Below are 230,686 nucleotides of genomic sequence, written 5' to 3' on the forward strand. Positions count from 1 at the left end.
TCGTGAGTAGTGAGTCGTGAGTCGTGAGTCGTGAGTCGTGAGTCGTGAGTCGTGAGTCGTGAGTCGTGAGTCGTGAGTCGTGAGTCGTGAGTCGTGAGTCGTGAGTCGTGAGTCGAAAATAAAAATATGAAAGAACAAAGACAAAAGAAAATAGAACAAAGATTGGTCAACTGGTCAAAAGTTTAGTGTCATTCTGCCTGCCCGTCTTAGGCGTGGAACGGTGTCTTTTCGGTGACTGAAGAATCTTTATATCTAGATGACTGAAAAGATCTCTCGTCACAACGTTTCCCTCGAGATGACAAAGGGCTATCGTATAGTTGTCAACCGTTTATCGTTCACAGTTGATCGTTTTCCGTTTAATCAAATGATAAACTAATCGTGTATTCGTATAATCGAGTAGTCGGGATTGAAAAATTCGAGGCGACAAGATCAAGGAGAAAAGAAAATAGAACAAAGGACTAGATAAGGAGTCAAAAATCAAATTTTCTAAAATGATACGGCAAGTTTTGAAAGTTGAACTTCGGTGTTCTGTATTCAATATTCAGTATTCATTAATCTTCATTCACCGCGGAGGCGCAGAGTTCGCAGAGATTTTAAATTACTCACAAGGCTTCAACTCACCACTCAAAGACTCACACCTACAACACTCCTATTTATTTCAAATTTACAAAAACTCACAAACTAAGAGACTCACCTACTCAATACCTCACCACTCAGAAACTCAAGGACTCACAACTACCTTACTTACCAGTATCGGGAATCCATTTGACTTCATCGGCATTTTTTTGCTTAGCGATGCAACGGGCCAGCACGAACAGGTAGTCTGAAAGCCGATTCAAATACTGTAAAACTTTATCGTCGAAAGGTTCCAAATTGAACAGAGCGGCACAAATGCGTTCTGCGCGTCTGCAAACGGTTCTTGCCACATGGCAATGCGACACGGCTGCATGTCCGCCGGGCAATACAAAATGCGTCATTGGCGGTAAGTCTTCGTTCATCCTGTCGATTTCTTTTTCAAGAAAATCGATGTCTTCCTCTTTAAGTTGTGGTACTTTGGAGGCGTTAGAGGCTTTACCAGGATCGGAAGCTAAAATCGCCCCTACCGTGAATAGCTTTTCCTGAATGATAATCAGTCCCGCTTTAGACGCTTGATCCAAATCCTGATCCCTGACTAAACCTAAATTGGCATTCAGTTCATCTACCGTTCCGTAACTGTCTATCCTGATGTTATGCTTAGCCACGCGCTTCCCTCCAAATAAGGACGTCGTGCCTTTATCACCTGTTTTGGTATATATTTTCATTCTTTAGTTTTTTTAATGTAAAGATAGAAAGAATAAAAGGCTTATGAATAATTGGAAACGACAAGAACAAGGAGAAAAGAAAATAGAACAAAGACTGGGCAAGAGACAAAGAGTGGATTGTCGTTCTGAATGTAGCGTAGCGGAGTGAAGAATCTCCCATGTCGAAGAGATTCCTCGTCGAAGCAAAAGCTTCTCTGTCGGAATGACAAGGACTTACTGTCATTATGAAGGAGCCTTTTCGGCGACTGAAGAATCTTTATTTATCCACGAATGAAAAGATCTCTCGTCACTTCATTTTCCTCGAGATGACAAAGGGTTGTCGTGTAGTTGTCATTCGTTTATCGTTCACAGTTGATCGTTTCCCGTGTGATCAAATGATAGACTAATCGTGAGTCGTGAGTCGAAAATAAAAATTTGAAATGACAAGAACAAAGAGAAAAGAAAATAGAACAAAGACTGGGCAATGGGTCAGAAATTAAATTTTCTGAGATGAAACGGCAAGTTTTGAAAGTTGATGTTCGGTGTTTTGTATTCGATATTCAGTATTCAGAAGTTGGTGAGTTTATGAGTTATTGAGGGATTAGGCTTTCTGGGGCTATAACTTTCAAAGCAATTCTATCATTATATTAATTAATTTTAGATCGAATGAATGCTTTCATTACTTTTTTAGTTCACCCCAGTTGTTATTGATTAAGTGTTCATAAATCTCGTTCCTCGATTTGCATCGCCGAAAAAAGAAACAATCCCCAAAGCATTGGGGACTAAGCTTATTTTTATGTCTTTAAAAACTACGAAAGTATCTCCTCTACACAACGCCAACCGTTTACTAGGGCACTGATCCTTCAGCCTTTCTTCGATAATTTCTTGTTTTTTAGCTTACATAAAAAGTAGGCCATTCCTGAGAATTGTGTTTAATTCTTAATCATTTTACTCACCTCTCACAAACTCAAATACTCATAACTATTATACTACCTCAAAACTCCTGTCTTGCTTCTTCGTAATATTCCTTGAACAACTCCAACAGAGCAATGGAGGTTTTGGTTAAGTTTTTGGTCTCGAGTAAAATGCCGAAGTAAAGTTTGGAATTTTTTGGACTATTCTCTGTATCGCGAATTCTATCGATCTGCTTTTGAAGCAGGTCTGAAATTTTATCCAAGACCTTTTTCTCGTCAGTAATCAGCTGCTCAATGCTATCAAATTCAGAAGACTGAAAGGCTTTTACCAGCTCTCCATATACCTCATCCAAATCCCTTTGAACACTCTTTAAATCACGAATCTGACTGAATTTTAGATTCTTATGGTTATTGCTAACGTGGGTATGGCTACTTCTGGTAATGTAAGCCAGCGACTGCACCATATCCTGAAGGTAATCCAGGGTTAACACATAAAATTTGGACGCTTCCACATTGGTGTCCTCCAAAGATTTGATGTAATAAAATATATTATCTTTTAGTTCATCTATCGTCAATTCAAGCTCCTCCTGTGTTTTCAGACTTTTTTTCAATCGGCTCAAATCATGATACCCTAAATTGTTGACGACATCTAACAGCAAGTCATTGACCCCTGAAATGATCTTTACAATATTTTCAGAAGACTCTTTGGTCATCTCATTGATCGTGATGATGTCAGTTTTATTGAATTTTTTGTGTTCACGTTCGTATTTAGCCCGTTTGGAATGTCTTATAGCACTACGTACAATGGAGAATAAGGCTATCAGTAGCAAAACACCAATCGCATAATACGATCCAAACCAGATCACAAGCGAGAGTAAGCCTGCAGCTGTAAAGGCAATGGCGGCCGTTGCAATCCAGCTTCCAATCACATTGAACACCCCTGCAACTCTGTAAACAGCACTCTCCCTGCCCCAGGCTCTGTCACCAAAAGAAGTTCCCATAGCTACCATAAACGTCACATAAGTAGTGGACAGTGGCAAGGTATAGCTAGTCGCCAGTGTAATCAAAATACTTGCTAACACCAGGTTAACCGATGCTCTCAACAAATCGAACGCAGGCTTGGCCACTCCTTTCTTATATTCAAATGCTTTTTCCGGATAACTGAATCGGCTGTTGATTTTATCCTGAATGGGCTCGGATAAGACCTGAGAAAACGTTTGCCCAACAAATACGGAGTACCTCACCACGGTCCTGGATAAAGCATTGGGCTGAAAGCGTTCCTGGCCTTCTCCCTGTCGACCAAGATTGACTCCGGTTTGTACCACATATTGTGCTTTACTCGAAAACCAAAGCGTTACCACCATGATTGCTCCAGCGGTCACCAGTAAAAAAACCGGGGTTTGCACTTCACCCGATAAACCGTCCATCAGGAACTCAGAAGGCAGAACTCCAGACGCTAAAAAAGCCTCCTGCCACAGGAGAAAAGACTGCCAGGCAGCGATACTTACACCTATAAAATTGACCAAATCGTTACCCGCAAAGGCCAAAGCCAGGGCAAAGGTACCTATCACGACTATTACCTTAAGAATATGACATTTAAAGACCTGAATAAGCAGCTGAGACATCAGCGTCCAGAACACAAAACTAAGGCTTAAGATCCAGATTTTATTTTCAAGCACCTGCTCAATGATATTCTGATCCAGAAAGGTGATCGAATTGGTACCCTTCAGCAGTATAAAGTAAGTAATTGCAGACAGGGAAATCCCGCCATACAATCCTCCGATGTATTTCAATTTTCTATGGTAATCAAAAGAAAAAACCAGTCTGGACACAAACTGAACTGCCGCGCCTACGATAAAGGCTACAAAAACGGAAATGAGAATTCCCAAACTGATCTCGGAGGCCTTTTGGACATTGATAAACTGCTCCAAACTTGCAAAACCCTCACCAGTCTCATAAAGCTTCAACAGGGAAATGACTACAGCAGCACCAAGAAGTTCGAATACTACAGACACCGTTGTAGAGGTAGGAATACCGAGAGAATTAAAAAAATCCAACAGCAAAATATCCGTGATCAACACCGCTAAAAAGATAATGATGATTTCGTCAAAAAAGAACAACTCCGGATTGAAGATACCCTTCCGTGCGACTTCCATCAACCCCGACGAAAATACTGCACCCGCCAAAATCCCAAGTCCAGCTACAATCAATATGGTACGCATAGGGACAGCTTTGGACCCTATCGCCGAATTCAGGAAATTTACCGCGTCATTACTCACCCCTACAACCAGGTCGGCTATAGCGAGAAAGAACAACAAAACGATAAGGGAAATGTAAAGCGTTTCCATTTAGAAAAAATCAACCGCAAAAATGATACTTTCTTATGGTCTGGCGAAGGCTCTATTGTTATGAAATGATTAAGATAGTGGTCTTTTTCCGGTCATTTGTTGGCAGTTTTTCGTGGAGGCGTTTATTCGTTTATTCGTTATTCGAATAGTCGAAGAGTCTTAGGGCTTTCTTATGTCTCCTCGAGTGTTTTCATGTAGTAAAACGGAATGAAAAAGTATCGAGAGGTGGTTTGTCGTGAGTCGTGAGTCGTGAGTCGTGAGTCGTGAGTCGTGAGTCGTGAGTCGAAAATAAAAATATGAAAGAACAAAGACAAAAGAAAATAGAACAAAGACAGGGCAAGGGTCAAAGAGTGGATTGTCGTTCTGAATGTAGCGTAGCGGAGTGAAGAATCTTCCATGTCGAAGAGATTCCTCGTCGAAGCGAAAAGCTTCTCTGTCGGAATGACAAGGACTTACTGTGATTCTACCTGCCTGCGCCTTAGGCGTGGAACAAAGCCTTTTCGGTAACTGAAGAATCTCCCATATCGAAGAGATTCCTCGTCTAAGCGAAAAGCTTCTCTATCGGAATGACAAGGACTTACTGTCATTCTACCCTCCCGCCTTAGGCGTGGAACGGAGCCTTTTCGGCGACTGAAGAATCTCCCATGTCGAAGAGATTCCTCGTCTAAGCGAAGAGCTTCTCTGTCGGAATGACAAGGACTTACTGTCATTCTGCCCGCCCCCTTAAGGCGTGGAACGGAGCCTTTTCGGCGACTGAAGAATCTCCCATGTCGAAGAGATTCCTCGTCAAAGCGAAAAGCTTCTCTATCGGAATGACAAGGACTTACTGTCATTCTACCCTCCCGCCTTAGGCGTGGAACGGAGCCTTTTCGGCAACTGAAAAATCTCCTATGCCGAAGAGATTCCTCGTCGAAGCGAAAAGCTTCTCTGTCGGAATGACAAGGGCTTGTTGTCAAATGCCTAGTAAGCTATCCCATAAAAAAACTCCGAAAGATAGCTCTTTCGGAGTTTTAGTAATTTTTTTTAAAAGGGCTTTTATCTCAGTTCGAAGGAAACTCTTCTTACGATTTGTCTGGCTTCCTGAGATCCTTTATCTACAGAACTATCTACACCACCACCTCTATAGCTTAGGCGAGATTCTTCGATACCTGAAGCAATAACAATGTCATATACTTTCTTAGCACGATTTTCTGATAAGGTTTTGTTGTAATCTGAGTTACCAATCTGGTCAGCATATCCAGTTAGGACTGCTTCTGCTTCCGGATGGGCTCTCATATATTTTACGATTTGGTTGATCGCATCCAGAGAATAGTATTCTGGCTGAGTGCTGTCGAATCTAAAGTAAACATTGATCAAATTGTCGTTGGCATTAGGCTTCACACCTTCTACACCACCAGCGAAATAGGTTTCTTTAGCAAATTCCTTGGTTACGTACATTTTTTCCAAAGAGCTTTCCAACTCGTCTGGAATACCGTTTTGGTTTCTGTCGATAGACTCTCCTTTGGTATTTACAGCAACCCCCGAGGTTGTATTTGGCTCTCTGTCCAGATAATCTGGAACACCGTCTTTATCGGTATCCTGCATATCACGCTGAATTTTAGCTAACTGATTTTCAAGTTCTTCTACACGCTCTCCAAATAATTTTTTAGGGGAGTTATCTACCCAGTCTGCGTGTTTTTCATGCTTGCCTAAATAGATAGAAAGCCCAGCCGTTGCCGTCACAATCATCCCATCAAAGTTTCTGGTTTGTGCATTTGGACGACCATCAACAGTCAAATCCTGACCAAGGTTTCCTAAAACGGAAAGGTCTACGTTAAAGGAAAAACGCTCTGATAACTTGATTTGGGGAGTAATCCCTCCCATAAAATTAAGCAGAGTTTCACTTTCATTGGCTAACACTGCATTTGCAGGTAAAGAAACGTGAGTCATACCAGCACCCGCATGAAATAACAAGTTGAAACGCTGAGTAAATTCTCTAAAGCCTAAGATGTTACCTAAATTGGCCACACCTTCCAGGTTAGCCCGGAAAAATTCGGTATCTACGTCAAAGGCTGGATCTGAAGTATTGGTACTTTCAAAATAAAGACCACTTACCTTTAGTCCAAATTTATCATTGAACATGTAACGTGCCCCAGCTTCAAACGCTAAATCCTGTAATTTGGTATCGAAAGGAATATCTTCAGTAACTGGTGAAGATGCTTTGGCTACACCTACTCCAAGATCCAAAGAAAACTTGTTGAAGTCCTGGGTTAAACTTTCCTGTGCAAAGCTGTTAAATGAAAAAGCGGCAAGGACAAAAGTGAATAATGTAATTTTTTTCATAATCCTGATTTTATATATAACAAATATATAGTCTTCCTTTTAAACTGAATATAGAATTTATTTGAAATTTTAAGAATTGTAGCGTATTTTCAATCAATTAGTTACTAATTATTTAAAGTTTGCCTCGAGTATTTATAAATTGCTTATCTCTCCCTTTAATCCCAAAGGGGGGATTGTTCCCCCTAACCCCCAAAGGGGGGATTGTTTATCGTGTAGTTGTTATCCGTTTTCAGTTGATCGTAAATTGTGTAATCGTGTAATGGTATAATCGGATAGCGGGATTTCGACCTGCCTTCCAAGGAATGCAGGCAGGTACAATCCGACTGAGGCGGGACATTCAAACTTCGGTTTTTAGGTCCCTTGCCTAAAAAGAAATAACGTATGTCTCCTCAAGTAAAACGGAATGAAAAAGTATCGAGAGGTGGTTTCGGTGTTTAAGGGTCAAACGAGGTTTCGATATATCCGCCTGAGGCGGACACTCAGCCAAGGTTTTAAGTTTGTTATTGAACTAACTTGCGTAACTTGGGAGGTAGGTTCAACCTAATAGATTGAGATAAAATAATTGCTTCTGTTCATTTTTTCTTGACAAAAAACGAACCAAAAAGTCAAGCCTGATTTAAGGAAATTTTTGCTTCGTTACTCTACGCAAAACCCCTGCTGGCTTATTCGCTTCATGCCTGTTACTTCGTAACGCACTTCCGCGAAAGCCACAGGTATTTCTGGAAATCAGTCGGCTTTCTACTAATTAGATATTTACTATTTTAATTTATGTGAAATTTAGTCTTAAACATGTAATAACGGATGTCTCCTCGGGTGTTTTCATGGAGTAAAACGGAATGAAAAAGTATCGAGAGGTGCGTTGATGTTAGAGGGTCTGAAGAGGTATCGATACAAATTCCACTTTTTCCAAAAAAAGTGAAATCCACTCAACCTGACATATATTTTTACTTAGGTTTCTATTAATTTTTAGTAAGTCGGGTTTTATGATCCGTTTTCAATGTGGCTTCGATACATCCGCCTGTGGCGGACACTCAGCCACCGGTTTTTAGATTCCTTGCCTGAAAAGAAATAAAGTATGTCTCCTCGAGTCTAAACCAACTGAATTATAGAATAAAACTTAAAACCAATTGTAGTCTACAACTACATTTATACCATCGAGATGTTTAACAATTTTTAATGATAATCGATTTGATTTTGGGGGCAGCGCCCACAAATCTTAATAACTTACTGTATCAAATTAAAATGAAGGGGCAGCGCCCTGACATCTCAAATATGTCAAAAATATGTCAGGGCTAACGCCCCTTTTTGAAACTCACCCCTATGTGGTTTTAGATTCCGTAGCAAACACTGAATAAAGAAAGCCACCTGAACTCAATCAGATGGCTTGAAGCTATGAATTCATCAAGGCTTAAGACTCTTTCTGAAACTCACCTGTATGTGGTTTTAGATTCAGTAGCAAACACGGAATAAAGAAAGCCACCTGAACTCAATCAGATGGCTTGAAGCTATGAATTCATCAAGGCTTAAGACTCTTTTTGAAACTCACCTCTATGTGGTTTTAAATTCAGTAGCAAACACGGAATTAAAAAAGCCACCTGAACTCAATCAGATGGCTTAAGCTAACTTTGCAGTTTTAAATTATACGATTTCTATGATTTGCAAAGCGTTGAATGCTCCATTTAACAGGGGATACTGCTGTCCATTGAATTCCTGAAAGTATGCTACTTTTAAGAAATAATAGGTTTCTCCTGCTGCTGTGGGTGTGCTTGAGAAGTTTAGAGCGATGTTAGCTGTTGTATTGTCTATTTCCAGATTTTCAACATTGCTCATCGCCACCTCTCCTTCGCCAGATGAGAAATGGAAGTTCATCATAGCGGCACTTAACTCTACGTGAGTTGCTCCCTGAGGCACTCCAAGGTTTAACCGTGGTGTAAACCCATTCAGCGTGATTTCATTCGCTACCGTGTCGAGCTCATATCTGCTCTTTAAGACTGCATCCAAGGTTGCCTTTTTATTGAAGTCGAAGAACTTCAAGGCTTCCTTACCTTCAGGACTACCAATCCCTATACTTACTTTTCGTTCACCACGGCCCGACGTTGTATCAAATCTTTTAACTTCATTGAGCTGGCTGGTAAGCCTGTAAGTTTTGGAACGGTCCTGCACATCGGCTATCAGAGTGGCAATTGCTCTTCTGAAGACTTTACCGCTTTTAGCAATGTGACCGAATTCCTGACCATTTTCCCGAGTTCTGATGAAGGCAGGATCGTTTTGGATTCTGCTTTTGGACACTCCACTTTTGGTCTTAACAAGGTATTCTCCTTCCTGGTTCTTATAGAAGGTCATCCCATCCAGGGTTCCTTCAATTTTCAATAATGACTTTAATTTTGCCATCTTGTTGGGTTTTAGAGCCTATTGTTACAAGGCTGATTAAACAAAATTTAATTTTCTATCAGTTTAAAGTGTTGAGTTGCGCGCCAAAGGTTTCCTGCTGTCGACATAAAATTTACATTCCACCTTTGTTATAATTTCAACACTTCTTACTGGTTGATGAAACAAATTTAAGCGGCTTATTTCATTGGTATTACGCTATTTAGCTGATATGAAAAACTTGATTAATACTGATTACTATTGAGAATTTTTAACCTAAAGTTCGTTTACAGACGCTTTTTTCGCTTTATGACTGTTGGTGTTTTAATACTTAAGCTATACTTGAGATATACTTGAGATCTCCCTAACCTCCAAAGGGGGGATTGTTTATCGTGTAGTTGTTATCCGTTTTCAGTTGATCGTAAATTGTGTAATCGTGTAATGGTATAATCGGATAGCGGGATTTCAACCTGCCTTCCAAGGAACGCAGGCAGGTACAACCCGCCTGAGGCGGGACATTCAACCTCCGGTTTTTAGGTTTCTTGTCTAAAAAGAAATAACGTGTGTCTCCTCGAGTGTTTTCATGTAGTAGAACGGAATGAAAAAGTATCGAGAGGTGGTTTGGTTCTCGACTTTAGTTTATCCTGAGCATGGTCGAAGGGCTCGAACTTAAACAAAAAATAGTAAGGGTTCTATACCTTATTTTTCTTGAGCATGACGAAAAGGAAAAATGTTCTCGACTTTAGTTTAACCTGAGCACAGTCGATAGGACTCAAACTAAAAAAAATGAATACTTAAACCTTTTAGCTAAGCACAGTACAGACTTAGCTCAACAGAAATATAGAGAGGTGATTTGGTGTTAGAGGATTTGACGAGGTTTTGATATATCCGCCTGACAGGTTTTAATACGAATCTTAGAATTGTGTTTTGGGAAAGAAATTTCGTGTGAGACTTAGATCAATAAAATGGGGTTCATTTACTTGTCACACCCCAGGCTTAAGCTTTGTTTTAATATTGAAATAAAGTTGACTTATATCATATTTTATGCTTGAAATGTTAAAGTTTTAAACAAAAAGAGGTTTTCAACTGTATTATAAGAAACATAGTTTTATGCGTGTTATTAAAACAAAAGATCTGATGATCATGAGAGGTGTTAATCTACGAACTGCACAAAAGGATATGCAAAAGATCAAGGATTACTTCGATAAGCAGGAACATCAACTCATAACTAATTATGAAGCTGCCGAGTATTATGGTCTTGATGTCCATGATTTTGAATCTATTATTAATTCACAGCTTTCCTAATACACCATGACTCCACGCATCCCTATACGACGTGTTTTTGCCAGCGACCTCCAGGCCGCCTATGGCGGAGCCATGGTAAGCGCGTATAGGCGCATGAAAACATTAAAAAAAGAAATAGGGAAAAAGGATCATCACATTGTTACCAATTATGAAGCTGCTGAATTTGCAGGGCTCTCTATAGATGATTTTGAAGAAATAATTAGGGGTTAACTTTCCAGCTCCTCTAATTCCTATAGATTTATTATTGCCTGACTTTAGCTGATCGTGAAGTCGTTAACGGTTTACCGTTTGCAGTTGATCGTTTAGTTGGCGGTCTTTAGTCTAATGGTCGAGAGTCAAAGGTAATGTGTAATTGTTTTTTGTTTATGGTTTTTAGTTGATCTTGAATTGTTTGTCGTGTAATCGTACGATCGTCTATTTTGCTTTTACAAGGTGATTTAAATTTTGTTATTGAAGGTAACTTTTCCTGATTTGCTCCGCGGGATACTTTTCATATAAATCACTTCAACTGCTTTGTGATATAACTGAGAGAAATCGAGAACATGACTGCGAACTTTTTCCTTTAAATCATCTTCTGTTATGATTACTTTCAATTTTTTATCATCTCCAGTGCAATATACATCTGTTTGAAACTTATTTTTGATAGAATTTTCCAAGACATCCAGACTTATTCTTAATCCATACAATTTTAAAAAGCGTTTTTTTCTTCCGACAATAAAAAGAAAACCGTCTTCATCCATCATAGCGATATCTCCAGTATAGAGTCTTCCTTTAAAATCATCTCCTTTTGCTAAGTCTTCAATACTTTCGGCGTAGCCTAGGGTCACATTAGGTCCTTCATAGACTAATTCTCCCGATTGTTGAGGTTTTTCAATACTGCTATTTTCCTCGTCAACTATGTAGACTTTACCTTCAGGAATCGCCTTTCCAATGCTACAGATTTTAGTTAAAGTTTCATTCGAAGCTAAATAACACATTCTTGCGGTACCTTCAGTCTGACCATAGGTAGGAATAAACGAAATGTCGTTTTCATCACAGTAATTTGCAATGGTTTCAAATAATTTTTCATCTAGTTTTCCACCTCCCTGTGAAATTATTTTTAAACTTGTATTAGGTTTTCTGAAAAATCGAAGTTTGTTTAATATATCAAAAGTGAAAGGTACTCCGGTCAAATTAGTTATATTGGAACACTCAACATATTCCCAGAATTTTTTATCAGTTAGGTTTAAATCAGTAAGGTAAACTGTTGCACCAGCATATAAATGACTAGTCAGCAAAGAAAGGCCCATGGTATATTGAAGAGGCAAAAAAGCAACGGGTTTATGATCTGGTGAGATCTTAAAAACTTCAGCTACATTCTTAGCATTTGCTGCTATGTTATTATAGCTATGTCTCACTAACTTTGGACTTCCAGTAGAGCCAGAAGTTGATAAAAGCAATGCCAGACTAGCGTGTAGAGAAATGGATTCAAAACTGGTTTTACAAACATTTACATCTAAAAATGATTCTATTAACTCTCCACATGAAGATTCCCATTTATCTTTAAATCTGCTTGGGTAACACACGTATTGCGGCTGATAGGTTTCTTTAAGCTTTAAAAATTGTTCTTTCCCTACTTCTGTCCCAATTAGTAAAGGAACAATCTCATTTGCCAAGCAGGCATAATAAAAAGCTGCACAGCCAATTTCATTATTCGACAAAATAAAAACAAGCGCTCTTTTTTCGAATAGCGGCTTAATATTAAATGAAAAATTTATCAACTCCTGGTATGACAATGTCTCACCGTAGGAATCGACTAAGGCGTTTTGACTAAGATTTGAATGATTTTGAAGATTTAAGAACACTGTTATAATTTTAAATCTCCATCGACTTCGATGATTTGACCTGTTAAGTAACTAGACAAGTCTGATGCTAAAAATAAACAGGCTTTTGCTACTTCTTCCGGAGTTCCCAACCTGCCAAATCCTATATCGTTTAATTTATGTTCAAACTTATCCTCCATTATGGTTTTTAATCTTTTTGATCCAATCATACCTGGTGCTATTGCATTGACTCTAATATTATTTGGAGAGAGTTCTTTTGCGGCTGACAATGTAGCGGAATTCAATCCACCCTTTGTAGCAGAGTAACTCATCTGACCTTTGACACCTTCAACAGCCACTTTACTACTTATATTAATTATAGAACCAGAAGATTGCCGTTGCATAAGTTTAGAAGCCATTTGCATTAAATATATTGGAGCGACTAAATTAACTTCCAGCATTTCTCTAAACTTATCAAAATTAATCATGCCTAACATCTCATAAGAAACCATGCCTGCGTTGTTCACGAGCACGTCTAATTTTTTATGGGTTTTCTTGATTTGAAGCATACATGACTTTACCTCCGCAAAATTGGTGATGTCGAAATAAACAGGAATAATTTCAGCTTTAGTATCTTTTACATTTTCCAAAACCTCATCGAGGTCTCCTTCTTTTCTGGCATTAGCATAGATAATTGCGTTCTGAGCAGAAAACACTTCAAGAATTGCTTTTCCTATCCCTTTGCTACAACCCGTTATCAAGCATACTTTATTCTCTAACATGGTACTATTCATCAAAATTAATATCGTATTTGGTTAGAATTGCTTTACCGGCTTCATACGATTTGAATTCAAGAATATCTTCAGAATCCAACATGATATCAAATTCATCTTCCAGATCAGAAACTAAAGAAAGTTGAGTCACAGAATCCCAATTGTCTACATTATCAATAGAAAAACCGCTTCCGAGTTCACTTTTTTCAACCTCAAATACATCTGCAAAAACAGTATCGAATTTATCTAAGTTAGTCATATATCTTATTTGATTTTATAATTTTCAAAATTATGTTTTTATTTATAGTTGCTTCGGCACACCCCCAGGACAATCCAGCCCCAAAACCAGACATAAAAATATCTGAATTTTCGTCTTCCTTATTCTCTCCATAGATATCTGCCAACACCAGAGGAATCGAATTGCTGGAATTATTCCCATAGCGGTCTAAGATCAAGTGAATCTTTTCAAAGGAAATTTTTAATTTCCTTGACAACTGTTTCAAGATATATTTATTAGCCTGGTGCAAAGCAAAAAGATCGTAGTCCTCTTCAGTTTTATTCAAATGATTCAAAAAGTCCTTTACCAGAGCAGGAACATCAGAAATAGAAAATCCAAAAACGTCCATACCTTTCATGTGGGTATCATAATCTGATCTGAAAATATCATCTGACCACTTAACGCGTTTTGTGGGCTTCCCTATATTTCTAAACGCTCCAGAAGGTGTGATTATACTTTTAAAACGGTATCCATCAGATTTAAAGGCAAAATTTAACTGAGGTGCATTATCTGTTTTCGATAATAGGCAAGCAGAACCACTGTCACCGAATAGCATTGACATTGTCCTGTCATTTGGTGCCAGAGATTTAATGGACGTGTCTGCTGTAATGAGAAGGGCTTTATCTTCCAGTCCGTAGGATTGGAGCATTCCAGCTACCGTATTCAACCCATAAATAAATCCAGAACATGCCAAATTTATATCAAAGCAAACACAATCTGAACTTAAATTTAAATGGTGATGAATAAAATAAGCGGTAGAGGGAAGTCTATAGTTTGGCTTTTGACTCACAAAAACCACAATTTTTATTTTAGATGTATCAACCTTTAAATTTTTGAATAAATTCAAGCCTGCTTCAATGCCTAGATCTGCTGCTGTCTGTTCTGGAAGTGCTCTTGAAACAGCATTAACCCCCGTCATTTTTTTGAATTTACTTATGTTTTCTTCCCCAAACGTATCGACATAAGAATCCACTTCCCGGGTTTGCTGTGGCAGACAAACTGAAACGGCAGATATTTGTATGTTAGAGTAATGGCTTGTTCTCATTTATTAAATGTCATGTGACACATCGCCGTCATCAAAAATCAGATTTGATTTGATGAAAGAGGTGTATATATTGCTATGAATTTGAAAATTTGCGCAGGATGCTGAAAGCCCTTCACCGTAACTCAATGCTAAAATATTTAGCTTTTTTTCCGTTGATGCCTTTATCAATTCCTGTACTTGGACCTGAAGGCTTACTCCACCATAGTTTGAAGACGCATTTGATTTTGAGGGCCAATCAGGAATTTCTTTGCTTAAAGCTTCAAAAGACTGGTCCACCATAAAGTTGGTAACTAAATGAGCCTTTTCTGTATTGATTTTATGCTGAATACCCAGTTCTTTAAAGGCCTGAATTTTAAATTCATTTACTTTTTTATGATCAATTTGTAAAGTCCCAGGTTCATTCAAATTTGAATAAGGAAAGTCGTTGCCCTGAGGTATCGCATTTTTGTAAGCACCCCCTTCAACTTTGATAGCCTCCCATTCTTTGGAATGTGTAAAAAATTCAATTTCAATAGGATTTTCTTCTTCTGATATGCTCAGCAACATCGCTGCACCATAATCACAACCATCATTTTCAACGTTCTTTAATTTTGAATGAGTTTCACCATACAAAACCAATGCATATTTTGAATTAGAGGAATTCAAAATTGAATGACCTAATTGTAAACCCTGGTTAAAAGCGTTGCCCGAAGAATTCACATCGAAAGCAATAAGATCTTGTGATAATTGTAATCGATTTTGAAGTACCAATGCCGTAGCAGGACTTCTGTAATCTGGAGTGGAAGACAGAAATAGCAAAGCTCCTATATCTTCTGAATCGATCTCATAATTCTGTAACATCTTTGATGCTGCCTGAAATGCTAAATCTGAGGCCGTTTGTTCTCCTAAAGCTTTACCATTATCCGTATCAGGGATACAAGTAGAAAGCGCTTCAACTTTAATATGCTCAAGTTTGCAACTCATCAACTGATTTTTTTTGCCGGATTACCAAAAACAGTTGTATTCGCTTTTACATTACGAATCACGATCGCACCCATGCCAACAGTAGCATGATTTTTAATTTTTTTGGATTGTAAAATTTTAGCCCCCGCGTTTATGGTCACCTGATCTTCTACTTCGACCCAGCCCGCTAAAAAAGAAAATGAATTCAAGTGACAATATTTCCCAATTTTCACATCATGACCCAAAATGACAGAACTTTGTAAATAGGTAAAATCATCTATAAAAGTATCACTTGCTAAAGAACTATAAGCCTTAATAGCTACACCTGTACCTATTTTTGCACTTGGGGAGATGATGGCTTTGGGGTGAATCAAATTAATGAATTCTCCGCCTTTAGATGTTATGATTTCAACTGTTTTTTTACGATCATCCACGTTGCCTATAGCACAAAAAAAGCGATCCTCTTCTTTGACTTCATAGGCCTCTACGGTTGACAAAACTGGAGGATAACCAAGGTCTGAAATATCTGAAGGACCGTCACTTAAAAAGCCTTTTACCTCAAATTGTGGCGAATGCGCATAGCAAATATGAGCCAAATCAAAAACTTCTCTTGCTAGACCACTAGCGCCGATTATTACTAATTTCATAGGTTAGTGTATTGAAAATCCACCATCGATTTTTATTAAATTTCCCGTCATCCATTCAGACTTATCAGACATTAAGAAGCATAGTATGTTGGCCACATCTTCAGGTGTTCCGAATCTGCCAAGCGGGTAATTTTTTAAATGTTGTTCCAGTTGATTATTATCTACTTTATCATCCTGCATCAGGTTAGTTTGAATAAAGCCAGGTAATACCGCATTAACTCTTATTTTCTTTTTTGCCAATTCTAATGCAGACGAGGTTGTAAATGCATTTAAAGCACTTTTGGATGCGCTATATACACTATTTGCGGGTGTATGCTTATAGGTTGAAATAGAAGACACTATACTTATGGACGCTCCTCTGTTTAGTTTTTTAGCTTTTAATAAACCGCTTACAAGCAGTATCACTGCTTTGGTGTTGACATCAAACATATCATCGATTAAGTTTTCGTCGATATATTTTAAAGGCTTTGTTTTCACAAGACCCGCATTGCAAACCACTCCATCCAAAACTGGTAGTTCGTCGATTAAAGCTTGAATATCCTCGGCTTGAGATAAATCTGCGCAATGCATCTGATGTTTCTGATTATCACTAATATCGAGCTGTGTAAAGGTCTCCTTGAGCCTTTCTTCATTTCGACCAGAAATAAAACAATGAGCCCCCTGGCTGGACAGTTGGTAAGCCGTTTGCTTTCCTATACCAGAAGAAGCACCAGTGATCAATATGTTTTTATGCGGTAACTCAAGCATTTTTATTCATTAAAGCTATGAGTTCGTTGATGGTATTAATTTCTTTGAAATCCTCTGCCTTTATAGAGAAATTAAACTCTGAATCCAGGAAAGCCATAACAGAAAGAGCTGCAATAGAATCCCAATTGTCGTATTCTCTAAAGTTATCCTCTGCCTGGATAGATTCGCCTTCTAATTCTAGAATGTCTTCGAATTCTTCTATTAATTTATCTTTCATAAGTTGTTTCCTTTAAATTTTGTTGTTGTGGCTGTGTTCTTTTTATTGACGTCTTTAGATTGAATGATCTTTAAAAATGTCAAAACTAATATTTTTAAATCTAGTAAGAAGCTTTTATGCTTCACATACCAACTATCTAATTTAAATTTTTCTTCCCAGGAAATAGCATTTCTGCCGTTCACCTGAGCCCAGCCAGTGATTCCAGGCTTTATGCTATGCCTCACTCTTTGTTCTTTACTGTACAGAGGAAGGTACTCGACTAGTAAAGGTCTGGGACCTACAAAACTCATATCACCCTTAAAGACATTGACGAGTTGAGGCAATTCATCTAAAGAAGTTTTCCTTAAGAACATTCCCAATTTAGTCAATCTTTTCTGGTCTGGTAATAATTCACCATCATGATTGGTTTTATCGGTCATGGTTTTAAACTTAATAAGCTTAAAAGGTTTTTCGTGCTTTCCTGGTCTTATTTGTGTAAAAAATACATTCCCTTTATTACTAAGAGCTTGAACTAAACTAATTATAATAAAAATAGGCGAAAGCAATATTAATACTATAAAGGCTGTAATAGTATCTAAGGTTACTTTGATAAAGTTTTGATACATTTAGTTTAAACTTATTTTTTTACTCATCTCCCAATCGATTTTATAATTAGCCGCATTTAACGAAATAAATTCAAAATTTTGAGCTAAAGAGTTTAGTTTATCTAATGCGCCATTAACGCCAACATAATTCTGAAAAAACCTTTTGTTATAAACTTTTACCTGCTTGTTATCAAAATCCCTAAGATGAAAATAAAACATATTGTAGTTAGCTTTGCTTACTAATTTAAAAATCATTTTATAAGGTAATATTCTAAAGTACCCTCCACCTGAAAACATTATTTTATTATTATTAAAAAAAGTTGCATAATTTAACGGAAACTCTTTCAGTGTGGAATTTTCACCTTTAATTAGAAATGGTTTATTTATGCTTAATTCCTTTATACCACCGTAGCTTCTTGACGCAGGAAAAATGGAGCAATCTATTTTGATACCATTTTCATATAATATATCTATAGCCCAAGGTGTATTTTTATCTATGGAGAACGCAGGTGCTCTGTAAGCGTTAACTTTATTTCCTACTATATCTTCTAAAGAACAAACCGCTCGTTTAGTGTCTTCTGCAAACTGATTAAAATTCATCTTATTTACGAATAAGTGCTGGTCTGAATGGCAAGCAATTTCATGACCTCTACCCGAAATTTTTTTTATAATATGCCTGTTTTTCCTAGCAATGACACCTAAACAAAAAAACGTTGCTTTTATATTATTTAATTCAAGTAAATCAAGAACACTATCGAGTAAAGATTCTAAAATTGGTTCATAATATTCTGGCCTACCTTTTTTAAAAACCCTATAAGTGTGCCATTCTTCCAGGTCTATTGTCAGAATATTCATAATTTTTTAAAAAACTTTTGTTTTACTCTTTTTATGTTGAGGTATTTTTTAATCATAGCGAATATAAAACCAAAAAAAGGAAGCGGATCATCAATAGAGAAAGTTTGTTCAATAACATCTTTTCCAAAAAAATTAAAAAAATTAGGTTTAGTATTCTTTCTTGTTTTTTTATCAACTAAGAAATACCAAAAAAATTCTAAAACTAATAATCTATTGTAAACTCCGCTTTTATAATTTACAATAGGTTGTATGGTTTTTTTTCTTACAAAATTTAGATATAGCTCGGCAAAATCAACACCTGCCTCGAAAGCTATTTTTATACCAGCTGTTACTCGTGGGTTTATTTCTAAAACTTTGTATTGTTTATCAATTGGATCAAATATAAAATCTATATCTGCAGCTCCCGTCCATTTTAATCCCTCCAAAAGACGCTTCGATATTTTGGAAATTTCGCTATTAACAACCGAAACATTTGCTGTACTCGTTCCTCCATATACAGGGAAGAATCTTGGCTTTTCAATAACCACACAAGCAATTGTTTCAGAATTTTGATTTAAAAATAATTCAGCTTGATATTGAGTGCCTCCTTTTTGTTGTATAAATTGTTGTATAAATAATGCTCCATGTGTATTAAATAAATCTAGATAGTTACTTTCTAACTCTTTAAAAGAGTTATATCTATAAACTCCGATTGAACCAATACCTCGTTTAGGCTTTACCATAACGGGGAAAATTAGCTGGTTTTTAAATTTATCTAAATCTTCTTTTGAAGAAATATCATAAGTCGTTGGGCACGGAATATCATTATTCATACAGTGCTTCATAAGTAGGTATTTGTCAACCACTTTAGAAAAAAGTTGATAATCTGGAACTAGAAGCTTTGTATATTTAGATATTTCATCTTTATTTTTTGATAAAATTTCAGCTGAGAAGTCACTTACACCAATAACTAAATCAACGGTATTGGTTTTAATAAAGTGTTCTAATTGAACGTAAAATCCAACAGGATTTTTCATTGGGCTTTGCCATCTCAATTTTTTAGATGGGTATCTTGAAAAATATGCCTCTGATAATTTTGAGCTATATATACTTATTACTGTATGACCTGACTTTCTTAAACTCTTAAGAAATGGCAGGCTTTGTCTTCCTTGATCTAAAACAAGTACAGTCATTTTAATCTCTATTTTTAACAACTTTTGCTGGATTACCAACAGCTATTGAAAATGAAGGTATGTTTTTAGTAACGATTGATCCTGCTCCAATTACAGAGCCTTTACCAATCTTTACACCAGGAAGAATGACGCTATGCGCTCCAATCCATACATCATCTTCAATTAACACATCTAAGTCATCGTAACCTTGACTCATAATATCTATTTCCGTATTTGAAAAATGATGGTTATATGCATATATAGAAACATTTGGTCCTGTTTGAACATTGTTACCTATGATTAATTTACCTTTTCCTTTTCCTCCATTTAAAATCGTATTATGGTTAAAAAAACAATTATCCCCAATAAATACTAGTCTAGGAGATCTAATAATAACAGTGGGGTGTATGTTTGTATTAATCCCTACATTAACCGATGCTAAACCATGAACATTATTTACAATTTTATAAAGTGTAATTTTGAATAGATATTTAAAAAAAGCTAGGTTAAAAATATATTTTAAAATTAATTTTATGTAAAAAAGCTTTGATTTTTTATTACCTTTTACCCACATGTTAAACAAATTGTTTTTTGTAAATCCGATCCATTCCTTTCCAAATTATTTCTGGTTCAAAATTTCTAGACCATTTAATACCATTTTTTCCATAGGCTTCCCTTAATTTTTCGCTTTCCATAAATTTTATCATAACCTTCTCAAGTTCATCAACATAAGAAATTGGAACAAGCTCACCATTAAAATTATCTGAAACTGCATCTTGAGTACCTAGTGCAAATGTGCTTATAGTGGGAACCCCCATAGCTGCTGCTTGAATTAGAACGTTACCGAAACCTTCCCACCAAGCTGGTAGAACAAAAGTATCCATGATACTCATGTGTAGTGGTACATCTTTATGGTTTATACGACCAGTTAGAATTACACCAGGGTGCGACTGTAATTTAGTGATAATATTTTTATCTTTCTTAAGTTGTATTTCTTCAACAGGCCCAACAACGAGTAATTTTATTGAATTATTTTTTTTGTAACAGAGGTTAAATGCTTCATATAACTCATTGATTCCTTTTCTGTCAATTAATCTGCCAACGTAACCAAAAACAAATTCATTTTGCATAATATTTAAAGAATCCCTCAGTTTATTTTTAGAATCTATGTTGATGTTTTTATTAGAAAATAAGTTTAAATCGACGCCGTTACTACTACCTTTATTAATTACATAGGTATTGTTATCTTTAAACATCTTGTATTTAATGCCATTATCCTTTATTGACTTACTGATACATATCACTTTATGAGATAAAACTGATATCACTTTTAAAGAAGCAAGCAATGCTATTTTTTTGAATCCAGTTTCAGTTAATGCACTAAAACCACGGCTTGTATATATACGATAAGGAACTTTAGCAAAATAGGCCGCAATCATTCCCGTTAAAGAGACTTTCATAGTTCCTAGGTTAATGACATCAGGCTTAATTTTTTTAAAATGTTTATATATAACAATAATAGCTTTAAAATCAGAAAAAGGTGAAATTTCTCGTTCTAAAGGTGCTGATAGATGAATACAACCTTCATGATTACAATATTCATGTACCTGAGGATGGTCGGGCGCTAAAAGATAGGTTTTGTAACCGATGTTTTTAAAATAGGCTAGCTGACCCTTGATCAGGGTTGTGTTTTTATGGGAAGTAATTCCTATGACAAGTTTGAGTTTAGTTTTAGTCATTAAAATGTTTTTTTTCGATATTGTAGTATTTTATCAAACTCATAAGTTGGACATCGTTACCACCAAGTTTACCATTATGAGAAATAAGCTTTGTTTTAAAACTTTTAGGTGTAGTTGTAATTGGCTGTTTATTGTTAGAAGAATTTGTTACTACTTTTATACCATTAATTAGTGAATGAATCTTAAGCCACAAATCATCAGCAAAAAGACATTTTTCAATAATTAAATCTTTGTTTAATACGTTAGTGTTTAAAGAGTTTTTAGGGTACAAAGTACCAGCTCCACCTGTTTGAACTATTTTAAACGACGGTTTTTCTTTTGTAACTCTATGATTCCATTTAGCATATGGTAAAATTTGATTATTAAAATCAAACTTAATTTCATGAGCTCTATTTGTGCAAATAAATTTAGGATATTTTGAATGTAATTTCATGATACGTTCAATTGACCACTTATCATAATATAAATCATCATCATAAGTAATTATTATGTCATTTGGGTTTTTTTGTATAGAATAAAAATATTTTTTATGTGCTTTAAGATCATCATCACAAAATTTAATTGTTAATCCTCTTTTTGTTTGAGATAACAAACTATGGGGTAATTTTACATTTTTAAACTGATCTTTAGATAACCATAAAATTATCATATTTGGTTTATAGCTTTGCCTCAACAAACACTCAATGCTTACCCATACATGATTTATTCTTTCAGGAAAAGAAGTCAATGAAACAATTATTTTACTATCATTGATTTTTGTAGAAGACACTCCTTGAACAAAATTATTTTGTGTTTTCAATAACAACTTTGGAACAAAAAAATCAAATAATTTTTTTAATAATATTTCCAATAGTTTATTGATAGCTTTTCCTACAAAGCCTAACTTAGAAAAATCAGGAATAAAATAATAGATTTTATAACAAAAGCTCAAAAAATTCATTATTTATTTAAAATTAAGTTTTCATAACTTTTACCAATGACTTCAACTGATAACTTTGCAGCTATTTCTTTTGCTGTCTCTCCTAATCTTAGTCTTAATTCATTATTACTAATTAGTTTTTGCATTGAATTTGCAAAAGCATCTAAATCGTCATCTTTAACAATTAAGCCATTTTTATTATGAGTGATTATTTCATCTACTGGATAACTATCAAAACTAAGGCAAGCCAATCCTGATGCCATAGCCTCAATAAGACTATTGGGAAAACCTTCAAAATGTGAAGGAATAGCAAATATTTTAGCTTGAGCATAAAGCTTATCAATAGCTTTAACATCTCCTAAAAATTCAACATTTTTTTCAATTTTAAAATGCTTTGTAAATTCTTTTAACTCTTCTAACATTGGCCCTGAGCCAGCCAAAACTAGCTTCCACCCATTATTAACAGAATGTATTTTGGCAAATGATTCTATTAATCTTTTAGGGCCTTTTTCCCAAGATAATCTCCCAACATAAAGAATGATATCTTTTTTCTCAATATTATATTTTTTTCTTTCTTCTAGTATATTCGGAATAACTTTTATCTTTAATTTATTTTTAAACTGACTCTTTTTAATATTTGCTGCATAATTTGTTTGAGCAATCATAGCAGTTGCTTTAGGGTATAATATACTTTTCATTATTTTCACGACTGGACTTAGTTTAAAATTAGGGCTAGTCCTGTCACTTATATAAACAGGCGTTTCAAAACCTAATAAGGCTAATAAAACTCTACTACTTAAACCATCTCCAAATGTTAAAACCGTATCTGGGTTAATTAATTTAACCTGCTTTCTGATAAAAAAAATTAGTTTTGGATAAAAAAACAACTTGTTAGCTGTACCAGTAGTCCTTTTAAATGAAGGTTCAATTAAAACAACTTTTTTATCTAACTTATAAAATTTATTATGCTTTAAACAAGAAATAAAATAAACTTGATGATTTTTAGTCACAAAATACTTAGCCAATAATACTAATTGCCTTTCAATTCCTCCTAGTTTTAGAGATGGGGAAACAATACAGATTTTAGCCATTATTATAGGTTTTACCAAGTTCTTCAGAATTTAGAAATTGTATTTCAGGCCATTTTTTTATGACCTTATACAAAAGTTCATCTAATTGGCATAGTGAGTTATTTCTATTGTCTTTTGATAAACCTCCTACATAGTTTATTCGATGAGTTCCGATTATAGCAGGTTTACCCCAGAAAAAAGCAATTTCAATACTTTCCATAGCTTTATCCACCCAATTTATATTTTTATTAAGTGTAGGCTCAAATAATACATTCCGAATGGCATAAGTTTGTTGGCAGTTATTTTTTTTACCCATATACATAGGTTGCCTTTTATGCTTTAATTGATTTTCAAGGTTATATTTTCGTAGGTAAGAACTTTGAAAGTGTTGTACATTTTTAGCCTTAAAAATACTTTCAACTTCGTCGTTCCATACGTAGCATGGTGCAATAGTCGATTTTGAATGAAACCCAAATTCTTCTTTGAAAAGTGCTAAACCTTCAGTAATGCTTTGTTCTATAAATTTCAAGTCCGTTGATGATTCATAATCATAACTTGCCATTAAATTTCCTCTTACATTTTCTTCATGCAAATCATCAATTGCAAAACAGTTTAAATTAAAAGCTTCTAAAAATCTTTGATCTTTATTTTTTAAGCGCTTCAACCACATGGGCACATTAAGATGTTCTCTTGCATGAAACTGTGGGTATATTAGCTCTTGCTGTATGCCTTGCTTTAATTTTTGATATGTACTTAAATGGGGTTGGTAGGACTTGTAGGTTTTTAGAAAGGCTTCGAAATGATAGTTTGCGTAATTATCTGCTTTTATTTTTTGAAAATCAGGATTAGCCATCACCATATTGGCTGTAACAATAGGATTTTTTCCTTCGCTGTTTTGATGATTTGCTAAAACAGAAAATAAAGCATTAAAATCATGTTCATCTTCCAATACATCATATTTAGAAAATGGGTCTTTTAAATTGATTAGTTCTTTATCTGCTAAAAGCAACTGTGAATTTAAGTCTGGTATTCGAATAGCGCCCCAATCGTCTGACTCAATCACTAAAATTTTATCTTTCGTGCGCTTGCCACGAGAATTAATAAAATGTTTTTTTAGAGTTTGTCTCATTTATTTTGGCTACTTGCAATTATTTCGTTAGCTAACTGTTCACTATTTAAAAATTCAACCTCTGGATGTTTTTTAATAATTTTTGAAAGTAATGCATCTAATAATTCTAAACTTCTATCTCTATGGTTTTTATCTATTCTTGATGTAAAATTAATACGATGTGAGCTAATGACTGCCGGTTTACCACACCTGAAAGCAATGTCGATTTCTTTTAAGCAGTTTTCAATATTATAATTTTCACTTTTATAAGGCTCAAAGGAACAGTTTCTTCGCCAATACCTCATCCCGTACTGATCTTTTTCACCCCAAATTTTATCTACTTTTCTAAAACTACCATCTTTATGAGGAACAAAATATTGGCCAGCTTGGCTAAATTTTACACCATTTTTGACTAGTGTCTCATTAATTTCTTCAAATTGTTTTGATTGAGAAGGTATATAGCTGACTGATTTAAAACCAAATGTATCCTCAAATAAATCTAAACCTTCTTTAGTAATTGACTTAATATCATCTTTATGTTCCTCTGAAGTAGCTTCAAAAGCTGCCATATACATATCTTTAGTTTTAGTTAATCCTTCAGACAGCCCTAAGAGTGATTGAGTGTCAAAAGCATCTAACTCCATTTGGTTTTTATCTCTTAAAACTTTAAGCCATTTGTGAGGGTTCAAATGTTCTCTGCCGTGAAATTGCAGATAAAGTAAATTATCTTTTATACCCCTTTCTTTCCAGAGTTTTATAAGCTGATCTTCATTGTATCGTTTATAAGTTTCCGCTATAGTTTCGTAATGATAATTTGTGAAATTTGAATCCCTAATTTTTTTAAAATCCGGATTAGCAACTATAGCACAAGCTGTAATAACAGGATGATTCTCCTCTTTGTTTTTGTGATTTTCTAAAACATTAAAAAGTTCTTCTAAATCTGCTGTGGTTTCTAAACCATCTAAACTCGTAAATTTATTTTTCTCTAATGTATAGCCTTTCTTAATCAAAGCAAAAACAACTTCTTTAGAAGGCATTCGTATGCTTCCCCAATCATCGGACTCAATCACTACGATTTTACGGGGAGTTTTCCAACCCCTTGAGTTTATATAATATTTTGCTAATAAATTTTTGAAGTTCATTTAATAAATTAAAATTAGTAGGTTAATTAATGTGATTAATAATTTTTAAAAGTAAAGGTGAATATGAGTTGGTGTCAATGTGTTTAAAAAAACCTTAAAAGTTTTCTAATTATATAATGATAAGTAAGTTTTTTTAACATGTAACTTCATTGAATTTTCAAAACTATAAACTACTCGTTTTAAATTAAGTAAGTATTTTACAATCCACTAATCGAAAAGTTATTTATCATTGGATAAAAAAATACAATACCATTTATTATTTAAAAAGCCTTCCTTATAAGTGTTATTAAATTGACTTCGTCTTCAACTATAAATGATGTAATTGGATTACCAAAAAATAAAAACATACCAAAAAATTCAGATCCAATTCTTATTTTAAATAAAATCAAATACATTAAAAAGGGAACAAAAATGTTAAATATGATTTTGTTTGTTTTTAAAATGTAGTTTGAAACTACAATAAGTAAAATTCCATATATCATAAAATGAAATATTGTTAAAAACCTACCACCAGATGGAATTAATGAAGCGAATTGAGCAAACACTCCAAATAATAAAATGAATTTAAAAAAATTATAAAAATCTCTTCCAAGGTCAATTTTTATAGATTTTCTTTTTGCATACAAAAGTAAAACCCAAAGAAAAATGAAAAAACTTGTAATAAACTTATTTATTTGAAAAATCAATGATTTTTCATCTAATCTTTTGTTGAATGCATCATTGTAACCTTCGCTTGCATATTCCTCAACTTTTAAACCAAGGATATTCGGCAGATATGAAGAAATATTTTTTATAAAATCTAAATCAACATTATCAAGTATAAAAGCTACTAGATAAAGTATTATTAAAATATTAATCTTTAACCTTATAAACCTAGAAATAATAAAAATAATAGCTGGAAAAATAAACGAAAAGTGAACTAAAAATGATGCTAAAATCCAAAAATAACCACTCTTTTTCTTGTTAGACAGGTGAAAAAGTAAAATCCCATAGATGTAAATATGTGCTGCTGTCCACATTCTCACACCATTGACTTGCCATATTGGCAAAATTAAAATTAAATATAAAATTAAGACACCTATAAAGAGTCCTTTAGTTTTTTTTAGTTTCGAAAAAATGATCCAAAGATTTTGAACATAAAAGAAGCCAAAAACTGCACTAAAAACAGTGAAGAGAATTTGTGCGTTACTAGTAAAAAGAGAAACTAACCAAGTAATAATAGTTTCGTAAAAGTCTAATTTTAAATCAGCCGACTCAATATTGTAAATTCTATCTGAAATATATTCTAAACTATTCCCTTCTTCATTCATTATTTTTAAATTAGAAGCATATCGAGCTGAATCGGCAGCGCCCTCAACATCTTCTTGAATAATAAATGCAAATCCAAAATAAACACAAAATAACCAAAAAACAGTCTTAGACTTTGGGTCTTTAATATCCTTCAGCCTATGTATTAATAGAGCAAATGGCCAAATAAGAAACACTAATAAATCATAGCCTGATACTTTCGGGAGTTTAGCGTAGATTAAATTTGTATTTGTTTTATTCATGAACAATTATTTAGCTAAATCCAGGAAATTCTTTGCCACGTTTTCAATTTTAAACTGAGCAGGGTTTTCTATTTTATATTCCTTCTCATAATTTTTATTTAAAAAATTAATTACAATTTGTTTTTCGAAATCAAAACTATTCACAGAGAGCACTGGTCTTCCAGCAATGTAATAATCAATCAATTTACTGGGAGTTTGAATTTTCAGTCCATTGTTTATATTCAAAAGGAAATCAGCTTTAGCTAATTCTTTTAAAATCTGTTCTCTTGGAATATACTCTCTCACTTCTATTTTAGGAGATTGTTTTTCGTATTTCTCTATCAATTTAACTTTAGAAGTATACAAAATAAATTTGAAATCAATTTTCAACTCTAGAAGGAAATCTAAAAGTGGTCTGGGATCTCTTTTCCCTGGAATAATATTACCAGCAAATATGAATTTTGTTATAGTATTTGGTTTATAAAGTTTTTTGTAATGATCAAGATTAAATTTAAAACCCTGTGGTATAACTTTTATTTTATGATGAAATTCCTGATAATAACCTTCAATTGATGCTTGAGTAGGTACCGTAATAAAATCGCATTTACGAGAAAAGACTTTTTCTAAGTATTTGAAATAGAAAGGATGCTTGAATGTATCGAGTGTAACTTTCATGAATGGATCTCCACAATCGGCTACCCATATTTTAGCAATTTTGGAGATTTGCCCCACAGCTTTTGCAACTCCCCAATGAATTGAATGTGGTACTGCAATTGATATTAATAAATCATATCCTTGTTCACCTTTCAAAGCTCTTTTAACCTTATTGATAAGTTTAATATCTGGATATTCAAAAGCTATTTGAAGTAACCTTTGAGCTATATGTTTAGGCTTTTCAGGTAAATTCTCAATTAATTTAGAGCTTTTAATTTTACCTAAATCTTTAAGTTTGACATTGTGACTGTCTGCAAAGCTGTATTGCAAATCTTTATTTGTTATGGTTGTAATCACTTTAACTTCATGCCCTAGTCTCGCTAATTCTTTTGCCAACTCCGTCGTTCTAAATGACCTTGGGGAATTCATCGGGTAAAACGAGCGTGATATGATGAGTATTTTTTTAGGCATGAGCTTCTATTTTCCAAATTTGTTGGTAAATCTCTACCACTTGATTTGTTATTGCTTTTGGGTCATGGTATCGATGGACAAAATTATAAGTCTTTTCTGATAAATCTTTCAAATCACTATTACTATAGCCTAATACTGTTTTAAGCACATTATATATGGTGTCTTTACTGGCATTAATAATTGGGATTTCTTCCTGTCTAATATTGACATATTTAAAAAAAGATGGTCTTATAAAACTAATTACAGGTCTTCCTATTGCCATGGCTTCAATGGCAGCCGTACCATACCAACCACCTAGAAGAGCCACTACAGAAACATGACATTTTTTATATCGTTCTATGAGTTCATCATGAGAAATACCTTCACATAAATCTAATTCTATTTTATAGCCTTCTTTTTTTAGTTTTTTTACAGCTTCAATTAAATATATAGTTCCTTTCTTTTTTCGACTTGTTGCCGCATGTAAAACTCTTAGTGGTTCATTATCCTTAAGAATTGGTAGTTGGTAAAATGTAAATTGACCTAAATCAACTGCTAAAGGAATCACTTTTGCTTCGGGAACAAAAGGCGAATACTGAGGGGCGCAAACTATTTTGTAATCTATGTATTTAGACTCGTGTGTTAATCTTCTTTTTACTTTTTTATCGTGTATTTTTCCAACTTCAGCAGTCATCATAGACGCCATGTTTGTGATTTTATAATTATCTAAACTCCATTGGTATTGCTCGACATCATTACCCAAATAATGCATGATTACTTTTTTTCCAAAAATCTTATAAAAAGGTAAGTCGATTTGGTTTTTAAACAAGGTTTTACCAAAATAAAAATGAAAGGTATTAAAGGTAAAGAACCAATATATTTTTCTAAGGTTATTCCAGGTATGTTTAAAAACTTTTGATATGAAACTACCACCATGTAACAATTCGATATCAATTTGTCTCTTGTAAGGATCAGCTGTTACGACTGAAATAGCTTTTACATTAAACTCTTCCCTAAGTGTTTTAGATATTATTCCCGCCTGTGTCCCATAATTAACCAAGCCATGAAAGACTTTTAATTTATCGGTAGTCATTAATGGCTTTAATTATTTTATTGACTTCATCTTTAGTAATGACCTGACTTATTGGTATACTGATGACTTCGTCGTGCATTTGTTCTGCTACAGGTAAATTTAAATGTTTAAATTCTTTTAAAGCCGATTGATGATGCGGTGGAATCGGGTAATGAATGACTGTCTGAATATTGTTCTGAGAAAGGTATTCTTGAAAACGATCTCTTCGGCTTTCCTTGATTCTTAATACAAATAAATGAAAGGCATGTTTTTCTATATCATGCACGATAGGCAATTGTATATACTTATTTTTAATTTGCTCTAAATATAATTTGGCTACATCTTGGCGTTTTTTATTATCATGGTCTAAATTTTTAAGCTTTTCATTCAGAAAAGCCGCTTGCAATTCATCTAAGCGGCTGTTAACCCCTTTATATTTGTTATGGTATTTTTGATGAGAACCATAGTTTCGATAAGCTTTTATAATTTCAGCAATTTCTGAATCATTTGTAGTTATAGCACCCCCATCGCCTAAAGCTCCTAGGTTTTTACCCGGATAAAACGAAAAAGCCGTGGCATTGGTTGAACCGCCAACTACTTGACCTTCTAAATCTCTTGCGCCATGAGCTTGAGCCGCATCATCAAACAATAATAAGCCGTTCTTACTGGCAAGCTTTGTTAAGGCTGGTATATTTGATGTTTGGCCATATAAATGGACTGTAAAAATAGCTTTCGTCTTAGCATTTATAGCTTTTTGAGTATTAGCAACCGATAAATTGAAATCATCATCAGGCTCAACAAAAACTGGCTTTAAACCTGCATTTATCACTCCTAATATTGTAGCGATGTAGGTGTTTGAGGGTACAATCACTTCATCACCTTCTTTTAGCTGGCCTGCGATTTTATAAGCTTCAAGAATTATGGTGATGGCTTCTAAGCCATTGGCTACGCCTATACAATGCTTTGACTTACAATAATTTGCAAAATTAGCTTCAAAACTTTCCAAATGCTTACCCATCAATACCCAGCCTGAATCCAGCAAATGGTCTAATTGAGTATGAAAAGCTTCTCGGTACTCATCGTTTATTTGTTGTAAGTCTAAGAATTTAATCATCAAATTTTTGTTTTTTTAAATCTATTATAGGTCTGAAGATGTCTTTTGCGAAACTTTCATCATCTATATCTAGATTGTATTCATTTGATCTTCGTTTACCTAAAATATTAAGGTCTATCTTGCTGTTCTCGGCATAATCAACTTCACTTAAATTGTAGTAATAATTAAATTTATTTAGATAATTAGCATCAGCTTTAAACTTTTCATAATCTAATAATTTATCTTCATCTAAGTAATATAAAAAATAATAAGTTCTTACAGCTATTAAAAATGCAGTCGCTTTTACTTCATTATCTATCTTGTCTAAATATTTTTCAAAATCATTAAGAATCTTCACTTCATAAACGGTTGGTTTAATTTGTGCCAAAGCGTCATTATACCATTGTGTATTGAATTCATTGTAAACTAATGACTTTAGTATATCTAATGGGCTACGCCAAATACCCCAAACATCAATCTCAGGGAAATTAACTTTCATCCATTCTTGTGCAAAATGGTTGATGGTTGTCTTAATAATATGAAGTTTTTCTGGCTTGAACTCTAAGGTGCTGGAATCCTTGAAATGCCAATGAGACTTAACCAAATCGTTTCTTATTTTTCCATTTTTTAATCCTTCTAAAAAAAGATAAGCTTCATTTGTATTGGGCTCGTTAAATGGCACATACATTTTTTTTCTGATAATGCCCGAGTTAAACGGTTGCATTAAAAGCTCTACATCATCAGATAGATTAAGTAGTCTAGAAATAGCTGAAGATCCTGACCGGTCAAAACCATTCAGTATAACTGTATCGCTTTTATTCATCTAATTGTAGATTTAAATAATTAGATGTCTTAATTTCATAAAAATCATGAGAATATGCTCTTCCGCCCATGCGCTCTTTCCAAGCTAACAAACCTTGGTTTAAGACTTTACCATTATTTTCATTGGCAATCCCAAAATCAAAATATTTTTTATCATTAAAAACTTTATCGATTAAATGTAAATATAATTGATTTAAAGCTCCATTTTTTCTTGCTTCATCAGTTGCTGATATATACTGTGCATGTGCAACAGTCTTAGTTTCAAAAAAAACTGTACCTGCTATTGTTTTATTGCCTTCTTGAGCAATATATAATTTTATATTATTGGGGAATTTTGACTTTAATAATAAAATCTCTTCAATATTATGTACAGGTTTTATTTTAAACCTTGAATATAGATTGGGTTCTAGCACATCACGCCAAAATGATTCAAATTCATCGGACTCCATAACCTTAATGCCTATTTTTGCTGCCTGTTTAGCTTCTCTTCTATAATTAGAACTATATTTAAACCTATTGCTGTAATCTATAGCTAAGGCTGTATCTCTTCTATATAAATTCGCATTTAGTAAAAACATGGCATATTCAACTTCGTCAGTTTGCAATTCATTGTAAAATCGAGGAAATGCTTTATAGAGCATTTTTTTTACTCCTTGTTGATTCAAATATTGGAGTATTGTTTGAATAATCTCCAACTGTACTGGTAATTTCAACTCTTTTTTAAAACAAAATCCACCATAGGTTAAACCTTGATGAGAATACACAGTATTTTCATCGGTAACATTGGCAGGTAAACAAGCTACAAGCTTATTTTTATCATCATAAACCATCAAAGAATAATCTGTAAACCGATCGGCATGATAGTCCATAAATTCACGCTCAAATAAAAAAGTTGCATTTTTAGCTTGTTTTATAAAGGTGTTCCATTCTTTTTTCTTTGTGCTTGTGTAAGATTTTATGATCATTAAATCTTATTTTTAATTGTTGATAATAGAAAATTAAGTGTTTTATTCCTTATCAATCCTAATATGCTTAATGTTAATATACTAAAGAATAAAAACCTGAATAGTAAACTTGTTAGCTCTGTAAAATTAAAGTCTATGAATTTAAAAATTAAAAATCCAATTATATAAACACTTCCATTAATCATAAAAAAAGTTAATACACTTTTTAGTTGTTCTTGCGTACCGTAATCAATCAATTTTTTATTAGGCCAACTTATTAAAATGAAAGATAAAAGCTGGTGTAAGATTAAACCATATAAAAAAGGCACAATACCATAAAAAATTAAGGCTGCAATCAAGGGTATTGCTAAAAACTTACGGTAAATCCCTATTTTAAGAATTTTACCACTTTGATTTTTTACTTTTAAAATGTTAGAATTAAGCGCATCTAGTGGGTAAAATAAGCCTGAAAAACAAAGAATCGTTAAATATTCTCCAGCTAATTCCCACTGCTGCCCCATTAAAACTACTGTTAAGTCTTTTGCAATAAAGGACAATAAAAACATGCCTGTAATAGACACCAACATTGTAGCTTTTAAGATTTGCTGGTAAGCGTTTTTAAGTCTTTTATTATCATCTTGAATTTCACTTAAAACCGGGTAAGTAACGCGCTGGATAATTTGTGTTAATGTCATTGATGGTAAACGCTTGAAAGTTTCAGCTCGGGTGTATTGGCCTAAATCTGCAGCTGAAAAATATTTACCAATGATTAAAAAATACATGTTTTTATATGCTGTATCAATTAAGCCTAAAAACATCAGTTTATTCCCAAAACCAAACATATCTTTAAAAGAATTCTTATTGAAACGTAAACTAGGCCACCATTTAGTCAAATGCCAAAAGGCTAAAAGTGTAAGTACACTAGCAATGATATTCTTCCATACCAAACTCCAAACACCAAAATCTAAGTAGGCTAAGGCCACAGCAACACCACCTGAAAGTACAGAAGAAAATAAGGTCAGCTTTGCTAAAGCTTTAAAGTTAATGGCTTTAGTCACTTGGGCACGTTGCACTAGTGTAAGTGCATTAATAATTAAGGTAAATGATAATAATCGGACAATGTCAGTCAGTATTGGCTTTTCGTAAAATTCAGCTATGAACGGCGCTGTAAAGTATAAAATAGCATAGAGTGTAATACTTACACCAGCATTAAACAAAAAAGCGGTATTGTAATAATCGTCATCAGGATTTTTTTTTCTGATTAAAGCATCACTGATTCCAGAATTGATTAAGACCTGAGAAATACCTATAAAAATGGTAATCATACCAATCAAACCGAACTCTTCTGGCGTTAATAACCTTGCTAGAATAATACCTATACCAAAGGTAATGAGTTGGTTGGATAGATTTTCTACTGCACTCCAGGCTATACCGCCTAAGGCTTTTTGCCTAAGCATTTCTGTATCTTAAATAATCCTTATAATCTCTCAAATAATCTTGCTCATCATAAACATGAGACGCTAAAACCAAACAAATGGCTCCCGAAGTAAAATTAATTTCTGATGCCCAAATCCCCGGCGGAACATGTAAGGCTTGGTTAGGTCTGTTTAAAGAGAAAATGTTTTTACGTTTTCCATCATTAACCTCAACTTGAAAACCACCACTTGCCGCCACTAAAACCTGATGACATGCTTTATGCGCATGCGCTCCTCGGGATTCTCCTCCGGGTATGTCATATAAATAAAAAACCCGTTTCACTTCAAAAGGCACTTCTCTATTGTTTTCCACCACCGATATATGCCCTCGTCGGTCTCCAATCTGGTCAATTTCTATCAACTTACAATCGTCTATAGTTGTTGGTTTCATTATAAGTCGTTTATATTTCTGATATAATCTTGAGCATCAAACTTATGACTGGACAAATGCAAAGATACGGCGTTAGTCGAATGATTTTCAATGTGCCTCCAGGTTTTGGGCGGAATGTAAATCGCATTATAAGAACGGTTCAATTGAAATGTCTCTTTTTCACCGCTTTTACTTGTGATCACTACATCAAAGCTACCAGAAAGTGCAATAATGATTTCTTCTTGTTGATGATAAGCATGTCCTCCTCTTTGTTGTCCACCAGGTACATCGTACGTCCAAAATACACGCTCTACCTTAAAAGGAATGTGTGTATTTTCTTGAAGAAAGGTCAAATTTCCTCTGTCGTCTTCAATTTTTGGGAGATTTACTAGTTTTACTTTATCCATCATCTTTCTATAAATTGTTCAAAACCTCAACAATTCGTTCTGCCGCTTTCCCATCCCATTTTTCTGGAATCTGGCCTTGCTTCCAATTACCTGAAAGTAGCTTTTCTAAGGCGGGTTTAATTTTTTGTGGGTTGGTTCCAATCAGTTCATTGGTTCCAATGTCTATAGTTTCTGGTCGCTCTGTGTTATCCCGCAAAGTGATGCAGGGTACATTCATCACCGTGGTTTCTTCAGTAATACCGCCAGAGTCAGTTAATACCCCTTTGGCGTATTTTACCAAGTAGTTAAATTCTAAATAACCTAGTGGTTCAACCAGGTGAATGTTTTTCATTTGAATACCCGCTTTTTTCAAAATGCTTTTGGTTCGTGGATGAATAGGAAAAACAACCGGCATGCCTTGCGTATTGTCATCTATACTACTAATGAATTCTTTCAGTTTTGCTTCTTCATCAACATTTGCAGGTCTATGCATGGTCATGACCAAGTATTCTTTCTCTTTTAAATTAAGTTCATTCCAAACCTCTGGTTGCTGAAATCTACTTTCATTGGCACGAAGGGTATCGATCATCACATTCCCTACAAAATGAATTTGGTCTTGTTTATGCCCTTCTCTTAGTAAGTTTTCTCCAGCTAAAGTTGACGTTGTAAAAAAGTAATCTGTGATACTATCGGTTAGCATACGGTTAATTTCCTCTGGCATCGTTCTATCCCAGGAGCGGATACCTGCCTCTACGTGAGCTACTTTAGTATTAAGTTTTTTAGCAACAATACTACACGCCATCGTGGAGGTCACATCGCCTACTACCATAACCAGATCGGTGGGATTGGCTAACAGTTCATTTTCGAATGCCAGCATAATCGCAGCTGTTTGTTGTGCCTGGCTTCCTCCTCCACATTCCAGATTGACATCTGGTTTTGGAATATTGAGTTGCTTAAAAAATGTTTCGCTCATCTTCTCATCATAATGCTGGCCTGTATGCACCAGGCGATACTGAATATCTTTTCCTTCAGTCTGCGCTTTTTTGATAGCGTGAATAATAGGAGCGATTTTCATAAAATTAGGCCGTGCACCAGCGATGAGGGTTATGTTCATTTCTTTAATCGGTTTATTGTTAACAGTCTTCAGTTGACAGTGATTAGTTGTCAGTTGTCAGTAGCTAGTGATTCATTGGTTATTTTTATTTTTTTCCGTTTCGATAAACGGCAAACTAACAACGCTCAACTTTTTTCTCACGGCTTCGCCGCGGTGAGTCCCATTCTCAGGTCACCGTGGCTGGTTATCTATACTACTAAACCAATGAAAAATGAGATCCTAAGTCAGTGTTGGCCTTGGAGTAGGGGCGTTTCAGAAGAGCAGTAGGACAAATTGTTCACGTGAATGTAGTGTATAGATTAAGGTCCTGCAAAGTAGGGGAGTTTCTTAAAAAAAACCAAAGGAATTTGGAAGTATTTTTGGTTAGTTTAGAGTTGTTCGTTTTCGGTTTTTCGGGGATTCGAGTAATCGTGTAATCGTGTAGTCGTGTAGTTGGGTAGTCGTGTGGTCGTATAATCGTGTAATCGCATAGTAGTATAGTCGGTTAGTCAAGGGGTCAAGAGTCGAGGAGTGAGCTGGTGAACCGGTAGACTGGTTGATTGTTTTTTGTTTACAGTTAAGCGTTTGTAGAGTCCTAAATAGAGTTGACCTTTTTTCTAATTGTAATTTTATCATACTAACCGACTCATAAACTCATGAACTACTGTGGCTTCGGTACGATCCCAACCAAAATGTCGGGATCACTCAGCCACCAGTTTAAGTCAGTCATTGAGTGTCCGCCTATGGCGGATGTATCGAAATGACGTTAATTTTTATATTCCTTTACTCAACTACAAGGTGAACAGTGAACAGTCAACCGACAACTGACTTACCTCCATAAAAAGTAGGCCGTTTTCACTATACTATTACTCCACTATACCACTACTCCATTACTCGACTTCACGATGAACATTGAAACCCATTTAATATAAAAAGCCAAATAGCCAAAGTGGAATTTTATTTCCTGTACCATATTCTATGTTATCGGCAACGACATAGCTGTTTTCAATACCTTTAAGCTGCTGACTTGTTTTATGACTTCCACCAATTTCAAACGTGTAGGTTCCTGCTACTTTAAAATCTCCTTGAACTGTATATTCAATAAGGTGTGCATTGGACAATTGATTTGCGAAAAAAGTCTCTCTAAGGTTACCAATATTGGCATTGTTACTTGAAAACGCATAGTATAGGTTGGTGTTTTCAAGAAATATTTTATCTGGTTTTTGGAGTTTAGTGATGCCTTTGGCGTCTTTGTATAAATTCCTGATGACTTGTGCTTCCTGAAGGAAATATAAATAACTAATGAGTGTATTGCGGTTGATGCCTATGCGTTCGCTAAGCTTACTGATATTTGGCATGAACGGCACCGACTGAGCTATAATATGAAGTAGCTGCTTGAGTTTATTGACGTAAGCTATATCCACTTTTCGCAGTAATGGCAATTCTATTTCTAAGATCATGCTCACCACCTCTTCAAGTCGCTGGAAATACAAGTTCGGTGCTTCCTGGAAAAAAGGGTAATATCCACTTTTTAGGTAATTTTGAAAATATTGCAGTGGTTTAACTCTGGCATTTAAGTCCTGAGCCAATTTCACATGATCTGATAAAATATCATTTAACTTGTAAACAGGAAAATTTTCCTTTAATGTCAAATTTAAATATTCTCTATAAGACAGGCCTTGCATTGAATACACAATGGCTCTTCGACTTAGATCTGCACGTGCATTTAAAATTTCTAAAAGAGAGGATCCAGTAAAAACAATTTTTAACTGAGGGTAATCATCATAGATATTTTTCAATTCCTGAGCCCAGTTTGGGTATTTATGTACTTCATCCAGAAATAGATACTTCCCTCCTTTTTTAACAAAGTTATCGGCTAAATCGATTAATTTATGTTCCGCAAACCAAATTTGGTCTAAGCTTACATAGAGCGTTTCTTCATTGAGTGGCAGGTTTTTTTTGATGTATTGTAAAATTAAGGTAGTTTTCCCTACCCCTCTGGCTCCTTTTATACCTATTAACCGGGCTTCCCAAGCTATATCGGTCATTTGCCCTCTTATAAAATCTAAAGAGGTCTCCTGAATTTTCCTTTGAAATTTTTCCTGAATGTTATTCATGATTGCTTATTCTGTTAAGCAAATATAGAATTAAATTGTATACTTTGTTAAGCATTTTTAGGTTACTGGTTGGATTGTAGGGTAGTTATTTATTTTTTGTAGAATCGTGTATTCAAGTAGTCATATAGTTGGGTAGTCAAAGGGTCGAGGGGTCGAGGGTTAAATAGTGGCTGGTAGACTGGTATACTGGTTGACTGTTTTTTGTTTACAGTTGAGCGTTTTCGGTTTTTCGTGTGATCGTGTGATCGTGTAGTCGAGTAGTCGTGTAGTTGGGGAGTTTTTAGTCTGAGAGTCGAAGGGTCGAGGGTTTAATAGTGGCTGGTAGACTGCTTTTCTGTTTACAGTTGTCCATTTTTAGTTTTTCGTTTATTCGAGTAGTGGAATAATCGGCAGTCTGGTAAACTAAAGATTTTGAATTTTAATAAGCTTTAAAAAAAAACAATTGAAATTGGTCATTGAGTGGCCTGGCGATAGACAGGATGTATCGAAATGACTTTTCTCGTAATTTTAAATTGAGAATTTTTCAAAAAAAGCTCATTAACTCAAAAACTCACGGACTAATCAACTTAACGTAAAAAGCTCCTCCCGAGACTTCGGTATAGGGTTGGGGAAAATGGTCTTGGAATGGTGTAATGGTAACCGTTTGACCGGTAGACTGGTGGACTGTTTTTGTTTACAGTTGAGCGTTTGTAGAGTCCTAAATAGAGTTGACCTTTTTTCTAATTGTAATTTTATCATACTAACCGACTCATAAACTCATGAACTACTGTGGCTTCGGTACGATCCCAACCAAAATGTCGGGATCACTCAGCCACCAGTTTAAGTCAGTCATTGAGTGTCCGCCTATTGCGGATGTATCGAAATGAGGTTAATTTTTATATTCCTTTACACAAGTACACGCTAAACTGAACACTGACAACTGACGACTGTTTTTTCTGCATCCATAATAAGTAAGCCTTTTTTTAACTATCAAATACTTTTACTTTCCCACTATACTATTAATCCATTAAACGGTTACACGATTGTCTGGTAGACTGGTTGATCGTTCTTCGTTTTCAATTAACTGGTTTTTTTACTCTTAGAGAAATTAAAGTTTTAAGTTATTTTGTATCTATCGATTTTTAAATAAAGTTTCCATTACTTTTTACCATCGCCGTAAAAAGTAACCAAAAAGGTCTAGGCTGGCTAAAAAAACATAAGAAAACCCTACGGAATCCCCAGCCACAGATAAAAAATAACTCAACCTCCTATCGTCGGTTTCAAACAGATTTTTATCTTTTAACCCTTTCTGCTTCCTTGGTTTTCAATGTTTTTTTAGTAGGCCGAAATTATAATTCGTTTTCAATTCAAATTCCACGAAAGCCACAGGTTTTTCTGGAAATCAGTCGGTTTTCACTATAAATTAAGTGTTAGAAACATTATATTCAATTTCTTAAACGTATAAAAAGTAGGCCGTTTTCACTATACTATTACTCCACTATACCACTACACTGACAACTATTCAGGACTCTACATTCTACAAACTGACAACCGAAACCTGGCAACGCCTTCTGACTCAACTCTATTTTAAACTTTAAACCTTAGCTTTAGTCTTAAAAAAAACTTGACACATGAAATATCTAGTATTACTAGTCTTTGCGCTTAGCCTTCAGTTAGGCGTGGCTCAGGACAAAAACACTAAAGATTTAGATTCTATTTTAGAAATAATGCCCAAAAGCGAAGGGCTAATCACTACTTTTTTTGAAGATGACAAGCTTTACTTCAAATTTCCGGAAGAGGTTTTGGAAAAGGATATGCTCATGGTGACGCGGCTTAAGCAGTTACCAGCTAACTATTCTGCTTACAGAAATGCAGGATCAAAGACTTCTGAACAAATGATTCACTTTGTGAAAGTAGGCAAGTCTATAGATTTAGTTCAGGTGTTGACGACCAACGTAGCCGATGAAGACGACCCTATCAGTTTGAGTGTGGCTCAAAATAACCTTAACCCAATTTTGGCTTCCTTCCCGATCGAATCTGAAGAAGGAGAAGATTTAATCATTGAAGTGTCTTCCTTCTTCAATGCAGATTCACCTTCTTTCAACATTATTCCTGACGGCTTAAAATCAGAGTATAAAATCGGAAAAGCCGATACCAAACGCAGCAGAATCAATTCGGTGAAAAGTTTTCCTGAGAATACGGAGATCACCCATACGCTCACCTTCCCCACCGATAAGCCGCCACGCGGTAATTCTACCAATACCTTTACCTTTCAGATCAACCACTCCATCATCGCTTTGCCAGAGGATAAAATGCAGGTGAGGTATGAAGACTCCCGCGTGGGCTGGTTTGGTTTGAGAAAATACAACTACAGTTCGGATGCTTTAAAATCGGATGAAGTGAAACTGATTCGTCGCTGGAGGCTGGAACCCAAAAACGAAAAAGCCTACGCCAAAGGCAAACTTACGGAGCCTAAAAAACCTATTGTCTATTACCTCGATCCTGCTACTCCAGAAAAATGGAGACCTTACTTTATCCAAGGCATTGAAGACTGGAATTCAGCCTTTGAGAAAGCGGGGTTTAAAAATGCGATTCAGGCGAAAGTAGCGCCAACCGAAAAGGAAGACCCAGACTTTAGTCCGGAGGATGTGCGCTATTCTACCGTAAGGTATGTGGCATCCACCACAAGAAATGCAGTAGGTCCGAGCGTCTCCGATCCACGTACGGGTGAAATCATAGAGTCGGATATCATCTGGTACCATAATCACTTGAGATCGTACCGTAACCGCTATCTTTTGGAAACCGGCGCTGCCAACCCAAAAGCCAGAACACTCGACACGCCCGAGGAGGAAATTGGTGAAATGATGCGTCGTGTCATTTCCCACGAAATTGGTCACGCCCTCGGTTTACCGCACAATATGAAGGCCAGTTCTGCCTATCCAGTTGACTCCCTAAGGTCCGGAAGTTTTACCCAAAAAATGGGGATAGCCACTACGATTATGGATTATGCCCGCTACAATTATGTGGCTCAGCCGGGTGATCAAAACATCCGGTTTGTGAGACAGCTCGGTCCTTACGATGATTATGCCATTGAGTGGGGTTATAGATTTTTCCCCAACAAATCCCCAGAAGAAGATCAGGAGATTTTAAAAAGTTTTGTAGATCAACGCAGCACCGACCCTATATACATGTTTGGTGGTGGGGGAAATGATCCCGATGCCAAAACTGAAGACATCGGCGATAATTCTGTAAAAGCCAGTACTTATGGCCTAAGCAACCTCAAGATTGTGGCTAAAAACTTAGATAACTGGACAACTGCAAAAGGGCAGGATTTTGAAGATTTGGAAGAACTTTACGGAGAGTTTCTGGGCGTTTACAGACGCTACATTTACCATGTTGTGGCCTCCGTTGGCGGAGTGAATGAAACATTGCTGAATAAAGGTCAGCAAGGCATTCCTTACAAAGCTGTAGATAAAGTCAAACAGCTAGACGCTTTGAAATTTATCAACGGTAATGTATGGACACCTCAGTACTGGCTGGTAGATGAAGCTCTAGTTTCCAAATTTGCCAAAAGCGGAAAACTTCAAAGTCTGATAAACATAAATAAAGCAGTGCTCAATCGGCTTACAGACAGTAAACGTCTCAATATGATGTGGGACACAAGTTCTTCCTTACCTGGAAATGGACTAAGCCCACAGGAGCTTCTCGATATCCTGAATACCGACATTATGGAGTCGAGAACTAGTCCTGACCATGTTGAACGTGAATTGCAAAAACACTGGGTGCATCAACTTATAAAACTGGTAGAAGATGAAGACTTAGCTTTGGAGCTTAAAGGTCACAGTTTATCTCTGCAAAATGATCTTGTTGAGCAACTAAAAACAAAAAATAATTTAACCGACAAAACCTTAAAAGCGCATTATACCTACATTGATAAAATGCTAAAAAAGGCTCTGGATGCTCATGAATAAAGGGATGGAGCTTATAGCGACTGCTTAATTCCTATCAAAATAAGGCTAGTTAGTGTTTTTTCAACACATGAAAATGTACGGTTCGACCGTAGTAAATGTACGGTCGAACCGTAACACAAAGTCATTTGTAAAACTGATATTTGTGCAACTAATCCATTAACTAGTGAGTCAAAATTTCATCTGATTTTGAGACCGTTCCAATGAAAAGCAAGGCGTAACCGCCTTGCTTTTTTAATTTCTTCCTTTTCTATTGTTGCTATTCGTATGAGCATGCTTTAAGAAAGTGTTTTTGATACAATCTGTTTGTTATCCAAAAAACAGATTCCTCAAACTGACGTTAATTTTGGATACATAACAAGTAGGTCGGGTTTCAAAATTCGACATGCAATGAAATATTGACATAAGTAGACTCACTTTAGGGTTGGAGTAAATGGTTGTGGAGTGGTGGATCTTTTCCATTTATAATTTAATCGTTTTATAATAAACTAATCTAAAGGAGTACGCGCTTTTTCAGTGCGTTTATCAAGAAAAGGCTTAGTGTAGATAGATTCTTCTTTAGTTGGGTCGAGTTCTCGATACACTGATTTTAATCTATCGACATAAAATCAGCACTCGAACAGACACTGATAACTCTGTCCTTAAAACTAAATGTAGTTTGGATACATACGCCTAAAGTGGACACCTGACTTTACCAAGGAAATACAGGCAGACTCTGCCACCAATAGGCCAGTTCTAACAGTTTGAATAAGAACTACTACTCGATTTTACTATTATATCCTTTACACGATGAACTGAAAACTGTTTACGACTGTAAACGGTAAAGTCTTCAGATTCATCAATTTCGTGAAATTATGATTTTCGTCATGGTATAAATGGCTTATCTGAGGCATCTTTATAACAAAATTAAATTCAGATGCTATGAAAACAACCCCTATCCACAAAATAATGACCAGAAACCTGGTTAAGCTCAATCTCAGCGATCAGCTGACCAAAGCTGAATCCCTGTTTAAGTCTAACAATATACGCCATCTTCCAGTTGTAAGTGGAAATAAGATTGTGGGAATGCTGAGTATAAACGATTTACTTCGTATTTCTTTCGCAGATGCTACCGATGACGATGGAGACACTGTAGAAACTACAGTTTATGACATGTTCACTTTGGAACAGGTTATGTCCAAACAGGTGTCTTACGTGAAGGCGTCCGATCCTATTGAAGAAGCTGCTAACTTATTCATCAGCGAAAACTTTCATGCCCTGCCTGTTATAGAAAACGACAACCTAGTAGGTATCGTTACCACAACCGACATGATTCGCTATTATAACACGAAATGTAAATAATAAAGTTGACAGACAACTCTTGACCCTTTAACCCATGCCTCACGGCAACTTGAATAGATGACTATATGATTACACGATTAATATAGATCTTGAACTGCGTTTAGGAGGACAGTTGTTAACATTTCCAGCTTTAGGATGCATTTCTATAATTCGAAGTAAAGTAAACAAATCATCTGGCTTGTTATTCATTGAAGAAAACAACATCAAGTGATTGGTATTTAAATTGTATAGATTTGTAATTAACTTAAAACAAAAACATGAAAAAAATTACCTTAGTAGTATTCTTATTGACTTTTGGATTACAAGCTCAAGATTTTCCGAATCCATACTGCGATATTGATCCAGATGGAACCGGTGTTGAAGAAATCACTTCCGTAACCTTTAATGAAACCAACATTACAAATGATGATATTATTTCTATTCTAATTGATAAAACTTCCAATGCAATAAATCTTAATCAGGGAGAAACTTATACCATTGAAGTTCAAGGCAATACTTATGGAGAGTTTGATAATGATATTGTTGCATTTATAGATTGGAATCATAATGAGCTTTTGGATGACACCAATGAAATTTACGAAATCGGAACCCTCACAAATTCTACAGGTGAAGATGGTGTTGCTATAAGCATGGAAATTACTGTGCCAGAAGATGCGCTTACTGGACAAACACGAATTAGAATAACTAAAACCTATACAGATGAAGAATCTCCCGCTATAATCAATCCCTGTGCTATAGAATTTGATGCTTTCGGTCAAGGAAATTTTCCTGGATTCGGGCAAGCCCTAGATTTTTCGCTAAACATTGAAACTTTATCAACAGAAAGATTTGATACAAACGCCCTATCGGTTTATCCTATTCCAGCCAAAGATATTTTGAATGTTAAATACAAATCTTCAATCAATTCCATAAAAATATTCAGTCTTTTAGGTCAAGAAGTCTTTGCTAAAAATATTGAGACTGATGAATACCAATTGAATATTTCATCTTTTAATTCTGGAGTTTACATCGTCAAATTATATACTGCTGATGGTTCTCATAGTCTCAAAATTATAAAAGAGTAAATATTTATAACTTAGTATTAAAAAAGAAAGCGAGCTCCTTCAAAGAGGCTCGCTTTCTTTATTTAAATCAATTGATTTTGGCTGAATTACTCAACTATCAGCTTCACTGACTGACTTGCAGTTCCGTCTGAAAGCTTTAAGATATAAACTCCGGAAGACAAGTTGGATCCTATATTCACTTCTACAGTTGGCGCATTGTCAATCTCTTGATCCAGGACCAATCGACCTTGAAGGTCAAAGATTTTAAAGTCTACGTCATTTCCTGAGAATGCTTTGTTGTGAGAGATTCTGATAAGTTCCCCTCTTACAGGATTTGGATAAACTACTAACGAAGAGTCCAACTCGAAATCATCATCGCTTAGCGATACTTCTTCAAATTTGATCACAAACCTGTCGGTAGCTTTGGAAGCTGGAATGGAGTTGTCCAATTCAAAAGATACTGAAGTAGAAACATCACTTGGCAGCTCTGTCAGCGTTTCCAGGTACCTGTCGTAAAGGAAAGCTTTGGCGTTGGTAAAGTTCTCTGGTTCAATTTCAAAACGGTAATTACTTCGTGTGGCATTACCGAAGTAAAACGGAACACTATCCTGAGCAGTTGGCATGGCTCTGCTTTCTATGGACATATAGTTCGGATTTCGGTCAATAGCAAAAGACTCCTCATAATTCCAGACTTTGGTCGCATCAAGGGTATCTTTAGCATTGTTGCCATCTGCTCTAAATTTTACTTTCAATCCATCGATAGGTGCATTAGTATTTTCTGCAAAGAGGTTTATGTTAAGATTAGTTAGGTCTTCTGGAACACTAAATGTGGCGTTATTATTTACATCTGTAGATTTATAAGACTCTCTAAATACAATCGCTGGTGAAGCTGCAGCAGAAACGGTTTCAACAAAAAAGGCCTGATTGGGGTCTAAAAATTGATTGGCTGCAGAATTTGAAGGGGTTGTAGTACCATCACTGAAGTCTACAGTTGCGTAACCTCCAAAAGAGCCTAGAGTTGGATCATAAATATAAACAAACTGGGAACTTACCCCTGAAGAGTTCCCACTTCCAAGCAGGGTCTGCATATCAACTTTAGCCTGGTAAGGATTACCCACTAAGGAAAACCCACCTACACTAGTTGCGACGTTCTGAACACCTCTTGAGCCAACAACCAATCTACCTGTGGTTCTCAAAGTAGTCGAAGGACCTACTGCAGAATTAGAATTGAGGTTGGTTGACCTATCTCCCCTTATTAGGATAGAGTAGGCAGAACCTGCAGCAAATGTCTCTGAATCCGTGTTAGGCACATTTACCCACTCCTGATTTACAGCGTTCCATCTAAACATAGAAGGATTGCCAGTCAATGTAGCGTCAAATCCATTTTGACCATTTTCAGAACCTGTGATGTGAGTTCCAAATCCTGGGTTCGGATTTATATTATTAGCTGGATCTACATCAACCGTACCCTCGTTATTTACCCCTTCCTGCCAGTTGTCATTGATACTGGTTGTTGTAATGACTGGTGAAGACAAATATCTAAAGGCTCTGTTGTTTTCAGGAATAAAGCGTTGAATTTCAAAATCAGTTCCCACAAGACTTCGGTTATTCCCGTCAAAAGGACCCAAAGCCGCCGTTTCTTTTTCAGTACTTCTAAAAATCACTTTACCAAAATTAGCAAAATCGCCATTTAAGGTTATAGCTTTATCAAGGATTAAAGTTGCTCCAGCTCTAACTACTACATCAGAAATCAAATTATCTTCTAACAAAGTAACAGTACCATTCTCTATAAAAATACTTTTGTCATCGTTGAGTCCACCACTAGACCCTTCAGGAGACTCTCCAATTCCAACCGGGATCCATCCATCTGTATCATTGCTATACACAAAATCGTTATCTCCTACACCAGGAGTCGCATCCAGTTCAGATATACCTGTTTCTTTTATCCATTCTCCAGCCTCATCGTAAACAGGATTTGAATTCCTTACCGTTGGTATATTTCTGTAAAACCTTCCAGTTGAATATTCCCAAGTTGGTTTACCACCTGTTTCTGCAAGAGTTCCATGAATATCAATTAAAGACCCTTCAGTATCGAATACTGAAATAAAGTAAGCATCAAGACCGTCAGAAGTAACCACATCGGCACTCACTAGATCTGGCGTTACTCCATTGTAAATTCCTGAAAATGTAGTGGCGTCAGCAAAACTAATGATATAGTAAGATTTTGGTTGTATTGTCCCTGAAAGTTCGATACTTTCTCCAGTGGTGGCGTTATGCAAATAATATACTCTTTCTGAAAAATCCAGAGTTTCTACACTCATGTTGAATAACTCTACAAATCTTGCATCTTCATTTATACCAGTAGTAGTATCAGGAGCAGCCACTTCAGAAATCAACAAATCTGTTTCAAAAATAATGTCAAATTCATTACTTACTATTTCTGTGAATCCTGAGGCATTTGCAGACAATGTTAAACCAAAACCTAAAGCAGAGTGTTGTAGTGTATTAAAGTTGGCATACCCTTCAGGCGACGTGATGCTTTGCGTGATTGGTTCACCATCTAAACTTCCGGTAGATTCAATTACTACCTCAGTTCCAACACTGTCCAAATCTAAGTTTCCATTGGTATCTGTATTGGCAACTCTCACGGCAGGAGTCATATTTTCTCCTAAAACGGTTGTTGTAGGCTGAACTATGAATTCTAATCCATCACCAACTACATCAATTAAAAACTCACTGCCTTCAAATGCGTTTATTGCATTTGAAAATAATGAACCATCACTTGAGGCCAACTGATTTTCATTTCCGTCTGCCACGGCAAACTGGATCACTTCCTGATCGGTTATCCCAGATTCGTTTAAAAATAAACTTATGGTATAAGTTTTAGAGCTGGCATCGTTCACACTAAACATGGTATCCGGATCTGAATCAATATCCAATAGGATTTCCGTAGGTGTGATGGTTAAGGTTTGATTGCCCTGGTCTAAGATAGTAGTTCCATCAGAAATACTTAAGCCTTGAATCACGTCTTCCCAGTTTGCCGTGTTCAAAGCACCAGGCACAAATCTTAATCTGGTAATATTAGTAGGAAGATTATCAAAATTTCCAGAATCTACCACCTCGAAACTAAACACCTCAACTGCCTCAGCTAACTCATCATTCACATCTGCTATAAGCGTTCCTTCTGGAATTTGACCAGCGATAGGCTCAATGATGTCTGTATCCCGAGCGTTGGAATTTCCCGTTAATTTTACATTGTCTAAACCTGAATATCCTGTGAGGCCATCATTTTGAATAAAGTAACTAAAAGACACTTCTGAAACTGTATCCGGAATGCTTAAGGTAAATGTTCCTGAAGCATCTTCGGTAGTCCCTCCTTCAAATAAGGTATTACGTCCCTCAGAAACTCCATCAAAAAAGACTTCATACTCAATTCTATCACTACTTACGTTGTAACCAACAACTTCCCAGTCAAAACTAAAGTTAACATCAGTATATCCTGAAATATCTACGGTCACAAATTCCAGAGAAGCAAATTCTGAAGTGCCATCACCATTATTATCATTAAGATCGTTTTCTCCAAAAATATTATTGACAAAACTGCCACTAGCTAAAGGCGAAGCATCATCAGAATTAATGACTCCAAAAAATCCATTTCCCCAACCGTTATCAAAAGTGGGAATACTTGTGGAAAATAACCATTCTGGCTGAGTGCCGTCAAAATCCTGAATCGCAATCACCGGAGTGCCAACATCAAACGGATTACTATCCAATGGGCTTGTACTAATTGTAGGTTCATTTGTTCCTGCTGTCAGGATTACTCCTGTTGCTTCAGCTGTATAGCCAATATTTGGAAACGTAGCAACCCCATTTACTGCTGGTACAGGATTAATTGGGTCAACCAAATTCCCAATTGACGAAGCCAAACTTATGTCAGTTGTAATGGATGTATCGATATTTCCATTCTCATCTACGTATCCGACCTGAACCGCAGGGCTGATAAATGCATTGACTTCTACATCAGTAGGCTGTTGAATAAAATCTATTGCCGTCGCTACAACATTAATGGTAAATTGATTACCGGTTACGCTACCATTGGTGAAATTAGAATTGAAATTGGAACCGGTCGCTTCCGCCTGAAAACCGGGATTTGTTTCTGCCACTTCAAACTGAATAATGCTTCCGTCGATAATATTTTCTAAATTCAAAATGACTTCTACACTAAAATTATCAGAACCACCATCAGCGATTTCTACTGAAGCAGTTGGTGTGAAAATAACTTCATCGTCAGTAATAGTAGAATAGGTTCCTGGAATTGCTGCACCTCCAGCATCTTTTACAATTACCTCATTTATCGTATTAGACCAACCAGCGTTATTGAACTCTCCAGGCACGAAGCGCATTTGAGTTACAAAAGTTGATACTCCGTCACCACTGGCTTTGTCTTCAATATTGAAATTAAAAACCTCAGCCTGGTCTCCCGGCGCTAAAGCTATTCCGGGTGTTTGAGTTCCTGGAGCTACCACCTCTGAAGTCTGGTCGTTAAGAAATATTTCGAAAGTCCCGCTGGTTGCTGAAAATGGATCTGCAGTGCTCGCATTGAGTTCACGTCCAGTTGCAACGCTTGTATGAATTAAATTTGAAAACGTAGCAACACCGTTAACAGCATCGACACTAACAGGTTCGCCATCCAAGTCGCCTGAAGATTCAAGACTAACCTCGGAAGTTATATCAATATCCAAATTGCCGTTAACATCCACAAAGCCCAATTCTACAGCTGGCTGCATGATTAAGTCTCTTGCAGTGTCAGTAGGTTGCTGTAAAAAAGCAATGTCAGTGGCTACCACGTCGATGGTAATTTCGTTGCCCAACACTTCAGCTGGGAAAATATTTGTGAATTGTGATCCTGAGTTATTAGCCTCAAAATCTGCATCTACCTCAGAAATTGAGAGCTGAATTACACTTCTATCAATTATACCAGTCTCATTTAAAACAGCTTCTATAGTATAGTTTTCTGACGTCCCGTCAGCAATACTAAGAGGAGTATCGGGTTCAAAAATGATTTCTCCCCCCGATACAGAAAAATTACCTGTAATTTCATTACCAAGCTCGTCTCTTAAAACAAGACTGTTTATAGCTGTTGACCAATTTACAGTATTATTAGGACCTTCAAGAAATTGCATTCTAGTCACATTGGTTGGAAGAGCATCACTTGTTCCTAAGTCCTGAATATCAAAACTAAATATAGATTCTGCCTGATTGGCAAAATCCAGTGCCGTTAACGTTTTAGAAGGAACTTGAGTATCTGGAATGATGACGACTGAATCTTCATCATTACTATTAATTGGTGTACCCTCAAGTTTTAAGTTATCAATTAAATTATTTCCAGCCGCATTAGATGCACCATTTATATTAATTCTTATAACTAATTGTGCTTCATCATTTACATCAGGTAGTGAATTTGATAAATTAAATGTTTTAATTTCTCCACCGCTATCACTTGTTGGGTTATAGTTACCTCCAACTAAATCATTAAAATTATCTCCGCCGTCAGTTGAATATTGGACTTGATTATCATTAAACCCTGTAGTTGATCGCCTGGTCCAAAATGATAAAACAATATTTTCGAATCCTTCTGTTGAAAAATTGAAATCAATGTTTTTATTATTATTAGACAAAGTTGCTGCTGCTCTAACAGTGAATGCAGAACCTGCGCCACTTCCTAGGCAAGCATTCTGGGTAGATCCAACAACTGATTGTGTTGTGGCTGGTTCTAAGTCATGAGTAATAGTTCCATCACCAATAATTCTGTTAGTTACATTAACGGGTGAAGGAAATCTATTTCCTGTAGTTTCTGTGGGACTATTAAAATTCCAACAGTGGATTACCTCTTGAGCATGGATAAGTTGAGCGGAAAATAAGAGGATGATAAGAAAACTTATAAACCTAGGACGTAAAAGTTTATTCATAATAAGCTTGAATTTGGTCAAAGATATAAAAAAATGAGTTGTGAAAATATAAGCCTAATCCAAAATATACCTCTATCTACTTCATTATCAGATCAATGAAGCAATAAAAGTTAAATTAAGCAATTATTAGTAAATTTTGTTAAATTAACTCAAAACTATATACGGCTAAATCTTGACTTTGGTTTGAAATGTGATTCTAACTCACTGAGGCATTTCAAATCAGACTAACTGTTTGATTGACAGGCTCTAATTCAGTTTAAAACTGATGTTATTCTGTTCTAATTCTGATATCAATTCATTGCAAATATTCACCTTTTTAGTCTTGCTTGGCATGTGGATTTTAATCTTGTTTTTCATCTCATAAACCACAAAATTTAAAACGTGATCTCCGGTATGGTTTGAGAATAGTTCCTGCATTGCTAAAACTTGAGACTCCGATAAATCAGCCACATCCATTTGGATCGTCAGTTTTTTAGCATTTTCTTTCAGCACATCCTGCAATTGCTTGAAGCCTAAAAAGCCAATACGTACTCGTCCAGGCTCTCCCGTTTCCCGATTGATAAACTGAGTCCCTTTCAACTTGACATGCACAAAATTATCCTGAATCAAAAAGTGTCTAAATTTCAGGTATTCTTCTCCAAAAATCCAGAATTCGTGGCTTTCGTTGTAATCTTCCAAAACAAAGGTCGCGAAGCCTTTACCCGTTTTACTGACTCTATGATTCACATCGGTCACCACACCAGCCAAGCTGATTTCTTTATTTAAATTATCTTCGATATGAGCCATATCTCTAAGGTTGGCATTGCAAAACGAATTGATTTCTAATTTAAAATCGTCCAGGGGATGACCCGATAAAAACAATCCCACCACTTCTTTTTCAGCCTTCAAAGTTCGCATGGTATGCCAGGGTTCACAAGGTGGGACTTCGGGCTCCGGAATCTGCACTTCGCTGGCTTCCCCAAACAAACTTACCTGCGCCGAGTTCTTGTTTTCCTGATACCTGGAGGCGTACTTAATGACTTTTTCCAAAAAGGTCAGTTCACCTTCAGTCACCTGGAAGTACTGAGCGCGATGCACTTCGCCAAGGCTGTCAAAGGCTCCAGCGTAAGCTAAACTTTCAAAGGCTTTTTTATTGGCTGCACGCAGGTCGATGCGTTTAGCCAAATCAAAAATCGATAAATACTGTCCGTCTTGTTTTCGATGCTCAACAATGGTATTGACTGCTCCGCCGCCAACCCCTTTGATGGCACCCATCCCAAAACGCACGGCATTGTCTTTGTTCACCGAGAATTTATAGTAAGATTCATTCACATCTGGTCCCAACACCGGCAAATCCATTCGCTTACACTCTTCCATAAAGAAGGTGACTTTTTTGATGTCACTCATGTTATTGGACAACACCGCTGCCATATATTCTGCCGGGTAATGCGCTTTCAGATAGGCGGTTTGGTAGGCTATAAACGCATAGCAGGTGGAGTGGGATTTGTTGAAAGCATAACTGGCAAAAGCTTCCCAGTCTTTCCAGATTTTCTCAAGCTTTTCTTCATCATGACCATTGTCTTTCGCCTGATTGATGAATTTAGGTTTAAGTTTTGCCAGTACATCTTTAAGCTTCTTACCCATGGCTTTACGCAGAATATCCGCCTCACCCTTGGTGAAACTGGCCAGCTTCTGCGACAGCAGCATCACCTGCTCCTGGTAAACCGTAATCCCATACGTTTCCTCCAGGTATTCTTTCATTTCAGGTAAATCATAGGAAATCTCCTCGTCCCCGTGTTTTCGCTTGATAAAACTCGGGATATATTCCATCGGTCCGGGGCGGTAAAGCGCATTCATCGCAATCAAATCCTCAAACACCGTAGGTTTTAAATCCTTCATGTGCTTCTGCATCCCAGGCGACTCATACTGGAAAATCCCGACGGTTTCTCCACGCTGGAAAAGTTCGTAAGTCTTTTCATCATCCAGAGGAAAGGCTTCAGGATCCAACTCTAAACCATGACGCGCTTTCACAATATCGACGGTATCTTTAATCAGGGTGAGCGTTTTCAAGCCAAGGAAGTCCATTTTCAGCAGTCCGGCATCTTCCACCACCGAGTTGTCGAACTGAGTCACATATAAATTGGAATCTTTGGCAACCGAAACGGGAACAAATTTGGTAATATCGTCCGGGGTGATGATCACCCCACAGGCATGAATCCCAGTGTTCCTTACCGATCCTTCCAAAATTCTAGCCTGGTTGACCGTTTCTGCTTCTGGTGAATCCTGTTCCGAAATCGAGATCAATTCCAAAACCTTATCGATTTCTTCTGCTCTAAATTTCTTCCGAATTTCCTTTTCGTCCAGCCCAAAAATCTTGCTCAGTTTGGACATATCCGGAATCAATTTGGCAATGCGGTCGGCTTCATAAAGCGGTAAGTCCAGTACCCTGGCCGTATCCCGAATCGCTGACTTGGCTGCCATCGTTCCATAAGTAATGATCTGCGCCACCTGATTTTCGCCATACTTATCGATCACATAATCCATGACTTTGCTTCGACCTTCATCATCAAAGTCAATATCAATATCGGGCATACTCACACGCTCCGGATTCAAAAACCGCTCAAAAAGTAAGTCGTATTTTATAGGATCGATGTTGGTGATTTTCAGGCAATAGGCTACGGCACTCCCCGCCGCCGACCCTCGACCAGGTCCGACTGAAACGCCCATTTTCCTGGCCTCCCGAATGAAATCTTCTACGATCAGGAAGTACCCCGGATAACCCGTATTGGCAATGACCGACAATTCGAACTCTAAACGCTCCTTAATGTCTTCACTAAGATCGCCGTAGCGTTCTTTTGCCCCTTCAAACGTCAGATGTTTTAAGTAAGCATTTTCACCACGTTTCCCTCCATCCTCCTTGTCTTTGTCATCGAGAAACTGTTCTGGAATGGTAAAGGCAGGAAGCAAGACATCCCTAGCCAGTTCAAAAGCTTCTACCTTTTCAGCAATTTTTTCGGTATTGGAAATAGCTTCCGGTAAATCTTTGAAGAGTGATTTCATCTCTTCCGCCGATTTAAAGTAATATTGGTCATTTGGCAAACCGTAGCGGTAACCTCTACCTCTGCCAATTGGTGTGGCTTGCTTTTCACCGTCCTTTACACACAACAAAATATCGTGAGCATTGGCGTCTTTTTGGTCGGCGTAATAGGTGTTATTGGTTGCCACCAAATTGATGTCATGTTTTTGGGCTAGTCGAATCAAAGCTTCATTTGCTCTTTCTTCATCTTCCTGCTGATGGCGCATAATCTCCACGTAAAAATCATCTCCAAAAGTTTCTTTCCACCAGAGCATAGCTTCCTCAGCCTGATTTTCACCTATATTCAGAAGTTTACTGGCGATTTCACCATACATACTTCCCGACAATACGATCAAATCCTCCTTGTAAGTTTCAATAACTTTTTTATCAATTCTTGGGACGTAGTAAAAGCCTTTGGTAAATCCAATCGATGACATTTTTGCCAGATTATGATAGCCTTTTTTATTTTTAGCTAAAATCACCATTTGGTAACCATTGTCTTTGTGAGAGCGGTCCAAATGATCCTCACACACAAAAAACTCACAGCCAATAATAGGTTTTATAGGCTGAGCGGCAGCTTCATCGCCCTCAGAAGCCACCGACGCATTGTGTTTTTTGACGACATTCACAAAATGAAATGCCCCCATCATATTGGCGTGGTCGGTAATCGCTACCGCCGGCATATTGTGCTTTGCCGCCGCAGCCACCAAATCTGGAACCGCCGTAGTTGACTGCAATACTGAAAATTGGGTGTGGTTATGCAGATGCACAAAACTCGATTCCTGCAGCTGTTCCAGATTTTCATCCAGCTCCGCTTTAGAAGGGCCTTTCTCTTCTGATTTTGCTTCTTGCCTGGCTTTTAAACTGGCCGAAGCTTTTTTAAGGTTAACGTGATTCAGCCCTACCTTATCGATAGGCTGAGCGTGCTTAGCTCTAAATTCTCGCAAGTATCCAGCTTCTGCCTCAAGTTCTTTCTCCGAATAGTTTCCGATGCGGATCAATTCCAAAAAACAGCGCGTGGTGGCTTCCACATCGGCAGTAGCATTGTGGGCTTCATTAAAAGGCTCACCAAACAAATATTCATGCAATTCTGTAAGTGTGGGCAGTTTGAATTTACCACCACGTCCGCCAGGAATTTTACATAAAGTCGCTGTCTTTTCAGTACAGGTATCCAATACCGGCATAGATCCCATCGGCGATTCAAGTTGAGCGCGATGAAATTCTGCGCCCATCACATTCACATCAAAGCCTACATTCTGCCCCACGACAAATTTCGACCTCAACAAAGCTTCATTGAACTCCTCTAAGACATAGCCCAGTGATTCTCCCTTCTCCTGAGCCAAAGCCGTAGAAATTCCGTGAATTCGCTCGGCATCATACGGAATATCAAAACCCTCTGGACGCACCAGATAATCCTTAGCCTCCACCAAATTCCCCCACTCATCGTGCACCTGCCAGGCGATTTGTATGGCTCTTGGCCAGTTGTCGGTATCGGTGACTGGAGCGTTCCAGCGTTTAGGTAAGCCAGTGGTTTCGGTATCAAATATGATGTACATGAAGCAGGATTTTGGACCATAAAATTAGCAAAAAACAGAAGTTAAATGAGGATTTCTTCGGAATTTGTCTCTGCAAAATTATATGTTTTTAGAGAGTAAGCTTTCAGCCTCAGGTTCACTTGAATTTAAGATCAGGGTTTCCAGAAAAAAATTGAATGTATTCGACATCCTGATCAATTTGCAAAGCCTGAAACCTCCAAAATAAAAGAATATGTCAGGGCGCTGCCCCTTTTGAAAATATCCTAAAAACACGAATCACATTCAAAATCTACGAAGGCTACGAGGGTAAGGCTCCTTGTTTAAAAACATCCGTATAATACCCATCACATCCAAAATCTACGAAGATGACAGGGCTAGCGCCCCTCTATTAAACATGAATTTTTTCAATCACAAATCTACGAAGATGACAGGGCTAACGCCCCTCTATTAAACATGAATTTTTTCAATCACAAATCTACGAAGGTTACGGGGCTAGCGCCCCTCTATTAAACATGAATTTTTTCAATCATAAATCTACGAAGGTTACGGGGCTAGCGCCCCTTCACTGGAATTCTCGAACAAATTATTTGCTACTAAGATTGCGGGGCTAACGCCCCTTGTTTAAAAACATCCTCAAAACACTAATCACATTCAAAATCTACGAAAATTGCAGGGCTAACGCCCCTTTATTAAACATGAATTTTTTCAATCACAAGTCCACGTAAATGGCAGGGCTAACTCCCCCTTTCCCTAAATTCCATTTTTTTATGAAAATTGAGGGGCAGAGCCCTGAAATCATCGTAAAAAAACTATACATCAAAACACTGAGGGGCGTAGCCCTGACATAAAACCTTAACTAATCATAAAACTCAAACACATACCTGGTATCGTAATCCACATCAAACTTTTCTAAAAGCAACAGGTATTCATCTCTAAAAGATTGCTTTTTATGGTGCTGTGGCTGATTTAAAATATACTTGACCACTCGATCGATATGGGATTTAGAATAAGAAAAGGCGCCAAACCCCTTCTGCCAGTTGAATTGACCTGCTACAAACCTCTTTTCATTCACCCATTTTGAAGAACCAGATTTTACCTGCTCCATTAATTTAGATGGAGAAATATCTGGATGCATTCCTATGAAAATATGCGTATGGTCTGGATTACAGTAAATAGCATAAGTCTTACACATGTGATTGCTCACGATACCACACATTACTTTCTCCAGTTCTTCGCGGAATGCTTCATGAATAAGGTTTTGCCGCCCTTTAACGGAAAACACAAATTGGATGTACAATTGTGTGTAGGTATTGGCCATCGTGTTATGATTACATTCAAATGTATAAAATAATTAAATATCAACACAATATTAAAGATGTCAGGGCGCTGCCCCTCCATTTGGATTTACGTCACAATTATTGCTACGAAGATTGCGAGGCTAACGCCCCTTGTTTAAAAACATCCGTACAATACCAATTACATTCAAAATCTACGAAAATTGCAGGGCTAAGGACCCTTTGTCTGCTTTACGCATTTCATATTACGAAGATTGCGAGGCTAACGCCCCTTGTTTAAAAACATCCGTACAATACCAATTACATTCAAAATCTACGAAAATTGCAGGGCTAAGGACCCTTTGTCTGCTTTACGCATTTCATATTACGAAGATTGCGAGGCTAACGCCCCCTTGTTTAAAAACATCCGTACAATACCAATTACATTCAAAATCTACGAAAATTGCAGGGCTAACGTCCCTTTGTCTGCATTACGCATTTCATATTACGAAGATTGCGAGGCTAACGCCCCTTTGTCTGCTTTACGCATTTCATTACGAGGATTGCGAGGGCTAATGCCCCTTTTAAAAACATCCTCAAAACACTAATCACATTCAAAATCTACGAAGATTGCGAGGCTAACGACCCTTTGTCTGCTTTACGCATTTCATTACGAGGATTGCGAGGGCTAATGCCCCTTTTAAAAACATCCTCAAAACACTAATCACATTCAAAATCTACGAAGATTGCAGGGCTAACACCCCTTTGTCTGCATTACGCATTTCATTACGAGGATTGCGAGGGCTAATGCCCCTTTTAAAAACATCCTCAAAACACTAATCACATTCAAAATCTACGAAGATTGCAGGGCTAACACCCCTTTGTCTGCATTACGCATTTCATTACGAAGATTGCGGGGCTAACGCCCCTTTCTCTTAATTACATATACCGTTCTAGGTAGATGGCAGGGCTAAAGCCCCTCTAATATTACATCACAATTTTATCTCCGAAGATTGTAGGGCTTCACCCTTACATTCGGATTTACATTCCATTTATTGCTACGAAGATAGAAGGGCTCTGCACCTTTTCTCTAAATTCCAATTTTACATAAAAATTGAGGGGCAGCGCCCTGAAATCATCTTAGGGGCAGCGCCCAGTTATCTTCGTAAAAAAAATGTAAATCAAAACATTGAGGGGCGTTAGCCCTGACATCTTAACGACAAAGCATAGACTTAATTATTACTCGCTTATAATTTTATGCTGATGACTTATAGATTCTTCGTGAATGGCTTTTAAAATTTTGGTGATAAATTCTTCGCTTAGGTTATGTTCAGCACCCGCAGCAATCATGGTATCTAAGATGAAATTCCAGCGTTTGGCCTGTAAAATAGCCACATTGTTTTTCTTTTTCAGATCTCCAATTTCATCAGCGATTTTCATTCGCTTACCCATAAGATCTATCAGTTGATGATCGACCACATCAATTTTGGTACGTAGAGTTTGCAGCTTGTTTTGAAAAGCCGTGGCTTCCGTAAACTCCTTCCTCATTTTTAAGTCGATCGTCATTTGATCTAAAGCCTTAGGGGTGATTTGCTGCTTGGCATCGCTCCAGGCATTGTCTGGATCAAAATGCGTTTCGACCATAATGCCATCAAAATTCAAATCCAAGCCTGTCTGGCAGATGTCAAAAATGATATCTCGTCGACCCGCAATATGCGATGGGTCCAAAATGATTGGTAAATCTGGAAATTCAGTCTGCAAATCGATCGCAATTTGCCATTCTGGATTGTTTCGGTATTTGGTTTTCTCATAGGTTGAGAAACCCCGGTGAATCACGCCAAGGTTTTTAATATCGGCATCATACAATCGTTCCACAGCTCCCAGCCATAATGCTAAGTCAGGATTCACCGGATTTTTTACCAATACAGTTTTATCGGTTCCCTTTAAGGCATCTGCGATATCCTGAACGATGAACGGGCTCACCGTACTTCTTGCTCCAATCCACAGCACATCAATATCCGCTTTTAGAGCCAACTCCACATGGTTGCGATTAGCAACTTCAGTGGCTAACTTGAGACCCGTTTCCTGTTTTGCGGTTTTAAGCCACTCCAGACCAATGGCACCAACACCTTCAAAATTTCCAGGTCGTGTTCGTGGTTTCCAGATCCCAGCACGCATAACACTTGTATCGGTGTCTTTCAGTTGATGGGCAATCTTCACCACTTGTTCTTCAGTTTCTGCGCTGCATGGGCCGGCAATGACAAGAGGGTGGTCGAGATTGAAGGCGTCCAGCCATTGTCTTTGAGAGTTGTTAATTTCCATGGTTTTCTTTTTTTAAAATTCCGTTTAAAATAGGTTTGAGTTCGTTGACCTTTGTCAACTGTTGCTGTATGTCTGTATAATTTTCAGTTTCTAATTCTGCTTTAAATGCTTTTAAATTATGGATGTATTCTTCTAAAGCCTGAACAACTTCCCCCTTGTTTTCTTTGAAAATAGCGGTCCAGGTGATCGGATTGGACTTGGCAAGCCTTACTGTAGAAGCAAATCCACTACCAGCCAAATCAAAAATGGTTTTATCGTTTTGCTCCACCTGAAGCACCGTTTTGCCCAGCATAAAGGAACTGATATGCGATAAATGGGAAACATACGCCAGGTGTTTATCATGATCCCTGGAACCCATGAATTTCAGCGTCATTTCCAAAGGGGATATAAGTGTTTCAGCAAGTTCTACCAGGTGAGTCTCTGTATCTTTAATGTCACAAAAAATCATGGTCTTGTTGTTGAATAGTGAGCTAAAGGCTGCTTCTGGACCCGAAAACTCGGTTCCAGCAATGGGGTGTGCTGCCAGAAACTGACTTCGCTTTGGGTGCTTATCAATTGCTGCACAAAGCTCTCCTTTGGTCGATCCCATGTCCATGACCAAAGCTTTTGAATGAACTTTATCCAATACGCCCTGAATTACAAAACTTGCTTTATCCACTGGGATACTGACTATCACCACATCCATTTTAGACAAGTCTTCATCCTTTAAAGCATGATCAACAATATTCAGCTCCAGTGCTTTTTGAAGATGCTCTGGATTATTGTCCATCCCAAAGCGCTTGATTTCAGGAAAATTCTTTTTGAGAGATAAAGCAAAAGAACCACCGATTAAACCTAATCCTATACTGGCTATATTCATACCACTTTAGGTTTTAAGATACGTTCCCGGCACAGTTTCAAATCTTCTTCTGAAACACAAAGTGAAAACCGAACATAATTTGCTCCATTAGATCCAAAAACAGTCCCTGGTGTTACAAAAATATCTCGCTCATATAACAATTCATCTGCAAGCGCTTCGGCAGAAAGAGAAGAATTGATTTTGGCCCAGACAAATAAACTCACTGCATCTCTATTGATGGTTAAATCCAAAGATTCGCAAATGTCCCAAACAATCGCTCTGCGTTGTTTGTAAATTTCGTTTTGCTTTTTAAACCAGGCCAGATCTAAGTTTAAAGCTTTGGTGGCTGCTTTCTGAATGGGAAAAAACATACCACTATCCATATTGCTTTTCACTTTGAGTACCGCCGAAATAAATTCAGAATTACCCACCAGAAAACCAACACGAAAGCCAGCCAGATTGAAAGATTTACTCAATGAATTCAACTCCAGGGACACTTCTGCAGCACCTTCTAGTTGAAAAATAGAAAACTTTTCATCGGTTAAGACCATGCTGTAGGGATTGTCGTTGACCAAAAGAATATCATTCGCTTTGGCGAACTGAATCAGCTCCTGTAGTTTTTGCTTATTGACCGGTTCTCCAGTGGGCATATTAGGGTAATTGATCCACATCAATTTTACCTTGGATAAGTCTAACTTTTTTAGCACTTCTACATCTGGATGCCAGGAGTGATCTTCGGTTAAATCATAAGAAATGAGCCTGGCATTTAGCAATTTGGTTGCTGCCTGGTAAGTAGGGTAACCGGGGTTGGGTACTAAAACTTCATCGCCCTCATTTAAAAACGCCATTGAAATTAAGGCAATTCCTTCTTTAGAGCCCATCAACGGCAGAACTTCCTGGTCCTGATCAACATTTACCTGGTAATGGGTTTCATAAAAGTTGCACATCGCTTCCCTAAGTTCATCAAGCCCTTTGTAAGCCTGATACTGATAAGCTCCTGGTGCCTGAGTCGCTTTCATCAACTCTTCCACCACTTCCTTTGGCGGAGCCAGGTCCGGGCTGCCGATTCCCAAATTGATGATAGGTTTGCCTTGCTTTTTGAGTTGAGCAACTTCCCTCAATTTTTTGCTGAAGTAGTATTCTTTGGTTTCCTGAAGCCGGTTGGATACTGAAATCATGACTTTCCACTTTTATATTGACCTACACAGGTCGGATTGATACTGATTTTTGAAATTTCTGAAAATGCTTTCTGGAAGTGAATCGGGTTAGAAAAACTTACATCCACAATAAAAGCATATCTCCATATGTCATAAGGAATCGGAATACTTTGAATTTTTGATAAATTCAATTCATGCTCCGCCATCTTGTTCAAGACTTTTGCCAGACTTCCAGATTCGTGAGCAATTTCAAACTGAATCGTTGCCTTATTCACTTCAGGATGAGTATTTGCCTGCTTTTCAATGACTACAAATCGGGTTTCATTTAAGCTGTTGTTCTGAACATCTTCAGCAATTACTTTTAGATTGAAAAGTTCTGCTGTGCCTTTAGGCACTAGAGCCCCTGCTCCAAAGATTTGTTGCTGAGCAATGATCTGAGCAGGGAGTGCTGTGTCTACATCTTCTATCAAATTGATATGAAACTGATTGCTAAAAAAATTACTACACTGATGCAGGGCCATCTGGTGAGATTTTACCTCAACCAAATCTTCTAAATCCTGACTTGGCAAGGCCACCAGATTATGGCTGATATTCAAGTAGTATTCCGCAGTGATTTGGAGTTGGTGATCCAAAATGAGACGGTAGTTGGGCAAAATACTCCCCGCTATAGAATTTTCTATAGCCATCACTGCTTTTTCAGATTCTCCTGTAACTACAGCACTGATGAGCCTTTGGAATGTGGTACATTCTAAAGCGTCGACTTCCTTTTCATTAAAAAGCTCGGTAAGTGCTTTGTAATGATTGGATCCTTTGATTCCCTGTATGGCTATTTTTGTTTTCATAAACTAAAAAAGCCCCGTATGAAACGAGGCTTTATCTATTTTGATACTGAATTTATTTCATATCAACCCCGTTTCGCTGAATCAGCAAAATAAAAGTTGAAATAAAAGTAAAAACGAGTTGACATTTGTTCTTTAATATGGGACTAAATTAAAATTTATTTTGAATAAACAAGTCCAAACCTAAATAAAATTCAAAAAATTAATCTTTTAAGTAAGATTCTTGCCTTGGAATGGTTAAAAATTCCTTCTGCCTTCCGTTCAGATAAATCACCTCTTCCCCATCAAAATAGGCGTCTTCCTCCAGCATAACTCTGAAGGGTTTTTGCCATTCTTCCAGGTAAACTTCAGCATTAAGTTCTATCGCATACACCGTGTTTGGATACAACGTATAGTCTCCAGAACCTGGAGTATCGCCTTGATTGTCCCACATGCCAATGGTGGGTCCAGCTGCATGGCCATGGTAACCCATAGGATGTGTGTAGATGGTGCCATTGATATCTTCTGCTTTCATTTGGGCTCTGGCAGCTCTCAAAATTTCATTTCCTGTTCGTCCAGTTTTATAATTGGTCGTTAAGATATCCTGTAAACGGTTACCAACCGCCAGAGCATCTACTAAATATTGGGGCACTTCCTTTTCGTCAGGTTTTAAAACATAGGCTAATTCTTGTGTGTCGGTATTTAACCTTAGATAAGTAATGCCAAAATCCATATGCAGCACATCGCCAGGCATAATCACTTCCGGATCCGGATTGTTGTCAAAGGTTCTTAGGTGTTCTTTACTTTCGTTACTCGCTCTTTGAATATCAACTGTAGGATGGAACCAGGTTTCCAGACCTAACTCTTTTATTCTATCTCTGTACCACCACACTACATCGGTAGTGCTGGTGACACCGGGAGTGATGACTTTTTCAGATAAACCCTCCTGTATGATGTCATGTGCCAGGCTTTGGATGTGTTTGTAGGTCGCCATTTCTGAAGGAGTTCGCGTTTCCAGCCAGCCTACTGCTAATTCTTCTGCTGAAGTCAGTTTCTTTTGAAGTGATTTTGGCAAATACTCTAAAAGCAGCTCATACTCTGTATGATTAAGGCCATCTGCATGACCAAAATCATCTGAGATATTGATTCCGATTTTTTTAGGATTTCGTTCTTTGATCAGTTCCACCAATCGCTTCCATTGGTCGGGTTGTGTTTCCGGGTCCCAGGCTTTTTTAAAATGTTCTCCCACATTATACCTCGCCACCGCCAGCTTTTCTACTTCTTTGCCAGAGTTTGGTTTGTACATTACCAAAATTGTCCGACGTCTTGCTGCAAGCCAGGTACTGGGTAAAAGCGTCTTGATAACAGGATCTTCATTGTATTCTCTGGAAATCACCAGCCACATGTCAATATCTGCTCTATCCATCATTTCTGGCAACACAGTTTCCAGACGTTCACCAAGCCATTGGTCAATCACTTCAGATTGTTTTTTTTGAGGTAAAATGGCAAAATCCTGCGCAAAAGTAGATAATGAAAATAGAGCTAAAAGAAAAACATAAACAAACTTCATGCTGAAGGTTTTTGGAATTAGATTTTAAAAATAGAAATTTTAAACATAACAATAGCAATCTTAGAACTTATAAAATAATCACCTCTTCCGGGCGGAAGCTTGAAGATTTAAATATGAATCAACTTTAAATTATATAAGTTTCTGAAATATATTTAAAATGACATTCCTATTGTCATTCCGACAGAGAAGCTTTTTCTGCTTCGACAAGGAATCTTTGATTTTATCGATAATAGAGATTCTTAAGCCGCAAAAAAAACTCCTTCAGAATGACAGTTTCAAGCTTTGAGCTTAAACTTTAATAAACATTGAAAGCATAAAAAAAACCTCATCAAATGAAATTGATGAGGTTTATATCATAGTTAAAGTCAGTTTTAACTCACTGCCTTCAGTTTTCTCAGGCTTGTTTTTTCTAAAGCTTTTTCAGCATAAGATTTGGTGACTTTAAGTTCTGTTTCATCACCTTCTGGCATGTCAAACATCGCATCTGTCAATATAGCTTCGCAAAGTGAACGTAATCCTCTGGCGCCAAGCTTGTATTCTAAAGCTTTGGTGACAATAAAGTCTAATGCTCCATCTGTAATTTGAAAATCGATATTATCCATTTCAAATAACTTCTGATACTGCTTGATGATTGCGTTTTTAGGCTCTGTCAAAATCAGTCGCAAAGTCTCCTTATCAAGCGGATCCATATAGGTCAATACAGGTAAACGACCAATGATTTCAGGAATAAGCCCGTAGTCTTTCAAATCTTTTGGAATGATGTACTGAAGGATGTTTTCCTTATCCACACTCTCACCCAGTTTTGAAGCCCCATAACCCACGGCCTGCATGTTCAAACGTTTGGAAATGTTTTTTTCAATACCATCAAAGGCACCACCAGCAATGAATAAGATGTTTTCGGTATTGACTTCGATAAATTTTTGATCAGGATGTTTTCTTCCTCCTTTTGGCGGAACATTCACTGTAGTGCCTTCCAAAAGCTTTAATAATGCCTGCTGAACGCCTTCTCCACTCACATCTCTGGTGATAGAAGGGTTATCGCTTTTTCGGGCAATTTTATCTATTTCATCGATGAACACGATACCGTGCTCTGCTTTTTCCACATTATAATCTGCTGCAGCCAGAAGTTTGGTTAGAATAGTTTCCACATCCTCACCTACGTAACCTGCTTCAGTAAGAACAGTCGCATCTACTATCGCTAAAGGCACATTCAACATTCTGGCAATGGTTTTAGCCACTAATGTTTTACCTGTACCCGTCTGACCAGCCATGATGATATTACTTTTTTGAATTTCAATATCATCTTTGGAAGTTGGCTGTAATAACCGCTTATAATGGTTATACACAGCAACAGACATCACTTTTTTGGTTTGGTCTTGTCCTATGACATATTGATCCAAGAAGTCTTTGATCGCCTTAGGCTTTCTCAGCTTCAATTCTGAAGTTAATTCCTCAGTACTATCCTGCTTGGATTCTTCTAAAACAATTCCGTGAGCCTGTTCTATACAGCGGTCGCAAATATGAGCGTCCAAGCCTGCGATGAGCAAGTTGGTTTCTGTTTTTTTACGTCCGCAAAACGAACATTCTAACTCTTCTTTTGCCATAATTTACTCTCTTGTCAATATTTCATCAATCATTCCATACTCTTTGGCAGCTTCAGCTTTCATCCAGTAATCTCTGTCTCCATCTTGATAAACGTCATCATAAGATTTGCCAGAATGTTTTGAAATGATTTTATATAATTCTTCCTTCAAAAGGATAATTTGGTTCGCCGTGATTTCTATATCATCTGCCTGACCTTGCGCGCCCCCCATTGGCTGATGAATCATCACTCTAGAGTGCGGCAATCCACTACGTTTACCAGCTGTTCCAGCACAAAGCAATACAGCTCCCATGGAAGCAGCAATTCCTGTGTTGATCGTCGCAACATCAGGTTTGATAAACTGCATGGTATCGTAGATTCCCAATCCTGCGTAGACACTACCTCCTGGTGAATTGATGTAAATCTGGATATCCTTTGAGGAATCTGTACTCTCCAAAAACAACAACTGTGCCTGGATGATATTGGCTACCTGGTCATTGATTGGCGTTCCCAAAAAGATGATTCTATCCATCATCAATCTGGAAAACACATCCATGGCCACGGCGTTCATCTGACGCTCCTCAATAATATTGGGAGTCATCGCCGTAGGAATCATGCTAGTGATGACTTTATCGTAATAATTGGCATTGACACCGTGATCTTTGGTGGCAAACTTTTTAAATTCTTTATCCATTTTCATAATATCCACTGTATTTTAAAACGAATATAGCTTGAAGCTAAACTCTAGCGTCCTTTTTTACTAAATGTTAACTTCAAGCTATAGGCTTTATCTTTAGGTTAAATTGACTTATTTGTAAATTTTGTCAACAAACTCTTTATAAGTCACTTCTTTTTCTTCAACTTCCATTTTGTCTTTGTACAACTGAAGCAATTTTTGAACCATCACTTCTTCTGAAAATTGTCTCACCTGCTCCTGGTTGGACATCAGGTTTTGGATAATGCCGTCCATTTGATCTTCTGGAAAATCCATCTGTCCAAACTGCATCATCTGCATTTTGATCTTTTCCTTAGCTACTTTTTTAACGTCTTCAATTTCAACTTTGATGTCGTTATCTTTAGCGATTTTGGCTTCAATTAACTGGTACTTGATGCCTTTTTCACTCTTTTCGTATTCTTCCTTTGCCTCTTCTGGCGTCAATTCCTTTTCACCCTGAGTTTGCAACCACTTCTGAAGAAATTCTGAAGGCAATTCAATGTTAGCTTTTTCAATAAGATGCTCGGTGACATCATTAAAAAATTGCTGATCGCCCTGCTGCTGAAAGGTTTGTTTAGACTGCTCTGCAATCTTTGCTTTTGCTTCTTCTTCTGAAGTTACTTCGCCTTCACCAAAAGCCTTGTCAAACAACTCCTGATTCAGTTCAGCTAAAACTTGTTCATTGATCTCTTTGATGGTGAATGTCAAGTCCACTTTAAGTCCGTCAACTTTATCCTGCTCAAGACCTAAATGTCTGGCTAAAGTCTCATCATCTTTGAACAATTTATTGGACTTTAAAGTCACCTGATCGCCAACTTTAGCTCCCAATAATTCTTTTTTATTGGTTTTTCCGTCGATGTCCTCTACTTTAAAAGTAGCTTCATTTTCAATACTTTCTTCCTCATTATGGAAAGTCCCAACAACGGTAAAGCCTTCTTTCACCTCTTCCTGAGTCACCAATTTTCCGTATTGACGCTGAATGGTTTTGATTTGGTTATCAATCATTTCGTCGTCTGCAGAAATATTGTAGTAAGTCACAGGTCCTTCACCTTCCAAAGTCACTTCAAATTCTGGAGCAAGCCCCAATTCAAATTCGAACGTGTACTCATCGGACTCCCAGTTAAGGTCATCTTGAGGTTTTGGAAGTGGATTTCCTAAAATATCGAGTTTCTCTTCTGTAATATAAGAGTTCAAGGAATCTTGTAGCAATTTATTGACTTCATCTACCAACACCGCTTGTCCATACTGCTTCTTGATCATTCCCATAGGAACCATACCTTTTCTAAAGCCTGGAATGTTGGCAGTTTTACGATAGTCTTTAAGTACTTTATCTACTTTTGGACTATAATCGTCTTTTTCAATATTGATTTTGACTACAGAATTCAGTTGATCTTTGTCTTCTCTCGTTATATTCATTCTAAAGGATTATTTTTTAAAAGCGCAAAATTACAATTTATTTCACTGCTTACCAAGTTTTTATAAAGAGGCAGGGTTCTCTAAAGCTTAAATAATTCAAAAAATAATCACTCTGTTTCTGAAGGAATGGATTGGGAGTCCCTCTTCAGTTTATAGAACATAATCACATCAAAAATAAAGTGAGCAGTCATGGCTGAATAGATATCCAAGTAGAGAACAAGGTAACCAAATCCTGCTGAAATGAAGATCAGAAATAAACCATAAATCGACTTTTTCCAGTCTTTGGTAGAAATATAGCCGTGAAGCAATACAAAAAGTATGGCGGCAAACCATAAGCCTAAAAGCGGCTGTAGTGCACCACGAAATAAAATTTCTTCGCCAACCCCAGCACAAAATGAATAAAACAAAATGTCTGTCCAGTGCAGGTCCAGACCTTTAAAGAGGCTGGCATAAAAGGTGCTTGTTTCTTTCAGCTGAGGCAATTTCAAAAGTAAGATTCCAACACATGCGGCTACAGCTCCAAAGCCTAATCCTACTGGAAGGGAAAGCATTAGGTTGTCATAGTCAAACATGTCAAAGTAATCCACACGATCTGAAAATGACAATACAAGGTAAGCGATTCCACTAAAGCCAAAGAGGGTAAAGACAGACAAGGCCAGCATGGCCTTTTTGGTTAAAAGCATAAAGATTTAAAATTTGTGATGTTTATCTCCTACCGGAACGCTCTGCTACAGAAAATATAAGTGACTGTAAAAAGGATAACAAAATACTAAACAGCACTGCCCACCAGAAACCATCTACACGAAAGCCTCCCACCAGTCCATCGGCCATCAAAATGATGACAGCATTGATGACCAATAAAAAGAGTCCAAAGGTTAGAACTGTAACCGGTAAGGTGAGTATGAGCAATATAGGCTTGACGAAAATGTTGAGTAAAGCTAAAAGCGCAGCTACAACAACAGCTGTAAAGAAATCTGAGACATAAACACCTCCTAAAACATTGGATAAGACTAGAACAATGATTCCGGTTAATATAATTTGTAATAAGGTTTTCATTAGGTTTAGGTTTGGTTTAGACTTCAAAAATAAAAAAACTGCTTCAATCAAATGATTGAAGCAGTTTTTTTAAGCTTTCAAATTAATGCTAGTTGACGTTATCACTAAAATTAATTGTTCCATAAGCACCAATATTGACTTCTGGCAAGTCAGACCCATAGGTCATATTAATCGCTCTTAAGGTTTCGTTGGCTACTAAAGCATACCCTCTTGGGGTTAAATGAACTCCATCCAGGGAAAAGCCTCCACCAGAAACAAAATCTGAAGTTACGATTCCACCAGGAAAGCTAATCCCTTGGGCAACATTTTGTAGCAATCCATCAGCATCTACAAATGCTAAACCATTGGCTTGAGCTAAACCTTGGATTGTAGAGTTATAAGAGGTTCTAGCAGTAGAAATCGCTTGCAATTCAGCTGTATCTAAAGCGTCCTGATCTTCGATTGGGTTAACAGCATTTAGAACTAGCTGACCTTGTTCAGGTGTAGGTGTTCCGCCTTGCTGAAGTATTCCAAGTACTTGCTGAACTTCTGGTGTAAGAGCCACTGAACCATAACCTTGACCTAATGCAGCTTGATCTATAGTAAGCAAAAGCAATTCATTTTCTTGCATTTGTCTAAAGCCAAGAGGATTTTCCTGAGTGACTGGCACTTCAATGATAAATCTATTTGGTCCTTCAGTAAAAGGAATAGCATATTGAGCTGCTAATGCTTGAGCCTGTTCTGGAGGAACACCCTGCTGTATCAATCCTTGAGTAAAAATACCAGCTACAGCTTGAAAAAAGCCTGTCAAATTGGCTGCAGTTGTAGCGTCTATTTCCAGTGCATTATTGGGAACTGTAGTAAAAAAAGGTATATCTGTCACATCTGGAATATTGTAAACCACACCCCCAGAAGCTGAAGCTATTAAACCATCTATCAATTGACTGTATACTCCAGCAAAAACATTAGGGTCTGTAATGTCGTTTGAAGCATAAGTTGATGGATCCAGGTTCCCAGTTTGATCTACTCCAGTACCTCCACTTGTTGCATATCCTAAAATATCATTATTTCCAATCCATAGGGTAAAAAACGAAGGACTTTGTGCAGCCGCATCTTCAATGATAGTTGCGTTATCTGAAGAGGAGAATCTAGCAAAATATGGATTTGCTTGTTGTGGTACGCCAGCAGCATTTCCATATCCTGATGCTACCAAGTGAAAACTTTTTGCTCCAGGCACACCCATATTATTAAATGGTCCATTTAACTTGTTGGTTACTTCTGTTTGAGGATCTCCTGCTATTGGAGACGGTGGAATTACGGGCTGTCCTGCATTGGAAGATAAAACTAACCTGTTATTAGTAATTTGATTTCCACCTAGTTTTAATCCGCCCAGATTATCTGCCATTAACGGCTGTTCAAATTCTCCACCTCCTACAAGCGCAAACTGGCCAGATAGAATATTAGGGTAAGAATTCTCCTGCCCCTGAATGTAAAGAGCGTTATCTGCAAATCCAGCTGTAAGTGAATTTCCTAAAGCAACATAGTTGGAAAAATCAGCTTCCCCAGCTGTATACACTTCATTATCTTCGATGGAATCATCGAATTCCGGCTCACAAGCGAAAAGCCCAAAAGCCAAGAACGGTAAGTATTTTATATAGTTTTTCATCGTCTTAAATTATAATTTGTAAGTTACTCCTAGCCCTGGCAGAAATGCGTTGGACTTATAAGTACCGCTAAATGGCACTGCCTGACCGTTTTCTACATAAGAGTCGTAGGACGCATCGACTTCCTGGAATCTCACGTAAAGGAATGAGGCATCGATAGCAAATTTTTCTGAAACTTGAAAAGATAAACCAGCGGTATACCCATTGGCATCATTTCTTGGGGTTTCTGGAGCAAAGAATCCAGCCTGAACAGGAGATTCGTCGAAATAATAGCCCACTCTAAGCTGCAGATTGTCTGTCGCCTGGTATTGAGCTCCCATTCTATAAATAGATGCATTCTTGTAATTTCTTGGGTTGACAGAGGTAGCTACATTAGGATCTGCAAAATCAATATCTAAAGAGTTGTAAACATCCCAAAAAGCTCTTTGATAATCGAAGGCGAATAACCATTTTTCATTCAGCTGGTAAGCAAATCCCATTGTCAATTCAGCAGGTAGAGGAAGGGTAGCGTCAAAGCCGGTTGTTCCGTTCTGAGGAGTTAAAGTAGAGTTTGGAAAATTTGAAAAGGTAGCTTCACCACCCTCTGCATTCAATAGAATTTCTGATCTATAGTTGAAACCAATTCGCAGCTCTTCCACTGGCGTAAACATAAAACTAGCACTCCATCCTGTATTGGTTACTCCAGAATCGTCAATTGTAATGTTGGATCTATTGCCCTGCTCATCGGTAAGCGTTCGGTTAGCATTACGATTGAAGTTCACATTCCCAGTGACAAAAATGGGACCACCACCAATACTAAAATGCTCGGATAGTTTTAAAGAAACCAAAGGTTGAATATAAATTGCGGAAAGGTCAATATCATTAACAAGGTGAGACCCTGGCCAATTTCTTTCCCATTCTACAGAACTTCCATAAGGAGTTGAAACCGATAAGCCCAGGCTTAACCATTCATTAACTTTGTATGCCGCATGGAAATAGAAAGGTGTTCCTGGATCCTGCTGAGTTTCTGCAAACTGCCCAGTAGACCTATTTTGCCATTTCACATTGGAAAAAACACCCGTCACACCAGCAGATACAGTTAGTTTGTCTTCCAAATAAACTAAACCTGATGGATTAAAAAATGCAGTTTCAGCAGAGTTTACTACACCTACACCTGCATGCCCCATAGCAAGAGCCCTTTGGCCTTGCGCTGCTACTCGATAACCCCCTGCATAGGCCGTAGCCGAGGCTAGCATAAGGAGTAATCCTGAAATTAAAAAGTTCTTCATATTGATTTCATTTAATTATTGAATTCTAAAAAAATCTAATTCAAATTTATCATTTATTAATAATTTCACAACATAAATTTAAAATATTATGCATGCATATTAAATTTATTTCAGTTTAAGAGTGAAGATGCTTTATACTAAGCTCGTAAAATGCGTTTCGCTTTTCGGCGTGCACCCAATGCCCAGCACCTTTAATTGTCTGAATTTCAAAACTTTGAAAATGAGAAGCTATATCATCTGCATCACTTTCTTGTATATAGTCAGAATTCTCCCCTTTTATAAATAAAGTTTCTCCAGAGTATGCAGCATCTTGAGGTAACCCTTTTCCAACTTCTTCAATATTTTGTTTTAAAGCTTCCAGATTTATTCTAAGACTGAGCTCTTCCTGAGTTTTCCAATACAGGTTTTTCAATAAAAACTGTCGGATTGGCTTTTCTGAAAGATACTTGGACAATAACTCATCTGCATCTGTTCTGGAGGTAAGTTTGGCTTCTGAAACCTTAGTCAATCCTTCTAAAATTTGCTGGTGATGTGGTGCATAATATTTTGGAGCGATGTCAACAATAATAAGCTTATCAACCTGTTCTGGATATAATGTCGCAAACCTCATAGCGGTTTTCCCTCCCATCGAGTGACCTATGATAGAGGCGAAATCCAGACCTTTATCTTGAAGATATTGCTTTATATCCTCTGCCAAAAGATCATAACTAAAGGCTTCATCGTGAGGACTTCTCCCATGGTTCCTTTGGTCAACAAGGTGCACTTCAAAACCTTCTTTGGCATAAGAATTTGCCAATGTTTTCCAGTTATCTCCCATTCCTAAAAACCCATGAAGAATAATGAGTGGTTGACCTTCTCCTTTTATTTTTGAATGCAATTTCATCTAACTTAATTTTTTCAAGTATAATTTTACAACAGGCTCCAGACCCTCGTAAAGTGCTTCAGAAATAAGGGCATGTCCTATGGATACTTCATCTGCAAATGGAATCTTCTGAGCAAAAAATTCAATATTATCCAGAGATAAGTCATGTCCAGCATTGATACCTAGACCTAGTTTTTTTGCTTCTTCTGCACAAATAATGTAGGGCTGAATCGCTTTTACTCTGTCTTCAATATACCCCTGAGCATAAGATTCTGTATACAATTCAATTCTATCTGCACCTACTTCTGCAGCACCCTGAATCATTTCAACTTCAGGATCAACAAAAATTGAAGTTCTGATGCCATGTGCCTTGAAGTTGGCAATCACTCCTTTCAAAAAGTCTTTGTGTTTGATAGTATCCCAGCCAGAATTGGATGTAAGCACATCTTCTGCATCTGGAACCAAGGTGACCTGCGCAGGCGTTACTTCCAAAACAAGATCGATGAATTTTTGATTTGGGTTACCCTCAATATTAAATTCTGTTGATACTACCCCTGAAAGTTCTCTCACATCAGCATAGCGAATGTGTCTTTCATCTGGTCTTGGGTGAACGGTTATTCCCTGAGCTCCAAAAGATTCTAAACGTTTTGCAGCTTCAACCACATTGGGGGTATTCCCCCCTCTTGCATTTCGCAAAGTCGCAATTTTATTAATATTAACACTAAGTCGTATCATTGTTACTTTTTAAACAAAAATACAATCAAAAGTGAGACTTTGCTTGTATTTTGTGTATTTTGCATGAAAAGATCATCTTATGATTTGGCAGAATTTTATAGACCAAACTTTACAGCCTGTTCAGGTATCGAATACAATTTCAGAAATTAAATCAGCGTTCAAAGCCTGTAAATTTAACCACCTTCCTGTTTTCAAAAAAGAGGTTTTTAAAGGCAGTATTAATATTGATGACCTTATAGATCTTGACCCTACGACAGTCCTTTCGGAGTATAAGTATCTGCTAGAAGTATTTTATGTGGAAACACACAAAACCAATCTGGACCTTATTCATGAATTTGCAAATCACCAGACGAACTTATTGCCTATTTTAGACGATACTAAAAAGTATGTGGGTGTGATGAAGCTTGAGGATGTGCTGGATCTTTTTGGAGAAAGTCCTTTTGTCGCAAATGAAGGCGAGGTGATGGTTTTGAGAAAAGAAAGGACCAAGTTTGCTTTTAGTGAAGTTGCTCAGCTTATTGAAACCTTGAATGCCCGCGTTTCAGGAATGTATGTAAGCCAACTTTCTAAGGAAACGATAGAAGTCACAGTAAAAGTCGAACACCAGGGCATCAACGAAATTCTACAAACCTTCAGACGTTACGACTACCAAATTGCCAGTGAGCATCCTGAAGATTTGTTTGCCGAGGATCTCAAAGAACACTCAGATTATCTCAACAAATATTTAGATATCTAGAAAAAACTATGGTAAATAAAGTCGCCATATTTGGTCAATCTTTCTATCCTGAAACTGAAAAATACCTCATTCAGTTACTGGATGTATTAAACACACATAGTGTTAAAGTCATCATAGAGAAAGACTACTTTAAGTTGTTACAAAAAGAAAATTCAGTAGAGAATTTAAGGGAGGTTACAACCTTTGAAACACTTGATGAATCTTTTGACTTGTTTTTCACCATTGGTGGAGATGGAACCATTTTGTCTGCGGCCAAATTTGTAAAAAACCTGAATATTCCAATCATTGGCATAAATACGGGTCGGCTGGGATTTTTGGCTACTGTGCATAAAGACGAAATCAAGAAAAGCATAGAAGACATTCTAAATGGTCATTACAAAATATCGGAGCGTTCTTTACTGGAGGTAAAATTAGATACTGACGAAAAGACACTTGGTGAATTTTCATTTGCTCTCAATGATGTATCCATTAGCAGAAAAGAAACCACTTCTATGATAACCATTGAAACCTGGCTAGACGATGAGTTTTTAAATTCCTACTGGTCAGACGGAATTATTATTTCAACTCCAACAGGTTCAACAGGTTACTCTCTGAGTTGTGGTGGCCCCATAGTAACTCCGCAAACCAAAAGTTTTATAATCACACCTATTGCCCCTCACAATCTGAATGCCAGGCCTTTAGTAATTCCAGACCATCTTGAAATCAAATTAAAAATTTCAGGGAGAGAAAATCAATATTTACTTTCTCTGGATTCGAGGCTTGCCAGCCTTGATAAAGACACTATTGTAAGAATTAAAAAAGCAGATTTCAACATAAAGCTAGTTTGGTTACACAATGACAGTTTTATCACGACCCTAAGGAAGAAGTTACTTTGGGGCCAAGATAAGCGGAACTGAAACAATAAAACAGGCTTAAACGTGTTTTTAGATTACAAAATAATGAAAACACAAACCATTGCATTCAATATTTATATATTTGCAAACTTTTGAAACTCTATGAGATATATATTCGGTGTCATCTCTTTTTGTTTGGGACTTCAGTTTTCATCGGCACAAACTTACGAAGCGGGTTTAATGCTTGGCGGGACTAATTTTGTAGGTGATGTAGGCTCAGCATCCTTTACAAAACCTAGAGATTACCTAAGCAGAGATAAGATATCTTATGGAGCTATTTTGAAATGGAACCGAAGTCCACGGCATGCTTTTCGATTTAGTGCCATGCGCATAAATACATTTGACGACGATAGAAGATCTGATGAACCAAGGAGAATCAACAGAGGCTATGCCTTTGAAACTTCACTTACTGAATTATCTTTAGGACTGGAATTCAATTTTTTTGAATGGGATTTACACGAACTTAAGAGGCCACTTTTCACACCATACATATATACTGGACCAACTTATTTTTTCACAAATGAATTTTATGTTGAAAACAATGAGCTGGTTGAAGGAGAATCCACTTTCAATTTTGCAATTCCACTTGTTTTCGGAGTCAAGGGCACGTTGAGCAGACATTGGATACTAGCTGCAGAGTTTGGAGCTCGTTATACCTTTACAGATAATTTGGACGGAAGTGCTCCAGATGAAATAAACAGTCAAACAAATTATCCTACCTTTGGCAATTCAAATATGAACGATTGGTACATATTTACAGGAATAACGCTTACTTACACCTTCGGTCGTAAGCCTTGTTACTGCAATTTTTAGTAAATGGATTTTAAGTCAAACATCATAGTAGAAAGGTTACCAAAGCACATCGCCATCATAATGGATGGCAATGGGCGCTGGGCAAAAAACCAAGGTTTAATGCGCGTAAGAGGTCATGAAAAAGGGACCAAAGCCGTGCGTGAAACCGTAGAAGGTTGTGCAGAATTGGGCGTTGAGAACTTGACATTGTACGCTTTTTCTACTGAAAACTGGAAACGACCAAAACTGGAAGTTCAAACCCTCATGAAGCTACTTGTTTCTTCCCTTAAAGAAGAAATCAAAACCTTACAGGATAACAAAATAAAGCTACAGGCTATAGGATGCATAGCCAATTTACCTCCAAAAGCCAGGAAGGAATTAAAAGAAGTTATTGATAAAACTGCGCACAACGACCACATGACGCTCACCCTTGCTTTAAGCTATGGCTCCAGAGAAGAACTGATCCATGTGGTAAAAGAAATAAGTGAGAAGGTAAAAAATAATATAATTGATTCAGAAACTATTGATGAATCTACAATAAATAAGCATCTTTACACCCAAAATTTACCAGATGTAGATATGATGATACGTACCAGCGGTGAGCAACGTATCAGTAATTTTTTACTCTGGCAGATGGCCTATGCAGAATTGTATTTTACAGATGTTCTTTGGCCTGATTTCAGAAAAGAAAACCTTTTTGAAGCAATTTACGAATACCAAAAAAGAGAAAGAAGATTTGGAAAAACAAGTGAACAACTCTAAGTACACCTTATTGTTTGCTAGAACAACAAAGTATATATCAGTTCTGGCCCTTATACTACTCAGTGCATTTGCAAGCGCTCAAAATTCCCCTCAGGAAGCAGCTGGTAAAAAATATACCCTCGGAGACATCGAAGTCATAGGATCTTCCAGTTATAATGAGCAAACAGTCATCGCATTTACAGGCCTCAAAAAAGGTGAAGAGATTTACATACCTGGTGAGAAAATCAGCAAGGTTTTAAAAAAGCTCTGGGATCTTGGACTTTTCAGTGATATTAATTTCTACCTTAAAAATGTTGATGGGAATACGGCAGACCTTCAATTGGAAATTGTTGAAGTCCCTAAGCTTAACGAGGTCAAAGTAAGAGGCATAAAAAAGAGAAAACGATCTGAAATCATAAAAGACAACAAGCTTCAAAGAAATACGAAAGTAACCGAAAACTTTGTCATTAATCTTCGTAATAATATTGAAGATAAGTATAGAGAAAAAGGATACTTGAACGCCAAAGCAAAAATCAATACCACTCCTGTTGTAGATACAACCTCTACAGACAACCTGGTGGATATGACAGTAAACATTGAACGCGGTGATAAAGTAAAAATCAGCTCTATCAATATTGAAGGCAATGAGGAATTCTCAGACTGGAGAGTGAAGCGCATGATGAAGAAAACCAAGGAAAAATTCTTCTTAAGATTTTGGAAACGCTCGAAGTTTATTGAAGATGAATATGAGGCTGACAAAGAAAGAATTGTTAAAAAATTCAAAGAAAAAGGATATAGAGATGCTAGAATAGTAAAAGACTCTGTAACTGTAAATTCTGATACTGATATCGCTATAGATCTCCAGGTAAGAGAAGGCAGACGTTACTACTTTGGTGATATTGAGTTCTTGGGAAATTCTGCTTATACCGATTCACAACTCAAGCAATTGATGGGAATTCGTAAAGGAGACCCTTATAACGGGACTATCCTTCAGAGTAAAATAGCCAATAATGAAAAGCCAGATGCTGATGATATCACCAACTTATATCAAAACAGCGGTTATCTATTTTCAAACATCACCCCTGTTGAAACAAGAATTTATAACGATACCATTGACTTTGAGATCAGAATAAATGAAGGCAAAATTGCTTATTTTAACGAAATTACAGTTACAGGAAATGACAAAACCAATGACAATGTCATCTTTAGAAATCTAAGAACACGTCCTGGACAACAATATAGTAAGCAGGACGTAATGAGCACCATTCGTGAACTTGGTCAGCTTGGATTTTTCAATGCAGAAAATCTTGAGCCAAAGTTTGAAAATGTAGACCCTCAATCTGGAACTCTGGATTTGCATTATGTTGTAGAAGAACAAGGAAGTAGCCAGATTGAACTACAAGGTGGTTATGGTGGCGGTGGTTTCATCGGTACATTAGGACTGAGATTCAACAACTTTTCAATCAAAAATATTTTCAATAAAGAAGCCTACAAACCAGTTCCAATGGGCGATGGACAATCACTTTCGCTTAGAGCACAAGCAAGTATAGCTTTCCAGAACTATAGCTTATCTTTCGTAGAACCGTGGTTGGGTGGTAAAAAACCTGTACAACTCTCTGTATCGCTTTCTCAGACCATTCAATTCTTGTTCAACCCTTTAACGAGAAGGGCAGATAACGACCGTAGCTTCACTATTTCTGGTATCAATGTAGGTTTTGCCAAAAGATTAAGAGAGCCCGATCAAAACTTTACACTTTCAACCTCTGTGGGTTATCAAAATTTCCAGCTCAATAATTATAACATCGGTTTGTTTAGGTTCCCTAATGGTACTTCCAATAACTTATCATTCACAGTTGGATTGAACAGAAACAATACGTTTACCAACCCCATTTTCCCAATGGGCGGGTCGGAGTTTGACTTTTCTGTTAAATTCACTCTACCGTATTCAGCCTTTAATGATGTAGATTATGCAGGTCTTCGAGAAGACAGGAATGAAGCTTTAGCAAACAATGATTCTGAAGCTTTAGCTGAAATTGATCAGCAGAGATTCAACTGGTTAGAATTTTACAAAGTAAAATTTAGTGGTGACTGGTATAATAATTTGTTTGATAAATTAGTTTTAAGAACAAGGTTTGAGTATGGATTTTTAGGAGCCTATAACAACGACAGAGGTATTCCACCTTTTGAAAGATTCTTCTTAGGAGGTGATGGTCTTGCAGGTTTTGCACTGGACGGACGTGAGATTGTTGCTTTAAGAGGTTACCCTAACCAGTCGATACTTCCTAGAACAAGGAGTGTAGGTGGTGAAGAAAGTTTCAACGACGGTGCTTCTATTTATAATAAATATACCATGGAATTGAGATACCCAATCACTTTGAAACCAACAGCCTCTATATATGGTCTTGCTTTCTTAGAAGGTGGTGCTACGTTCGATCAGTTTAAGGATTTCACTCCTTTTGAAATGAGTCGATCTGCAGGTGCTGGATTGCGTATTTTCATGCCAGCCTTTGGCTTGCTAGGTATTGATTTTGGATACGGATTTGATCCCATTCCAGGATCCAATACAGGAGCTAATGGCTGGGAAACTCACTTTATAATTGGTCAACAATTTTAAAAGTGGCATGGTTTTTAATCATAATGTATTATGAAATTATTTAATTATGTTTTAGTTCTTAGTTTCTTCACCTTGACTGCTGTAGGTCAAGGAGGTTTAAAAATTGCTTATGTAGATATGGATTATATTTTGGATAATCTTCCAGAATATAGGCAAGCCTCTAGCCAATTGGATTCCAAAGCTCAGCAATGGAGAACAGAAATCGAGAGCAAACAGAATGAAATTGAAGACCTAAAAGCAGAGTTAGAAAACGAAAGACCACTCCTTACAGCAGATCTTATTCAAGATATGGAAGATGAAATAAGTTATCTTGAGTCTCAATTGCTGGAATATAGGAATAAACGCTTTGGAGTGTCTGGAGATTTTATAGTACAAAAAAGACAATTGATTCAACCTATTCAGGATCAGATATTTAATGCCATTCAGGAGATAGGAGATAACAGAGGTTATGATTTTATTTTTGAAAACTCTGCGGATGCTTTACTTTTGTTTTCGGCAAGACGGCACGATCTTAGTGATGTCATTTTGAAATTGATCAATAGAAATTCCAGAGGTGGGGGAGAAAAAGATTCTCCAAATGTAATTGAAGAAATGGAAGACTATAAGTCTGTAGAAAAGGCGGAGGAAGAAGAAACAAAAAAAGTAGAAAAAGAGCTCAAAGAGGAAGAACAAAAAAATGCCAGAGAAGCCCTTATAGATGAACGCCAAAGAAAACGAGATTCTTTAAGAGATGCCAGGCAAAAAGAATTTGAAGAGCGAAGAGCTAGAATTTTAAAACAAAGAGAAGAACGACAAAGAGAAAGAGACTCTATTAAAAACGCAAGAGAAAATAATTAATTATAATCACTAAACTAAAAATTAAAAAATGAGAACTTTAAAAACAATTGTAATAGCATTGGTATTGTCTTTTGGATTGATGGCTACCACTAATGCACAATCTAAAATTGCACACATCAACTCACAGGAGTTTGTACAAAATTTGCCAAGTTATAAATCTGCAATGACTGAGCTGGATCAACGTGAAAAGACCTATCGTAAGGAAATTGACGATTTATTGAAAGAGGCTCAAAAGACCAATGAGCGTTACCAGAGAGAAGCTGGAACTAAAACTGAAGAAGAAAACCAAACAAGAGCTATGGAACTTCAGGAAATGCAACAATCTATCCAAGAGTATAGACAAACAGCCTCTGAAGATCTTCAGAAAAAACAGGAAGAATTGATGAGACCAGTTCTTGAGAGAGCCAGACAGGTCATTCAAGATGTAGCCAGAGAAAAAGGTTATGACTACGTACTAGATTCTTCTCTTGGTGCAGGAGTCTTGATGGCAGATGGTTATAATCTTATGGATGATGCCAAAGCAGCTATAGGAGAGTAATTGTATTTACTTTAAAATTCATACAAAAAGACCATCTTTGTGATGGTCTTTTTTATTTATCATGTGTAATCAACCAATAGTTTTATTTGATTCTGGAGTAGGTGGCACCTCTATTCTAAAAGAAATAGCTGAGTTGTTACCTCATGAAAATTTCGTCTATTTAGCAGATAGTCAAAATGCACCCTATGGAGTAAGGAGTCCTGCAGAAATCATCGATCTAAGCATAAAAAACACCGAGCTGGCTTTAAGCATGAAGGCCAAAATCATAGTAGTCGCCTGCAATACAGCAACTACAAATGCTATTTCGTATTTAAGATCGCATTACCAACTTCCATTTATAGGAATAGAACCCGCCATAAAACCTGCAGCACTAAATTCTGAGGTGAAACGAATTGGTGTTCTAGCAACCAAGGGAACGCTAAGCAGCGAGCTATTCAAACAGACCTCAGAAACATTTGCAAGTGGAATTGATGTTATAGAAGTTATAGGCAAAGGCATTGTGGAAGCTGTAGAGGGTGGATGGACCTCTGATGATGGTTTTGTGGAAGAATTAAAAAAACAAATCCAACCATTTATAGACGAAGACATAGATTATTTAGTTCTTGGCTGCACACACTTCCCTTATATTGTTCCGCAACTTAAAAAACTTCTTCCTGCTCATGTGAAAATTATAGATTCTGGAAGAGCAGTTGCAAAGCAGACTCAACACGTACTAAAAGAAAATCACTTAGAGAACCCATCAACAAAAAAAGGCAAAGTAGAAATTTTTACAAATGTTGATAATGTTGTTCATATCAAACAACTGATCAAAGGGATTCCAAACTTAAGCGTAAATAGAAAAAACTTTTAATAGTTAACTGCTGGACAGTTACATTTGTGACGCTTTCGGTTTTTTCCAAAATCATAGCCTAAGGTGATTTGATGAAATCCACTGGTGGAAATAACTTCCGAAAAAGCTTGATGAGAATAGGTATATGCAACCATGAATCTGTTATAATTGAATCCAATAAATGGCGAAATGTATTGCAAGTTTTGCGATTGCGTCTCATCCCCTGGAGCTGTAAAGTCGATTCCATCCAAAGCTCTTCTGTAAGAAACACCTCCCCAAACCTGGCCAACGTTCAGCTGATAATAAGCTTTTGCATTAAAATCAATATTAGACTGATTCAGAGCTTCTCTATGCTGAAAAAATACTGAAGGCTCAAAAATCCAACGCGACTCCAGTGGTGCGATCGTATAACCTACAGAGGCTAAGTATTGTCTTTGATTTTGAGTTTCAAACACTTCAGAAAAAACACGCCGCTGCTGGGGCAACAGATTTTTAAAGGTAACATGAGTGAAAAAATTCAAAAAGAAATAGGATACGCCAATATCAACATTGAAAAGCGTTTCAGATTGCTGTCCGCCATTAATAGCTGGATCGGGATTGCCGATAGTATTAAGACCAGTTTGATCCAAACGGTCCTGGACAACGCCAGCGCTCAGTCCAAAAGAAAGCTGATTAATATCTGCTGTAGACCTTGAAAACATGAGGTGGTAGGCAAAGGTCGCCAAAGCACCTTGCTGTGAAAATCTGCCGTTAGCATCGTTATAAAAAATACCCCCTAGCCCCACTTTATCGTTCACCCGGCCGTTCAAACTTAAAGTCTGCAAACTTGGTGCATTGTCTACATCAAACCATTGTTGACGTGCTGTAAGTCTAGCTTTATTAAAATTGGACGCTCCTGCCATAGAAGGATGTACCAAATAATAATTATCCGTCAGGTAATCTGAGTAAATTGGTAAACTAAGACTTTGAGTGTAGGATAAGCTAGAAGAAAACATTGCAAAACATAAAATGACAATTGCAAAGAGCTTCAATAGGGAGTTGTAAAAACTAGAGGCGTTCAAAAGGTAGTTCTAAAATTTAAAATGCTGTCAAATATAAATTTATTTCTCCCTTTATGAGTTGCAATTGTATGATTTCTTAAAATTTTTAAGAATTAAATAAACAAAAGACATTTCCTAATAGAAACTCAATTAGATCAATTCTAAACTAATGTTTTGTAATTTTGCAAAAAAAGATGGATTATGTCGACATATAGCGTAGAAATAAAATCAACCAATAAGCCTTCTATACTGAAGTTTGAATTCAATGAATTTTTAACTAAACAGAAAGGTTACGAATACCATAATATTGAAGAAGCAGCCAAGTCTCCTATAGCTTCTCAATTATTTTACTTACCATTTGTGAAGACGGTTTACATCTCACAAAATTTTATTGCCATTGAAAAATACAATATTGTAGAATGGGAAGAGGTGCAGGGAGAAGTAGCAGAACAACTGCTCAAACATCTGAATGAAGGTGGTGCAGTCGTGAACGAGGAAGAAGCCAAATCTGCCAAAAAAGTACCAGTAACTGTTTATGCAGAAAGCACACCAAACCCATCTGTGATGAAGTTTGTTGCCAATAAAAAATTGGTCTTGGAGTCGGCAGAATTTAAAACCATAGATGATGCAGACCGTTCACCTTTGGCACAAAAACTATTTCATTTCCCCTTCGTGAAAGAGGTGTTTATGGATGAGAATTACATCTCTATCAATAAGTATGACATGGCAGAGTGGGACATGATTACCAACGAATTACGAGGCTTTATAAAAGCTTATATAGAAGAAGGTGGCCCTATTCTAAAAACGGGTTCTGTTTCCACAGAGAAATCTGAATCCTCGTCTTCTCCAAAAATTGACACGTCAAATCTTGATGATATCTCCAAAGAAATCGTACAGATTTTGGAAGAATACGTCAAGCCAGCAGTGGCAAGTGATGGCGGGAATATTGTGTTCAAATCTTATAATACTGAATCTAAAGATGTAGAAGTTATTCTTCAGGGCGCATGTAGCGGTTGTCCTTCTTCAACGATCACACTGAAAAACGGCATCGAAACCATGCTTAAAGAAATGATGCAGGGAAAAATAGGCAACGTTGTCGCTTATAACGGGTAGAAGCCCCACCCACATTTATACTCATCCAGATTTATTTCATAAATCTGATCTCTCCAAAGGAGAGGTAAAACTGAAATTTACTCAGGATTCTTTGTGTCAAAACTACTTACAATCAGCTCGGCGGTTCGGCGACTTGCTCCCACTCCGCCGAGTTTTGTTTTCAAGTCTTTGTAGTCTGAAAGCAATTTCTCTCTTTTGGCAGAATCCAAAATTTTATCCAGCTCCAATTTCAGGTGTTTAGATGTGAATTCATTTTGAATCAATTCCTTCACCACCTCCCTATTCATAATCAAGTTGACCAGTGAGATATAATCCAATTTCACAATTTGTTTCGCGATCAAATACGATATCAAATTTCCTTTATAGCATACCACTTCTGGTACTTCAAACAAAGCCGTTTCCAGAGTTGCCGTCCCCGAAGTAACCAGCGCCGCATGAGATTTACTTAAGAGATTGTAGGTGTCATTTTGAATCAATTTTACTTCTGACTTCAATACAACTGACTTATAAAATTCTTCCTCCTGGCTTGGCGCTCCCGCAATCACGAATTGATACGTGGGATACTCGCGAACTACTGAGAGCATGACCGAAAGCATTTTAGAAATTTCCTGTTTTCGACTTCCTGGTAACAGAGCTATGATAGGTCTATCATCTAGTTGATACCTGTTTTTAAACTCCTGAAAACTGATTTCTTTGCGTTTTTCAATTTGATCTAAAAGGGGGTGGCCCACAAAGTGGACCTTAAAGTTGTGCTTTTCTTCATAAAACTCCTTTTCGAAAGGAAGAATGACGTACATATGGTCAACATCCCTTTTTATATCCTTTATTCTATTTTCTTTCCATGCCCAGATCTGAGGTGATACATAGTAATGCGTAGCAAAACCCTGCTCTTTGGCCCATTTGGCAATCCGCATATTAAAACCAGGATAATCCACAAAAATGATCGCATCGGGTTGAAATTCAGAAATGTCTGCTTTGCAAAGTTTGATATTATTCAGGATGGTTTTAAGATTGGTAATCACTTCCCAAAATCCCATAAAAGCAAGTTCTCTGTAGTGTTTGACCAGCGTTCCCCCAACCTCCTGCATGAGATCGCCTCCCCAAAATCTAAAGTCTGCAGAGGGGTCTTTCTCTTGTATGGCCTGCATCAAATTGGAAGCATGAAGATCTCCAGAAGCTTCACCAGCTATGATATAATATTTCATGGATTTAGTTTACCGCTAACAATTCACGAAATTACGATAAATAAAGCATTAGACCTTAAGCTTAGATGCAAGTTCATTCTTGAGTTCCTGTGGGATTTGCTACATTTGCAGAATCTTTTTAAGACAAAGAATTTATGATTCAATCCATGACCGGTTACGGTAAAAGCACACTAGAAGTTGCTGGCAAAACCTTTACGGTAGAGATAAAATCTCTCAACAGTAAAAACCTAGATGCCAATGTGAGAATGCCTTCAGAATTTAGAGAGCTTGAACTCCCCCTCAGAAATAAACTTTCACAAAGCTTGAGCCGTGGTAAAGTAGATTTTTCGCTTCAGGTTGAAAAACATGAAGAAGAAAGTACTGCGAAAATCAACACTAAAGTGGTTGAGGGTTATTTAAAACAACTCCAGCAATTTTCTTCTTCCACCAATGGAGATCAAAATCGCTTACTTCAAATTGCGATGACCATGCCCAACGCCTTAAGTTCAGAAAAAAATGAACTGGAAAAGGCAGATTCTGAAGCCGTTTACCAGGTGTTAGATTTGGCTTTAGAGCAAATCAATACCTTCAGAACCGATGAAGGAAAAGTCTTAAAAGAGGATTTTGAACTTCGCATTCAAAACCTAACCAACTTACTATCAGAAGTAAAATCAATAGATCCTGAACGTATCGAACACGTAAAGACGAGGCTGAGGAAAGGGATTGAAGAGCTGAAAGAAAAAATTGATGAGAATAGATTTGAACAAGAGCTCATCTATTACATCGAGAAATACGATATCACCGAAGAGAAAACCAGACTAGATAATCACCTGGCTTATTTCATAAAAGCACTAAATTCTTCAGATTCCAATGGTAAAAAACTGAATTTTATCTGTCAGGAAATTGGTCGGGAAATCAACACTATAGGCAGTAAATCCAACTTTGCAGCCATGCAAAAAGCAGTGGTGCAAATGAAGGATGAACTCGAAAAAATAAAGGAACAACTGCTTAACGTATTGTAGGTATGAATGACTCAAAGCAAGGTAAGCTCATCGTTTTTTCTGCACCATCCGGTTCAGGAAAAACGACTATTGTAAGACATCTTCTGAAGCAAGAAGATTTGAATTTGGAATTTTCAATTTCAGCGACTTCCAGAGCGCCTAGAGAAAATGAAGTAGATGGCAAGGATTATTACTTTATGGATTTGAAAGAATTCAAGTCTCACATCAAAAATGAGGATTTCCTGGAGTGGGAGGAGGTTTATCGAGACAACTTCTACGGCACGTTAAATGCTGAAGTGGAACGCATCTGGGCCATGGGCAAGCACGTGGTTTTTGATATAGATGTAGTTGGCGGACTAGACATAAAAAGAATATATCCAGAGCAAACTTTGGCTGTTTTTGTAGAGCCCCCTAGCATTGAGGAATTGAAAATCAGACTCAAAAAGCGCAAAACCGAATCTGAAGACCGCATTGCCATGAGAGTTGCCAAAGCGTCTATTGAAATGGCTACAGCTCCACAGTTTGATCATATCATCGTCAATGAAGATTTGGATACTGCTCTTGATGAAGCCTATCATTTGGTCAAAAACTTTATCCAATGAAAAAGGTAGGGCTTTATTTTGGAACATTCAATCCTTTTCATATCGGACATTTGATCATTGCCAATCATTTGGCCGAGCATACCGATTTAGATGAAATCTGGCTGGTGATTACCCCACAAAGTCCTTTCAAAAAGAAAAAAAATCTTTTGGAAAATCATCATCGCTTTGAACTGGTGTATCGCGCTACAGAAGCTTATGATAAATTGAAACCCAGCGATGTGGAATTCAAACTACCACAACCCAACTATACGTCCAAAACTTTGGCTGAGCTGAAAGATTCTCATCCTAGCTTAAGTTTTTCATTGATTATGGGAGAAGACAACCTGGTGAATTTTCATAAATGGAAAAATTATGAAAACATCCTGGAGGAGCATGATATTTATGTTTGTCCCAGACAAACCAAAATGGAAATCCCAGAGCGGTTTCAAGACCATCCCAAGATTCACAAGACAGATACACCTATCATGGAAATTTCGTCTACTTTAATAAGGAACATGATAAAATCTGGTAAAAACGTGGAGCCCCTTCTTCAGCATAAGGTCTGGGAATATATTGATGAAATGAATTTTTATAGATGAAACTTTATAAGTTTTGTGATTAAATCTTTGTTAATCTGAACCAAAAAACACTAATATTTATCAAGTTTTGAATTGATTGTCTATCTCAAACCCAAGGAGAAGAATCAACTTTAAAATATAAAACATATGACAAATCCTAATCCAAATTTTGGAGTTATTGGCGGCGGAAGCTGGGCAACAGCTATCGTAAAAATGCTTTGTGAAAATGTTCCAGAAGTGAACTGGTACATGAGAAATCAGGAAGTCATAGACCATATAGAAAAAGAGCATCATAACCCAAATTACCTGAGTGCCGTAGAATTTGATCCTAAGCAACTCAAACTCTCTAGTGAAATCAATAAAGTTATTCAAGAATCAGACTTTTTGATTTTTGTGGTGCCTTCTGCTTTTTTGATGAAAGAGCTAGAAAAAATCACTGTAGACATTTCAGATAAGATCATCTTTAGTGCTATTAAAGGAATTGTCCCAGAATCGCAGCTCCTGGTGGGAGAGCATTTCCATAAACAATACGATATTCCTTTTGAAAGAATTGGTGTCATCACTGGTCCGTGCCACGCAGAAGAAGTAGCCTTAGAACGCTTATCTTATCTGACCATTGCCTGTGCCGATGAAGGTCATGCCAATACCCTGGCTCAGTATCTTAGTAGCGAATACATCAAATGCAATGTTTCTGAAGATATTATTGGAACAGAATATGCTGCAGTGCTTAAGAACATCTATGCTATCGCAGCAGGTATTGCCCATGGATTAGGTTATGGAGATAACTTCCAAAGTGTGCTCATGAGTAACGCTATACGCGAGATGAAGCGATTCATCAAAAAACGCTACAAGATGAAAAGAAACATCAATGATTCTGCCTACCTGGGAGATTTGTTGGTAACAGGCTATTCTGTGTTTAGCCGTAATCGCTATTTTGGAAACATGATAGGAAAAGGCTACACCGTAAAAAGTGCACAGATGGAAATGAGCATGGTTGCAGAAGGCTATTATGCCACCAATTCTGCTTACGAAATCAGTAAATCTTTCGGCAATAAAAAGGCAAAAACACCCATCATAAACGCAGTTTACAAAGTTTTATACGAAGGGAAAAATCCAAAGAAAATCTTCGAAAAATTAGCTGATAAGCTTAACTAATTAATTTTAAATGAATTCAATTTTGAAAGGCGGCCTATTAGTCGCCCTTGGAGCTTCATGCTATGGTTTGCTTACTACTTTCGTTAAACTAGCTTACGAAGAACATTATACCGCTTATGAAGTCACTTTTTCACAGATCCTGATAGGCTTTATAGCTTTAGTGATTCTAAATCTATTCCTAAAAAAGGAAAAACCGCCTATCACCGATCCTAAACTAAGGCGCAAAACCATTTGTTACCTTATGCTGGCGGGGACTTCTCTGGGGTTTACCAGTATATTTTATTACCTAGCGATGCAGTACATCACTGTTTCTGTAGGTATCGTTCTACTCATGCAAAGCGTATGGATAGGTGTGGTACTGGATAGTATCATCAACAAAATAAAACCAACAAAAATTAAAATCCTCTCGGTTGTGTTGATTTTGATTGGTACTGTATTGGCGGCAGATTTATTGATGCAAGAACAAACTGTCGAATTAGCTGGCATAGGTTACGGTATTTTAGCTGCTTTGTCTTACACTGTCACCATCATGACTTCCAATAGTGTGGGTACTCAATACCATCCTATTACCAGAAGTAAATGGATGATGCTAGGCGGACTCATCGTCGTTTCCATCATTACATTACCAGAACTTTTAGATTACATGGATTTTGGCATTTTTAAGCTTTGGGGGCCAGTTTTAGCTCTGTTTGGAACTATTTTACCGCCCTTATTTTTTACAGCTGGCATGCCCAAAATAAACGTTGGACTTGGCGCTATCATTTCGTCTATAGAATTGCCAGTAGCCGTCTTGATGGGATATTTTGTCTTACACGAAGATCAAAATATCTATAAATGGATTGGTATTCTTTTGATCTTATCATCGATAGTTTTGATGAACTTAAAAAAAGTTCAGAAAGAGCCTTTAGAACCTGAGTAGTTTTTATTCCGCTATAATTCCTTTTGAATTTAATAAAGGTAAAGCTTTGAGGTGTTCAGACTTTAATGCACCTTTTGGGAACCTAAAATCCTTATGCATCAGTTTTCCATCTAAAAAGTAAGTCACTTGGAAAATATTATCCACTTCCAACACATCCTCATGAAGAAACTCCAGCTTAGCGAAAGATTGGGCTGGTAGAACTTCCAGTTTTTTCCTGAGGATTGAAGTTGTTTTTGATTTGCTTTCACCTTTTGAAACTACTAAAACTGTTTCCAAAGCTTCATGGTTTTCATTAACGATATAAATGGTCCACTCGTCTATTTTGAAAGCTGAATTGTATTCGAAAGCGGCGGCAACATAAACGTGTTCAACTTCAGGAATATGTTTGTCGATGTCTTTTTTCATATCAAATTATATAAAATCTAAAATATTAGCTAAACAAAATTGTCTCGACTGCCACCCAATGTGTTGGGAACAAGCTGCTAGCATTGCCGTTTGTGCATAAGTTATTAATTTTCAAATAAATAATTTATCCTTTTCTTTTTTGCATTGTCCAATCCCGATAGCTATCGGGAGAAACAATCCCCAAAGCCTTGGGGACTAGGCTTACAAAAAAATATTAAAAAATCTTACGGAATCCCTCACCACAGATGAAAATAACTCAACCTCCTATCGTCGGTCTCAAACAGATTTTCATCTTGTTTCCTTCCTGCTTCCTTGATTTTAAACTATTTTTTTGATAGGCCAGATTTAAACCATAGATTATAAACATCACATTCCATTAAATGAAATCCTAATGACGTTAGCTTAAAAAGAAGATTTGAATTGTTCCAGAAAACGCACATCATTTTCGTAAAACATACGTATATCTCCAATTTGGTAAAGCAACATGGCAATACGCTCAATTCCCATTCCGAAGGCGAAGCCGCTATATTCTTTAGGGTCAATATTACAATTCTTCAACACATTTGGATCGACCATTCCGCAACCCATAATTTCTAGCCAACCTGTGCCTTTTGTGATTCTGTAATCAGTTTCAGTTTCCAGACCCCAGTAAATATCCACTTCTGCACTTGGCTCTGTAAATGGAAAGTAGGACGGTCTCAGGCGAATTTTAGATTTGCCAAAGAGTTCTTTGGTAAAATAAATCAAAGTTTGCTTCAAGTCTTTAAACGACACATTTTTATCGATATACAAGCCTTCGACCTGATGGAAAATGCAATGCGATCTCGCCGAAATATCTTCATTTCTGAAGACTCTCCCCGGAGAGATTGTTCTAATTGGAGGCTTATTGTTTTCCATATAACGTACCTGCACACTAGAAGTATGCGTCCTTAGCAAAATATCTTTAGGATCGGTTTGAATAAAAAAGGTATCCTGCATATCTCTTGCAGGGTGGTATTCTGGCAAGTTAAGCGCTGTAAAGTTATGCCAGTCGTCTTCGATTTCCGGGCCTTCAGACACGTTGAAACCGATGTTTGAAAATATTTCTGTGATTCTATTTTTAACTAGTGAAATAGGATGCCTTGCGCCAATTTCCAGAGGCTCACCGGGTCTGGTAAGGTCTCCGTAAATTCCTTTATCTTCCACTTTGGAAGCGATTTCAAGCTTAAGTTGATCTACTTTTTCCTGTGCAGTAACCTTTAGCTGATTGATGGTTTTACCAAATTCCTTTTTTTGATCGTTAGGTACATTCTTGAATTCAGCAAAAAATTCATTCAGAATTCCTTTTTTTCCTAAATACTGTATTCTGAATTGCTCAACATCTTCAGCTTTGTCAGCTGTAAAACGCTCAACCTCATCAATATATCCCTTTATCTTATCTATCATGGCATTTGGTAAAATGAATTGGCAAATTTAGAAAAAATAGACCGTTTCTTACTCAGAATGTTATTTATTTAAATTTCTATCTACTCTATATATTCACGTTTCAAAAAATAGGTCACCAAAGCTTCTTTCATTAAGACAGTTTGCTCTCCCGCTTTGAGTGCTGGTAACTTAGAAGTATTATTGAAATGTGGCCAGCCATCTTCGTCGATAAAATCAAATTCATAGAAACCGTAGGGTTCCAAAAGCGTACATATGGCGATATGCATCAGGTTGATTTTATCATCTTTTTTGAACTTAGCCTGCGGTTTCCCTAGTTCTTGTACTCCTACCAAATATATAATAGCGTCCAAATCCATCAACTCACCGTCTGCAAATTGATTGGAAAGTTTGATTTGAAGGCTTTCCCAGCGTGTTTTTAATAACTCATCTCTCATGCTGCAAAGGTACTAGCTTTGACCGAAATGATTATATTTGATGCCATGAATGTAGTAGATATTATTCTAGGGATTTTACTCCTATTAGGATTTATAAGGGGATTCCAAAAAGGTTTCATTGTAGAACTCGCTGGCATTGTAGCTTTACTTGCTGGAATTTTCGGAGGTTTAGAATATGGCTATATCGCAGAAGCCTATCTAGAAAAATGGACAGACTGGTCAACATCAAATATTGAAATTGCTGGCTTTTTCATCATTTTCATTGGGATAGTGGTTCTGGTATCTATCATAGCAAAAGTACTTACTACCATAGTCCACAGCATTGCTTTGGGTTTAATCAATAGAATTTTTGGAGCTGTTTTTGGTTTTATAAAGACTGCTCTCTTTCTTTTCATTTTACTACTCATTTTCGATTACATCAATGGAGATGGCAGGTTTGTTTCTCAAGCCAAACTTGAGGATTCTTTTGTAGTCAATACTATACGAGAATTAAGTTCGACGTTACTACCTTCTTTAGAAGATTTGCTATATGAAAGTGAACTTATAAAGGGAGATGAGGGAGCATAAAAAAGCCCTCAAATAGAATTTAAGGGCAGATCTCTTAAAAGAATGAAACTTTAAGAAAGCAATTTAACTTCTCCGGTCTGAAGAGAGTAAACCCCTCCAACGATTTTGATTTCATCTTTGTCTTCCATGTTTTTTAGGATTGGACTTTTTTGCCTTATTCTCATTATTGTTAATTCTACGTTTTTTTCAACCACATTATGAACAAAGTCCTTGTTGGAAGAATCTCTTTTTCCATCAGTCTTTGTAGCTTCCACTGCAGGTTTTATGTTACTAAGCATATGAGTAATATTCCCCAATTCTACACCATCGCAGGCCGCACTTACTGCACCACAACTTTCGTGACCAAGCACAAACACCAACTTGCTGCCAGCAACTTTGCAGGCGTATTCCATACTTCCAAGCATGTCTGTATTTTCAAAATTGCCAGCAATCCTGGCAACAAATACATCTCCAATGCCTTGGTCAAAAATTGTTTCTACAGGCAATCTACTGTCTACACAAGATAATATAACTGCTTTAGGATACTGCCCACCTACAGCACTGTTTTTCATTGCATTATGGTCTCTTGAATGAAAATCATCTGAAGTGAAACGTTTATTGCCTTCTATAAGGTCTTTTAAAACTGCATCTGGTGTTAATGCCTCTTGTTCTTGTTTGGTTATAATTTTATTGAGCATAAGTTTAATATTCAGAATTGATGTTAAAAAATTTAGTGTAGCTGCTTGGGTTTTCAAACTCTCCAAGCTTAGAAACAATTACAATATTTATGTTCCTATTTTTAGCTTTGATAGCGAAGTCTTGGAGAATTTCTAAAATATCATAATCCAAAAATTTGGATTTTCTGATGTCGATCTCAAGATTCGTATCGGGTTCAATCTCATTTAGTGATTTTAAAATAGCGCCTTTGTTAAAAAAAGTGACTTCTTCTGCTAAAGTCATTTTTATATATTTTTCTAAACCTTCTTCACTTCTTATAGTATGAAGAAAATGCGAATTTTTGAAACTATTGATTAAAACAACTGCAAGTCCAACTAAAAGTCCTAACCCAATACCTGTGAGTAAATCTGTTAATACGATGCCTAGAACCGTAACTATAAAGGGAAGAAATTGTGAGCTGCCAAGTTTAAACATACTTGCAAAAAGTGACGGCTTAGCTAATTTGAATCCCACTATAAATAGCACTCCTGCCAAGACAGCTAAAGGAATAAGGTTAAGTAAGTTGGGAATAAATACAACTGCCAGTAACAACCAGACAGCATGCAATATCGCCGACATTTTGGTACGTCCTCCAGACTGAATGTTTGCAGAACTTCTTACTACTACTTGAGTTATTGGTAAGCCTCCTATAAAACCAGAAAGCATATTCCCTGTACCTTGTGCTAGTAATTCCCTATTGGTTGGTGTCACTCTCTTTCTAGGATCCAATTTGTCTGTAGCTTCAACACTAAGTAAGGTTTCTAGGCTGGCTACAACAGCAATCGTGAATCCCACTACCCATACTTGGGTAGAAGTTATAATCGAAAAATCGGGGAAGGTAAATTGACCAATGAAATCTGATAGGTTGTCGGGCACCGGAACTGATACTAAATTGGAGTCCGAAATTCCTAATAAGCTTGAATCATCTACAAAAAGCTTAAAAAGAATACCTACAACCACAGCTACTAACGGCCCTGGTATAATTTTGAAGATTTGGTGCTTTTTTTCTAAAACTGATGACCAAAATAGCATAATACCGATACTCACTAGAGTAATGGAAAGTGTCCCTAAAGATAAATTTTGCCAAGCAATTACTATGTTCTCTAGCATTGATGGCAAGTTATAATCAAAAAACTCATAATCATCAGACAGCCCAAAAGCTACAGAAAACTGCTTTAAAAATATAATAATACCGATTCCTGCTAACATTCCTTTGATGACAGAGGAGGGAAAGTAATAACCTATAACTCCTGCTTTAAGTACACCAAGAAGAATTTGAATAGCACCCCCTATTACAACAGCAACTAGGAAATACTCATATTTACCAAGACTTGCTATGGCACTTAATACGATAACCGCCAGGCCGGCAGCTGGACCACTTACGCCAACGGAAGAGCCACTTAAAGCCCCTACCACTATTCCACCTATAATTCCTGCAATAACGCCTGAAAAAAGTGGAGCTCCACTAGCTAAAGCAATTCCTAAGCATAAAGGAAGTGCTACAAAAAAAACAACCACACTAGCAGGAAGGTCTTTGTTTAAATGTTTAAACATAAAATAATATAATTTTGTCTTTGCAAAAAGACTTTTTGATTTTTAGAAAATTGAAAAAAGAGGATTGTACTAAGATTCAATTATAAAATCTGGAGGAGGAGAAACAATCTTTTGATAGATTGTCTTGTAGCTAATGGAGTAAAACGAATTAGTCATCGAGTGAAATGTTCCTAATAAAACCGTAGAATCTTTGGATTCGCCGGCGACATATTCACTAAAAGAAATTCCTTTTTCTTCTGAATTTTCTTCTTCATTAAAATTTAAAAAAATAGAAATATCCTGCCCACTATCCTGAATGACAATGAGAGTAGGAGTTACCAAGAGATTGGCAAAAGAAATGATAACTATAAATAATTTTAATCTCATATATAAGGTAAATATATGGGATTAAAAGAAATGACTTTAAAAATTCGTGTTATAATTTCTTGATTGCTGAAATTTTTACCCAGCCTTTAGAACCGTCGGAAAGTTCAATTCTTATGTAATCTCTGAAGGTTGAACCCAAACTCACTTTGGTTCCTTTATTCAATTCAAAATTGATATCACTTCTTGGATTTGGCTCTACAAAAGCGGGCAATTGATTTTCAAAAACAATAGCAAAAGATTGACTTTCCTGAAGTTGATTTTGGAAACGACCGAACAACACACTTGCTATGGCAAGAACAAGGAAAAGTATTGCAAACGAGAAATTCCTCCGTTTTCCTTTGGCCGAAGGCGACCTGAAATAAAAAATCATCAATGCTCCAAAACTAATCGAAAGTATAATACTGACCAATGCCCATGAATCCAGCTTCAATGCATGAGTAATAGTGTACATCACAGATTTAAGGTTGGATTCTGGGGCTTCTTTTACTTTGTCTATGGTTTGAGTATTGGCAATTTCAAGATTTTCCTTGATGTCCTGATCTGCCGGATTGTACTGAAGCGCTTTTTCATAATGAAAAATAGCATTTGCGAGATCATTTTGTTTGAAATAGGCATTTCCTAGGTTGAAATACAATTCAGCAGAAACCAATCCTTCATCCAAAACAGAATTATAAAGTTGGATAGCCTGGTCAAACTGATCATCTGCATAAGCAGTATTCGCCTTATCAAAAGTTTCTTCAGCCTGAGAAAAACCAAGGCTTGTCAACAAGAAAAATAATATATAACTGTAAAATTTCATATTAAACTTCTTTATCAATTTCAGAAATGACTTTAGCTGCCTTTTCAAAATCCTTTTGCATATCCTCTGTCACCGTTGGAGTATATCTGGCCAGTTCACAACTCTCCAGAAGCTTCAGAAAGTCTTTGGTGGTAACTTCAGATGCTCCTTTGGAGACCAAAACCTCTTTGATTTTATCTTTCTGCATATCCAGTGTTTGTATTTTCAATCTAGCTTTCATGTAATTATGCAATGCTCTTTCCAGAGACTCGTAGAATGTTTTTGAATCCCCAATAGTTTTCTTGGCTTCAGATAAATAACGTTTTGCCAGCTTATTGGCACGCTTCAACTGAATTTGATTCTGATCTATTTCTCTATTTTGTACTTTCCCAAATATCAACATGAACGGAATACATAAAAAGGGAAGGAAAAATAAGGTCCAATACAGCGGAGATTGAAAAAACTGAGTCTCATCTTTCTCCATAAGGTTGGTCTTCAAGTTAATGTAGTTGAAATTACTTTTGGAAGAAATAACATTTTTGGGACTACCAGAGTCTTTACTTGAGGCCACCTGATCCTCCTCAGGGCGTTTAGGTCCTGAATTTACTTTGATATTGATAGGATCCGACTGTAAAGTCTCGTAAGATTTGGTTCTAGGATTGAAATATGAAAAAGAGGTTGGCTGTATTACATAGTCACCCTTGAACTCTGGTATAACCGTATACTTCTCTGAAAGACTACCACGCATTCCCTGGCTTGTAGTCCTTACATTTTCGCTTCGCTCTGGCTCGTAAACTTCAAAGGAAGATGGCGTTTGTAACTTGGGCAGGTTAAATAATTTTAAATTTCCTTTTCCATTTACTTCTGAAGTGATTTCTAATGAAGTTTGAGCGTCGAGATCCTTTTTGTTGGTGCTTACTTTAAAATCAAATTCACCGACAGCTCCGGAAAATCCAGCTGGCTTTCCTTCTTCAGGCAAAGACTGGACATCAACAGTTCTTGTATTGGCAGAGAAGTTCTTCTCGACAACATCGTACATTCGCCTTCCAAAAAAATCTCTTCGGTCTGTAGGAACTTCAACTGAAACTGATAAAGATAGTGGCTCAATTTTGAGCTCACCTGTTTTCTGTGGATACAATACCGTTTTACGCAATTCCACATAGCGATAAGGTTGACCTCCAAATTCACCTTCTTTAAGTTCCAGCTTATCAATATTGATATTTTGACTCCAAAATCCTTCAAACTTAGGATCATCGAGAGGTCTCCAGTTCCTTATGTTGACAGTTGGGCTTAAAAACAATTTGTACACTACGTATATTCCTTCATTTAAGTAGGGCTTGGATTTGCTTACCTCAGCAACCAAATGTATTCCACTACCTGCTTCTGCCACAGCTCTGGACTGGTTGGGAGTGTCTACTGCTGCGGTCACTTCTATCTCGATGGGAGATGTTTTATACACCTGGCCATTCACGGTGATTTCTGCCTGGCCTATCGTAATCTTCCCTCTTTTTTCTGGCTCAAAGAAATAGGTATACGTTTTTGTGAAAGTGCTTTTACCGTTTTCATAATGCTGAGAATAGAATTGATTAGGCCCTCCTATTTTTCTTAGACCATTGAAGCTTGGTGGCCTAAAGTTATCTCCGTTGGCGTCTACTTTAAACTCGACTTTCAATCGCTCGTTTATACCGAGTTTGGATCTGCTCGCCTCGGCAGTAAAACTCACTTGAGCAAAGGTTGAGTAACTCAACAGCAGAACCAATAAAAATGCAAACTGTTTCATTTTACCAGTCTTTTCCGGTTTTGGATTTTTGTCCTTTTGCTTTTTCAGCATTTAGCTTTTCTTGGACATCTTTTTCTTGGTTTTCAATTGCTTCTAGCAAACGCTGTATCTGCTCTGGAGATATCTGTCCTTTTTTATTCTGAGGTTGTTGTGGCTGCTCCTGTTCTTTATCTCCACCCTCTCCGTCTTGCTCTTTTTCATCTTGATCTTTATTGCCTTCATCATCTTTTTGATCCTCCTCATTTTCATTTTCGTCACCCTTATCGTCGTCTTGATCTTTGTCCTGATTGTCTTTATCCTTGTCTTCATTTTCGCCTTCGTCCTTGTTATCGTCACTCTCATCTTCATTTTCATCCTGATTTTCGTCCTGATTGTCATCACCATCTTGATTATCATCATTGTTTTCGTCATCAAGTTTTGACTTAGCGTAGGCGAGATTATAACGAGTCTCTTCATCTTTAGGGTTATTCCTTAAAGCATCCTTATAAGCATCCACTGCCATTTGATACTGCTCTTCCTCCATCAAAATATTTCCCAGATTATGGTAACTTTTATGTTTTAGAGACTTATCATCCGTACTTTCAATAGACTCAATTAATCTAAGTCTTGCAGATTCAAATTCATTATTTTTAATGTACAGATTGCCGAAGTTATAACTTATATCAGAATTATTTTGATCGATAGCTTTTGCTTCTCTTATTTTAGATTCTGATATCGGGAACTCAAGATCTTTGGATTCAGCCTCAGCTAACAATGCTTTAGCTTTTTTTGGTGCATTAGAAATACTCTGGGCCTGTAGGGAAAAAACAGTGCTCAAGGCCATAAAAATTGATAAAACTAGAATTCTATTCTTCATCTTTCTTTCTCTCATTAAATAAGTTTAATCTTCTTACCCAGGCTGTTTTTCTGTCCAGCAAGAGTACATCTATCAATACCAAAAATATACCAAACCCTAAAAACCATTGGTATTTACTCTTAAAATCTGCAAATTGTTTAGCTTCAAACTCAGTTTTTTCAATTTTTTGTAATTCATTTAAGATTTCATCAACAGATCCGGAAGTGCTTGATCCATCTATATAAGTGCCATTCCCTATATCTGCAATACGCTTGAGTGTTTCCGTATCCTTTTTGGTGATGACAGTCTCTCCGGCATCGTTCTTCAGATATGACTGAATTCTGCCATCTCGTTTTATTGGAATGGGGTCTCCCCTTTCTGTCCCCACACCAATAGTATAAATTCTAATTCCTTCTGCGGCAGCTTGTTCTGCCATATTTTCAGCATTGCCATCGTGATCCTCTCCTTCAGATAAGATGATCAAAACTTTATTGGTTTGATCATCATCATTATAATACGACCTTGCTAAGTCTATGGCTTGAGAAATGGCTGTTCCCTGACTTGATACCATATCTGTATTCATGCTTTGTAGAAAGGTTTTCGTACTTGAGTAATCCGTTGTGATAGGAACTTGTGGAAAAGCGCTTCCAGCATATCCTACCAAACCAACTCGATCTGAAGCCAGGTTATTGACGATTTCTGTAATAATACGCTTGGACTTCTCAAGTCTGTTTGGGGCGATATCTTCTGCCAGCATACTTTTGGAAACGTCTAAAGCAAAGACTATATCTACACCCTCGCGCTTTACAGTTTCCATCTTGGTTCCGAGTTTTGGATTCACAAGAGCCATTACAAAACAGGCAAACGCAAGAGAAAGTACAATAAACTTTAAATTGGATTTGAATGTAGACTGGTCTGGAGCTAATTTTTTAAAGAGCTTTATTTCTGCAAATTTCTTCTGAGTTTTCTTTTTCCAGTACACATAAGTTAGAAACAAGAGTAATAGTACTGGCAAAACCAGAAAACCCCAAAAATAAACCTGTTCTTCTATTATAAACATTTATACAAAGCTTCTAAAAAGTGTGTGTTTCAGTAAGAATTCTAAAAATAACAAGGCACCTGCGATGATGAGAAAAAACCTATACTTTTCATCATAATTATAAAACTTGAATTCTTCAATTTCTGTTTTTTCTAAAGCATCAATTTCTTCGTAAATCGATTGAAACTTTTCATTATCAGTTGCTCTAAAGTATTTCCCACCTGTACTTTCTGCAATGGTTTTCAATAAGGCTTCATCAATTTTAACTTCAATATTTCTGTATTCAAATTGACCGTTTGGCTTTATTCCAACCGGAGAAAGCGCCATTCCATTACTTCCTACACCAATGGTATAAGTTTTAATATCGTATTCTGTAGCCAGTTGGGTAGCGGTGATGGGATCTATAAAGCCAGCATTATTTTCACCATCGGTAAGAAGTATAATAACCTTACTTTCCGCTTTGCTTTCTTTCAATTTATTGACTGATGTAGCAAGACCCATACCTATGGCAGTGCCTCCTTCTATATTCTGAGTATAATCCAGATCATTGATAGCATTTATAATAATAGATTTATCGCTGGTAAGTGGTGTTTTGGTATAACTTTCTCCAGCGTAAATCACCAATCCTATTCTGTCATTTGGCCGTCCCTGAACAAAATTGTTAGCTACTTTTTTTAGAGCATCCAGGCGATTGGGTTCCAAATCTCTTGCGAGCATACTAGCAGAAATATCCACAGCCATGATGATGTCGATACCTTCAGTTTTCTTGACTTTGGTCGTCACATCTACCGTTCTTGGACGTGCCATCGCGATTGTCAAAAACACAAGGGCGAGCATTTTCAAAATAAAAAGCATTGGGCGAAGTTGAGCCAGAGTACTTTTATTAAAACCCTGGGTGCTTGATATTTTTAAAGTTGCTGTCTGTTGGCCACGTTTCTTCCAATACCAAAATGCTGCTAATGGAATAGCCAACAACAGCCAAAACCAGCTTGGATTTTCGAATGTAAAGTTTTCAAAAATCATTGTCCCATCCTTTTAAATTCTAAAGCATTCAATATTCTATTGGCAATTTTTTCGCCATATTCATCATCTCGATCGTGAAATATGACAATTTGCTGAAAGCCTCCCCTTCCAAAGTTCACGATTTGGTATTCTTTCTTGATGTCTTTCTTAGTAATTGGGTTTTCTATAGAGAAACTTCCAAAGACTTTCTTTCCTTTTACGCCACCAATTGTCTCAAATTCTTCAGATTTGGTGATGATATTATACGCTCCCCGCTCTTCCAGGTTATTATAAATTCCATCAACAACCGCATCCAAGTCAATATCCTGAGTTTCTTTGAAACGCACCTGATTTAAAGTAACGTATATACTTTGATACAAAGTTCCAAAACTGTAAGTTTCTTTGTCTGCGACGTTTTTGGATATACTTTCTGGCAAATCAAATTCTCCTCTCACAAGAACCTTTGGTGTCGTCATACTTATTGGAGGAATACCGTAATCACTGGTGATCCAGTCACCTTCAAGCAATTCCTTTGAAGGATTGCCTACAATATTATCCTTTACGTATTCATAACCTTTGGTAGCCACAACAGCAGTTGTGGTGACAATAACCAATATGACGGCTAGTATAATTCCAACTATCCACTTTTGCTTTTTTCTTTTTTTGGCCAGTGCTTTCTGGAAAGCCTCATCTTTTTTCTTCTCCTCATCGGTAACCTGAGGAATAGCGCTCTGTACGTGTTTTAAAAACTTTTCAATTTGCTTTCTATCCGACTTCAGGGTAATAAGGTCGGGCTTGCTATTGGCAAACTTGGCAAGATCTGCACGCTTCAAAATCTTGTCATACTCAAAAATCATATCCTCTTTTAAGGATAACTTCTTATGCTCTTTCTTAAATTTTAATTCAGCAATAAGCTCGTTGGTAGTGTATTCTAAAGCTCTTATTTCTAATTTTTCCTCTAAATATCTTCTGGTGATATAGGTAAGCTCTGTAATATATTGCTTAAAGTTTCTGTTCTCTAAAGTTGAAGACTTATCCAATTCCTTTAGAGATAGCATGGCTTGCTCAAAAGGAGGAATTCTTCGCTTAGCCTCATCTCTCTTTTTCTTCAGCTTGAATATTAAAAAAGCGATACCGGCTATGACTCCGAGAATTAACAGAGTCCAGCAGAACCAAGAGCCTATAGCAAAAGGTTTATTTACGCCAATAGATGGCTTAATTGGATACAGTTTTTGGTTGATGGTGTCGAGCACAACATCATTCACGCGCACCTTGAGCGTATCTGTATAAAAAGCCTCATCATTGATTTTTACCATTTGAGGAGGGACAGAATATACCCCAGAATCGAATTGAGTCAGCTTGTAAAGTTTAGTTAGTGAAAAGGACTTGGCTTTAGGATTTAGAGTATCGATTTTAAACTCTTCTACCATTTCTAAAGGGACGAAAGTCTGATCTTTCGGAAACACAACGATATCTTCTGTACTAATTTCGTCTACTTTGATCACATAATCTATCTGTTCTCCAATCTGTATCGTGTCTCTATCAGTTGAAAAACTGACTTGCTGAGCATGCCCAAAGCTAAAAACTAAAAACAGCATCAAAACCCAAAAATGCTTTGATGCTAAGTTGAAATGGTTTCTAAATAATTCTCTCTTCATATAATCTTATCTGGATTTAAAATATCCAAGTAACTTGATGACGTAGTTTTGATCCACTCGCGTACTTAAATATCCTGAACCACTCAATTTGAATGCCCTGTGGAAATAATCCACTCTATCTCTATAATGTTTGGTATAAGCTTTTCTAGTTGAACCGCTTGAGGTGTTCACCCACATAGCTTTCCCAGTTTCTGCATCCTTCATTTGCACCATCCCAAGATTTGGTAATTCTTCTTCACGCTCATCATAAATTCTAATGCCGGTAACATCGTGCTTTTGACCTAGAATTTTCAAAGTATGTTCGTACTCATCTGTCAAGAAATCTGACATCACGAACACGATGGCCTTTTTCTTCATCATATCGATAAGATACCTAAAGGCTTTGGTAAGGTTGGTCGTCTTATGAGACGGTTTAAACTCTATAAGTTCCCTTATAATTCTTAACACATGCATTCTGCCTTTTTTGGGCGGGATGTAAAGCTCGATTTGGTCTGAAAATAACATGAGACCAATTTTGTCGTTATTTTTGGTTGCAGAAAAAGCCAGCGTGGCTGCCATTTCTGTAATGATATCCTTTTTAAAGGTTTCTCGAGTACCAAAAGCCGTAGATTCCGAAATATCTACCAGCAGCATCATTGTTAATTCCCGTTCTTCTTCAAATACCTTTACAAAAGGCTCATTATACCTAGCAGTCACATTCCAGTCTATAGACCTCACATCATCACCAAATTGATAAGCACGTACTTCACTAAAAGTCATTCCTCGACCCTTAAAAGTAGAATGGTACTCTCCACCAAAGACGTGATCGCTCAATCGACGCGTTTTGATTTCGATTTTTCGTACTTTTTTTAAAAGTGATTTGGTATCCATAGCGTGTGAAAACTTGTCATTCGATTTAAGACTAAATCGTAAAAAGCAATTTTAGAAACTTATAAAATCTTTCTGAATACATTCAGAAGAAAGTTTAAGGCACCTCAACTTCATTAATGATTTTACTTATCAAATCTTCAGACTTTATGTTTTCTGCTTCAGCTTCGTATGTAATTCCAACTCTGTGTCTCAACACATCGTAAACAACAGCACGAACATCTTCTGGTATCACATAACCTCTCCTCTTGATGAAAGCATAACACTTAGCTGCAATCGCGAGGTTGATACTTCCTCTTGGAGATGCTCCAAAGCTTATAAGCGGCTTGATATCTGCCAGTTTGTACTTCTCAGGATAACGCGTTGCAAAAATGATATCCAGGATGTATTTCTCGATCTTTTCATCCATATACACTTCTCTCACAGCACTTTGAGCCCGTAGAATTTGATCTGTAGAGACCACAGCGTTTACTTTCCCAAAACTATTGTTGAGATTGGACCTCATCACCATTTGCTCATCCTGTAAATTTGGATAGTCGATGACTGTTTTAAGCATAAATCTATCAACCTGGGCTTCTGGCAATGGATAGGTTCCTTCCTGCTCTACTGGGTTTTGGGTAGCCATTACTAAAAACGGCTTGTCTAGAATAAAGGTTTCGTCACCGATGGTAACTTGCTTTTCCTGCATGGCTTCAAGCAAAGCAGACTGTACTTTGGCCGGTGCTCTGTTGATCTCATCTGTCAACACAAAATTGGCAAAAATAGGGCCTTTCTTGATGTTGAAACTATTTTCCTTCATGTTGTAGATCATCGTTCCTACCACATCTGCAGGGAGCAGATCTGGAGTAAACTGTATCCTACTGAAGCTTCCTTGCACCGCTTTGGATAAAGTATTGATAGCAAGGGTTTTTGCAAGACCCGGAACACCTTCCAATAAAATATGACCTTGACCTAGGAGTCCAATTAATAATCTCTCAACCATGTGCTTTTGCCCTACAATGACCTTATTCATTTCATTGGTAAGTAAATCCACAAAGGCACTTTCTTTTTCTATTTTCTCGTTAATGGAGGCAATGTCTACATTAGCTTGATCCTGTTCCATACTAGTATTCTTATAGCGTTATAACCTATTCTTATAATAGGTTGCAAAATGAAAATTTAATCTATTTTCTGTTGTTAATGCTTGGTTAAAAATCAGTGATTTACGATAAGCTTATGAATAAATCCAGGTTCTATGCAAATTGAAATTTATGAGGCTACATTTTATAAATCCACTGCTCGGGATTAAGCTTGGTCGTGTTTTTAAATAATTGAAAAATAAGGGTTGTTTTTCCAGAGGAAGAGTTGATCCCTACCTCCCCAATTTCTTCACCTCTCACGACTTTATCTCCAGATTTCACATATACTTTTTGGAGATTGTTATAGATTGACAAATAATCACCATGTCGTATCATGACCACTACATTTGCTCCAGGCACTTTACTCACTTGACTCACTTCTCCCTCAAACACAGCTCGCGCCTTTCCATTTTTTTCTGTATCGATTCGCACACCATTGCTCATGACTTTAATGGTTTTTACAATAGGGTGTTGACGTTCCCCAAAACGCATGGATACTACTCCAGATTTAACTGGCCAAGGCAACTTACCTTTATTTTGAGCAAAATCTTTAGCGAGCGCTTCTGCTTCCGGAGTCAATTTGAAACTCGACTTGGCATCGGAGCCGACTTTTTTATTCTCTTTAGCAATAGCTTCACGTATCAATCTGTCAATTTCACGGTCAATTCTGCTTACTTCCCGTTGTTTTTGATTAAGCTCATTTGAATATTTTTGCTTCTGCTGATTGATGCTCGCCAATATTTTTTCTTGATTTTCCTTATCCTCAACCAAATCTGATTTGGTTTTGCGATTTTCTGCCAGAATCTTCTCTTGGTCTCTGCGTTGCTCAAATAAAGTTGAGTTAAGCTCCTGAAGTGTTTTGGTCTGCAACATAACTTCTTCCCCTTGCTTTTTCCGGTATTGTGCAAACTGCTTCATGTATTGAATTCTCTTGTAAGCCTGTAGAAAAGACTCTGAAGAAAACAAAAACATAATTCTGCTTTTATCAGATTTACTTCTGTAAGATTTTTGAATCATCTGTTCATAGTCTTCTTTAAGCTTTTCCAGTTCGTTCCTTAACCTGTCAATTTTATTGGCATTGGCATTTATTTCTCGAGTGAGCAAATTGGCTTCCTGGTTATTGACTTGTATCAATCTTTCCGTAGCTTTTATTCTCCTCTGAAGATCTTCATACTCACTCAATGCAGATTTACCTTTGGACTCTGTAGTTTTGATAATGCTGTTGATTTCATTTATTTCCTGCTGAATAGCCTGGCGCTTGGCTTCAAGCTCTTCTCTTGTTTGGGCCTGAAGAGACAAACTTGCACAAAGCGTGAGGAAAAAAAGAATGCACTGAAGGGTTTTCATCAAAATTCTAAAAGTTCGTAATTATTTGGAATGGAAAATGGGAAACTTAAATCTTCATCAAAAATCACAGAGCGGTACTCAATGTCTATAAGCACAACTTCATCATCTTTTTTGGCAGTCATTTTCAATTTGGACGGAAATTTTTTCTTGTCCACAGACTGAAATCCGAGGTATTCAACTTTCAAGCTTTCCTTATTTTCATTTTGTAAAGATTGAGATTTCATTTCAAATTGGCGCCCATCTATAATCGCAGAGTAAGCGAGAATCGACTTTATATTTTGAAGGAAAACATAAGCATTATCATCAAACAACATCTGGTTTTTCTTCAACTCATACATGGGTCTGCCAAGGAGTAAGTTTTGAAGATTTTCGAAGTTAACTTCCACACCCAGGTATTCTTCAGCCATGGCAAAATCACCATCAAAATAAGTTCTGTTTATTTTCTCGTAATATTGAAATCGATCTGGAGTGATATAAACTTTAGCCACTGGTAAAAGCCCCATCACCTTCGCACTCATCCAGATGGCTTTATCTTTCTCTATTCTATAGGTGATATTAATTGACTGCGAATCGTCTTTGGATTGGTATCCAGCTTTCATTCTACCGTTGACAGTTTTAAAGTCGGCCAAATCGTTTTCAAAACTCTTCAACACCACCCTCGCAGATTTTTCTTTTGCTCCTGCTCCAGCTCCGGTTTTGGACGATTTACAACCTGCTAAACTCAACAGAATAAAGAAGACAAGACTTATTTTTATAAAATTTCTATACATTAATTTGATGTTTTATTTAATTTCTCCTGGTAAGAGTCAGCTTTTTCTTCATTTCCAAGAGCAAGATAAGATTCTTTCAATGCGCTATAGACTTTCTGGCTAAGATCATCCTCCTCAAATATATAATCCAAAGCCTCTTCCAAAATCTCTACAGCTTGTTTATCCTTATTAAGTTTTCCAAGCGCAAAGCCTTTGGCATAATAAAGGTAACTCTGAGAAGGAAAACTTTCCATAGCTTTTTCACTGGTTTCAATCACATCTTCATAGTTCTTCATTTCCATTTCTAACTCCAGGATGTTCTTAATCAACTTAAAATCATTGGGCTTATTGCGTAAAGCAGATTTGAAATTCTCTAAAGCTTTATCTTTATCTATAGTCCTGTAGAATTCACCCAATTCCGCCTTGCTCGAAGAATTCTTCTCTGAAGAAAGCGCAGAGTCTAAAACACTTACAAAAGCATCCTGGGCTGCTGGATTTTGTAAGGCCAGGGCTTTAAAAGTGTTGATCACTTTCACCTTGTCTTTTTCATCCAGAGTGAGGCTTTCCACCACTTTTCTGCTGTAAGTTTTAGCTTCAGGAATATTTTTGCTTACCAGGTAAGCCATAGCCATTTCAACATAAAAACCTGGATCACTGGTAGATTGCTGTTCCAGTTCCTTACCTACTTCAATAGCTTCTTGGGGAGAATTATTGAGTCGGTAAAGTTCCATAAGAGAAGTTGCTGCTCTTGTATCTTGTTTTGAATTCTGAAATCGCTTTTTGAAAAAGTCTATTCCATCTTTCAAAATTGAGCCTTCTTTGTAGATAATCATTCTGAAATCATCACGAAACTCGTCAATGCCTTCCAAAGCATCAAACCGATCTAAAGATTTAAGCGCCTTTTTATAGTTCTTCTGAAGCAAATGCAAATTGGCTAACTCCTGAAAATAGACGGGATCTGTTTCAGAAATAAACTCAGCCTCACTTATAGCTTTACCGTAGCGTTTTTGCATGGAATACACATGAAACAACTGCCTGTGAATATTTACATTCCCCTTGTAGGAGGCGTCTTCTAAAGTTTTTAAAAGAAACTTTTCTGCCTTGTCATAAGCTTTAAGATCGATGTAGTTTTTAGCCAATTCATAGAAAACAGCCGTATTATTAGGTTCGATTTTTAAACACCGTTCCAATTCTTCTATGGCTTTCTGCGGATTTTCTACGGCACGCTGAGCGATGGCTTTAAAAAACACCTCCTGAAATTCATCTGTATTGTTCCCGAGGTCGTCAACATTGATGTCCTCAGATAAATTGTCTTTATCCTGGGCAACCCCAAAAGTTAACCCTGCAAAACACAGGAAAATAAAAAGACGAATAGCGTGAGACATGTTTATTTATTCTAAAACGGAATAATCTCCGATACTTACTGAAGTGAAATTCCCATCAAATCTTGCAAAATTACCAATCATTGCCTTATCAAGCTTGGCATTAGTGATTTCTGCGTGTTCTTGAATCAAAGAGTTTTTAATCGTACAGTTATCGACAACCGTGCCATCTCCAATAGAAACGTTGGGACCAATTTTAGCGTTTTTTAAAAACACATTTTCGCCTATAAAACAAGGTTCAATAATTTCAGAATCTTCAATTTTCACATTAGAAGCGATGAGTTTCTCTTTTTCTTCTTTGTGGATAAAATTCAGCATGCGTGAATTGGTCTCCACAGTCACGTGCTTGTTACCACAATCCATCCACTCATCGACCTGCCCGGGCTTAAAGACAGCTCCATTTTCTCTCATTTTTTTTATCCCATCATTGATTTGGTATTCACCGCCATGCATGATGTTTTCTTCGATGACTTTTTCCAGCTGAGTTTTCAATTGGTTGACGTCTTTAAAGTAATAAATCCCAATCACCGCCAGGTCTGAAACAAACTCCTTGGGTTTTTCCACAAGTTCGGTTATATGTCCGTCATCGTTCAAATTCACTACGCCAAAGGCTTCAGGATTATCCACTTGTTTCACCCACATGACTGCATCGGCGTCTTTATCCAGTTTGAAATCTGCTTTAAACAAAGTATCGGCATAAGCAATAACCGCAGGACCTTGCAAGGAGGCTTTAGCGCACATAATAGCATGTCCCGTCCCTAAGGGCTTATCCTGATAATAAATCGAAGCTTTGGCATCCAGCCCTTTAGCGACTTCTTTCAATTTGGCTTCAATTTCAGCTCCAAAATCTTCAGAAATAATAAAGGCAACTTCATCAATTTTTTCTTCCAAAACTTCAGCAATACTCTCTACAAGTCTCTGTACGATTGGCTTTCCAGCTATAGGAATTAAAGGTTTTGGAATCGTGAGCGTATGTGGTCTTAGTCTTGAGCCGCGACCGGCCATAGGAACTATTATTTTCATTTATTTAAAAATTTAAAAGTCAATGATTTATTTTTTATTTCGATTGGTGATTTTCACTTGATGTATTTAATAATTTCTTGCGCTAAGATAGCCTTCAGCTTTGATGTGCTTATAGTGGTCTGAAATATCATCAGGAATATTTCCTTGTATGAGCCAATTTACGTCCAAACCTATGAAAATACACATCTTCATCAATCTGGGATTATTTCCCATGAGCCAGCCTAATTCTTGAAGGTTCTCTTCAAACTCCATAAAATAATCCTGATCCAATTTATCTATAAGCAGTAATATTTTATAAGTCCTGGCGATAAGGGCAACGCCGAGTTTAGAAAATTGACGAGCAGAGCCTGAATCGATAATATGTTGATTGTTGTGCTTCAGGACTTCTTTCATCAGCAACAGATTTAAGCTAGCTTCTCCAAACTTATCCTTGGTCACTTTCACGTGTTCAGTTATTTCACCACTCAAATAGCGAATGTCCATATTCAGGTAACCCAAAGAATAAAATCTATTGCTGAAAAGCTTGACTTGTTCTTCAATTCTACGCTCCATTTCAGCACGCTCGTCTTCTACAGTTGCTGAGCTCAAAAGCTCAAACTCCAGTCGTTTGGCCAGGATTTTATCCTTTTTCAACAAACGAAAAAGCAGCTTATCCTTCTCCTTAACTGGGAGATGGCTCAAAGCTTCTTTAAACTCTTTGCTGAACGTCATATAGCTTCACTTAGTTATTCCCTGTGCTTCCAAAACCACCTTCCCCTCTGTCGGTTTCAGAAAGGGAATCTACGACTTGAAAATCGGCCTGTTCGTGTTTGGCAAATACCAACTGAGCTATACGGTCGCCAGGGTTTATGCTGAATTTGTCTTTGGATAAATTGATGAGAATCACTCCTACTTCACCTCTGTAATCGGCATCGATGGTGCCAGGTGAATTAAGCACCGTAATTCCTTTTTTGAGTGCCAACCCACTTCGCGGCCTTACCTGAGCCTCCACTCCAGCTGGCAGTTCCAGAAATAATCCCGTTTTGACCAGACAGCGCTCAAGACTTTCCAGATGAATAGCAACGTCTATATTGGCTTTCAAATCTACGCCTGCGGAGAGTTCAGTTTCGTATTGAGGCAACTCAAAGGCTGAACGGTTGATGATATTTACTTTCATGAATTAGTTACTTTTAATAAGTCTTAAAATCTCTTTCCTTTCAGATAAAAATACGCTGATGCAGAAAATTAAAATAAGCGATATTCCTACAACGTAATTTTCTCTAAAATAGTAGAACGAAATTAGAGAAAATAGAACGGATATAGAGAGGTAAATTAACATTTTACCATATTTATAGGGAATCGCATAATGCTTTTGCCCCAGAAAAAAGGACATCAACATCATACTGCCGTAAGCAGTAAGGGTTGCAATAGCAGAACCTACATAACCAATGATTGGAATCAGCCAGATATTGATTCCGATGGTAAACACAGCTCCTAAAGAAGAAATGTAAGCGCCGTATTTGGTTTTATCGGTAATTTTGTACCAAACGGAAAGGTTGTGGTAAATTCCTAAAAATAAGTTGGCCAGTAAAATAATCGGTACAATTTTCATGGCTTCCCAGTAGCTTTCATCCTGAATCAAAAGCACCTTAAACAAGTCTGCAAACACCATCACTACCAGTAAAATAACAGTGCCGATGATCACAAAGTATTTGGTAATCATGGCATAGGCCGTTTTGGGATTTTTGCTAGAGGCATGGCTAAAAAAGAAGGGTTCTATACCGAGTCTAAATGCGGTAGCAAACAAAGTCATGAACATGCCTAATTTATAACACGCCGAATAAATCCCGACCTGTTCTTTGGCTATGTTGTCTGGCAGCATGCGTTCCAAAAATAAGCGGTCTATCACTTCATTGATGGAAAAAGCAAAGCCTGCTACCAAAACAGGTAGCGCATATTTCATCATGGATTTCCAAAGTTGCCAGTTGAAATTAAATTGAATTCTGGAATAAAATGGGGTAAGAAATACAAGCGTGATTGCACTGGCTATTATCAAAGAAATGAAGATGTAACTGACTTCAAAATTTTCAATATAGATAGAGTTAAAAAAGTCACTTGATGCTGCTAAATCTTTTAAATACAAAAGGAAAAACACATTTAAACCAAGGTTGACGGCTACATTCAGCGTTTTGATAATAGCAAATTTCACCGGCCTGCTGTTGGCACGTAACCATGAAAAAGGAATGATGGCTAGCGCGTCTAAGGCTAAGATCCAAATGATCAACTGCAGATTTTGCGAACTGATTCTTGTAAAGCTTTGAATTTCAGAAATGGATAGATAAGCCAAAATGACAAAAACCAAAGTCGTTGCTATAATGGACCAGGTCGAAGTAAAAACGACTTGAGATTTATCTTTTTCTTTGTTGTAGAATCTAAAAAAAGCCGTCTCCATGCCATAAGCCAGAATCACATTGAAGATGACAAAATAAGAGAAGATAATCGAGTAATCTCCAAAGGAGGAATTCTCTAAAACACCCGTATATAACGGCACCAAAATCACCGAAAGCATTCTGGGAATCACTGTGGCCACGCCGTAGATAAAGGTGTTTTGGAAAAGTTTTTTGTAGATACTCACAGGTTAAGTTTGGTTTTTCAAATGTAGTAAAATATGGAATCAAAAAAGGACATGCATTTATCACTTACTTTCGACTAAGTTCAATGGTTTTCAAGCTGCATTAAAAGAAATTGAATTCCAATAGCTAAGTATAAACTGTCTTTATTTTTAAAAGTTAAGGTTAATCCAATGCTTACCCTACCTTCGCTAGGCTCTACCAATCTTCTTATCTTACAATTTCAAATTCTAAAACTGTTACAAAGGAATAAAAGGCTTAGAAAGTAAACACTGATAAATTAATTAAGTGTTTAGACCTCACAGTCCCCAAAGCATTGGGGACTGTGAGGTCTTGTAAGTCTATTCATGCGACAGTTTTTTGTACTAGGATTCAAAACGGAAAGCATCAAACTCAATGAAGATAAAAAACGCCCATCAAAATAACCTTAAGAACTTAGATTTAGAAATCCCTGAACATCAACTTATTGTGTTGACTGGTTTGTCTGGATCTGGGAAATCCTCATTGGCGATGAATGTAATTGCCAATGAAGGTTACCGCTATTTTCTGGAAAGTATGCCTGCTTACAACCAGCAAAACGGACAAGCTATCCCTACTGCTGAAGTAGACGAAATCGAGGACTTGCCGCCCGTCATTAAAGTGGAACAGTCAAAACGCTTCCAGTCCATCAATACTACTTTTGGAACGCTTTCGGAATTGACGGCTATTTTCAGGATTCTATTTGCTCGGTATTCCGCAAAGGAAACTATGAGCAAATCGCTATTTTCCTTCAATCATCCCAAAGGCGCCTGTGAAGTATGCCGGGGGATTGGCGAAGCTGAATATATAGATCTGAACAAAGTCATTGGTGATGAGAACAAAACCTTAAGAGAAGGCGCCATCACCACCACTTTACCTAACGGCTACATTGTGTATTCACAAATTACTGTAGAAGAATTGAATAAAGTATGCAAAGCCCATGGCTTTCACGTCGATATTCCTTGGAAGGAGCTTTCAGAAGAACAAAAAGACGTAGTCTTGAATGGTAGCGATCGCCTCAAAGTATTCTATGGAAAACATGGCTTGGAATCCCGCTTGAGGTGGTCTGGAATTAAAGCCAAACCAAGGGAAGAGGGCTATTACAAGGGCATGCTACCCATTATGCAGAATATTTTAAGACTAGATAGAAACCCAAATATTCTAAAATTCGCTAGTTCTAAAATATGTCCTAGCTGTAAGGGTGGACGTATTAAAGCAGAACATCTTGAATATAAGTGGAAGGGTCAAAATTTTAAGGCCTGGATGGATTTAACGCTGAACGATCTGTATGATAAGTTAAATGCATTGAAGCTCTCTAGTGGAGAAACGTATTTAGTTCATAAAATACGTATTCAAGTTTTGGATCTGATTCGCCTGGGTATGGGAAGCTATCGCCTAAGTACGCCTAGCCTGGACATTTCATCGGGTGATGGACAACGCATTAAGCTCATCAATCAGGTCAACTCGAGATTACAGGGTATTTTATATGTATTCGATGAACCTTCGATTGGTCTTTCAGCAGATTATCAAAGCTATTTAATCCATATTCTTAATCGACTTATACAGCGAGGAAATACAGTGATGGTGGTAGAACACGATTTAGATTTCATAAAAGCTGCAGACTGGATCATAGAGCTAGGTCCTAAAGCTGGGATAAATGGCGGAGAGGTAATCTTTAATGGAGCTAAGGAAAATTTCCTGAAAGCTAAACATCTTGAGAGCCCCACCTTATCTGCTTTGGAATCGAACATTTCAAATATCGATAACTACAAGAAGGGTTCAAAAAAAGTATCTGCAGAAAGCTTCCAGCCTCAAGCGAATACACTTTCGGTCATCAGCCATAAAACGCCTAAGCTTGTAGAACGCATTACTAAATTTTGTGAAAATGAAAATTTAAACCTCCTCACTGTTACTGACCAGCCCATCGGGAAAACTCCCCGTAGCAATCCTGCAACTTATACAGGTTTAGCGGATAAAATTCGAGATCTACTGGCGAAAACTACAACTGCAAAATCCAGGAAGCTAACCAAAAGTTACTTTTCATTCAATAATCAAAAAGGGCGTTGTGGCACATGTGAAGGTGCTGGAGTCATTACACTATCCATGAGCGCCATGGGTACAATTAATCAGGTGTGCCCCATTTGCAACGGAAAGCGTTTTAAGCCTGAAGTGCTTGACGTCAATTATAAAGAAAAAAACATTGCAGATATTTATAGTCTTAGCATTGAAGACGCCTTTGCATTTTTTGAGGGTGAGAAAAAAATCACAGAAATTCTGTCTTTAATGAAACAGCTGGGTTTAGGTTATATCAAACTAGGTCAACCTTCCAATACCTTGTCGGGAGGTGAAGCCCAACGCATAAAACTCACCAAGCACTTTGCTAAAAGGTCAAAACAGACACTTTTGGTGCTGGAAGAACCCAGTATAGGACTGCATTACCAAAACATCAATCAGTTGTTAAATGCTTTAAATCAGCTAAAGCAGCAAACTGCCGGTATACTTTGTTTTGAAAATCATTCTCTTTTTCAAAAGCATTGCGATATCTGGGTTGATAATGCTTTAAAGGTAAAACCCATTGAGCTAAAAACTGAAAAACCTCAGCAACAAGAGCATATTTCGATTCGAGGAGCACGAACTCACTCGTTAAAAGATTTGGATCTCAATTTTCCTAAACATCAGCTTTCAGTAGTCACGGGTGTTTCTGGCTCAGGCAAATCTTCTTTGGTCATAGACACCATACATGGGTTTGGTCTGCAAGAAATGACAAAGCAATTTTCAGCATATCAGCAGTCGAGAGTTGGAGTTAATTTTCAGTTTGAAGTAGATCATATTGAAGGTCTCACACCTAGCATTTGTGTGACGAGAAAACAAAAGAATCACGCTCAGCGTTCAGATATCGCTAAGCAAACCGGAATAGATAAGCTGCTGCGTTTTGCGTTTTCCAGAAAAGCACACTATGAAGGAGAAGAGCTGTCTGCCAGCCATTTTTCAAACTCCCATGAGTTAGGAAAATGTGAAGTTTGCGAAGGCCATGGGCAAGAATTACTTCCAGACCTCAACAAGCTTGTTTTGGATGAGGAAAAAAGCATTGCAACAGGATTGTTTGCACACAACAAAGCCATTGGATATTATGGCGACCCTAAAGGGCAGCATATGGCTATTTTGAAAAAGGTTGGTGCGAGTTATGGCTTCGATCTGAACACGCCTTTTAAAGCCTTAACGCCCCAACAAAAGCAAGTATTGCTTTATGGAACAGGTGATAAAATCTGGGAGGCTGACTGGGTTTACCAAACTAAAACACGTCAAGGAACTCAAGCGCTAACCATGACCTGGGATGGTCTTTTCAGCTATTTACAAGATGAATATTTGAAAACTCGAAAAAACAAAAACATCAGCCAGTTGACGGCTTTATTTTCTTATCGGGAATGCAATCATTGTAAGGCTAGTGGCTTAAAACCCGAACGTTTAAAATTTACTATTGCGGGAAAATCGATAAACACCATCAAGTCGATGAATTTTAAAACCCTGGAGGTTTGGATATCAAAACATGCTGATGCTAAAACAGTAGATGGAAAATTACTTGCCAAAATTGAAACACACCTCATCAATACGATTACCAGAGCTAAAGAACTCCATATTGATCACTTGCAACTCAACCGAAAATCGACTAGCCTTTCTGGTGGCGAAAATCAACGTTTGGCCTTAATTAAGCAATTGAATAGCCCTCTAAAAGGAATTACTTATTTATTAGACGAACCTTCTGCAGGATTATCTCAAGAAAACATTCCCGACCTGATTCGCATTCTGAAAGAACTAATTGAGAAAGGAAATACGGTCATTGTCATCGAACACGATAAATCCATTATTCGGGCAGCAAATCATATTGTTCAAATCGGTCCTAAAGCAGGACAGTCTGGGGGTTATATCACCTACCAAGGTGACTTTGAAGGTTTACTACAACACACAGACACCCACTCTTTTCTTAAATCACCAAGCAAAACAAGGCAACTTAAAGCAGCAAAGACACACATCAACATACAAAATTTAGCCAAACATAGCTTAAAGAAAAGTCACTTAGAATTACCTATTGGCGGCATTACAGCCTTAACAGGTAGATCTGGGGTGGGAAAAACTACTTTGGTCAAAGACATTCTGATACCAAGTATAAATAATAGTCAACCCGTAAATTGCTCAGCCATAGATTTTCCAAAGGCCTACAATGGGGCGCATTATTTTGAACCTAAAAAACTTAGAGCTTACGCCAGTACCTTAGTAGTGTCTTATTTGGATTTCCTAAAAGTAATCACTAGCGTTTTTGCCAGGGAAACCAAACTGAAAGTCAGTGACTTTTCCTATAAAACCGAAAAGAGTCAATGTCCAAATTGCAAAGGAAAGGGATTTTTAGAAACCAGTCTGGACATCACAGCTAACTCGATTGAAACCTGTGAAGTCTGCCAGGGCAAGCGTTACCAGCAACATATCTTAGATCATAAAGTAAAATCCAAGCATGTTGCTGAGGTATTGTCCATGAACATTCTAGAACTAAAAAAATGGTTTACAGGTTTTAAGGTACCAGAAAAGACTATAAATTTTATAAAGAGTTTGGAAGCCATAGGGTTAGAACATCTCAAATTGGAACAGACCGTACTGTCTTTATCCTCTGGTGAAAAGCAGCGCCTATTGCTTTTGAACTGGTTACAGGATGCTCCAAAACATGAGCTCTTTGTTTTAGATGAACCGAGTACAGGTTTACATTATGCAGATATTGACTTACTCTACACTATTTTGGAAAAACTTAGTGTTGATAATGATATTTTAGTGATTGAACACAATCCCTATTTACTAGAGAAAATAGGGGTTGGCTTGGTTTTAAAATGAAACACAGGTGAAGAATGACCCCATAATTACCGAAAGCATTCTTGGAATGAATCTGACTCTAACATGATAGAAAATGCTTTGAAAATGCTTTTTGCTGAGACTACAGGTTACGATTAAGTTTTCAATCTAGTAGAATGTGGGTATGAAAGGGCATAAATAAAAAACTGCCCTGCGGTAGCAGGGCAGTTTATATGGAATAAATATTGGAATAGTAGTTTACTCTACATTGATGAAAATATCATCTAGCTCATAGGTGCCATCTTCGCTCTGTGCTCCACTCCCTGTATACCTAAAAGCAATATGCCCACTTCCTTCAAAACAAGACATATCTACGAGTCCGGAACTTACCCAGTCTTCAAAGCGCACACTGTTTGCAACTATTTCTGCATCATCAATTACTCCCCATTCTGCACTACTAATGCCTTCTTCGGTTCCATCCCAATTTACAGAGTAAAGAACTTCCATAATACTTGCATCAGAGAAACTATTGGAGGTTTTGAACTCCAAAGTAATTTTAGAGTTTGCATCTACCGGAATTTCTGGAGTGATGAGCCAGGATATAGTGCTATCGTCTCCGGAATTAAAAGATCCTACCCTTGCAGATATTCCTAAAGACTGGTTAGTTCCATTATCCACAAAAGCTTCCCAGGCTTCTGAGCCTGCTTCAATATAGTTTGTCCAGCCAGGTATACTTACGGGGGAATTAATATTTTGATCTTCAAAATCCACATTGATGAATTCACTGGCAGCTGGGGAATCTGCTAAACCACATGAAAAAATAAGGGGATCACAACGCTCGCCTGTCATATCCACATCTTCTGGTGAATTAATATAAAAGGTGAAAAATTCACCAAAAAAATCTCTTGTAAGAACACCTTTCAGAGATCCGGATCCTGGAGGTAATGAGATACCCTTAAAATCAGCAAATGTACTAGTGCTAAAAATTAATTCATTAGAGCTTAAACAGCTTTCTAAAATACGTTCACCATCAAAACTATCTCCCGTTTCTGACGCATAAGTAGCTGATGAATTTTCAGAGAAATAAATTTTAGAAAACTGAATATCTGTAAGTTCAACATAAGTATTCACGTCTGAGAAAGTTAAGTCTGAAAGTTGACGTTGAGCAGGAATTACATTTGCAACAAGTGTGTCTCTCAAAATTATATCGTCAACAAAAGATTCAGGTATTCTGGCAATATCAATGCCATCTGCAATACCTAATCTTGGCTCATTTCCTTCTCTTTGCCCAACAGACAATCCATCTAATTTTATATAAACCTTTCTGCCAAAATCAAATTTTGTAAATAAAGGATTTAAATCCACTTGAACAGCTATACCATAGGTTGGATTCTCTGGTTTATCTTGAATTATAAGTTCTCTAAAAAAGTTACCAGACTCATCATTTGAAATCACATATGCTTCAACAACGTCATTCGAATTTTCAAACGTAAATGGTCCATTATCATTTTGGGCTAAAACACCTTCCAGCACGGAAAGGCTCACAATATTACCTTCAATACTCGGTGGAGTTTGTTCAAATTGAGGGGCATCAAAATCATCATCTTCTACGCAAGAAGAAACAGATACCAACATTCCAAATCCTAAGAATAGGAAAAATAGTTTTTGATTAAAAATTTTCATCGTCTTCATTTTTGTTTTTTAAAATCTTATGTAAGCACTCAGGTAGTAAGTAGTTCCAAATCCAAAGAAATATCTATTACCAAATAAAGGGCCATTTTCTCTACTAAGGTCCTCTCCTCGTGTTCTAAAATTACTTGTTCTTGATTGTTCAAATCCTCCAGTTTCATATTCTTTGTCCAGGATATTATTGATGACAGCAAAGAAACCAACAAAGTAATCTCCAACTTTCCAAGACTTACCTCCAACTACGTTGACTAGAAGGTAATCGTCAAATCGCTCTTGTTTCAAAATATCTTTAGCAAGGTTTTCATTGTAATCGTTATATACTATGCCATCGGTGTCCAAAGCAAAATTGTCTGACCTTAACAACCCACTCGGACTGATATATGAATGAGAAAAATGATTTGCTGTTACCCCAACATTCCAAAATTCTGGATCCCTATATTCAAACCCAAGCTGAAACACGCGCTCTGGCCCACCAGGTACTCTAAGGTTTTTCATGTCTGTCTTACCATCGCCAAACCTTAACTGCATATCTGGGAAGTTTTGGCTTGTCAAATAAATATCTGGATTACTATCGTAGATATAATGTCCAAAGGAACCCGCAGCTTTTAATTTGAGAGTAGGTAGGACCTGAGCTTCAACTCCAAATTCAACTCCATAGTGCAGTCTATCAATTCCTGTCATTACCTCTTGCACAAAAGCATTGTTTTGATTGTTTGAAGATGGCAAACCTGTGAGTTCTTCTGTATAATAGAATCCTACATTCGTTTCGTCCTGGAAACCTGTATAGAAACCAGTAAGTCTCCCACTCAAAACTGGAGATTTATAAATGTAGCTTAAATCAGCAGACTGAATTTTCACTTCTGTTACCCCATCTACAACATCTCCATTCTGCCTCGCATTACTATATGAATTTTGAATAGTTGGAGCATTTTGGTAATGTGCGGCATTTAATGTAAAAACATTACGACCCGATAATCTATAGGTGGCTCCAGTTTTAAGAGCATAAGTTGTAAAGTCAAGTTCCTCGCCAGGACCAAATGATCGTTCTCCTGGAAAAAATCCATTTTCATAAAGCCCCGTTCTTTGATATATTGTTTTACCGAAACTTAATCCAGTAAAGAAATCAATTCTTTTGTATTGAAATTGAGATTGAATAAATCCATCATAGACCTCCGCATTAACTTTATAATTGTATTTATAGCGATCTCCCTCTTGCACAGTTCTGTTTGGATTTCTTCGATCAGATTGAGCTAAATCTGATCCTAAACCAGAAATTAACGAGCTTTCTTCTGCAAAAAAGTCAACGTCAAGAAAGCGTTCTCCTCCAAGTAGGTCTTCCATTTGTGCAAAATTCTCGCTTTCTAGTTTTCTGTAATTCAAACGACCATTCAAAGTGATGTTTTCTGACACACTGTAATCTATAATAGAATTGGCCATAAGCTGTTTATCCTCAACTCTGTCCGATTGTATAGCATATGTTGAATTTCCACCTCGATTTTGATTCAAAAAATTTGCGAAGTAAACATCATTCCAGGGAAACTGACCATCCCTTTGAAAATCCTCTCTAGCTAAATATGCACTTTGGAAATCCAAAGGTGTAGGGTTTGGATCTCTTAAAAAATAACTAGGAAAGTTTTGATAGTAGATTGGGGAGGGATTCCTCGCTCCACCCAGGAAAGACTGTTCTCCTGTATTTGAGTCTACGAAAAGTCTTGTTCCGCCATTATCTACTCTAGTCGTTGAGAAGAAACCAAACTGATAGCCTACATTAGTATTGATAGAAAGTTTTTCATCGACATCCCAATAATGGTTTAACATGAAAACCGGTTCCTCAGTTTTACGAATTCTTGAATTTCTTTGAACACCATTTAGTCTACCCCAGTTAGGATTATATTCTATCCCTTTCAATTCTACTGCTTCTTGTGTTACAGCAGTTCCCATGCCTCTTCGGTTTGGGGCATAAAATCCTGTAAAATTCAAGCTGTGCTTGTCATTAATTCTTTTTTCTACAGACAACGAAATCGAATTGGCGTCATAAAGTGTCCCTTCCCTAAACCCTTCTTCTCCAAATCGTCTAGATAATAATAGAGAGTATGACCAGCCGCCATTTAAAAGGCCAGAATTATAACTCCCCATTACTCTGCCTTGATAACTTCTATTGGAACTCGCATAAGAAACTCGTCCTCCTTTTCTCATTTTGGAAGCTCTCATTATGATATTTGAAACTCCTGCGACATCACCAATTGTATAATCATTTGCTGAAGCACCCATAGTGAACACGCGATTTCTTTGCACGTCATTCAATCCTCCCCAATTAGCCCAGTTGGGTCTGCCAGAAAATTGCTTGTTCATTTCCAAGCCGTTGATTAGGACTTTACCGTTAGCATTATCCAAGCCTCTAGGATTGAAAAATGCAGCACTAAAGTCAAAAGCAGCAGCTCTCAAATATGTATCTTGTGAGGAAGCCAAAAGACCAGATATATTAAAAGAGGAGGCGTCATCTCCATCCAACTCATCTTCTGATAATGAAATGGTACCAATTTGTCTATTTTCTTCATTGATATCAACTTCAATCAATAAATCTCCGAGATTAAGCGTTTTACCTTCTTCTATAATTATTGGATATCTCTTTACTTCATAATTGGTTCTATTTACCCCCAAAATTTGTTCACCTAATGGTAAATTTTGGTTGATGAACGTGAATTTTCCCTGGGCATCAGTAAGAACTTCAATACCTGAATCTTCGATACTAATCACTGCTCTTGGCACTGGCTCTTCGGTATCAAAATCCAAAATCACTCCAACTACATTGGTTTCTTGAGCATAAAAACCTAGGCTACAAAACAATAATAATAGCGTAAAAACAAAATTTTGGCATCTATTCATAGTCTCAATATTATCTTAATGTTAACATAAAACTGTTAAGGCGATGCAAATGTATTTAAATTATATTTTTGTATTTCAAGAAAATAAAAGACTTTACATTAAAATAATATTAGCATGATTCAGACCTTGAAATTTCAAACTTTTCTACTTGGATTTTTATTCTTAATTGCCGGTTGTAGTTCAACTGAGAAAGCTTCAAATAAGTCATCTAAAACGGATGAATTTTTAATAAATACCATCGCGTTTTATAACTTAGAAAACTTATTCGATACTGAAGATGATCCTGATAAATTTGATGAAGCTTCACCAATTATGGAAATGGCAGAAGGTGAAAGGGAAGAGGTTTATAAGAAAAAGGTAGCTAACATGGCAAAGGTGATAGCTGATATTGGCTCTGATGTAACAGGAATGCCAGCAGCTGTGATTGGAGTTTGTGAAATTGAAAACTTTCAGGTATTGCAGGATGTGGTTAATGATAAAAGATTATCACCATACAACTACGGAATCATACATTACAACTCACCGGACGCAAGAAGTATAGATGTTGCTTTGCTTTATCAAAAAAGAGTATTTCAGCCAACTCACTCAAAAGCTCATGAACTTGTTCTTTATGATAAAGATGATAGAAATAAACGAAAGTATACCAGAGACCAGCTTCACGTTAAAGGAAAACTGGATGGAGAGGAAATGCACTTTATTGTAAATCACTGGCCTTCCAGAAGTGGTGGTGAAAAGAGAAGTCGGCCAAATAGAGTGAATGCTGCAAAACTCACTAAAAAGTTACAGGACTCAATTCAAATGGAAGAACCCTATGCTAAAATAATGATTATGGGAGACTTTAATGACGGGCCTTATAACGAAAGCATTAAAGAAGTGCTCAACGCTAAGGAATATTCTGATGATTTAGGAATCACAGACATTTATAACCCGTTTGAAAAATTACATAAGAAAGGGGTTGGTACTATTGCTTGGAGAGACACTTGGGATCTTTTTGATATGATAATGGTAACCAAGCCTCTGGTAAACAAGAAGGACTATAATTCCTACACACTATATCAAGCGAATATATTTAATCCATATTATTTACAAAATCCAAAGGGCCGTTACAAAGGTTATCCTTACAGGTCCTTTGCAGATGGAGGTTTTACAGGTGGTTACAGCGATCACTTCCCTGTTTATCTCTACCTTATCAAAAAGAAATCAGCAAAGACAGAGGTAAGCTCCAGTAACTAATTTGCATTTATTTTAATAAATATTTTACAGAACTGTCGAGTATATCGTTTAGTTTTAAGTAAAAAATGAAAAATCCAGGTATACCCTTACTAATTCTCACAACCTTAATTTTAATTTTAGTTACCGTTTTCGCATCACTTGGACTTGCCTTTTCATGGGTGTTTTACCTTACTGTTTTAGGACAAGCCACATTGGTATTTGCAGTGTATAAGGTGTTAACCGATGATTACCATACTGAAAAGACCTTTAAAGACTGGTACGAGGACCACCCAGAGCCACACGATGACTAGACTCAGGCTCCGTAGTTCAATGGATAGAACAAAAGTTTCCTAAACTTTAGATCTAAGTTCGATTCTTAGCGGAGCTACTTTTGATTATAAAACCCTTATTTTCAGTATATTGTGAAGATTTCTGAATTTAGTATGTACTAGTGATTTTGAAAAAGTGGTCAACAAGTGGTCAACATATTTTTAGTTTTATAGATTTTTATTTCTCGTTGTATAGATTAATTATCATTTCGTTTTCTGTCACATATATTAAGAAGTAATATGATTCATTAAAAGCTATATCTAAATGACCGACTATGATTATTAAATAAAAGTCTTCATCATCTCAAAGACCTAAAGCCTTAATTCGAGCGATTCTATTTTTCATGTTTGCTTTATGAAATGCTTCTTTAGTTGTCCTTTCATCATCCCAAATAATATAATGTGTAAATGTAAAATCATCCCAGTTTATAATTTCGTCATCATCCTTTTCAGTTGTGTACACATGTTTATCGAAATGTTCGAATAATTCTTTTTCAGAAATTCGGGTCATTTCAAAATCCCCGGGATAACCACACCGATAAAGCTTATTATCATAATAACATATGGTAGTAAAATACTGCGAATCCTTGTATTCATAAGTCGTTTCAAAAACTTCTTTTCTTTTTAAAAGTAATTGAATGTGTTTTTTAAGTGCTCTTTTTGAATTTTTCATTAGTTATCTGATTTAAAATGATTTATAAGTTTAAATTATAGCTTTTATTTAAAATTTAGTTTACTCTATATTGTATCATTTATTCTTTGAAAAAGCCTAGTAGTACAACATATTACTCTTATAATCTTTTGTTTAGCTCTTGTTTTTAAATTATAGAATAAGCGATACATTTTATATCTTTACAATCTTCTCATTGGGTTCATTGATTTTAAGTTTTTTCATATTTATAGTAGAAAAGATTCAATTCCATTTCTATATACTTATTTGAATATCTCAAGCTTTAGTTAAAAATTTGATCAATTTTTAACTTTCTAATCTTTTTCTTCCATTCGTCGAAGTTGTAAAATTTATCATTTAGAAAGTACTGACACGCCCCATTCCATAGAATTACAGCAGGACCATCTTCCCGATGGCATTTACCATTTACATTCCATTGTTTACCACCAGCTGCGAATTCAATCGCTGGTCCATCTTCTCTATGAAGTTTTCCATTTGTCCACCATTCTTTAGTACCGTTAGGAAATTCTACGGCATGACCATTTTCTCTATGCTTTTCACCTTTATGATTTGTCCATTCTTTAATTCCATTATCATTTATTCTCATTGTTGATTTCATCTTATCTTTTTTAATATATTTTTATTTAAATTAATCCTCTTTTAATGATTCGGGTTTACATCATCTTCTTTACTTTTCTGTGCTAATTGAATCTAATTCCAGTACAGATTCATAGTAACGTATGTTGCTATTAACACTACTCCTATTAACATCGTCTAAATGAATGGTTTCGATAACTATCCCCTCTCTGTCACGAATAGGATACCTCATTCCGCCATTTGCCCACATGTAAATGTTGTAATCATCTTCTAAAATTTCGAGAATAGGATAGTAACTATTATTTTTTCCTTCATCAACCCATTCTTTATGAGCTTTAAAAGCTGCTACAATTCCTTTTTCCAATAGTTCTTTTTTTACTTTTAACATAATTGTGTTTTTTAAAATTTTAATATTAAATTCGTAAGTCTCTCTTACACACTGCAAATATAATTCACATAAAAAGGTTTAATTGTAATTCTGCAATTTTGCAGAATCCTATAACCACCATATTTTTAATTTTACATTTATGTTGTTATTTAATTCTCACGTTTAACTTCAACTTCAAGCACACGTCTTTCATTATCCCCTTAACCTTTTCAAAGTTTACGTCCTCGACCATTAGTTCATCAAATACATATATGGCGAGTATGCCTGAAGACGAACATCTCTCAATAATTTCAGTCATTATTTTAGTCTCTAACTTGAAGAGCACCCTGGATGTGTTTTTATAAGTATTTTGAAGTTTGTCCTTAATAACCTTGTCTAAAATTTCTTGATGATTCTCTTTATAAAAGTCATACACTGGGCTCTCTTCCATGTATTTTTCGTTCTTGTTGAAAAATGATAAATGTTCAACTTTAGCAATCTTCACTAATTCTTCGAATTCAAAATCTTCGTACTTTTTTTTCTTCTTTTTTAAAAATTCAGCAACAAGCTCGTGAGTAATAACTTGATTATTGGCACCCCCAAACTTTCGAAATATTAGATTTGGATGAAAACATGAAAAATCTAAACTCACTAATTTATTCCCAGTAGATTTTACCTTAAATAATTCACGTATCAATAATGGCATCAGGTTATACTTTGTTGTGACTCTATAACCCGCATTCTCTCCCCCTATTTTAGGGATATTAAAGTTATCCCTCAGTAGTTCGAACAGCTTTATGTAATCTTCAACGTAGACGTATTCAGCCACACGTTTCTTTTTACCTAATGTCTTCAACTGCTTCCCTTTTTTGTTTTTCCATTTTTTCCTTGAATAGCTCTGTAAATGAGCTTTAACTTCCTGTGTATTTGGCAATTCTATTTTATCTAAATTCGATATTTCATTTTTTGCAATAATACATCTGAGTGACTCATCTAATTTTTTTCTAATGTTTCGCTTATGTAATTGTTGGGCATACTGAGAATTCAATCCATATCTATCAAAAGAAGATTTGTAATACTTATCATGAATCTTATAAGAAGTGGACTTTACATTCATTTTATGCCCTAAGCCCTTCTCTATATAATTATGTTCTATTAAAAGATTTAGAATCAACCTGTATCTGGTTGTATCCTCAATTCCAGTTCCAATTTGCTTTTTCAGTATTCTACCATTGAGTTGGATATATTTATTATCTACATAGTTATCATTGAATTTAACCTCTCTAAGCCATGTGAATGTGAAGTTCGATAACAGTAAATAAATGAGCTCTAAGGCTGCTTCTCTATCTTTATGGATATTTGTAAGGTCTGTGGTTATTAAGTCCTTATTTATATCTCTTATGAGGTTCTTGGGTAGCTTAATGATTGCTTGCTCTTCTTTAAGTATGCTTAAAATTTGACTTGAACAGTCAATGTTTTCATCTTCCAGTATTTCTTTTAGGTTGTTCATATTTTATCTGTTTTTTTATAAGCTTTCCGTTTTTCTCAATTAAAGGGTAAACAGACCTGGGGATAATTACTTCCCCAGGAAACCCATAGGTGTTAAGAACCTACACACTATATATTCAAGGTTTTAGCTTTCCTACATATGTTATATGAGATTTAATGAAAAAGTTTAAAAAAAAATTCAGAACGCCTTTTTTAGGAAAAGGCTTTATTTAAAAAAGGGGGATAATTAGGGGTAATTATATTTCAAAAAGACTTTAAGCAACTACCCATCAAATAGTTACCATTAAAATCTTTTAATAAAACAGGAACAATATGAATGATAAGACAGATTCAGATTAGTAAATACAGAAATTTGGTTTGGAAATGTCAATGTACTCGGTAGTACTCAGGCTAAAATTCATAAATATTAATCATTCTAAACTGCTTTATTTAAGCCCTGTCGAGCTTTTATGAGTATCTAATACAATTAAACTACAAACCAATAAACCTTTATTACAAGGCTCATATTTAAACTACTAAAAGAAGGGGGGATATTTTCATTCATTTTCCTCTCAACACCTATAAGTAAAGCGATTTAATGATCAAAAGAAGGAACAATATGAAGGGATAAGAAAGATAAAGTATATAAATAGAAAAATTTGGTTTTTTACTCAAGTTTTAGTCTTTGCTGTTGTCTTACTAGTTTATCCTCTAACACTAATCTAAATGAGTTGCTAGCCCCCGAGGCGCAGCAACGTTTATATTTATTAATCACATCTAAGTCCAGACCACTTACCCATCAGCATTTACAGGCTTTTAAAGGTGCAATCACCCATTAAATATAAAGTTTTTTCAAAATATTTTGCAACATCACTAAACAAAAGTGCTGTTCGTGTATATAACTATTAAATAAATATATACAATGAAAATAAAAACGAAAACAAAGAATGCCTGGATAAATAAAAGGTTGTCGCCAAAGGAATTAGAGATTATTAAAAATTCAAAAGAAATTTTCACTATCGATAAAGCATGTTCCTATCTATCAGTCAATAGAGCTACACTGTATCGATGGACAAAAAAGGGATTAATCAATCAATATAGCCTAGGCGGTAGAAAATATTATTTGAGGCAGGACATACTACATAGTTTGAAGAGGCACTCATCAAAACCTGCCAAGAGACAGTTAACCAATATTCAATTACCCTAAAATCAGATTTTTGAAAGATAAAATATGTGGCTTATACAAATTTTGAATAACATATTTCGATAATCTGCAAAATTGCAGAAATCCAAACAGAACTTTAAACAATAGGTAATTTTACAGCGTGAAAGACTATTAACGCAGTATTAGACAAAAAATTAATATGAAAAGATTAAATCAAAAAAAATTAAAACAAAATTACTGTCACAAAGAAGTGATTGTTATTGAAGTATTAAATCTTAAAAGGATAAGGTTAATAAGGCACATAATTCCACCCTGACTTAGATGGATTACGCTGAGATTAGAATATAAACAATAATAAACAATTTAAAAAAAATATTATGAGTGAACAAGAATTACAACAGATTTGGAAATTTACAAGACACATTAGTAGACAATCAGAAAAAAGAGTTGAAAACACTTTTGATTTAACATTCGAAGTATATAAATCAAAATTATTAATGGATAGAGATAGTTATATCATGACAAAAAAAGAAAGAATTTTCTTTATACACTCATTTTGGGGCTATAGAACTTATAAATCAAGAGTAATGGAAAAAAGATACAGATGCGGTTGGGATATAACAGATTTGGATGATGGACTGATTAAAAAATTGAAGAAAAAAAATTGGGATACAACAAATTTAAAAAGGACTTTCGATAAGGTTCAAGCAAATCCCGAGTTTAAAAAGGCGAAAAGGAATACAAAGTTAGCTGTTATTTTGGAATAGGATTCCAAAGTCTTAAACAAGAGAATGAAATCTTATTAAAATATACCAGGATTTCATTCTCTGACTTAAGGTCATTGACCTTGATTTTAATGTCAAGTCAATTCTACAATACAAAAATTTAAACTTCAGTGGGTCGAACCTTTGAAACTAAAGTGAAAATAAATAAAGTCATCGTAGGAAATCGAGTTTCACAAAAACATTCTTAGATAACAATAACAATAAATAATTAATAATATAAAATTTTAAACATGAAAAAAAATAAAATTGTTTTTAGTAAAAAAATAATGGATGGTGTAAATGCATTTTGGATGCTACATGATGGGGAAACACCTCATAGAGAAGATGGACCAGCAATTAAATACGAAAGCGGTGGTGTAGAATGGTGGTTTAATGGTGAACCGCATCGAGAGGATGGACCAGCAATTCATAGAGCTGATGGAAGTAAAGAATATTATCTTAACTATAGATGTTATACTGAAGATGAATATAAAAAAGAAATGAAGCTTAGAAAGAAAAAAAAATTAACTTTAAAACAGAATTATGCAGGTTACAATTTAAAAAGGTGGGAAATTTTCCCAAGAATGTATCACAATCAAAATGGTCCAGCCATTGACAATGATAATGAAGAAAAGTGGTATTTATTTGGTTTACTACACAGAGAAGACGGACCAGCATTAACTGATAAATATTCACGACAATGGTATATGCATGGCAAACTACATAGAGAGGACGGTCCAGCTTATGAATCAAGAGTTGATGATTTCAAAGAATGGCGCTTAAATGGGTACGAGTATTCAGAAGAGGGCTTTCACATTGAAATAAAAAGAAGAAGAAGGTCCAAAATACTCAATGACATTCTAGACATTCAAGTATAATAAATTTAAGTAATTTATTTGGCAATTATTTTATGAAAATACTTTCTATCAATAAGCTTGGACAGTATTAGATGACTATACCTAAACATGATATAACAAACCTTGAATTAAAAGGCAGTTCGGCAAAGTTTATGGTTTTTGATTGAAAAAATTAGTAAAGAGAAATTCATTAAATAATTTAAACAAATGTAAATTAAATAGTTTTTACACCTAAATAGGGAACGACATCGTTTATAGTCAATAAGGTTATAATTGATTTAGTTCCCTAATTTAAGGTTATCTATTAATGCATTCATTATTTTTCAGCTTGTACCCGATTTAAAAGAAACTTTAATCATGAAAAACAAAAACTAATTTCTTTTTAGTAGTTATTCAAGAAAAATTTAATTTTCTATAATTAATAAACTATTTTTGTCAAAATATGACAAGTCCTATGAAGACAACATTTGGAGAATATATACGACTTTTGAGGAAAGAGAAGGGATTAACTTTGACTCAACTTGCAGCTATGCTAGATTTAGACTCTGCTAATTTGAGTAAAATGGAAAATGGCAAGCGTGATTTTGATGAAAAACGTTTAAGTAAGCTAGCCAAAATATTTAATATTAATATAAATGAATTAAGAGATGAATATATCACTGACCAGCTAGCAAAGCATATTATCAAGACGAAATGTACTAAGCAGTTATTAAAGGTTGCAGAACAAAAGGCTGAATATCGAAGAACACATCACAAATCACTTCAAACACAATAAATATGAATGTAGTATCATTTTTCGCAGGAGCTGGCGGACTAGATTTAGGATTCCAAAAAGCAGGATTTGATGTTGTCTGGGCTAATGAATATGATAAAGATATATGGGAAACATATCAAAAAAATCATCAAAACACTTTATTAGACAAAAGAAGCATTGTTGATATCAAGTCAGATGAAATTCCTGAATGTGATGGTATAATTGGTGGTCCACCTTGTCAAAGCTGGAGTGAAGCTGGTTCAAAACGAGGCATAAATGATAAAAGGGGGCAACTTTTTTTTGACTTTATACGTTTATTAGAAGCTAAAAATCCAAAATTCTTCCTTGCAGAAAATGTTAGTGGAATGTTATTAGATAGACATAGTGAAGCCTTGAAGAACATAAAAAAAATGTTCGAAAATGCTGGATATAGATTATCATTTAAGTTATTGAATGCATCTGATTTTGATGTCCCACAAGACAGAAAAAGAGTTTTTTTTGTAGGGATTAGGGAGGACCTTGAGTTTAAGTTTGAGTTCCCTATACCGTTAAATGAAAAAGTAACCTTAGAACAGAAGATACTCGACTTAAAAGATTCAGTAGTGCCAGCGAAAGAGGGCAACAAATCAAATAAAGAGAATTGTAAAGTTCCAAATCATGAATACATGATTGGTGGTTTTTCATCAATGTTTATGTCACGGAATAGAGTCAGAGGCTGGGAAGAGCAGTCATTTACAATTCAAGCAGGAGGAAGGCATGCACCACTACACCCACAAGCACCTAAAATGAAGTTTATTGAACAAAACAAGCGCATATTTGTTCCAGGTAAAGAAGATTTATATCGTAGGTTAAGTGTTCGGGAATGTGCTAGGATTCAAACATTTCCTGATGATTTTGTATTTCATTATAGTCATATTGCAGCTGGCTATAAAATGATTGGGAATGCAGTTCCAGTCAATCTCGCTAAGCATATTGCTTTAAGTATTAAAAATCAACTTGAGAATGCTGCTGTTAAAACAAAAAAAATATCTAAGAATACATTAGAATTCGAAAAAACATTCTCATAAAAGTATGGCAAGTCAAACAATAAACGGAAAGGCTTTTGAATACTCATTACTAATTGAGTTTTATGAACGTTTAAATAAGAACACAAGCGTTTCAATCACAAAAAACGAACCTTATAAAACAGCTAAAAGTTTTTTTGAAAGTTTCAATGAATCAGAGCAAGATACTTTTAGAATTACAGCTAGCGCATCAATTAATTTTCTTTTAGACATTGAACCCAAATTATCTAATGGAATTAATGAAGATGACATTTTAGTTTTAGAATTAGTAAGTGACCAGGCTGGACAAACTGGTGATGTAAGAGATGTCTTAATGATACGTTCTTTACAGAAATGGGAAATAGGCATTTCAGCTAAAAACAATCACAGAGCAGTTAAACATTCAAGATTATCAAATAAAATTGATTTTGGAGAAAAATGGCTAGGAGTTTCTTGTTCTGATGAATATTTTAATGAAATAAATCCTGTATTTGATATGTTATCTGAATTAAGAGCAGAAAACAAATCGACCAAGTGGACTTCAATTCAGGATATGCATCAAGTGGTATATATACCAATCTTGAATGCTTTTAGAAAAGAACTATTGCGTTTAGATAAAAATAATCCTAACGTAGTAGCTGAAAATTTAGTTCAATATTTAATTGGGAATCAAGATTTTTACAAAGTAATAAAAGGTAATAAAAAAGTTGAAATTCAGGCTTATAATTTACATGGTTCATTGAATCTACCTTTCGAAAAAGTCAAACCAAAAGCCAAGATTCCAAAATTAAAATTACCTTCAAGATTAATTGAGATTGTTTACCAAAAAAACTCTACCACTACATTATTGGTTTCTTTAAATGAAGGCTGGCAAATCTCATTCAGAATTCATAATGCAAGTTCAAGAGTTGAACCTTCTCTAAAGTTTGATATTAATTTAGTGAGTGCCCCTCACACCTTATTTACTAATCATATTTTCATAAATAGTGAAGATTAGTTTATCATAGGGTATTTTTTAACTTTTAATACATTAAACTCTATTTTGTGGTTAGGATTTTTAAATATATAGTTTAAAGATTTATGAGAAATGAAGAGTTCACAATAGACAATTTCGAAGACTTTGATGTGAAATACTTAATAGGCTATTCGAAGGAAAAAAATAAAATTGCAAGATTTTTTGAAAATAGATATGAATCTACATCAAGTTCTTATCTAAGTACGATTAAAGTTTTTGTAGGTTGTGAGATAGAAAGTTGCGATTTTGCTATTGAAATTTATTCAGTTGGTGAAAACGATGACCCCCGTAGTCAAATAAATAATAAAGAAATCGTTGGCTATGCAGAAGAAGGCAAGAACTGGACTACAATCGACGTTTTGGAACATCTCATCAAATTCCCTAAACAAGGTCTTTTTGTTGTTTTAAAATGGCTTAAAACAGAAGAAAATTTATATGAGTATAGCGGTCATAAAAAGAATCGAGAAAAAAGATATACCTACTCTACATATGCGCCACAATTTGGAACTATTCCATCGGAAAGCGAGTTTTTATGGGTTTATGAAAATGAGACTTGGGAAAAAGCGGAAAAGAACAAGTTATCACTTCTTCAAAGATATGAAGGGAAACATTCTGTGCCAGCAATCAAATTGCTGTTTGATAATTTATAAGCCTGCATCGTCCATCCTCAATTTTCTAATTTCTTTTGCATATTCCTTTTTAATAAAATTATTCAGATAGTATAGTCTACTTCCGTAGGTAAATTCTAGTGCATCATAGTTTTCAATAAACGCAGACCAAGTTTTAAACTTGTCTATTTCAAGATTACATATTATGAGGTAATCGAGACTGTCCTCAAATTTAGAATCCTCATATTTAACACCTTCCAAATAATATTTACGTTTAGAACCTTTGTGAGAATATACTGTTATTATTTTCATTTTTTCCAAACTAAAATATAAACGGATGAAATCAATGTTATTTGGATTTTTGCCACTTTTATTATTTAAGAAATTAAAAATTCTTCTGTAATAATTTTTAATTAACAAATTGATATTTTTAACATCTAATTCTGATAGTTCAAAGGTTTTGTCCATTGTTTTTTTTTTAAAAAATTTAATTTAGAGATTAAATTTTTAAAATGAATCAAGAAGTAATTCGAAATTTAAAAAGCTATAAATCACTAATTAATGAATATCACACGAAAGGCAAAGCAAGAAATTTTAGCACTCGAAAACGGACGAAATTTTGACAATTACATAAGACAACTTTACGTAGAAGAAAGAACTAGCATTGACGTTTCCCTGATGTGGTGTGTAAATAGAAAACAAATAAAATTGGTAGAACATAACAGTGTAGAAGGTTTCAATTTACTAAAATACGGGTATAAGATTGTAGCTATTTTATCTTCTTGTGATGAAGAAATTGACTCACAGTATGTTGATGGCAACTATTTTGAAGCTTTTAAAAAATATGTAGAAGTAACTAGGTTCTAAGCATTAATTCAATTGAAGATAGTGAATGAATTAGATGTAATCTCTATTGCTTAAATGTCAACTAGTCTTGTTCTTATTAATTAATATATTTAAACACCATTCTTAACTCGAAAATTATGTCAGAAATAAAATCTTCGTCTTATTTACTAGCAAATACAGATAGCAGATATCCTTTTTTAACGAAATTCAACAACACTGTTCATATAATCGAACCAGACACAGAAGATGAAGTAGATGGAGAATTCTTCAACAATTGCGAAGAATTAGCACAAGAGAATAAAGTATCACTGGTTTCAGCCGATAAATTAGGAGAGAAAGAAGAAATTAAATTAAATTTTCCATCTATTGCTAAGATGTCAAATCTTACAAAAGAAGAAAAACAAAAACTTGAAAATTTTAAAGAAGAGATACTTAAAAAAGAAAATTTTAAAGAGCGGTTTTTAGAATATATTGAATATGAATTTGGAATTCAAAACTCAAATGAAGGAGGCTTATTTTATAATGAGCCGATAGAAGGTGGTATCAATATAATATTTGCTCACATTCATGATATAAGACAGCTAGATAAGAAAAGAAGAGACAAGTTCTTAGACAATTTATTTCTTAAAAAGAAATTTTCATACTTCGAAAGCGAAACTGTCACATCTTCACCTAAATTACATTTTGCAATATTAAAAGAAAATTTAGGTGATTTCAGCGATAAAGGATTAACTACGTGCTTACCCTACCGCATTGATGAGATAAAAGAAAAGTATGATAAAATACCTACTAAACTTATTATTAGATATAGCTTAAGCTCAGGATACGAAATTTTAGTTCCCCCTATTCTTGATAAAGAATTAAGGCTAGACCCAATGAGGAAAACCTTATACTTTTTCATATTATCACTAGATTCAGGAATAAGATTTGAAGAAACAAGTAATGAATCAAAAAAATTGACAAGAATTTATAGAAAATTAGATAATTACAGTATAAATAAGGATAGAAAAGGTAAAAAGGTTAAAAATGGTCAAAGGGGTGAAAAGACTACAGAGCTAACAATTAAAATGTTCAAGGAGTCATTAAGCTCTCTTAAATCAAGAACTAAAAAAATTATCCAAGACCATCTTTATGAAGGAACAAGAGACTGGAATTATACATTTGAGGTGATGGATAAAATATCATATGTGAACAAAAATAAATTTCTCGAAATTCCACTTGATAGGGATGATGTTGCTCTCACCAGTTCTAAGAGAATCTCAAACCCAATTAATAAAATTCTGAATACGAAATTTAAGATTATTAAGTAAGAACCTCTAGTCATTTAGATTTAGAAACTTTAGTTATTGCAGTTTTACCAAATTTGAAGTCCTATTCTTGTAACTGAGGTGTAAAAAGATTAACCTACATCATATACGTGCTCACCATAAACTCGAGATAAATTACTTCCAAACATAAAAAGGAACATTTCAATTTGGTCAGATTCAACATCGATAGATTGTGCTAACTTGTCCATAGTTTCACAATATAAAGGATATTTAAGTATGGCGTTACCAGACCTTATTCCCTTTAAGCCATTTAGTTCTTTATAACTATCACTATTGATAACTTGAATAATTCGGTTATCCAAAATTAAGGTTTTATGACCGTCTAATCTGGCGTCTAAAAAGTAAACAAACTTAGACATAGTAGATAAACCAAGTCCAGGTATCGACTTAATATCTTCTGATAATTGCTTAATAGTAATAGTACTTTCATGATATTTATAAAGTGTAGAAGTTAACAATTCAAACTTTTCATCTTTTAAAAGGTTATTCAAATTATTACCTCTGCCTTTGGTTGGGTAACCCCACATAAGTGTCTTGAGAATAAATAATTTTAAATCAAAATGGATAGCTTCTTTCAAGTCATACCTGTTAAGGGTTATAACTTCATTAGCATCAAACACCTCATTAATAAGGGATTGTTGAGATTGAACCTTCCAATTTTTCTTTTTAATATCAAATGAATGTTTTAGATAAGGTAGCTCTTTGATAAGTTTTTGAAATTCTCTAATTTCTAGTTGCATAAAATATAATTGATTGGTTAGTACAGCAATTTATGCAAAAGGAAAATTGAATTCAAAGCAATATTAAATTTAGTTTAGTTGTGAAGACAACTTCTTAATTTTAGTAATCGTATTTGGATGAAGCCCAGAAATTTTTGCAACTTCTACATTTTTATAGCCTTTTTCTAAAAGTTCATAAGCTTTTTTGTTTTTTGGCTTATTTAAAAATTTGAGCATATTTTCTTTCGTCCCTTTTTTTCTTCCAAGATAAACACCTCTCTTTTTAGCTAATTCAATACCCTCTAACTGACGTTCTCTAATTTGATTTCTTTCCATCTCACCTACTGTCCCAAGGATTGATATCATCAGCTTTGAAATAGTGTTTTCCCTACCATCGTCGTCAATGGTTCTAAGACCTTGCTTTATGAAGAAAATTGGTATTTTTAATTCATTGAAGAAATGAATGGTATTTAAAATGTCACGAAGATTTCTTCCAAGCCTATCAATCTGATGAACATGAAGGCTCGTTATTAAATCTTGGTCTAGAAAACTTTTAATCTTTCTACCCCCTACTCTATCAAAGAAAGGAACAGAACCGCTACACTTATCTTCGATTATTAAATCAAAGTCGGATTTGTTGCTAATTTGCCTTTCTAAATTTTGCTGAATCGAAGATACTCTGACGTATAAAACTCTCATATTTTTAGATTAGTTATTGTTTAACCCTAAATTTGTGACAAATATAATGCATTTGTGTTATTTAATGAGCCAATTTGACCCATAATTGCCTCACATAAAAAAGTGTAGCCTATTATTGTGATGAGCAATCAGACTTAACAGCTTCCAAAAAACTACTCTAGTATTTAAATTATATAGCTAAAGAATAAAAATTATAAAAACATGTGTTTTCCAAGTAACGTTTACAAATAAACATGTATTTTTAAAATTAAAAACAATTCTACAACAAGCTGAAAACAAATTATGGATTGGACAAAAATATTTTCTGAAATTGGAATTTTTGGGATAATCTCAGGATTAATAGTTTGGTTGATTAAACAACTAGGACAAAGATATATCGATAAAGGAGCAAAAACTCACGAGCAAAAACTTCAAAATCAATCAGACTTGTATAAAGCCGAATTAAATCAATCCTTAGAGAAATTTAAATCAGAAATTGCGTTTTTTTCTCAAAAAGCTTTTAAGCTTCACGATAAAAGACTAGAGCGTATTGAAAATCTTTACTCATTATTGACTAATTTTTATGAAGACATGTTTCATTTAACAACCTGGAAAGTTGTTACAGGGATGACAGATGATGATGTAAACAGACAAAATTTTGAAAACACTAAAAAAGCAGGCAAATCTGGAACTAATTTTTTCAAATATTATGCAAGGAACAAACTATACTTTGACAAAGACACTTGCAAATTAATAGAGGAAATAATTAAGTTGTTAAAGGATAGTCATTTTGATTTTTCATACGAATATGTATTTGGACCAATGTCAGCTGACTTTAAATTTGAAACAGTAAAAAAAGCTACGGAAAAAATCCGAGAAAAAGTTCCTGAAATCAAATCAGAACTGGAGGATAATTTTAGAAAAATAATCGGAGTATATGAATAAAAGCAGTTATCAAATTTATATAACCAAAAATCAACGCATATCGAACCCGCAAATGCGGTTAAATGAGACCGTTATGTTTCATGAAAAAACCATCCTAAATGCATATTGAGAAAATAAAGATAAAAAATTTCAAATGTTTCAGAAATGAGTTTGAGTTAATATTAAACAAGACTGTCAACATCATTGTTGGAGAAAATGAAGCAGGAAAATCAACAATTATAGAAGCTTTAAACCTAATACTTTCTGGATGGTTTAAGGGTCGATATATTCACAATGAACTAAATGAATATTTATTTAACAAAGAAACAGTAAGAGAGTATATTGAAAGTCTTCAAACTGAAAAACCCTTGGCACCGCCTTCAATCAAAATTGAAGTTTTTTTATCGCCTGATTCGCCATCAATTTTCAAAGGGGATAAAAACTCTGAAAAATCCGATTCAATAGGACTATCATTTAATATTGAATTTGATGAAAAATATTTACCAGAATATCAGATTTTAATTCAAACTGAAAGCATTAAAAGTTTGCCTATTGAGTACTATAATTTTTATTGGGAATCCTTCGCAAGAGATGAAAGAATCACACCAAGACTCATACCAATTAAACCTGCATTAATTGATTCATCAAATGGTAGATTGCAGAATGGTTCCGACATTTACATAAGCAGAATTTTAAAAGATTTTTTAGACCAAAAAGAAATAGTAGATGTATCTCAAGCACACAGAAAAATGAAAGACGTTTTCATGCAAGAGGATTCGATAATTAACATTAATAAAAAAATACAAACTGATTCAAAAATTTCTAACAAGAAAGTTGAATTGTCTGTTGAACTTTCTTCAAAAAATTCTTGGGAAAACTCTCTGGTAACATATCTGGATGAAATTCCATTTCATCATATCGGAAAAGGAGAACAATGCGTGATAAAAACTAAATTGGCTCTATCACATAAAAAAACATTAGAGTCCAATGTGCTTTTAATTGAGGAACCAGAAAATCATTTGTCTCACACAAAATTAAATGAACTAATTCATGACCTAAAACAAGGTGGAGAAAACAAACAAATTATTGTAACTACTCACAGTAGTTTTATTGCAAATAAATTAGGCTTAGATAGCCTAATATTATTAAACGAACAGAAAACTATAACTTTTAAAGATTTAGAAGATGATACTTTTACTTACTTCAAAAGATTAGCTGGTTATGATACCCTTAGATTAATCCTGAGTAATAAATCAATACTTGTTGAAGGCGATTCAGATGAATTAATTATTCAAAAAGCATATTCTCAAAAATACGGTAAACTACCAATAGAAGATGGAATAGATGTAATTTCTGTAGGCACCTCTTTTTTACGGTTTTTACAAATAGCAGAAAAAATAAATAAGCCAGTAATTGTAATAACGGATACTGATTGGAGTCTCGAACAACTTGAAAAAAAATATGAGGATTATATTGGAGTAAACGCTAAACCCAACATTACAATTTCTTATGATAGCGAAATAGTTGAAGGTGATTTTGAAATTTACGGTAAGCCATTCAATTACAACACGCTAGAACCAAAATTATTAAAATCAAATTCTATTGATTTGTTCAATTTGATTTTTGACAAAGCTTATACAACTGATGAAGAATTTCACAAATATATGAAGCTTAATAAAACAGAATGCGCTTTAAAATTATTTGATTCACAAGAAAAAATTTCATTCCCGAATTTTATTTCAGACGTTATTTAAAAATGACTAACGAATTAATCATAGCATCAGCAGGTTCGGGAAAAACAACAGCTTTAATCAAAAAAGCGTTGCTATATCCTGAAAAATCAATTTTAATAACTACCTACACTGAATCAAATGCTCAAGAAATTAAAAATAAATTTTTTGAATTAATAGGCTGTATTCCTTCAAACATTCAAATTTCTACTTGGTTTTCTTTTTTAATTAAGCAATGTATAAAACCATATCAAACAATTCTATTTGACTACAAAATAAAGGGACTTCTGCTTGTAAACGAGAAATCAGGAATTAGATACACAGACCAAAGAACTCGAAGAAAAATTCCATATGCAGAAGCTGATAATTTTGATAAATTCTATTTTTCAAAAAACAAAAGGATTTATTCTGATAAGGTCGCCAAACTTGCTATTAGAGTTAACAAAGAAACAAAAGGCAAAATAATAAACCGCCTTACAGAAATATATGACTACATACTAATTGATGAATGTCAAGATTTGGCAGGATATGATTTGGAACTATTAAAAACTTTTGGTCAATGCTGTTCAAATCTATCATTAGTTTGTGACCCAAGACAAGTTACCTATTTAACTCATAATTCTACAAAACATAAAAAGTACAGAAATGGATTATTAAAAGAATTCATTACAACAGAATGCAATAAATTAGGTTTCCAAATTGATGATACATCACTTTCAGAATCGTACAGATGTAATCAGGCTATATGTGACTTTGCGAACAGACTTTATCCTGAACACAGTCAATGTGGTTCAAAACAAAATGAAACAACAGAACATGATGGCGTTTATATAGTTAAGAATGATAAAGTCGATGAATATTTAGCTAAATATAATCCCGTTCAATTACGATGGAACTCTTTAACAAAGAATACAAATCCTGAATTTACAATTACTAATTTTGGGCAGTCTAAGGGTTTAACTTTTGAAAGGGTCTTAATCTTTCCAACTAAAGGAATGCTTGCATGGATGATAAACAATGATATTTCAGTTAGTAAATTTAGTAATGAAGCCAGAGCGAAATTTTATGTAGGAATAACAAGAGCGAAGTATAGTGTTGGAATAGTCTGTGATAAAATAGATGAATTTGTAAAAAATGGAACAATTGAATACGAGTAAATCACTAAAGCATAATCGATTAGACGGCTCAGCCGTTAAATGGTGGAGTGAACCACTCAAATCATTCTCGAACTAGGCAGTTTGAATTAAAAACTTCACAATGTGGAAAAAGTATAGCATTTGCACAAAACATCTGATGTAGACGAACATTTATGCAGTCAACTTACATCAATATAAATGAGACCCAAAAAAATCACCTTGTCACTTGCTATACTTCGGAACGTTACTTCCATGTATCCAGGACTTACACACTATGGGCGTTAATGTAAAAAAACTATATTTACAATTCAGGGCACATAGAGGGTATAATGCATATCCTTCGGGATACGCACCATACACGAACCCTTGGCATTCATTTTAAAAAGCACTCGAACTATGAAAGAAATAAAAGATTTGATAACTGAAAGTTTGCATAGCTCAAGAGATACGGGTGAACTAAATTTCAGCAGATTTTCAGATGTATCAAGTCTTGAAAAAATTGGAATAGAGTTTGGAATAGAAAAATTAAAAAGAATATTAGAAAACAAAGAACTTACCCAAATAGCAATCTCACCGATAATCCATATACCAAACTGGATAAATAACTTCATTGATAACTTAACTGAAAATATATCTTCAAAAAAAGTTCTTGACCCTTGGATAAATAGAAACTCGTTTCTTGTAAACAATATTCAAAAAGACTTTAAAGGCTATTGCATTAATCAACAAGAAAAAAATCTTCTTGTTGAAGGTTTTCAAATTGACGAATCAAAAATATTTATAGACGAACCGCAAGAACTAATTAATCAAGAAACAGAAAAATTTGATTTGGTAATTTCATTTCCACCTTTTGCAATGCGGGCGAAAAATCGTGAATCAACCTCTAAAGACTATTCTACTGATTTATTAATTGCGTCTTCAAAACATATTAAAGAAAATGGAAAACTGATTTTCTTAATGCCAGGAAAATTCGTATTTGATAAAAAAATCGAAAAATCCTTGAAGGACAATAGTTTATTTGTAAATGCTCTTTTTTACGTTCCAGAAGGTAGTCATTCACCAATTACTTCAATCCCTTCATACCTCGTAATCGTATCCAAAATAGCTACGCAAAAAACTTTTATAGCTCAATTATCCTCAAGCGATACTACAAATAAAATCATCGCTAATAATTTTAATAAAAATAAAGAAGGTAAAACAACCTCTTTAGGTAGTTTTATGGAATTAGAGAATTTCACATCTTATAAAGCTTTTGAAAAAGACGAGGATGTTTTTAAAATAGGAAGAAAAACAGGTCTAAAGCCGACCATCTTAAAAAATATTGCTACTTTCAAAACAATAGGGAATAAAAATCCTGAAGAAATCGAGCATTCAAATAACATAATTTACCTACCTCGTATTGGGAATAGTGATGTTGTTGAGAACCCAAGTGATTTTAATATAAAGCCACATAATTATATCCAAGTAATTTTAGGAAATCAAGTTAGCCCTACTTATTTGGTAAAATATCTTAATACGTCTTTAGGTAAACTTACAAGAGAAAGTAGAAAGGTTGGTACTACAATAGAAAACATTACACTGCCATCATTAGAAGATGCGCCATTGTTTATTCCAAGCTATCAAGAACAAATTAGTCTAATTGAAGTAAATAATAAGATTGAAAATTTACTTTTAGAGATTTCTGAATATCAAAATCAACTATGGAAACGTCCGAGCCAAATACAAGAAATAAATAAAAGTATTGTTCAGTACGAAAAAGATAAGAGTATTGAAAAATGGTTAGACAGTTTACCATTTCCGATTTCTTCTATTCTTTGGAAATACGTAGCAACATCTGATAATAAAAGTAAGGTTGATTATTTACTTCACTTTTTTGAGGCATTTTCCGAATTTTTATCGATGCTTTTATTAAGTTCTTTCAATCAAGACCAGAAATTTTACAAATCCGAAAGTCATAGGTGGATAAACAATGATAGTAAATATGATGATTGGATTAAAAAAGCAACATTTGGAGGTTGGAATATTTTAACGGCGAACCTTCTTAAAGCGGTTCGTACAATAATTAATGAACCTAATAAAAAAGACGTCATTCTTAATCTATTGGGAAAACCAACTAGTGAATTTTTAACTTTTATAACAAGCAAAAAGATTATTCCTGTTCTAGAGAATGTAAGGGAATATCGAAATGATTGGAAAGGACACGGTGGAGTTTCAAGCGAACAGGATAATATCAATCGGCTTACTTTACTTGAACAAGAATTAAATAGTTTAAGGCAAATTATTCAAGGAGCGTTTGATGATTGTAGATTAATAAGTGCAACGACTGGAAATTATAAAAATGGCATATTCAATTTTAAAGCAAAAGAATTAGTTGGTAATAAAACACCTTTCAACGAAATAAAAGTTATTTCATTAAAACCTCTTGATGAAAACAAACTATATTTCATACATCAAAATCATAATGAGCCAATTGAATTACTACCATTTATTAAATTCAATCAAGAATCAAAAGCTTGCTATTTTTATAATAGTATTCAAACAACGAATATTAGATGGGTTTCATTTCACTTTGAACAAAATTCAGAATTTACCGAAAATATTGATGAAAAATTTGAAGAAGTTTTAAGCATCTTAAAGCAACAAAGTGAATAAAACGAAATGCCAACACTGAATATACTGTTTTATTCTCTGTTTTTATTTCAATGTTATTCAATTTACAAACCAATTTCATGAAATTTGCAAATCACGTAATTACTGAGCTTAGATATTACGTTTATATATACTTACACCCGGAAACCAACGAAATCTTTTATGTTGGAAAAGGGAAAGGAAATAGGGCTTTTTCTCATTTAAAGGAACAATCAGAAAGTAAAAAAGTGAAATATATTGAAGAATTGAAAAATCAAGGACTACAACCAAAAATTGAAATTTTAGTTCACGGATTAGAAGATGAAAAAATTGCATTGAATGTAGAGTCTTCAATAATTGACTTGATTGGAATTAAGAATTTGACAAACAAACAAAGTGGTTATAAAAGTGCGGCATTTGGAAGAATGACAATTGACCAAGTCAATTCGATGTATAGTAAACAACCTGTTGATATTACTGAATCTTCAATTCTAATTAAAGTCAATCAATCTTTTCGATTCTCTATGACTGATGTCGAACTTTATGATTACACACGTGGTCGATGGAAACTGAATCCAGATAGAGCTAAAAATGCTAAATATGGTTTTGCTGTATACCAAGGTGTTATTCAAGAAGTCTATGAAATCTTTGAATGGCACGAAGCAGGAACCACTGATAGTATTCGGCTTGAACATTCAAAATCACTACTTGATACTAAGGAAAGTTTAGATGGACGGTTTGAGTTTACTGGTAAGGTAGCATCAAAAGATATAAGAGAAAAGTACAGGCTAAAATCAGTTGAACATATTTTTAATAAAAAGAGTCAGAACCCTATTAAGTATGTGAACATATAAGTAAATAGAATATGATAAAAATACTAATCAAATGGTCTTTTCGTAGTTTATGAAATATTTTAAATAATCATTTGTTATTGAGATTTCTCAAACACTAAGTTTTATAGATATTAATCATACTGAATCTAAAATCTTGATGTGTTTTAAAAATAAATATTCAATTAAATTCTTAAATAGATTTAACCCCCACTAATAAAAGTACATCTATAAAGTAAATTTTTGTTATTTTTCAAAATAGAACATACTATATGTCAGAAAAAAAAGAGTTAATAGAAGCATTTAGAAAACTAGATTTTAAAGCCCTAAATGAACTCTTAGATGATGATATTTCTTATATGGACGTTCATAAAAGTCTGTTTTTAAAAAGGCTAGGTCAGGAAGTGAATAAATATGATAAACTAGATAAATATGAGGATGTTACAGAAGGTATTTGTGGCTCATGTAATAGAGGTTGCAAAGCATATTCGTTTTCAACTAAAAACTGTCCATCGCTGAATTTATTTTTTGAAGAAAAGAACGATAAAGTTACAGACATTTACATTTGTAATGATTTAAGAAATAACATTTCAGGTGAGCACGAGTGGAATATTTCTCTGAATTTTTATGAAGAAGAAAAGGTTGACTTTGAACCCTCATTACACTACAACATTAATGTTCAAAAAGCTGAAAATTGCCTTCAAGAGTTCAGTGCTCTTACATCAGATGGTTATGTCACTTCTCAAGACTTGGTTTATTGGCTTAATAAACATAAAGATTTAATATCCAAATTAGATTTAGGCTTACCTTTTATTGGTAAATCATATCAAGCTTTTGAGAAGTTAGATAACTTATATACCAATGTATATGCATTAGTTTATAACCACAATCATAATTCTATTGCAACTAATGCTTTAAAAGAATTTGATGATATTAATAAAGGAGAAGAAAAATCAATTGTGTTATGGCTGTTAAAACATAAAAATGAAAACTTCTTTTCCTTTAAGAAAACTGATAATTGGCAAAAGACAGGCTTAATTATATTTGATGATGAGTCAAATGTAATAATTGATTGCAGTGATTGTTTAGATTCTTTTCTGTATGAAGATTTATATTCTAATCTTGAAAATAGTCTATTGATTAAATATGAACCAACAGATGAACATTACCTACAAAATGGAGGGAGTGTAAACTATAGTTTGGAAACTTTTCTAAGATTTCACAACAAATATTTAGATATTTTATAAATGGGATTAGCTTCAATTTTACTACTCACCTCAGTAATTCTTTTTTTAGGTATTATCGCTTTCTTGATTTTAAGAAAAAGGCTTCGATTAAAGAGAGAAGAGGAAGAACGTGTTCGTATTGAGAAAGAGAAAAAAAGACTTGAACAGCTTCAAATTTTACATAATCGTCAGCGTGAAGAATTGATTCCATTTATACCTAATATTTCTGATTTTAATAGTTCTTTCGAAGAATTAAAAGCATTCAACAAGTATATTTCAAACTATGATGTTTTTGTTTTCAAGGATGAGTTCGACTACTTGTACCGCTCACTTAAGGACAGAAAATACGAGCATTTACCTGATTTTAAATCTTCCATCGAAAAAATCAGCTCATTCCTTACAACTTTTTCTAACATTGATTCCTTATTGGGAATTAGAAATAAAAAGTTTGTTGATAAAGAACTCAAAGAAACTGAAAGTTTATTGGATGATGTAGAGGGTAAGTCACTTGATATTCAACAAAGAAAAGCAGTTATCATAAACCAAGACAATCACTTAGTTATAGCAGGTGCAGGTTCAGGAAAAACAACTACAATAGCTGGAAAGGTGAAATATTTAGTCAAAAGACAAAATATAAGTCCTGATTCAATTTTATTAATATCATTTACTCGTAAGTCAGCAGACGAAATGAGAGATAGAATTGATGATAAGATGAATATTGATGTCCCAGTTAAAACCTTTAATAAACTTGGTTTAGATATTATTTCAGAGGTCAATAACTTAAAACCATCAATCTATGAATCAAGCGGTAAACCTCATTTAGAACGAATTTCATCATTTATAGATTATGCCAAAGAGAGCCATGAGTATTATAGCTCACTCATAGAATTCTTTTCTTTTTATCTAAAACCTTACAAAGATATTTCAGATTTTGAGTCAGACTCAGAACACAACAATTACCTAAATGAACAAAAACTAGAGGGCTATAAATTAATTGATAAAAAGACATCTAGTGGTGTCAAAATCACATACAGAGAAAAATTTAAAAGTCAAGAAGAAGTACTCATAGCAAACTATTTATTTCTCAATAATGTTAAGTATGAGTATGAAGAAAATTATAAATACAAAACTGCAAGCAAAAAATTCGGACAGTACAAGCCAGATTTTTATTTGCCTGAATATGACATATATATTGAACATTTCGGTGTTGACGAAAATTGGGATGTCCCCGAATGGTTTAAAGGCAAGAACGGTGAGTCAGCAAAGGAGACTTACAATAAAGGGATAGAATGGAAACGACAAGAACATAAAAAAAATAATACAATCTTAGTAGAGTCGTATTCATGGCAACAAAGAAAAGGTATCTTATTACCTGAACTTCAAAAGAGTTTAGAAAAAAATGGGGTTGTCTTTAAACCTATTTCAAATGACGAATTTTGGTCTTATATACAGAAGAATGCGAAAAAGGATATTGATGATTTTACACAGTTAATTGATACTTTTTTAGTCTTACTTAAATCAAACAATGAAACTATCTCAAATCTATTAAATAAAGCTGAAAAAGAAGATGATATCCGTGCCAGAAAATTTCTGAAGTTGTTTGAGCCTATATTCAATTCATATCAAGAATACCTTTTAGAAAAGGAAGAAATTGACTTTAGTGATATGATTAATCATGCTACGGAACTCATACAATCAAATAACTTTGAATCAAAATTTGATTATATAATTATAGATGAATTTCAAGATATTTCTAAAGCAAGATTTCAACTTATAAAGTCATTATTAGACCAAAAACCGGGTGCAAAATTATTTTGTGTTGGTGATGATTGGCAATCAATATATCGTTTTGCAGGAAGCGACATTGGTTTATTTACTGGTTTTGATGATAAGTTCAAGAACTCGCCTATTATTAAATATTCAAGAAAAACACACAAATCATTCATAGAATATACTTATCGATTCAACAACAAATTAATTGACTTAACAAGTGATTTCATACTCAAAAATCCAAATCAAATATCAAAAACCCTTAAAAGTCACTTTCAATCAGAGGAATGTCCCTATTCAATTTTTAAATATTCTGACCCAGAAAGAAATAGCGAAAACCTTCATAATGCATTAAGAGATGCTCTATCAAATATCTCTGAAAAAGTCAACGGTGAGCATGCAACTGTTTTACTACTAGGAAGGTATGATTTTGAAAGAAGAAATTTTGTGGGTGATTTCCTTACAGAGATTTTTAATAAGAAATCAAATCAACATGAATATGTTTATAAGGGTGTTCCTAATTTAAAAATAAGATTTTTAACTGCTCATAGGTCAAAAGGACTTCAAGATGATTTTGTAGTTATTACCAATTGTAGTTCTGGAACTTATGGATTTCCATCTGAGATATCTGATGACCCTTTATTAAATTTTTTACTATCAAAAGCTGACCAATTCCCTAATGGTGAAGAAAGAAGATTATTCTATGTAGCAGTAACTCGAGCCAGAAAACATGTTTGCTTTTTGGTAAATGAAGATTATACATCAAAGTTTATAGATGAAATAGATGAAAATGAAAAAAACACAACTTTACAATGTGAATGGTGTGATAATGGAAAGCTTATTGAGAGAAATGGAAAGCTTGGCTATTTCTATGCTTGCAACAACAATCATTACTGTAATTACACGAGAAAAATCCGTGCCAGTGATTTCAAGTCATTGGCTTATGAATATTACGAAAACAACCAATTTAATAGTGCCTTAGAATATTTTCAAAAGTACTTGTCTCAAGAATCAGGAGACTCATCCACCTTTTACTATTTGGGCAAGTGTTATGAAGAAAAAAAAGACTTTCAAAACGCATTGCATTGTTATAATGATGCAATTTCATTAGACATTTCAAACGCTAATGCATTTTATTGGAGAGGAAGCATTCAATATGATTTGAAAAATTATGATGAAGCAGTAAAAGACTGGCTAAGTTTTAATAAGTTAAGACCTAATAGTAAATCAGTAAACTATTGGTTAGCTAAAGGATTTTTGAAATCAAGGCGTTCTATCGAGTCAATCAGACATATTAATAAAGAAATAGAAGAAAATCCAGTTAGTGAAGATGCTGTAATTTTAAAAAATCAGATTTTAAATTACCTTAAAAAAAGATACACGACTAAGGAAATAAAAGTTAATTCTAAAAATAGTAACATTTTAAAAGGTTATTTAGAATTAGCAATTGACTTTGATGTTGATGTTAAGTTCAATTATCATAAGTCAAAACAATTTAACGATGGTATTACAAGTCTCAGAACAATAAAGCCAGACGGATTTAAGGTTATAGGACAATACGATTCATTGTGCGTTTTCGGTTATTGCTATATGCGTGAAGAAGAAAGAGTTTTTAAACTTGAAAGAATTTCAGAACTCATTATTAACCCTAATGAGATAGAATATTGGTCCAATTAAATTCAGTGAATACTAAAAATATTTATAAAGCTTTATAATTTCTTCAATTGAATTTTGTCCTCGATTTTAAAAATTTCAATCCCCAACAAGATTAGCTAAAAAGCATCTGTACTTACTGTCATAAAGCTGATTAAAAATGTCTCTAGTGTTATAAACTTCAATACTTGAATCAATCTTAATTTCACTAAAAACAATATTCAAAGTATTTTCACTTTGATGAAACTGGTTCAAAACCTTTTGAATCTTCTCTCGGTCGTCTTGGAATAAAACCTTTGCTGTAACTACTTTATTATCTAAAGTTAACCCATTGATGTCAATATTATTCATTACCTGTCTTGACACTTTTGTCAAATATTTAATACGATATTGACTTGGTGCAAGTTCAGTTCTCAGCCATTCCATACACATAAGCTTGACCGAATGTAAACTCAAATTTTCGTATTTAATACTTGGCTTTTTTCCATAGTATTTTGAAGTGACATAGTCTGATTTATCAATAATTCTGCTGAGCATGCTTCTAGACCTAATAATCTTGTCTAAGATGACGTGTTTCCTTTTCATTAACGTTTTGACTTTTGTTAGCTGTAAAGTCCTATATTTTGGATTTAGCGGGTCTTCTGTAATTTGTGAACCTTTTGACATCAAACCGATTTTCACTTCATTAAGACCTCTATATGATGCCACAATCAGCGTATCCTTATATCTTAAAGAAGCATTAAGCTCATCAAAAAGTCGGATAAATCTTGATTTGTTTTTACGATAAATCTCACCATTCTTTGTTTCTGGATTGTGTTCAATATCTCTAAAATTATCTTCAACTAAAAGGGCAGCTTGGTCATTATGAAAAAGCTCATCAATAAGACCATCTCTCAAAAATTCATTTTTGATAAGGAAGACATTGTAATCGAACAAAGGTTTGTCGAAGTAAAGAACTTCAACTAGGTTAATAGCAAGTTTGAGAGTAGATGAATATCGAAATTCATAATCATACTTCAATCTATCTTTATCCCTTAAGTACTTATTTAAGAAGTAGATGATTGATTTGGGACCTTTTCTAATTTCAGATTCACTAAGTGAAAGAAAATCATCTTCAAAGTCAGTATAAGTCTCATTATCCTTCTCACCTAAAATAGGTAAAAGATTCCCTTTTAAAAGTTCGAATAGAGGTAGGTAATCCCATTGAAATGACTCATTATAATCAAAGTAAATGTCTGCTAAAGTTTCTTCATCATAACCATTTTCTAAGCAAACACTTTCAAGATATTTAGCTTCTGCATCTTCTGTATCGAAGTCGATATTTAAAAATTCACTTATCTTCTTGTATTCCTCTGGCTTGTTATGATACTTATAATCGATATAACTAAGTACTAATCGAGTTGCACTGTATTCACTTAAAATAAACTCTTTTAATAGCTCTTTGAGAAGCTTAATGATTTCTTTTTCAGAAGCATCTTTCAATGCAGAAATCGTCTTCCAGTCTAATTTGTTGCCAGTTGTTAAGTATGAAATATACTCTTTTAAAGTGAGAGCTAAATTATCCCTGATGTGCTTATAACCAGGTAAGCTGTATTGTTGATTGTAATATTTTACAATATCATTTAAATCAAATCCCTTGTCGACTAGTTTGGCTAGTGTATTTATCTTTTCCTGTAAAGAAGTGTAACTGAATTCATGCGAACCATCATCAAGGTAGGTTCTAAGAGGATGTTTTAAGTTAAGCTGTTCTGTTATAGGTTTATGTGGTGAAAGTTCCATAGAATTGATTTAAAGAATATTTTTCAAAAAATTATTGGTTAATAAAAAACTAAAATTTACTTTAATTATTTTGCTTGTAGTAAGTCCTTGCAAAATGACAAACAATTCCGTGATGATTTGTGCAATGCTTTTCATCTACATCTAGTTTATTTTTTCCAAACCTAAAGGTCAGTTCTTCACATTCTGAACCCGAATACCTAGCAACACCTTGATTTGTGAATTTGGCAATCCCTTCAATAAGACCTGTGCATCCAGATGCAGTGGCGACCTCTATTTCAAAATTGATTTCATCAGCACTTAAATATTTAATAGTTGCCCTACCAAGTATACCATCTTCTTTGTTGCTCGAAAAATCATACACACCTTCATAATTTTGGAATTGTGAATTTTGAAAGCTAAACAGTATCAGGATGAAACAAAATTTAATCATGGATATGTGAATGAGTTTAATAATCAATAAAATTAGATATACAGAGAAGTACCTTTCATTACTTTTTTGATTTATTTAAAATAACCTTTAAAAGGCAAGGCAGAAATTACAAATTTTTCGCCCTAAATTTACCTTGAACACTAATGCTCAAGTCGTCTAGGCGGCTTGAATCAAAGTTCTGTCTCAAATAGATTTCTGTGATTTGAAGACTGGAATGCCCAAAGAGTCTTGAGATTTCGAACATATTTGCTTCACCAGTTGTTAGAATGAGGTTCGCAAAAGTATGCCTAGCTACATGTGTGGATATTTTACTTTTAATATTGGCATGAGCTTGCATTTTTTTTAGATTACGGTTAATTACGATAGTCTTATGCTTTAAATGCTTGTATTGCACTTCAGTCAATTCAGACTCGTTATTTTTAAATAATTCTTTGTCAAGAAAAGGAAAAATAAAATCATCTTTTTTATCAGTTTCGTAATCCTGCAAGGACTTAAAAAAATTTTCCAAAAAATTTTTATCTATTTCTTCATTTAACTTTTGCTGACGGTCGATTAAGTATTTCAGATATTCAAAGTTTTTAGACGAAGTGTCAAGGTTGTAACCATGATAGCTAATCAATTTACCCGTGCTTTCTGCATCTTCATCAAATAATTCTTTCAAAAATTCATTCGTCTTTGGTTTTTTCGAAATATTAAATGAATTGAACTTATCTATCTCACTATTGAGCTCATACATATTCATATAACCTTTCTTACTATTGAAGCTTAATGCAATATTTTCATTTTGCTTTGAGTCATTATAGCTGTATAAATCAGTGTGAAACTTTGACAGTAAGACGCATAAGTATACATTTAGTGGTAGTTCTAGTTCTATTCCCGTTTTTTGCATTTTATATTTCAACCTCCCATTATTTAAATTTGAAAATCTTAACATCAATGCATCTGAGATTCTCATACCGTTTGCGAAAACTTGAAATAAGAAAAGATTTCTTGCATCTTCAATAAATTGTTCTTCAACTTCAGAATCTGTGAGCTTAACTAAATCTTCAACCTTAAGGTATTTAGGTGAGGTCGGTCCCTTTTTTAAATCTAGAGATGAAAATGGGTCATATTTATAAACGAAAACTCTTTCCTTTTGAGCTTTATTGATTATCGATTTTATAATTTTAATGTAGTGGATTGCGGTGTTTTTTGATAATTTTTTTGGGTCCTTGTTATTTTTAAAATAATAAAAGAGATTCTCTGCTAATTGAGGCGTAATTTCATTGAACTGAAGGTCACTTTTACCGTTAAATTTCAAAAATTTTTCGAGTTTACTTAAGACTACTTGCTTCTTAATTTTAGTGCCGTGATTACTAATCAAATTTATTTTCCTCTGAAAATATTTTAAAAAAGATATATCATCATCTTCTTCACTTTCTTTTATTTCATATTCAGAAAGTGCTTGCTCGATTTTTTCATTGTACTTTTCGCCTTCGGGAAAATTAGAGTTTTTACGAAATCTCTGTTTATTTTCGTTAAAGTAGTTTTTAAACTGAGTATCGGTTAATTTTATTTTTAAAGATTTCCGTCGAGTTATTCTGTTCTCTATTATTCTTAAGTTTAGGTAACCAAAGTCTTGTTCCTTTGAACGTTTTGAGTAAACAATACTAATTGTTTTTGACATGTTTATATATATGGTTTAAATATACATTTTGTGGTCAACAAGTGGTCAACTTTTTTTACATTTCTTGAAAGTGGTCAACAAGTGGTCAACATTTTTATAATGTCTAAAAATATTAATAAATTGATAATCAGATATTTGATTAAAATAAATAGGCTCCGTAGTTCAATGGATAGAACAAAAGTTTCCTAAACTTTAGATCTAAGTTCGATTCTTAGCGGAGCTACTATGATTAAATATAAATTAATTAGGGATTTTAGTAATATTGCATATAATTATAACTCATCCCTCTTATCAAATTTATTTTTAATGAAATTTTTTATCTCTACACTTTTTTGTTTATCTACATTATTCAGTATTGCGCAAGATCAAAACTTTTCTCCTCAAGTAGAAAAACATCAGTTTAAAATAAATTTACTATTAGCTCCTAGTTTAGATTATGAGGTAGGGCTATCCAAAACAATAACTGCTGCACTACAGGTGGGAACACTACCTGGATTTTACGTAAATGATGTTACAGATGAAACTCGCTTTACATTCTTACTGGGTACAAAACTTTCCTTCCGTCATTACTATAATTTTGAAAGACGATTAAGAAAATATAAAAACACAACACATAATTCCGGAAATTTTATTGGGATTTCTTCAACGTTTGCAAGCTCAGATCCTTTAATTTTTAATACAGACTTAGAAGGAAATAATGACTATTATTCTGAGGTGGGAGCCATCTATGGTCTTCAAAGAACATTTTACGACAAACTCAATTTAAGCGCTGAAACAGGTTTGGGATTTTACTTTACAGATGTGCAAGATCCTCAATTCACATTTTTATTGAATATTACTCTAGGCTGGATTTTATTTTAATTCAAATTCCGCTTCTGAATAAAAAACGTTTTCAGTAATATGGAGGCTTTCTCTTTTAGAATACCGGATTCCACTTTGTTTTTGGGATGGAGCTTGGTGTTCATTGCTCTGTAGCCGCGGACGTCATCTTCCGCAGCAAAGACCAGTCTTAATGAGACTCATATGAATTAGGTTTTTAGAACGACATAATGTTTTACCATAGCCTATTGCTTCTTTTCGCTTTTATTTCAGAGCGAATCTGTTTAATGACAAAAGGAAGAGATATAATAGGAATATAAAAATAGTATTCGCCTATAAAAATCCATAGTATTATATCAACAGGTAAAAGAAAGAGTAATCCCCACAGCCAGACCAGTTTTGCAGTATATCCTTTTTTATGCATATGATTATTTATTGAAGACAAAATATACTCAGATTCTAACTGTGCTAATTCGATCTCATCATGTTCTTCAATAGGAATTTCTACAAAATGAGATAAGTACTTTATAAGATTTACCTTCCCTTCCTTGACATGACTTTTAGGTCTATAATCCTCTAGGTCAACTATTAGCTGTTTTAAGTTTTCAATTTTAATCCTTTTTAATTCAGACATGGCATTATTCTTTTCTATTACATCAACAAGAGACATTGCCATAGTTTTGAAATGATCATCAATATTGGATTTACTAAGGTATTTTAGTTCCATTCCTCAATTCAAATTCCGTTTCTGTATAAAAAATGTCTTAAGTAATTTAGACGCTTCTTCCTGAAGTATTCCAGATTCCACTTTGGTTTTGGGATGGAGTTTAGTGTTCATCGCTCTGTAGCCGCGCACTCCATCTTCGGCAGCAAAGACCAAGCGCGACAACTGACTCCAATACAAGGCCCCGGCACACATCTGGCAGGGCTCCAAAGTGACATACATGGTGCAATCTCTAAGGTATTTTCCACCAATAAAGTTAGCTGCTGCTGTAATCGCCTGCATTTCAGCATGAGCAGTGACATCTACCAAAAGTTCAGTCAGGTTATGGCTTCTGGCGATAATTTGATTGTTATGCGTGATGATGGCTCCGACGGGAACTTCGCCTTTTTCTAAAGCTAAATGTGCCTCTTCCAAGGCTTTTTTCATAAAATAGGTATCGTCAAAGGGATTAAGCATTCTCAAAAATAGGATTTCTATGTCAGAACTATTCTGGTTTTCAAAAAATAACCACAAAGTCTCAGAGAAGACAAAGAAAAATCCTACTACATAACTCCTAATACCTAAAAAATCCCAGACTATTGGTAAATTTGTATCATGAGTAAAACTTTGCTTTCAACGATTAACTCACCTGCAGATCTAAGGCAGTTAAATCAGGATCGGTTAACCCAAGTCGCTCAAGAACTCAGGGACTTCATTATTGATGTTGTTTCCACGAAAGAAGGACACTTAGGCGCGAGTTTGGGTGTGGTAGAACTGACCATTGCTTTGCATTATTGTTTTGAAACCCCAAAAGACCTTTTGGTTTGGGATGTAGGCCATCAGGCTTACGGTCATAAAATCCTAACGAGTCGTCGGGAAGTATTTGAAACCAATAGAACACTCAATGGTATTTCTGGATTTCCTAAACGGGAAGAAAGCATTTACGACACCTTTGGCACCGGCCATAGTTCCACCTCAATTTCTGCAGCTTTAGGCATGGCGATTTCATCTCAGTTGAAAGGAGATGTTAACAAACACCACATTGCAGTGATTGGAGATGCTTCCATAGCTTCAGGGATGGCCTTTGAAGGCTTAAATCATGCCGGGATGACCAAGGCTAATCTTTTGATCGTTCTCAACGATAACGCTATCGGTATTGATCCCAGCGTTGGTGCCCTAAAAACTTATCTGACCAAAGCTAAAATTGGCAAAAAACCATCACAGGATAATATCATTGAGGCCTTAAATTTTCATTACGAAGGTCCGATTGACGGGCATGATTTACCCGAACTTTTAAAAGCCTTTGAAAGTCTAAAAACCAAACAAGGCCCAAAACTTTTGCATGTCATCACCAAAAAAGGCAAAGGCTTAAAACAGGCCGAAGAAGACCAGGTGAAATACCATGCGCCTGGCAAATTCGATAAAGCCACCGGTGAAGTCCTGCCTAAAAACAACCAGAATTTACCTCCTAAATTTCAGGATGTATTTGGTCTGACGATATTGGAACTGGCTAAAACTGATGATAAAGTTGTGGGTATTACTCCTGCCATGCCTACCGGAAGTTCGCTGAAGTATATGATGGATGCATTTCCAGACAGAGCGTTTGATGTGGGCATTGCCGAGCAACATGCCGTAACGCTAGCGGCTGGTATGGCCACCCAGGGGCATAAAGTCTTTTGTACAATTTACTCTACCTTTTTGCAGCGGGCTTACGACCAGCTGATTCATGATGTAGCCTTACAAAACCTACCCGTTATTTTTTGTATTGATAGAGCTGGTTTGGTCGGTAATGACGGGGCGACGCATCATGGCGTTTTTGATTTAGCGTTTTTGCGCTGTATCCCCAATTTGATTATAGCAGCACCAGCAGATGCCATTGAACTGAGACAGCTTCTATATACAGCCACTCAGGACCTAGAACACCCTATAGCGATTCGTTATCCCCGGGGAAGAGGTGAGATAAAAGACTGGCAAAAGCCTTTCGAAAAACTCGACATTGGCAAGGGGAGATGCCTTTTAGAAGGCGAAAAGCTGGCTGTGTTAAGTTTAGGAAGCACATCAGGCAATGTATCAAAAAGCATCAAGGCTTTCGGTGGCAAGTTCAGCATAGCGCATTACGATTTGAGATTTTTAAAACCCTTGGATGAAGATTTACTAAGATCTGTATTTGAGAAATTTCAGAACGTTATTACTGTTGAAGACGGGACGGTGAAAGGCGGGTTTGGCGATGCCATTTTGGAATTTGCCCAGACCTGTCATTACAAAGGCAATATTCATAAAATGGGAATTCCCGATCGATTTATAGAACACGGCAATACCGATGAACTCTATGAGTTAGCAGGAATTTCGTCGAAAAAAATAAAAGAAAAGATCATTTCGATATTAAGCTGACTTCGAAAGTAAAATCAAGTATTTGTTTTTAAGATTAGACATCCACCTTGATAGAAAACGCAGGCAGACTGTCTCAAGGGAGGAAATATCCTTATCCCCTTGAGGCGATGATAGGGGTGTTTTCTTCGATTTATATTCATCACATAAAAACAAATCGAACTGAGGTTATCCTCTGTTAATCTTTATTCCGCCCTGATTCATTAGGATACAACTTATAAACCGGATCGCTTTGCCAAAACTCTTTGGTATCGATATCTAAAGCCGTAACAGGCCCTTTAAAAGCCGCTCCCGTATCTACATTCCAAACGTTGGCAAGATGGATGGGCTCAGTTTTTCCAATACGTGTGGTAGGGGTATGACCGATGTATATTTCCTTAAACAACTTCAGTCTATCGGGATAGAAATCGTCCTCTGGCTTCAGAGAGGAATCCATGGCCAGGACCATTTCCCATAGGGTACGGTCCCAATAAACTGTATTGGGGTAGAATTCTGAATCTGGACCGTGCATATTGGCAAATCCAGCGTGTAGAAACAAACGGTTTTGTTTATCTACATAATAATTGATTAAGTTTTCTAAAAATTGACGGTGCAAATCTTTAATCGTAGAACTTATATTTTGATAGGCTTTGGCAGTGCTGTCTCCACCATGTTGAAGCCATTTGGGGTTTGACTCACCTGTGTGAAACCAGCCTAAAACCAAATCATCGTGATTACCACGTATAAAAATGCAATCTTGTTCTTCTTTCAATTGAATAAGGTAAGACAACAACTCTGGAGTACCACTCCAGCCATCGACATAATCTCCCAAGAATATAAGTTGATCTTTGCTGGAGACTTGAGCGCGCTCCAATACTTGTTCTAAGGCTTTGAAGCCTCCATGTATATCACCTATTACAAGTGTTCTGCTCATTCTAACTGTATTTTATTTTTCTTAAGATTCTCATATTATCCTTAAGCCGTTGGTAAGCTTTCTTCTGAATTTGTTTCAGTAAAGGTTTAGCTTCTTCGAGTTTTTCTAATGAATTTTCAAACCCATTGAGGTAGGCAATAAGGTAAATGGTAGACATATTGACGAGTTCGCTCCTTTCTGCTGAATTTAGCGCTAACTTCTTTTTAAGCTTTTTCAATAGACTATCATTATGATTGAGATAATGTCTAAGCGTTTTTTGGTCGAATTGCGGCGGTTCAAAAATCAGTTGTGACTCGATATCATAATGCATATTATCTCTAAACTGAATGGACACCTTTTCTAAAGGATAATATTGAAATTTGTTCTGGAGTCCTAAATGCACATATTCTAAAATCTCAAATTTATCATCGTCATATTGAATTTCAACTTCATCTAAATCTGAATAAAAGAGCTTTACCTGCTCGTTAATCAACTGAATATTTACTCTTGAATAAAAGGTTTTGTCGCCAACGGTTTTAGGTTTAGCAGCCCAGCAGAGCACAAAATATTCCTTGAAGACTTTGTATTTTGGGTCAAAATCACGGCTTTTCAAAATGAAATCGTGAAAGCCATCGAGGGTTAATTCAATATTGTTCTGTGAGTTTTGTTCTATAGCAGCAACAATTTCAGAATTGATGTCTTTGATTTCGATATCAAAGACTTTAGGCTTACTGATACTTCCTTCTCGCATAAAAACGGTCCCGCCCCAGTATTTCCAGATGTTCTTTCTTAGGGCACAGATGCTGTTATCCTTTTTAGGCCTTATCGATACCAGCCCTACCACTTTATCGTCTGGCAAATGCGGAAACTGCACGTTCTCGTATGAAACAATTGGCGGGTGTTCCAAATAGGCGTTGACCAGATTTTGGATCTTACTGTCATCAAAAAAATCTACGCCAACAATTTGATTGTCTTCATCTTGTATTCCAATGACGATATAAGAGTTATTATTTGGATTGGTATTGGAAAGCGAACAAACGTGCTTTAGGAACTTGGCTTTTCCTTCTCTGCTCCCAATATCCACACGCAATTTCTTGTCGTAGAAACTATTCTCACCATTGTGAGCAAGAAGATTTTTAATAAGGAGACGCTTGTTAATCATAGACTTGGTTAAACCCAGGTTATGCAATAGAAATACTATTCCGGTTTCAATTTACTTCAAAATCAACCGCCAAGCTGCATTTCTCTCAATCACCATAGCGATGCTATGCCTCACTCGAGAAACCCTTGATTTTATTGTATATAGAAACCTCATAACGAATACCTATTACATAATCTGAGTTAAAATTACAAGAAAAAACCCAACCTAGCTTAAGACAAGTTTGAATTAATTGTAAAAAAAAAAGAGATCCGCTTTAGGCGGATCTCTTATGAAATATAAGTTTTAAAAACTTTCTCGTTAGTTAAAGATATATCTTAAACCAACTTGCATTTGCCATCTTGAAGAAAGAATACCTGAATCATCAAAGTTAATGACATCTTCCTCAGACTGGAATCTATCAGCGTTGAAGCTAAATTCTGGATCAGGACCACCTTCTTCAACAGTCAAGATACCTAAACTTCCTGGTATGAATGGACGTCTTCCCCAATCCTCGTTGATGAAATTTGTAAAATTGAAAATATCGAAGGATAATTGGAAGGTATGCTTTTTGTTATTAAAATCTAAGCTAAAATCCTGTAGGAATTTAAGATCCACAATATGGCTCCATGGACCGAAGTCTCCATTACGTTCAGAGTATTGTCCTCTTCTCTCACTTAAATAATCACTTGAGTTGATATAACTATTAAATGCTTCCCACTGCTCTTGCTGCTCAGTTGGTGTTCCAACAAAAGTAATTTCAGAGGCATCTCTAGGAATATAAATCAAAGCCTCATCATCGTTAGAATCATTTATAAGATTCGTGTTACTTTGGTATAAATAAGTAAATGGTGATCCTTGTTGACCAGAGTAAAATAAAGATACAGTACTCTTTACATTATTATTCCATTCATGTTCGTAAGAAACATTAGCCTGGATTCTAGATCCTCCAGCAAAACCTGAACGTTGAATTCCTGGATTTGCATTTTTACCGTTGACAGTCTCTAACCCATTCCATTGTGAAGAGTTTTGAGAAGAAGTTCCTGGAAAAATGTCATATGAGTCTCCGTAAGTATATGCTATTTGACCTGCAAAACCATTTTGGAAAGGCTTAGTCAATTTGAATGTTGCATTGTAAGAATAACCTTCACTAGTATTTGAACCTAAGAAAATACCTGAATAGTTATCATCAATTAAATCACCTTGATCGTAATAAGGTCTGTTATCTGCACCGTTTAGTCTTCCAACAGGACCTCTAATGTTCAAGTTTTCATAAAAAACAGCATTAAGCACATCATTATATAAAAACTCTCCTGAAGCTATTAAGTTCCAAATTGGTAACTTTTGATCTATCGCTATGTTGTACTTAGCAACCTGTGGTAACTTGAAATCTGGAGAAAAGATATCTATTTGGCCACCTGTAGCACCAGTTCCTGGCTCAGCACCTGGCTGTACAGGCTGATCAAAAGGATCACCACTAAAGAAGATATCTCCAGGTATTAAGTTCTGATTTACAAAGCCTGCTGTTACACCGTTATTGTTGTATGCTCCACCTGGCCATACTAATGGTATTCTAGAGGTAAATACACCTGCACCACCTCTTACCTGGGTTTGTTTAGTTCCACCAATATCCCAGTTAAATCCAAGCCTTGGAGAAAAGTGAACTTGAGTATCAATTCCTTGTCCTACTCTCGCTCCTTGTAAATCTTTACCATTAGCTTCTAATAAAGCTACAGATCTTGTGTTGAAATCATCATTAGCAAGACCATCATCAAAGAATGGTAGATCGATACGAAGACCAAGACTTAATCTGAAATCATCTGAAAGATCTACATCATCCTGAGCATAAAACCCAAGCTGAGAATAAGCAAATTCGGCTGCACCTTCAGAATTATCACCGGTACCTCCCTGTAAGGAATATCCTCTTGAATAAAAACGAGCTGGAGCTTCATTTCCATCAATTCCATCAAGGTAAGTATTAAAATCAGCTACAGATCTAAATCTATAATCTCCAAAGTTTTGTCTAAAGAATACATTTTTTGAGTCAAAGTATTCAAAGTTAACACCAAAAGTTAACTTGTGGCGTCCAGTATAGTATTCAAGGTTATTAGTTATATTCAGAACCTTTTGTTCAAGTAAATTCGCTGTTGAAAAAGGTTCAGAACCCAAAAATATATTTCCTGAACCGTCATCTATTCTGACAGCAGGAAATGGATTTCCTGTAGGATCTCTATCATCTAAAACATCTGTGTAAGCAATCAATAAGTTGTTAGACAAATCTGAACCGTTTGTTGTTTTCCACTCTAAAGTCGTTGAATTTGTTCTAGAAGGGAAAAATACACCTCTATTACTGTAGTTGATAAAGTTATCATTACTTTGTCTTGGGCTTGTATTTTCAGCTTTAACATAACTATTTCTAAACGTTAAGCTGTTGTTGTCGTTGATATTCCAGTCAATACGTGTAGTTAACTTATCACTTATCAATTCTTCTGGATTGTTATCAAATACACCTGGATCGTAGCCGTAAGTATCAATTAGACCTTGTCTTAAATTCGTAAAGCCTTGTCTGTCTGTATCACCATTATACCTATCAAAAATAAATGGCTGAGGAGTTTCTTCTACTTGTCTTTCGTAGTTGATAAAGTAAAATAATTTATCTTTTACTAATGCCCCACCAACTCTTGCACCAAATAATTCTGCTGAGAAATCATTTAATCTTTCTCTATCATCTTCACTTATAGCAGTAGGTGTTTTACCAGCTAAGTCTTGGTTTCTTAGGTAGTAGTAAGCAGATCCTTCGGTATTGTTTGTACCAGAACGCGTAATAGCATTGATAGATCCACCAGCAAAACCAGACTGTCTTACGTCAAATGGAGACAAGTTCACCTGGAAAGATTCAATTGCATCAATAGAAATAGGACTCACACCTGTTTGTCCACCATTGGTACCAGATGCAGCTAATCCAAACGCATCATTATTTACAGCACCATCAAGATAAATAGAGTTATACCTGTTGTTTTGACCAGCTAAAGATATACTACCGTTTTCACCAACTTGAGCTTCAGGAGTTTTTCTAATAAAATCTCCAAGAGAACGAGTCGCAGAAGGTAAATTTAAAATCTCTCTGTTAGAAATATTAGTGTTAGACCCTTGTTGTCCTGAATCGAAAACGCCGTTTCTAGAAGCAGAAATAATGACTTCATCCAAAGCATTATCAGATTCACTCATTTGTCTGCTGATCCTCTCAGTATCACCAAGATTTAAGAAAATACCATCTAATCTAATGTCTTCAAAACCAACATAAGTGATACTCAATGTGTATGGTCCACCTGTTCTCATGTTTGAGATACGGTAGTAGCCATCAAAATCGGTCACAACACCATATTCTGTCCCAGTTGGCGTGTGTACAGCAAGTACATTGTCACCAGGTAAAGGTTCTCCTGCGCTGTCTGTAATCTTACCACTCATAGATGACGTGGTCACCCCTTGTGCATAAATACCTACTCCCATAATCAAGAATAAGCCAAGTAACAATTTTTTCATTTGAAATTTGTTTTTTGTTTATATTTCAGGTGCAAAGAAACTTCAGATAGAAAGTTCTAATATTAAGCCAATGTTAAGAAACACTGTTAAAAAATTAAATCTAGATTATACCAAACTCTGGATAGAAGGATGTAAAAACTTTTGAATAGTTAATCTATTAACTAATACGCTTCAGTATTATTGGGAAAATTGAAAAATTGAACATGAGAGGGCAAAAGACTAAATGACTTCTTTGTACTCAACTTCGTCAATTTTGGCTTTAAGCGGGGTAATAAACTCAAAATATGAGGGCTTGAGTTCTTCTTTCATAGGTTCAGCATCTGGCAAATCTTGTTTGTATGGATCTACTTGTCTGCCATTCACCCAAAAGCGATAACACACATGAGGTCCTGTAGCTAAGCCTGTTTGTCCTACATAACCAATGATTTCCCCCTGCTTAACGTATTGTCCTGCTTTTACAGCACGCCTTGACATGTGCAAGTATTGCGTGGAATATTTATTGGTATGCCTAATCTTTACATAATTGCCGTTTCCTCTGGTATAACTTGCTTTTGTCACAACCCCATCTGCTGTAGACCAAATGGGAGTTCCTGTGCTTGCTGCGTAATCCGTTCCTTTATGTGCTTTCCAGCGTTTTTGGACCGGATGAAAACGTCTACCCGTATATCTTGAAGAAATTCTGCTAAACTTGAGCGGAGCTTTCAAAAAGAAACTTCGAAGTGTCTTTGCATTTTCATCAAAGTAATCAGTACGTCCCGTTGTAGAATCAATTTCAAAATCAAACGCATAAAACTCCCTTCCCTTATGCTTCAACACTGCAGCGTCTATACTTTGCAAACCTGCATAAATAGTATCATCAATGTATTTTTCTTTATAAATCAATTTAAATTGATCCCCTTTCTGAAGTTTAAAAAAGTCAACACTCCATTGGTAAATGTCTGCAAAGCGATTGGTTAATAAGTAGTCTAAGCCTGCTTCATCTATGGCAGCTGAAAGCGATGAAGAAATGACACCAGAGGTGGACTTTTGTTTTATGGTGACAGGCTTAGATTTAGCCTCGCCTTTCACACTATCCAGACTTATGACCGCATAATTGATTTTTGATTTTTGATAGACAAAATGCTCAACACGCTGAGTTGTATCTTTACTTTTTAAAATAACATAAGGTTTACCGTAATTAATCCTTTTAAAATTCATCACAGAATCTGGGATACCTTCTGTAAGTTGGTATACTTTTGCTGGACTCACACCATGACTGTCCATAATAGTCCCAAAGGTTTCTCCACGTTTGACAGTATCAAAAACAACTTCGTAATCGCTTAGAGTAAAACCAAAGACTTTAGGTTCAGGCATTTTTTCTACCTCTACCTTTTCGGTTTCTACTTCGGAAGGGTCTTCAACATCATCATTACAGGATAGAATAAGAACACCCAATAACAGAAAGTAAATACGAAGTTGAAAAGGTTTGAGCATATTTGTTTTAATTAAAAACGCCAAAAATACATTTTATTATAAAGATGTGAGCTATAGTTGTTAGCTGTCTTAAGTCTACAAACAAAAAAACCTCTTGACAGAGGTTTTTCTTAGTAGTTATAGAATCATCATTTTGATTATTTATCTGCTAAAGCTTCTGCTCCTGCTACAATCTCCAAAATTTCATTAGTAATCGATGCTTGTCTTGCTTTATTATAAGATAATTTCAAATCATCTCTCAACTCCGTGGCATTGTCTGTAGCCTTATGCATCGCCGTCATTCTTGCTCCGTGTTCTGAAGCAACAGAATCTCGAATGGCTTTAAACAATTGAATCTTTAAAGATTTTGGAATTAAATCTTCGACAATTTCAGTTTTACCTGGCTCAAAAATATAGTCTGAAGATAGACCTTCACCTTCTTTTGCACTAGCAGGCTTAATCGGAAGAAACTGCTCTTTAGTGATAATTTGAGTCGCGGCATTTTTAAAGCTGTTATACACCAGCTCAATTTTATCAAACTTTTCAGTTTTGAAATACGTCATCAATTCATCAGCGATTTCAGAAACAGCATCATAAGTTAGGTCATCATAGATATCATTATAACTTCCTTCTATATCATACTTTTTCTTCAGTACATCACCCGCTTTTTTACCTATGCTAAGAATTTTCACATTCTTACTTGGATAAGTCTCCTCAGCAAGACTTCTTACTCTTTTGATGATGTTTGTATTAAAAGCTCCTGCCAATCCTCTGTTGGAAGATATGGCCACTATCAATACTGAATCTACATCACGCTGGTCTGAATAAGGACTACTAGTATCGCTATCCAGAGAAGCACTTAAGTTTTGTAATAATTCAGTAAGTTTCTCGGCATAAGGACGCATATCCTCAATCGCATTTTGAGCGCGATTCAACTTTGCAGCAGAAACCATTTTCATAGCACTGGTGATCTGCATTGTTGAGGATACCGATGTAATCCTACTTCTTAATTCCTTTAAATTAGCCATAAATTATACAAATTTGACTGATTAATGTCCTTAGCAATTGTTTATTGGTATTAAACGTTATGCTTTGTATTTTGCAGAGATTTCTTTGGCTGCACTTGTCAATGCATCAGTAATTTCATCTGTCAATTTACCAGCCTTTAATTGATCTAGAACATCTCTGTGTTTTGAATTCAAATAAGACAGATAGTCTTTTTCAAATTCTTTGATTTTATCTACAGGAACCGATCTCATCAAGTTTTTAGTTCCTGCGTAAACGATCGCGATTTGATCTTCAACAGCAAATGGGCTTGCCTCTGCTTGTTTTAAAATCTCCACGTTACGCTTACCTTTTTCAATAGTATTTTGAGTCGACGCATCCAAATCTGATCCAAATTTGGCAAAGGCTTCAAGTTCTCTATATTGTGCCTGGTCAAGCTTCAACGTACCAGCTACCTTTTTCATCGATTTAATTTGAGCGGAACCTCCCACACGTGATACAGAAATACCCACATCAATCGCTGGTCTTACACCAGAGTTGAATAAATCTGAAGTTAAGAAGATCTGTCCATCCGTAATCGAAATCACGTTGGTAGGAATGTAGGCAGAAACGTCACCGGCTTGAGTTTCAATAATTGGAAGTGCGGTTAAAGAACCTCCTCCTTTTACTTTACCTTTCAAAGCTTCTGGTAAATCGTTCATTTGGCTAGCAATCCCATCATCGTTGATGATTTTTGCAGAACGCTCCAATAATCTGGAGTGCAAGTAAAATACATCACCAGGATAAGCTTCACGACCTGGAGGTCTTCTCAACAATAAGGACACTTCACGGTAAGCTACTGCTTGTTTTGATAAATCATCATAAATTATAAGCGCTGGACGTCCTGTATCTCTAAAGTACTCTCCAATCGCTGCACCAGCTAGCGGAGCGTATACCTGCATTGCTGCAGGATCTGAAGCATTGGCAGCGACAATAGTTGTATAAGCCAAAGCACCTCTTTCTTCCAAAAGGTTGGCTATACCTGCCACTGTAGATGCTTTTTGTCCGATAGCTACATAAATACAGTAAACTGGCTCTCCTTTGTCGTAAAATTCTTTTTGGTTAAGAATGGTATCGATACAAACAGAAGTTTTACCCGTCTGTCTATCACCAATAACCAATTCTCTTTGCCCTCTACCTACAGGTACCATGGCATCGATAGATTTGATACCAGTCTGCATTGGCTCTGTAACAGGCTCTCTGTAAATAACACCTGGTGCTTTTCTTTCGATAGGCATCAAGAAGGTTTCTCCTTCTATGTCACCTTTTCCATCGATGGTTTCACCCAATGTATTTACAACACGGCCTACAATGCCTTCACCAACTTGAATCGAGGAAATCTTCTTGGTTCTTTTCACAGAATCACCTTCATTTATGTCATTGGACTTGCCAAGAAGAACAACACCTACAGTGTCCTCTTCAAGGTTAAGCACCATTCCATTAAGTCCTCCATCAAATTCTACAAGTTCACCAAGTTGTGCATTGGTTAAACCATAAACATTGGCAATTCCATCACCAACCCTTAGAACTGTTCCTACTTCATCCAAAGAGGTTTCAGATTCGAAACCAGAGATTTGCTTTTTTAAGATTGCTGAAACTTCAGCAGAGTTTACTTCAGCCATAATTTATTTTGCATTAAATGGTAAATACATACCGTTTAGTATTATGATAATTGTCTTTTGAATCGGTTAAGACTTCCGGAAACACTTGCGTCGTACTGAAGGTCTTTCAACCTGAGTATAAATCCACCAAGAATTGATTCATCGACTTGGTTGGTTAGATTAGCAGTGTAACCTGTAATTTCTTGTATTTTATTCTGAATTTTATCTTCGATGTCTTTAGTCATTTCAACTGCTGTAATTACTGTGGCAGATTGAATGTGATGGATCGCATTATAAAGTTCAATATATTCTTGTGAAACGTGTTGTAATAATTCTATTCTATTATTATCTGCGAGGGTTTTGATCAACTTTTGCACTAAAGATTCAGTGGCACTAAACACTTCCAAAAGAATAGATTCCTTTTTACTCACTTCTATCAAAGGACTTGAAAGTAAGTGTTTCAAATCTTTATGATTGGAAATTGTAGAGTTGATGGTATTAAAATTCGCAAGAACTTTATCTACCACTTTCTCCTCCTGAGCCAACTCAATGATGGCTTTAGCATAACGTTTTCCTGCTCTACTTCCCATGTGAGTTAATTAGTTAAGTTTTACGTCTTCAAGCATTTTATCCACCAGGTTCATTTGCTCTTTCTTGTCATCCAGTTGTTTTTTCACAACTGATTCAGCAATCTGAACAGATAGTTCTGCTACTTGAGATTTAATTTCTGCGAGAGCTATTTTCTTTTCGCTTTGTATAGTCGTCTGAGCTTTCTCTAGAATTCGTTCCGCCTTTTCATTGGCATCTTCAGTTGCTTCAGCGATAATTGACTTTTTCATTTCTTGAGCCTCCTTCAGCATTTCATCTCTTTCTGCTCTGGCTTGTTGAAGCATTTTTTCATTATCTGCCTTCAGGTTGGCCATTTCTTCCTTAGCCTTTTCTGCTGAAGCCAAAGCATCATTAATCGAATCTTCTCTTTCACCAACAGCTTTCATCACAGGTTTCCAAGCGAACTTCGTCAACAAGAAAATTAAGATGATAAGGACAACAACTTGCCAAACAAATAAACCGTATTCTGGAGTAATTAGTTCCATATGTTATGTAATAATAGTTTTAAAATAAAAATAAAACCCTCACCCAACCAACCGTTGGTTATGAGGGTTTTTCATCATTCTTAAGAGGTTAAAACCCCAAGTAAAGCAGCAACTACTCCAAAAAGAGCAACACCCTCTACAAGTGCAGCTGCGATAATCATAGCGGTCTGGATTTTTCCAGAAGCTTCTGGCTGGCGAGCGATGGCCTCCATTGCGGCACCACCGATTTTACCAACACCAATTGCTCCTCCCAAAACTGCTAATCCAGCTCCTAAAGCTGCAAGTCCTACGTGTAATAATTCCATAGTAAATAAATATTAAAAATTAAAGATTAATGATGTTCATGTTCTTGCACTGCCATTCCTATAAATAGAGCCGACAGCATGGTAAATATAAATGCTTGCAAAAATGCAACTAGTAATTCTAAAACTGTGATAAACAAAGCAAATGGGACCGAAATAAATGCTACTCCTGCTGTTTCTAATATAAAAATCAATCCTATTAAACTCAAAATAATAATGTGTCCGGCCGTGATGTTTGCAAACAAACGAATCATAAGCGCTATTGGCTTAATAAATACCCCAAGTATTTCAACTACAGCCAAAATTGGCTTTACAAATGTTGGAATGCCTGGCATCCAGAAAACGTGCTGCCAGTAGTCTTTATTTCCATTAACCAAAATCAAAGCCAGTGTAAATAACCCTAAAGCTATTGTGATGGAGATGTTTCCTGTCACGTTGGCTGCACCTGGTAACAATCCCATAAGGTTGGAGATCCAGATAAAGAAAAACACAGTTAAAAGAAAAGGCATGAACTTCATGAATTTCTTCTCTCCTATTTGTGGTCTGGCAATCTCATCTCTTACAAAAATAACCAGTGTTTCCAATATATTCTTGAAGCCTTTAGGTGCTGCTTTAGATTTTTTATAATGTCTGGCTAGACCTATGAACAAAACAAACATAAGTAAAACGGAAACCAACATAGAGGCTACATTTTTGGTAACCGAAATATCAAAAGGCCTATTGGCGTTAAGTGCTGCGTGAGTTTCTTCATCAAATTCTAAAGCCTCTTCACCTTCATTCAACACATAAATTTTCTCATGATAATTCACAAAGTTTTGCCCGTTTGACTCTACAACATATTCGCCTTCTACATCATGATGAAATTCACTAGACATGAAACCAGTCAACCCCTTATCTGTCCACAAAATAACCGGTAAAGGAAGCGTGAAAGAATCTTCACCTTCACCAAAAAAATGCCACCCGTGAGAATCACTGATGTGGTGCATTATCATTTCTGTAGGATTAAAACTTTGATCAATAACTTCTTCCGTATCTATCTGAGCAAAAGAAGAAAAGGAATTCAAAACAAGAATGAGCAATAAAGCCACTGTAATCTTTGAAGATTTGTGTGTTGCCATAAAAAGTTGACTTAATATCAATTCGAAAATTTCGTGCAAATGTAAGTTTTTACTTTCTAATTTTAAATGAAAGCTTTGAAAAAATATTTTTTCAACAAGAAAATATTCGTTTTCAGGCTATTTTTTAAAAATTAATCAATTTCAGAAGATTCTTTTGGGTTAATTAATTTGATAACCTGAATAGCTTCAAATATTAAAAACAAGAAATAGGGCACAAAAAAATTGAGAATATTGGAAAAATTGGGCTTGTCATCGGAAATAAATCCCGGAAGCAAAAACAGGATTGCTGCTAGCATTTTTACTAAACTGGTAGCCATAAAGGCTAAGCCAGCCTGATCCTTAAAATTTGAGTAAACCAACTGGATGATGCCAGCAACTGCTAAAGCTGAAATGACATGAAACAGATAAATTGAAACCAGCGAGTAATAGGTGACAATAGAAAATACATAATCTATCACCCAATGGACCACTATAATAAAGATTGAAAAAAGTAATATGGATATGTAAGGATTTTGAAAAATCTTCTTCATGCTTTATTCCTTAAAGTTTTTAAGTGAAATAATGACTCGTCCCAAAGCAATGAAAATACCTAGTAGAGATAATATAATCGTAAATACCTTAGAGGAGTTGACATAAGTATCGTCCAACCAAACTCCTAAAAAGACAGAGCTGGTAATAACTACAGCCATTTGTAAACCGAGTCCAGAAAAATACAACCAAGTGTTAGGCTGATTGTTCCTTTTTGGCATTTCCAGATATTGATTTTACTGCACCTTTCATGCTGCAAGTAGCATTGAATACTGCGCCTGGTTCAATAGAAAGTTTATCTGTAAACACTTCTCCTTCAATTTTGGCAGTAGCCCTAAGGGTTAAAAGTTTACTGACTTTTAGCTCTCCTTTGAATTCGCCCTCGAAATCTGCGTTTTCACATTCGATTTCTCCTTCTATATAGCCAGTCTTGCCAACTACGATTTTACCAGGAGTTTTAATATTACCAACGACTTTTCCTTCGATACGAAAACTACCTTGAGATTCTATTGAACCTTTAAAAACAGTTCCTTGAGCGATTTTGTTTTGTTCTTTTGCTAAATCTGAATTCACGGGTTTATTTTTTTCTGCAAACATATTTAATTAGTTTTTTCTAAATATTCATCAAGATTTTTATTGATCTGAGCAACTTTATAGTTCTTTTGAGTTATCACAAAATAAGTGAAACTTTTATCAATAATAGCATTTTCAATAAACTTTTCTGCCAAACCTTCAGCACCAAGTTTACTTTTAAGACCATTGATTGTAACAAAAGTTTGATTTTGATTGTAAACATCTTCATTAAGTGATAAATCTAGTCCTTCTTCGTTTTGTATTGCAGTAGTTAAATTTGCTTTTATTTCTTCAATTTTGGCTTCATCAGCTTCTTTATACAAATCATAAACCAGAATATATTCAGCATTTGGGTCTGGCTTCATGTCAAATTGAGAAGAGAATGGTTTTCTTTTCAGCTTATTATACTGCTCTTGCGCATATTTCCCTTCCTGCGACTGTGGGTAGGTAAGTGCGACATAATTGAGCGCTTCTGTATAAGCTACAGCTCCTTCGAGTTTCGCCAAAACTCTAGCTTTGAGAAGTTCAAGTTTTGGTAGAATTGAGTTCCCTACAAATACCTTGGTGTAGGTTTCAATTTCATTCAGTACATATTGGTAATTTCCAGACTTATAATCATTATACAATCTATTGTATACATTCTTAGGGTTGTTTGCAGCATTTCTGTAGGCGTCTGGATTTCTTAGAATACTGGCATACCTTGAGTCGGGGTGCTGATTTAAAATTTCATTTTTCCATTTGTCTGCTAGGTTCTCATCCCCAGTCTCGTCATAAATCTTGTAGAGGTAATATTTTGACGGAATTATAAGCCTTTCTTCGGGATCATTTTCAAGTAGATCTGTTAGTTTTGTGATAGCCAGCTCATATTTTTTGAATTTCTCTTTATAGATAATTCCAAGCTGATAATAAGCAAAGTTTCTTTGGTCTGAAATGCTATCAATCACACTTTCATCTGTTGGGATTTGAGCTATGTAGGTTTGAGGGTCAAACTCAGGTCTTACGCTCTCCTCAACGACAGCCTCTTCGTCGCTTATCCCAGAATTTCTAGATGGACTTCTTCTCCAGTCGTCTGCCAGTTCAATATTCCCCCAAGTCTTTCTAAAGGATTCTTCCCCTCTTTGTTTCTGAGTAATATCGTAAAAGTAAAACTTGGAAGAATTGGCCTGTCCTCCACCTATCCGACTCTTTTGAGCACCAAACCTGGAATTTCCTGGTTGAGACGTACCCTTTTTTGCAAATACGCTTTTCTCCTCCTCTTTAAGTTTTTCTATATAAGTTTCAAAAATTTGTATGCGCTTTTCTTCTGGAGCATTGACAAGGTTCAAAATGCTATCGTTCTCTTTTGCAATTCTTTCAAACTTGATGACATCGTCCAGGTTGTCACGCTTTCTTTTTACCTGTCTGTACTCCAAACCTTTTTTTGCCAGATTTGTCAATGTGCTGTCGTAGTATTTTCCAGATGTTTCATAGGAAGCTTTATCGAAATAAATTTCACCTAGATTGAGGTAATTTCTACTTTTTAAGTATTTGTCACGAGGTTGCTCTCGCAAGGATTTATTAAATTTCTCAATAGCCAAATCAACTGAATCTTTGGCCAGTCTGAAAACTGCATTATCGTAATGAATAAAGTCTAAATACGGTCTATTCTCCCGGTTTTCTGCCAATTCCTGAAAAGCCATTTCGGTTTCATACCAGAGTGCCTCATCATAGCCTCTAAGTCTTAGCTTTTCTAATTCTGAATGAATCATGTAACGACGTGGTGAATTCCTATTCAGTTTAATCACTTCATCAAAACTTGCTATAGCACTATCTTTTTCTTCCAGCAAAGAGTGTAACTGAGCTTTTATGTAAAGTAGCCTCCCTTTCTTTTCATCATCAGGTGCAGTTTCAATGGCAGTTCTTAAGGGAGGAATCGCCAATCGTTTTTGATCTTCAAATATATAAGCCTGAGCTAGTGTCGCTGAAGCCTCGTATTGTTCCAAAGGCGTTAACTCAGATGTGTTGATAAGGGTAACGAGATTGCCAATCGCCATATCAAAATACTCCAGCCGTAAGTTAGTTTTTTCAACCCAGATTTTAGCTTCATTGATGGTCGAGCTTTCCGGATAATGGTTGAGGATAAAATTGAAAGCATCCTTGGCGGGCACAAATCTTTGATCGTAATACCTGGCTTTACCAAGAAGTAAAAAAGCCTCATCTATTTGTGGATTGAATTCCCTTCCACCCATGAACATTGAGTGTTTTTGAATAGACTTTGTTGCTTTCTCTTCAGCCATCTGAAAAGGAGAATTATCTGAAGCCTCAGGATTTTTTTTGGAATTTTTAGCATTGCGTTTAGGCTTGCTTTTTTGAATTGCCATACGTTCAACAGGCAAAACACTCCAGTAATCCTCTACATAACTAGATTCCACTTGCTCTTTTCCTTTCTCTAACTCAAGATTGCCATTGTAGACAATATTGTAGTAGGTAGTCATTGCGTGGAAATTCTTATTTAAGAACTTGTCTTTTTTTCTGGAGCATGACAAAATAAGGACAAGCCCAAGAATACTTAAAAGAAGGAATTTAATGCGCATGAAATCTAATCTACCTTTTATAACTTAAAAAAATAAGCAATAGTATGTGGTCGTAAAAATAGATAGATTTTATAAAACCTACATTTTTAAATTGCTAAATAAAGAAATTACCTTTCAAAGTATAGTTCTAGTTCCTTCAGAGTGGCCTCACTTGTGTGAATATCCTTTACAATTTCTCCTTTATCCAACACCACCACGCGCTCGCAAACTTCGGTAACGTGCATCAAGTCATGACTAGATACTAAAACTGTAACGTGCTTTTGAGCCGAAAGGTCTTTGATAATTTTCTTCAGTCGTATTTGAGTTGTAGGATCCAGATTAGCAAAAGGCTCGTCCAGAATAACTACTTCTGGATTTCCTATGAGTGCTGCAACAATACCAGCCTTTTTTTGGTTACCCTTAGACAAGTCTCTTAGGTATTTCTTTTGATTCAGGATTTCTCCATGAAAAAAATCTGCAAATTCGGCCAGCAATTCGTCAACCTCAGCTTTAGATGTATTTCGTAAATCACCAATGAAGTAAAAATATTCTTCAGCAGTAAGGTAACCTATCAAGAAACTTTCATCTATAAATGAAGAAGTATACGGTTTCCATTCTTCACTTAGACTCACTATGACCCCTTTATTTTCTACTTGTCCTGTTGTTGGCTGAATAAGATCCAGAAGCAAACTAAAAAAAGTAGTTTTTCCTGCTCCGTTATTTCCTACCAATCCAAAACTTTGCCCTTTAGGAATGTCTAAAGCCTCTATGTCTAGAACCTTATCTGACTTATAACTTTTGGATAAATTTTTAACTTGAATGATGTTTTCCATAAGATGTCGTTATTTTTTTTCTGAAAATGCAGCGAGAGTTTTATACTTGGTTTTTTGATATACTTTTTCAATAAGATTAAGGAAAAAGGATTTGAAAATCAATCCTAATACTCCACTTAAAGTCAATGCAATTATACCTGCGTTGAAATTAATTAATTTATAAGGCACATAAAATATAAGCATTGGCCCCAGAATTTTGGGCAAACTTATAAGTAACTGCGTAGGATTGAATCCCTGTGTGTTACTAAAGGCTTTTGCTTTTTGGTTGAGTTCCATTGGCACTCTATTGAGTGCGCCACCGTACAAAGTAATAAAGGAGTTCAGCCCAATATTGAAAGAAGCCCCAGCAGCAATCATCACATAAATGTCCCAACCAAGGTAAATATAAGGAGTGCTGAGTATAAAAGAAACCGCACACCCAATAACCATAAGCAACCATTTGGACTCCAGGTATTTTCTGTAGGATATGTTCTGGCTCATCATCAACTTATAGTATTCGCTGTCCCAGGACGGGACTAATTGTCCAAAAGTGATCAAAAAACCACCTGTCACAAATATAGCCGCAAAGGCTAAGACAGCTGGCATTTCTCTGTACATATCTTGGGTAAAAAATATAAGTCCGTAAAATAAGAAGAGGAAAGACATCAACAAAACTTGTTTTGGTCTGGCATTGCGGGTAATCATTTTCACATCATTTTTTAAAAATGTAGATAGGGTCCCAAAACGATTTAAAAACTCAAGATTATAATTTTTGAATTTCTCCTTTTTAGCTTGAACTGCTCCATCTACATAGAAGTTTTTTCTCAATAACCTGTAGTTTGCTTTGAAAAAAAACGCAACCAAGACCAGAGGAAAAATAACGGTATAGCCAAGGTCATAAAACGAGTAGAAAAAAACACCTGTATAAGGAGTAATATCAAACACATCAAAATATTGAAGACCAATAAAAGTGGCTAGAAAAGCAATAACCAAATAGAAGGCTTTGCTGTCTTTGTTGACAATAAAATTTAAGAAGTTAATGGAAAAACTGAAGGCCAAAATACTCACAAACCAAATCAAAACCATCAAAGGAGCATAGCCTTGAACCATCAGTACGATAGACATTGGGATAAAAAACAATAAGGGTAAAATATTGAAAAACGAAAAAGACGTCTTCAAGAGTAAAAATTGAATGATCGATTGCCTTTTTAATGGCAACAACAGCATGGGCTTGATATTCATGACCGGCAATTGCTGCATAAAATACCTTAATGCCAGATCTCCAAGCACCCAGTAAATCATGTAATTATTAATCAGTACAAAGGGGTCTTGATCTGGAAGTGCTTTTTTAAAGATAAAAAACACTCCAATTCCACCCAAAATAGCTAGTCCAGCAAAATATAAAGCTGCCAGGATCATTAGAATTTTGATGGCTAATCCTTTTTCAAAAAAAGAAGAGCGCCGGAATTGTTTCCACTCAAGGCTTAAAAATTGCTTTGTAGTCATACGATGAAGTTTTTACGTTAGTCTTAAGATTGAAAAAATGTTACATGATTAGTTGAATTCAAATTTTCACTTTTTTAATAGATAAATAAAGTTATTTTTATGAAAATTTTTCATAATGAAACACACTATAGCAATTCTGGTATTGGTTTTAACCCAAAACCTGATCTTCTCACAGGCAGATTATCCAGACTTAAATCAGATTTCCAAACGCCTTAAGACATTAGATAAAGATTCCAATGTCAACTTGTCAACGCTTACAAAAACTGAAGGCGGCAAGGACATTCAGGTTATCAAAATCGGTACAGGTGACCTCAACAATAAACCAGCAATCGCCATCCTTGGAGGAGTGGAAGGCTATCATGTCTTGAGTGTAGAATTGGCTATTCAGTTTGCAGAACGTATTTCTACAGATGAAAAAGCTTTAGACAAAACTACGTTTTACATCTTCCCGAATATGTCTCCAGATGCATACGCACAATACCATGATAAACTAAAGTATGAGCGCAGAGGAAATGCGACCGATCACGATCATGACCGCGATGGCAGATTGAGCGAAGATCCTTATGAAGATTTGAACAAAGATGGATTCATCACTCAAATGCGAGCAGAAAGTCCGCTTGGAAAATACACTACACATCCCGATGACCCAAGAGTTTTGATAGAAGTGGATACTTCAGCTACCAAATCTAAGCGCTACCAACTCTACTCTGAAGGTATCGATAATGATAAAGATGGAAAGTTTAATGAAGATCTTAAGGAAGGTATTGCTTTCAATAAGAGTTTTACCTACAACTTTCCAGCCTTTGAGCCACTGGCAGGAAACTACGCCGTTTCCCAAAAGGAAAGCAGAGCCTTGCTGGATTATTTATTTGAGCAATGGAATATTTACGCGTTTGTCACGTTTGGTCCAGCCAATAACTTATCGTCTCCACTTAAATATAATGCTCAAGATGCCAAAAAAAGAATTGTTGCCTCTCCCCTGGAAGGAGACGTTGCCATCAATAAAATGATTTCAGAAATTTATAATAAGACTGTATCTCAAAAGCCTTTCATGCAAGATAATATGGGCACAGACGGTGATTTCTTCCAGTGGGCCTATTTCCACTTTGGAAGATTGAGTTTTAGCACGCCAGGCTGGTGGGTTCCAGAAGCAGAAAAAGATTCTACATCCACTTCAGACCACAAGATAAAAGACACTAAAGAATCAAACTTTTTAAAGTGGGCAAAACAAGAAAATCTTGACAATGTTTTTGTGGATTGGAAAAAAGTTGATCATCCAGACTTTGAAGGTAAAACCGTTGAAGTTGGTGGCGTAAAGCCTTTTGTGATGGATAATCCTCCATTTTCAAAAGTAGATAGCATCGCTATTGAACACACCGATTTTATTCTGAAATTGGCACAACATCAGCCTAAGTTAGAGTTCCATAACCTGAAAGTTGAAACCCTAAAAGGCGGCCTTAAACGAATTACAGTTGACTTACTCAATAATGCCAACTTACCCACCCATTCTGAACTTGGACAACGTTCACGCTGGTTAAGAAAAATCAGAATTGATTTAAGCGCTTCCAAAGACAATATTTTGGCCGGAAACAAAATCGAATTGGTCACAAAAATGGATGCTTTGGAAACCAAATCTTTGTCCTGGATTGTGAAAGCAAACGGAAAATTAACTTTGAAAGCTGGTGCTCCACACACAGGATTTGCAGAATTAAACATAAACTTATAAGCCATGAAAATTACCAAGTATACCTCATTATTTTGTCTTGCTACTTTTTTGATGTTTGGCTCTGTTTCTCAAGCACAAGAAAAGTTTTTTAGAGCTATAGGGACACCTCACGAACCCAAAGTAGAAGCGAGCTGGAACCGTTACAATACCTATGATGGCATTGTAGATTTGATGAAGAAAATCAATAAAGCCTACCCAAAGCTAACTCGTCTGGAAAGTATCGGGAAATCTTATGAAGAAAGAGAGATCTACATGCTCACTATTTCAGATTTCAACACTGGAAATCCAGATGAAAAGCCAGCCATGTACATTGATGGAAATATACATTCCAATGAGATACAAGGCGCAGAATTTTCATTGTATACGGCCTGGTACCTAACAGAAATGTTTGACGACCTGGACTTCATCAACGAACTGCTGAAGGACAAGACTTTTTACATTGTGCCCACCATCAATCCTGATGCACGAGACAATTATATGAAAGAACCCAACACACCACACTCCCCTAGATCGGGAATGCTAGTGCTTGATAACGATGGCGACGGTGAAGCCGGTGAAGATGGTTTTGATGACCTCAACGGCGATAATCATATCACCTATATGATCAGAAAATCACCAACTGGCCAATACATCAAAGATCCACAGGATGACAGACGATTGATAAGAGTTGCGGCTGAAGAACAAGGCGAATACGAAATGCTAGGTTACGAAGGCATCGATAACGACGGCGATGGTGAAGTGAACGAAGATGGTATTGGCTATTACGATCCAAACAGAGACTGGGGTTGGAAATGGCAACCCGATTATGTGCAACGCGGCGCATACAAGTATCCATTCAGCTTGCCAGAAAACAGAGCTGTAGCAGATTTTGTGATGAAACACCCCAACATTGCCGGCGCACAAAGTTACCACAACTACGGCGGTATGATTTTGAGAGGCCCAGGAGCGGAAGAAGATGTAGACACTTACAACAGAGAAGACGTACGTATCTACGATGCCATTGCTGAAAAAGGAGAAGAAATGATTCCAGGTTATCGTTACCTCACCGTTTACAAAGATTTATATTCAGTCTTTGGAGGTGAATTGGATTGGTTTTATGGCGGAAGAGGAATCTACACCTACACCAATGAGTTGATGGTGTCTTACCTCTATTATCATAAAAATGAAGGAAGAGGCAATCAGGAAGAAGAATTGAAAGTTGACAAGTACTTGACTTTTGGGGATGCTTTTGTGGATTGGGAGGAATACAACCACCCGCAATACGGGACCATAGAAATTGGTGGGTTCAAAAAGAACTTTGGTAGAGCTCACCCAGGATTTCTTCTGGAACAAGATGCGCACAGAAATATGGCCTTTACGATTTATCACGGCTACCAAACCCCAAAACTGAGTGTTTTGGATGTGAAAGAAAAATCGTTGGGCAGCGGACTTAAAGAAATAACAGCGACCATTCATAACGAGCGATTGATGCCAACGCACAGCAGCCAGGATTTAAAGTATAAAATCGAAAGACCCGATTTGGTCACCATTTCCAATGCGGATGTAGTGGCAGGTATGATTGTGGAAGATGAAGATTTCAACAAAGTCAATGAACAAGTCCACAATCCTGAAACCATTAGGGTTCCAAATATTCCAGGAATGGGAACAGTTGAAGTAAGATGGATTGTCTCTGGTGGTGGCAACTATAAAGTGGATGTGGATTCTGCTAAAGGCGGTAAGGCAAGCTGGAGTAAATAATGCTAATCTAAACTTAAGTCAAGGTTGAATTTCTCTGTCTTTAATTACTTTTAAACTAAAAATCGAAAAATGAGTATTTCTAAACCTTTTAACCTTCAGAATTGGATTAACGAAAATCGAGATCTATTGAAACCTCCTGTTGGTAATAAAAATCTTTATAAAGAGGCAGGTGATTACATTGTGATGATTGTAGGCGGCCCCAATGCTCGCAAAGATTACCATTACAACGAGACCGAAGAACTGTTCTACCAGCTGGAAGGCGAAATCGAAGTTCACATTCAGGAAGATGGAGAAAAGAAAACCATGGCTCTTGGAGCAGGTGACATGTATTTGCATCCTGCAAAAGTTCCACATTCCCCCGTCAGAAAAGAAGGTTCGATAGGCTTGGTCATCGAAAGAAAAAGAAATCACCTGGATGTAGAAGATGGTTTGCTTTGGTTTTGTGACAATTGCAATCATAAATTACATGAAGTTCGCTTTCCTTTAAATGACATAGAAAAAGATTTTTTAGGTCACTTCAAGACCTTTTATGGTAGCGAAGAACTGAGAACCTGTGATAAATGTGGCGAAGTCATGCCAGTGGACGAACGCTTTACTGCTTAATTTTTGAACTAGTTTAATTTTCATAAATTCGTTTCAAATTCTAAAAACAAATTCAATGCGTAATATTTCAAAAGAATTTGGAATCGATGAAGCTTTAAAGCAACTCGATATCCAAACCGAAAATAAAGGAACTTCCGTAGGAGAAGATTTTTTCTCCAATGGTGAACTTATAGAATCTTACTCTCCTGTAGACGGAGCTTTGATTGGCAAAGTACAGGCAACAACGAAAGAAGACTATGAAAAAGTAGCCAGTACAGCTCATAAAGGTTTTAAAGAGTGGAGAACATGGCCAGCTCCTGCCAGAGGTGAAGTCGTCCGCCAATTCAACGACGAGTTGAGAAGACTGAAAGCTCCTCTTGGTAAACTGGTATCTTATGAAATGGGAAAATCTTACCAGGAAGGGCTCGGTGAAGTTCAGGAAATGATAGACATCTGCGATTTTGCTGTTGGCCTTTCCAGACAACTTCATGGTTTGACAATGCACTCAGAACGACCTGGTCACCGTATGTATGAGCAATGGCACCCTTTGGGAGTGGTTGGTATTATTTCAGCCTTCAATTTTCCGGTTGCAGTGTGGTCCTGGAATACAGCTTTAGCGTGGGTTTGTGGAGATGCCTGCATTTGGAAAGGATCTGAAAAAACACCACTGACCTCTGTCGCCTGTCAAAAAATAGCTGCTCGCGTTTTCAAAGAAAATAAAGTTCCAGACGGTATTTCTTCACTGATTACTGGTGACTACAAAGTTGGCGAGTACATGACTCAAGATAAGCGTTTGCCATTGATTTCTGCAACAGGCTCTATCCGAATGGGACGAATTGTAGCTCAGGAAGTGGCTAAAAGGCTTGGCAAATCCTTATTGGAGCTCGGTGGCAACAATGCCATCATCGTCACTCCAGATGCCGACATTAAGAATACTGTGATTGGAGCTGTATTTGGAGCTGTGGGTACTTGCGGTCAACGCTGCACTTCTACAAGACGAATTATCATTCATGAATCGATCTATGATAAAGTCAAAAATGCGATAGTAGATGCCTATCAGCAAATTCGCATTGGAAACCCATTAGATGAAAATAATCACGTCGGTCCTCTAATCGATAAAGACGCGGTCAAGAACTATCTCCATGCTTTGGAAGAAGTTAAAAAAGAGGGTGGTAATATTTTGGTCGAAGGTGGTGTATTGGAAGGTGAAGGCTATGAAAGTGGCTGTTATGTAAAGCCAGCAATTGCTGAAGCAGAAAATCATTTTGATATCGTTCAGCACGAAACTTTTGCTCCAGTTTTATATATTATGAAATATTCTGGTGAAGTAGATAATGCGATAGAGCTTCAAAATGGGGTTGTACAAGGACTGTCTTCTGCTATCATGACCAACAATCTTAGAGAAGCTGAGAAATTCTTATCTGTAGAAGGATCAGATTGCGGCATTGCCAACGTCAATATTGGAACTTCAGGAGCTGAAATTGGCGGAGCTTTTGGAGGTGAAAAAGAAACAGGTGGCGGAAGAGAGTCCGGTTCTGATGCCTGGAAGGTATATATGAGAAGACAAACCAACACCATTAATTACACCAAAGATCTTCCCCTGGCTCAGGGAATTAAATTTGACTTATAAATTACAGAATTTACATCAGGCCGATAAAAATCGGCCTGATTTTTTTGTTTATCATAATTAAACCTGAAGTTAAACAAGAATAATTCAAAATAACCTTCTATTAGATACTTGTTAATTAAATGTTGAGGTGGTTTTTTGCCAGCAAGAAAAAAACAACTTAATTTGCAGATTCATATATTATTATTTTGGATAAAAACGCTTTCAAAATAAAGAAGAAATTTAAAATTTATGAGTGATGTAAAAGCAGCCATCACTGCCGTAGGCGGATATGTTCCAGAGTTTGTTCTTACCAATAAACTTTTGGAAGGTATGGTTGAAACGAATGACGAGTGGATCACCGCAAGAACTGGTATAAAAGAAAGACGTATTTTAAAACACCCTCAACAGGGTTCCTCATTTTTAGGGATTAAGGCTTGTGAAGATTTATTCAGCAAGACATCCACAAAGCCAGAAGATATAGACTTAGTCATATTTGCAACGGCAACTCCAGACATGCCTGTTGCATCATCAGCAGCTTATCTTGCTTCAGAAATTGGGGCAGTAAATGCATTTTCCTATGATCTTCAGTCAGCTTGTTCTAGCTTTTTATATGGTATGTCTGTAGCATCTTCTTATATTGAGTCCAAAAAGTATAAGCATATTTTGCTTGTAGGCGCAGATAAGATGTCTTCTATCATTGATTATACTGATAGGAGTACGTGTATTATTTTTGGTGACGGAGGTGGAGCTGTATTATTTTCAGCAAATACTGAAGGATTAGGCTTGCAGGATGAAATATTAAAAACAGACGGAACTGGTAGACAATTCCTAAATATTCAGGCTGGGGGCTCGCAGTTACCCGCTTCTGAAGAGACAGTGAAAAATAAACAACATTTTGTGTTTCAGGATGGTAAAACAGTGTTTAAGTTTGCAGTATCCAATATGGCCGATGTAAGTGAAAGGATAATGCAACAAAATAATCTAACAGGAAAGGATGTAGATTGGCTTGTTGCGCATCAAGCTAATAAAAGAATCATTGATGCGACCTATAAGCGTATGAATTTAGACTCAGAAAAAGTACTGATGAATATACAGCGTTACGGAAATACAACTTCCGCAACTTTACCTTTATTATTAAGCGATTACGAAAAACAATTAAAAAAGGGAGATAATCTTATATTTGCAGCATTTGGTGGCGGCTTCTCATGGGGCTCCATATATTTGAAATGGGCGTATAATTCTTAAACCCCTTAAAAAAACTAAAAACTATGGATTTAAAGGAAATTCAAAACTTAATTAAATTTGTTGCTAAATCTGGCGCTAGCGAAGTGAAGCTTGAAATGGACGACGTTAAAATTACTATCAAAACAGGTAGTGAGGATGACGGGAAGACCTACGTACAGCAGATTCCGATGAATATGCCACAGCAACAAATGCAACAAGCTCCACAAAATCAACAGCAGCAACCACAGGCACAAGCTTCTGAAGAGACTCAAGCCCCAAAAGCAAATGATGATGATAAATACGTCACTATCAAGTCTCCTATTATCGGGACTTTCTACAGAAAGCCTTCTCCAGACAAAAAAGCGTTTGTTGAAGTAGGTAGCGAAGTGAAAGAGGGAGATGTACTTTGTACTATTGAAGCCATGAAACTTTTTAACGAAATTGAAAGTGAAGTGTCTGGAAAAATAGTAAAAGTACTAGTAGATGACTCTTCTCCGGTAGAGTTTGATCAGCCACTTTTCTTGGTAGATCCTTCCTAAGGAAACCAATTGTTTTAGATTCTTTCTTTAACCAAAACAAACGTTCATGTTTAAAAAAATTCTAATCGCCAACCGTGGAGAAATTGCCCTACGAATTATTCGTACTTGTAAAGAAATGGGCATAAAGACAGTGGCGGTATATTCTACAGCAGACAAAGAAAGCTTACACGTAAGATTTGCGGATGAAGCTGTTTGTATAGGACCTCCTCAAAGTAGTGAATCTTACCTTAAGATTCCTAATATCATTTCAGCAGCAGAAATAACCAATGCGGATGCTATCCATCCTGGGTATGGGTTTTTATCTGAAAATGCTAATTTCTCAAAAATTTGCCAGGAACATGATATAAAATTCATTGGTGCAAGTCCTGAGATGATAGATCGAATGGGAGACAAAGCAAGCGCCAAAGCTACAATGAAAGCAGCGGGTGTTCCCTGCGTTCCTGGCTCTGAAGGTATCTTGAAAGACTTTGAAGACTGCAAAAAAGTAGCCAAAGAAATTGGCTATCCTGTGATGCTAAAAGCTACTGCTGGTGGTGGTGGTAAAGGTATGCGTGCTGTGAAGAATGAAGAGCAACTGGAACATGCCTGGGAATCTGCAAGACAGGAAGCAAAAGCTGGATTTGGAAACGACGATATGTATATGGAAAAGCTTATTGAAGAGCCTCGTCATATTGAGATACAAATTGTGGGAGACCAAACCGGCAAAGCTTGCCACCTGTCTGAGCGTGATTGTTCAATACAAAGAAGACATCAAAAACTTACAGAGGAAGTGCCTTCTCCATTTATGACTGATGAACTTCGTGAGAAAATGGGAAATGCGGCTGTAAAAGCTGCAGAATACATCAAATACGAAGGCGCCGGTACCATTGAATTCCTCGTGGATAAACACAGGAATTTCTACTTTATGGAAATGAATACACGTATTCAGGTTGAGCATCCTATTACTGATATGGTTGTAGATCATGACCTGATAAGAGAGCAGATTTTGGTAGCTTCCGGTGTTCCTATTTCAGGTAAAAATTATTATCCAAAATTACACTCCATCGAATGCAGAATAAATGCAGAAGATCCGTTTAATAACTTTAGACCATCTCCTGGTAGAATAGAAACCTTGCACTTACCTGGAGGCCATGGGATACGAGTAGACACTCACGTGTATAGTGGTTATGTTATTCCGCCAAATTATGATTCTATGATTGCCAAACTCATAGCTACAGCTCAAACAAGACCTGAGGCTATAAGCAAGATGAGAAGAGCATTAAGTGAGTTTGTGATAGAAGGAATTAAGACTACAATTCCATTTCACGCGCAGTTGATGGAACATACCGATTATGTAGATGGAAATTATACAACTAAATTTATGGAAGATTTCGTCTTACAAGATATTGAAGATGAAGATGACGAATAAATAAAAGTGAATTTAAAAAAACCTAAAAAGCTGTCTTATCTAAGACAGCTTTTTTTATTTAAGCCCATTTCCTAGGTTCCTTTAAAACATTGACAAGTTGTTCTTCTTCTGAACCCGGCTCTGGATGATGATTATACTGCCATTGAACATGAGGAGGAAGACTCATCAATATGCTTTCTATCCTACCATTGGTTTTTAATCCAAATAGAGTTCCTTTATCATGAACCAAATTAAATTCTACATAACGTCCCCGTCTCACTTCTTGCCAGTCTCTTTGCTCTTGAGTGTATTCCAAATCCTTTCGCTTTTCAACAATAGGGACGTAAGCATCCAAAAAGCTGTCGCCCGTATGAGTCACAAAATCAAAAATTTGTTCGAGACTTCTTTCTGAAGTTGGCTTTAAGTAATCAAAAAATAAACCGCCAACTCCACGAGCTTCTTCTCTGTGTGAGTTCCAAAAGTAGCGATCGCAATTAGCTTTGTAATCGGAATATAAATTTTTACCAAATGGATCACATGCCTTTTTGGACACCTCATGAAAATGCTTTGCATCTTCTTCAAAAAGATAATAAGGTGTGAGGTCCTGCCCTCCACCAAACCATTGGTCAATGATCTTTCCCTGACGATTGTACATTTCAAAATACCTAAAGTTAGCGTGAACTGTTGGAACCATAGGGTTTTTGGGGTGTAACACTAAACTTATTCCACAGGCGAAAAAGTCACAATCCTGAACATTGAAATAATTTTGCATCGCCTCTGGTAAATCCCCATGGACAGCAGAAATATTGACGCCTCCTTTTTCAAACACTGAACCGTTTTCTATTACTCTGGTTCTTCCGCCGCCACCTTCTTTTCTTTCCCAAATGTCCTGAGAGAAAGTGGCTTTGCCATCAATCGATTCTAGCTTATTTGTGATCCTGTCTTGAAGTCCTTCTATGTAGTTGTAAAACTTATCTTTCATTGTCTCAATATAATAATTAAAGCAAAAATAAAGCTTTTGAATAGCATCTAGAGTTAGTTGTGTTAAGAATAGGATAAACTAAAACCTCTGTTTGTGAATAATTAAAAACTACCTGTACTTTTAATTTATAAATGATGTTTCTATGAAATTCAATACAAAAGCGATACACGGGGGTCAGGAAAATGTAGATCCTGGATATGGGTCTGTGATGGCTCCTATTTATCAAACGTCAACGTTTAGTCAAACTTCACCTGGAAGCCATAAGGGTTTTGAATATGCAAGAAGTGGTAATCCGACAAGGGACGCTTTAGAAAAAGCAATAGCCTCAATTGAAAATGGAAAACACGGCCTTGCTTTTGGCTCTGGTCTTGCTGCCATAGATGCAATATTAAAGACTTTAAAACCCGGGGATGAAGTAATTTCTACAAACGATTTATACGGTGGAACCTATAGATTATTCAACGGAATTTATAAAAATTTTGGAATTAAATTTCATTTTGTAGGAATGCAGGGTGCTACGGCTATAGAGTCATTCATTACTACTAATACCAAAATGATTTGGGCAGAAACCCCTACCAACCCAATGATGAATATCCTTGATATCAAGGCCATTGCACAAATCTCAAAAAAACACAAGTTACTGCTTGCTGTAGATAATACATTTGCAACTGCCTACCTTCAACAGCCTTTAGATCTTGGGGCAGATATCGTTATGCATAGCACAACCAAATACCTTGGAGGGCATAGTGATGTCATATCGGGGTCAATTGTGGTGAATGATGATAAACTGGCTGAACAACTATATTTTATTCAAAATGCAAGCGGAGCAATAGCTGGACCTATGGATAGCTTTTTGGTATTACGAGGAATCAAAACGCTTCATTTGAGAATGCAGCGCCATTGTGAAAATGGAAAAGCCGTTGCGGAATTCCTTCAACGTCATCCAAAAGTTGAAAAGGTTTACTGGCCTGGTTTGCAAGATCATCCAAATCATGAGATAGCTAAAAAACAGATGAAAGACTTTGGAGGAATGGTCTCTTTTTCTTTAAAAGGTGGATCAACAAAAGATGCTGTGAGATTTTTAGAACATCTAAACGTCTTTACATTAGCTGAATCTTTAGGAGGAGTAGAATCCTTGGCGGGGCATCCAGCCACCATGACACATGCGAGTATTCCCAAAGAAGAACGCAAGAAAATTGGGGTTGTTGATTCTTTAATTAGATTGAGCGTAGGTGTTGAAGATAAGGAGGATTTACTTTCAGATTTGAAACAAGCTTTAAGTTAAATGCATAAAGATTAAACATCCAACTAGTCTAATCAATATTATAAATATAGCCGAAGGTGAACCAAAACATCCAGTCATTGTATTTGTTTTGTGGACCGATAGGTTTCAACCCGTCTACAAAATCAGAAAAATAATAGTGCCATCTCAATTCAGCAATAAGATCAGACCTTCTAGTGACCTTGTATTTAATACCGGCCTGAAAATTTGCCGAAATAGTAACATTGGATTGATTTGAAAAAGCGGGGTCTTCGCCAGGTCCTGCAAGAAATGTAGGGAACGTAGTTTCTGGTAACCCCAGCCCATCTTCCAGGGTTGTTCCTGCAACTGGAGAATAATATACAAGATTAAAACCAATTCCACCGTAGGGTGTGAACGTACCTGAGTTTCTTTCAAAATCTCTTATTCGCATTAAATAATACTCTATCCCTGAACCTATTTCTAAGACATTGGCCTCACCAAACATAGAGCGCAGTTGTAAACCGGCTTCGTTATTTTTATCAGCTAAAGCACCGTAATGGTTCAAACTTGTAGTGTGGTAGATTAAACTGGACCTGACTTTAAAATGTTGTCTAGGATATTGTGATATGAAATCTGTGTAAGCAAAATTGAGATAGTGATTTATTCCAACTCCAAATCCAATGTTGTTATTGATAGTTTCGCTATCTCCTCTGAGCCCATAGTCTCCTCGAAATGACACGGGACCTCCCATTATGCCTACCTCATGGTAAATTTGAGCAGTTGCCTCAGAATTGATTCCTATGGTAGAAAAAAATAAAAAAGCAACAATAGGATAATGCTTGAATTTCATAAACAGAAGTTAATTGAAACAAATATAGAAAAACAAAAAAACAAATCGACTATTTAATTTAAAATTAGATTTCTAACCGATTAGCACTCAATCAAATATTAATCAATTTTTAAGTTATCTCTAAAATCGAAATTATATCTTTGCGGAACTATTAAAAAAACAACCTATAAATAAGAATAATCAAATGAATAAACAGCTAAAAGGATTTTTAGATACCGTTTCAGATAGAAACCCAAACGAGCCTGAATTTTTACAAGCAGTGCACGAAGTTGCGGAAGCAATAATTCCATTTATGGATGAAAACCCAAAGTACAAAAACCACAAACTATTGGAACGCATGGTAGAGCCAGAGCGTGTAGTCACATTTAGAGTGACATGGGTTGACGATAATGGAGAAATTCAAGTAAACAGAGGGTTTAGAATTCAAATGAATTCTGCAATAGGACCTTATAAAGGTGGTTTGAGATTTCACCCGTCTGTAAATTTAAGTATCCTGAAGTTTTTAGCTTTTGAGCAGGTATTCAAAAACAGCCTGACAACGCTTCCTATGGGTGGCGGAAAAGGAGGTTCAGATTTTGATCCTAAAGGGAAATCCGACAATGAAGTGATGCGCTTTTGCCAAAGCTTTATGACAGAACTTTACAGACATATTGGAAATGACACCGACGTACCCGCTGGAGATATAGGAGTTGGCGGTCGTGAAATAGGCTACATGTTTGGTCAATATAAAAGAATACAAAACGAGTTTACTGGTATTTTAACAGGGAAAGGTCGCTCTTATGGCGGTTCTTTAATTCGTCCAGAAGCTACTGGTTATGGCAACGTATATTTTACCAAAAGTATGTTGGAAACGCAAGGAGATTCTCTTGAAGGTAAAACTATTTTGATTTCGGGTTCAGGAAATGTTGCTCAATATGCTGCTGAAAAAGCAATTGAACTTGGGGCTAAAATTTTAACCATGTCTGATTCTGGAGGCTATATTTTTGACGAAGAAGGAATTGATAGTGAAAAGCTTAACTTTATTATGGAGTTAAAGAATGAAAAAAGAGGTAGAATCAAGGAGTATCTTGATACATATCCAAAGGCAACTTACGAGGAGGGAAAAACGCCTTGGAATGTTAAAGGTGATATCGCTATGCCATGTGCTACTCAAAACGAGCTTCACGAGGAGGATGCCAAAGCACTAGTTAATAATGGATGTATATTGGTTGGAGAAGGCGCAAATATGCCATGTACTCCAGAAGCAATAGAAGTTTTCCATAAAAACAAAATTCTATTTTCACCTGGAAAAGCATCTAATGCTGGTGGTGTAGCGACTTCAGGGCTGGAAATGTCACAAAATTCCATGAGATATAACTGGACGTCGGAGGAAGTAGATGATAAGTTAAAGCAAATCATGAGCGATATTCATGAAGCTTGTGTGACTTATGGGAAAGATGAAAGCGGTTATATAGATTACGTAAAAGGTGCTAATATCGCTGGTTTTGTAAAAGTAGCCGATGCGATGATTGCTCAAGGTGCTGTATAATATAAAGCTGATTTTATTTATCAAAGCCAGTTGAAATTAATTTCAACTGGCTTTTCTATTTTATAAAGTGATTTTATAATAAATTCGATGCCTATAAAGTTTAAAGAAGACATACCATCTACATGAAGAGGCTTTTATTTTTATTTTTTTTGTTTCCGTGTCTTCTCATAGGCCAAAACTTTTCTGAACGTTGGAATGGTTATTTTTCCTACTATAATATTACAGATCTAGATGAAAGCCAAAACAAAATCTATGCTGCAGCAGAAAACGCCTATTTTGTTTACGATATCCCTTCTCAGACTTTAGAGACAGTAACCTCAATTCAAGGCTTATCTGGTAATCAAATTTCTAAGATTTACCACTCAGAAACCTACGGACTTACTAGTATAGGCTATGAAAATGGTTTACTTCAAATTGTAATGGATAACAATCAAAACATATTTACGGTTGTTGACATTAGGGATAAAATTTCAATATCTCCCAATAACAAGAGAATCAACGATTTTTTCGAATTTGAGGGGATCCTCTACATCTCTACAGATTTTGGAGTAGCTGAATATAATTTGGAAAATCTAGAGTTCGAAGATTCCTTTTTTGTTGGAGCTAATGGAAATCAAATTCAAATCAACCAAATAACAATATTAGATAGAAAAATATATGCAGCTTCAACTACTGAAGGTATTAAAACAGCCGATGTAGATAATCCAAACCTCATTGATTTTCGGAATTGGCAAACGGAATATAGTGGAAACTGGAAAGGAGTGCTAACGTTTTCCAATAGTATATTTGGATTAAGAAATAACAACAGCATTTTCAGATTAGAAAATGGTAATTCGTCTGTTTTTGAAGCAATAGGGTCCAATGTAACAGGGTTTAATGTGAGCGGTGATCGACTTGTTATCACGGCTGTCAACCAAGTCTTAGCTTACAATCCAGAGTTAAATTTAGACGTATTCATCAACAAACTTCAAGATGTAGAATTCAACGTAAACACTTCGGTTGCCAGCAATGGAGTATATTATTTGGGACATGCAACTCTAGGTTTATTGAGTTTGGAATCTGAATCCACTCAGACGTTTTCAGAAGTAAGTCCAGAGGGGCCTTTATTAAATCGAATTTTCAGTCTTGAGGCTACACCTACAGATTTGTGGGTCACTTTTGGAGAATACAATCAATTCTATAACCCGTTCCCAATAAATATAAGAGGTTTGAGCAGGCTTTCTGAGGAAGGATGGATCAATATAGAGCCAGAGAGTCTTGGAAATGCTGCAGAGCTATCGCACGTAACAGTTGACCCTCAAAATCCAAATCGTATTTTTGTAAGCAGTTTTTTTGATGGTCTGTTAGAAATCGAAAACAATGAGCTAATTCAGAAATATGATTCTTCAAACAGTATTATTGAAGGCGTTCCTGAAAATATTAATGATAATCGTATTGGTTCCAGCGGATTCGATAGTCAAGGGAATTTATTTTTTTCAAACTCGCTCACAGAACATCAAATTAAAAGGCTAGGTGCAGACGGAAATTTTTCTCTCCCCGATACATCAGAAGGGACCTCAAATCCTACAGAAACTCACTCAGCAAAATTAGTTGTAGACCAAAATAACAACGTGTTTTCTGGTACGCTTAGAAGTGGAATTATTGCATACAATAGCAGTACTAATACCTCGAGAGCCATCACGAGTAACGTTGATGGTGTAGATTTTCCAGATTCTTTTAACGTAAATCCAAACATAACCGCTTTGGAAATTGATCAGGATTCCAGGTTGTGGATTGGGACAGATGAAGGCTTACGCGTCATGTCTAATCCTTCTGCTATATTCGACCAGAGCCAATCTGTAAATGTTTCCTCAATTATCATTCAAGATGTGGATGGAGTAGCTCAGGAATTGCTATTTGAGCAATATATCACAGATATAACTACAGATGGCGCTAACAACAAATGGATTTCTACAGCAGATTCTGGTGTATTCCAAGTGTCGCCAAATGGTCAAGAAATTTTAAACATATTTAATGAAAATAATTCACCGCTCCCTACCAATAGTGTGAGAACAGTAGCTGTAAATCAAGTGACAGGAGAAGTTTTTTTTGGAACTACCAGCGGATTGCTTTCCTACTCTAGCCTTGTCACTTCTGGAAATGAAAACCTAGAAAACTTACGAGCATTTCCAAATCCTGTAAGGCCAAATTATAATGGGCTTGTAACCATTGATGGTCTCATTGATGGCGCAAACGTCAAAATAACCGATGTAACTGGAAATTTGGTTTTTGAAGAATTTGCCAATGGCGGTACACTACAATGGGATACCAGAGCCTTTGGAAGACATAAAGTTGCTTCGGGGGTTTATTTTATAGTAGTTACTGGTGAAGATCAAATTGAGACCAAAGTTGGTAAAATCATGATTATCCGCTGATGCAAATCAAGACCAAAGCCATAGTTATTTCTACCATCAAATACTCGGAAGCAGATGTCATTGCGAAATGTTTCACTCAGGAAAAGGGCTTAGTTTCGTATATGTTGAAGGGCATCCGTAAATCCAAAAGAGGAAAACTAAGAATGTCGATGTTTCAACAACTCTCACTCTTGGAAATTGAAGCCTTTCATAAAGAAAATAAAAACCTTCAGTATCTAAAAGAAGTGAAAGTTTTTCACCCCTACCATAGCTTACAATCTAATGTCTACAAGTCTACAATGGTGATGTTTTTGGCAGAGGTCTTGAAAAGCTGTATACAAGAAGAAGAAAAAAATGAAGCTTTGTTTTATTTTCTTCAGGAGAGCTTTGTTTATCTTGATGAAACAGATTCCATAAAAAATTTTCACCTGCATTTCATCGTCAAACTCACTCAACATTTAGGATTTTATCCAGATAGCCAGAGCATTGGTTTTCCTTTTTTTGATATGCTGAATGGCGTGTTTCAACTGAAAGAATACAATTCTTATTCCTTTAATAATTCAAATTCTGAATTATTAAAGGAGTTGATGAAGTCTTTAGAGTACAAAGAAGCTAATCAAATCAAGCTCAATCAGGAGCGAAGAAAAAGTTTTTTGGACTTTATGATGCTATACTATGAATTGCATCTGCAAGGCTTCAGAAAACCGAAATCACTTGAAATCTTGCAGCAGATTTTTTAAACTACAAGCCTCTTTCCTTCTGAATTTGCTCGTAGGCTTCCTGTACTTTGTTAAATTTTTCTTGAGCCCCTTTTCGATAAACCTCATCCATATGCTGTAGTTTATCGGGATGAAATTTCTTAGCCATGGTACGGTAAGCTTTTTTTACCTCGGCATCACTAGCTGATTTTTCTATTTCCAAGATTTTATAAGCATCGTCTGCGGATTTAAAAAACATGGCTTTAATACTCTCAAAATCTGAATGAGCCACTCGAAGATTTTGAGAAATGTTAAGTAAAACCCTTAGCTCAGCTTCAGACACATGACCATCTGCATTGGAGATATTGAATAGAAAGTGTAGAATTTGAAGTCTAACTTCGTAGCGAACTCTAGGTCTCAAGTATTCACAGATGCGAGGTACTGAGATTTCTCTATTTTTAATAACTTCATTGAAGGTTTTAAAAGTGGCATTAGCTCTTTCTTTACCATAAGCCTGTACAAAATACATTCTTACATAATCCATTTCCTGCTGGGTCACCTTACCATCAGCTTTTATGACTAAGGAGGATAAAGAAAGTAAATTAAGCTCAAAATCTCCAGGAGTAACCTGGTCCTGTTGGTCTTGAAAAATTTTGCCAAAGCTACCACCGCTAGTAGAAGATGAGCCTCTAAATATTCTATCAAGTATAGAGCCAATTAAGAACCCTATGATAGCACCACCAAAACGCATGTAAAAAAAGCCAAGAATGGCACCAATCCACTTCAAATCAAATTATTTTGACTGCAAATATAAAATCATAGTGTGGTAAAATTCAGAAAACGCAATCTTTTTAAGATAGATTAAACGATAGCCAACAGAAATGAAATCATTGTGTTAAGAACTGAAGAGATAAAAGACATTTTTATACATTTGTATTTGAATTCAGTTTAAATAAAAATCAAAATATATGTATCCACCAGAATTAGTAAAACCAATGCAGCAAGAATTAACCGCTGTAGGTTTTGATGAGTTAAGAAGCAAAGCTGATGTTGATGTTGCTTTAGCTAAGGAAGGAACAACATTGGTAGTCGTCAATTCCGTTTGTGGCTGTGCAGCAGCAAACGCAAGACCCGGAGCTATAAAATCACTTGAAAACGCAAAAACTCCAGATCACTTAGTGACTGTTTTTGCAGGAGTAGATAAAGAAGCTACAGATGAAGCAAGAGCCAAAATGGTTCCCTTCCCTCCGAGTTCACCTTCTATGGCCCTTTTCAAAGACGGAGAATTGGTCCACATGCTAGAAAGACATCACATTGAGGGCAGACCTGCAGAAATGATTGCAGATAACCTAATGGATGCTTATAACGAGCATTGCTAGATCACATCAAAGATTTAAGCCGCTTTTAAAAAAGCGGCTTTTTTTGTGGACAAGATTGAAAACTTAGCTTGAAAATTATGATTAAATTGTAGTCTAGTTCGTCAAAAATGTACTTTTGATCAAATTCAACAGATGAAAAAAATTCTTTCGTACCCACTTTCTGTCATTTTCTATCTCTTTTTTGGATTGACTCTTGTCATATTTCATATTCTGCAGTGGATATCCTTCAATCTTTCAGGTTACCAGGCTCATAAAAAAAGTGTAGATGTATTTAATTTCTTTCTGTTACGCTGCCTCAATCTAGTGGGAACCCGATTTCAGTACAACAACAAATTTTCTTTTGATAAAAGCAGACCTCATATTATAGTTTCCAATCATCAGAGCATGTTTGATATTCCTCCTATCATTTGGCACATGCGCCAATTGCATCCTAAATTCATCAGCAAAAAAGAACTGGCCAAAGGCATTCCAGGTATTTCGTATAATTTAAGACACGGAGGATCGGTATTGATAGATAGAAAAAATCCTGAACAGGCTCTTGGTCAAATCAAAAAACTGGGCAAGTATATTTCTGAGACCAAAAGAGCAGCTGTTATTTTTCCGGAAGGTACTCGAAGTAAAACAGGGATTCCCAAGCAATTTGCTTTCAATGGACTTAGAACTTTATTTGAAGCCTGTCCTGATGCTGTGGTAGTTCCCGTATGCGTGAACAACTCTTGGAAACTTCAGCGTTATGGAATGTTTCCTTTGGGTTTAGGTGCGTTTTTAAAGCTTGAAGTCATAGAACCTTTAGAAGTGAAAAATTATGAAATTCCTGAGTTAATCCAACTTTTGGAGAAAAAGATTACAGGAAATATTCAGCTGGATTAAATCAATATGACTCAAACCCAAATTATTTCAAATACAAAATTTTTTGTTCAGGAAACACTCAAACATGCTGAGGGCGGACACGACTGGTTTCATATTTTGAGAGTTTACAACAATGCTAGAAATATTTTATCAAATGAAACCGCAGATAGTTTTGTTGTGGAATTGGCAAGCTTACTCCACGATATAGCCGACTCAAAGTTTCATAATGGCGATGAAGAGATTGGCCCACAGAAAGCAAAAGCCTTTTTGAAAACACAATCGGTCGACTCTAAGGTTGTAAATCATGTGGTGAATATCATTAAAAATGTGTCTTACAAAGGCGGGCATAGTTCTTCAGATTTTCATTCTATCGAACTGGATATCGTACAAGATGCAGATCGACTGGATGCAATAGGGGCCATAGGAATTGCCAGGACCTTCAATTTTGGCGGGTTCAAAAACAATCCTATTTACGATCCTGAAGTTCAGCCAAATCCAATTCAAAGCAAGGAAGAGTATAAAAAGTCCAATTCTCCAACCATCAATCATTTTTATGAAAAGCTTCTCCTGCTCAAAGACAAGATGAACACTAAAACAGCCAAAAAAATAGCTGCCCAGCGTCATGAATTTATGGAGGACTACCTAGAACAGTTTTACAAAGAATGGAATGGCAAACTTTAGATTTACTTTATAGAAAGCACCAAATCTTCAGAAACGACAAACACATCTTCATCGGCTTCAGGCTCAATCAAAAAATGACCTGTAAACGCACCAAATGCTGGCAAAACGAGCTGGTAAGGTTTCTTATAAAAGCAGGATAATTTTAACTGTTGTCGCCCTTCACCTCTTAGCCTGTAGCCAGGATGCAGATGGCCACAGATATTAAAAAATCCTTCTCTTTTTTCTGGATGATGTGTTAAAAACAAATCCCCATCAACCAATTCTGGCAGTACTTTAATTCCAAGATCCTCGAATCTGTAGGGAGGAATAATATCGTGATTGCCAACAATGAGGGTCATTTTTACTTTTTGACGACCGACCCAGACCGTAAATCTATCCCAGTCTTTATTTTGAGCGGAATGAAATAAATCTCCAAGAAAAATGAGCTCTTTTGGCTGAAATTCATTAAGGACCAGATTCAATTTTTTGAAGTTTTCCAAACCTACCTGACTCGGTAAAGCACTTCCATTTTTTCTAAAATGCTCCACCTTGCCAAAATGCACATCTGCTACCAAAAGCGTGTTTTGGGAAGGCCAGTACAAGCAACCGCTTGGATGCATTACAAATTCTTGATATCCGTATTTGAGTTGCAAAAATTTTGATTTTAAAGTTTTATTTTGAATTTGATACATCTAAGCATTTGAAGCTTAAAGCAGTTTGCTTCAACTATTCAGTTGAGATGTGAACTGTTTTAATTTTCCACTTTTCGAGCGTTCCAACTCGTCTTTCCTTTCAAAAGTAATGCTCAAGCCTTTTTCAAGATAAGTTTCAACCGCATATATAATCTTTTGCTTTTGAGTTTGATCCAACTCTGTTTCAGCTTTATATAGAATTGCAAATTTAGACAAGTCTTCCTGTATAATTTTAATTTCTTTTACAAGACCAGAATCTTCAATCACAGATTTAGTCACATAATAAAAGCTTAAGGCAGGAACTTTTTTACCACTAGGCAGAAGCGCAAACTCATTGGTTCTGCCGGTAAGAGATTTCAAAATTTGATTGCTGTCCGTTGAAGCCTCATCAATTACTCCCCTATCACCTATTTGGTAACGGATAAACGGATGTGCTCTATTGTACAAAGAAGTAATCACTATATTACCTTCTTCTCCATTTGGCAAAGCAAATCCATAATCATCAACTATCTCAACATAAAGGGTTTTGTTATTCAACTGCCATTCCCCTTTTGTATTTTCAAAAGCAATGACATCCAGTTCACTTGCGCCATACTCGTTGACAACCTTAACTCCTAGCTGGTTTTCGAGCAATTTCCTGTCTTTTTCAAAAAGCATTTCACTTGTGGTAATGCAAAGTTTTAAAGTAGGACAAACTGATTTTAAAACGATGTTTTGTTCTTTCAAAAACTTGGCAAAAAGAACAATAGAACTAGTGTAACCATTGATATAATCAAAAGGTTTCTTTTGAAATAACTCCAGAAATTTGTGCAGATTGTGTTCTGATAAATCAAAAATATCAAATCTATGCCTGTTGGCTAAAAGATCTTTTAGTCTTTCTTTTTGATAGCCCTTAAAGTCTTTGGGGATACCGTAAAATCTAGCTTCCAAAGAGGAATTCATATCAATACCATGTTGTTGATACAGCCAAATGATATGCGCCCAGGTTAACGCATGAGCATATTTATCTTTAGCGAAAATGAAAGGATTCCCACTGGAACCTGAAGTTTTGTTGACAAAAACTTTAGAAGTACTATAGCCCATGCTTAGTCGATCTGCTAAAGGCTTCTGCAAATCTGCTTTGGTCATCACAGGAATATCATCCCAAGATTCAAATTTTTTGGTTTCAAAAAATTCAGAATAACCTCGGTTGTTATTTAAATGAAACTGAACAATTTCATGTCGTTTATCTGTTATATACTGCTGAAAATCTCTTTCAGAGTAATTTAAAATTGATTCTAATTCCTTTTCTGCTTTCGTTATAGGAAAACCTTTGAGGCTTAAAATTTTTTTGAATCGGTTCACTGAATTTTCAATGGTTTCATTAGCGAAGCAATTTACAAACATTTACTTTTGACACCTAATCTTAGCACACAAACTCATGAACGTTTTGATACTTGGAAGCGGTGGTCGCGAACATACCTTAGCCCATCAAATTTCTAAAAGCCCTAAATGCGAAAAACTATTTGTAGCGCCTGGAAATGCAGGAACTTTGTTATGTGCAACCAATATAGAATTGGATATTATCGATTTTAAGGAAGTAGCAAAAGCAGTTCAAGCGAACGAAATCAATTTACTTATTGTGGGCCCAGAAGCACCGCTTGTAGAGGGCATCAAGGATTATTTTGACGAGAAAGAAGAATTTAAAAATTTAAAAATAATTGGACCTTCTAAACGCGGTGCATTGCTTGAAGGAAGCAAAGAGCGTGCTAAAGAATTTATGAAAACCTATCAGGTTCCCACAGCTGCTTACCAAAGTTTTAGTAAAGATACTTTAGAAGCTGGAAAGCAGTTTTTATCAGGAATGAAGCCTCCATACGTACTCAAAGCAGACGGGCTTGCTGGCGGAAAAGGGGTTCTTATCTTGAAAAACCTCAGCGAAGCACAACATGAACTTGAAAACATGCTGACCAATAATAAGTTTGGAAAGGCCTCAGAAAAAGTAGTGATCGAAGAGTTTTTGGACGGCATAGAATTGAGTGTTTTTGTACTTACCGACGGTAAAAATTACTTAATTCTTCCCAATGCAAAAGATTATAAACGCATCGGTGAAGGAGATACAGGTCTCAACACAGGTGGTATGGGTGCCATTTCTCCTGTTCCATTTGCAGATGAAGCTTTTATGAAAAAAGTAGATGAAAAAATCGTAAGACCAAGCATTGACGGGCTACATAAAGAAGCTATTGATTTTACAGGTTTTCTTTTCATTGGCTTAATGAAAGTAGGCGACGAGCCTTTTGTGGTGGAATACAATGTAAGAATGGGAGATCCTGAAACAGAAGTTGTGATTCCTAGAATTAAAAATGATTTACTTGACGTCCTGTCTAGAACTGCTGAAGGTAAAATTCAAGATATACAACTGGAAGTAGACTCAAAACACGCAGCAACAGTTATGATGGTATCGGGCGGCTACCCTGAGGCTTACGAAAAAGATAAAATCATCTCTGGCTTAGATAAAGTCGAAGAAAGGTCTGATGTATTTATCTGCCATGCAGGTACCAAAAGTAAAAACGACCAGGTTCTTACAAACGGAGGTCGTGTAATTGCTGTGACTGCCTTTGGAGATACCTTTCAAAAAGCTTTGGTAAAGGCCTACCAAAATGCAGAGCATATTGAATTTGATAAAAAATTCTATAGAAAAGATTTAGGAAAAGACTTAGTCTAATTCTGCGTCTTTGCCTAAGAATGAATGCGCCTTAACGCTTTTGTCTTCCTGATCGTTTTCATCAAAACTTTTCAATTGCTTCATCCAGTAAAGGAAGGCAACAAAAACGATAAGTACAAAAACAAAGTTTAAGCCATTGGCAGCCCACCAGGAATCATCCTGTAATTCTCTGAGAGCATCTAAAGGTAAAAACAAAAAGTCCTCAAATAAACTTGCAATACCTTCAAAAAAATCCTTCATGTCTCTGTTATATTATATTTACTTTGCAAAAGTAATAAATTAGACCATGTTAACAAGGCTTTTTAGTCATTCAAAACCTATTGCTTTCGCTGTTCTAAGCATTTTATTTGTTGTGGCTTTTTTTATTGAAAATTTTATTTCTTCAGCAGTTGAAATAAATGCGCCCTTGGTCTTCAAAAAAATAGGGGTTTTAATCGTTTTTCTATTGATTCTTTTCCTGCTAAATTTCATCGTAAAGCGAAATAAAATCCATCAACAACACTCTTATGCAGTTTCAAGTTTCGTGTTTTTGATCATCGCTTTTCCTGATTTATTAAGGTCTACAGAATTTGTTTTAGGTTACTTTTTTTTACTGCTGTCTTTTAGAAGAGTTCTCAGCCTAAAAACGAATACCAACATCAAACAAAAAATATTTGATTCTAGTTTACTGTTATCAATATCCATTTGGTTTGAACCTTTTCATTGGCTGTTTTTACTAGTCATATACTTTGGTGTCATTATGTATGCTTCCCAAAATTATCGACATTTCATTATTCCTTCAGTAGGTCTTGCTGTAGGTTTTGTTTTGCATACTAGTTTTTTTTTAATACTTGAGAGTGACTGGGTTCCTTACAGGTTTTACCTTCCGGAATTTCAAGGCATAGATGCATTTTTTGTGACTTTCAAGTATAGCGTTCTGTTAGGCCTGCTGCTATTCGTTTTGGTTTGGATATTCCTGCAACTGCCAGGTATATATAGTCGCGCAAAACTTCATGAAAGTGAAAGCTTGAGTCTAACACTGTTTTTTATGCTTATTTCGATAGTAGTCTTCGTGTTGAACGCCTTGCCTGTTTCAATGGATGCTATCTATATTATATGGCCATTATCCATTTTAATAGGAAATTATTTTCAATTAAAATCTACAAAAAAGTGGATGAAAGAATCGCTCTACATCATATTTATATCTGGAATTGTATTTTCTGCTATATATTGAAAAGACGAACTCCTTTAGGAAAGTCTGTTTTAAAAACACTTGGTATATTTGCAAATACACAAATACAAAACTATGTTTTCAGAAAAAGCCAACCGAATTTTCCAGAGTGTCATTGAAACCTACCATATAAAAGACAGTGTAGACCAGGAATTTAAGAATCCTTTTGACAAAAAAGAGAATCTCATCGAACATTTATTGTATAGAAAATGCTGGATAGATACGGTGCAGTGGCATTACGAAGACCTTATAAGAGACCCCAACATTTCTCCTGAAGATGCTCTGGTTCTGAAAAGAAAAATCGATGCCTCCAATCAAGATCGAACGGATACTGTAGAATATATTGACAGTTATTTCTTAGATCTTTTTGATACTGTAGAGCCTCAACCCAATGCCAAAATCAATACAGAAAGCCCTGCTTGGGGAATTGATAGACTTTCCATTCTAGCCTTAAAAATTTACCACATGAATGAGGAGGCCAATAGAAAAGATGCTTCAGAACAACATCAAATGGCTTGTAAAGCTAAACTAGACGTCTTACTAGAACAACAAAAAGACTTGTCTCTGGCGATCGACCAACTTCTAGAAGATATTAAAGTTGGCGACAAATACATGAAAGTATATAAGCAAATGAAGATGTACAACGATGATGAGATGAATCCTGTGTTAAGAAGCAAACGCTAAGATGAAACGTCCCAGCCACATTCTTGTGATAAGATTATCTGCCATGGGGGATGTAGCGATGACGGTTCCCGTGCTGATGCAGCTGCTGGACACTTATCCAAAACTTAAAATCACAGTTCTCACCAAACCCTTTTTTGCTCATTTATTTGAGCATATTGAAGGCATAAACGTAGTTAAAGCCGAAGTGAAGACCAAGCACAAGGGTATTTCTGGTTTATGGCTACTGGCAAAGCAACTTCACAAGCTAGATATTGATTCTATTGCAGATTTACACAATGTTTTAAGATCCAGGATTCTATGTGGTTTTCTCAAAATTCTGGGTCATGATTATTTCAGAATTGATAAAGGTAGAGCAGAGAAAAAAGCATTGACAAGACCTAACAATAAAGTTTTAAAACCATTGAATAGTTCACATCAGCGTTATGCAGATGTTTTCAAAAAACTGAAATTACCACTTGACAAGAAATTCAAAATAGACAAATTACAACTTCCTATTTCTTCTGAAGTGGAATCTCATTTGAATTTGGATGAAACCAAAAAATGGATAGGCATTGCTCCTTTCGCGGCGCATTCTCCAAAACAATATCCTTTAAAGTTGATGAAAAAAGCCATTTCAAAACTGAGTAAAGAAGATAATATTCAAATCTATTTATTTGGTGGCGGAAAAAAAGAAATTAAAAAACTTAAAGAGCTGGCTGAAAATTTTGAAAATTGTGAAAATATAGCTGGTAAATTTAGTTTCTCTGAAGAGCTACAATTGATATCCAATCTCGATATCATGCTATCCATGGATAGCGGTAACGGACACTTAGCAGCAATGTTTGGTGTAGATGTTATCACCATCTGGGGGGCAACACATCCCTATGCAGGCTTTGCGCCATTTGGTCAAACTTCAGCACAACAACTCCTGCCAAATCTTGAAAAATATCCGCTGCTACCGACTTCCATTTACGGTAACAAGAAAGTGAAAGGATACAAAAAAGTGATGCATGACATTACTCCTGAGGAGGTTTTCCGAAAGGTAAAATTCAATTTAGTTTAAAACAAAAAAACTGCCCGATTGGGCAGTTTTTAATTATATATAAGTTCTGATAATTATTTGTTTTCAGAATAGCGTTTAGATACTTCTTCCCAGTTAATTACGTCGAAGAAAGCATCTATATAATCTGGTCTTCTATTTTGATAATTTAGGTAGTAAGCATGTTCCCAAACATCAAGGCCTAAAATTGGTGTTCCACCATCTCCAACATTTGGCATTAGAGGATTATCCTGATTTGGAGTTGAGCACACTTCAACTTTTCCTCCATTGTGAACAGTTAGCCAAGCCCATCCAGAACCAAACTGACCTGCAGCTGCTTTTGAAAAGGCATCTTTGAAAGCATCAAAAGAACCAAAAGACTCATCAATAGCTTTTGCTAATTCTCCTGATGGTTTTCCTCCACCATCTGGTGACATCACTTTCCAAAATAAGCTGTGGTTATAAAAACCACCGCCGTTATTTCTTACAGCAGTATTTGATAAATCTAAATTGATTAATATATTTTCTATGGTTTTACCTTCCAAATCTGTGCCTTCTACTGCAGCATTCAATTTGCTAGTATATCCAGCATGGTGCTTTCCATGATGAATTTCCATTGTTTTTTTGTCGATATGTGGCTCAAGAGCATCATGAGCGTAGTCTAATTTTGGTAATTCAAAAGCCATAATTTATGTTTTTTGTTAATTTGATAAATTCAAAAGTAACTATTAAGACTTTGCTTTGGAATTATTTGATGTTATTATTTACTTAAAACAAATGTGTTTTGAAGATATTATCACTCAGATATTTCAAGTGGTTTACCGCTAGTTTTAGTACCTTTCGTTTAAAATTAAAGAATGCCTCAACAGTCAAATTTCATTATTTTCAACGCTTCAGCTGGTTCTGGAAAAACATTCAAACTCGCTGAGCGTTATCTAACCCTACTTCTTTCTTCTCCCAAAACCACAAGTTTTCAAAATATCCTGGCCATCACGTTTACCAACAAAGCTGTTGGTGAAATGAAATCCAGAATTTTAGATTATCTCACTATTTTTTCCAAAGGTGGACCCCACCTGGGAGAGGACGCAATGTTTAAATTAGTAAAGAAGAGTACAAATTTATCATCAGATCAAATTCAGAAAAAATCTTACTATATATTAAAAGAAATTTTAGACAATTACGCAGCTTTCGAAATCTCTACCATAGACGCTTTCACGCATAGAATCATCCGAACTTTCGCAAAAGATTTGGGCTTGTCTATGAATTTTGATATTGAAATGGACACTAGACAAATCTTGCAATTAGCCGTAGAACGCGTAGTGGAAAGGGCTGGAAGCGACGAAGAATTAACTGAGGTTTTGATTGATTTTGCCCTTGAGAAAGTGAACGATGACAAAAGTGGCGACATCAGTCTGGATATTTTTGAGGCTTCTCAACTCCTACTAAGCGAAAAGGATGAGTATTTTATAAGGTCCTTAAAAGATTACAGCTTAGTAGATTTTAAAAATCTAAAAACTAAACTTGATGCAGAAATAAAATCCATTTCAGAACAACTTAAATCTATTGGAAGTGAATTTCTGAAGCAATTGAGTGATAATGGTCTGGAATTTAAAGATTTTAAAGGAGGCTACTTACCAAAGTTTTTTCAAAAATTAAGCGAAGACCATTCAACTCTCAAATTTGATGCGAAATGGCAGGATAATATTGAAGATGAAGAAACCTACGTCACCAAATCTCAAAAAGAGGACACAAAACAACTTGTGTTTTCTATGAAAGGCTTTATTGTTGAAAGCTTCAATCTAAGTAAACAACTTTTTTCTGACCGAAAATTCTATGAAAAAATCCACAAAAACATTACTCAGCTTTCGTTGCTTGGCGCGGTAAAGCAGGAGATGGAAGTGATCAAAAAGGATCAAAATATCATGTTGATTTCAGACTTCAATAAAAAGATAAGCGATGAAATAAAAAAACAACCTGCACCTTTTATTTTTGAACGTCTTGGTGAAAAATTTCAGCATTATTTTATAGATGAGTTTCAAGATACATCACGGATGCAATGGGAGAATTTGATACCATTGACGGGGAATGCTCTGGCGACCTTATTTGAAGGAGAAACTCCCGGAACGCTCACGCTCGTAGGCGATGCAAAACAGTCGATTTATGCCTGGAGAGGTGGTGATGCGAATCAGTTTATGAACCTTTCTGATGGAAATTCGCCATTTCCTGTAAGGCCAGAACTGGAAACGCTAAGTACAAATTTTAGAAGTAGTAAAACGGTTGTGAATTTTAATAATAAATTTTTTGAATTTGTTGGACAACAACTTCATGACCAAAAGCTGAAGTCACTTTTTGCTGGAGATAACTTAATCCAGTCTTGTCACAAGTCTGACGAAGGATTTGTAAATTTAAAATTTCTAGAAGCGAAATCCAACGAAGAGCGAGATGAAGCTTATCCTGAAGAAGCTTTAAAAATAATTAAAAACAAAAAGGAACAAGGGTTTAAACTTGGTGACATTTGCATTTTAGTAAGAAAAAAAAGTGAAGGAGTTGCCATTGCAGAATACCTTAATCAGCATAGGATTCCTATTATTTCTTCTGAAACATTATTAATCAATTCTGATGATCAAGTTCAGTTTGTTTTGAGTTTTTTACATATTTTGAATGATAATTTAGACGAAATGTCAAAGGCTAAAGTCCTGGAGAGGTTAGCCTTAAAATTATCATTTTCAGAAGAAAAGTGTTTTGAATTACTGGACACAACACTGAATAAAGACAAACCTGTGTTTTGGGAAAAGCTCAAGAAACTTGGTTTTGTATTTGACTCTGAACATTTTCATACGCTTCCGTTTTATGATGCTGTGGAATATCTTGTTAATCAATTTGATCTGACTAAAACTGCAAATGCCTATCTTCAATTTTTCCTGGATGAAGTTTTTGAATTTACTTTAAAGCATCAAGGGGGACTGAGTTCATTTTTAGACTATTGGAATCTACAGGGCGAAACAAAAAGTATAATCAGCACAGACAATGAAAATGCCGTTCAAATTATGACGGTTCATAAAAGTAAAGGGCTTCAATTTCCTATTGTTATTTTCCCTTATGCAAAACAGCAGATCGATTACACATTCAACAGCCACATTTGGGTGAGTTTGCCTGAGAAATTTGAGCTCCCATTTGCAATGATCACCAAGCCAGGCAAGGACATAGATCATCCGCTTTATGTGGATAATTATGGTGAATTAATCAACAATCTAGAAATGGAAAATATCAATATTCTTTATGTGGCGCTTACCAGGGCAGCTCAGGAACTTTTTATCATTTCTGAAGATGATCGGGATAGAAACGGAATCATAAAATCCAATACATTTTCAGGATTGCTGATGGGTTATCTGGAGCAATCTCAAAACTTAAATATTGAGCCAAACGTTGATTATAGCTGGGGTAAAAGTGTTTTGAAAAAAGGTAGCTTAGACACAATTGAAGAGATAGAAAATAAAGACTTGACCTTTCATTCTCCTTCTCCCAATTTAGATTTAAGTTTGGTTACAACGGCAGGTAAGCTTTGGAATGAGGAACTTGAAGAAGCCAGAGAAGAGGGTAACTTAATACATTCTTTGTTATCTAAAGTTGAGGGTTCGGGAGATATTTCAGCCACGATAAACTGGCACGTAGAGAACGGATATATTGAAGAAGAAAAGCAAATGCATTATCAAAATTTAATGGAGTCAATTACGGCTCACTCCGAGTTGAAAGATTTTTTTACTGAAAAATATGAAACCTGGAACGAAAGAGATATTTATTTCAAAAGTAAACTGCTTCGACCAGATAGAGTTAATATTGAAGGAAATGATGCCTATATTATAGACTACAAAACAGGATCAATATCAAAGGAGCATGTCAAACAAATTCAAGAATATTCTGAAGCTTTAAGTGGTTTAGAATATAATGTTAAGAAGAAGCTGCTCGTTTACATAACCGATTCCATTGATGTAAAGATTGTTTAAATTTGCACAAAATTGAAAATTATGTATTCAGATAAATTACAAAATCAACTTAAAGAAGAAATTCAAAATATAAAAGACGACGGGCTTTACAAAAAAGAACGTATCATAACCTCCCCTCAGGGAGCAGAAATCACTTTAGATTCTGGAAAAAAAGTCTTGAACTTTTGTTCAAATAACTATTTAGGACTTTCCTCCCATCCTGAAGTAGTAAAAGCAGCTAAAGATACATTAGACAGCCATGGTTTTGGAATGTCTAGTGTAAGGTTTATCTGTGGAACACAAGATATTCATAAGAAACTAGAGCACGAAATTGCAAGCTTCTATGACACTGAAGATACCATACTTTATGCCGCATGCTTTGATGCAAACGGTGGTGTATTCGAACCATTACTAACCAAAGAAGATGCTATTGTTTCAGATTCATTGAATCACGCCTCCGTAATTGATGGAGTGAGACTTTGTAAAGCAGCTCGCTACAGGTATCAAAACGGCGATATGAATGATTTGGAAACCCAGCTAAAACAAGCCAGAGAAGACGGAGCTAGACATATTTTGATTGTTACAGATGGTGTCTTTTCTATGGATGGACTAGTAGCTCCACTTGACAAAATCTGTGACTTAGCAGATAAATACGAGTCTTTGGTCATGATAGATGAGTGTCATGCTACCGGATTTATTGGCGATAAAGGAATAGGAACATTAGAAGAAAAAGGAGTTCTAGGAAGAATTGATATTATCACAGGAACTTTAGGTAAAGCACTTGGTGGTGCAATGGGAGGTTATACAACTGGAAAAAAAGAAATTATTGATCTTTTAAGACAAAGGTCAAGACCTTATTTATTTTCAAATTCACTAGCACCTTCAATCGTAGGAGCATCGCTCAAAGTTTTCGAAATTCTTAAAAACGATAACACTTTAAGAAAAAAACTTACGGATAATACAGCGTATTTCAAAAAACACATGAAAGAAGCAGGGTTTGATATTATAGATGGGGAATCTGCAATTGTCCCTGTGATGCTTTATGATGCCAAATTATCTCAAGAAATGGCGTCAATGCTACTGGAAGAAGGCATTTATGTGATTGGTTTTTTCTATCCTGTAGTCCCAAAAGAAAAAGCAAGAATTCGTGTGCAATTATCTGCTGCACATGATAAAAGGCATCTGGATGAAGCCATAGAGGCGTTTATTAAAGTTGGTAAAGACTTAAAAGTCATCTAAAGTTAACAGATTTTAAATTTTATATTTACATTTGTTAACTATTGAATGACAATTAAGAGAACTAAAACTAAAAAACATGAAAAAATTCAACAAATTTTTCTTGCTGCTTGCCCTCACATTTGGAGTGGTAAGTGTGCAAGCACAAGATGAAAACAACCCCTGGGCTGTTGTTATTGGTACTAACGCGGTAGATTTTTATGCTGCTGGAAACGATTTTCTACCAAATGGTATGGAGGGTGGAAGCATCTTTAGCGAATATTTTAACGCTAATGATAACTGGAACATGGTCCCTTCAGTTTCTTACCTGGAAGTAAAAAGATATGTAGGAGATGGATTTAGCGCAAAATTAAATGGATCCTTTAACCAAATCGATAATTCTGGAGGAGTGTCTTCAGAAGATTTGAGCTTCTACAACATTGGAGCTGGAGTTCAATACAATTTCAAAAACCTTTTAAATACTAAAGTTTTTGATCCATTTTTAGGAATTGGAGCTGGATATTACTGGTTAGATTCTAGCGGTGCTTCAACATTCGATACTGATTTAGGTATCAATTTTTGGTTTACTGACAACTTAGCATTTACTGTGAAATCAGCTTATATGACAGCTTTTGAGGATGCTAATTTTGATTATTTCCAACATACAGCTGGTATCACGATTTCTTTTGGAGGAACTGATACTGATGGAGATGGCGTGTATGACAAAGATGATGAATGCCCTAACACACCTGGGTTAGCAGAATTTAATGGCTGTCCAGACTCTGACGGTGATGGAATCCCAGACAAAGATGATGAATGTCCTGATACAGCTGGTTTATCAGAATTTAACGGATGTCCTGATACAGACGGTGATGGAATCCCAGACCCTAAGGATGAATGTCCTAACGAAGCCGGATCTGAAGCTTTAAACGGCTGTCCAGATGCAGATGGTGATGGTGTAGCTGATAAAGATGATGAATGTCCTAATGAAGCAGGACCAAAAGAAAACAATGGATGTCCTTATCCTGACTCTGACGGTGATGGTGTTCTAGACAAAGATGATATGTGTCCAGATGTAGCTGGTACTAAAGCTAATAATGGCTGCCCAGAAGTAACTGAAGAAGTTCAGAAAGAGTTGAATGACTATGCAAAAACTATAAACTTTGCTACAGGTAAAACAACAATTACTGATGATTCTGAGGAAGCACTTAAAGCTATCATTGCAATTTTAGATGAATATCCAAATGCTAAATTTACAGTTGAAGGTCATACGGATAGTGTAGGTAGCGCATCAAACAACATGAATTTATCTAAAGCAAGAGCTTTAGCTGTAAAATCTTACCTAGTAGACAACGGAGTTGATGAGTTTAGATTATCTTCTGCAGGTTTTGGAGAAGAAAAGCCTGTAGCTTCTAATAATACAAGAGCAGGAAGAGCAGAAAACAGAAGAGTAGAAATTAACTTGAAAAAATAATTAATTTCAAAATATAAGTTTTAAAACACCCCTGATTGGGGTGTTTTTTTATTTTTAACCTATGGAAAGTTTCATTACTAAAATTGTATCAGACCTAAAGCCAGAGGAAGTAGAAAAAGATCATTTTGTTCTTCCGAGTAGAAGAGCAGCACAAGCGTTCTCTAAAGAGTTACTTCATTTTCAAAATGGAGATTTTTTGGTGCCCCCGGTGCAAAGTATTGAAGAGTTTATAGAGAAAGTTGCAGAAGTCAACCTTATCGGTAACCTGGAAACCTTATTCAACTTCTATGAAGTCTATAAGGAGAATACAAATCCAAACAAGCAAGAACCTCTTGAACAAGTTTATAATTGGGGACAATCTATTATTCAAGATTTTAATGAAATCGACCGTTATCAGATAGATGCTAGTCAGTTTTTTGGAAATTTAAAAGCTATCAAGGACTTGGAACACTGGTCCAAATCTGATGTCAAAACCGAATTAGTAAAAAACTACATTGAATTTTGGGAGAGTCTGCCAAAATATTATGTAGAATTAAAAGCAAAACTAAAGTCTCAGAACAAAGCTTATCAGGGAATGGCCTACCAGGAGGCGGTCTTTAAACTTGATGAGTTCATTAACTCTACAAGCAGTAAATTTTATTTTATTGGCTTTAACGCACTTAACTCTTGCGAAGAAACCATTTTTCAGCATATAGTAAATAAGCAAAGAGGACAAATAATTTGGGACATCGATAAACATCTTTTAAAAAACAATTCTGCTGGAATGTTCATGAGAAACTATTCCAAGAGTTGGTCGATGTATTCAAATTCTGAACTCCAATTCTCTTCTACATCGTATACGAGTAATAAAAATATTGGTCTTTACGGAGTGTCTAGAAAGGTAGGACAGGCTAAATTGGTTGGTGAATTAATGTCAAACTTAAATCCAACCGAATTAAGTAAAACTGCCATCATTCTTGGAGATGAAAATTTACTTCAGCCTATACTTAATTCCTTACCCCAAAATGTGGATAAGGTCAATGTCACTATGGGTTTACCCCTTGCTAACACAAATCCTTCTTCACTATTTGAAACCTTATTTAAGATAAGATCTTTAGATCAACATCATATCCATTATAAATTACTTTTTGAACTCATTGAACACCCTTTACTTAAGAAAACTTACCGAGATGATTTACATTCGATTAAGGAGTATTTGAATGCAAATAATATAATCTTCCAGGACAAGGTTGAGTTTTTTAAACAACATACTCAGATAGACCTCTCACTACAAGAGATATTAAAATTATCTTTGATTTCTGCTGAATCTTCAGTAGAGGAATTCCTTAATCATTGCCTTAAGATCATTGAATTATTAAAACCAAAATCTTCTGAAGATAAGCTTTATCTAGAATATCTCTTTGGTTTTAAAAAACTTTTCATCAAACTAAAGAACCTTTTGGCAAAATCTGAATTAATCAAGGATTTCAAAGTTTTTCACCAAATCTATTTAGATATTTTATCTTCAGAAACCTTAGATTTTGAAGGCTCACCATATGATGGACTTCAAATTATGGGAATGCTTGAAACCAGGGTTTTAGATTTTGAAAACATCATTATCACTTCTGTGAATGAAGGCATATTACCATCAGGAAAATCACAAAATAGCTTCATCCCTTTTGATCTCAAGAAGGCCTACAAACTTCCTACTTATAAAGAAAAAGACGCTGTCTATGCCTATCACTTTTTTAGATTGATCCAAAGAGCTGAAAATTGCCATTTTATCTTCAATAACTCCACTACTGGAATTGAAAAGGCAGAAAAAAGCAGATTTCTGACTCAACTGGAAACTTTCAAAATACCTCAACACCATATCAGACATTTTGCTGTATCTGCTCAGGTAAATCATAGTGATTCACTTCTAAAGGAAATAAATAAAACGCCCAAAATGCTGCTGAAGCTAAAAGCTTTATTTGAAAGTGGCATTTCCCCTTCAGCATTGACTACCTACATTAGAAATCCGTTGGACTTTTACCATAGGTATATTCTAGATTTAAAAGAACTGGACGAAATTGAAGAAGACATTTCATACAAAACACTTGGAACGGTTATTCATGATTGCCTGGATCTCTTATACAGAAATTACGTCAACAAAGCTTTAAAGGAATCTGATGTTGATCAAATGATTCAAATCTATCCTAAAACGTTGATCATGCTTTTTGAAAAAAAGTTTCAGGAAGATGCGTTGAGACATGGAAAAAACTTGATTGATTTTGAAATTGCTAAACAGCAAATCAAACGGTTTTTAATTCAGGAGAAGAGAACAGTCAGGGAAAATGATTTGAAAGTTTTAGAATTAGAAAAAGTTAGAGAAAAATATCTTGATATTGATGGAATTGATTTTAAAATCAAATTGAAAGGAACTGTAGACAGAGTAGATATTTGGAACAATCAGTTGAGAATAATAGACTACAAAACTGGAAAAGTAGAAGTAAGGCAACTTAAAATTCCAAAGGATTGGGAGGAATTTACAGAAGACTACAAGTTTTCTAAAGCCTTTCAGGTTTTATTCTATGCCTTACTCAAGGAAGATCAACTAGGAGAAAATGCAATGGCTGGAATAATTTCGTTTAAAAATTTAAAGTCGGGTTTTTTAACTTGTTCGGCTTCAAATTCAAATTTGAAAGATGTGGTTGAAGAATTTAAAATTGAATTAGAAACTTTAATTTTGGAGATATTAAATCCTGAAATTCCATTTTCTGAGAAACCTGTTTAAAGCAAAACTACTGTATGCGCTGGACTTTAAATAACAAAGCAGATGCTGCCAAAATTGTTCAACTCCAAGAATCTATTGGAGTCGACCAACCTATTGCTGAGCTACTTGTCAAAAGAAATATTGAAACTTTTGAAGATGCCAAAGCTTTTTTTAGGCCAAGTCTGGACAGTCTGCATGATCCTTTTTTGATGAAAGGCATGCACGAAGCGACAGATTGTATTCTCCAAAAAAGAAATGAGAACAGACTCATCATGGTTTTTGGAGACTACGATGTAGACGGAACAACAAGTGTTGCACTCATGAGTACATACCTGAAAAGTTTAGGATTTGAAATCTTAAGCTATATCCCGGATAGGTATGAAGAAGGCTATGGCGTATCCTACAAAGGTATCGATCATGCCAAAGCCAATGGTATTGATCTTATTATTGCTCTGGATTGTGGTATAAAAGCCATAGATAAAATAAAATATGCTAAGGACTTAGGTATAGATTTTATCGTTTGCGACCACCATAGACCAGGAGATAACATTCCAGATGCTGTAGCCGTTTTGGATCCAAAACAAGAGGATTGTAATTATCCATATGATGAATTGTGTGGTTGTGGAGTAGGTTTTAAGCTTATCCAGGCTTTACATATCAAAATAGGAAAACCTCAAAAAGAAATTTATAAATATTTAGACCTGGTAGCGACAGCAATTGGGTCGGATATCGTTCCCATAACCGGTGAAAATAGGATACTCGCTCACTTTGGCCTTAAACTTATAAATTCGAGAAGAAGGCCTGCATTTAAAGCCATTCTGGAGCAAACCAAAAAGAGTGAGCTCACCATTACAGACGTAGTATTTATGATTGGGCCACGCATCAACGCAGCAGGAAGAATGAAACATGGCTTGCTGGCTACTGAGCTATTATGTGAAAATGATATTGAAAAAGTGAAAACTTTAGCTAAAGATATTGAAGAATTCAATGCGAGCAGGAAAGATACGGATCGCACGATAACAGGTGAGGCTCTAAAGCTTATAAAAGAAAACAAAGAAGAAGAGCGATTTACAACAGTTGTCTACCAACCACACTGGCACAAAGGTGTAATTGGAATAGTCGCGTCGAGACTTACTGAAACTTATTACAGACCAACATTGGTGTTTACAAAAAGTGGAGAAAAGCTGGCAGCTTCAGCAAGATCCGTCAAAGGTTTTGATGTCTACGATGCCTTGGAGAGTTCAGCTGAATTCATTGAGCAATTTGGAGGTCATAAATATGCAGCAGGATTGACGCTTGAAGAAACTAATTTTGAAAAATTCAAATCTAAATTTGAGGAGGTCGTTAAATCTAGCATTGATCCAGATCTGCTAACTCCAGAAATACAGTTTGATTCTGAACTTGAATTTTCTGATATCACACCAAAATTTATCCGGATCCTAAAGCAGTTTGCACCATTTGGGCCAAGGAATATGAAGCCTACGTTTGTGTCTAGGAACATCTCAACAACTGGATTTGTAAAAGCTCTAGGCGAAGAAGGTCTTCATTTGAAAGCGAACCTTGTTCAAAATGGAGTAGTTTTAACCTCAATTGGATTTGGCTTAGGTGAGAAAAAAGAAATCATGGACTCAAAAGAAAATTTTGATATCATATATACCATAGAAGAGAACGAGTGGAATGGAACAACAACGGTTCAACTCAACCTAAAAGACCTGAAAAAATCAAATTAGTTACAATTCCTTAACTTTGACTTCAAAACTGAAAAAGATTTAATGTTACAAGATATATTATCTGGAATTCCTCTTGGTTTTTTTTTAGCCTTTATGGTGGGACCAGCATTTTTTATCTTACTTGAAACCGCAGCCATGAGGGGTTTTAAAGCTGCTTTTGCTTTTGATATTGGCGTAATCATTGCAGATATTGTTTTCATTTTTATAGCATATTTCAGTACAAGTCAGCTTCTTCGAAGCATTAAAGACGATCCTGGTCTTTTTATTTTTGGAGGAAGCGTGCTCAGTATTTACGGACTTATAGCTTATATCAAAGCAAGGAAAACAACCTACTCCCCTGCTGATTTTGAAGTTCAAAAACTAAAGCGCAAAGATGTCTTTGGAATTATCGTAAAAGGCTTTTTGCTCAATTTTATTAATATAGGTGTCTTGGGGTTTTGGCTTGGATTGATCATTATTTTTGGTCCCTCATTAGATATGGATGGTTCTCGATTGATCGTGTTTTTTACAACTATTATCGTCACTTATTTGATTATCGACACTTTTAAAATACTACTGGCTAAAAAGTTAAATAAAAAACTAACTCCAAGACGAATCTCACTCTTCAAAAAAGGCATCAGTTTTTTATTAATCGTTTTCGGAATCATTTTAATATTAAGAGGGGTCATCCCCGAAAAAATAGAGAAAATTGAAACTAATTTTGAACCAACAGCCCTTATTAAGATAGAGATCGAAGATTAAATTTGATATGCCTACAACTTTAAACTCAAGTATACGCGGGAATTTTTCCCACGACTCCTGTAAAAAATTTCTTTAGCTCATTTACATCTTTTTTATAATCTCCAGTAGTGTAAAAAGGTTCCGATATTTTTACAGTCTTAGTTGAATAGTCGAAAGCCACTGAAGTGATTGGAACCTTAGATTCATGAGCAATGTAATAAAACCCACTTTTCCATTCCTTTACTTTTTTACGAGTTCCCTCTGGAGCTATCGCAAGACGAAATTCATTTTTAGAATTGAATAGTTTTACGATTTGTTCTACTTTATTTTGTTTGGATTTACGTTCTATCGGTTCACCACCCATCCATTTGAAATACCATCCAAAAGGTGAATCAAACAATTCCTTTTTGGCAACGTAATTTATAGGTACTTTTATAATCTTTCTTGTGAATGCTCCAACGTAAAAATCATGCCAGCTGGTGTGTGGCAAAACAATCACCACGGTTTTTAATATTGATTTATCAAATTGGCCTACTATGGACCAGCCTAACAAGGATTGGAAAATAAATTTTGAAAGCTGCACTCGAATAATTTAATTTATGGGAATAAAAATAAAGCCTGGAACGGATATAAAGGAATTACAGCATAAAAAATATTTAATTTTAATTTATTTTGAGACAAGTATTCAAAGGTAAATACTGAGAATTGACAATAAGTACTTAGTTTTTCAAAAAAAGGAATTTTTAAATAATAAGGATAAGCAATATTAAATTGAAGGTGGATGATTTCTAAAGAAAATAGTCGATGGATGGAAAAGGCCATAGTACAGGCCAAACTGGGTAAAACTCCATTTGGTGCAGTAATTGTGAACAGTAATGGTGAGTTTATAGAAGCTTACAACACAACAAAAAAAGACGGACCTATAGCACATGCAGAAATCAATGCAATTCAAAAATTGAACGAATTAAATTATACCGATGCAAAAAACCTGGTACTTTATTCTACTGTTGAGCCCTGTCCCATGTGCATGAGTGCCATAGTCTGGGCTGGGATTGGTAAGGTGGTTTTTGGAGCAAGCATAGACGATGCATCAAAATTTGGAAGCCAAATTCATATTTCCTGTAAAGACGTCGTAGAGAAATCCTGGTATAAAATTATATTAAAAAGTGGTATCGAAAGAGAAAGATGTATTGAACTTTTCAAATGAGTCTTAAAAATCTAAGGTTAGATTAAAAATTTCTGAAGACAAAAGCAAAAAAGCCTAACTCAAGGAATTTAGGCTTTCATAGAGGTGTTTTTTGAGGTGTCGAGCGTCCCGAAACGTCGGGAGAACCGCTGTAGATGTACGCTAAAAAAAAAGGATATAAAAAATAGCTACTTTTCTAATTAGTGTGAAGTCTAAAACTAAAAAAAGCCTAACAACGAATTTAGGCTTTAATAGAGACATTTTTAGAGGTGTCGAGCGGATTCGAACCGCTGTAGATGGTTTTGCAGACCACTGCCTAGCCACTCGGCCACGACACCATTTTTTAAGAAGTGCAAATTTATGAAATTATTTCAATCTTCAACAGTATAATGAAGATAAGATTTAATCTCGTGTTCTTGACAATGTAATGTTGACATCCTCTACATCTCCACCCAATGGAGGGTTTAGTTTAGCTACCTTGACACTGGAAGCTTTTACGAGATCCAATTCAGAAAAAATCCTATCTAAAATACGCTTAGCAACATGCTCTAAAAGTTTGGAGGGTTGGCACATTTCCTCCTTTACAATCTTATTGAGGTGAACATAGTCTACTGTATCTGCCAAGACATCCGACTCTGCTGAAAGATTCAAATTGGCTTTAACGCTTAGGTCGACTCGGTAATCACTCCCTATTTTAGTTTCTTCTGGCAGGCATCCATGATAAGCATAAACCCGTATGTTATTCAATGTAATTGTATCCACAATTTTTTGGGCAAAGATAAGATAGTATTCATTGTGTGGAATTCAGACAGAGCTTGCATCTCATAAATATTATTTAAATTTTAACGTTTTTCTAACAGGGAAGGCTGTAACATTATTGAAACTAATAGGTCATATGTAAAGTAACTCAACTATTATGATTGAAATAAAAGATTTGCACAAGTCCTATAAAATGGGAAAAAATTCTCTTCATGTCTTGAAAGGAATCAATTTTAGTGTACAGGAAGGAGAATTAGTTTCCATCATGGGATCTTCTGGGTCTGGTAAATCAACACTTCTTAACATACTAGGGATGCTTGATGAGGCAGATGAAGGTTCTTATACATTGGACGGAGTTCCTATTAAAAACCTTAATGAAAAACTTGCTGCACAATACCGAAATAAATTTCTCGGTTTTATCTTTCAATCTTTCAATCTTATTAATTATAAGTCAGCATTGGATAACGTAGCTCTACCTCTTTACTATCAAGGTGTAAAAAGGTCTGAACGTATGGAAAGATCTATGGCTTACCTGGAAAAAGTAGGTCTTGCAGACTGGGCAACTCATAAGCCCAACGAACTTTCTGGTGGCCAAAAACAAAGAGTTGCTATTGCCAGAGCTTTAGCCAGTGATCCTAAAGTCCTTCTTGCAGATGAGTTAACTGGAGCTTTAGATTCTAAAACATCCTATGAAATCATGGATCTCATCCAGCAAATTAATGATGAGGGGAGAACCATCCTGGTAGTAACTCACGAAGAAGACATTGCCCATATGACCAAGCGTATTGTCAACTTGAAAGATGGTGTAATCATAGACGACAAAAAAGTAACCCAGGTAAGAGCGATACAGAATGTTTAGTTTAGAACGTTGGCAAGAAGTATTTGAAACCATTTCTAAGAATAAACTTAGAACATTTCTTACTGGTGTTTCTGTAGCATCTGGGATTTTTATTCTCGTCATTCTCCTTGGAGTAAGCGTTGGTTTCCAGAATGGAATTGAAAGTCAGTTTCAAAATGATGCTGAAAATATCATTGAAATTTATCCTGGACTTACGAGTATAGATTATAAAGGTTTCAATGAAGGGCGACGTATCCAGCTGAAAAATGATGATTACGATCTTGCAAAAAAAGGCTCTGAAACAAAAATTGAATTTGCTTCTCCTATGTATCAAATTTTTGCGGGACTTATTTCTTATAAAAATGAATCTGGCAGCTACAGAGTAGAGGGTGTTCAGCCTGATTATCAATTTTTAGAAAAAGCTGATATTATAGAAGGTAGATTCCTTAATACAAACGACTTAGAGAATAAAGAAAAATATGCTGTTATTGGGAATCGAGCCAAAAAAGATCTTTTTGGTAGCCAATCTCCAATTGGAAAATATATTAAAATTTCTGGTTTAAACTTTAAAGTAGTAGGAGTTTTTACAGATCCGGGAGGCGACAGAGAAGAAACAAGGGTATATGTGCCTATTTCTACTGCACAAATAGTCTTTGGAGCAGGGACAGATATAAGGTCAATGGGATTTACTCTTCCTAAAGAAAGTGATTATGATCAAGCATTGAAGCAGTCATCAGCATTTGCCGCTAGAATAGAGAATTTACTTAAAACTAAATTAATCATAGATCCAAGAGATGAGAGTGCTCTTAGAATAAATAATAATATAGAAAACACTAAAGAAATATATTTGCTTATAAGCGCTATGAGGCTTTTCTTTTGGGCTGTAGGAATTGCTACCTTATTGGCTGGAATCATAGGCGTGAGTAATATTATGCTCATCATCGTAAAAGAACGTACTAAAGAAATTGGTATCAGAAAAGCATTAGGGGCAGAACCTCTGTCTATAGTAGGAATGATACTTCATGAATCTATTTTTGTAACTACAGTTTCTGGTCTTTTCGGTTTGATTTTCGGACTCGTCTTGTTGGAAGTTGTAGGACCATTTATAGAATTAGATTTTATTAAAAACCCAAGTGTGAATTTCAGTATTGCTGTTTCCACTTTGATATTATTAATCGCTGCTGGAGCAATTGCAGGTTTCTTTCCCGCGTGGAGAGGAGCTAGAATTAAACCTATAGATGCCTTAAGAGACGAATAGTATGTTTAACAGGGACAAATGGAATGAAGTAATAGAGTCATTGACTTCTAATTTATTTAGAACAATACTGACTGCCTTTGGAGTTTTTTGGGGGATTTTTATCCTCGTCATATTACTTGCTGCAGGCAATGGTTTTGAAAATGGCGTAAAACAGTTATTTGATGGAATTTCATCAAATTCAATGTTTATGTGGTCTCAAACGGTATCAAAATCTTATAATGGACTACCAAAGGGACGCCGTTACAATTTTGAATTGCAAGACGTAGCTGAAATAGAAAGAGATGTAAAAGGGCTTAAATATATATCCCCAAGAAATCAATTAGGCGGATTTGGAGGCGATAACAATGTAGTAAGAGGGCTTAAAAGTGGTGCTTACAATGTTTATGGGGATTATCCAGATATTCAATTTCAAGAGCCTATGAAGATTCTTAAAGGCAGGTTCTTGAATCAAAATGATATTGAAAATAAAAGAAAAGTAGCAGTAATTGGTGAAGGAGTTATAAAAGGACTTTATGATTTTGATGAAGACCCTATTGGAACTTACGTGAAAGTACAGGGGGTCAACTTTATGGTTATAGGGGTTTATAAGAAGAGAGGGTTTGGTGGTGGAAACTCAGAAGAAGACCAAAAACAAATATACGTTCCTTTTACAGCTTATTCTCAAGCTTTCAATATGGGACAAAAGGTGGGCTGGATGGCTATAACTGCAGATGACGACAACTCCATAACTGAGTTAAAATCTCAAATATTTGATATCATAAAAAAGAATCATAGCATTGATCCTGAAGATGACAGAGCAATAGGAAATTTTGATTTGTTTGAACAATTTTCTAAAATTTCCGGCTTATTTATAGCCTTGAATGCTGTAGCCTATTTTGTTGGAATATTGATTTTACTCTCAGGTGTCATCGGCATTAGCAATATTATGCTGATTGTTGTAAAAGAACGAACCAATGAAATCGGTGTACGCCGTGCCCTAGGAGCAACACCATGGCAAATTCGTGGTCAGGTATTATTTGAATCTGTTTTTCTCACCATTATTGCAGGCATGACAGGCATTGCATTTGCAACTGGAATTCTAGGTATTATCAATGCCATACTTCCAAAAGATTCTGATATGCCTTTTGCCAATCCTAGTGTAGACCTCTTTACAGTACTCATTGCTTTATTTATATTAATTATCTCAGGCCTTTTTGCGGGATTTATTCCAGCTCAAAACGCCATACGTGTGAAACCAGTTGACGCTTTAAGAACCGAATAAAAACAACCTTACCTAATAGAAATTAACAACATGAAAAAAGTTATCACCATCATTGTATTGCTCCTTATAGTAGTCTTATTTGGAGGATCCTTATTCTATCTCTATCAAAAAAATCAAGAGAGCCCCGAAGTTTATAAAACGGATGAACCGACTACAGAAACCATTGTAAAGAAAACAATGGCTACAGGGACACTTATTCCAAGAGAGGAAGTGGAAGTTAAACCCAATATTTCTGGAGTAGTAGACAAACTATTTGTGAAACCTGGAGACAATGTAGAAATTGGTGATATGATTGCTCAACTAAAAGTTGTGCCAAATATTACCAATTTAAACTCTGCAAAAAACCAGGTTAGACAGTCCAACATCAATTTATCTAACGAAAAGAAAGTCTTCAACAGACAAAAAGAACTGTATGAAAAAGGAGTGATTTCTGAAAATGATTTTGACTTAGCTAAAAATGTTTATGACAATGCTCTCCAGACGCTTAAAGCCGCAGAAGAAAATCTAGAGATTATTGAAACAGGAACCACTCAAGACGCAGGTAACGCCGCAACAACTGAGATCAAAGCAAGAATTTCTGGGATGATTCTGGATGTTCCTGTTGAAATCGGCAACCAGGTTATTGAAGCCAATAACTTCAACGAAGGAACAACCATTGCTATGATTGCAAAGACAGATGATATGATATTCAAAGGAAAAGTAGACGAATCTGAAGTAGGAAAAATAAAAGAAGGTCTTCCATTGGAAATTACAGTTGGAGCAATAGAAGATAAAACTTTCAATGCGTCACTAGACTATATTTCTCCTAAAGGAACAGAAGAAAACGGTGCTGTTCAATTTGATATTGAAGGAACTTTAAAACTTACTGACAGTATTTTCATAAGAGCAGGTTTAAGTGCAAATGCATCTATTATCCTGGAAAGATCGCAAGATGTTTTAGCTATCAGTGAATCTTTAGTCCAGTTTGAAAAAGAGACCAATGACCCTTATGTAGAAGTTGAAGTTGGTGAACAAAAATTTGAGAAAAGAATGGTGGAGCTTGGCTTGAGTGATGGAATCAACGTCGAAGTAAAATCTGGAGTAAACAAAGGAGATAAAATCAAAATTTGGAATAGAGTTGAAGAACCTATTGCTGGTAACCCTAGAAGAAGATAATCTATGAAATCAATTTTTACAGTTATAGCAGTTTTAATTTGTGGTTCACAGCTCTTTGCGCAAGATAAAAATGTTCCCTCCAAATGGACTTTGGAGGCATGCGTAACCTATGCAATGGACAATAATATTTCTATAAAGCAATCTCGCCTTAACCAGGAAAATGCAGACATAAGTAAGAGTGAAGCTATCGGAAATTATCTGCCAAATTTAAATGGTAGTGCGAGTAATACCTGGAATTCTGGTCTAACTCAAAATATTACTACAGGAATTTTAGAGAACCAAGTGGTTCGTAACTTATCAGTAAATGCAACAGCTGGCATAACCCTTTTTGATGGTTTAAGAAATTTAAGGACCTTCCAGAGAGCCAAACTAGAGCAACTTTCAAGTCAGTACTCCTTACAATTAATGAAAGATGATATTGCTCTGTTTGTTGCCAACGCATATTTAGAGATTCTTGTGAATAAGCAGCAGCTAGCTGTCCTTGTAGAACAAAATAATGTAACTCAAGAACAGATTGAGCTCACTCGTAAAACTGTAAAGGTTGGAAACGCACCAGAGGGAGACTTACTTGAAATAGAAGCCACCAATGCAGATGAAGAACAACAAATTATTGTAGCAGAAAACAATTTGAGAATCTCAAAAATCAGCCTTGCTCAAACTTTACTGATAGAAGACTACCAAAGTTTTGATATTGCAGATGAAGAATATGATGTGCCGTTGACTGATATTTTATCCAACAGTCCTGAAGAAATAATTGCGAAAGCTAAACAAGAACGCTACGATGTGAAAGTGGCTGAGCAGCAATTGGAAATCGCAGAAAAAGATATTGAAATTGCAAGAAGTCAGTTGTATCCTACACTTGATGGGTTTGTAAATTACAATACAAGAGAGTCTGACAGAGGAAGAACAGTAGGAGGAGGTGTTGATCCTGATGAACCAACCCAAGAAATTGGTGTTGTAGAAGCAACTGGTCAAGCTGTAGTGGCTCCAAATATAAGGGTTGAAACTGCTGGTCCTAGTAGCTTTTTTAGTCAGTTATCAAGAAACGATGGGTTCACTTATGGTGCTCAGCTTAATATTCCAATTTTTAATGGCTTTGCAACACGTAACCAAATCAAACGTGCAGAAGTTGCTGCTAAACGTGCAGAATTTGAGCTCGATCAGGCTGAATTGGATTTAGAATCTAACGTGTACCAGGCCTACGTAGATGCTCAAGGTTCAGCAAAAGCTTATGAAGCAGCCTTAAAATCTGTAGAGTCCCAAAAGTTAGCTTTTGAATATGCACAACAACGCTTTGATGTAGGAGTTTCCAATGCTTTTGAATTGAGTCAGTCTAAATTCAGATTGACCAATGCAGAAAATAGATTGATTAATGCAAAATATGACTACATATTCAACTTAAAAGTTTTAGAATTGTTCTTTGGAATAAGAGTCGTTGACTACTAAAATAAATAAACTTGAGTATTATCCTTTGTTTAGAAACTTCCACCACCAATTGCTCTGTAAGCATTGGTGATGGTAATTCTATTATAGCCCTAAAAGAAGTTAACAGCAAGAACTTTTCGCACTCAGAGCAGTTGCACGGTTTTATTAATGAAATTTTGAATGAAGCGAGACTCTCCCCCAAGGATTTGGATGCCGTGTCTGTAAGTAAAGGCCCTGGATCGTATACTGGATTAAGAATAGGAGTCTCTGCAGCAAAAGGTTTGGCCTTTGCTTTGGATATTCCGTTAATTTCAGTTTCAACATTGCATTGTTTAGCCAAACAAGTTGAGGTGAAAGAAGGCCTTATCATCCCTATGCTAGACGCAAGGCGAATGGAAGTCTATTCTGAAGTTTTTAATGCTGAGTTTAATTCCGTAAGAGAAATTAAAGCTGAAATATTGGATGAGAATTCTTTTAAAGATGAATTAAGCCTAGGAAAAACTCATTTTATAGGAACAGGGGTTGAAAAATTTGAAGCCATCTGCAAACATCCTAATGCAGTCTTTCATCATGAAAAACTTCCGTCTGCCAAAGAGCAATTTCTTATAGCAAGACGGAAGTTTGATGGAAAATTCTTTGAAGATGTAGCTTATTTTGAGCCGTTTTACCTCAAAGATTTTGTGGGTAACTAATCTATTGTTTTTCCTTACTCATATCGAATAAATGCACATCTCTTTGTGGGAATGGGAAAGATACTCCATTTGCTTCAAGTTCAACTTTGAGCTTTTCGATTGTGTCGAAATGTACACCCCAGTAATCTGCCTGGTTGGCCCAAAACCTAACTGATAAATCTACAGAATTATCCCCGAGACCCCCCACAAAAACTACAGGTGCTGGATCTTTTAATACTCGCTCATCAGCTTTTAGAATATCCAAAAGTACTTTTCTAGCAGTTTTGATATCACTATCATATGAAATACCTACAGTCATTACATTTCTCCTGGTAGGTTCGTAAGAATAATTGGTAACTTTATTGTTGCTCAATTGTCCATTTGGTATGACAATACGCTGATTATTTGGTGTAGTTAAAAACGTATAAAATATCGTTATTTCTGTGACGGTACCAGACTCTCCTTGTGCATCGATAAAATCCCCAACTCGAAAAGGCTTAAGGATTATGATTAAAACACCCCCAGCAAAATTAGAAAGCGATCCTTGCAAAGCAAGACCAATAGCCAAACCTGCTGCTGCTAAAATAGCTGCAAATGAAGTCGTTTCTACGCCGAGTTTTGTAATAATTACGATAAAGAGAAGGATTTTAAGCACTACTCCCAGAATACTCAAGGCAAATCCGCGCACGCCAGGATCTACTTCTCGTTTTTCCATGACTTTCCTAATACGACCAACAATCAACTTAATGACCCAAAGACCGAGTATAAGTATTAATAAAGCTGCAATTACGCTAGGTAGATAAGAAATCAACTTATCTAGAAAAACACTGACGAGTTCGCCAATACCATTCATTGAAATATCTTCCATTATTATAAATTTAAGTTAATTTAACAAATATAAAATTTTAATTGATTGGTGTACCATTTTTTACTGAGCTTTTTGCTTCAGGATTTAAAAAAGTCAACTTACCTGACTCATCTTCAGTCATCAAGATCATCCCTTCACTCAATGTTCCCTTTAGCTTTATAGGTTTAAGGTTAACCACAACACTAACTTTTTGACCGACTAATTCCTCGGGCTTGTAGTGCTCTGCAATACCAGAAACAATAGTTCTTTCATCTAGTCCTGTATCAACTTTAAGCACCATCAACTTTTTAGTTTTAGCCTTTTTTTCTGCTGAAATAATAGTTCCTACTCTAATATCTAGTTTTGAAAAATCTTCAAACGTGGCTTCTTCTTTTTGGGGCTCTAGTTTCGATTCCTCTTCTGAACTTGCCTTTTTGGAAGCTTCAAGTTTATCGACCTGCTTTTGGATCTCGTCATCTTCAACTTTGCTAAATAAAAATTCAGCTAAGTTGATATGATGAGCCGCAGGAAGCAAGACGTCAAGTTTGGCAATGTCATTCCAAAGCAAAGGGTGTGTAAAGCCTTCAAAATTCAACATTTTTTTGAGCTTTAAAGCGGTAAATGGAATAAAAGGCTCACTCAACACTGCCAAGGCACCTGCGACTTGTAGCGCCACATACATGATGGTAGCCGTACGTTCTGGATCTGTTTTTTGAAGCTTCCATGGCTCTGCATCTGCCAAATATTTGTTGCCTAATCGAGCTAAATTCATCATGATGCCCTGCGCTTCCCTGAAACGGTATTTTTCTAGTGAAGCTGAAATTTGGGCAGGAAAAGACTTTATATCCTCTAGTACTTTTTGATCTGTTTCAGAAAAAGCTGAAGCCTTCGGAACAATGCCATTATAATATTTGTTGGTCAAGACCACCACCCTATTGATGAAGTTACCGTATATCGCAACTAATTCTGAATTGTTCCGCGTTTGGAAATCTTTCCAGGTAAAATCATTGTCTTTGGTTTCTGGGGCGTTGGCGGTAAGCACATATCTCAGCACATCTTCTTTTCCTGGAAAATCTTCCAAGTATTCGTGCAACCACACCGCCCAGTTTCTAGAGGTGGAGAGTTTTCGGCCTTCCAAATTTAAGAATTCATTGGCAGGGACGTTATCTGGTAAGATGTAACTGCCTTCCGCTTTAAGCATCACAGGGAAAATGATGCAGTGAAACACAATATTATCTTTTCCAATGAAATGCACCAGCTTAGTGTCTTCATCTTTCCAGTAAGGCTCCCAGTCTTTGCCTTCCCGCTCTGCCCATTCTTTGGTGGAAGAGATATAACCAATCGGTGCATCAAACCACACATATAGAACTTTACCATCGCCTCCTTCTACAGGAACGGGGATTCCCCAATCCAAATCTCTGGTCACTGCTCTGGCACGCAAACCTTCATCGATCCAGGACTTACACTGCCCGTAAACATTGGATTTCCAATCACTTTTATGTTCTTTTAGAATCCATTCTTTCAGAAATCCGTCATATTGATCTAAGGGTAAAAACCAGTGTTTTGTAGATTTCAAGGTGGGAACATCTCCTGTAATTGCCGACTTAGGATTGATTAGATCTGTAGCGTTCAAAGATGATCCGCACTTCTCGCACTGATCTCCGTAAGCTTCTTCGTTCCCGCATTTTGGACAGGTTCCCGTTACAAATCGATCGGCTAAAAACTGATTGGCTTTGGCATCATAAAGCTGCTCTGTGGTTTCTTCTATAAACTTGTCTTTATCGTACATGTTTTGAAAAAACTCAGTGGCTGTATCGTGATGAACTTTGGCAGACGTTCTGGAGTAATTATCAAATTGAATCCCAAAATCTTTAAAAGATTGTTTGATGATGGCATCATACTTATTGACGACATCCTGTGGACTCACGCCTTCTTTTTTAGCTTTGATGGTAATAGGCACGCCGTGTTCATCGCTCCCGCAAACAAAAGCAACATCTTCTCCTTTCAGTTTTAAATAGCGCACATAGATATCTGCTGGCACATAAACTCCTGCCAAATGACCGATATGAATAGGACCATTAGTATAAGGTAAGGCTGCGGTTATAGTATAGCGTTTTGGATTTTTCATAGACTAAAATTCTTAAGCACAAATGTAATAAACGCTGGTTTATACCAAACACAGGATATTCATTATCTAGACAAGCAATTTTTAGTTGTTTTGCTTACTTTTAGCGAAATTTAAAATCAATTTTTATGAAACTTATCCACAAAACATGGCTCATCGCATTTGTCTCCATCTTGATTTTGTCGTGTAGTAGCGATGATGATAATGTCGACAATTCACTTTCAGAAGAAGAATTCAAATCTAAGATTGTTGGCGTCTGGCAAATCTATTCAGTTATTGAAGATGGTGAGGAATTCCAAAATGAGGGATGTATTACCAACACTACTTTTGAATTTACCCAAAACAATGAGTTTCTGGCTGATTATTCTGTAGATGACGATAACAATCCAGGAGAGTGCATTGAAAGTTCAGTTGAAGACACATGGTCTTACCTGGGAAATAGTCAAATTGAAAGCCCAGCTTTTGATAGAGTTACAGATGTTCAGTTTGAAGGTGATGATCGAATGCTTCTCCCAAGTTCAGAAACTGAAGATGAACCATACACTCAGGTGTTATTAAGAGTAGAATAAACAAAAATTCTTATGATAAAAGTACTTTACACACTAATTCTCCTGCTATTTCTAACTTTCCAAATTTCTGCTCAAGACCAAAGTGAGGCTTCCCAAATAAGCGTCGAAAAATCCATTTATGGTATCCAGACTGGATTTTTAGGCGCTTGAGTATACAATGAAAGTCGATTGGTCGTAACAGCGGTAACTTCTTGTCCTTCTATATTCTGGGGAATTTAGAGGGAGTCTCATTTACAAACAATGACAGATTAAGAAGTATAGACCAAATTAAAATCACTCCTAAATGGGGAATTCGACGAAGTCTTGGCAAACACCTTAATTATGAAGCGGGAATTGGCTTTGGCTATGTTCATTATATAAATGCATCGTCTCTTAGCAATGCAGGTGGTATTTTTGCATCAGGTACTAATGGCGATTTTGCGGTTGACATCCACCTAAGAATTGGCTTGGATTTGTAGGAACTGAGCAGTTTTAAAAACCTGTGTGGACCTTTAATGACCTATTGTTAAACAATTTTACGGTCATCATGGTATCTCAAATTTTAAAAATACGGATTATTATTTTATATTTGTACGTATAAAATAGAAAGCTATGGACTCGAAACTGACATTAAAACTCGACCAAAGTGTTATAGAAAAGGCTAAAATATACGCTTCGCACAACAACAAAAGTTTGTCTAGAATCATAGAAGCCTATTTACAATTTTTGACTAACGATAATGAGATCTCAGAATTTGAGATTTCACCCTTTGTAAAAAGTATTTCTACTGGCTCTGAAATTCCTTCAGACTTGGATCTTAAGAAAGAATACTCTGATCATCTATTAGAAAAGTACAAATGAGCAGAAGAATTTTTATAGATACCAATATCATGTTGGACTTTCTGGGAGAAAGACATCCTTTTTACGATTCGGTGGCGAAAATTGCAACTCTGGCTGAAAAAGGAAAATTAAGCATGGTGGTTTCTCCAATTTCATTTGCAACGGTCAACTATTTTCTTGCAAAGTTCGAGAATCCAAGAATTGCGAAAGAAAAACTTAGAAAGTTTAAAATCATTTGTGAAGTTTGTGCTTTGGATGAACAGACTATTGAAAAGGGACTTAATTCTTCTATAAAGGATTTTGAAGATGCTTTACAATATTTTAGTGCTACCGAATCTAATTGCGACCTTATACTCACTAGAAATGCTAAGGACTTTAAGAAATCATTATTACCTGTAATGACAGCTGATGAATTTCTAAAATCTCTGATTAATAAATAGCTTATTGGTGAACTATAGACTTAGATTTTCAAGCTATTAAACATCTAAATTTAATTTACTTAAACTTTACTTAAAAATTGGATTCGATTTGTAGGAGTTGAATGGGTGGATCAAAACAATTTACACAGATAATTGTTTATCTAAAGGTTTAAAACTCACTCAGTCCTCAGAGGTTTTAATCCGGAACTTCTAAACTGTGAGGACTCAAAGACCCGACTCCAAGTTGAAATAATTGAGTATTTTAGTCACACAAATTAAGCCATGATCCAACCCCCTCCACTGCAAAAAGGCGATAAGGTCGCCATCATAGCTACAGCGAGATTTATATCTAAAGTTGATTTACAAGCTGCTATACAACTTTTAAAATCTTGGGAATTAAAGCCTGTTTTAGGGTCTAGTATTGGTCTGCAGCACAATCAATTTGCCGGAACGGATGAAGAGCGCGCTGCTGATTTACAACATCAAATCAACGATATAGACATCAATGCGATCTGGTGTGCCAAAGGCGGATACGGTTCGATACGTATCCTGGATTTGATGGATTTTTCAATGTTGAAAACGCAACCCAAATGGATCATCGGCTATTCGGATGTGACCGCCATTCATCTGCACTTGCAAAGTTTGGGCATTACCAGCCTCCATGCGCAGATGGCTCATGGCATTGAAAGCAAGTCGGCGTCAACTTCAAATGAACTTAAAAAAGCTTTGTTTGGTGAACAACTTGAAATCGATTACGCCTCCAAACATCCGAATCAGGTAAACGGTGAAGTGAAAGCGGAAATACTAGGCGGTAATCTATCGGTATTATATTCAGCAATAGGAAGTGACAGCATGCCGAGTTTTAAAAACAAAATTTTATTCATCGAAGACCTTGACGAATACCTCTACCACATCGACAGGATGATGCAAAATTTGAAACGTAGCGGACTATTGAGTGAAATTTCTGGGCTGATTGTTGGTGGCATGAGTGGTATGAATGATAATTCGGTGGCGTTCGGTAAAACGGCTGAAGAGATCATTTATGAAGCAGTAAAAGACCTCAATATTCCTGTGGCTTTTAATTTTCCTGCAGGTCATCTAGAAACGAATTTGCCTATTATTTTTGGTAAAAGTGCTCATCTTAGCGTAACTTCGGAACGGGTACAATTGACGTATTAACTATGGCACAGCATAACGAATTGGGTAAAAGCGGCGAAAAAGACGCAGTCAATTTCCTTAGAAAGAAGGGCTATGACATCCTGGAAACCAATTATGTTTACGAGAAAGCGGAAGTCGACATCATCGCTAAAACGGGGGACTATTTGGTCGTAGTGGAAGTGAAAACGAGAAGTACTCCAGATTTTGGCGACCCTCAGGATTTTGTAAAACCTGCGCAAATCAAACGTTTGGTAAAAGCGGTCGATTATTATGTGAATGAAAAGGATTTGGACCTGGAAGTGCGATTTGATATTGTGGCCATTATTAAAAATAAATTAGGAAAACGTATAGAACACCTTGAGGATGCTTTTTATTATTTTGAATAAAATTTAATGTTATGAGTGATAAGATTTTAAAAATAAAAGAGCTTGGCTTCCACTGGGAAACCAAAGACCCGTTTATGTTTTGCGCCTTTCATCAGGACCAGTTTCCTAAAGGCGAAGCTAACTTAGGCCCTTCCAAAGAGGCTTTGAAAGGTCGATTTCTCGGCAACGATTTTCAAAAAAAAGACGGCTGGAGAATGTATCACGGGCAGGAAGTGCCTGGCTTTCCCTACCATCCACATGCTGGTTTTGAAACCATAACCTTAGTAGAAAAAGGCTATGCCGATCATTCTGACTCTATGGGCGCCAAAGGCCGCTTCGGACAAGGCGATGCGCAGTGGATGACCGCTGGCAAAGGCGTGTTGCATTCGGAGATGTTTCCATTGGTGCATCAGGACAAAGAAAATCCCTTGTTATTGTTTCAGATTTGGTTGAATTTACCCAAGCGTTCCAAAAAAGTAGAGCCGCATTACAAAATGCTTTGGCATGAGGATATTCCGATAGTTGAAGAACAGGATGAGAACGGAAAAGCTATCAAAGTCAAAGTTATCGCTGGAAGTTATAAGTCTGAAAAAGCCTTAGAACCGACTCCAGATTCTCTGGCAGCAGAAGATAAAAACGACATCCAGGTGTGGAGAATTACTTTGGAAGCAGGAGCTGAATTTACCCTTCCTGCTGGCGATGCTGAGAGCAATCGTGTGTTGTTTTTTTATGGGGGTGAAGAGCTAAAAACGGAAGGCTTTCAAATTCCAGTTGGCCATTCCCTAGATCTGGATGCTTCGCAGGAACTCAAGATAACCAACGGCAATAAAAAAGCTGAGTTGCTTTTACTTCAAGGAAAACCCATCAACGAACCTGTGGTACAACAAGGGCCATTTGTAGCCAATACCCGCGAAGAAATGAATGGGATCATCGGTGAATACCAGCGCACTCATTTTGGCGGCTGGCCCTGGCCAAAAGCTGAGTTCACTCATGGCGACAGTGGCCGGTTTGCCTTATTTGCTGATGGGAAGTTGGTGGAGAAATAAAAGGCCTCACCCAGAACTGCCTTTTTAAGGTAGTTCTGGTCTTATGCATTCCTCTCGCTCCGCTCGTCGGATGCAAGAGGAGAGGTATTTCTAACATTCTGAAATGGAGTTTTATGTAATAGAACCTTTATTATGAAAAAAACAGTCCTTCTTTTAATTATAAGTTTCAGCTTGGCATCTTGCGTGGATCTATTCCTGGACGATGATATCGATTATCCAGATACCGGAGAACCGGCTACTTTTTATGAAATTAACGTAGGTAATTCAAACTACGGGTTTGGTAATAATATAGTCGAGACAAGTTTAGGAGAACTTCGTGAAGACCAAAGCGCCAGTTTTAAAATACAAGCTCAAAATTTCAAAATAAGTGAACTAGACAGAAATCCAGATACTGGAGAAATTATCTATACATACCAACCCAAAGAGGGCTACGTCGGCGAAGATTATGTTGAAATCCTTGCCCCTACCGATAAAAATGGTAATGAAATTTTTGAAACTAAGACCTATACGTTTCAAATTAATGTAAGTCGATAAATTTTCATAAGCTATAGCATTTTACGTAAACATATTTTATATTTGTACGTAAAATATGGTTTATATGGATAAGAAACTAACTTTAAGTTTAGATGAACGTGTAATTGAAGCTGCAAAGCTTTACGCAAAGTCAAATAAAACCAGTCTTTCCAAACTCATAGAATCTTATTTAAATTCTCTCTCAGGTAAAACTAAACCGTCAGAGATTACACCTCTCGTAGAAAGCCTTAGTGGAGTCATTTCAATAGATGATAATTTTGACGAAAAGGAAGAATATACTCGCTTTTTAATAGAGAAATATAAATGAAAAAGCTATTGATTGACACCAATATCGTTATTGATTTACTCTCTAAAAGAAAAGGGTTTTATGACGATGCTGCTCAATTATTTTCTAAAGCAGATCAGGATAAACTTAAGTTAACTATTTCATCCTTGACCTTTGCAAACACAAATTACATACTGAGCAAGTTGAGATCTGCGAAAGACGCAAGAGAAATACTAAGAAAGTTTAAGGTACTAGTAGAACTTTTGCCATTGAATGATAAAATCACAGAGCTTGCCCTCAGCGACGAAAGCTTTCCTGATTTTGAAGATGGACTTCAATACTATTCTGCCTTAGAAAATGATGTTGATATTATCATCACTAGAAACAAAAAGGATTTTAAAAGCTCAAAACTACCTGTCTTAACTTCAAAAGAGTTTTTAGCAAGCTTTTAATCTTTACTTGTTCTTCCAGTTATCCCTTAGCGTCACTGTCCTATTAAATACCAATTGTTCTGATGTAGAATCTCTGTCCACACAGAAATACCCAATGCGTTGGAACTGAAATTTATCTTCAGCCTTAGCCGATTTTAAATAAGGTTCTACATAAGCTTTACTGACTTCCAAAGATTCAGGATTGACGAAGTCTAAAAAGTCTTTTTCCTTGTCGGCAGTAGGATCTTCCACGGTAAACAGTCGGTCGTACAGTCTCACCTCAGCTTCTACAGCATGTGGAATAGACACCCAGTGCAAAGTTCCTTTTACCTTACGCTTAGAAGCTTCCGTTCCGCTTCCGCTTTTACTTTCAGTATCGTAAGTACAGTGCACTTCCAGTATATTGCCATCATCATCTTTCACCACCTCTTCAGCTTTGATGATGTAAGCGTTTTTCAGACGAACCTCCTTGCCCAATTTCAAGCGGAAAAACTTTCTATTGGCTTCCTCTCTAAAGTCTTCCTGCTCGATGTATAATTCTCTGGAAAATGGAACTTCGTGTTCACCGGCAGACTCATCTTCAGGATTATTTTCTGCAGTGAGCCACTCCTCTTTGCCTTCAGGATAGTTGGTGATAATAACTTTCAAAGGATCCATCACACCCATGACACGTGACGCTTTTTTGTTGAGATCATCTCGCACACAAAATTCCAAATGTGCCACATCTATCATGTTTTCTCGTTTGCCAATGCCTATGCTATCCGCAAAAGTTCTGATGGATTCTGGCGTATAACCCCGTCTCCTTAATCCTGAAATCGTTGGCATTCTGGGATCATCCCAGGACGTGACAATATTTTGTTCCACTAGCTGAGCTAACTTTCGTTTGCTTACAATGGTATGACTCAAATTACGTCTGGCAAACTCGCGTTGTTTTGGTACTAAGTCGCCTGGCTTACTCACGCGTTCTACAAACCAGTTATAAAGCTCGCGGTGGGGTAAAAATTCCAGTGTACAAAACGAATGCGATACCGATTCAATAAAATCAGATTCGCCATGTGCCCAGTCGTACATAGGGTAAATCATCCAGTCGTTTCCTGTGCGGTGATGTGCTTTATGCAAACATCTGTACATCACGGGATCCCGCATAATCATATTCGGAGAAGCCATATTTATTTTAGCACGTAGCACATGGGCTTTTTCGCCGGTTTCTCCATTTTTCATCGCTTCAAAAAGCTGTAAGTTGTCTTCCACGGAACGATTTCTGTAAGGACTCGCCGTGCCTGGTTGGGTTGGTGTTCCTTTTTGAGAAGCAATGTCTTCAGACGACTGACTATCCACATACGCATCACCAGCTTTAATCAACTCCACCGCCCAATCATACAACTGCTGAAAATAGTCTGAAGCGTAACATTCCTCCGCCCACTCAAAACCCAGCCACTGCACATCGCTTTTGATAGAATCCACATACACGGTCTCTTCCTTCAGCGGATTGGTATCATCAAATCTTAAATTGACGGGTGCGTTATATTTGAGGCCCAAACCAAAGTTCAGGCAAATCGAAGACGCGTGTCCAATATGCAAAAATCCGTTAGGCTCAGGGGGGAAGCGAAATTTCAAGTCGCTTACGGTATAGTCGGTTTTCAAATCCTCTTCAATGATTTGCTCAATGAAATTCAAAGATTTTTTCTCTTCAGACATAATTCAAATTTAAGTTGCAAATTTACTCAAATTCACGATGCTATAAAGAGTAGGCGGAATAAGATTTTTTCTGATTTTGGGTTTTGGTAGATTGATGTGCAGAATAAGTTAACTTTAAACCAGAAAATCAACTTAACCTCTCGCTGGGGCGGTAGTTTCAACTGAAGGTTTTACGATAGAATTGATGTTTTCGTTAGGAAAGGTATTTTTTATCATCAGACTTCACAGTCCCTAAGGCTTTGTGGACTATGAAGTCTATTAAAGCATTAAAAAATCAATGCCAATCCAGAAAGTGATAAGATGACTAGCAACATTCTTTTAAACTGGACCTCATTGATTTTCGGAAAGAATTTTATACCTAAAAATTGAGCTAAAAAAAATACAGGCAGCACAATCAAACTCATTTGCAAATGCTGCAGGTTTAGAGCACCACTGATGCTCAAAGCAGGAATACGGATGAGTGTGATTAAGGCTAGAACACCTATCATGGTTGCTCTAAAGGTTTTGGCTTCTTTCACCGTATTTTTAACGCTAATGACATAAAGCGGACCGCCAGTAGAAAACACACCAGAGAAAAATCCTCCCATCATCCCAAAAGTCCAGTTAGCTTTTTTACCTAAAGCTAGCTCTTTCTTTCCGAGGAGTACATATCCAACATATAGTAGAATAAAAACACCTAGCCCTGTTTGCAAAATGACAGGTTTGGAATAAGTAAGCACTACTATTCCCAGGACAACGCCTATCAAGGACGCCAAAATAAGTCTCACAATGGTATCTTTATCAATATTTTGCCATTCTTTATACACCATATAGGAGCTTGAGAATAAATAAAAAATAGAAACATAGGCGATAGCATCCGGCAATTTTACCGCAAAAAGAAGAATAGGCAAAGCCACCAGAGACCCTGCAAAACCAACAAGTGATTGAACAAAAAAACCACAAAAGATGGCAATGGCGAGGATAATCAAGACATATAATTCCAAGGCTGAATTAGTTTTTGATAAAAGCGCAAATTTAAATTATCACCATTAGCTTACGAAAACGAATCAATGGCTAATCCAATCAATTATCAAATAAAAAAAGTATTTTTACTTTTAAACACTAGATTTAATGGCAGATAAAATAGATTTCAAAATAATCGATGTCTTAAAAATAAACTCAAGACTCTCTTACGCAGAAATTGGAAAACAAGTTTCCCTTTCTCCTTCTTCTGTAAGAGAAAGAGTGAAGAAGATGGAAGATTCAGGGTTGATAAAAGGATACACACTCCAGCTTAACCAACGCCTGATGGGTAATAATCTGGAAGCTTTCATTATGCTAAAAATCTTTAGCGGAAAGCTCAAAGCTGCTTTGGTAGAAATTGAATCTTATCCGGAAGTTAAAGAAGCCTTTAGAATCACTGGGCAGCATAACTTATACATAAGAATTGCATTAAAAGACCAGCTTCATTTGCAACAGTTTATAGATAAACTAGTCAATTTTGGTGAACCTACGACACATTTAATCCTTTCAAGGATTGGAAAAGAAAGCTTTTGATTTTAGGCTTTGGTAGATTGAAATTCGGTATAAAATAAACTTAAACCAGAAAATTAATTCTACCACGACTTTAGTTTGAAGTGAAGGGCTTTAATTAAGGATCTTATTAAACTAAAGTCAGTTGTATTCCCATGGCTTCTATCTCTTTAGCCATGGTCTCTGTAATGCCAGAATCCGTGATGATATGGTGGATGTCAGATAGTTCACAAATCTTACCAAAACCCTTTCTATTAAACTTGGAGGAATCTGCAAGGACAATTACTTTTTGAGCAGAATTGATCATTTCCTTATTCAGGATGGCTTCCTCAAGGCTGGTTGTCGTGCAACCATGATCTACATCTATACCATCAACGCCAAGAAATAAGAGGTTGCAAGAAATATTCTGAAGCAGTGTCTGTGAATAATGACCTGTAACAGAAGAAGAACTATGTCTTATACTACCACCAAGTTGCAGAATATGATAGTTGGGTGATTTTGTTAGTTCGAGAGACACCATTAGAGAAGATGTAGTGATATTAAGCTGTTCTTCAATGTTGAGAGCTTTTGCAAGAGCATGCATAGTAGTCCCAGAGGCAATCATAATAGAGTCATTAGGCTTAATGAGCTTCACAGCAACTTCAGCGATAGCCTCTTTTTCTGTAACATTAAGTTTTTCTTTTTCACTGACGTGCCTGTCATTGATATAAGGATTTTGAGTAGTAGCTCCTCCATGTGTTCTGAAAAGCAGTCCCTTCTCTTCCAGAAGTTTCAAATCCTTTCGAATTGTCACGGCAGAGACTTTGAAAAGATCGCACAAATAGGAAACACTTACGTAGCTTTCGTTCTCTAATAATTCTAAAATAGCCTGATGCCGTTTCACTTTTATTTCGTTTAGTTATCACAAATATAAAAGAATATTATCTAGTTCTTCCCATTCTAAAAAGGATTTATAGAATGTAAAGACAGAATTATTTCGATTTGTTATTATTTTTTAACCTTTTAGTTTCGTTTTAATTCTTTTTTATTACATTTGATCAAGCATTCGAAATAAAACAAAATGAAAACTGAAAAAATTTTTAACAGAGCAAATCTTTTAGAAAAGGCTAATCAAGTAAATGAATGGGATGTCATTGTCATTGGTGGTGGTTCTACTGGGCTTGGTATTGCTTTAGACAGTGTAACAAGAGGCTACAAAACGCTTCTTCTTGAACAGTTAGACTATGCTAAAGGCACTTCAAGCAGAAGTACAAAACTGGTTCATGGTGGTGTAAGGTATTTAGCGCAAGCAAATTTCTCTTTGGTGACAGAAGCGTTGAAAGAAAGAGGCCTTTTAGAACAAAATGCTCCTCATCTTGTTAAAAATCAAACTTTTCTTATCCCAAATTATAAATGGTGGGAAGGCATTTATTATACTCTTGGCTTAAAAACCTACGATTTTCTTGCTGGTAAATTAAGTTTAGGCGCTTCCAAACACGTCAGCAGAGACGAAACTATTCGAAAGTTGCCAACTATCCAAAAAGATAAGCTGAAAGGAAGTGTAAGCTATCAAGATGGACAGTTTGATGATTCTAGATTAGCCATCAACATTGCACAGACTGCGATAGAAAACGGAGCCTCTTTACTCAATTATTTCAAAGTAAAAAACTTAAGTAAAGATGCAGATAATAAAGTGTCTGGTGTTATTGCCATCGATAGAGAAACGCAAAAAGAGCATACCTTCAAAGGAAAAGCAGTCATAAATGCAACTGGAGTGTTTGCTGACGACATTCTACAGATGGATAAACCAGGTGCTAAAAAAAGAATACAACCAAGTCAAGGAGTTCATTTGGTTTTTGACAAAAGTTTTTTGCCTAGTGAAGATGCTATCATGATCCCTAAAACTGATGATGGCAGAGTACTTTTTGCTGTACCATGGCATGACAAAGTTATTGTGGGAACTACAGATGAAATGGTAGATAAACATACTGCAGAACCAAATGCCACCGAAAAAGAAGTTGATTTTATCCTTGAAACTTTTAACAGGTTTATTGAAAAGAAAGCAACAAGAGAGGATATAAAAAGTATTTATGCAGGTTTAAGACCACTAGCCGCTCCTGAAGATGAGACCGGAAAAACCAAAGAAATATCAAGAGGCCATAAAATACTGGTCTCAGATACAGGATTAATTTCCATTACAGGAGGTAAATGGACCACCTA

The 230,686-nt window shown here is 36.0% G+C and carries 200 protein-coding genes, 3 tRNA genes and 1 pseudogene (1 of these 204 cut by a window edge); 86 read left to right on the forward strand and 118 right to left on the reverse strand.

The genetic code is table 11. The features are described 5' to 3' along the window. Positions 1-740: 740 nt before the first annotated feature. The 4 genes from LB454_RS11025 to LB454_RS11040 all read right to left on the reverse strand — a co-directional run bounded on the left by LB454_RS11025 (position 741) and on the right by LB454_RS11040 (position 9,255). Positions 741-1,301 carry a cob(I)yrinic acid a,c-diamide adenosyltransferase gene (locus LB454_RS11025; protein ID WP_224464727.1) on the reverse strand — a complete coding sequence of 187 codons (561 nt, stop codon included), beginning with the start codon at positions 1,299-1,301 and terminating at the stop codon, positions 741-743. A gap of 973 nt (positions 1,302-2,274) precedes the next feature. Next, positions 2,275-4,542: an inorganic phosphate transporter gene (locus LB454_RS11030; protein WP_224464728.1), complete on the reverse strand. Its 2,268-nt coding sequence runs from the start codon at positions 4,540-4,542 to the stop codon at positions 2,275-2,277. A gap of 1,035 nt (positions 4,543-5,577) precedes the next feature. Beyond that, the gene (locus LB454_RS11035; protein ID WP_224464729.1) at positions 5,578-6,864 is read right to left on the reverse strand and encodes an OmpA family protein; all 1,287 of its coding nucleotides are present in this window, start codon (positions 6,862-6,864) and stop codon (positions 5,578-5,580) included. A 1,638-nt stretch (positions 6,865-8,502) separates the two neighbouring features. Continuing rightward, complete coding sequence (locus tag LB454_RS11040; RefSeq protein WP_224464730.1) at positions 8,503-9,255, reverse strand: hypothetical protein; 753 nt, start codon at positions 9,253-9,255, stop codon at positions 8,503-8,505. A gap of 1,086 nt (positions 9,256-10,341) precedes the next feature. Here LB454_RS11040 and LB454_RS11045 point away from each other — a divergent pair. Together LB454_RS11045 and LB454_RS11050 are read left to right on the forward strand one after the other, a co-directional pair. Further along, positions 10,342-10,536: a hypothetical protein gene (locus tag LB454_RS11045; RefSeq protein ID WP_224464731.1), complete on the forward strand. Its 195-nt coding sequence runs from the start codon at positions 10,342-10,344 to the stop codon at positions 10,534-10,536. A gap of 6 nt (positions 10,537-10,542) precedes the next feature. Next, complete coding sequence (locus tag LB454_RS11050; protein ID WP_224464732.1) at positions 10,543-10,746, forward strand: hypothetical protein; 204 nt, start codon at positions 10,543-10,545, stop codon at positions 10,744-10,746. 227 nt (positions 10,747-10,973) lie between these two features. On the opposite strand, the gene LB454_RS11055 is transcribed toward LB454_RS11050, so the two are convergent. The 28 genes from LB454_RS11055 to LB454_RS11190 form a co-directional block, all read right to left on the reverse strand. Then, positions 10,974-12,380, reverse strand: a complete 1,407-nt coding sequence (locus tag LB454_RS11055) for an AMP-binding protein (protein ID WP_224464733.1) — start codon at positions 12,378-12,380, stop codon at positions 10,974-10,976. Between the two features lie 2 nt (positions 12,381-12,382). After that, positions 12,383-13,132: an SDR family NAD(P)-dependent oxidoreductase gene (locus tag LB454_RS11060; RefSeq protein WP_224464734.1), complete on the reverse strand. Its 750-nt coding sequence runs from the start codon at positions 13,130-13,132 to the stop codon at positions 12,383-12,385. Beyond that, positions 13,125-13,370, reverse strand: a complete 246-nt coding sequence (locus tag LB454_RS11065; protein ID WP_224464735.1) for an acyl carrier protein — start codon at positions 13,368-13,370, stop codon at positions 13,125-13,127. Before LB454_RS11065 ends, LB454_RS11060 begins: the two co-directional genes overlap by 8 nt. Beyond that, complete coding sequence (locus LB454_RS11070) at positions 13,363-14,433, reverse strand: ketoacyl-ACP synthase III (RefSeq protein ID WP_224464736.1); 1,071 nt, start codon at positions 14,431-14,433, stop codon at positions 13,363-13,365. The genes LB454_RS11065 and LB454_RS11070 overlap by 8 nt, the downstream gene beginning before the upstream one ends. 3 nt (positions 14,434-14,436) lie before the next feature. Then, positions 14,437-15,396, reverse strand: coding sequence for a beta-ketoacyl-[acyl-carrier-protein] synthase family protein (locus LB454_RS11075; RefSeq protein WP_224464737.1), 960 nt, complete (start codon positions 15,394-15,396; stop codon positions 14,437-14,439). Further along, entirely contained in the window at positions 15,396-16,022 is a 627-nt protein-coding gene (locus LB454_RS11080) for an acetyltransferase (RefSeq protein ID WP_224464738.1), read from the reverse strand. The genes LB454_RS11075 and LB454_RS11080 overlap by 1 nt, the downstream gene beginning before the upstream one ends. A 3-nt stretch (positions 16,023-16,025) precedes the next feature. Continuing rightward, complete coding sequence (locus LB454_RS11085) at positions 16,026-16,769, reverse strand: SDR family NAD(P)-dependent oxidoreductase (RefSeq protein WP_224464739.1); 744 nt, start codon at positions 16,767-16,769, stop codon at positions 16,026-16,028. After that, positions 16,762-16,986, reverse strand: coding sequence for an acyl carrier protein (locus LB454_RS11090; protein ID WP_224464740.1), 225 nt, complete (start codon positions 16,984-16,986; stop codon positions 16,762-16,764). Before LB454_RS11090 ends, LB454_RS11085 begins: the two co-directional genes overlap by 8 nt. Further along, complete coding sequence (locus LB454_RS11095; protein ID WP_224464741.1) at positions 16,983-17,591, reverse strand: sugar transferase; 609 nt, start codon at positions 17,589-17,591, stop codon at positions 16,983-16,985. Before LB454_RS11095 ends, LB454_RS11090 begins: the two co-directional genes overlap by 4 nt. Next, positions 17,592-18,425 (reverse strand): polysaccharide deacetylase family protein, encoded by an 834-nt coding sequence (locus LB454_RS11100; RefSeq protein ID WP_224464742.1) that lies wholly within the window; start codon positions 18,423-18,425, stop codon positions 17,592-17,594. After that, complete coding sequence (locus LB454_RS11105) at positions 18,422-19,597, reverse strand: carboxylate--amine ligase (RefSeq protein ID WP_224464743.1); 1,176 nt, start codon at positions 19,595-19,597, stop codon at positions 18,422-18,424. Before LB454_RS11105 ends, LB454_RS11100 begins: the two co-directional genes overlap by 4 nt. Position 19,598: 1 nt before the next feature. Beyond that, positions 19,599-20,150, reverse strand: coding sequence for an acyltransferase (locus LB454_RS11110; protein WP_224464744.1), 552 nt, complete (start codon positions 20,148-20,150; stop codon positions 19,599-19,601). A gap of 1 nt (position 20,151) precedes the next feature. After that, positions 20,152-21,315, reverse strand: a complete 1,164-nt coding sequence (locus LB454_RS11115; RefSeq protein WP_224464745.1) for a glycosyltransferase — start codon at positions 21,313-21,315, stop codon at positions 20,152-20,154. Then, entirely contained in the window at positions 21,308-22,255 is a 948-nt protein-coding gene (locus LB454_RS11120) for a hypothetical protein (protein WP_224464746.1), read from the reverse strand. Before LB454_RS11120 ends, LB454_RS11115 begins: the two co-directional genes overlap by 8 nt. Next, positions 22,255-23,325 carry a glycosyltransferase gene (locus LB454_RS11125; protein WP_224464747.1) on the reverse strand — a complete coding sequence of 357 codons (1,071 nt, stop codon included), beginning with the start codon at positions 23,323-23,325 and terminating at the stop codon, positions 22,255-22,257. Before LB454_RS11125 ends, LB454_RS11120 begins: the two co-directional genes overlap by 1 nt. Then, positions 23,318-24,433: a hypothetical protein gene (locus LB454_RS11130; protein WP_224464748.1), complete on the reverse strand. Its 1,116-nt coding sequence runs from the start codon at positions 24,431-24,433 to the stop codon at positions 23,318-23,320. The genes LB454_RS11125 and LB454_RS11130 overlap by 8 nt, the downstream gene beginning before the upstream one ends. Beyond that, a complete protein-coding gene (locus LB454_RS11135; RefSeq protein WP_224464749.1) occupies positions 24,430-25,554 on the reverse strand; it encodes a hypothetical protein in 1,125 nt (374 codons plus the stop codon). The genes LB454_RS11130 and LB454_RS11135 overlap by 4 nt, the downstream gene beginning before the upstream one ends. A 260-nt stretch (positions 25,555-25,814) precedes the next feature. Further along, positions 25,815-27,104 carry an EpsG family protein gene (locus LB454_RS11140; RefSeq protein ID WP_224464750.1) on the reverse strand — a complete coding sequence of 430 codons (1,290 nt, stop codon included), beginning with the start codon at positions 27,102-27,104 and terminating at the stop codon, positions 25,815-25,817. Positions 27,105-27,110: 6 nt separating this feature from the next. Then, on the reverse strand, positions 27,111-28,133 hold the full coding sequence (locus LB454_RS11145; RefSeq protein ID WP_262902786.1) for a glycosyltransferase: 1,023 nt from the start codon (positions 28,131-28,133) through the stop codon (positions 27,111-27,113). 67 nt (positions 28,134-28,200) lie between these two features. After that, entirely contained in the window at positions 28,201-29,280 is a 1,080-nt protein-coding gene (locus LB454_RS11150; RefSeq protein WP_224464751.1) for a glycosyltransferase family protein, read from the reverse strand. After that, positions 29,267-30,373: a DegT/DnrJ/EryC1/StrS family aminotransferase gene (locus LB454_RS11155; RefSeq protein WP_224464752.1), complete on the reverse strand. Its 1,107-nt coding sequence runs from the start codon at positions 30,371-30,373 to the stop codon at positions 29,267-29,269. Before LB454_RS11155 ends, LB454_RS11150 begins: the two co-directional genes overlap by 14 nt. After that, complete coding sequence (locus tag LB454_RS11160) at positions 30,366-31,175, reverse strand: hypothetical protein (protein ID WP_224464753.1); 810 nt, start codon at positions 31,173-31,175, stop codon at positions 30,366-30,368. Before LB454_RS11160 ends, LB454_RS11155 begins: the two co-directional genes overlap by 8 nt. After that, positions 31,168-32,139 carry a GNAT family N-acetyltransferase gene (locus tag LB454_RS11165; RefSeq protein ID WP_224464754.1) on the reverse strand — a complete coding sequence of 324 codons (972 nt, stop codon included), beginning with the start codon at positions 32,137-32,139 and terminating at the stop codon, positions 31,168-31,170. The genes LB454_RS11160 and LB454_RS11165 overlap by 8 nt, the downstream gene beginning before the upstream one ends. Beyond that, the gene (locus LB454_RS11170; RefSeq protein ID WP_224464755.1) at positions 32,139-33,575 is read right to left on the reverse strand and encodes a lipopolysaccharide biosynthesis protein; all 1,437 of its coding nucleotides are present in this window, start codon (positions 33,573-33,575) and stop codon (positions 32,139-32,141) included. Before LB454_RS11170 ends, LB454_RS11165 begins: the two co-directional genes overlap by 1 nt. Next, the gene (locus LB454_RS11175; RefSeq protein ID WP_224464756.1) at positions 33,568-33,984 is read right to left on the reverse strand and encodes a sugar 3,4-ketoisomerase; all 417 of its coding nucleotides are present in this window, start codon (positions 33,982-33,984) and stop codon (positions 33,568-33,570) included. The genes LB454_RS11170 and LB454_RS11175 overlap by 8 nt, the downstream gene beginning before the upstream one ends. Then, on the reverse strand, positions 33,984-34,373 hold the full coding sequence (locus LB454_RS11180) for a sugar 3,4-ketoisomerase (RefSeq protein WP_224464757.1): 390 nt from the start codon (positions 34,371-34,373) through the stop codon (positions 33,984-33,986). Before LB454_RS11180 ends, LB454_RS11175 begins: the two co-directional genes overlap by 1 nt. Positions 34,374-34,377: 4 nt before the next feature. Continuing rightward, the gene (gene wecB / locus LB454_RS11185; protein WP_224464758.1) at positions 34,378-35,463 is read right to left on the reverse strand and encodes a non-hydrolyzing UDP-N-acetylglucosamine 2-epimerase; all 1,086 of its coding nucleotides are present in this window, start codon (positions 35,461-35,463) and stop codon (positions 34,378-34,380) included. Between the two features lie 902 nt (positions 35,464-36,365). Then, positions 36,366-37,559 (reverse strand): ATP-binding protein, encoded by a 1,194-nt coding sequence (locus LB454_RS11190; protein ID WP_224464759.1) that lies wholly within the window; start codon positions 37,557-37,559, stop codon positions 36,366-36,368. Positions 37,560-39,169: 1,610 nt separating this feature from the next. Between LB454_RS11190 and LB454_RS11195 the strand changes: the two genes are divergently transcribed. The 3 genes from LB454_RS11195 to LB454_RS11205 all read left to right on the forward strand — a co-directional run bounded on the left by LB454_RS11195 (position 39,170) and on the right by LB454_RS11205 (position 43,911). Next, positions 39,170-41,509, forward strand: a complete 2,340-nt coding sequence (locus tag LB454_RS11195) for a zinc-dependent metalloprotease (RefSeq protein WP_224464760.1) — start codon at positions 39,170-39,172, stop codon at positions 41,507-41,509. Positions 41,510-42,427: 918 nt separating this feature from the next. After that, complete coding sequence (locus LB454_RS11200; protein WP_224464761.1) at positions 42,428-42,847, forward strand: CBS domain-containing protein; 420 nt, start codon at positions 42,428-42,430, stop codon at positions 42,845-42,847. 257 nt (positions 42,848-43,104) lie between these two features. Then, entirely contained in the window at positions 43,105-43,911 is an 807-nt protein-coding gene (locus LB454_RS11205; protein WP_224464762.1) for a T9SS type A sorting domain-containing protein, read from the forward strand. Between the two features lie 86 nt (positions 43,912-43,997). Here the strand turns inward: LB454_RS11205 and LB454_RS11210 are convergent, their stop codons facing one another. The 17 genes from LB454_RS11210 to LB454_RS11290 form a co-directional block, all read right to left on the reverse strand. Then, positions 43,998-49,859 (reverse strand): beta strand repeat-containing protein, encoded by a 5,862-nt coding sequence (locus tag LB454_RS11210; protein ID WP_224464763.1) that lies wholly within the window; start codon positions 49,857-49,859, stop codon positions 43,998-44,000. Between the two features lie 246 nt (positions 49,860-50,105). Continuing rightward, on the reverse strand, positions 50,106-54,470 hold the full coding sequence (dnaE, locus tag LB454_RS11215; protein WP_224464764.1) for a DNA polymerase III subunit alpha: 4,365 nt from the start codon (positions 54,468-54,470) through the stop codon (positions 50,106-50,108). 835 nt (positions 54,471-55,305) lie between these two features. Further along, positions 55,306-55,767: an IS200/IS605 family transposase gene (gene tnpA / locus LB454_RS11220; RefSeq protein ID WP_224464765.1), complete on the reverse strand. Its 462-nt coding sequence runs from the start codon at positions 55,765-55,767 to the stop codon at positions 55,306-55,308. Between the two features lie 1,195 nt (positions 55,768-56,962). Next, on the reverse strand, positions 56,963-58,045 hold the full coding sequence (locus LB454_RS11225) for a bifunctional 3-deoxy-7-phosphoheptulonate synthase/chorismate mutase type II (RefSeq protein WP_224464766.1): 1,083 nt from the start codon (positions 58,043-58,045) through the stop codon (positions 56,963-56,965). Next, a complete protein-coding gene (locus LB454_RS11230; RefSeq protein WP_224464767.1) occupies positions 58,035-58,904 on the reverse strand; it encodes a prephenate dehydrogenase in 870 nt (289 codons plus the stop codon). Before LB454_RS11230 ends, LB454_RS11225 begins: the two co-directional genes overlap by 11 nt. Continuing rightward, positions 58,901-60,061: a pyridoxal phosphate-dependent aminotransferase gene (locus LB454_RS11235; RefSeq protein ID WP_224464768.1), complete on the reverse strand. Its 1,161-nt coding sequence runs from the start codon at positions 60,059-60,061 to the stop codon at positions 58,901-58,903. Before LB454_RS11235 ends, LB454_RS11230 begins: the two co-directional genes overlap by 4 nt. Continuing rightward, positions 60,058-60,882: a prephenate dehydratase gene (locus LB454_RS11240; protein ID WP_224464769.1), complete on the reverse strand. Its 825-nt coding sequence runs from the start codon at positions 60,880-60,882 to the stop codon at positions 60,058-60,060. The genes LB454_RS11235 and LB454_RS11240 overlap by 4 nt, the downstream gene beginning before the upstream one ends. A 199-nt stretch (positions 60,883-61,081) precedes the next feature. Continuing rightward, positions 61,082-62,428 carry a M24 family metallopeptidase gene (locus tag LB454_RS11245; RefSeq protein WP_224464770.1) on the reverse strand — a complete coding sequence of 449 codons (1,347 nt, stop codon included), beginning with the start codon at positions 62,426-62,428 and terminating at the stop codon, positions 61,082-61,084. A 371-nt stretch (positions 62,429-62,799) separates the two neighbouring features. Next, entirely contained in the window at positions 62,800-64,032 is a 1,233-nt protein-coding gene (gene clpX / locus LB454_RS11250) for an ATP-dependent Clp protease ATP-binding subunit ClpX (RefSeq protein ID WP_224464771.1), read from the reverse strand. A gap of 3 nt (positions 64,033-64,035) precedes the next feature. Next, a complete protein-coding gene (locus LB454_RS11255) occupies positions 64,036-64,710 on the reverse strand; it encodes an ATP-dependent Clp protease proteolytic subunit (RefSeq protein ID WP_322962874.1) in 675 nt (224 codons plus the stop codon). Between the two features lie 108 nt (positions 64,711-64,818). Further along, positions 64,819-66,141: a trigger factor gene (gene tig, locus LB454_RS11260; RefSeq protein ID WP_224464772.1), complete on the reverse strand. Its 1,323-nt coding sequence runs from the start codon at positions 66,139-66,141 to the stop codon at positions 64,819-64,821. Between the two features lie 107 nt (positions 66,142-66,248). Then, positions 66,249-66,824: a CPBP family intramembrane glutamic endopeptidase gene (locus LB454_RS11265; protein WP_224464773.1), complete on the reverse strand. Its 576-nt coding sequence runs from the start codon at positions 66,822-66,824 to the stop codon at positions 66,249-66,251. 22 nt (positions 66,825-66,846) lie between these two features. Beyond that, entirely contained in the window at positions 66,847-67,197 is a 351-nt protein-coding gene (locus LB454_RS11270) for a phage holin family protein (protein WP_224464774.1), read from the reverse strand. Positions 67,198-67,285: 88 nt separating this feature from the next. Beyond that, positions 67,286-68,842, reverse strand: a complete 1,557-nt coding sequence (locus tag LB454_RS11275; RefSeq protein ID WP_224464775.1) for an SGNH/GDSL hydrolase family protein — start codon at positions 68,840-68,842, stop codon at positions 67,286-67,288. Positions 68,843-68,851: 9 nt separating this feature from the next. Next, a complete protein-coding gene (locus LB454_RS11280) occupies positions 68,852-70,108 on the reverse strand; it encodes an OmpP1/FadL family transporter (RefSeq protein ID WP_224464776.1) in 1,257 nt (418 codons plus the stop codon). 115 nt (positions 70,109-70,223) lie between these two features. After that, complete coding sequence (locus LB454_RS11285) at positions 70,224-70,991, reverse strand: alpha/beta fold hydrolase (RefSeq protein ID WP_224464777.1); 768 nt, start codon at positions 70,989-70,991, stop codon at positions 70,224-70,226. Further along, complete coding sequence (locus tag LB454_RS11290) at positions 70,992-71,705, reverse strand: pyridoxine 5'-phosphate synthase (RefSeq protein ID WP_224464778.1); 714 nt, start codon at positions 71,703-71,705, stop codon at positions 70,992-70,994. It lies immediately after the preceding gene. A 79-nt stretch (positions 71,706-71,784) separates the two neighbouring features. Here LB454_RS11290 and LB454_RS11295 point away from each other — a divergent pair, with 79 nt between their 5' ends. The 8 genes from LB454_RS11295 (at position 71,785) to murI (ending at position 79,706) form a co-directional block, all read left to right on the forward strand. Continuing rightward, on the forward strand, positions 71,785-72,441 hold the full coding sequence (locus LB454_RS11295) for a CBS domain-containing protein (protein WP_224464779.1): 657 nt from the start codon (positions 71,785-71,787) through the stop codon (positions 72,439-72,441). A gap of 8 nt (positions 72,442-72,449) precedes the next feature. Next, on the forward strand, positions 72,450-73,337 hold the full coding sequence (locus tag LB454_RS11300) for an NAD kinase (RefSeq protein ID WP_224464780.1): 888 nt from the start codon (positions 72,450-72,452) through the stop codon (positions 73,335-73,337). A 99-nt stretch (positions 73,338-73,436) separates the two neighbouring features. Then, entirely contained in the window at positions 73,437-74,147 is a 711-nt protein-coding gene (gene porG, locus LB454_RS11305; protein ID WP_224464781.1) for a type IX secretion system protein PorG, read from the forward strand. A gap of 3 nt (positions 74,148-74,150) precedes the next feature. After that, the gene (locus LB454_RS11310) at positions 74,151-74,888 is read left to right on the forward strand and encodes an isoprenyl transferase (protein ID WP_224464782.1); all 738 of its coding nucleotides are present in this window, start codon (positions 74,151-74,153) and stop codon (positions 74,886-74,888) included. Continuing rightward, positions 74,824-77,481, forward strand: a complete 2,658-nt coding sequence (locus tag LB454_RS11315; protein ID WP_224464783.1) for a BamA/OMP85 family outer membrane protein — start codon at positions 74,824-74,826, stop codon at positions 77,479-77,481. Before LB454_RS11310 ends, LB454_RS11315 begins: the two co-directional genes overlap by 65 nt. Positions 77,482-77,511: 30 nt before the next feature. Beyond that, positions 77,512-78,318: an OmpH family outer membrane protein gene (locus tag LB454_RS11320; protein ID WP_224464784.1), complete on the forward strand. Its 807-nt coding sequence runs from the start codon at positions 77,512-77,514 to the stop codon at positions 78,316-78,318. Positions 78,319-78,346: 28 nt separating this feature from the next. Continuing rightward, a complete protein-coding gene (locus LB454_RS11325) occupies positions 78,347-78,856 on the forward strand; it encodes an OmpH family outer membrane protein (RefSeq protein ID WP_224464785.1) in 510 nt (169 codons plus the stop codon). Between the two features lie 61 nt (positions 78,857-78,917). Then, positions 78,918-79,706, forward strand: a complete 789-nt coding sequence (gene murI / locus LB454_RS11330; protein ID WP_224464786.1) for a glutamate racemase — start codon at positions 78,918-78,920, stop codon at positions 79,704-79,706. Here murI and LB454_RS11335 read toward each other — a convergent pair. Further along, on the reverse strand, positions 79,703-80,701 hold the full coding sequence (locus tag LB454_RS11335; protein WP_407692593.1) for a PorP/SprF family type IX secretion system membrane protein: 999 nt from the start codon (positions 80,699-80,701) through the stop codon (positions 79,703-79,705). The two genes, murI and LB454_RS11335, sit on opposite strands and share 4 nt — an antisense overlap. 225 nt (positions 80,702-80,926) lie before the next feature. Here LB454_RS11335 and LB454_RS11340 point away from each other — a divergent pair, with 225 nt between their 5' ends. Next, positions 80,927-81,838, forward strand: a complete 912-nt coding sequence (locus LB454_RS11340; RefSeq protein WP_224464788.1) for a NifU family protein — start codon at positions 80,927-80,929, stop codon at positions 81,836-81,838. A 77-nt stretch (positions 81,839-81,915) separates the two neighbouring features. Here LB454_RS11340 and lpxB read toward each other — a convergent pair whose 3' ends face one another. Then, positions 81,916-83,043 carry a lipid-A-disaccharide synthase gene (lpxB, locus tag LB454_RS11345; RefSeq protein WP_224464789.1) on the reverse strand — a complete coding sequence of 376 codons (1,128 nt, stop codon included), beginning with the start codon at positions 83,041-83,043 and terminating at the stop codon, positions 81,916-81,918. 134 nt (positions 83,044-83,177) lie between these two features. Here lpxB and LB454_RS11350 point away from each other — a divergent pair, with 134 nt between their 5' ends. The 5 genes from LB454_RS11350 (at position 83,178) to LB454_RS11370 (ending at position 87,256) form a co-directional block, all read left to right on the forward strand. After that, complete coding sequence (locus LB454_RS11350; protein ID WP_224464790.1) at positions 83,178-84,044, forward strand: YicC/YloC family endoribonuclease; 867 nt, start codon at positions 83,178-83,180, stop codon at positions 84,042-84,044. 2 nt (positions 84,045-84,046) lie between these two features. Next, positions 84,047-84,625, forward strand: a complete 579-nt coding sequence (gmk, locus tag LB454_RS11355; RefSeq protein ID WP_224464791.1) for a guanylate kinase — start codon at positions 84,047-84,049, stop codon at positions 84,623-84,625. Next, the gene (gene nadD, locus LB454_RS11360) at positions 84,622-85,203 is read left to right on the forward strand and encodes a nicotinate (nicotinamide) nucleotide adenylyltransferase (protein WP_224464792.1); all 582 of its coding nucleotides are present in this window, start codon (positions 84,622-84,624) and stop codon (positions 85,201-85,203) included. Before gmk ends, nadD begins: the two co-directional genes overlap by 4 nt. A gap of 126 nt (positions 85,204-85,329) precedes the next feature. Further along, the gene (locus LB454_RS11365) at positions 85,330-86,337 is read left to right on the forward strand and encodes an NAD(P)H-dependent glycerol-3-phosphate dehydrogenase (protein WP_224464793.1); all 1,008 of its coding nucleotides are present in this window, start codon (positions 85,330-85,332) and stop codon (positions 86,335-86,337) included. A 10-nt stretch (positions 86,338-86,347) separates the two neighbouring features. After that, the gene (locus LB454_RS11370) at positions 86,348-87,256 is read left to right on the forward strand and encodes an EamA family transporter (RefSeq protein WP_224464794.1); all 909 of its coding nucleotides are present in this window, start codon (positions 86,348-86,350) and stop codon (positions 87,254-87,256) included. Between the two features lie 3 nt (positions 87,257-87,259). Here LB454_RS11370 and LB454_RS11375 read toward each other — a convergent pair whose 3' ends face one another. The 3 genes from LB454_RS11375 to LB454_RS11385 form a co-directional block, all read right to left on the reverse strand. Further along, complete coding sequence (locus LB454_RS11375; protein ID WP_224464795.1) at positions 87,260-87,661, reverse strand: hypothetical protein; 402 nt, start codon at positions 87,659-87,661, stop codon at positions 87,260-87,262. A 402-nt stretch (positions 87,662-88,063) separates the two neighbouring features. Next, positions 88,064-89,086: a phenylalanine--tRNA ligase subunit alpha gene (gene pheS, locus LB454_RS11380; RefSeq protein ID WP_224464796.1), complete on the reverse strand. Its 1,023-nt coding sequence runs from the start codon at positions 89,084-89,086 to the stop codon at positions 88,064-88,066. Positions 89,087-89,166: 80 nt separating this feature from the next. After that, positions 89,167-89,520 (reverse strand): hypothetical protein, encoded by a 354-nt coding sequence (locus tag LB454_RS11385; protein WP_224464797.1) that lies wholly within the window; start codon positions 89,518-89,520, stop codon positions 89,167-89,169. A 27-nt stretch (positions 89,521-89,547) separates the two neighbouring features. Here LB454_RS11385 and LB454_RS11390 point away from each other — a divergent pair, with 27 nt between their 5' ends. Further along, entirely contained in the window at positions 89,548-90,087 is a 540-nt protein-coding gene (locus LB454_RS11390) for a CvpA family protein (protein ID WP_224464798.1), read from the forward strand. 50 nt (positions 90,088-90,137) lie between these two features. On the opposite strand, the gene LB454_RS11395 is transcribed toward LB454_RS11390, so the two are convergent. The 18 genes from LB454_RS11395 to LB454_RS11480 all read right to left on the reverse strand — a co-directional run bounded on the left by LB454_RS11395 (position 90,138) and on the right by LB454_RS11480 (position 108,895). Next, positions 90,138-90,764 carry a carbonic anhydrase family protein gene (locus LB454_RS11395; protein WP_224464799.1) on the reverse strand — a complete coding sequence of 209 codons (627 nt, stop codon included), beginning with the start codon at positions 90,762-90,764 and terminating at the stop codon, positions 90,138-90,140. 4 nt (positions 90,765-90,768) lie between these two features. After that, positions 90,769-92,337 carry a SulP family inorganic anion transporter gene (locus LB454_RS11400; RefSeq protein ID WP_224464800.1) on the reverse strand — a complete coding sequence of 523 codons (1,569 nt, stop codon included), beginning with the start codon at positions 92,335-92,337 and terminating at the stop codon, positions 90,769-90,771. Between the two features lie 69 nt (positions 92,338-92,406). After that, positions 92,407-92,703, reverse strand: coding sequence for a hypothetical protein (locus LB454_RS11405; RefSeq protein WP_224464801.1), 297 nt, complete (start codon positions 92,701-92,703; stop codon positions 92,407-92,409). Positions 92,704-92,752: 49 nt separating this feature from the next. Then, on the reverse strand, positions 92,753-93,502 hold the full coding sequence (locus LB454_RS11410) for a tetratricopeptide repeat protein (protein ID WP_224464802.1): 750 nt from the start codon (positions 93,500-93,502) through the stop codon (positions 92,753-92,755). Between the two features lies 1 nt (position 93,503). Continuing rightward, complete coding sequence (locus LB454_RS11415; protein ID WP_224464803.1) at positions 93,504-95,312, reverse strand: BatD family protein; 1,809 nt, start codon at positions 95,310-95,312, stop codon at positions 93,504-93,506. Beyond that, positions 95,263-96,132, reverse strand: a complete 870-nt coding sequence (locus LB454_RS11420) for a tetratricopeptide repeat protein (RefSeq protein ID WP_224464804.1) — start codon at positions 96,130-96,132, stop codon at positions 95,263-95,265. Before LB454_RS11420 ends, LB454_RS11415 begins: the two co-directional genes overlap by 50 nt. Continuing rightward, positions 96,107-97,156: a VWA domain-containing protein gene (locus LB454_RS11425; RefSeq protein ID WP_224464805.1), complete on the reverse strand. Its 1,050-nt coding sequence runs from the start codon at positions 97,154-97,156 to the stop codon at positions 96,107-96,109. Before LB454_RS11425 ends, LB454_RS11420 begins: the two co-directional genes overlap by 26 nt. Then, complete coding sequence (locus tag LB454_RS11430; RefSeq protein ID WP_407692594.1) at positions 97,157-98,155, reverse strand: vWA domain-containing protein; 999 nt, start codon at positions 98,153-98,155, stop codon at positions 97,157-97,159. After that, positions 98,155-99,735, reverse strand: coding sequence for an AAA family ATPase (locus LB454_RS11435; RefSeq protein WP_407692595.1), 1,581 nt, complete (start codon positions 99,733-99,735; stop codon positions 98,155-98,157). Before LB454_RS11435 ends, LB454_RS11430 begins: the two co-directional genes overlap by 1 nt. A gap of 66 nt (positions 99,736-99,801) precedes the next feature. After that, positions 99,802-100,665: a DUF58 domain-containing protein gene (locus tag LB454_RS11440; protein ID WP_224464808.1), complete on the reverse strand. Its 864-nt coding sequence runs from the start codon at positions 100,663-100,665 to the stop codon at positions 99,802-99,804. A gap of 94 nt (positions 100,666-100,759) precedes the next feature. Beyond that, on the reverse strand, positions 100,760-101,764 hold the full coding sequence (locus LB454_RS11445; protein WP_224464809.1) for an AAA family ATPase: 1,005 nt from the start codon (positions 101,762-101,764) through the stop codon (positions 100,760-100,762). A gap of 154 nt (positions 101,765-101,918) precedes the next feature. Next, positions 101,919-103,127: a murein hydrolase activator EnvC family protein gene (locus LB454_RS11450; protein ID WP_224464810.1), complete on the reverse strand. Its 1,209-nt coding sequence runs from the start codon at positions 103,125-103,127 to the stop codon at positions 101,919-101,921. Then, positions 103,127-103,897, reverse strand: a complete 771-nt coding sequence (locus tag LB454_RS11455; RefSeq protein WP_224464811.1) for a DUF4292 domain-containing protein — start codon at positions 103,895-103,897, stop codon at positions 103,127-103,129. Before LB454_RS11455 ends, LB454_RS11450 begins: the two co-directional genes overlap by 1 nt. Beyond that, positions 103,897-105,261, reverse strand: coding sequence for a tetratricopeptide repeat protein (locus LB454_RS11460; RefSeq protein WP_224464812.1), 1,365 nt, complete (start codon positions 105,259-105,261; stop codon positions 103,897-103,899). The genes LB454_RS11455 and LB454_RS11460 overlap by 1 nt, the downstream gene beginning before the upstream one ends. Before the next feature lie 6 nt (positions 105,262-105,267). Beyond that, positions 105,268-106,281: a sugar phosphate nucleotidyltransferase gene (locus LB454_RS11465; RefSeq protein WP_224464813.1), complete on the reverse strand. Its 1,014-nt coding sequence runs from the start codon at positions 106,279-106,281 to the stop codon at positions 105,268-105,270. A gap of 66 nt (positions 106,282-106,347) precedes the next feature. Then, entirely contained in the window at positions 106,348-106,992 is a 645-nt protein-coding gene (locus tag LB454_RS11470) for a hypothetical protein (protein WP_224464814.1), read from the reverse strand. Positions 106,993-107,002: 10 nt separating this feature from the next. Continuing rightward, complete coding sequence (gene dut, locus LB454_RS11475) at positions 107,003-107,437, reverse strand: dUTP diphosphatase (RefSeq protein ID WP_224464815.1); 435 nt, start codon at positions 107,435-107,437, stop codon at positions 107,003-107,005. Positions 107,438-107,440: 3 nt separating this feature from the next. Then, positions 107,441-108,895 carry a lipopolysaccharide biosynthesis protein gene (locus LB454_RS11480; protein ID WP_224464816.1) on the reverse strand — a complete coding sequence of 485 codons (1,455 nt, stop codon included), beginning with the start codon at positions 108,893-108,895 and terminating at the stop codon, positions 107,441-107,443. A 391-nt stretch (positions 108,896-109,286) separates the two neighbouring features. Here LB454_RS11480 and LB454_RS11485 point away from each other — a divergent pair, with 391 nt between their 5' ends. After that, positions 109,287-113,786: an AAA family ATPase gene (locus tag LB454_RS11485; protein ID WP_224464817.1), complete on the forward strand. Its 4,500-nt coding sequence runs from the start codon at positions 109,287-109,289 to the stop codon at positions 113,784-113,786. Between the two features lie 216 nt (positions 113,787-114,002). On the opposite strand, the gene LB454_RS11490 is transcribed toward LB454_RS11485, so the two are convergent. Beyond that, positions 114,003-115,427 carry a DUF5689 domain-containing protein gene (locus tag LB454_RS11490; protein WP_224464818.1) on the reverse strand — a complete coding sequence of 475 codons (1,425 nt, stop codon included), beginning with the start codon at positions 115,425-115,427 and terminating at the stop codon, positions 114,003-114,005. 18 nt (positions 115,428-115,445) lie between these two features. Continuing rightward, positions 115,446-118,319, reverse strand: coding sequence for a TonB-dependent receptor (locus LB454_RS11495; protein ID WP_224464819.1), 2,874 nt, complete (start codon positions 118,317-118,319; stop codon positions 115,446-115,448). 114 nt (positions 118,320-118,433) lie between these two features. Between LB454_RS11495 and LB454_RS11500 the strand changes: the two genes are divergently transcribed. From LB454_RS11500 to LB454_RS11510, 3 genes are all read left to right on the forward strand, one after another. After that, on the forward strand, positions 118,434-119,552 hold the full coding sequence (locus LB454_RS11500) for an endonuclease/exonuclease/phosphatase family protein (protein ID WP_224464820.1): 1,119 nt from the start codon (positions 118,434-118,436) through the stop codon (positions 119,550-119,552). A 65-nt stretch (positions 119,553-119,617) separates the two neighbouring features. Next, positions 119,618-119,842, forward strand: coding sequence for a hypothetical protein (locus LB454_RS11505; protein ID WP_224464821.1), 225 nt, complete (start codon positions 119,618-119,620; stop codon positions 119,840-119,842). Between the two features lie 5 nt (positions 119,843-119,847). Then, positions 119,848-119,919: transfer RNA gene (locus LB454_RS11510), tRNA-Arg, on the forward strand. 245 nt (positions 119,920-120,164) lie between these two features. On the opposite strand, the gene LB454_RS11515 is transcribed toward LB454_RS11510, so the two are convergent. The 4 genes from LB454_RS11515 to LB454_RS11530 all read right to left on the reverse strand — a co-directional run bounded on the left by LB454_RS11515 (position 120,165) and on the right by LB454_RS11530 (position 123,004). After that, entirely contained in the window at positions 120,165-120,533 is a 369-nt protein-coding gene (locus LB454_RS11515; protein WP_224464822.1) for a hypothetical protein, read from the reverse strand. Positions 120,534-120,813: 280 nt separating this feature from the next. Next, positions 120,814-121,149 (reverse strand): hypothetical protein, encoded by a 336-nt coding sequence (locus LB454_RS11520; RefSeq protein ID WP_224464823.1) that lies wholly within the window; start codon positions 121,147-121,149, stop codon positions 120,814-120,816. A gap of 69 nt (positions 121,150-121,218) precedes the next feature. Then, on the reverse strand, positions 121,219-121,515 hold the full coding sequence (locus tag LB454_RS11525; RefSeq protein ID WP_224464824.1) for a hypothetical protein: 297 nt from the start codon (positions 121,513-121,515) through the stop codon (positions 121,219-121,221). Positions 121,516-121,660: 145 nt separating this feature from the next. Continuing rightward, on the reverse strand, positions 121,661-123,004 hold the full coding sequence (locus LB454_RS11530; RefSeq protein ID WP_224464825.1) for a hypothetical protein: 1,344 nt from the start codon (positions 123,002-123,004) through the stop codon (positions 121,661-121,663). 900 nt (positions 123,005-123,904) lie between these two features. On the opposite strand from LB454_RS11530, the gene LB454_RS14220 reads away from it, so the two are divergent. The 7 genes from LB454_RS14220 (at position 123,905) to LB454_RS11565 (ending at position 129,230) form a co-directional block, all read left to right on the forward strand. Then, the gene (locus tag LB454_RS14220) at positions 123,905-124,189 is read left to right on the forward strand and encodes a helix-turn-helix domain-containing protein (protein ID WP_224464826.1); all 285 of its coding nucleotides are present in this window, start codon (positions 123,905-123,907) and stop codon (positions 124,187-124,189) included. 335 nt (positions 124,190-124,524) lie between these two features. Continuing rightward, positions 124,525-124,914, forward strand: a complete 390-nt coding sequence (locus LB454_RS11540; RefSeq protein WP_224464827.1) for a hypothetical protein — start codon at positions 124,525-124,527, stop codon at positions 124,912-124,914. A gap of 248 nt (positions 124,915-125,162) precedes the next feature. Continuing rightward, a complete protein-coding gene (locus tag LB454_RS11545) occupies positions 125,163-125,789 on the forward strand; it encodes a hypothetical protein (protein WP_224464828.1) in 627 nt (208 codons plus the stop codon). A 433-nt stretch (positions 125,790-126,222) separates the two neighbouring features. Continuing rightward, a complete protein-coding gene (locus LB454_RS11550) occupies positions 126,223-126,543 on the forward strand; it encodes a helix-turn-helix domain-containing protein (protein ID WP_224464829.1) in 321 nt (106 codons plus the stop codon). A 2-nt stretch (positions 126,544-126,545) separates the two neighbouring features. Next, a complete protein-coding gene (locus tag LB454_RS11555; RefSeq protein WP_224464830.1) occupies positions 126,546-127,589 on the forward strand; it encodes a DNA cytosine methyltransferase in 1,044 nt (347 codons plus the stop codon). A gap of 4 nt (positions 127,590-127,593) precedes the next feature. After that, on the forward strand, positions 127,594-128,562 hold the full coding sequence (locus LB454_RS11560) for a HaeIII family restriction endonuclease (protein ID WP_224464831.1): 969 nt from the start codon (positions 127,594-127,596) through the stop codon (positions 128,560-128,562). Between the two features lie 83 nt (positions 128,563-128,645). Next, positions 128,646-129,230 (forward strand): hypothetical protein, encoded by a 585-nt coding sequence (locus LB454_RS11565; protein ID WP_224464832.1) that lies wholly within the window; start codon positions 128,646-128,648, stop codon positions 129,228-129,230. Here LB454_RS11565 and LB454_RS11570 read toward each other — a convergent pair. Then, positions 129,225-129,656 (reverse strand): hypothetical protein, encoded by a 432-nt coding sequence (locus tag LB454_RS11570; RefSeq protein WP_224464833.1) that lies wholly within the window; start codon positions 129,654-129,656, stop codon positions 129,225-129,227. The genes LB454_RS11565 and LB454_RS11570 overlap by 6 nt on opposite strands. 93 nt (positions 129,657-129,749) lie before the next feature. Here LB454_RS11570 and LB454_RS11575 point away from each other — a divergent pair, with 93 nt between their 5' ends. Both LB454_RS11575 and LB454_RS11580 read left to right on the forward strand, forming a co-directional pair. After that, a complete protein-coding gene (locus LB454_RS11575) occupies positions 129,750-130,055 on the forward strand; it encodes a hypothetical protein (RefSeq protein WP_224464834.1) in 306 nt (101 codons plus the stop codon). Between the two features lie 116 nt (positions 130,056-130,171). Then, positions 130,172-131,344 (forward strand): hypothetical protein, encoded by a 1,173-nt coding sequence (locus LB454_RS11580; RefSeq protein WP_224464835.1) that lies wholly within the window; start codon positions 130,172-130,174, stop codon positions 131,342-131,344. Between the two features lie 89 nt (positions 131,345-131,433). Here the strand turns inward: LB454_RS11580 and LB454_RS11585 are convergent, their stop codons facing one another. Continuing rightward, complete coding sequence (locus tag LB454_RS11585; RefSeq protein ID WP_224464836.1) at positions 131,434-132,102, reverse strand: 8-oxoguanine DNA glycosylase OGG fold protein; 669 nt, start codon at positions 132,100-132,102, stop codon at positions 131,434-131,436. 69 nt (positions 132,103-132,171) lie between these two features. Beyond that, the gene (locus LB454_RS11590; protein WP_224464837.1) at positions 132,172-132,780 is read right to left on the reverse strand and encodes a recombinase family protein; all 609 of its coding nucleotides are present in this window, start codon (positions 132,778-132,780) and stop codon (positions 132,172-132,174) included. Positions 132,781-133,062: 282 nt separating this feature from the next. Here LB454_RS11590 and LB454_RS11595 point away from each other — a divergent pair, with 282 nt between their 5' ends. The 7 genes from LB454_RS11595 to LB454_RS11625 all read left to right on the forward strand — a co-directional run bounded on the left by LB454_RS11595 (position 133,063) and on the right by LB454_RS11625 (position 144,680). Beyond that, positions 133,063-133,704 carry a hypothetical protein gene (locus LB454_RS11595; protein ID WP_224464838.1) on the forward strand — a complete coding sequence of 214 codons (642 nt, stop codon included), beginning with the start codon at positions 133,063-133,065 and terminating at the stop codon, positions 133,702-133,704. 98 nt (positions 133,705-133,802) lie between these two features. Then, complete coding sequence (locus LB454_RS11600) at positions 133,803-135,437, forward strand: ATP-dependent nuclease (RefSeq protein ID WP_224464839.1); 1,635 nt, start codon at positions 133,803-133,805, stop codon at positions 135,435-135,437. Positions 135,438-135,439: 2 nt separating this feature from the next. Then, positions 135,440-136,570 carry a UvrD-helicase domain-containing protein gene (locus LB454_RS11605; RefSeq protein ID WP_224464840.1) on the forward strand — a complete coding sequence of 377 codons (1,131 nt, stop codon included), beginning with the start codon at positions 135,440-135,442 and terminating at the stop codon, positions 136,568-136,570. 375 nt (positions 136,571-136,945) lie between these two features. Further along, positions 136,946-139,201, forward strand: a complete 2,256-nt coding sequence (locus LB454_RS11610) for a type I restriction-modification system subunit M/S (protein ID WP_224464841.1) — start codon at positions 136,946-136,948, stop codon at positions 139,199-139,201. Between the two features lie 77 nt (positions 139,202-139,278). Beyond that, positions 139,279-140,031 (forward strand): LEM-3-like GIY-YIG domain-containing protein, encoded by a 753-nt coding sequence (locus tag LB454_RS11615; protein ID WP_224464842.1) that lies wholly within the window; start codon positions 139,279-139,281, stop codon positions 140,029-140,031. Positions 140,032-140,279: 248 nt separating this feature from the next. Continuing rightward, positions 140,280-141,254, forward strand: a complete 975-nt coding sequence (locus LB454_RS11620; protein WP_224464843.1) for a hypothetical protein — start codon at positions 140,280-140,282, stop codon at positions 141,252-141,254. Then, complete coding sequence (locus tag LB454_RS11625) at positions 141,255-144,680, forward strand: UvrD-helicase domain-containing protein (protein WP_224464844.1); 3,426 nt, start codon at positions 141,255-141,257, stop codon at positions 144,678-144,680. It abuts the gene before it with no gap. A 75-nt stretch (positions 144,681-144,755) separates the two neighbouring features. Here the strand turns inward: LB454_RS11625 and LB454_RS11630 are convergent, their stop codons facing one another. The 3 genes from LB454_RS11630 to LB454_RS11640 all read right to left on the reverse strand — a co-directional run bounded on the left by LB454_RS11630 (position 144,756) and on the right by LB454_RS11640 (position 148,531). Next, positions 144,756-146,435 (reverse strand): hypothetical protein, encoded by a 1,680-nt coding sequence (locus tag LB454_RS11630; protein ID WP_224464845.1) that lies wholly within the window; start codon positions 146,433-146,435, stop codon positions 144,756-144,758. 61 nt (positions 146,436-146,496) lie between these two features. Beyond that, positions 146,497-146,796 carry a hypothetical protein gene (locus tag LB454_RS11635; RefSeq protein ID WP_224464846.1) on the reverse strand — a complete coding sequence of 100 codons (300 nt, stop codon included), beginning with the start codon at positions 146,794-146,796 and terminating at the stop codon, positions 146,497-146,499. Positions 146,797-146,971: 175 nt separating this feature from the next. Further along, a complete protein-coding gene (locus tag LB454_RS11640; RefSeq protein ID WP_224464847.1) occupies positions 146,972-148,531 on the reverse strand; it encodes a tyrosine-type recombinase/integrase in 1,560 nt (519 codons plus the stop codon). Between the two features lie 151 nt (positions 148,532-148,682). Between LB454_RS11640 and LB454_RS11645 the strand changes: the two genes are divergently transcribed. After that, positions 148,683-148,754 (forward strand) — tRNA-Arg (locus LB454_RS11645). Positions 148,755-148,837: 83 nt separating this feature from the next. Next, positions 148,838-149,392, forward strand: coding sequence for a DUF3575 domain-containing protein (locus tag LB454_RS11650; protein WP_224464848.1), 555 nt, complete (start codon positions 148,838-148,840; stop codon positions 149,390-149,392). On the opposite strand, the pseudogene LB454_RS14175 reads toward LB454_RS11650, so the two are convergent. The 3 genes and pseudogenes from LB454_RS14175 to LB454_RS11665 form a co-directional block, all read right to left on the reverse strand. Beyond that, positions 149,389-149,541 (reverse strand): annotated as a pseudogene (locus LB454_RS14175) (nucleoside deaminase); the annotation flags it as partial. The gene LB454_RS11650 and the pseudogene LB454_RS14175 overlap by 4 nt on opposite strands. Before the next feature lie 44 nt (positions 149,542-149,585). Beyond that, positions 149,586-150,077 carry a hypothetical protein gene (locus LB454_RS11660; protein WP_224464849.1) on the reverse strand — a complete coding sequence of 164 codons (492 nt, stop codon included), beginning with the start codon at positions 150,075-150,077 and terminating at the stop codon, positions 149,586-149,588. 3 nt (positions 150,078-150,080) lie between these two features. Further along, entirely contained in the window at positions 150,081-150,530 is a 450-nt protein-coding gene (locus LB454_RS11665; RefSeq protein WP_224464850.1) for a nucleoside deaminase, read from the reverse strand. A 138-nt stretch (positions 150,531-150,668) separates the two neighbouring features. Between LB454_RS11665 and LB454_RS11670 the strand changes: the two genes are divergently transcribed. Beyond that, positions 150,669-152,444 (forward strand): 1-deoxy-D-xylulose-5-phosphate synthase, encoded by a 1,776-nt coding sequence (locus LB454_RS11670; RefSeq protein ID WP_224464851.1) that lies wholly within the window; start codon positions 150,669-150,671, stop codon positions 152,442-152,444. A 175-nt stretch (positions 152,445-152,619) separates the two neighbouring features. On the opposite strand, the gene LB454_RS11675 is transcribed toward LB454_RS11670, so the two are convergent. The 16 genes from LB454_RS11675 to LB454_RS11750 form a co-directional block, all read right to left on the reverse strand. Continuing rightward, on the reverse strand, positions 152,620-153,354 hold the full coding sequence (locus tag LB454_RS11675; RefSeq protein WP_224464852.1) for a metallophosphoesterase family protein: 735 nt from the start codon (positions 153,352-153,354) through the stop codon (positions 152,620-152,622). Position 153,355: 1 nt separating this feature from the next. Then, positions 153,356-154,495, reverse strand: coding sequence for an ATP-binding protein (locus tag LB454_RS11680; RefSeq protein WP_224464853.1), 1,140 nt, complete (start codon positions 154,493-154,495; stop codon positions 153,356-153,358). A gap of 297 nt (positions 154,496-154,792) precedes the next feature. Beyond that, positions 154,793-158,014 carry a TonB-dependent receptor gene (locus LB454_RS11685; protein ID WP_224464854.1) on the reverse strand — a complete coding sequence of 1,074 codons (3,222 nt, stop codon included), beginning with the start codon at positions 158,012-158,014 and terminating at the stop codon, positions 154,793-154,795. 219 nt (positions 158,015-158,233) lie between these two features. Continuing rightward, on the reverse strand, positions 158,234-159,487 hold the full coding sequence (locus LB454_RS11690) for a peptidoglycan DD-metalloendopeptidase family protein (RefSeq protein WP_224464855.1): 1,254 nt from the start codon (positions 159,485-159,487) through the stop codon (positions 158,234-158,236). Between the two features lie 137 nt (positions 159,488-159,624). Beyond that, positions 159,625-160,494 carry an ATP synthase F1 subunit gamma gene (gene atpG, locus LB454_RS11695; protein ID WP_224464856.1) on the reverse strand — a complete coding sequence of 290 codons (870 nt, stop codon included), beginning with the start codon at positions 160,492-160,494 and terminating at the stop codon, positions 159,625-159,627. Between the two features lie 57 nt (positions 160,495-160,551). Beyond that, positions 160,552-162,132, reverse strand: a complete 1,581-nt coding sequence (atpA, locus tag LB454_RS11700) for a F0F1 ATP synthase subunit alpha (protein WP_224464857.1) — start codon at positions 162,130-162,132, stop codon at positions 160,552-160,554. A 41-nt stretch (positions 162,133-162,173) separates the two neighbouring features. Next, positions 162,174-162,701, reverse strand: a complete 528-nt coding sequence (gene atpH, locus LB454_RS11705; RefSeq protein ID WP_224464858.1) for an ATP synthase F1 subunit delta — start codon at positions 162,699-162,701, stop codon at positions 162,174-162,176. 9 nt (positions 162,702-162,710) lie between these two features. Further along, positions 162,711-163,205 (reverse strand): F0F1 ATP synthase subunit B, encoded by a 495-nt coding sequence (locus tag LB454_RS11710; RefSeq protein ID WP_224464859.1) that lies wholly within the window; start codon positions 163,203-163,205, stop codon positions 162,711-162,713. 80 nt (positions 163,206-163,285) lie between these two features. Next, positions 163,286-163,510: an ATP synthase F0 subunit C gene (gene atpE, locus LB454_RS11715; RefSeq protein ID WP_224464860.1), complete on the reverse strand. Its 225-nt coding sequence runs from the start codon at positions 163,508-163,510 to the stop codon at positions 163,286-163,288. A 26-nt stretch (positions 163,511-163,536) separates the two neighbouring features. Beyond that, entirely contained in the window at positions 163,537-164,625 is a 1,089-nt protein-coding gene (atpB, locus tag LB454_RS11720) for a F0F1 ATP synthase subunit A (RefSeq protein WP_224464861.1), read from the reverse strand. A gap of 131 nt (positions 164,626-164,756) precedes the next feature. Then, a complete protein-coding gene (locus LB454_RS11725; RefSeq protein ID WP_224464862.1) occupies positions 164,757-165,155 on the reverse strand; it encodes a DUF6168 family protein in 399 nt (132 codons plus the stop codon). A 3-nt stretch (positions 165,156-165,158) separates the two neighbouring features. Then, a complete protein-coding gene (locus LB454_RS11730; protein ID WP_224464863.1) occupies positions 165,159-165,374 on the reverse strand; it encodes an AtpZ/AtpI family protein in 216 nt (71 codons plus the stop codon). Beyond that, a complete protein-coding gene (locus tag LB454_RS11735; RefSeq protein WP_224464864.1) occupies positions 165,349-165,750 on the reverse strand; it encodes a bactofilin family protein in 402 nt (133 codons plus the stop codon). The genes LB454_RS11730 and LB454_RS11735 overlap by 26 nt, the downstream gene beginning before the upstream one ends. 2 nt (positions 165,751-165,752) lie before the next feature. Then, positions 165,753-168,299, reverse strand: coding sequence for a type IX secretion system periplasmic lipoprotein PorW/SprE (porW, locus tag LB454_RS11740; protein WP_456099733.1), 2,547 nt, complete (start codon positions 168,297-168,299; stop codon positions 165,753-165,755). A 107-nt stretch (positions 168,300-168,406) separates the two neighbouring features. Further along, the gene (locus LB454_RS11745; protein ID WP_224464866.1) at positions 168,407-169,111 is read right to left on the reverse strand and encodes an ABC transporter ATP-binding protein; all 705 of its coding nucleotides are present in this window, start codon (positions 169,109-169,111) and stop codon (positions 168,407-168,409) included. A gap of 9 nt (positions 169,112-169,120) precedes the next feature. After that, entirely contained in the window at positions 169,121-170,596 is a 1,476-nt protein-coding gene (locus LB454_RS11750; protein WP_224464867.1) for a DUF5687 family protein, read from the reverse strand. 115 nt (positions 170,597-170,711) lie between these two features. Here LB454_RS11750 and LB454_RS11755 point away from each other — a divergent pair, with 115 nt between their 5' ends. The 7 genes from LB454_RS11755 to accC all read left to right on the forward strand — a co-directional run bounded on the left by LB454_RS11755 (position 170,712) and on the right by accC (position 179,421). Next, positions 170,712-172,322 carry a M14 family metallopeptidase gene (locus tag LB454_RS11755; RefSeq protein WP_224464868.1) on the forward strand — a complete coding sequence of 537 codons (1,611 nt, stop codon included), beginning with the start codon at positions 170,712-170,714 and terminating at the stop codon, positions 172,320-172,322. A gap of 3 nt (positions 172,323-172,325) precedes the next feature. Beyond that, positions 172,326-174,059, forward strand: coding sequence for a M14 family metallopeptidase (locus tag LB454_RS11760; RefSeq protein ID WP_224464869.1), 1,734 nt, complete (start codon positions 172,326-172,328; stop codon positions 174,057-174,059). Between the two features lie 69 nt (positions 174,060-174,128). Further along, a complete protein-coding gene (locus LB454_RS11765; protein ID WP_224464870.1) occupies positions 174,129-174,662 on the forward strand; it encodes a 3-hydroxyanthranilate 3,4-dioxygenase in 534 nt (177 codons plus the stop codon). A 55-nt stretch (positions 174,663-174,717) separates the two neighbouring features. Beyond that, positions 174,718-176,271, forward strand: a complete 1,554-nt coding sequence (amaB, locus tag LB454_RS11770; RefSeq protein WP_224464871.1) for an L-piperidine-6-carboxylate dehydrogenase — start codon at positions 174,718-174,720, stop codon at positions 176,269-176,271. A gap of 228 nt (positions 176,272-176,499) precedes the next feature. Continuing rightward, positions 176,500-177,495 carry a beta-ketoacyl-ACP synthase III gene (locus LB454_RS11775; protein ID WP_224464872.1) on the forward strand — a complete coding sequence of 332 codons (996 nt, stop codon included), beginning with the start codon at positions 176,500-176,502 and terminating at the stop codon, positions 177,493-177,495. A gap of 23 nt (positions 177,496-177,518) precedes the next feature. Next, positions 177,519-178,013, forward strand: coding sequence for an acetyl-CoA carboxylase biotin carboxyl carrier protein (gene accB / locus LB454_RS11780; protein WP_224464873.1), 495 nt, complete (start codon positions 177,519-177,521; stop codon positions 178,011-178,013). A gap of 46 nt (positions 178,014-178,059) precedes the next feature. After that, positions 178,060-179,421, forward strand: a complete 1,362-nt coding sequence (gene accC, locus LB454_RS11785; protein ID WP_224464874.1) for an acetyl-CoA carboxylase biotin carboxylase subunit — start codon at positions 178,060-178,062, stop codon at positions 179,419-179,421. Positions 179,422-179,479: 58 nt separating this feature from the next. On the opposite strand, the gene hemF is transcribed toward accC, so the two are convergent. Then, the gene (gene hemF, locus LB454_RS11790) at positions 179,480-180,382 is read right to left on the reverse strand and encodes an oxygen-dependent coproporphyrinogen oxidase (protein ID WP_224464875.1); all 903 of its coding nucleotides are present in this window, start codon (positions 180,380-180,382) and stop codon (positions 179,480-179,482) included. Positions 180,383-180,524: 142 nt separating this feature from the next. Here hemF and LB454_RS11795 point away from each other — a divergent pair, with 142 nt between their 5' ends. Further along, positions 180,525-181,667: a cystathionine gamma-synthase gene (locus LB454_RS11795; protein ID WP_224464876.1), complete on the forward strand. Its 1,143-nt coding sequence runs from the start codon at positions 180,525-180,527 to the stop codon at positions 181,665-181,667. Between the two features lie 28 nt (positions 181,668-181,695). Here the strand turns inward: LB454_RS11795 and LB454_RS11800 are convergent, their stop codons facing one another. After that, positions 181,696-182,475 (reverse strand): THC0290_0291 family protein, encoded by a 780-nt coding sequence (locus LB454_RS11800; protein WP_224464877.1) that lies wholly within the window; start codon positions 182,473-182,475, stop codon positions 181,696-181,698. Between the two features lie 184 nt (positions 182,476-182,659). Here LB454_RS11800 and gdhA point away from each other — a divergent pair, with 184 nt between their 5' ends. From gdhA to recO, 3 genes are all read left to right on the forward strand, one after another. Then, a complete protein-coding gene (gene gdhA, locus LB454_RS11805; RefSeq protein ID WP_224464878.1) occupies positions 182,660-184,003 on the forward strand; it encodes an NADP-specific glutamate dehydrogenase in 1,344 nt (447 codons plus the stop codon). 122 nt (positions 184,004-184,125) lie between these two features. After that, entirely contained in the window at positions 184,126-186,417 is a 2,292-nt protein-coding gene (porZ, locus tag LB454_RS11810; protein ID WP_224464879.1) for a type IX secretion system anionic LPS delivery protein PorZ, read from the forward strand. Next, positions 186,417-187,136, forward strand: coding sequence for a DNA repair protein RecO (recO, locus tag LB454_RS11815; RefSeq protein ID WP_224464880.1), 720 nt, complete (start codon positions 186,417-186,419; stop codon positions 187,134-187,136). Before porZ ends, recO begins: the two co-directional genes overlap by 1 nt. A 1-nt stretch (position 187,137) precedes the next feature. Here the strand turns inward: recO and LB454_RS11820 are convergent, their stop codons facing one another. Next, the gene (locus LB454_RS11820) at positions 187,138-187,881 is read right to left on the reverse strand and encodes a TerB family tellurite resistance protein (protein ID WP_224464881.1); all 744 of its coding nucleotides are present in this window, start codon (positions 187,879-187,881) and stop codon (positions 187,138-187,140) included. Between the two features lie 181 nt (positions 187,882-188,062). Here LB454_RS11820 and LB454_RS11825 point away from each other — a divergent pair, with 181 nt between their 5' ends. The 3 genes from LB454_RS11825 to LB454_RS11835 all read left to right on the forward strand — a co-directional run bounded on the left by LB454_RS11825 (position 188,063) and on the right by LB454_RS11835 (position 190,003). Then, positions 188,063-188,473, forward strand: a complete 411-nt coding sequence (locus LB454_RS11825; RefSeq protein WP_224464882.1) for a BrxA/BrxB family bacilliredoxin — start codon at positions 188,063-188,065, stop codon at positions 188,471-188,473. A gap of 132 nt (positions 188,474-188,605) precedes the next feature. Next, positions 188,606-189,343, forward strand: coding sequence for a lysophospholipid acyltransferase family protein (locus tag LB454_RS11830; RefSeq protein ID WP_224464883.1), 738 nt, complete (start codon positions 188,606-188,608; stop codon positions 189,341-189,343). Between the two features lie 6 nt (positions 189,344-189,349). Beyond that, entirely contained in the window at positions 189,350-190,003 is a 654-nt protein-coding gene (locus LB454_RS11835) for an HD domain-containing protein (protein ID WP_224464884.1), read from the forward strand. 2 nt (positions 190,004-190,005) lie between these two features. Here LB454_RS11835 and pdeM read toward each other — a convergent pair whose 3' ends face one another. Beyond that, positions 190,006-190,635 carry a ligase-associated DNA damage response endonuclease PdeM gene (gene pdeM / locus LB454_RS11840; protein WP_224464885.1) on the reverse strand — a complete coding sequence of 210 codons (630 nt, stop codon included), beginning with the start codon at positions 190,633-190,635 and terminating at the stop codon, positions 190,006-190,008. Positions 190,636-190,704: 69 nt separating this feature from the next. Continuing rightward, on the reverse strand, positions 190,705-192,060 hold the full coding sequence (locus LB454_RS11845; RefSeq protein ID WP_224464886.1) for a phenylacetate--CoA ligase family protein: 1,356 nt from the start codon (positions 192,058-192,060) through the stop codon (positions 190,705-190,707). A 34-nt stretch (positions 192,061-192,094) separates the two neighbouring features. Between LB454_RS11845 and purD the strand changes: the two genes are divergently transcribed. Next, positions 192,095-193,378 (forward strand): phosphoribosylamine--glycine ligase, encoded by a 1,284-nt coding sequence (gene purD / locus LB454_RS11850; protein WP_224464887.1) that lies wholly within the window; start codon positions 192,095-192,097, stop codon positions 193,376-193,378. Here the strand turns inward: purD and LB454_RS11855 are convergent. Beyond that, positions 193,370-193,618 carry a DUF6341 family protein gene (locus LB454_RS11855; protein WP_224464888.1) on the reverse strand — a complete coding sequence of 83 codons (249 nt, stop codon included), beginning with the start codon at positions 193,616-193,618 and terminating at the stop codon, positions 193,370-193,372. The genes purD and LB454_RS11855 overlap by 9 nt on opposite strands. Positions 193,619-193,664: 46 nt before the next feature. On the opposite strand from LB454_RS11855, the gene LB454_RS11860 reads away from it, so the two are divergent. From LB454_RS11860 to LB454_RS11870, 3 genes are all read left to right on the forward strand, one after another. Beyond that, a complete protein-coding gene (locus LB454_RS11860) occupies positions 193,665-194,591 on the forward strand; it encodes a DUF6427 family protein (RefSeq protein ID WP_224464889.1) in 927 nt (308 codons plus the stop codon). A 72-nt stretch (positions 194,592-194,663) separates the two neighbouring features. Next, on the forward strand, positions 194,664-195,272 hold the full coding sequence (locus tag LB454_RS11865; protein ID WP_224464890.1) for a DUF4254 domain-containing protein: 609 nt from the start codon (positions 194,664-194,666) through the stop codon (positions 195,270-195,272). Position 195,273: 1 nt separating this feature from the next. Beyond that, positions 195,274-196,314 (forward strand): glycosyltransferase family 9 protein, encoded by a 1,041-nt coding sequence (locus LB454_RS11870; RefSeq protein WP_224464891.1) that lies wholly within the window; start codon positions 195,274-195,276, stop codon positions 196,312-196,314. Between the two features lie 53 nt (positions 196,315-196,367). Here LB454_RS11870 and LB454_RS11875 read toward each other — a convergent pair whose 3' ends face one another. Beyond that, a complete protein-coding gene (locus LB454_RS11875; protein WP_224464892.1) occupies positions 196,368-196,976 on the reverse strand; it encodes a superoxide dismutase in 609 nt (202 codons plus the stop codon). 171 nt (positions 196,977-197,147) lie between these two features. Between LB454_RS11875 and LB454_RS11880 the strand changes: the two genes are divergently transcribed. From LB454_RS11880 to LB454_RS11905, 6 genes are all read left to right on the forward strand, one after another. Continuing rightward, the gene (locus tag LB454_RS11880; protein WP_224464893.1) at positions 197,148-200,294 is read left to right on the forward strand and encodes a UvrD-helicase domain-containing protein; all 3,147 of its coding nucleotides are present in this window, start codon (positions 197,148-197,150) and stop codon (positions 200,292-200,294) included. 21 nt (positions 200,295-200,315) lie between these two features. After that, a complete protein-coding gene (gene kbl, locus LB454_RS11885; protein WP_224464894.1) occupies positions 200,316-201,512 on the forward strand; it encodes a glycine C-acetyltransferase in 1,197 nt (398 codons plus the stop codon). Positions 201,513-201,588: 76 nt separating this feature from the next. Next, positions 201,589-202,962 (forward strand): OmpA family protein, encoded by a 1,374-nt coding sequence (locus tag LB454_RS11890; protein ID WP_224464895.1) that lies wholly within the window; start codon positions 201,589-201,591, stop codon positions 202,960-202,962. A gap of 61 nt (positions 202,963-203,023) precedes the next feature. Continuing rightward, on the forward strand, positions 203,024-205,717 hold the full coding sequence (locus LB454_RS11895) for a PD-(D/E)XK nuclease family protein (RefSeq protein WP_224464896.1): 2,694 nt from the start codon (positions 203,024-203,026) through the stop codon (positions 205,715-205,717). Between the two features lie 14 nt (positions 205,718-205,731). Beyond that, positions 205,732-207,426, forward strand: a complete 1,695-nt coding sequence (recJ, locus tag LB454_RS11900; protein WP_224464897.1) for a single-stranded-DNA-specific exonuclease RecJ — start codon at positions 205,732-205,734, stop codon at positions 207,424-207,426. A 42-nt stretch (positions 207,427-207,468) separates the two neighbouring features. After that, entirely contained in the window at positions 207,469-208,167 is a 699-nt protein-coding gene (locus tag LB454_RS11905) for a LysE family translocator (protein WP_224464898.1), read from the forward strand. 25 nt (positions 208,168-208,192) lie between these two features. On the opposite strand, the gene LB454_RS11910 is transcribed toward LB454_RS11905, so the two are convergent. Then, positions 208,193-208,729 (reverse strand): 1-acyl-sn-glycerol-3-phosphate acyltransferase, encoded by a 537-nt coding sequence (locus tag LB454_RS11910; protein ID WP_224464899.1) that lies wholly within the window; start codon positions 208,727-208,729, stop codon positions 208,193-208,195. 198 nt (positions 208,730-208,927) lie between these two features. Here LB454_RS11910 and LB454_RS11915 point away from each other — a divergent pair, with 198 nt between their 5' ends. Then, the gene (locus tag LB454_RS11915) at positions 208,928-209,353 is read left to right on the forward strand and encodes a nucleoside deaminase (protein WP_224464900.1); all 426 of its coding nucleotides are present in this window, start codon (positions 208,928-208,930) and stop codon (positions 209,351-209,353) included. A 246-nt stretch (positions 209,354-209,599) separates the two neighbouring features. Here LB454_RS11915 and LB454_RS11920 read toward each other — a convergent pair. Beyond that, positions 209,600-209,670: transfer RNA gene (locus LB454_RS11920), tRNA-Cys, on the reverse strand. Positions 209,671-209,734: 64 nt separating this feature from the next. Further along, entirely contained in the window at positions 209,735-210,094 is a 360-nt protein-coding gene (gene folB / locus LB454_RS11925; RefSeq protein ID WP_224464901.1) for a dihydroneopterin aldolase, read from the reverse strand. Positions 210,095-210,248: 154 nt separating this feature from the next. On the opposite strand from folB, the gene LB454_RS11930 reads away from it, so the two are divergent. Genes LB454_RS11930 through tsaB form a run of 6 tightly spaced genes read left to right on the forward strand, consistent with a single transcriptional unit; the run spans position 210,249 to position 216,720 of the window. Further along, the gene (locus tag LB454_RS11930) at positions 210,249-210,950 is read left to right on the forward strand and encodes an ABC transporter ATP-binding protein (RefSeq protein ID WP_224464902.1); all 702 of its coding nucleotides are present in this window, start codon (positions 210,249-210,251) and stop codon (positions 210,948-210,950) included. Continuing rightward, the gene (locus LB454_RS11935; RefSeq protein WP_224464903.1) at positions 210,943-212,187 is read left to right on the forward strand and encodes an ABC transporter permease; all 1,245 of its coding nucleotides are present in this window, start codon (positions 210,943-210,945) and stop codon (positions 212,185-212,187) included. Before LB454_RS11930 ends, LB454_RS11935 begins: the two co-directional genes overlap by 8 nt. A 1-nt stretch (position 212,188) precedes the next feature. Next, positions 212,189-213,448 (forward strand): ABC transporter permease, encoded by a 1,260-nt coding sequence (locus LB454_RS11940; protein ID WP_224464904.1) that lies wholly within the window; start codon positions 212,189-212,191, stop codon positions 213,446-213,448. A 30-nt stretch (positions 213,449-213,478) separates the two neighbouring features. Continuing rightward, positions 213,479-214,603: an efflux RND transporter periplasmic adaptor subunit gene (locus tag LB454_RS11945; protein WP_224464905.1), complete on the forward strand. Its 1,125-nt coding sequence runs from the start codon at positions 213,479-213,481 to the stop codon at positions 214,601-214,603. A gap of 3 nt (positions 214,604-214,606) precedes the next feature. Beyond that, positions 214,607-216,049, forward strand: coding sequence for a TolC family protein (locus LB454_RS11950; protein ID WP_224464906.1), 1,443 nt, complete (start codon positions 214,607-214,609; stop codon positions 216,047-216,049). Between the two features lie 11 nt (positions 216,050-216,060). Next, positions 216,061-216,720 carry a tRNA (adenosine(37)-N6)-threonylcarbamoyltransferase complex dimerization subunit type 1 TsaB gene (gene tsaB, locus LB454_RS11955; protein ID WP_224464907.1) on the forward strand — a complete coding sequence of 220 codons (660 nt, stop codon included), beginning with the start codon at positions 216,061-216,063 and terminating at the stop codon, positions 216,718-216,720. A gap of 1 nt (position 216,721) precedes the next feature. Here the strand turns inward: tsaB and LB454_RS11960 are convergent, their stop codons facing one another. Together LB454_RS11960 and metG are read right to left on the reverse strand one after the other, a co-directional pair. Next, entirely contained in the window at positions 216,722-217,567 is an 846-nt protein-coding gene (locus tag LB454_RS11960) for a mechanosensitive ion channel family protein (RefSeq protein WP_224464908.1), read from the reverse strand. A 37-nt stretch (positions 217,568-217,604) separates the two neighbouring features. Continuing rightward, a complete protein-coding gene (gene metG / locus LB454_RS11965; protein ID WP_224464909.1) occupies positions 217,605-219,674 on the reverse strand; it encodes a methionine--tRNA ligase in 2,070 nt (689 codons plus the stop codon). 125 nt (positions 219,675-219,799) lie between these two features. Here metG and LB454_RS11970 point away from each other — a divergent pair, with 125 nt between their 5' ends. The 10 genes from LB454_RS11970 (at position 219,800) to LB454_RS12015 (ending at position 225,298) form a co-directional block, all read left to right on the forward strand. After that, on the forward strand, positions 219,800-220,240 hold the full coding sequence (locus LB454_RS11970; RefSeq protein ID WP_224464910.1) for a lipocalin-like domain-containing protein: 441 nt from the start codon (positions 219,800-219,802) through the stop codon (positions 220,238-220,240). Positions 220,241-220,431: 191 nt separating this feature from the next. Next, positions 220,432-220,698, forward strand: coding sequence for a hypothetical protein (locus LB454_RS11975; protein WP_224464911.1), 267 nt, complete (start codon positions 220,432-220,434; stop codon positions 220,696-220,698). Between the two features lie 133 nt (positions 220,699-220,831). Next, positions 220,832-221,080 (forward strand): DUF6364 family protein, encoded by a 249-nt coding sequence (locus LB454_RS11980; RefSeq protein ID WP_224464912.1) that lies wholly within the window; start codon positions 220,832-220,834, stop codon positions 221,078-221,080. Beyond that, on the forward strand, positions 221,077-221,499 hold the full coding sequence (locus LB454_RS11985) for a type II toxin-antitoxin system VapC family toxin (RefSeq protein WP_224464913.1): 423 nt from the start codon (positions 221,077-221,079) through the stop codon (positions 221,497-221,499). The genes LB454_RS11980 and LB454_RS11985 overlap by 4 nt, the downstream gene beginning before the upstream one ends. Positions 221,500-221,760: 261 nt before the next feature. Further along, the gene (locus tag LB454_RS11990; RefSeq protein WP_224464914.1) at positions 221,761-222,657 is read left to right on the forward strand and encodes a S66 peptidase family protein; all 897 of its coding nucleotides are present in this window, start codon (positions 221,761-221,763) and stop codon (positions 222,655-222,657) included. Between the two features lie 2 nt (positions 222,658-222,659). After that, a complete protein-coding gene (locus LB454_RS11995) occupies positions 222,660-223,022 on the forward strand; it encodes a YraN family protein (RefSeq protein ID WP_224464915.1) in 363 nt (120 codons plus the stop codon). Between the two features lie 11 nt (positions 223,023-223,033). Further along, on the forward strand, positions 223,034-224,047 hold the full coding sequence (locus tag LB454_RS12000; RefSeq protein WP_224464916.1) for a pirin family protein: 1,014 nt from the start codon (positions 223,034-223,036) through the stop codon (positions 224,045-224,047). Positions 224,048-224,179: 132 nt separating this feature from the next. Then, positions 224,180-224,581: a hypothetical protein gene (locus tag LB454_RS12005; protein WP_224464917.1), complete on the forward strand. Its 402-nt coding sequence runs from the start codon at positions 224,180-224,182 to the stop codon at positions 224,579-224,581. Between the two features lie 64 nt (positions 224,582-224,645). After that, complete coding sequence (locus LB454_RS12010; protein ID WP_224464918.1) at positions 224,646-224,888, forward strand: DUF6364 family protein; 243 nt, start codon at positions 224,646-224,648, stop codon at positions 224,886-224,888. Then, a complete protein-coding gene (locus LB454_RS12015) occupies positions 224,885-225,298 on the forward strand; it encodes a type II toxin-antitoxin system VapC family toxin (RefSeq protein ID WP_224464919.1) in 414 nt (137 codons plus the stop codon). Before LB454_RS12010 ends, LB454_RS12015 begins: the two co-directional genes overlap by 4 nt. A 3-nt stretch (positions 225,299-225,301) precedes the next feature. On the opposite strand, the gene LB454_RS12020 is transcribed toward LB454_RS12015, so the two are convergent. Both LB454_RS12020 and LB454_RS12025 read right to left on the reverse strand, forming a co-directional pair. Next, a complete protein-coding gene (locus LB454_RS12020) occupies positions 225,302-226,975 on the reverse strand; it encodes a glutamine--tRNA ligase/YqeY domain fusion protein (RefSeq protein ID WP_224464920.1) in 1,674 nt (557 codons plus the stop codon). 266 nt (positions 226,976-227,241) lie between these two features. After that, a complete protein-coding gene (locus LB454_RS12025; protein WP_224464921.1) occupies positions 227,242-227,958 on the reverse strand; it encodes a sulfite exporter TauE/SafE family protein in 717 nt (238 codons plus the stop codon). A 127-nt stretch (positions 227,959-228,085) separates the two neighbouring features. Here LB454_RS12025 and LB454_RS12030 point away from each other — a divergent pair, with 127 nt between their 5' ends. Next, on the forward strand, positions 228,086-228,511 hold the full coding sequence (locus LB454_RS12030) for an Lrp/AsnC family transcriptional regulator (protein WP_224464922.1): 426 nt from the start codon (positions 228,086-228,088) through the stop codon (positions 228,509-228,511). A 106-nt stretch (positions 228,512-228,617) separates the two neighbouring features. Here the strand turns inward: LB454_RS12030 and LB454_RS12035 are convergent, their stop codons facing one another. Further along, positions 228,618-229,370 (reverse strand): DeoR/GlpR family DNA-binding transcription regulator, encoded by a 753-nt coding sequence (locus tag LB454_RS12035; protein ID WP_224464923.1) that lies wholly within the window; start codon positions 229,368-229,370, stop codon positions 228,618-228,620. 177 nt (positions 229,371-229,547) lie between these two features. Between LB454_RS12035 and LB454_RS12040 the strand changes: the two genes are divergently transcribed. Then, positions 229,548-230,686, forward strand: the 5' portion of a protein-coding gene (locus LB454_RS12040; RefSeq protein WP_224464924.1) for a glycerol-3-phosphate dehydrogenase/oxidase. It continues 439 nt past the right edge of the window; 1,139 of the gene's 1,578 nt are visible here — the first part of the coding sequence; it begins with the start codon at positions 229,548-229,550; its stop codon lies off the right edge, out of view.

The organism is Psychroflexus montanilacus (assembly GCF_020164535.1).
Lineage (GTDB): Bacteria > Bacteroidota > Bacteroidia > Flavobacteriales > Flavobacteriaceae > Psychroflexus > Psychroflexus montanilacus.

Bases quoted from the DNA above. Each gene is read 5' to 3' on its own strand.
- LB454_RS11025 (WP_224464727.1), bottom strand. From the start codon at position 1,301: ATGAAAATATATACCAAAACAGGTGATAAAGGCACGACGTCCTTATTT.
- LB454_RS11030 (WP_224464728.1), bottom strand. From the start codon at position 4,542: ATGGAAACGCTTTACATTTCCCTTATCGTTTTGTTGTTCTTTCTCGCT.
- LB454_RS11035 (WP_224464729.1), bottom strand. From the start codon at position 6,864: ATGAAAAAAATTACATTATTCACTTTTGTCCTTGCCGCTTTTTCATTT.
- LB454_RS11040 (WP_224464730.1), bottom strand. From the start codon at position 9,255: ATGGCAAAATTAAAGTCATTATTGAAAATTGAAGGAACCCTGGATGGG.
- LB454_RS11045 (WP_224464731.1), top strand. From the start codon at position 10,342: ATGCGTGTTATTAAAACAAAAGATCTGATGATCATGAGAGGTGTTAAT.
- LB454_RS11050 (WP_224464732.1), top strand. From the start codon at position 10,543: ATGACTCCACGCATCCCTATACGACGTGTTTTTGCCAGCGACCTCCAG.
- LB454_RS11060 (WP_224464734.1), bottom strand. From the start codon at position 13,132: ATGAATAGTACCATGTTAGAGAATAAAGTATGCTTGATAACGGGTTGT.
- LB454_RS11065 (WP_224464735.1), bottom strand. From the start codon at position 13,370: ATGACTAACTTAGATAAATTCGATACTGTTTTTGCAGATGTATTTGAG.
- LB454_RS11070 (WP_224464736.1), bottom strand. From the start codon at position 14,433: ATGAGAACAAGCCATTACTCTAACATACAAATATCTGCCGTTTCAGTT.
- LB454_RS11075 (WP_224464737.1), bottom strand. From the start codon at position 15,396: ATGAGTTGCAAACTTGAGCATATTAAAGTTGAAGCGCTTTCTACTTGT.
- LB454_RS11080 (WP_224464738.1), bottom strand. From the start codon at position 16,022: ATGAAATTAGTAATAATCGGCGCTAGTGGTCTAGCAAGAGAAGTTTTT.
- LB454_RS11085 (WP_224464739.1), bottom strand. From the start codon at position 16,769: ATGCTTGAGTTACCGCATAAAAACATATTGATCACTGGTGCTTCTTCT.
- LB454_RS11090 (WP_224464740.1), bottom strand. From the start codon at position 16,986: ATGAAAGATAAATTAATAGAAGAATTCGAAGACATTCTAGAATTAGAA.
- LB454_RS11095 (WP_224464741.1), bottom strand. From the start codon at position 17,591: ATGTATCAAAACTTTATCAAAGTAACCTTAGATACTATTACAGCCTTT.
- LB454_RS11100 (WP_224464742.1), bottom strand. From the start codon at position 18,425: ATGAATATTCTGACAATAGACCTGGAAGAATGGCACACTTATAGGGTT.
- LB454_RS11105 (WP_224464743.1), bottom strand. From the start codon at position 19,597: ATGACTGTACTTGTTTTAGATCAAGGAAGACAAAGCCTGCCATTTCTT.
- LB454_RS11110 (WP_224464744.1), bottom strand. From the start codon at position 20,150: ATGTGGGTAAAAGGTAATAAAAAATCAAAGCTTTTTTACATAAAATTA.
- LB454_RS11115 (WP_224464745.1), bottom strand. From the start codon at position 21,315: ATGACTAAAACTAAACTCAAACTTGTCATAGGAATTACTTCCCATAAA.
- LB454_RS11120 (WP_224464746.1), bottom strand. From the start codon at position 22,255: ATGAATTTTTTGAGCTTTTGTTATAAAATCTATTATTTTATTCCTGAT.
- LB454_RS11125 (WP_224464747.1), bottom strand. From the start codon at position 23,325: ATGGCTAAAATCTGTATTGTTTCCCCATCTCTAAAACTAGGAGGAATT.
- LB454_RS11130 (WP_224464748.1), bottom strand. From the start codon at position 24,433: ATGAGACAAACTCTAAAAAAACATTTTATTAATTCTCGTGGCAAGCGC.
- LB454_RS11135 (WP_224464749.1), bottom strand. From the start codon at position 25,554: ATGAACTTCAAAAATTTATTAGCAAAATATTATATAAACTCAAGGGGT.
- LB454_RS11140 (WP_224464750.1), bottom strand. From the start codon at position 27,104: ATGAATAAAACAAATACAAATTTAATCTACGCTAAACTCCCGAAAGTA.
- LB454_RS11150 (WP_224464751.1), bottom strand. From the start codon at position 29,280: ATGACTACCGATAAATTAAAAGTCTTTCATGGCTTGGTTAATTATGGG.
- LB454_RS11155 (WP_224464752.1), bottom strand. From the start codon at position 30,373: ATGATTAAATTCTTAGACTTACAACAAATAAACGATGAGTACCGAGAA.
- LB454_RS11160 (WP_224464753.1), bottom strand. From the start codon at position 31,175: ATGAATAAAAGCGATACAGTTATACTGAATGGTTTTGACCGGTCAGGA.
- LB454_RS11165 (WP_224464754.1), bottom strand. From the start codon at position 32,139: ATGATCATAAAATCTTACACAAGCACAAAGAAAAAAGAATGGAACACC.
- LB454_RS11170 (WP_224464755.1), bottom strand. From the start codon at position 33,575: ATGCTTAGGCAAAAAGCCTTAGGCGGTATAGCCTGGAGTGCAGTAGAA.
- LB454_RS11175 (WP_224464756.1), bottom strand. From the start codon at position 33,984: ATGAAACCAACAACTATAGACGATTGTAAGTTGATAGAAATTGACCAG.
- LB454_RS11180 (WP_224464757.1), bottom strand. From the start codon at position 34,373: ATGATGGATAAAGTAAAACTAGTAAATCTCCCAAAAATTGAAGACGAC.
- wecB (WP_224464758.1), bottom strand. From the start codon at position 35,463: ATGAACATAACCCTCATCGCTGGTGCACGGCCTAATTTTATGAAAATC.
- LB454_RS11190 (WP_224464759.1), bottom strand. From the start codon at position 37,559: ATGAATAACATTCAGGAAAAATTTCAAAGGAAAATTCAGGAGACCTCT.
- LB454_RS11195 (WP_224464760.1), top strand. From the start codon at position 39,170: ATGAAATATCTAGTATTACTAGTCTTTGCGCTTAGCCTTCAGTTAGGC.
- LB454_RS11200 (WP_224464761.1), top strand. From the start codon at position 42,428: ATGAAAACAACCCCTATCCACAAAATAATGACCAGAAACCTGGTTAAG.
- LB454_RS11205 (WP_224464762.1), top strand. From the start codon at position 43,105: ATGAAAAAAATTACCTTAGTAGTATTCTTATTGACTTTTGGATTACAA.
- LB454_RS11210 (WP_224464763.1), bottom strand. From the start codon at position 49,859: ATGAATAAACTTTTACGTCCTAGGTTTATAAGTTTTCTTATCATCCTC.
- dnaE (WP_224464764.1), bottom strand. From the start codon at position 54,470: ATGTACATCATATTTGATACCGAAACCACTGGCTTACCTAAACGCTGG.
- tnpA (WP_224464765.1), bottom strand. From the start codon at position 55,767: ATGGCCAATACCTACACACAATTGTACATCCAATTTGTGTTTTCCGTT.
- LB454_RS11225 (WP_224464766.1), bottom strand. From the start codon at position 58,045: ATGGAAATTAACAACTCTCAAAGACAATGGCTGGACGCCTTCAATCTC.
- LB454_RS11230 (WP_224464767.1), bottom strand. From the start codon at position 58,904: ATGAATATAGCCAGTATAGGATTAGGTTTAATCGGTGGTTCTTTTGCT.
- LB454_RS11235 (WP_224464768.1), bottom strand. From the start codon at position 60,061: ATGATTTCAGTATCCAACCGGCTTCAGGAAACCAAAGAATACTACTTC.
- LB454_RS11240 (WP_224464769.1), bottom strand. From the start codon at position 60,882: ATGAAAACAAAAATAGCCATACAGGGAATCAAAGGATCCAATCATTAC.
- LB454_RS11245 (WP_224464770.1), bottom strand. From the start codon at position 62,428: ATGAAGTTTGTTTATGTTTTTCTTTTAGCTCTATTTTCATTATCTACT.
- clpX (WP_224464771.1), bottom strand. From the start codon at position 64,032: ATGGCAAAAGAAGAGTTAGAATGTTCGTTTTGCGGACGTAAAAAAACA.
- LB454_RS11255 (WP_322962874.1), bottom strand. From the start codon at position 64,710: ATGAAAATGGATAAAGAATTTAAAAAGTTTGCCACCAAAGATCACGGT.
- tig (WP_224464772.1), bottom strand. From the start codon at position 66,141: ATGAATATAACGAGAGAAGACAAAGATCAACTGAATTCTGTAGTCAAA.
- LB454_RS11265 (WP_224464773.1), bottom strand. From the start codon at position 66,824: ATGCTTTTAACCAAAAAGGCCATGCTGGCCTTGTCTGTCTTTACCCTC.
- LB454_RS11270 (WP_224464774.1), bottom strand. From the start codon at position 67,197: ATGAAAACCTTATTACAAATTATATTAACCGGAATCATTGTTCTAGTC.
- LB454_RS11275 (WP_224464775.1), bottom strand. From the start codon at position 68,842: ATGAAAAACTATATAAAATACTTACCGTTCTTGGCTTTTGGGCTTTTC.
- LB454_RS11280 (WP_224464776.1), bottom strand. From the start codon at position 70,108: ATGAAGAACTTTTTAATTTCAGGATTACTCCTTATGCTAGCCTCGGCT.
- LB454_RS11285 (WP_224464777.1), bottom strand. From the start codon at position 70,991: ATGAAATTGCATTCAAAAATAAAAGGAGAAGGTCAACCACTCATTATT.
- LB454_RS11290 (WP_224464778.1), bottom strand. From the start codon at position 71,705: ATGATACGACTTAGTGTTAATATTAATAAAATTGCGACTTTGCGAAAT.
- LB454_RS11295 (WP_224464779.1), top strand. From the start codon at position 71,785: ATGATTTGGCAGAATTTTATAGACCAAACTTTACAGCCTGTTCAGGTA.
- LB454_RS11300 (WP_224464780.1), top strand. From the start codon at position 72,450: ATGGTAAATAAAGTCGCCATATTTGGTCAATCTTTCTATCCTGAAACT.
- porG (WP_224464781.1), top strand. From the start codon at position 73,437: ATGAGATATATATTCGGTGTCATCTCTTTTTGTTTGGGACTTCAGTTT.
- LB454_RS11310 (WP_224464782.1), top strand. From the start codon at position 74,151: ATGGATTTTAAGTCAAACATCATAGTAGAAAGGTTACCAAAGCACATC.
- LB454_RS11320 (WP_224464784.1), top strand. From the start codon at position 77,512: ATGAAATTATTTAATTATGTTTTAGTTCTTAGTTTCTTCACCTTGACT.
- LB454_RS11325 (WP_224464785.1), top strand. From the start codon at position 78,347: ATGAGAACTTTAAAAACAATTGTAATAGCATTGGTATTGTCTTTTGGA.
- murI (WP_224464786.1), top strand. From the start codon at position 78,918: ATGTGTAATCAACCAATAGTTTTATTTGATTCTGGAGTAGGTGGCACC.
- LB454_RS11340 (WP_224464788.1), top strand. From the start codon at position 80,927: ATGTCGACATATAGCGTAGAAATAAAATCAACCAATAAGCCTTCTATA.
- lpxB (WP_224464789.1), bottom strand. From the start codon at position 83,043: ATGAAATATTATATCATAGCTGGTGAAGCTTCTGGAGATCTTCATGCT.
- LB454_RS11350 (WP_224464790.1), top strand. From the start codon at position 83,178: ATGATTCAATCCATGACCGGTTACGGTAAAAGCACACTAGAAGTTGCT.
- gmk (WP_224464791.1), top strand. From the start codon at position 84,047: ATGAATGACTCAAAGCAAGGTAAGCTCATCGTTTTTTCTGCACCATCC.
- nadD (WP_224464792.1), top strand. From the start codon at position 84,622: ATGAAAAAGGTAGGGCTTTATTTTGGAACATTCAATCCTTTTCATATC.
- LB454_RS11365 (WP_224464793.1), top strand. From the start codon at position 85,330: ATGACAAATCCTAATCCAAATTTTGGAGTTATTGGCGGCGGAAGCTGG.
- LB454_RS11370 (WP_224464794.1), top strand. From the start codon at position 86,348: ATGAATTCAATTTTGAAAGGCGGCCTATTAGTCGCCCTTGGAGCTTCA.
- LB454_RS11375 (WP_224464795.1), bottom strand. From the start codon at position 87,661: ATGAAAAAAGACATCGACAAACATATTCCTGAAGTTGAACACGTTTAT.
- pheS (WP_224464796.1), bottom strand. From the start codon at position 89,086: ATGATAGATAAGATAAAGGGATATATTGATGAGGTTGAGCGTTTTACA.
- LB454_RS11385 (WP_224464797.1), bottom strand. From the start codon at position 89,520: ATGAGAGATGAGTTATTAAAAACACGCTGGGAAAGCCTTCAAATCAAA.
- LB454_RS11390 (WP_224464798.1), top strand. From the start codon at position 89,548: ATGATTATATTTGATGCCATGAATGTAGTAGATATTATTCTAGGGATT.
- LB454_RS11395 (WP_224464799.1), bottom strand. From the start codon at position 90,764: ATGCTCAATAAAATTATAACCAAACAAGAACAAGAGGCATTAACACCA.
- LB454_RS11400 (WP_224464800.1), bottom strand. From the start codon at position 92,337: ATGTTTAAACATTTAAACAAAGACCTTCCTGCTAGTGTGGTTGTTTTT.
- LB454_RS11405 (WP_224464801.1), bottom strand. From the start codon at position 92,703: ATGAGATTAAAATTATTTATAGTTATCATTTCTTTTGCCAATCTCTTG.
- LB454_RS11410 (WP_224464802.1), bottom strand. From the start codon at position 93,502: ATGAAATTTTACAGTTATATATTATTTTTCTTGTTGACAAGCCTTGGT.
- LB454_RS11415 (WP_224464803.1), bottom strand. From the start codon at position 95,312: ATGCTGAAAAAGCAAAAGGACAAAAATCCAAAACCGGAAAAGACTGGT.
- LB454_RS11420 (WP_224464804.1), bottom strand. From the start codon at position 96,132: ATGAGAGAAAGAAAGATGAAGAATAGAATTCTAGTTTTATCAATTTTT.
- LB454_RS11425 (WP_224464805.1), bottom strand. From the start codon at position 97,156: ATGTTTATAATAGAAGAACAGGTTTATTTTTGGGGTTTTCTGGTTTTG.
- LB454_RS11435 (WP_407692595.1), bottom strand. From the start codon at position 99,735: ATGCTGTTTTTAGTTTTTAGCTTTGGGCATGCTCAGCAAGTCAGTTTT.
- LB454_RS11440 (WP_224464808.1), bottom strand. From the start codon at position 100,665: ATGGATACCAAATCACTTTTAAAAAAAGTACGAAAAATCGAAATCAAA.
- LB454_RS11445 (WP_224464809.1), bottom strand. From the start codon at position 101,764: ATGGAACAGGATCAAGCTAATGTAGACATTGCCTCCATTAACGAGAAA.
- LB454_RS11450 (WP_224464810.1), bottom strand. From the start codon at position 103,127: ATGAAAACCCTTCAGTGCATTCTTTTTTTCCTCACGCTTTGTGCAAGT.
- LB454_RS11455 (WP_224464811.1), bottom strand. From the start codon at position 103,897: ATGTATAGAAATTTTATAAAAATAAGTCTTGTCTTCTTTATTCTGTTG.
- LB454_RS11460 (WP_224464812.1), bottom strand. From the start codon at position 105,261: ATGTCTCACGCTATTCGTCTTTTTATTTTCCTGTGTTTTGCAGGGTTA.
- LB454_RS11465 (WP_224464813.1), bottom strand. From the start codon at position 106,281: ATGAAAATAATAGTTCCTATGGCCGGTCGCGGCTCAAGACTAAGACCA.
- LB454_RS11470 (WP_224464814.1), bottom strand. From the start codon at position 106,992: ATGACGTTCAGCAAAGAGTTTAAAGAAGCTTTGAGCCATCTCCCAGTT.
- dut (WP_224464815.1), bottom strand. From the start codon at position 107,437: ATGAAAGTAAATATCATCAACCGTTCAGCCTTTGAGTTGCCTCAATAC.
- LB454_RS11485 (WP_224464817.1), top strand. From the start codon at position 109,287: ATGAAGATAAAAAACGCCCATCAAAATAACCTTAAGAACTTAGATTTA.
- LB454_RS11490 (WP_224464818.1), bottom strand. From the start codon at position 115,427: ATGAAAATTTTTAATCAAAAACTATTTTTCCTATTCTTAGGATTTGGA.
- LB454_RS11495 (WP_224464819.1), bottom strand. From the start codon at position 118,319: ATGAATAGATGCCAAAATTTTGTTTTTACGCTATTATTATTGTTTTGT.
- LB454_RS11500 (WP_224464820.1), top strand. From the start codon at position 118,434: ATGATTCAGACCTTGAAATTTCAAACTTTTCTACTTGGATTTTTATTC.
- LB454_RS11505 (WP_224464821.1), top strand. From the start codon at position 119,618: ATGAAAAATCCAGGTATACCCTTACTAATTCTCACAACCTTAATTTTA.
- LB454_RS11515 (WP_224464822.1), bottom strand. From the start codon at position 120,533: ATGAAAAATTCAAAAAGAGCACTTAAAAAACACATTCAATTACTTTTA.
- LB454_RS11520 (WP_224464823.1), bottom strand. From the start codon at position 121,149: ATGAAATCAACAATGAGAATAAATGATAATGGAATTAAAGAATGGACA.
- LB454_RS11525 (WP_224464824.1), bottom strand. From the start codon at position 121,515: ATGTTAAAAGTAAAAAAAGAACTATTGGAAAAAGGAATTGTAGCAGCT.
- LB454_RS11530 (WP_224464825.1), bottom strand. From the start codon at position 123,004: ATGAACAACCTAAAAGAAATACTGGAAGATGAAAACATTGACTGTTCA.
- LB454_RS14220 (WP_224464826.1), top strand. From the start codon at position 123,905: ATGAAAATAAAAACGAAAACAAAGAATGCCTGGATAAATAAAAGGTTG.
- LB454_RS11540 (WP_224464827.1), top strand. From the start codon at position 124,525: ATGAGTGAACAAGAATTACAACAGATTTGGAAATTTACAAGACACATT.
- LB454_RS11545 (WP_224464828.1), top strand. From the start codon at position 125,163: ATGAAAAAAAATAAAATTGTTTTTAGTAAAAAAATAATGGATGGTGTA.
- LB454_RS11550 (WP_224464829.1), top strand. From the start codon at position 126,223: ATGAAGACAACATTTGGAGAATATATACGACTTTTGAGGAAAGAGAAG.
- LB454_RS11555 (WP_224464830.1), top strand. From the start codon at position 126,546: ATGAATGTAGTATCATTTTTCGCAGGAGCTGGCGGACTAGATTTAGGA.
- LB454_RS11560 (WP_224464831.1), top strand. From the start codon at position 127,594: ATGGCAAGTCAAACAATAAACGGAAAGGCTTTTGAATACTCATTACTA.
- LB454_RS11565 (WP_224464832.1), top strand. From the start codon at position 128,646: ATGAGAAATGAAGAGTTCACAATAGACAATTTCGAAGACTTTGATGTG.
- LB454_RS11570 (WP_224464833.1), bottom strand. From the start codon at position 129,656: ATGGACAAAACCTTTGAACTATCAGAATTAGATGTTAAAAATATCAAT.
- LB454_RS11575 (WP_224464834.1), top strand. From the start codon at position 129,750: ATGAATATCACACGAAAGGCAAAGCAAGAAATTTTAGCACTCGAAAAC.
- LB454_RS11580 (WP_224464835.1), top strand. From the start codon at position 130,172: ATGTCAGAAATAAAATCTTCGTCTTATTTACTAGCAAATACAGATAGC.
- LB454_RS11585 (WP_224464836.1), bottom strand. From the start codon at position 132,102: ATGCAACTAGAAATTAGAGAATTTCAAAAACTTATCAAAGAGCTACCT.
- LB454_RS11590 (WP_224464837.1), bottom strand. From the start codon at position 132,780: ATGAGAGTTTTATACGTCAGAGTATCTTCGATTCAGCAAAATTTAGAA.
- LB454_RS11595 (WP_224464838.1), top strand. From the start codon at position 133,063: ATGGATTGGACAAAAATATTTTCTGAAATTGGAATTTTTGGGATAATC.
- LB454_RS11600 (WP_224464839.1), top strand. From the start codon at position 133,803: ATGCATATTGAGAAAATAAAGATAAAAAATTTCAAATGTTTCAGAAAT.
- LB454_RS11605 (WP_224464840.1), top strand. From the start codon at position 135,440: ATGACTAACGAATTAATCATAGCATCAGCAGGTTCGGGAAAAACAACA.
- LB454_RS11610 (WP_224464841.1), top strand. From the start codon at position 136,946: ATGAAAGAAATAAAAGATTTGATAACTGAAAGTTTGCATAGCTCAAGA.
- LB454_RS11615 (WP_224464842.1), top strand. From the start codon at position 139,279: ATGAAATTTGCAAATCACGTAATTACTGAGCTTAGATATTACGTTTAT.
- LB454_RS11620 (WP_224464843.1), top strand. From the start codon at position 140,280: ATGTCAGAAAAAAAAGAGTTAATAGAAGCATTTAGAAAACTAGATTTT.
- LB454_RS11625 (WP_224464844.1), top strand. From the start codon at position 141,255: ATGGGATTAGCTTCAATTTTACTACTCACCTCAGTAATTCTTTTTTTA.
- LB454_RS11630 (WP_224464845.1), bottom strand. From the start codon at position 146,435: ATGGAACTTTCACCACATAAACCTATAACAGAACAGCTTAACTTAAAA.
- LB454_RS11640 (WP_224464847.1), bottom strand. From the start codon at position 148,531: ATGTCAAAAACAATTAGTATTGTTTACTCAAAACGTTCAAAGGAACAA.
- LB454_RS11650 (WP_224464848.1), top strand. From the start codon at position 148,838: ATGAAATTTTTTATCTCTACACTTTTTTGTTTATCTACATTATTCAGT.
- LB454_RS11660 (WP_224464849.1), bottom strand. From the start codon at position 150,077: ATGGAACTAAAATACCTTAGTAAATCCAATATTGATGATCATTTCAAA.
- LB454_RS11665 (WP_224464850.1), bottom strand. From the start codon at position 150,530: ATGCTTAATCCCTTTGACGATACCTATTTTATGAAAAAAGCCTTGGAA.
- LB454_RS11670 (WP_224464851.1), top strand. From the start codon at position 150,669: ATGAGTAAAACTTTGCTTTCAACGATTAACTCACCTGCAGATCTAAGG.
- LB454_RS11675 (WP_224464852.1), bottom strand. From the start codon at position 153,354: ATGAGCAGAACACTTGTAATAGGTGATATACATGGAGGCTTCAAAGCC.
- LB454_RS11680 (WP_224464853.1), bottom strand. From the start codon at position 154,495: ATGATTAACAAGCGTCTCCTTATTAAAAATCTTCTTGCTCACAATGGT.
- LB454_RS11685 (WP_224464854.1), bottom strand. From the start codon at position 158,014: ATGAAAAAATTGTTACTTGGCTTATTCTTGATTATGGGAGTAGGTATT.
- LB454_RS11690 (WP_224464855.1), bottom strand. From the start codon at position 159,487: ATGCTCAAACCTTTTCAACTTCGTATTTACTTTCTGTTATTGGGTGTT.
- atpG (WP_224464856.1), bottom strand. From the start codon at position 160,494: ATGGCTAATTTAAAGGAATTAAGAAGTAGGATTACATCGGTATCCTCA.
- atpA (WP_224464857.1), bottom strand. From the start codon at position 162,132: ATGGCTGAAGTAAACTCTGCTGAAGTTTCAGCAATCTTAAAAAAGCAA.
- atpH (WP_224464858.1), bottom strand. From the start codon at position 162,701: ATGGGAAGTAGAGCAGGAAAACGTTATGCTAAAGCCATCATTGAGTTG.
- LB454_RS11710 (WP_224464859.1), bottom strand. From the start codon at position 163,205: ATGGAACTAATTACTCCAGAATACGGTTTATTTGTTTGGCAAGTTGTT.
- atpE (WP_224464860.1), bottom strand. From the start codon at position 163,510: ATGGAATTATTACACGTAGGACTTGCAGCTTTAGGAGCTGGATTAGCA.
- atpB (WP_224464861.1), bottom strand. From the start codon at position 164,625: ATGGCAACACACAAATCTTCAAAGATTACAGTGGCTTTATTGCTCATT.
- LB454_RS11725 (WP_224464862.1), bottom strand. From the start codon at position 165,155: ATGAAGAAGATTTTTCAAAATCCTTACATATCCATATTACTTTTTTCA.
- LB454_RS11730 (WP_224464863.1), bottom strand. From the start codon at position 165,374: ATGCCAAAAAGGAACAATCAGCCTAACACTTGGTTGTATTTTTCTGGA.
- LB454_RS11735 (WP_224464864.1), bottom strand. From the start codon at position 165,750: ATGTTTGCAGAAAAAAATAAACCCGTGAATTCAGATTTAGCAAAAGAA.
- porW (WP_456099733.1), bottom strand. From the start codon at position 168,299: ATGCGCATTAAATTCCTTCTTTTAAGTATTCTTGGGCTTGTCCTTATT.
- LB454_RS11745 (WP_224464866.1), bottom strand. From the start codon at position 169,111: ATGGAAAACATCATTCAAGTTAAAAATTTATCCAAAAGTTATAAGTCA.
- LB454_RS11750 (WP_224464867.1), bottom strand. From the start codon at position 170,596: ATGACTACAAAGCAATTTTTAAGCCTTGAGTGGAAACAATTCCGGCGC.
- LB454_RS11755 (WP_224464868.1), top strand. From the start codon at position 170,712: ATGAAACACACTATAGCAATTCTGGTATTGGTTTTAACCCAAAACCTG.
- LB454_RS11760 (WP_224464869.1), top strand. From the start codon at position 172,326: ATGAAAATTACCAAGTATACCTCATTATTTTGTCTTGCTACTTTTTTG.
- LB454_RS11765 (WP_224464870.1), top strand. From the start codon at position 174,129: ATGAGTATTTCTAAACCTTTTAACCTTCAGAATTGGATTAACGAAAAT.
- amaB (WP_224464871.1), top strand. From the start codon at position 174,718: ATGCGTAATATTTCAAAAGAATTTGGAATCGATGAAGCTTTAAAGCAA.
- LB454_RS11775 (WP_224464872.1), top strand. From the start codon at position 176,500: ATGAGTGATGTAAAAGCAGCCATCACTGCCGTAGGCGGATATGTTCCA.
- accB (WP_224464873.1), top strand. From the start codon at position 177,519: ATGGATTTAAAGGAAATTCAAAACTTAATTAAATTTGTTGCTAAATCT.
- accC (WP_224464874.1), top strand. From the start codon at position 178,060: ATGTTTAAAAAAATTCTAATCGCCAACCGTGGAGAAATTGCCCTACGA.
- hemF (WP_224464875.1), bottom strand. From the start codon at position 180,382: ATGAAAGATAAGTTTTACAACTACATAGAAGGACTTCAAGACAGGATC.
- LB454_RS11795 (WP_224464876.1), top strand. From the start codon at position 180,525: ATGAAATTCAATACAAAAGCGATACACGGGGGTCAGGAAAATGTAGAT.
- LB454_RS11800 (WP_224464877.1), bottom strand. From the start codon at position 182,475: ATGAAATTCAAGCATTATCCTATTGTTGCTTTTTTATTTTTTTCTACC.
- gdhA (WP_224464878.1), top strand. From the start codon at position 182,660: ATGAATAAACAGCTAAAAGGATTTTTAGATACCGTTTCAGATAGAAAC.
- porZ (WP_224464879.1), top strand. From the start codon at position 184,126: ATGAAGAGGCTTTTATTTTTATTTTTTTTGTTTCCGTGTCTTCTCATA.
- recO (WP_224464880.1), top strand. From the start codon at position 186,417: ATGCAAATCAAGACCAAAGCCATAGTTATTTCTACCATCAAATACTCG.
- LB454_RS11825 (WP_224464882.1), top strand. From the start codon at position 188,063: ATGTATCCACCAGAATTAGTAAAACCAATGCAGCAAGAATTAACCGCT.
- LB454_RS11830 (WP_224464883.1), top strand. From the start codon at position 188,606: ATGAAAAAAATTCTTTCGTACCCACTTTCTGTCATTTTCTATCTCTTT.
- LB454_RS11835 (WP_224464884.1), top strand. From the start codon at position 189,350: ATGACTCAAACCCAAATTATTTCAAATACAAAATTTTTTGTTCAGGAA.
- LB454_RS11845 (WP_224464886.1), bottom strand. From the start codon at position 192,060: ATGTTTGTAAATTGCTTCGCTAATGAAACCATTGAAAATTCAGTGAAC.
- purD (WP_224464887.1), top strand. From the start codon at position 192,095: ATGAACGTTTTGATACTTGGAAGCGGTGGTCGCGAACATACCTTAGCC.
- LB454_RS11855 (WP_224464888.1), bottom strand. From the start codon at position 193,618: ATGAAGGATTTTTTTGAAGGTATTGCAAGTTTATTTGAGGACTTTTTG.
- LB454_RS11860 (WP_224464889.1), top strand. From the start codon at position 193,665: ATGTTAACAAGGCTTTTTAGTCATTCAAAACCTATTGCTTTCGCTGTT.
- LB454_RS11865 (WP_224464890.1), top strand. From the start codon at position 194,664: ATGTTTTCAGAAAAAGCCAACCGAATTTTCCAGAGTGTCATTGAAACC.
- LB454_RS11870 (WP_224464891.1), top strand. From the start codon at position 195,274: ATGAAACGTCCCAGCCACATTCTTGTGATAAGATTATCTGCCATGGGG.
- LB454_RS11875 (WP_224464892.1), bottom strand. From the start codon at position 196,976: ATGGCTTTTGAATTACCAAAATTAGACTACGCTCATGATGCTCTTGAG.
- LB454_RS11880 (WP_224464893.1), top strand. From the start codon at position 197,148: ATGCCTCAACAGTCAAATTTCATTATTTTCAACGCTTCAGCTGGTTCT.
- kbl (WP_224464894.1), top strand. From the start codon at position 200,316: ATGTATTCAGATAAATTACAAAATCAACTTAAAGAAGAAATTCAAAAT.
- LB454_RS11890 (WP_224464895.1), top strand. From the start codon at position 201,589: ATGAAAAAATTCAACAAATTTTTCTTGCTGCTTGCCCTCACATTTGGA.
- LB454_RS11895 (WP_224464896.1), top strand. From the start codon at position 203,024: ATGGAAAGTTTCATTACTAAAATTGTATCAGACCTAAAGCCAGAGGAA.
- recJ (WP_224464897.1), top strand. From the start codon at position 205,732: ATGCGCTGGACTTTAAATAACAAAGCAGATGCTGCCAAAATTGTTCAA.
- LB454_RS11905 (WP_224464898.1), top strand. From the start codon at position 207,469: ATGTTACAAGATATATTATCTGGAATTCCTCTTGGTTTTTTTTTAGCC.
- LB454_RS11915 (WP_224464900.1), top strand. From the start codon at position 208,928: ATGATTTCTAAAGAAAATAGTCGATGGATGGAAAAGGCCATAGTACAG.
- LB454_RS11930 (WP_224464902.1), top strand. From the start codon at position 210,249: ATGATTGAAATAAAAGATTTGCACAAGTCCTATAAAATGGGAAAAAAT.
- LB454_RS11935 (WP_224464903.1), top strand. From the start codon at position 210,943: ATGTTTAGTTTAGAACGTTGGCAAGAAGTATTTGAAACCATTTCTAAG.
- LB454_RS11940 (WP_224464904.1), top strand. From the start codon at position 212,189: ATGTTTAACAGGGACAAATGGAATGAAGTAATAGAGTCATTGACTTCT.
- LB454_RS11945 (WP_224464905.1), top strand. From the start codon at position 213,479: ATGAAAAAAGTTATCACCATCATTGTATTGCTCCTTATAGTAGTCTTA.
- LB454_RS11950 (WP_224464906.1), top strand. From the start codon at position 214,607: ATGAAATCAATTTTTACAGTTATAGCAGTTTTAATTTGTGGTTCACAG.
- LB454_RS11960 (WP_224464908.1), bottom strand. From the start codon at position 217,567: ATGGAAGATATTTCAATGAATGGTATTGGCGAACTCGTCAGTGTTTTT.
- metG (WP_224464909.1), bottom strand. From the start codon at position 219,674: ATGAAAAATCCAAAACGCTATACTATAACCGCAGCCTTACCTTATACT.
- LB454_RS11970 (WP_224464910.1), top strand. From the start codon at position 219,800: ATGAAACTTATCCACAAAACATGGCTCATCGCATTTGTCTCCATCTTG.
- LB454_RS11980 (WP_224464912.1), top strand. From the start codon at position 220,832: ATGGACTCGAAACTGACATTAAAACTCGACCAAAGTGTTATAGAAAAG.
- LB454_RS11985 (WP_224464913.1), top strand. From the start codon at position 221,077: ATGAGCAGAAGAATTTTTATAGATACCAATATCATGTTGGACTTTCTG.
- LB454_RS11990 (WP_224464914.1), top strand. From the start codon at position 221,761: ATGATCCAACCCCCTCCACTGCAAAAAGGCGATAAGGTCGCCATCATA.
- LB454_RS11995 (WP_224464915.1), top strand. From the start codon at position 222,660: ATGGCACAGCATAACGAATTGGGTAAAAGCGGCGAAAAAGACGCAGTC.
- LB454_RS12000 (WP_224464916.1), top strand. From the start codon at position 223,034: ATGAGTGATAAGATTTTAAAAATAAAAGAGCTTGGCTTCCACTGGGAA.
- LB454_RS12005 (WP_224464917.1), top strand. From the start codon at position 224,180: ATGAAAAAAACAGTCCTTCTTTTAATTATAAGTTTCAGCTTGGCATCT.
- LB454_RS12010 (WP_224464918.1), top strand. From the start codon at position 224,646: ATGGATAAGAAACTAACTTTAAGTTTAGATGAACGTGTAATTGAAGCT.
- LB454_RS12015 (WP_224464919.1), top strand. From the start codon at position 224,885: ATGAAAAAGCTATTGATTGACACCAATATCGTTATTGATTTACTCTCT.
- LB454_RS12020 (WP_224464920.1), bottom strand. From the start codon at position 226,975: ATGTCTGAAGAGAAAAAATCTTTGAATTTCATTGAGCAAATCATTGAA.
- LB454_RS12030 (WP_224464922.1), top strand. From the start codon at position 228,086: ATGGCAGATAAAATAGATTTCAAAATAATCGATGTCTTAAAAATAAAC.